Source organism: Galbibacter mesophilus (genome assembly GCF_023721415.1).
In the GTDB taxonomy this organism is placed as follows: Bacteria; Bacteroidota; Bacteroidia; order Flavobacteriales; family Flavobacteriaceae; genus Galbibacter; species Galbibacter mesophilus.
Genome location: NZ_JAMQVC010000001.1, coordinates 1384114 through 1614799, shown reverse-complemented (window position 1 = coordinate 1614799; position 230686 = coordinate 1384114). Strand labels below are relative to the sequence as shown.

190 protein-coding genes and 3 tRNA genes (2 of these 193 running past the window's edge) are annotated in these 230686 nt (G+C 37.3%); 97 read left to right on the top strand and 96 right to left on the bottom strand.

Features of this window, described 5'->3' with window-relative positions; genetic code table 11:
* Positions 1-1122, bottom strand: partial view of an efflux RND transporter periplasmic adaptor subunit gene (locus tag NDQ75_RS06980; protein ID WP_202028657.1) — the 5' portion only. It extends 27 nt beyond the left edge of the window; only the first 1122 of its 1149 coding nucleotides appear in the window; the start codon lies at positions 1120-1122; the stop codon falls past the left edge of the window.
* Positions 1123-1440: 318 nt separating this feature from the next.
* Positions 1441-3357 (bottom strand): ABC-F family ATP-binding cassette domain-containing protein, encoded by a 1917-nt coding sequence (locus NDQ75_RS06975; RefSeq protein WP_202028717.1) that lies wholly within the window; start codon positions 3355-3357, stop codon positions 1441-1443.
* Positions 3358-3616: 259 nt separating this feature from the next.
* Here NDQ75_RS06975 and NDQ75_RS06970 point away from each other — a divergent pair, with 259 nt between their 5' ends.
* Complete coding sequence (locus NDQ75_RS06970) at positions 3617-4015, top strand: DUF983 domain-containing protein (protein WP_202028656.1); 399 nt, start codon at positions 3617-3619, stop codon at positions 4013-4015.
* 20 nt (positions 4016-4035) lie between these two features.
* On the opposite strand, the gene NDQ75_RS06965 is transcribed toward NDQ75_RS06970, so the two are convergent.
* A complete protein-coding gene (locus tag NDQ75_RS06965; protein ID WP_202028655.1) occupies positions 4036-5103 on the bottom strand; it encodes an NAD(P)/FAD-dependent oxidoreductase in 1068 nt (355 codons plus the stop codon).
* A gap of 319 nt (positions 5104-5422) precedes the next feature.
* On the opposite strand from NDQ75_RS06965, the gene NDQ75_RS06960 reads away from it, so the two are divergent.
* Entirely contained in the window at positions 5423-7087 is a 1665-nt protein-coding gene (locus NDQ75_RS06960) for an LVIVD repeat-containing protein (protein ID WP_202028654.1), read from the top strand.
* Between the two features lie 113 nt (positions 7088-7200).
* On the opposite strand, the gene NDQ75_RS06955 is transcribed toward NDQ75_RS06960, so the two are convergent.
* The 7 genes from NDQ75_RS06955 to NDQ75_RS06925 form a co-directional block, all read right to left on the bottom strand.
* Complete coding sequence (locus NDQ75_RS06955) at positions 7201-8481, bottom strand: YaiO family outer membrane beta-barrel protein (RefSeq protein WP_242513670.1); 1281 nt, start codon at positions 8479-8481, stop codon at positions 7201-7203.
* A gap of 11 nt (positions 8482-8492) precedes the next feature.
* Positions 8493-9881, bottom strand: coding sequence for a glycosyltransferase family 2 protein (locus tag NDQ75_RS06950; protein ID WP_242513669.1), 1389 nt, complete (start codon positions 9879-9881; stop codon positions 8493-8495).
* Between the two features lie 58 nt (positions 9882-9939).
* Positions 9940-10938 (bottom strand): HEAT repeat domain-containing protein, encoded by a 999-nt coding sequence (locus tag NDQ75_RS06945; protein WP_202028653.1) that lies wholly within the window; start codon positions 10936-10938, stop codon positions 9940-9942.
* A gap of 24 nt (positions 10939-10962) precedes the next feature.
* Positions 10963-11328, bottom strand: coding sequence for a response regulator transcription factor (locus NDQ75_RS06940; RefSeq protein WP_202028652.1), 366 nt, complete (start codon positions 11326-11328; stop codon positions 10963-10965).
* A 6-nt stretch (positions 11329-11334) separates the two neighbouring features.
* On the bottom strand, positions 11335-12084 hold the full coding sequence (locus tag NDQ75_RS06935) for a hypothetical protein (RefSeq protein ID WP_202028651.1): 750 nt from the start codon (positions 12082-12084) through the stop codon (positions 11335-11337).
* A 45-nt stretch (positions 12085-12129) separates the two neighbouring features.
* Positions 12130-15690 (bottom strand): PAS domain-containing hybrid sensor histidine kinase/response regulator, encoded by a 3561-nt coding sequence (locus NDQ75_RS06930; protein ID WP_202028650.1) that lies wholly within the window; start codon positions 15688-15690, stop codon positions 12130-12132.
* A gap of 110 nt (positions 15691-15800) precedes the next feature.
* Complete coding sequence (locus NDQ75_RS06925) at positions 15801-17642, bottom strand: M61 family metallopeptidase (protein ID WP_202028649.1); 1842 nt, start codon at positions 17640-17642, stop codon at positions 15801-15803.
* 113 nt (positions 17643-17755) lie between these two features.
* Between NDQ75_RS06925 and NDQ75_RS06920 the strand changes: the two genes are divergently transcribed.
* The 14 genes from NDQ75_RS06920 (at position 17756) to NDQ75_RS06855 (ending at position 29947) form a co-directional block, all read left to right on the top strand.
* The gene (locus NDQ75_RS06920) at positions 17756-18946 is read left to right on the top strand and encodes an aminotransferase class I/II-fold pyridoxal phosphate-dependent enzyme (RefSeq protein ID WP_202028648.1); all 1191 of its coding nucleotides are present in this window, start codon (positions 17756-17758) and stop codon (positions 18944-18946) included.
* Between the two features lie 89 nt (positions 18947-19035).
* Entirely contained in the window at positions 19036-19656 is a 621-nt protein-coding gene (bioD, locus tag NDQ75_RS06915; RefSeq protein ID WP_202028647.1) for a dethiobiotin synthase, read from the top strand.
* 70 nt (positions 19657-19726) lie between these two features.
* Positions 19727-20995, top strand: a complete 1269-nt coding sequence (bioA, locus tag NDQ75_RS06910; protein WP_202028646.1) for an adenosylmethionine--8-amino-7-oxononanoate transaminase — start codon at positions 19727-19729, stop codon at positions 20993-20995.
* 39 nt (positions 20996-21034) lie between these two features.
* Positions 21035-21622, top strand: coding sequence for an SET domain-containing protein (locus NDQ75_RS06905; RefSeq protein ID WP_202028645.1), 588 nt, complete (start codon positions 21035-21037; stop codon positions 21620-21622).
* 665 nt (positions 21623-22287) lie between these two features.
* Entirely contained in the window at positions 22288-23193 is a 906-nt protein-coding gene (locus NDQ75_RS06900; protein WP_202028644.1) for a DnaJ C-terminal domain-containing protein, read from the top strand.
* A 2-nt stretch (positions 23194-23195) separates the two neighbouring features.
* Positions 23196-23486, top strand: a complete 291-nt coding sequence (locus NDQ75_RS06895) for a chaperone modulator CbpM (protein WP_202028643.1) — start codon at positions 23196-23198, stop codon at positions 23484-23486.
* A gap of 140 nt (positions 23487-23626) precedes the next feature.
* Positions 23627-24424: a hypothetical protein gene (locus NDQ75_RS06890; protein ID WP_202028642.1), complete on the top strand. Its 798-nt coding sequence runs from the start codon at positions 23627-23629 to the stop codon at positions 24422-24424.
* A gap of 13 nt (positions 24425-24437) precedes the next feature.
* Positions 24438-25025, top strand: coding sequence for a hypothetical protein (locus NDQ75_RS06885; protein ID WP_202028641.1), 588 nt, complete (start codon positions 24438-24440; stop codon positions 25023-25025).
* Positions 25026-25084: 59 nt separating this feature from the next.
* Positions 25085-26134 (top strand): hypothetical protein, encoded by a 1050-nt coding sequence (locus tag NDQ75_RS06880; RefSeq protein ID WP_202028640.1) that lies wholly within the window; start codon positions 25085-25087, stop codon positions 26132-26134.
* Positions 26135-26165: 31 nt separating this feature from the next.
* Entirely contained in the window at positions 26166-26813 is a 648-nt protein-coding gene (locus tag NDQ75_RS06875) for a hypothetical protein (protein WP_202028639.1), read from the top strand.
* A 131-nt stretch (positions 26814-26944) separates the two neighbouring features.
* The gene (locus NDQ75_RS06870) at positions 26945-28075 is read left to right on the top strand and encodes an Mrp/NBP35 family ATP-binding protein (RefSeq protein WP_202028638.1); all 1131 of its coding nucleotides are present in this window, start codon (positions 26945-26947) and stop codon (positions 28073-28075) included.
* Between the two features lie 11 nt (positions 28076-28086).
* Positions 28087-28326 carry a NifU family protein gene (locus tag NDQ75_RS06865; protein ID WP_202028637.1) on the top strand — a complete coding sequence of 80 codons (240 nt, stop codon included), beginning with the start codon at positions 28087-28089 and terminating at the stop codon, positions 28324-28326.
* A 147-nt stretch (positions 28327-28473) separates the two neighbouring features.
* The gene (locus tag NDQ75_RS06860) at positions 28474-29526 is read left to right on the top strand and encodes an NAD(P)/FAD-dependent oxidoreductase (RefSeq protein ID WP_202028636.1); all 1053 of its coding nucleotides are present in this window, start codon (positions 28474-28476) and stop codon (positions 29524-29526) included.
* 91 nt (positions 29527-29617) lie between these two features.
* Positions 29618-29947: a 2Fe-2S iron-sulfur cluster-binding family protein gene (locus tag NDQ75_RS06855; protein WP_202028635.1), complete on the top strand. Its 330-nt coding sequence runs from the start codon at positions 29618-29620 to the stop codon at positions 29945-29947.
* Between the two features lie 55 nt (positions 29948-30002).
* On the opposite strand, the gene NDQ75_RS06850 is transcribed toward NDQ75_RS06855, so the two are convergent.
* Genes NDQ75_RS06850 through NDQ75_RS06835 form a run of 4 tightly spaced genes read right to left on the bottom strand, consistent with a single transcriptional unit; the run spans position 30003 to position 34527 of the window.
* Entirely contained in the window at positions 30003-30707 is a 705-nt protein-coding gene (locus NDQ75_RS06850; protein WP_202028634.1) for an SGNH/GDSL hydrolase family protein, read from the bottom strand.
* A gap of 13 nt (positions 30708-30720) precedes the next feature.
* On the bottom strand, positions 30721-32817 hold the full coding sequence (locus tag NDQ75_RS06845; RefSeq protein ID WP_202028633.1) for an outer membrane protein assembly factor BamB family protein: 2097 nt from the start codon (positions 32815-32817) through the stop codon (positions 30721-30723).
* 18 nt (positions 32818-32835) lie between these two features.
* Positions 32836-33729 carry a metallophosphoesterase family protein gene (locus NDQ75_RS06840; RefSeq protein ID WP_202028632.1) on the bottom strand — a complete coding sequence of 298 codons (894 nt, stop codon included), beginning with the start codon at positions 33727-33729 and terminating at the stop codon, positions 32836-32838.
* Between the two features lie 21 nt (positions 33730-33750).
* Entirely contained in the window at positions 33751-34527 is a 777-nt protein-coding gene (locus tag NDQ75_RS06835) for a DUF3050 domain-containing protein (RefSeq protein WP_202028631.1), read from the bottom strand.
* 96 nt (positions 34528-34623) lie between these two features.
* Between NDQ75_RS06835 and NDQ75_RS06830 the strand changes: the two genes are divergently transcribed.
* Complete coding sequence (locus tag NDQ75_RS06830) at positions 34624-36984, top strand: GAF domain-containing protein (RefSeq protein WP_202028630.1); 2361 nt, start codon at positions 34624-34626, stop codon at positions 36982-36984.
* Here the strand turns inward: NDQ75_RS06830 and NDQ75_RS06825 are convergent.
* Positions 36977-38149, bottom strand: coding sequence for a Pycsar system effector family protein (locus NDQ75_RS06825; protein ID WP_202028629.1), 1173 nt, complete (start codon positions 38147-38149; stop codon positions 36977-36979). The genes NDQ75_RS06830 and NDQ75_RS06825 overlap by 8 nt on opposite strands.
* Positions 38150-38213: 64 nt before the next feature.
* Between NDQ75_RS06825 and NDQ75_RS06820 the strand changes: the two genes are divergently transcribed.
* Positions 38214-41915: a BamA/TamA family outer membrane protein gene (locus NDQ75_RS06820; RefSeq protein WP_202028628.1), complete on the top strand. Its 3702-nt coding sequence runs from the start codon at positions 38214-38216 to the stop codon at positions 41913-41915.
* Positions 41916-41945: 30 nt separating this feature from the next.
* Here NDQ75_RS06820 and NDQ75_RS06815 read toward each other — a convergent pair whose 3' ends face one another.
* Both NDQ75_RS06815 and NDQ75_RS06810 read right to left on the bottom strand, forming a co-directional pair.
* The gene (locus NDQ75_RS06815) at positions 41946-43046 is read right to left on the bottom strand and encodes a DUF4407 domain-containing protein (protein WP_202028627.1); all 1101 of its coding nucleotides are present in this window, start codon (positions 43044-43046) and stop codon (positions 41946-41948) included.
* 207 nt (positions 43047-43253) lie between these two features.
* Positions 43254-44642 carry a dipeptidase gene (locus NDQ75_RS06810; RefSeq protein ID WP_202028626.1) on the bottom strand — a complete coding sequence of 463 codons (1389 nt, stop codon included), beginning with the start codon at positions 44640-44642 and terminating at the stop codon, positions 43254-43256.
* 246 nt (positions 44643-44888) lie between these two features.
* Here NDQ75_RS06810 and NDQ75_RS06805 point away from each other — a divergent pair.
* Positions 44889-44970, top strand: a tRNA-Leu gene (locus NDQ75_RS06805).
* A gap of 664 nt (positions 44971-45634) precedes the next feature.
* On the opposite strand, the gene NDQ75_RS06800 is transcribed toward NDQ75_RS06805, so the two are convergent.
* From NDQ75_RS06800 to NDQ75_RS06760, 9 genes are all read right to left on the bottom strand, one after another.
* A complete protein-coding gene (locus NDQ75_RS06800; protein WP_202028625.1) occupies positions 45635-46567 on the bottom strand; it encodes a hypothetical protein in 933 nt (310 codons plus the stop codon).
* Between the two features lie 483 nt (positions 46568-47050).
* Positions 47051-47941 carry a type IX secretion system ring subunit PorN/GldN gene (porN, locus tag NDQ75_RS06795; RefSeq protein ID WP_202028624.1) on the bottom strand — a complete coding sequence of 297 codons (891 nt, stop codon included), beginning with the start codon at positions 47939-47941 and terminating at the stop codon, positions 47051-47053.
* Positions 47942-47956: 15 nt separating this feature from the next.
* Positions 47957-49558: a type IX secretion system motor protein PorM/GldM gene (porM, locus tag NDQ75_RS06790; protein WP_202028623.1), complete on the bottom strand. Its 1602-nt coding sequence runs from the start codon at positions 49556-49558 to the stop codon at positions 47957-47959.
* 46 nt (positions 49559-49604) lie between these two features.
* Positions 49605-50261: a type IX secretion system motor protein PorL/GldL gene (gene porL, locus NDQ75_RS06785; protein ID WP_202028622.1), complete on the bottom strand. Its 657-nt coding sequence runs from the start codon at positions 50259-50261 to the stop codon at positions 49605-49607.
* A gap of 61 nt (positions 50262-50322) precedes the next feature.
* The gene (gene porK, locus NDQ75_RS06780) at positions 50323-51678 is read right to left on the bottom strand and encodes a T9SS ring complex lipoprotein PorK/GldK (protein WP_202028621.1); all 1356 of its coding nucleotides are present in this window, start codon (positions 51676-51678) and stop codon (positions 50323-50325) included.
* A gap of 147 nt (positions 51679-51825) precedes the next feature.
* Positions 51826-52986 carry a formimidoylglutamase gene (locus tag NDQ75_RS06775; RefSeq protein WP_202028620.1) on the bottom strand — a complete coding sequence of 387 codons (1161 nt, stop codon included), beginning with the start codon at positions 52984-52986 and terminating at the stop codon, positions 51826-51828.
* A 2-nt stretch (positions 52987-52988) separates the two neighbouring features.
* Positions 52989-55511, bottom strand: a complete 2523-nt coding sequence (gene topA / locus NDQ75_RS06770) for a type I DNA topoisomerase (protein ID WP_202028619.1) — start codon at positions 55509-55511, stop codon at positions 52989-52991.
* A 411-nt stretch (positions 55512-55922) separates the two neighbouring features.
* Positions 55923-56693, bottom strand: coding sequence for a hypothetical protein (locus tag NDQ75_RS06765; RefSeq protein WP_202028618.1), 771 nt, complete (start codon positions 56691-56693; stop codon positions 55923-55925).
* A 118-nt stretch (positions 56694-56811) separates the two neighbouring features.
* Positions 56812-58044: an LVIVD repeat-containing protein gene (locus tag NDQ75_RS06760; protein ID WP_202028617.1), complete on the bottom strand. Its 1233-nt coding sequence runs from the start codon at positions 58042-58044 to the stop codon at positions 56812-56814.
* A gap of 168 nt (positions 58045-58212) precedes the next feature.
* Between NDQ75_RS06760 and miaB the strand changes: the two genes are divergently transcribed.
* The 7 genes from miaB to groL all read left to right on the top strand — a co-directional run bounded on the left by miaB (position 58213) and on the right by groL (position 65046).
* Positions 58213-59658, top strand: a complete 1446-nt coding sequence (miaB, locus tag NDQ75_RS06755) for a tRNA (N6-isopentenyl adenosine(37)-C2)-methylthiotransferase MiaB (RefSeq protein ID WP_202028616.1) — start codon at positions 58213-58215, stop codon at positions 59656-59658.
* Positions 59659-59685: 27 nt separating this feature from the next.
* Positions 59686-60957 carry a sigma-54 interaction domain-containing protein gene (locus tag NDQ75_RS06750; RefSeq protein WP_202028615.1) on the top strand — a complete coding sequence of 424 codons (1272 nt, stop codon included), beginning with the start codon at positions 59686-59688 and terminating at the stop codon, positions 60955-60957.
* Positions 60958-61024: 67 nt separating this feature from the next.
* Positions 61025-61516, top strand: coding sequence for an LptE family protein (locus NDQ75_RS06745; RefSeq protein WP_202028614.1), 492 nt, complete (start codon positions 61025-61027; stop codon positions 61514-61516).
* 3 nt (positions 61517-61519) lie between these two features.
* Entirely contained in the window at positions 61520-62443 is a 924-nt protein-coding gene (locus tag NDQ75_RS06740; protein WP_202028613.1) for a hypothetical protein, read from the top strand.
* 7 nt (positions 62444-62450) lie between these two features.
* Positions 62451-62810, top strand: coding sequence for a preprotein translocase subunit SecG (gene secG / locus NDQ75_RS06735; protein WP_202028612.1), 360 nt, complete (start codon positions 62451-62453; stop codon positions 62808-62810).
* Between the two features lie 242 nt (positions 62811-63052).
* Positions 63053-63331, top strand: coding sequence for a co-chaperone GroES (locus NDQ75_RS06730; protein ID WP_202028611.1), 279 nt, complete (start codon positions 63053-63055; stop codon positions 63329-63331).
* An 83-nt stretch (positions 63332-63414) separates the two neighbouring features.
* The gene (groL, locus tag NDQ75_RS06725) at positions 63415-65046 is read left to right on the top strand and encodes a chaperonin GroEL (protein WP_202028610.1); all 1632 of its coding nucleotides are present in this window, start codon (positions 63415-63417) and stop codon (positions 65044-65046) included.
* Positions 65047-65122: 76 nt separating this feature from the next.
* Here groL and NDQ75_RS06720 read toward each other — a convergent pair whose 3' ends face one another.
* Positions 65123-67063, bottom strand: coding sequence for a protein-disulfide reductase DsbD family protein (locus NDQ75_RS06720; protein ID WP_202028609.1), 1941 nt, complete (start codon positions 67061-67063; stop codon positions 65123-65125).
* 330 nt (positions 67064-67393) lie between these two features.
* Here NDQ75_RS06720 and NDQ75_RS06715 point away from each other — a divergent pair, with 330 nt between their 5' ends.
* Positions 67394-68311: a S1 family peptidase gene (locus NDQ75_RS06715; protein ID WP_202028608.1), complete on the top strand. Its 918-nt coding sequence runs from the start codon at positions 67394-67396 to the stop codon at positions 68309-68311.
* Positions 68312-68412: 101 nt separating this feature from the next.
* Here NDQ75_RS06715 and NDQ75_RS06710 read toward each other — a convergent pair whose 3' ends face one another.
* Positions 68413-68859, bottom strand: a complete 447-nt coding sequence (locus NDQ75_RS06710) for a protein-disulfide reductase DsbD domain-containing protein (protein ID WP_202028607.1) — start codon at positions 68857-68859, stop codon at positions 68413-68415.
* A gap of 415 nt (positions 68860-69274) precedes the next feature.
* Here NDQ75_RS06710 and NDQ75_RS06705 point away from each other — a divergent pair, with 415 nt between their 5' ends.
* The 9 genes from NDQ75_RS06705 (at position 69275) to NDQ75_RS06665 (ending at position 81308) form a co-directional block, all read left to right on the top strand.
* The gene (locus tag NDQ75_RS06705; protein WP_202028714.1) at positions 69275-69835 is read left to right on the top strand and encodes an RNA polymerase sigma-70 factor; all 561 of its coding nucleotides are present in this window, start codon (positions 69275-69277) and stop codon (positions 69833-69835) included.
* Between the two features lie 87 nt (positions 69836-69922).
* The gene (locus NDQ75_RS06700) at positions 69923-71143 is read left to right on the top strand and encodes a FecR family protein (protein ID WP_202028606.1); all 1221 of its coding nucleotides are present in this window, start codon (positions 69923-69925) and stop codon (positions 71141-71143) included.
* 86 nt (positions 71144-71229) lie between these two features.
* Complete coding sequence (locus NDQ75_RS06695) at positions 71230-74754, top strand: SusC/RagA family TonB-linked outer membrane protein (protein ID WP_202028605.1); 3525 nt, start codon at positions 71230-71232, stop codon at positions 74752-74754.
* Positions 74755-74789: 35 nt separating this feature from the next.
* A complete protein-coding gene (locus tag NDQ75_RS06690; protein ID WP_202028604.1) occupies positions 74790-76355 on the top strand; it encodes a RagB/SusD family nutrient uptake outer membrane protein in 1566 nt (521 codons plus the stop codon).
* A 20-nt stretch (positions 76356-76375) separates the two neighbouring features.
* A complete protein-coding gene (locus tag NDQ75_RS06685; protein WP_202028603.1) occupies positions 76376-76972 on the top strand; it encodes a fasciclin domain-containing protein in 597 nt (198 codons plus the stop codon).
* An 11-nt stretch (positions 76973-76983) separates the two neighbouring features.
* Positions 76984-77418 (top strand): hypothetical protein, encoded by a 435-nt coding sequence (locus NDQ75_RS06680; protein ID WP_202028602.1) that lies wholly within the window; start codon positions 76984-76986, stop codon positions 77416-77418.
* Between the two features lie 29 nt (positions 77419-77447).
* Positions 77448-78752, top strand: coding sequence for a thioredoxin family protein (locus NDQ75_RS06675; protein ID WP_202028601.1), 1305 nt, complete (start codon positions 77448-77450; stop codon positions 78750-78752).
* Positions 78753-78923: 171 nt separating this feature from the next.
* Entirely contained in the window at positions 78924-80387 is a 1464-nt protein-coding gene (locus tag NDQ75_RS06670; protein WP_202028600.1) for a sulfatase, read from the top strand.
* Positions 80388-80435: 48 nt separating this feature from the next.
* The gene (locus NDQ75_RS06665) at positions 80436-81308 is read left to right on the top strand and encodes a pirin family protein (protein ID WP_202028599.1); all 873 of its coding nucleotides are present in this window, start codon (positions 80436-80438) and stop codon (positions 81306-81308) included.
* Between the two features lie 59 nt (positions 81309-81367).
* On the opposite strand, the gene NDQ75_RS06660 is transcribed toward NDQ75_RS06665, so the two are convergent.
* Complete coding sequence (locus NDQ75_RS06660; RefSeq protein ID WP_202028598.1) at positions 81368-81583, bottom strand: hypothetical protein; 216 nt, start codon at positions 81581-81583, stop codon at positions 81368-81370.
* Between the two features lie 159 nt (positions 81584-81742).
* Between NDQ75_RS06660 and NDQ75_RS06655 the strand changes: the two genes are divergently transcribed.
* The 4 genes from NDQ75_RS06655 (at position 81743) to mreC (ending at position 85922) form a co-directional block, all read left to right on the top strand.
* Complete coding sequence (locus tag NDQ75_RS06655) at positions 81743-82201, top strand: GAF domain-containing protein (protein WP_202028597.1); 459 nt, start codon at positions 81743-81745, stop codon at positions 82199-82201.
* Positions 82202-82306: 105 nt separating this feature from the next.
* Positions 82307-83839: a bifunctional phosphoribosylaminoimidazolecarboxamide formyltransferase/IMP cyclohydrolase gene (purH, locus tag NDQ75_RS06650; RefSeq protein WP_202028596.1), complete on the top strand. Its 1533-nt coding sequence runs from the start codon at positions 82307-82309 to the stop codon at positions 83837-83839.
* Between the two features lie 223 nt (positions 83840-84062).
* The gene (locus tag NDQ75_RS06645) at positions 84063-85091 is read left to right on the top strand and encodes a rod shape-determining protein (protein ID WP_008612051.1); all 1029 of its coding nucleotides are present in this window, start codon (positions 84063-84065) and stop codon (positions 85089-85091) included.
* 9 nt (positions 85092-85100) lie between these two features.
* Entirely contained in the window at positions 85101-85922 is an 822-nt protein-coding gene (gene mreC / locus NDQ75_RS06640; RefSeq protein WP_202028595.1) for a rod shape-determining protein MreC, read from the top strand.
* Between the two features lie 172 nt (positions 85923-86094).
* On the opposite strand, the gene NDQ75_RS15980 is transcribed toward mreC, so the two are convergent.
* Complete coding sequence (locus NDQ75_RS15980) at positions 86095-86220, bottom strand: hypothetical protein (RefSeq protein ID WP_317191285.1); 126 nt, start codon at positions 86218-86220, stop codon at positions 86095-86097.
* Positions 86221-86420: 200 nt separating this feature from the next.
* Here NDQ75_RS15980 and mrdA point away from each other — a divergent pair, with 200 nt between their 5' ends.
* The gene (mrdA, locus tag NDQ75_RS06630; RefSeq protein WP_202028594.1) at positions 86421-88337 is read left to right on the top strand and encodes a penicillin-binding protein 2; all 1917 of its coding nucleotides are present in this window, start codon (positions 86421-86423) and stop codon (positions 88335-88337) included.
* Entirely contained in the window at positions 88338-89615 is a 1278-nt protein-coding gene (gene rodA / locus NDQ75_RS06625) for a rod shape-determining protein RodA (RefSeq protein ID WP_202028593.1), read from the top strand.
* A 110-nt stretch (positions 89616-89725) separates the two neighbouring features.
* On the opposite strand, the gene NDQ75_RS06620 is transcribed toward rodA, so the two are convergent.
* Positions 89726-91912, bottom strand: a complete 2187-nt coding sequence (locus NDQ75_RS06620; RefSeq protein ID WP_202028592.1) for a carboxy terminal-processing peptidase — start codon at positions 91910-91912, stop codon at positions 89726-89728.
* A gap of 656 nt (positions 91913-92568) precedes the next feature.
* Between NDQ75_RS06620 and surE the strand changes: the two genes are divergently transcribed.
* The 5 genes from surE to NDQ75_RS06595 are packed head-to-tail and all read left to right on the top strand — an operon-like array spanning position 92569 to position 97327.
* Positions 92569-93348 carry a 5'/3'-nucleotidase SurE gene (gene surE, locus NDQ75_RS06615; RefSeq protein WP_202028591.1) on the top strand — a complete coding sequence of 260 codons (780 nt, stop codon included), beginning with the start codon at positions 92569-92571 and terminating at the stop codon, positions 93346-93348.
* On the top strand, positions 93341-93622 hold the full coding sequence (locus tag NDQ75_RS06610) for a hypothetical protein (protein ID WP_202028590.1): 282 nt from the start codon (positions 93341-93343) through the stop codon (positions 93620-93622). Before surE ends, NDQ75_RS06610 begins: the two co-directional genes overlap by 8 nt.
* 3 nt (positions 93623-93625) lie before the next feature.
* Positions 93626-94738 carry a lipid-A-disaccharide synthase gene (lpxB, locus tag NDQ75_RS06605; RefSeq protein ID WP_202028589.1) on the top strand — a complete coding sequence of 371 codons (1113 nt, stop codon included), beginning with the start codon at positions 93626-93628 and terminating at the stop codon, positions 94736-94738.
* Between the two features lie 25 nt (positions 94739-94763).
* Positions 94764-95285 carry a C40 family peptidase gene (locus tag NDQ75_RS06600; RefSeq protein ID WP_202028588.1) on the top strand — a complete coding sequence of 174 codons (522 nt, stop codon included), beginning with the start codon at positions 94764-94766 and terminating at the stop codon, positions 95283-95285.
* Between the two features lie 32 nt (positions 95286-95317).
* On the top strand, positions 95318-97327 hold the full coding sequence (locus tag NDQ75_RS06595) for a ComEC/Rec2 family competence protein (RefSeq protein WP_202028587.1): 2010 nt from the start codon (positions 95318-95320) through the stop codon (positions 97325-97327).
* Between the two features lie 9 nt (positions 97328-97336).
* Here NDQ75_RS06595 and NDQ75_RS06590 read toward each other — a convergent pair whose 3' ends face one another.
* From NDQ75_RS06590 to NDQ75_RS06575, 4 genes are all read right to left on the bottom strand, one after another.
* On the bottom strand, positions 97337-98917 hold the full coding sequence (locus NDQ75_RS06590) for a peptide MFS transporter (RefSeq protein WP_202028586.1): 1581 nt from the start codon (positions 98915-98917) through the stop codon (positions 97337-97339).
* 55 nt (positions 98918-98972) lie between these two features.
* Positions 98973-100364, bottom strand: coding sequence for a peptide MFS transporter (locus NDQ75_RS06585; protein ID WP_202028585.1), 1392 nt, complete (start codon positions 100362-100364; stop codon positions 98973-98975).
* Between the two features lie 17 nt (positions 100365-100381).
* On the bottom strand, positions 100382-102589 hold the full coding sequence (locus NDQ75_RS06580) for a S9 family peptidase (RefSeq protein ID WP_202028584.1): 2208 nt from the start codon (positions 102587-102589) through the stop codon (positions 100382-100384).
* A gap of 177 nt (positions 102590-102766) precedes the next feature.
* The gene (locus NDQ75_RS06575) at positions 102767-105088 is read right to left on the bottom strand and encodes a patatin-like phospholipase family protein (protein WP_202028583.1); all 2322 of its coding nucleotides are present in this window, start codon (positions 105086-105088) and stop codon (positions 102767-102769) included.
* A 185-nt stretch (positions 105089-105273) separates the two neighbouring features.
* Between NDQ75_RS06575 and NDQ75_RS06570 the strand changes: the two genes are divergently transcribed.
* Together NDQ75_RS06570 and NDQ75_RS06565 are read left to right on the top strand one after the other, a co-directional pair.
* Complete coding sequence (locus tag NDQ75_RS06570) at positions 105274-106599, top strand: hydroxymethylglutaryl-CoA reductase, degradative (protein WP_202028582.1); 1326 nt, start codon at positions 105274-105276, stop codon at positions 106597-106599.
* The gene (locus NDQ75_RS06565) at positions 106565-107530 is read left to right on the top strand and encodes a GYDIA family GHMP kinase (RefSeq protein WP_242513667.1); all 966 of its coding nucleotides are present in this window, start codon (positions 106565-106567) and stop codon (positions 107528-107530) included. The genes NDQ75_RS06570 and NDQ75_RS06565 overlap by 35 nt, the downstream gene beginning before the upstream one ends.
* A gap of 232 nt (positions 107531-107762) precedes the next feature.
* On the opposite strand, the gene NDQ75_RS06560 is transcribed toward NDQ75_RS06565, so the two are convergent.
* The 11 genes from NDQ75_RS06560 to NDQ75_RS06510 form a co-directional block, all read right to left on the bottom strand.
* Positions 107763-109016, bottom strand: a complete 1254-nt coding sequence (locus NDQ75_RS06560; RefSeq protein ID WP_207190436.1) for a sensor histidine kinase — start codon at positions 109014-109016, stop codon at positions 107763-107765.
* Complete coding sequence (locus NDQ75_RS06555; protein WP_202028581.1) at positions 109017-109694, bottom strand: response regulator transcription factor; 678 nt, start codon at positions 109692-109694, stop codon at positions 109017-109019.
* A gap of 101 nt (positions 109695-109795) precedes the next feature.
* On the bottom strand, positions 109796-110587 hold the full coding sequence (locus NDQ75_RS06550) for a phosphatase PAP2 family protein (protein WP_242513666.1): 792 nt from the start codon (positions 110585-110587) through the stop codon (positions 109796-109798).
* Positions 110588-111025: 438 nt separating this feature from the next.
* Positions 111026-113131, bottom strand: a complete 2106-nt coding sequence (locus tag NDQ75_RS06545) for a peptidylprolyl isomerase (RefSeq protein ID WP_202028580.1) — start codon at positions 113129-113131, stop codon at positions 111026-111028.
* 257 nt (positions 113132-113388) lie between these two features.
* Positions 113389-114012, bottom strand: a complete 624-nt coding sequence (locus tag NDQ75_RS06540) for a cytochrome P460 family protein (protein ID WP_202028579.1) — start codon at positions 114010-114012, stop codon at positions 113389-113391.
* 121 nt (positions 114013-114133) lie between these two features.
* Positions 114134-115408 (bottom strand): hemolysin family protein, encoded by a 1275-nt coding sequence (locus tag NDQ75_RS06535; RefSeq protein WP_202028578.1) that lies wholly within the window; start codon positions 115406-115408, stop codon positions 114134-114136.
* Positions 115409-115603: a hypothetical protein gene (locus tag NDQ75_RS06530; RefSeq protein ID WP_202028577.1), complete on the bottom strand. Its 195-nt coding sequence runs from the start codon at positions 115601-115603 to the stop codon at positions 115409-115411.
* A gap of 216 nt (positions 115604-115819) precedes the next feature.
* The gene (lptC, locus tag NDQ75_RS06525; RefSeq protein ID WP_202028576.1) at positions 115820-116395 is read right to left on the bottom strand and encodes an LPS export ABC transporter periplasmic protein LptC; all 576 of its coding nucleotides are present in this window, start codon (positions 116393-116395) and stop codon (positions 115820-115822) included.
* Between the two features lie 2 nt (positions 116396-116397).
* Positions 116398-117765, bottom strand: coding sequence for a tetratricopeptide repeat protein (locus NDQ75_RS06520; RefSeq protein WP_202028575.1), 1368 nt, complete (start codon positions 117763-117765; stop codon positions 116398-116400).
* Positions 117766-117795: 30 nt separating this feature from the next.
* On the bottom strand, positions 117796-119064 hold the full coding sequence (locus NDQ75_RS06515; protein WP_202028574.1) for a hypothetical protein: 1269 nt from the start codon (positions 119062-119064) through the stop codon (positions 117796-117798).
* Positions 119064-119792: a type III pantothenate kinase gene (locus tag NDQ75_RS06510; protein ID WP_202028573.1), complete on the bottom strand. Its 729-nt coding sequence runs from the start codon at positions 119790-119792 to the stop codon at positions 119064-119066. Before NDQ75_RS06510 ends, NDQ75_RS06515 begins: the two co-directional genes overlap by 1 nt.
* A gap of 101 nt (positions 119793-119893) precedes the next feature.
* Here NDQ75_RS06510 and NDQ75_RS06505 point away from each other — a divergent pair.
* The 4 genes from NDQ75_RS06505 to NDQ75_RS06490 all read left to right on the top strand — a co-directional run bounded on the left by NDQ75_RS06505 (position 119894) and on the right by NDQ75_RS06490 (position 120913).
* A tRNA-Phe gene (locus tag NDQ75_RS06505) sits at positions 119894-119969 on the top strand.
* A gap of 58 nt (positions 119970-120027) precedes the next feature.
* Entirely contained in the window at positions 120028-120165 is a 138-nt protein-coding gene (locus tag NDQ75_RS06500) for a GIY-YIG nuclease family protein (protein WP_202028572.1), read from the top strand.
* Positions 120166-120410: 245 nt separating this feature from the next.
* The gene (locus NDQ75_RS06495; RefSeq protein ID WP_202028571.1) at positions 120411-120692 is read left to right on the top strand and encodes a GIY-YIG nuclease family protein; all 282 of its coding nucleotides are present in this window, start codon (positions 120411-120413) and stop codon (positions 120690-120692) included.
* 101 nt (positions 120693-120793) lie between these two features.
* Positions 120794-120913 carry a GIY-YIG nuclease family protein gene (locus tag NDQ75_RS06490; RefSeq protein ID WP_202028570.1) on the top strand — a complete coding sequence of 40 codons (120 nt, stop codon included), beginning with the start codon at positions 120794-120796 and terminating at the stop codon, positions 120911-120913.
* A gap of 157 nt (positions 120914-121070) precedes the next feature.
* Here the strand turns inward: NDQ75_RS06490 and NDQ75_RS06485 are convergent, their stop codons facing one another.
* The 5 genes from NDQ75_RS06485 to NDQ75_RS06465 form a co-directional block, all read right to left on the bottom strand.
* Positions 121071-121493 carry a hypothetical protein gene (locus NDQ75_RS06485; RefSeq protein ID WP_202028569.1) on the bottom strand — a complete coding sequence of 141 codons (423 nt, stop codon included), beginning with the start codon at positions 121491-121493 and terminating at the stop codon, positions 121071-121073.
* 54 nt (positions 121494-121547) lie between these two features.
* Positions 121548-122810 carry a PepSY-associated TM helix domain-containing protein gene (locus NDQ75_RS06480; protein ID WP_202028568.1) on the bottom strand — a complete coding sequence of 421 codons (1263 nt, stop codon included), beginning with the start codon at positions 122808-122810 and terminating at the stop codon, positions 121548-121550.
* A 3-nt stretch (positions 122811-122813) separates the two neighbouring features.
* A complete protein-coding gene (locus tag NDQ75_RS06475) occupies positions 122814-125147 on the bottom strand; it encodes a TonB-dependent receptor (RefSeq protein WP_202028567.1) in 2334 nt (777 codons plus the stop codon).
* A gap of 21 nt (positions 125148-125168) precedes the next feature.
* The gene (locus NDQ75_RS06470; protein ID WP_202028566.1) at positions 125169-126179 is read right to left on the bottom strand and encodes a transporter; all 1011 of its coding nucleotides are present in this window, start codon (positions 126177-126179) and stop codon (positions 125169-125171) included.
* A gap of 281 nt (positions 126180-126460) precedes the next feature.
* The gene (locus NDQ75_RS06465) at positions 126461-126832 is read right to left on the bottom strand and encodes a hypothetical protein (RefSeq protein ID WP_242513664.1); all 372 of its coding nucleotides are present in this window, start codon (positions 126830-126832) and stop codon (positions 126461-126463) included.
* A 34-nt stretch (positions 126833-126866) separates the two neighbouring features.
* On the opposite strand from NDQ75_RS06465, the gene NDQ75_RS06460 reads away from it, so the two are divergent.
* The gene (locus NDQ75_RS06460) at positions 126867-127823 is read left to right on the top strand and encodes a DMT family transporter (RefSeq protein WP_317191284.1); all 957 of its coding nucleotides are present in this window, start codon (positions 126867-126869) and stop codon (positions 127821-127823) included.
* Positions 127824-127869: 46 nt separating this feature from the next.
* Here the strand turns inward: NDQ75_RS06460 and NDQ75_RS06455 are convergent, their stop codons facing one another.
* The 3 genes from NDQ75_RS06455 to NDQ75_RS06445 all read right to left on the bottom strand — a co-directional run bounded on the left by NDQ75_RS06455 (position 127870) and on the right by NDQ75_RS06445 (position 130572).
* On the bottom strand, positions 127870-128364 hold the full coding sequence (locus NDQ75_RS06455) for a DinB family protein (protein WP_202028565.1): 495 nt from the start codon (positions 128362-128364) through the stop codon (positions 127870-127872).
* Positions 128365-128519: 155 nt separating this feature from the next.
* On the bottom strand, positions 128520-129959 hold the full coding sequence (locus NDQ75_RS06450; protein ID WP_202028564.1) for a glycosyltransferase: 1440 nt from the start codon (positions 129957-129959) through the stop codon (positions 128520-128522).
* Between the two features lie 460 nt (positions 129960-130419).
* Entirely contained in the window at positions 130420-130572 is a 153-nt protein-coding gene (locus tag NDQ75_RS06445; protein WP_202028563.1) for a hypothetical protein, read from the bottom strand.
* A 130-nt stretch (positions 130573-130702) separates the two neighbouring features.
* Here NDQ75_RS06445 and radA point away from each other — a divergent pair, with 130 nt between their 5' ends.
* The 3 genes from radA to NDQ75_RS06430 all read left to right on the top strand — a co-directional run bounded on the left by radA (position 130703) and on the right by NDQ75_RS06430 (position 134098).
* Complete coding sequence (gene radA, locus NDQ75_RS06440) at positions 130703-132064, top strand: DNA repair protein RadA (RefSeq protein WP_202028562.1); 1362 nt, start codon at positions 130703-130705, stop codon at positions 132062-132064.
* Between the two features lie 15 nt (positions 132065-132079).
* Positions 132080-132874 carry an META domain-containing protein gene (locus tag NDQ75_RS06435; protein WP_202028561.1) on the top strand — a complete coding sequence of 265 codons (795 nt, stop codon included), beginning with the start codon at positions 132080-132082 and terminating at the stop codon, positions 132872-132874.
* 87 nt (positions 132875-132961) lie between these two features.
* Entirely contained in the window at positions 132962-134098 is a 1137-nt protein-coding gene (locus NDQ75_RS06430) for a M23 family metallopeptidase (RefSeq protein ID WP_202028560.1), read from the top strand.
* 1 nt (position 134099) lies between these two features.
* Here the strand turns inward: NDQ75_RS06430 and NDQ75_RS06425 are convergent, their stop codons facing one another.
* From NDQ75_RS06425 to NDQ75_RS06415, 3 genes are all read right to left on the bottom strand, one after another.
* Positions 134100-135140 carry an NADP(H)-dependent aldo-keto reductase gene (locus tag NDQ75_RS06425; RefSeq protein WP_202028559.1) on the bottom strand — a complete coding sequence of 347 codons (1041 nt, stop codon included), beginning with the start codon at positions 135138-135140 and terminating at the stop codon, positions 134100-134102.
* A 277-nt stretch (positions 135141-135417) separates the two neighbouring features.
* Positions 135418-136377 carry an OmpA/MotB family protein gene (locus NDQ75_RS06420; protein WP_202028558.1) on the bottom strand — a complete coding sequence of 320 codons (960 nt, stop codon included), beginning with the start codon at positions 136375-136377 and terminating at the stop codon, positions 135418-135420.
* Positions 136378-136441: 64 nt separating this feature from the next.
* Positions 136442-137206, bottom strand: coding sequence for an exodeoxyribonuclease III (locus NDQ75_RS06415; protein WP_202028557.1), 765 nt, complete (start codon positions 137204-137206; stop codon positions 136442-136444).
* A gap of 100 nt (positions 137207-137306) precedes the next feature.
* On the opposite strand from NDQ75_RS06415, the gene NDQ75_RS06410 reads away from it, so the two are divergent.
* The 3 genes from NDQ75_RS06410 (at position 137307) to NDQ75_RS06400 (ending at position 140662) form a co-directional block, all read left to right on the top strand.
* Positions 137307-139367 carry a TonB-dependent receptor family protein gene (locus NDQ75_RS06410; RefSeq protein ID WP_242513663.1) on the top strand — a complete coding sequence of 687 codons (2061 nt, stop codon included), beginning with the start codon at positions 137307-137309 and terminating at the stop codon, positions 139365-139367.
* A gap of 3 nt (positions 139368-139370) precedes the next feature.
* Positions 139371-140009, top strand: a complete 639-nt coding sequence (locus tag NDQ75_RS06405; RefSeq protein ID WP_202028556.1) for a polysaccharide deacetylase family protein — start codon at positions 139371-139373, stop codon at positions 140007-140009.
* Positions 140010-140080: 71 nt separating this feature from the next.
* On the top strand, positions 140081-140662 hold the full coding sequence (locus NDQ75_RS06400) for an FISUMP domain-containing protein (RefSeq protein WP_202028555.1): 582 nt from the start codon (positions 140081-140083) through the stop codon (positions 140660-140662).
* Here the strand turns inward: NDQ75_RS06400 and NDQ75_RS06395 are convergent.
* Positions 140659-140955 (bottom strand): thioredoxin family protein, encoded by a 297-nt coding sequence (locus NDQ75_RS06395; protein ID WP_202028554.1) that lies wholly within the window; start codon positions 140953-140955, stop codon positions 140659-140661. The genes NDQ75_RS06400 and NDQ75_RS06395 overlap by 4 nt on opposite strands.
* A gap of 95 nt (positions 140956-141050) precedes the next feature.
* The gene (locus NDQ75_RS06390) at positions 141051-142313 is read right to left on the bottom strand and encodes a metallophosphoesterase (RefSeq protein ID WP_202028553.1); all 1263 of its coding nucleotides are present in this window, start codon (positions 142311-142313) and stop codon (positions 141051-141053) included.
* Between the two features lie 437 nt (positions 142314-142750).
* Here NDQ75_RS06390 and polA point away from each other — a divergent pair, with 437 nt between their 5' ends.
* From polA to tsf, 9 genes are all read left to right on the top strand, one after another.
* Positions 142751-145576: a DNA polymerase I gene (gene polA / locus NDQ75_RS06385; protein ID WP_202028552.1), complete on the top strand. Its 2826-nt coding sequence runs from the start codon at positions 142751-142753 to the stop codon at positions 145574-145576.
* 223 nt (positions 145577-145799) lie between these two features.
* Positions 145800-148931 (top strand): SusC/RagA family TonB-linked outer membrane protein, encoded by a 3132-nt coding sequence (locus NDQ75_RS06380; RefSeq protein WP_202028551.1) that lies wholly within the window; start codon positions 145800-145802, stop codon positions 148929-148931.
* 23 nt (positions 148932-148954) lie between these two features.
* Positions 148955-150622: a RagB/SusD family nutrient uptake outer membrane protein gene (locus NDQ75_RS06375; protein ID WP_202028550.1), complete on the top strand. Its 1668-nt coding sequence runs from the start codon at positions 148955-148957 to the stop codon at positions 150620-150622.
* Positions 150623-150880: 258 nt separating this feature from the next.
* On the top strand, positions 150881-154696 hold the full coding sequence (locus tag NDQ75_RS06370) for a leucine-rich repeat domain-containing protein (RefSeq protein WP_202028549.1): 3816 nt from the start codon (positions 150881-150883) through the stop codon (positions 154694-154696).
* Positions 154693-155403, top strand: a complete 711-nt coding sequence (locus tag NDQ75_RS06365) for a hypothetical protein (RefSeq protein ID WP_202028548.1) — start codon at positions 154693-154695, stop codon at positions 155401-155403. The genes NDQ75_RS06370 and NDQ75_RS06365 overlap by 4 nt, the downstream gene beginning before the upstream one ends.
* A gap of 301 nt (positions 155404-155704) precedes the next feature.
* The gene (gene rplM / locus NDQ75_RS06360) at positions 155705-156160 is read left to right on the top strand and encodes a 50S ribosomal protein L13 (RefSeq protein WP_251762015.1); all 456 of its coding nucleotides are present in this window, start codon (positions 155705-155707) and stop codon (positions 156158-156160) included.
* Positions 156160-156546, top strand: a complete 387-nt coding sequence (gene rpsI / locus NDQ75_RS06355; RefSeq protein ID WP_178950016.1) for a 30S ribosomal protein S9 — start codon at positions 156160-156162, stop codon at positions 156544-156546. The genes rplM and rpsI overlap by 1 nt, the downstream gene beginning before the upstream one ends.
* Positions 156547-156813: 267 nt before the next feature.
* The gene (gene rpsB / locus NDQ75_RS06350; protein WP_202028547.1) at positions 156814-157611 is read left to right on the top strand and encodes a 30S ribosomal protein S2; all 798 of its coding nucleotides are present in this window, start codon (positions 156814-156816) and stop codon (positions 157609-157611) included.
* A gap of 190 nt (positions 157612-157801) precedes the next feature.
* The gene (gene tsf / locus NDQ75_RS06345) at positions 157802-158626 is read left to right on the top strand and encodes a translation elongation factor Ts (protein WP_202028546.1); all 825 of its coding nucleotides are present in this window, start codon (positions 157802-157804) and stop codon (positions 158624-158626) included.
* A 74-nt stretch (positions 158627-158700) separates the two neighbouring features.
* Here tsf and NDQ75_RS06340 read toward each other — a convergent pair whose 3' ends face one another.
* The 4 genes from NDQ75_RS06340 to NDQ75_RS06325 form a co-directional block, all read right to left on the bottom strand.
* Positions 158701-161355, bottom strand: a complete 2655-nt coding sequence (locus tag NDQ75_RS06340) for a carboxypeptidase-like regulatory domain-containing protein (RefSeq protein ID WP_202028545.1) — start codon at positions 161353-161355, stop codon at positions 158701-158703.
* A gap of 33 nt (positions 161356-161388) precedes the next feature.
* Positions 161389-162132 carry a GLPGLI family protein gene (locus NDQ75_RS06335; protein ID WP_202028544.1) on the bottom strand — a complete coding sequence of 248 codons (744 nt, stop codon included), beginning with the start codon at positions 162130-162132 and terminating at the stop codon, positions 161389-161391.
* 91 nt (positions 162133-162223) lie between these two features.
* Complete coding sequence (locus NDQ75_RS06330; RefSeq protein WP_202028543.1) at positions 162224-162964, bottom strand: GLPGLI family protein; 741 nt, start codon at positions 162962-162964, stop codon at positions 162224-162226.
* A 119-nt stretch (positions 162965-163083) separates the two neighbouring features.
* A complete protein-coding gene (locus NDQ75_RS06325; protein ID WP_202028542.1) occupies positions 163084-163263 on the bottom strand; it encodes a hypothetical protein in 180 nt (59 codons plus the stop codon).
* 477 nt (positions 163264-163740) lie between these two features.
* On the opposite strand from NDQ75_RS06325, the gene pyrH reads away from it, so the two are divergent.
* The 7 genes from pyrH to NDQ75_RS06290 all read left to right on the top strand — a co-directional run bounded on the left by pyrH (position 163741) and on the right by NDQ75_RS06290 (position 174461).
* Positions 163741-164448: a UMP kinase gene (pyrH, locus tag NDQ75_RS06320; RefSeq protein ID WP_202028541.1), complete on the top strand. Its 708-nt coding sequence runs from the start codon at positions 163741-163743 to the stop codon at positions 164446-164448.
* A 47-nt stretch (positions 164449-164495) separates the two neighbouring features.
* Complete coding sequence (gene frr / locus NDQ75_RS06315) at positions 164496-165050, top strand: ribosome recycling factor (protein WP_202028540.1); 555 nt, start codon at positions 164496-164498, stop codon at positions 165048-165050.
* Positions 165051-165164: 114 nt separating this feature from the next.
* A complete protein-coding gene (locus NDQ75_RS06310; protein WP_202028539.1) occupies positions 165165-167687 on the top strand; it encodes a DUF5686 family protein in 2523 nt (840 codons plus the stop codon).
* 210 nt (positions 167688-167897) lie between these two features.
* The gene (locus NDQ75_RS06305) at positions 167898-170288 is read left to right on the top strand and encodes an efflux RND transporter permease subunit (protein ID WP_202028538.1); all 2391 of its coding nucleotides are present in this window, start codon (positions 167898-167900) and stop codon (positions 170286-170288) included.
* 581 nt (positions 170289-170869) lie between these two features.
* On the top strand, positions 170870-172303 hold the full coding sequence (gene asnS / locus NDQ75_RS06300) for an asparagine--tRNA ligase (protein ID WP_202028537.1): 1434 nt from the start codon (positions 170870-170872) through the stop codon (positions 172301-172303).
* Between the two features lie 92 nt (positions 172304-172395).
* Positions 172396-173856: an RNA polymerase factor sigma-54 gene (rpoN, locus tag NDQ75_RS06295; RefSeq protein WP_202028536.1), complete on the top strand. Its 1461-nt coding sequence runs from the start codon at positions 172396-172398 to the stop codon at positions 173854-173856.
* Positions 173856-174461 (top strand): hypothetical protein, encoded by a 606-nt coding sequence (locus NDQ75_RS06290; protein WP_202028535.1) that lies wholly within the window; start codon positions 173856-173858, stop codon positions 174459-174461. Before rpoN ends, NDQ75_RS06290 begins: the two co-directional genes overlap by 1 nt.
* On the opposite strand, the gene NDQ75_RS06285 is transcribed toward NDQ75_RS06290, so the two are convergent.
* The 9 genes from NDQ75_RS06285 to NDQ75_RS06245 all read right to left on the bottom strand — a co-directional run bounded on the left by NDQ75_RS06285 (position 174456) and on the right by NDQ75_RS06245 (position 180909).
* Complete coding sequence (locus NDQ75_RS06285; RefSeq protein WP_202028534.1) at positions 174456-175124, bottom strand: porin family protein; 669 nt, start codon at positions 175122-175124, stop codon at positions 174456-174458. The genes NDQ75_RS06290 and NDQ75_RS06285 overlap by 6 nt on opposite strands.
* 141 nt (positions 175125-175265) lie before the next feature.
* Positions 175266-175748 (bottom strand): ExbD/TolR family protein, encoded by a 483-nt coding sequence (locus NDQ75_RS06280; protein ID WP_202028533.1) that lies wholly within the window; start codon positions 175746-175748, stop codon positions 175266-175268.
* Positions 175749-175766: 18 nt separating this feature from the next.
* The gene (locus tag NDQ75_RS06275; protein WP_202028532.1) at positions 175767-176387 is read right to left on the bottom strand and encodes an ExbD/TolR family protein; all 621 of its coding nucleotides are present in this window, start codon (positions 176385-176387) and stop codon (positions 175767-175769) included.
* 17 nt (positions 176388-176404) lie between these two features.
* Positions 176405-176824, bottom strand: coding sequence for a hypothetical protein (locus tag NDQ75_RS06270; RefSeq protein WP_202028531.1), 420 nt, complete (start codon positions 176822-176824; stop codon positions 176405-176407).
* A gap of 24 nt (positions 176825-176848) precedes the next feature.
* Entirely contained in the window at positions 176849-177652 is an 804-nt protein-coding gene (locus tag NDQ75_RS06265) for a MotA/TolQ/ExbB proton channel family protein (RefSeq protein WP_202028530.1), read from the bottom strand.
* Positions 177653-177727: 75 nt separating this feature from the next.
* Positions 177728-177815, bottom strand: a tRNA-Ser gene (locus tag NDQ75_RS06260).
* A 73-nt stretch (positions 177816-177888) separates the two neighbouring features.
* Complete coding sequence (locus tag NDQ75_RS06255; protein ID WP_202028529.1) at positions 177889-178908, bottom strand: asparaginase; 1020 nt, start codon at positions 178906-178908, stop codon at positions 177889-177891.
* Positions 178898-180037, bottom strand: coding sequence for a 1-acyl-sn-glycerol-3-phosphate acyltransferase (locus NDQ75_RS06250; protein WP_202028528.1), 1140 nt, complete (start codon positions 180035-180037; stop codon positions 178898-178900). Before NDQ75_RS06250 ends, NDQ75_RS06255 begins: the two co-directional genes overlap by 11 nt.
* A gap of 104 nt (positions 180038-180141) precedes the next feature.
* Entirely contained in the window at positions 180142-180909 is a 768-nt protein-coding gene (locus NDQ75_RS06245; protein WP_202028527.1) for a TatD family hydrolase, read from the bottom strand.
* Positions 180910-180958: 49 nt separating this feature from the next.
* Here NDQ75_RS06245 and NDQ75_RS06240 point away from each other — a divergent pair, with 49 nt between their 5' ends.
* The 3 genes from NDQ75_RS06240 to NDQ75_RS06230 are packed head-to-tail and all read left to right on the top strand — an operon-like array spanning position 180959 to position 184065.
* Complete coding sequence (locus tag NDQ75_RS06240; RefSeq protein ID WP_202028526.1) at positions 180959-181399, top strand: retropepsin-like aspartic protease family protein; 441 nt, start codon at positions 180959-180961, stop codon at positions 181397-181399.
* A gap of 12 nt (positions 181400-181411) precedes the next feature.
* Positions 181412-183430: a tetratricopeptide repeat-containing sensor histidine kinase gene (locus NDQ75_RS15975; RefSeq protein ID WP_202028525.1), complete on the top strand. Its 2019-nt coding sequence runs from the start codon at positions 181412-181414 to the stop codon at positions 183428-183430.
* Complete coding sequence (locus tag NDQ75_RS06230) at positions 183427-184065, top strand: response regulator (protein WP_207190435.1); 639 nt, start codon at positions 183427-183429, stop codon at positions 184063-184065. The genes NDQ75_RS15975 and NDQ75_RS06230 overlap by 4 nt, the downstream gene beginning before the upstream one ends.
* Positions 184066-184905: 840 nt before the next feature.
* Here NDQ75_RS06230 and odhB read toward each other — a convergent pair.
* Together odhB and NDQ75_RS06220 are read right to left on the bottom strand one after the other, a co-directional pair.
* Complete coding sequence (gene odhB, locus NDQ75_RS06225; RefSeq protein WP_202028524.1) at positions 184906-186174, bottom strand: 2-oxoglutarate dehydrogenase complex dihydrolipoyllysine-residue succinyltransferase; 1269 nt, start codon at positions 186172-186174, stop codon at positions 184906-184908.
* A 64-nt stretch (positions 186175-186238) separates the two neighbouring features.
* Positions 186239-189052: a 2-oxoglutarate dehydrogenase E1 component gene (locus tag NDQ75_RS06220; RefSeq protein ID WP_202028523.1), complete on the bottom strand. Its 2814-nt coding sequence runs from the start codon at positions 189050-189052 to the stop codon at positions 186239-186241.
* A gap of 105 nt (positions 189053-189157) precedes the next feature.
* On the opposite strand from NDQ75_RS06220, the gene NDQ75_RS06215 reads away from it, so the two are divergent.
* Entirely contained in the window at positions 189158-189700 is a 543-nt protein-coding gene (locus NDQ75_RS06215) for an alpha-ketoglutarate decarboxylase (RefSeq protein WP_202028522.1), read from the top strand.
* Positions 189701-189862: 162 nt separating this feature from the next.
* Here NDQ75_RS06215 and NDQ75_RS06210 read toward each other — a convergent pair whose 3' ends face one another.
* Both NDQ75_RS06210 and NDQ75_RS06205 read right to left on the bottom strand, forming a co-directional pair.
* Positions 189863-190510, bottom strand: a complete 648-nt coding sequence (locus NDQ75_RS06210; RefSeq protein WP_202028521.1) for a gluconate 2-dehydrogenase subunit 3 family protein — start codon at positions 190508-190510, stop codon at positions 189863-189865.
* Between the two features lie 14 nt (positions 190511-190524).
* Positions 190525-192240 (bottom strand): GMC oxidoreductase, encoded by a 1716-nt coding sequence (locus NDQ75_RS06205; protein ID WP_202028520.1) that lies wholly within the window; start codon positions 192238-192240, stop codon positions 190525-190527.
* A 143-nt stretch (positions 192241-192383) separates the two neighbouring features.
* Between NDQ75_RS06205 and NDQ75_RS06200 the strand changes: the two genes are divergently transcribed.
* The 7 genes from NDQ75_RS06200 (at position 192384) to NDQ75_RS06170 (ending at position 199985) form a co-directional block, all read left to right on the top strand.
* The gene (locus tag NDQ75_RS06200) at positions 192384-193400 is read left to right on the top strand and encodes a sugar phosphate isomerase/epimerase family protein (protein WP_202028519.1); all 1017 of its coding nucleotides are present in this window, start codon (positions 192384-192386) and stop codon (positions 193398-193400) included.
* A gap of 88 nt (positions 193401-193488) precedes the next feature.
* Positions 193489-194718 (top strand): nucleoside permease, encoded by a 1230-nt coding sequence (locus NDQ75_RS06195; RefSeq protein ID WP_202028518.1) that lies wholly within the window; start codon positions 193489-193491, stop codon positions 194716-194718.
* Positions 194719-194746: 28 nt separating this feature from the next.
* The gene (locus NDQ75_RS06190) at positions 194747-195880 is read left to right on the top strand and encodes a Gfo/Idh/MocA family protein (RefSeq protein WP_202028517.1); all 1134 of its coding nucleotides are present in this window, start codon (positions 194747-194749) and stop codon (positions 195878-195880) included.
* Positions 195881-196163: 283 nt separating this feature from the next.
* On the top strand, positions 196164-197312 hold the full coding sequence (locus tag NDQ75_RS06185; protein ID WP_202028516.1) for a Gfo/Idh/MocA family protein: 1149 nt from the start codon (positions 196164-196166) through the stop codon (positions 197310-197312).
* Positions 197313-197346: 34 nt separating this feature from the next.
* Entirely contained in the window at positions 197347-198399 is a 1053-nt protein-coding gene (locus NDQ75_RS06180) for a sugar phosphate isomerase/epimerase family protein (protein ID WP_202028515.1), read from the top strand.
* 9 nt (positions 198400-198408) lie between these two features.
* The gene (locus tag NDQ75_RS06175) at positions 198409-199152 is read left to right on the top strand and encodes a 3-keto-disaccharide hydrolase (protein ID WP_202028514.1); all 744 of its coding nucleotides are present in this window, start codon (positions 198409-198411) and stop codon (positions 199150-199152) included.
* A gap of 5 nt (positions 199153-199157) precedes the next feature.
* Complete coding sequence (locus NDQ75_RS06170) at positions 199158-199985, top strand: 3-keto-disaccharide hydrolase (protein WP_202028705.1); 828 nt, start codon at positions 199158-199160, stop codon at positions 199983-199985.
* 130 nt (positions 199986-200115) lie between these two features.
* Here NDQ75_RS06170 and NDQ75_RS06165 read toward each other — a convergent pair whose 3' ends face one another.
* The 7 genes from NDQ75_RS06165 to NDQ75_RS06135 all read right to left on the bottom strand — a co-directional run bounded on the left by NDQ75_RS06165 (position 200116) and on the right by NDQ75_RS06135 (position 207579).
* Positions 200116-201459 (bottom strand): sulfatase family protein, encoded by a 1344-nt coding sequence (locus NDQ75_RS06165; protein WP_202028513.1) that lies wholly within the window; start codon positions 201457-201459, stop codon positions 200116-200118.
* 1 nt (position 201460) lies between these two features.
* Positions 201461-202795, bottom strand: coding sequence for a sulfatase family protein (locus NDQ75_RS06160; RefSeq protein ID WP_242513661.1), 1335 nt, complete (start codon positions 202793-202795; stop codon positions 201461-201463).
* Between the two features lie 420 nt (positions 202796-203215).
* A complete protein-coding gene (gene pyk / locus NDQ75_RS06155; RefSeq protein ID WP_202028511.1) occupies positions 203216-204643 on the bottom strand; it encodes a pyruvate kinase in 1428 nt (475 codons plus the stop codon).
* Positions 204636-205124 carry an IPExxxVDY family protein gene (locus tag NDQ75_RS06150; RefSeq protein ID WP_202028510.1) on the bottom strand — a complete coding sequence of 163 codons (489 nt, stop codon included), beginning with the start codon at positions 205122-205124 and terminating at the stop codon, positions 204636-204638. Before NDQ75_RS06150 ends, pyk begins: the two co-directional genes overlap by 8 nt.
* A gap of 116 nt (positions 205125-205240) precedes the next feature.
* Positions 205241-205981: a ribonuclease III gene (gene rnc / locus NDQ75_RS06145; protein ID WP_202028509.1), complete on the bottom strand. Its 741-nt coding sequence runs from the start codon at positions 205979-205981 to the stop codon at positions 205241-205243.
* A gap of 13 nt (positions 205982-205994) precedes the next feature.
* Positions 205995-207245, bottom strand: a complete 1251-nt coding sequence (gene fabF, locus NDQ75_RS06140; protein WP_202028508.1) for a beta-ketoacyl-ACP synthase II — start codon at positions 207243-207245, stop codon at positions 205995-205997.
* A 100-nt stretch (positions 207246-207345) separates the two neighbouring features.
* Positions 207346-207579 carry an acyl carrier protein gene (locus tag NDQ75_RS06135; RefSeq protein ID WP_008989958.1) on the bottom strand — a complete coding sequence of 78 codons (234 nt, stop codon included), beginning with the start codon at positions 207577-207579 and terminating at the stop codon, positions 207346-207348.
* A 308-nt stretch (positions 207580-207887) separates the two neighbouring features.
* Between NDQ75_RS06135 and purN the strand changes: the two genes are divergently transcribed.
* Genes purN through NDQ75_RS06110 form a run of 5 tightly spaced genes read left to right on the top strand, consistent with a single transcriptional unit; the run spans position 207888 to position 212445 of the window.
* Entirely contained in the window at positions 207888-208457 is a 570-nt protein-coding gene (purN, locus tag NDQ75_RS06130; RefSeq protein ID WP_202028507.1) for a phosphoribosylglycinamide formyltransferase, read from the top strand.
* Entirely contained in the window at positions 208444-208917 is a 474-nt protein-coding gene (rnhA, locus tag NDQ75_RS06125) for a ribonuclease HI (protein ID WP_202028506.1), read from the top strand. Before purN ends, rnhA begins: the two co-directional genes overlap by 14 nt.
* 31 nt (positions 208918-208948) lie before the next feature.
* Positions 208949-209548 (top strand): START domain-containing protein, encoded by a 600-nt coding sequence (locus NDQ75_RS06120; protein WP_202028505.1) that lies wholly within the window; start codon positions 208949-208951, stop codon positions 209546-209548.
* Between the two features lie 26 nt (positions 209549-209574).
* Positions 209575-210501, top strand: a complete 927-nt coding sequence (locus NDQ75_RS06115) for a PfkB family carbohydrate kinase (RefSeq protein WP_202028504.1) — start codon at positions 209575-209577, stop codon at positions 210499-210501.
* Positions 210502-210546: 45 nt separating this feature from the next.
* A complete protein-coding gene (locus tag NDQ75_RS06110; RefSeq protein ID WP_202028503.1) occupies positions 210547-212445 on the top strand; it encodes an amidophosphoribosyltransferase in 1899 nt (632 codons plus the stop codon).
* Between the two features lie 482 nt (positions 212446-212927).
* On the opposite strand, the gene NDQ75_RS06105 is transcribed toward NDQ75_RS06110, so the two are convergent.
* A complete protein-coding gene (locus tag NDQ75_RS06105) occupies positions 212928-214346 on the bottom strand; it encodes a Gfo/Idh/MocA family protein (protein WP_202028502.1) in 1419 nt (472 codons plus the stop codon).
* A 201-nt stretch (positions 214347-214547) separates the two neighbouring features.
* Here NDQ75_RS06105 and NDQ75_RS06100 point away from each other — a divergent pair, with 201 nt between their 5' ends.
* A complete protein-coding gene (locus tag NDQ75_RS06100) occupies positions 214548-215642 on the top strand; it encodes a PA0069 family radical SAM protein (RefSeq protein ID WP_202028501.1) in 1095 nt (364 codons plus the stop codon).
* Positions 215643-215790: 148 nt separating this feature from the next.
* On the opposite strand, the gene NDQ75_RS06095 is transcribed toward NDQ75_RS06100, so the two are convergent.
* Genes NDQ75_RS06095 through NDQ75_RS06080 form a run of 4 tightly spaced genes read right to left on the bottom strand, consistent with a single transcriptional unit; the run spans position 215791 to position 222450 of the window.
* Positions 215791-219291 carry an efflux RND transporter permease subunit gene (locus NDQ75_RS06095; protein WP_202028500.1) on the bottom strand — a complete coding sequence of 1167 codons (3501 nt, stop codon included), beginning with the start codon at positions 219289-219291 and terminating at the stop codon, positions 215791-215793.
* A 3-nt stretch (positions 219292-219294) separates the two neighbouring features.
* The gene (locus tag NDQ75_RS06090; protein WP_202028499.1) at positions 219295-220461 is read right to left on the bottom strand and encodes an efflux RND transporter periplasmic adaptor subunit; all 1167 of its coding nucleotides are present in this window, start codon (positions 220459-220461) and stop codon (positions 219295-219297) included.
* 12 nt (positions 220462-220473) lie between these two features.
* On the bottom strand, positions 220474-221841 hold the full coding sequence (locus NDQ75_RS06085) for a TolC family protein (protein WP_202028498.1): 1368 nt from the start codon (positions 221839-221841) through the stop codon (positions 220474-220476).
* Between the two features lie 3 nt (positions 221842-221844).
* Entirely contained in the window at positions 221845-222450 is a 606-nt protein-coding gene (locus NDQ75_RS06080) for a TetR/AcrR family transcriptional regulator (protein ID WP_202028497.1), read from the bottom strand.
* Between the two features lie 129 nt (positions 222451-222579).
* Here NDQ75_RS06080 and NDQ75_RS06075 point away from each other — a divergent pair, with 129 nt between their 5' ends.
* Positions 222580-223554, top strand: a complete 975-nt coding sequence (locus NDQ75_RS06075) for a polyprenyl synthetase family protein (protein ID WP_202028704.1) — start codon at positions 222580-222582, stop codon at positions 223552-223554.
* A 24-nt stretch (positions 223555-223578) separates the two neighbouring features.
* Here the strand turns inward: NDQ75_RS06075 and NDQ75_RS06070 are convergent, their stop codons facing one another.
* Complete coding sequence (locus NDQ75_RS06070; RefSeq protein WP_202028496.1) at positions 223579-224229, bottom strand: hypothetical protein; 651 nt, start codon at positions 224227-224229, stop codon at positions 223579-223581.
* On the bottom strand, positions 224210-224575 hold the full coding sequence (locus tag NDQ75_RS06065; RefSeq protein ID WP_202028495.1) for a hypothetical protein: 366 nt from the start codon (positions 224573-224575) through the stop codon (positions 224210-224212). Before NDQ75_RS06065 ends, NDQ75_RS06070 begins: the two co-directional genes overlap by 20 nt.
* Positions 224576-224713: 138 nt before the next feature.
* Between NDQ75_RS06065 and NDQ75_RS06060 the strand changes: the two genes are divergently transcribed.
* Positions 224714-225367: a metal-dependent transcriptional regulator gene (locus tag NDQ75_RS06060; protein WP_202028703.1), complete on the top strand. Its 654-nt coding sequence runs from the start codon at positions 224714-224716 to the stop codon at positions 225365-225367.
* A 4-nt stretch (positions 225368-225371) separates the two neighbouring features.
* A complete protein-coding gene (locus NDQ75_RS06055) occupies positions 225372-226196 on the top strand; it encodes a ZIP family metal transporter (protein ID WP_202028494.1) in 825 nt (274 codons plus the stop codon).
* Position 226197: 1 nt separating this feature from the next.
* On the opposite strand, the gene NDQ75_RS06050 is transcribed toward NDQ75_RS06055, so the two are convergent.
* The 5 genes from NDQ75_RS06050 to NDQ75_RS06030 form a co-directional block, all read right to left on the bottom strand.
* A complete protein-coding gene (locus NDQ75_RS06050; protein WP_202028493.1) occupies positions 226198-226653 on the bottom strand; it encodes a YybH family protein in 456 nt (151 codons plus the stop codon).
* 27 nt (positions 226654-226680) lie between these two features.
* On the bottom strand, positions 226681-227193 hold the full coding sequence (locus NDQ75_RS06045) for a DUF6155 family protein (RefSeq protein WP_202028492.1): 513 nt from the start codon (positions 227191-227193) through the stop codon (positions 226681-226683).
* A 171-nt stretch (positions 227194-227364) separates the two neighbouring features.
* Positions 227365-227514, bottom strand: coding sequence for a FeoB-associated Cys-rich membrane protein (locus NDQ75_RS06040; protein WP_202028491.1), 150 nt, complete (start codon positions 227512-227514; stop codon positions 227365-227367).
* 7 nt (positions 227515-227521) lie between these two features.
* A complete protein-coding gene (gene feoB / locus NDQ75_RS06035) occupies positions 227522-229621 on the bottom strand; it encodes a ferrous iron transport protein B (RefSeq protein WP_202028490.1) in 2100 nt (699 codons plus the stop codon).
* Positions 229618-229860: a FeoA family protein gene (locus NDQ75_RS06030; protein WP_202028489.1), complete on the bottom strand. Its 243-nt coding sequence runs from the start codon at positions 229858-229860 to the stop codon at positions 229618-229620. The genes feoB and NDQ75_RS06030 overlap by 4 nt, the downstream gene beginning before the upstream one ends.
* 171 nt (positions 229861-230031) lie before the next feature.
* Here NDQ75_RS06030 and NDQ75_RS06025 point away from each other — a divergent pair, with 171 nt between their 5' ends.
* A complete protein-coding gene (locus NDQ75_RS06025) occupies positions 230032-230559 on the top strand; it encodes a lipocalin family protein (RefSeq protein ID WP_202028488.1) in 528 nt (175 codons plus the stop codon).
* A 47-nt stretch (positions 230560-230606) separates the two neighbouring features.
* Here the strand turns inward: NDQ75_RS06025 and NDQ75_RS06020 are convergent, their stop codons facing one another.
* On the bottom strand, positions 230607-230686 hold the final stretch of the coding sequence (locus tag NDQ75_RS06020) for an SCO family protein (RefSeq protein ID WP_202028702.1). It continues 592 nt past the right edge of the window; the window shows 80 of its 672 coding nt (coding positions 593-672); the start codon falls outside the window, past its right edge; its stop codon occupies positions 230607-230609.

Sequence of the window (230686 nt, the reverse complement as noted above, 5' to 3'; positions counted from 1 at the left end):
TATACTGGCAGCTTCATTTTCTGCAACTCTCACCACCATGCCAGGATAAGCCCCAGGAATAGATTTGGTGATGATTTTGGTTCCATTGGGTACTTCTTTAAGTACCACTTCCCTATCAGAATAAAAAACAGGTTTTACATCTATTAATTCCAGTACGGTATCTTTTACCGCATAGATATGCGAACGATCCACCATTAAGGAACGGTCAATTTTAATGGCATTTGGTTCATCTTTAGCGACCAAACTTGCTTCCATATACATCCCTTCTTTTAGATTCTTACCCGTTACTTCTATAAAAACCTTTACGGTTTGTGTGGCTTGGTTTACTTTTCCGTTAATCCTACTTACGGTCCCTTTCCAACTTTCAGTTCGGTCTAGATTTGATAGCTCCACTTCTTCACCTAGTTCTAAAAACCTGTTATATGACTTGTTAATGGAGACTTCCATTTCGTAAACATCGGGGTCGATAAATTCTCCCAACTTTTGTCCGTTTCGCACTAAAGTACCTTCGGTTACCAAGGCCTCGGTAAGCACCCCATCAAAAGGAGCAATTATGGTATATTTTTGTAAGCGCTGTTCTAAATTCTTCAGGTTGTAGAAAGCGGTGTTAATCCCTCTACCGATAATAAAATTGTTTACTTGGGCTGAAGATGTTTTTGGTAGCGGTGGAGCCTGCTTTTGCATGTTAAAATTATCGAGATACGACTGCCATTCGGGATACGCATCAGGATAATCCAGCCGTAGATCGGGCATAATGGAAGTAATAAGATTTACAAACCTACTTTTTTCAGATTGAACGGAAGCGTAGAACTCCGCATTATCAATTTCAATCAAAATGCTTCCTTTTGGATACGCTTGCCCCTCTTTAAAAAGTTTGCTGCTCTTTTGGAACACGCCTTGTACTTCAGAATAAATTTCTATTCGATGTTTTGCTTCTAAGTTTCCATTATTGGTAATAACAATGGGGATATCTTTATTTTCAACGGTTTCAACAAAGACTGTTTTCACCACTTTTTGCACACTCCCAGAAGGCTTCTCTTTATTTTCAATTAAGTAATTAGCTACAAATACAGCAAAAGCGATAAGAAGAACCCCTAAGATCCCCAGTATTATTTTTCTCATGTTAGTAGAATAGTCAGTAAATCACAAAACTATCTATATAGAAAAGGGCAATGGGTTAAATATTTCTTAAAAATAAAACAGAATGTTAAAAAGCTTAATGTTTTCTCATCCTTTATATAAATCCCCAAATGAATCATCAAAAAAAAAAAAGAGTGCCAGTTAAAACCAACACTCTGTAAATCAATCAAACAAACTAACTAAAATATGGAACTATATCCGTTTACTTGAATAGGATTAGCATCCATTTTAAAGCACGAATATACCTACAATTTAACAAATGATTCTTTAAAAAGCATATTTTTTCGATGAAATGCACGTTTAATTTAAAGATTGTAGTTCTTCCGTAAGTAAATACCAAGCTTCTGTTTGTTTCTCCAGTTCTTCTTTTTTCTTATTATAATTTTTAAAAAAATTGGGGTCTGCTACCAACTCATCGTGGTTCTTTGCTAGCTCCTCATCAATTTTTGCAATTTCGCGTTCTAAATCGGCCACGGTAGTTTCGGCCTTACTAATCCTATTTTTTAATGACTTAAGTTTCTTCTGTTCTTCAAAAGACAACTTTTCAGTAGATTCATTCTGAACGTTGGTTTTGGCAACTTCCGTTTTCTTTTCCACTGCCCTAAAATCTTCCACCTGTCTTTCTTCCAAATAGAAATTTATATCGCCTAAGAATTGTTTTATTTTTCCGTCTCTAAATTCATACACACTATCCGTTAAGCCTTGTAGGAAATCACGGTCGTGAGAAACGAGCAATAAGGTACCTTCAAAATTTTTAAGTGCTTCCTTTAATACATTTTTTGACTTAATATCCAAATGGTTGGTAGGCTCATCCATTACCAACACATTGAACGGATGCAGTAACATTTTGCAAAGAGCCAATCGGTTTCTTTCCCCTCCAGAAAGTACTTTCACTTTTTTATCAACGTCATCTCCGCGGAATAAAAAGGACCCCAACATATCGCGAACTTTAGAACGATTGCTGTCGCGAGCTTCATCCAACATAGTGTCTAAAATTGTCTTCTCACCATCAAGGTATTCCGCTTGGTTTTGGGCAAAATATCCTATCTGAACATTATGACCCAACTTAAGTCTTCCGCTACTTTCAATTTCTCCAACGATTATCTTAGCCAATGTGGTTTTCCCTTGTCCGTTCTGCCCTACAAAAGCTGTTTTGGTGTTTCGCTCAATCATCATATCTACTTCGTTGAGCACTACTTTCTCCCCATACTTTTTGCCAACGGCCTCTGCTTCTATCACCACTTTCCCGGGCTGGATTGAAACCGGGAAACGAATGTTCATCACCGCATTGTCTTCTTCATCTACTTCAATTCGGTCAACTTTATCCAGTTTTTTAATAAGTGATTGCGCCATGGAAGCCTTAGATGCCTTCGCCCGAAACTTTTCAATGAGTTTTTCGGTTTGCTGAATTTGCTTCTCTTGGTTTTTCTGTGCGTTCATTTGTAATTCACGCATTTCTGCACGCAATTCTAAATACTCCGAATACGGTTTATTGTAATCATAGGCTTTACCAAGCGAAATTTCTATAGTTCTGTTGGTAACATTGTCTAAAAACATTTTATCGTGGGAAACGATTACCACCACCCCAGCATAGGTTTTCAAAAATTGCTCCAACCAAATAATAGACTCAATATCTAAGTGGTTGGTCGGCTCATCCAGCAACAATGCATCGTTATCTTGAAGAAGCAATTTAGCCAATTCTATACGCATACGCCAACCTCCTGAAAAGGTATCCGTAAGCTTGTTGAAATCTTCCCTTTTAAATCCAAGTCCTAATAAAACTCGCTCTGTTTTCCCTTGATAATTATAACCTCCAATAATTTCATAACGATGCGTTAGGTCGCTCAAGTCTATCATCAATTGGTTATACCCCTCACTTTCATAATCGGTACGCTCTGCCAGTTGGTTGTTGATTTCATCCAGCTGAAGCTCCATTTTCTTTATTTCTTCAAAAGCTTGATAAGCCTCTTCCAAAACTGTATTCCCTTGCTCAAAATCAATATCCTGTTTAAGGAAACCAATGCTAACATCTTTATCCGTAGAAATCACACCGCTATCCGGCTCCATTTCTTTAGATAGCAGTTTTAGCATCGTAGATTTTCCTGCTCCATTTTTCCCAATAAGACCAACGCGGTCCCCTGGATTTAAGCGGAAAGCAATTTCTTCAAATAAATATTCCCCTCCAAAAGAGACAGATAGATTATGGACGTTCAGCATTTTGCGATTTTTTATCTTTATAAAGTAAAATAATGGTATTTTTAATGTCGGAAACTCCGACTATTAAAAACTAATGGTAAACCCCAAAACCTATATTCAGACGGTTTTAACCAATAAAAATTAGTCAAAGTTCTGAATTCAAGGACAGGAATTTAGCCAAGGACCCCCGACTTTAAAGCTAGGGTTAATTCAAGAAACAATTTTGAGCGCCATACTTATTAAGGTTTCTCAAAATAGTGTTTCATTAAATTTTTTGCAAATGTTAAAAAAAGGAAGCAAACTATACAGTATTTTAACAGGAAGTTGCCCTAAATGTCAGGAAGAAAGCATGTATGTGAGTAAAAACATGTACAATCCGAAGGAAACATTGCGTATGCATGAGCATTGTTCTAGTTGCGGAACGAAATACAAAATTGAGCCTTCTTTTTTCTACGGTGCTATGTACGTGAGCTACGGACTAGGAACTGCTTTTGCCGTTGCGGCGTTTGTAATTTCTTTTCTCTTTCTTGGTAGCTCGCTTAAAACTGCTTTTTTTGCTATTATCGGCACACTAATCGTTTTTATGCCTGTAATTATGCGTTTGTCGAGAAATATTTGGATTAATTTCTTCTTTAGATATGATTCGCAAGCTGCCGAAAGGTTTTCGAAACCACAATAGCTTTTCATTAATGCACGATTCTATTTACTAACAAAAGGATTCGGATATTTCTTTTCAAAGCGAATTACATCCATTTCTTTTTCCAACGGAATTTGTTTTTCTATGGATTGGTACAATTTTTCAGCTGCGTAGGGCGCAATCATTACACCGCGACTTCCCAGTCCGTTTAAAACATGAAGTCTGTTGTGCTTGGGATGCGTTCCTACCAATGGTTTTCTATCGGTAACTGTGGGACGAATTCCTGCGAAATGATTTATCACCGTGTAATCACACTTTAAAAAGGATTGCAATTTTTTCTCCATTTCCAATCTAGACTCTTCTGTTGGGGTGTCGGTTTTGTCTTTCCATTTATAGGTAGCTCCTACTTTAAAACAATTTTCTCCAAGTGGAATCATAAACACAGACGATTTCAGCACGAAATCAAGATGTAAATCTTTACACTCAATTTCAAGCAATTCCCCCTTTGTTCCAACTAAAGGAAGGTAATTGAAAAAAGGATTCTTTTTTAAGCCGAAACCTTCACAAAACACAATGTTTTTGGCTTTAACTTCTTTATAAGCAATATGATTTTCTTCAACTAACAACGAATCGTAATCAAATCGTTCATTAACTATTTTTTTTTCTGAAGACAAATACTCCACATATTTCTTCTGAAGTACATCCGTTGCAACGCGTCCTGTATGAAGCACCTCGCCATAACCAAAAGGAGCGTCGATATTTTTGTTTGAATTCTTATGCAGTTTTGTAGATAAAAATGGTTGCAATGCGGGTTTGTCTGAAGCCTCAAACCACATATTCTGCTCTTCAATAGAAACAAACCTTCTTAACACGGGCATCTTAAAATCAACTTTTGCTTCCAATTTATGCTCCAGTTGCTCGTAGAAAGGGGTAAGCATTCCTATTTGTTCCTTTGCTTTCCATACCCCAGTAAAGCGCTTTAAAATTACGGGATTGTACATCCCGCCCGCAACATTGGATGATTTTTGGGACCCATCATCAAAAACGACAAAAGTCTTGTTATTCTTTTCCAACTGCTCACAAAAAGCAATTCCGGCCAAGCCAACACCTACAACTATATAATCTATCATACTACAAAGATACATTGTATAAATCACAGAATTCCACCTGACTTCAACTTAAAAGGCATTTTAATCCATCAAATAATCACAAATCACTTGGTTATCCACCTCTATGATTTTTCATAAAAAGTGGTTGCGGCCTCTGCTTTTGCTGCAAATGAAAATTTATATTTTTTATAGCCAAATTGTGTATTATTTTATATACATTTGCGCGCTTTTTAAATGAGTTAACCTGTTAGATTTCAATATATAAAGTTATCTATTTTTAAAAGCGATGGATTTTTAATAAATTTAATAGAGAAAAAAGACCTACTTAAATTATAATAAAATGAAAAATATTTTAAAGCTAAGTTTTTTACTAGTATTGATAACAATGATTGGTTGTCAATCTTCTGATGACGACAACAATATTCCTAGCGTAAATGGAGATGCAGTTATTTTAAATGATGATAATTCCAACCGTGTTGTATTTGAAAATCTAGGTGTAGTTACCGTTAAGGGGGCTCCACAGGAAAACCCAGAAACCTCGGCAAAGACTTCAAAAGGAATAGCTGCGAAGGAATTAGAACCAAACGATCTACCTCTCGTACAAATAGCGAAGGTTTCTGCCCCAGTTTACAAAGGCACAACCTTAAGGGCTACTCATATAGATATTAACGGAAAATATGCATACGTTTCTTACAACGTGGAAGGTGCTACTTATTTGGGAGCGGTTGATGTTATAGATATTTCCGATCCACTAAATCCTACTGTAGCTCTTCAGGCAATATTTCCAAATACTGATATAAGTTCGGTGGATTATTTTGAAAATGCGCTTTATCTGGCAGGAGCAAATGCGGGAATAGATGATTCTAATCCAGCAATTTTGATAAAAATGCCTTTGCAAAACGGATTACCTACGGAAAGTATAGAATTGTTGACCATTACTGGATTTGTTGCGACGGACATTAAAGTAAACTCCTCTGGTATTTTTGGAGTTTCCGGTGATAACGGAGAAGTGGTAAAATACAATCTTTCTTCCCTTCAATTGGAAGAAACCACCGCATTGGCAGATTTAAGGGCAGTGGGACTGAATGACAACAAAGTAATTGCTTTAAGTGGTACCGAGGGAATTTATGTTTACAACAGCAACAATCTAAATAAAAACAAAAGTTTTAGTACGAGCAAAGATGTGGCTGAAGCCAAACGCACTATCGATTTTTATGATAAAAATGTTCTGGTTGCTGAAGGTGCCAAAGGTTTGGGTATTTACAGTATAAACAACGGTTCTAAACTTACAACCATTGAAGTTCCTACTTTAGAGGACGAAACTATTGATCCAAGCGATATTGTCACCAATGCTGTTTCAGTAGAAGACAAACATATTTTTACCGCAGATGGAGCCGCAGGCATTTCAGTTTACACCATTAATGGAGCGATAAATAATTTAACCTCGATTGGGTCTTTAGATCTTACAGGTTCTGCAAACTATGTAAAAAGTGCCAATGGTTACATTTTTGTAGCGGATGGAAAAGCGGGACTTAAAATATTAAAAACCGTAACTCCAGAGAACAACACTATTAACTGTGCTGAATTTCCAGCTTACACAGGTGGCTATTGGTTGAATGTTAATTCAAACGAGACACAAGCCTATAGAGGTTCTGCTAGTTTAATGGGTATTAATGTAAACTCAAAAGCAAGTCTAACTTTTTGCGGTGCTATGGCTGTAAATAAAGGTATAAATGTTAACAGCAACGGCTTATTTACCGTTAAAGGTTCTTTGGCTCAAGGTACTACGGAAGCTCCTTTCAATGCTTTGATAGTAAACAATAAAGCTACACTGCAAATAGAAGGAAGCTTGGTTGTTTACGGAGATATGATATTAAATAATGGTGCTACGCTAGAGTTTTTGGGCAGTGGATCATCCATTACTGTATATGGAAAAGTTAAGCAAAACGGAAATGTAACTATTAAAGGAAATTACACAGACACTTTTAATAGCCTAAAAAAATAGGAGCTTCGGATATTCGGAGTTAAGAGATCATAAAAAGGTCAGTGAAAAATTTTTCACCGACCTTTTCTGTTTTTTGAACTCATTCGGAATAAAGAAAAAATTATTTTATCAGATTAAAATCTTTTTATGTACCCGACCCCTATAGTGTATTGGTTCCCTCTATTGTCTTCTTGATATTCAATGTTTTCAAAATCACCTCGAATATAAAAGACGTTGGTCTTTCTAAAAGATTTCCTGTATTCCAAAGAGATGTTGTAGGAATTAAGGCCGGCGCTATTGTAAAGGACATTATTGGTAGCATCATCAGGAGAAAACCCCGTACCCATTTGCAACGCCAAATAATCATCGAAACCGCCAGTGTAATACCTGGTTGTGAAAAGATAGGAATTAACAACTCCGCTGCTCGATTCATTTAAAAAGGTTCTAAAATTAAACCAAAAGTTCTTGTAGTATTTACCTAATCCTATTGTATAAACCCAAGTGGCATCTGTAAAATACAAATACCTGAACCCAGCATCTACCTCAAAAGCGGCAGGCAAATTGGCGTATAAAGAAAACCCAGCCCTGTATTGAGGAAAAATCCCTTTATCACTGGAAATACCTCCATTGATATACGCATAAAAAGTTTTGGAAATGATGGGATACGCATCTATTTCAAATTGGGAACTTCCCATAGCAAACCGGTTTGCATAGTTTAATCGCGCTTCTACCAATCCTAATTTTGTTTGTCTTCTATAACCAATACTAGCCAATTGCCATGGATCATCAAAACGCTCATCAAAATACACAAAATCATAGGTTGCTTGTACGGCATTTTTAGAAGTCTCGAAATTTGATTGACGCATTATCATGATTGCCTCATTAGATTCGGGGTTTATCTCCAATACTTCATTTAGGACTTCGTTGGCTTTCTCGTATTGTTTCATCCCAACTAATATTTTTGACTTTAAAATCAATAAATCTTCAGATGAAGGGTGGGCTTCCAACCCATTGTTTACTATAGAAAGTGCTTTTTCCAAGTTTTTCTCCCAATACTCCAAACTTCCGTAAGCCAATGCTGTATCTTCATAATCTGGATCCTGAATCAGTGCTTTTTCGAAAGTTTCCCTTGCCAATTCTGGTTGATCTGTCCAAGAATACAACCTGCCCAAAAAAACATACAAATCGGTGTAATCCGGTGTTTTTTCAATGGCTGTCTGGGTGAGTCGTATTGCTTCTGTATAATTTTTATTTTCGAAGGCTTCGGTTCTGGCTTTCAAAAACAGCTCATCGCTGGTAAGTTCCTGTTGCGCGATGGCTTGGTTAAAATTCAGCAGTAAAAAAAAGACTGCAAAAGCCATTAAAACTAGCGGTTGCCTTTCCAAAATTCCTTTATTGATTTGCTTTTTGTTCATCTTGAAAAATCTTATTCTGTTTCGTTAATATCTTGTTTACCCAATCCTGTTCTCACCATATTGCCCCACGCTTTCCTGCCTCTTAAAAGATCGATATTCCCTTTTAGCGCCGCCCAAATAACAAATGGATGGTAAAAAAAAGGTTCTAAAAATGCCGCCACGATTAGCTTGAACGTTTGATCTGTCTTTTTGTATTGCTGAAAGGAGTATTCTTCGAAAAACAGTGCGGTTATTGAATATAAAACAGAAAAACAATAGGCTACCAAAAAAAAGGAAAGTGCAAAAACCCAATTTAACTGTCCTAAAAAGAGAAGCGCAATGAAAAATGCGAGTCCGAAAAACTCTACAATTGGCGCCATCCACTCAAAAAACAACCAATAGGGAGTACTTAACAGTCCTAAAATTCGGTATTTCGGATTAAAAATCATTTTCCTGTGTATAGATAAAGTTTCTGCTGTTCCCCGAGCCCAACGATTTCTTTGTCTGTGCAGAACGCGCCAATCTTGTGGCACCTCTGTCCAGCAAAGAGGATCTGGAATAAACCCAACAGAATATGGTTCGCCCTTTTCACGCATACGCCTACGCATTCTCACCAGAAGTTCCATATCTTCCCCAACGGTATTGGTGTTGTAACCACCCGCTTCCATGACCGCATTTTTATCAAACATTCCGAAAGCGCCAGAAATTAAAAGCAGTCCATCGATACGGGACCACGCCATTCGCCCCATTAAAAACGCTCTAAAGTACTCTATAATTTGGGCTCTTGCAATATACGTATCAGGTAGCCTTACCTCAACAATTCGCCCATGTTCAACTACACACGAGTTAGCTATCCTAATTATTCCTCCGGCAGCAATCACCTTTTTCTTGCCGCTCAGAAAAGGTTTAACCATTTTTAGTAATGCATCTCCCTCCAAAATACAATCTACATCAATACTGCAGATGAGCTCATTCTTACAAATATTTATTCCCGCATTTAACGCATCTGCTTTCCCTCCGTTTATCTTATCAACAACCTTTAAATTTTTAAAAGATTTATTCTTTGAAACATACACCGCGTTAATAGCTTGCGTTTCAATAAAATTGTGATACAAAGTATCATCTTCAACTAAATTGAAACTTTTAATGAGGCGCTCCAAGGTTTTATCCTTGCTACCATCGTTAATAATTACAATTTCATAAAAAGGATAATTTAGCGTTAACAAAGAGCGTACATTATCAACCACATTAGCCTCCTCGTTGAATGCCGGTGCTAATATAGAAACAGGCGGAAGGCTCGATGACTGAAGCAACGCTATTTCATTTTTTAAAAGGTTTTTTCTTTTGTATTCCCTTATTTCAATAAAAGAATAAATGGCACAAAACAAATAGCCAAGACATACAATGATACCGAAAGCCAAAAACAGCCAACTAAAAATCTGTAATATTTCGCTCGATAAGTCTATAATGTCTCTGTTTTTATGCGGTCAATTTATTGAAATGCTGTTCTACCCTTTCAAATGCTAATTTGGTACTCCAATCGTTCTCAGAAACATGGGTTTTAATGGCAAGTAAATCTACTCTGATCCCCAACTGCATAATAGCGCTTATTATTTCCTTTTTGATTACTGTACTTTCTTTAGGGAATTTATCAATGAGTTTTCCTAAAATATCATGACAACTTAGCTTACATAGGGTTTTAATGGCTTGTTTCCTCACCTTTTCGTCGGGATGATCTACAAACGGAATTACTTTAGGTATATTCTCAAATTGATCAAATTGGGCGATCATTTTTATTGAAAAAATAACAATGCTTATCAATTTATGATCCAACCACTTGGAAAAGTCGGGCATAGATCCTTCATAATAATATTTCAGCGAATCTTCCACATAGATAAGTTCCCAAGGAGTTAAATCGGTGGTGAGTCTGCTAAAGAATTCCAATGGCTTTCCGGTGGATACTTTAAGATAATAATAAATGGCCTGTTCTCTAACCTCCATTCTTTTGGCATTTAGAAAAGTGGCCACTAGGTTATTCTTTTTTATGGATAGCTCTGCCAAAAGGTAAATTGCCCTCGATTGTTTATCCCAATCTCCTTTTTGCAAATTTTTCAGCAGAAACGCATCTAAGTTTAATTGGTGAAATAACTTTTTTAAGGCTATGGAGGATTCTCCTTTAAAGTTCTCATTAATACCGACGAGCGATTTTAGGAATACTTTTTTTTGCAAATTGGTCTTTAAGTTTTCAATTTCATATTTCTCAACAAGTACCCCTCTATCGATGTCTTCTTCAAATAAATAAGAGTTTATAAACTCCTCGGCGCTGGCTTCGTAAATCTTCTTTAGCCGGTTTCTTCGGTTTTTATATAAACGAATGATTAGCAATGTCAGGATAAAACTTAGAATTAACACGAAGAACAACAAGGTGAAGGCAGCATTAATTTTAAAAATCCACTCCGAATCCTCCCAGGTTTTCATCAACTTTTCCAATTTACATCACTTTTATTTCTTCTGAAGTGTTCTCCTTACCCGTAAAGAAAGTTCGTTTGGGCTGAACGGCTTCGTAATAAAATCTTCCACCCCTAGATTAAAGGCATCCATAATTACTTCTTCTTGAGTGGAAGTAGAAAGCACTATTATGGGCAAATCGGGGATGTTGTTCTTTACAAATTCTATAAGCTCGATACCACTTACAAATGGTAACATTAAATCGGTAATGAGCAGGTGAAATGTTTGCTCCTTTAAAACTTTCAAAGCTTCCCTCCCATCGGATGCTACCACGGTTTCGTATCCGTCTTTTGTCAATTTAAAATGTAAAGACTTAACGACCATGGAATTATCTTCAACAATTAATATTCTATCTTTCATATCTCGCTATGCTAGTTCTGGAAAATCTTCTCTCAGTTCTCTTACTATTTTTTGGTATTCTTCCTCTAAAATTTCAAAGAGTCCATTTATTTCTGTTTCTGTTGCTTTGTAGCAAATGGTGTTACAAATGTTTTTACAACGCGTATTTTCCAACATTTCAAAAGAAGGTTTAATGTTGTGGGCTATTTTCCTGACATTCTTAAACTCTTTATTTTTAATCGATTCCCTGCATTCATTCAATTTATCTAGAACAGACTCCTTAAACACGTACAAAGATTCTTGAATAAATTCCTCATCATTATCAGACAAAGTTTTCAGATAATTTAAGGAATATGATTTTTCGTTGGAACCATTATCCTCTTTAATCAGATTTTCTTCAATAATTTGCTCTATAATGGCCAGCTTCTCTTTAATTAGCGGTTTCTTCACAAATAGGAACAAGCTTCCTTCCCTAACATATTTATGCTCATTTACATCTTCCCCGACCACGATAAACGGAATGTTTAAAGAAAGTTCAGATATTAAATAATCTGCTAACTGAAAGGGATCTAAAGGCCCACATACTTCGTCGAAAATGATAAAGTGAATATCGTTGTTGTTCTTTAAATATTGAATGGCCGAAAAACTATCTTTATAAAAATGAATATCCCAATCATCCTTCTCCTGCAAATGAATAAACTTATCACTTACTTCCGGTTGATTACTAATTATTAAAATATTGTGTATCTCCATTTCTAAAGCACTGTCAATAAACATATGTTTTTTTCTATTTAAAATTCTTCTACCGTTTAGTACTATGGCTTACGTTAAATACTTAACGATTGCTTTTTCAACGGTGTCATAAACTACTGGTTTTGTTAAATAATCGTCCATACCAGCTCGCATGCATTTTTCTCTTTCGCCTTTAATTGTTCTTGCTGTTAAGGCTATTATTGGTGTATGGTTATTTTCCTCCATACTTCTTATTTTTTTAGTAGCTTCAAATCCACTCATTCTGGGCATCTGAATATCCATAAAAATAATTTTAATCTGATGCTTCAAAAACATCTCTACGGCTTCCAATCCATCTTCCGCTTCCAGGATAGTAGCGTTTGGAGCTATTTTCTTTATTAACGTTTTGGCAAGCATTTTATTAACCGGATTGTCTTCGACCACTAAAACATTTCCAGTGATTTTTTCCAAATCGTAATTCAGAATTTCATCAGCTTCAGTTTCATCATCCTCTACCACGGGCTCTTCTATACTTTTAATTATACTCGCTAATTGACTTAAAGATAGCGGCTTAGTAATGTTTCGCCGAATACTCAGCTCCTTGCATGCCTTATTCAATTTATTATCTTCCACCGAACTGTGCAACAGCACAATGGGCAATTGTTTTTCATCAATTTCAAAATCATTTCTAACGTGCGCTATAAAATCAACCCCATTGAGATAAGGCATATTGTAATCCACAATCATTAAATCAAAGTTTCGGGTTTTGTTCAGCAACTCTAAAGCCTCCACACCATTAGCCACCGTTTTCACCTGAATGTTATTCACTTTCAACATTTGCTGAAGAATAAGCCTGTTATTCTCATTATCATCAACCACTAAAACCTTTTTTATGGAACTATAAATTACTTGCTGCTGACTCTCATTTTTATTTTCCACCTTGAAAATTATATCGAAATAAAAAGTGCTCCCTTTATGCAATACACTTTTTACTTGAAGTCCACTATCCATCAACTCCAATAGTTTGTTACTGATGGTAAGGCCTAAACCAGTTCCTCCATACTTTCTTGTGGTAGATGCATCTTCTTGATCGAAAGCGCGAAATATTTTTGAGAGATTATGAGAGGCGATCCCAATTCCCGTATCCCTAATAGAAAAATGAAATTTGCGAAGCTTATCATTAGCGGGGACATTACTACTTCGAATTTTTAATTCAACCTCTCCTTTTTCGGTGAATTTTGCCGCGTTCCCAAGCAAATTATTTATAATCTGCTGAAGTCTAACAGGATCAGCGTAAATTGTGGTTTCCAAATTGGCCGGAATGTCCAATAGAACCTCCAATCCTTTTGCATGAGCCTTGTGTTTAATAATATCTATTGTTTGAACACATAACTCAGATAAATTAACCCGTTCTATATTAAGTTCGAGTTTACCGGCCTCTATTTTTGAAAAATCTAAAATGTCATTTATAATATCGAGCAATAAATTAGCTGAGTTATAAACCGTCTGCATATATTTCCCCTGACTTTCCGTAAGGGAGGTCTTCATTAATAAATCGGTGAAGCCAATAACCCCGTTTAACGGAGTGCGTATTTCGTGACTCATATTGGCAAGAAATTCCGACTTAGAGCGGTTGGCCGATTCGGCTTTTTGTTTTGCCTTCAGTAAGGAAGCCTCCATTTTCTTTTGATTGGAAATATCCGTCCCTACTCCTAAATAACCAGTCACAAAACCATCATGGTTTCTAATTGCCGTAACCACTAATTGCACCGAAAACCGACTTCCATCTTTACGGATAAAAGACCACTCTCCGGAATCATACAGCCCATTGTTAGCCTGATAAACCAATGTTTGAAATCCTTTTATTTCTTCCTTGTGCAGCTTACTTAAAATTTCACTTCTTTGCAAAATTTCATTTGGGTCGTGAAACTGCAACACATTTATTGTTCCTATAGTTTCTTTGGCGGTATACCCTAACAAATTCTCTGCACCTTTGTTCATTTTCTTTACCTCTCCCTGCAAATCCGTCTCAATAATAGACACCTGCGTTGTTGCATCAAATAAACTCTGTAACTCATTTAGGCTTTGTTTTAACTCTTGTTGAGAATGAACCCGGGTGCTAATATCATTTAATTGAGCAATAAAATATTTGGGATTTCCTTGACTATCATGCAAAAGCGACACGCTCAACAAACAATGCACTATGGAGCCGTTTTTATGAAGGTATCGCCGTTGAACACTGTACGTCTTACTTTTGTGCTCAAAATATTTTTGCATTAACTCTTCGTTGGTTTCCCTGTCATCTGGGTGCGTTAAGTCTTGAATGGTCAACTTTACCATTTCCTCTTTGGTGTAACCTACCATTTTGGCAAGTGTGGTATTCACCATAAGCCATTTTAACTCCAAAGAAACCAGTGCCATCCCGTTTGGGGAATATTCAAATGCTCCTTTAAAAAGTTTTGCGTTCCTAAAGGCTTCTTCCTCCAACTCCTTCTCATGGGTAATATCTTCAATTTGGGAGATGATAAAATCGTCGATGAGTTCGTTTCCGGAAGCAAGGGAATTATTTATTCGGCACCATATTAATTCACCCGATTTTTTATAGAACCGACATTCCATGGAGTAAGAATCAACTTCCTTGTCTATTAATTTTTTCCAGTTTTCATGTGCCATTTCAAAATCGTCCGGATGAATTAAATCCTGATACGTTAACTGAAGTATATCTTCTTCTGAAACCCCATCAAAACCAAAAATTTTCACACTGGAAGGATTAACCAAAATCAATTTGTTTTCACGGTTAAGGAGCACTATCCCCAGCGAAGTATTTGCAAAAATCTTTTCAAAGCGTTCTTTTAAAAGTTGATGCTCTACTTCTTTTTTCTTCCGAGCATCAATATCCTGAAACGCGCCATAAACGCGAATGCATTTACCATCTTTCATTTCTGGCCGACCAATCGACCGAACCCATTTTTCATTCTCTTTTGCAGTGATTATTTTTAATTCTACATCGTAGCTTTCTCCGCTTTCTACTGCTCTAGTGAACAATTTTGAAATCAAATCCCTACTCCATCCATCTTTGTAAAAATTAATCGCCGTTTCAATATCAGGCACAAAAGACCTTGATACCTCGTGGATATCTTTGGTCATGTGCGTCCATTCCAATGTATTATTCTCCAAATCTACCTCCCAGCCACCAATATTAGACAGTTGGTTAATTACCTTATATAATTGGTTCTGTTGCTCTAAATGTTCCCGTTTTTTTCGAATCCTAAAGAACTGAACAATTAAATATTTCTGCTGAGTAGTAATTGTCTCTAAGCGGTAAGTAACTTGTTTGTTTTTGGTTGAAAAAAAATCAACTGATCGATTGACATCCTCCCCTTTCTTCCATTTATCCCGGAAGATTTCCATTAAATTTTCTATTTCTTCTTTTTGCTCCGGAAGGAGTGATGGTGAATTTCCATCTGGGACCTTTGAGATTTTAAAACCTATGGAATTCCAAAAAGAATCACTAATGTACCACTCCGTTTCGTCCTCAACATTTAAAATCCACAAACCATCAATTGGTCTGTCAGCAACAGACGAAAGTATGTTGATGTCTTCAGTTGCTAGTATTTTAAATTTTTCTTGAAAAGAATTGGTTGCTGGCACTTTTTAAAGAATTTAGTTATTAAAGTTATAACTATAATTTATGCCTAAAAAATAAAACCCCTTATATTTAATACAAAAATTGTTAAAATATAGGGGGTTCTATTGCTTTTCTATTTTTGTTTCAGCCAAGCTTCGCGGTGCTTTCTAACCCGTCTTCTTGCTTTTTCATCATACGTGATTTTGTAAGTCGGATCGGCAACTAATTTTATTTTGGTGGTTTTTTCCTCACCAAATCGCTTGTATTTTATCGTAAGCTCTTCGCCCACTTTCTTTTCTGAAAGTAATTTCTCCAAAGATTCATTGCCTTCCAATTTTTCTCCGTTTACAGATATAATTTCATCACCAAGACTTAAATTGGCAAGGTATGCGGGCGTTCCTTTCTGAACATTTCTCGTAATAACATTTCCATTATTTACGGTAAATCCTGCAAATGGTTTCTCATCATCTTGCGCAAACTCAAATCCTACACTTTCAAACAGCTCTCCATAGTTTGGCATGCCACTTTTATAAATGTAATTATTGAAAAAAGTATCTGCAAATGGTTTACCTGCATACAGACTTAAAGTAAAATGAAGATCGTCAATGGTGTACGGAATTTCTTTCTTTCCATATTCTTCCCACAGTTTTTTCATGTAATCGTCTAAATTCAATCCGTTTTGCCGCAAAGAAAGATCCAGCGCCAAACCGAGCATACTTCCGTAGGAATAATATGAAATAAAAGTGTTTTCCCTGTTCACGGGGTCCACCGATGTAGCAGCATCCACAAAAGGTGCTTGATAGCTCATTTCAATCGGATTGAAATATTCTCGGGCAGGTGAATTCCAAACATAGTTAAAAGTACGGTTAAGGCTTTTAGCATATTCTTCTGGTGTAATCACCTCTGCCCTGCATAGAATTAGATTGGTATAGTAGCTAGTGAAACCCTCTGCAAACCACAGAGAGCCTGTCATATTCGCTTTGGAAAAATTAAAAGGCTCTAATTCCTTCGGGCGTAAACGCTCTACGTTCCAAGCATGGAAAAATTCGTGGGAAACGGTTCCAATGTTATTTTCCATTCCGCCATCCGCCAAGCCTTCACTATCGGTTAAAATAGTAGAATTTCTGTGTTCCATACCGTCCCCGCTTGCATGTCCCGTATAGTTCGCCAAAAAAGTATAGCGACCAAAATCAAAATCGGGCAGCTCGCCAAACACTTCTTTTTCAGCTATAACAATACGTTTAACTTTGTCGAAATATTCATCCAATAATTCGCCGGAAGCAGTGTCGTGCAGCACAAATTCAATAGTGTACTCTTTTCCGTTGGAAGTTACCGTAAAAGAGCGTTTTTTATAATCGCTAATTACCGTAGGACTATCCATAAAATACTGGAAATTGGGCGCCGAATATTTTGTATCCGTCTTCTTTTCAAGCTGTGTAGCCACTTTCCAATTTAAATCCTCCCGAACTTCAAATTCCACCTCCACAGGATGATTGAAAAAAGCATCGGCATACATAAATGTGGCAGACATATTTAGGTGCGCATTACTTTCGTTAATCTGGCTGTATGTACCGTCGGCGCGATTGGCAAACAGCGTATATTTTACGGTTGTCTTACCCTCAGGGTTTGGTACCACCCATTCATATGGGTTACTTCTCACAATTTGCAGCGTATCTCCAGCCTCGTTAAAAGCCATTACACCATACACATTTTTGGCAAATTCGTGCAACGCATATCTTCCTGGAGAGCTTCTGCTCATTCTAAAATGTAAAGAATCCGAAGTCGTTTTGGGAAATGCCACCGTAATTTCCGCTTCATGATGAACGGCATTATCAAAAGAAACGTTGTAGGTAACGGGTTCTTGAGCTTTCAAAAAAAGCGAACCACAAATAATAATGGTAAGTGTGATTAGTTGTTTCAAGGCGAAAAATTTAGAGTCGATTACTAATTTCTGGTCAAGATACCAATTTTTCATCTTTTTGAAGACCAAAGAGGTGTAGAGATTACTGTTAATGTCGTTTTATGTTTTTCAGTTTATGGTAACCACGGAAGGATTCCTTATTTTTACCATAATGATTTGTGAGTATTATGAACGCTTTACCAAAACGATTAGCCCAAAAACTAGCCAAACGAAATGAAGAAGATGCATTAAGAAAACTTCCGGCACCACATAATTTGGTAGATTTCTCCTCCAACGACTATTTAGGATTTGCTGCTTCTGAAATACTTTTTTCTGAAACAGCAAACATTTTAAAAGACCACAACATCCAAACTAATGGAGCTACAGGTTCACGACTGATTACCGGCAATTACCATTTATATGAAGAAGTTGAAAACACCATTGCCCGTTTCCACAATTCGGAAGCCGCTTTAATTTATAACTCAGGTTACGATGCCAATCTAGGCTTTTTCTCCACCGTTCCTCAAAGAGGCGATGTTATTTTGTTTGATGAATTAAGTCACGCCAGTATTCGCGATGGGATTTCCCTATGTCCGGCGAAAGCCTTTAAATTTCGTCACAATGATATTTCGGATTTAAAATCGAAATTAGCACGACATGCTTCGCAAATTGAAAATACCGAATACGTAATTTATGTGGTTACAGAAGCCGTTTTCTCCATGGACGGCGATTCCCCCGACTTAAAAACCATGGTTAACATTTGCAAAGAGTTCAATGCACACATAATTGTAGACGAAGCCCATGCCGTGGGGGTTTTTGGAGCTTCTGGCGAGGGTTTAACCCAAGCACTAAAACTAGAGCATCAGGTTTTTGCACGTATAGTAACTTTTGGAAAAGCATTGGGTTGTCACGGAGCGGCCGTATTGGGCTCTACCCAATTGAAGAATTACCTGGTAAATTTCAGCAGAAGTTTTATTTATACTACCGCATTACCTCCACATTCGTTAGCAGCCATTTTAAACGTTTATCAGCAATTAAACGGAGCGTCGAAATCAGCAGTTTTTCAAAAAAATGTAGAAAAACTAAAAGCAAACATTGCTCACTTTAAAAAGTTGCTTAAAGATAAATTCACTCCGGAAACCACTCTTCTGGGCTATATTGAAAGTGAATCTGCCATTCAATGTATCATAGTGCGAGGCAACAAAGAAGTTAAAAAAATGGCTGGAAAATTACAGGACTCTGGCTTTAACGTGAAGCCTATTTTATCTCCCACCGTTCCTAAAAATGAAGAAAGACTTCGGTTTTGCATTCATAGCTTCAATACTTTTGAAGAAATAGCGGAAGTCGCTAATCTTTTGTCACCCAGCGAAAATGTTTAACCCTTTAAAACCTTTTTAGAACCTATTGGATTACTCTTTATTAAGTGAATTTTGTAAATTACACCACTTTTTACGCTAATTAACTACTCATGAAATCTCGATATTTTGTTACAGGTATTTCTACTGAAGTTGGGAAAACAATCGCCTCAGCTATCATTGTAGAAGCCTTGGAAGCCGACTATTGGAAACCAATTCAATCTGGGGATTTGGACAACTCCGACACCCATAAAGTACATACCCTTATTTCCAATACCGAATCTAAATTCCACCCCAATAGTTACGCCCTTAAAGTCCCTATTAGTCCGCATGCATCTGCTGCTATTGACAATGTGGAAATAAAATTGGACAACATAAAAGTACCCGAAACTAAAAACGGACTCGTAATTGAAGGAGCCGGAGGGATTTTAGTTCCTTTAAACGACAAGGATACTATTATGGACATTATTAAACCGGAGTATAAGATTATTGTGGTATCGCGCCATTATTTGGGAAGCATCAACCATACGCTATTGACAGTGAATTTATTGAAGGAACACGGTTTTAATGTTTCCATTATCTTCAGTGGAAAAAAACATCCAACCACAGAGCAAATCATTCAAAAAATGACAGGCGTACCCGTGATTGGCCGGATAGACGAAGAAAAGGAATTCAACAAAGAAATCATCCGTAAATACGCCGATAAATTTAAGCCTGAGCTGTTAAAACTTTAAAATTCGAGGCCAACCCGTTTTCAAATTGTTCTACAATCCGCATCTTTGCAGTGATAATTTAATGTAGCGCATGAATCTTTCAGAAAGAGATAAAAAACACCTTTGGCACCCATTGACCCAGCATAAAGTACATCCTGAAAGCATGGGCATAACCCACGCAAAAGGAGCCATTTTATATGCGGAGGATGGTAAGGAATATATTGACGGGATTGCTTCTTGGTACACTTCCGCTTATGGCCATTGCCACCCCCATATTGTAAAAAAGGTACAGGAGCAAGTAGCCAAACTCGACCAAGTGGTTTTTGCCGGACTTACACATCCGCCAGTAGTAAATCTTTCCGAAGCGTTAATTAACATCCTTCCTGAAAACCAAAACAAACTTTTTTTTTCTGATAATGGTTCCACTTCCGTAGAAGTAGCTATAAAAATGTCGCTTCAATATCACTTCAATCGGGGAGAAAAACGGCCAGTGCTCATCGCTTTTGAAGAGGGATTTCACGGAGATACTTTTGGTGCCATGTCGGTTTCAGGTTTATCCGTTTATAACGGTCCGTTTGAAGATTTTTTCCTTTCCGTGAAGCGCATTCCCGTTCCAAACGGAGACAACAATCAAGAAGTCCTTAGTGTTCTTAAAAGAATTATTTCTGAAAAAAATGTAGCCAGTTTTATTTTTGAACCGCTAGTTCAAGGGGCTGCCGCCATGAAAATGCACGATGCAGAAGGGTTGGATTTATTGATTGCGGAATGTAATGAACATGGTGTTGTAACCATTGCCGATGAAGTGATGACTGGCTTTGGAAAAACTGGAAAACATTTTGCTTCACTTCACTTAAAAAATCATCCAGATATAATCTGCATGAGCAAAGCGCTTACCGCTGGAATGGTCCCCATGGCCATTACCAGTTGCACCGAAGAAATTTACCAAGCTTTTTACAGCGACGATATTGGCAAAGGCCTCTTTCACGGGCACACTTATAGCGCTAATCCTATTGCCTGTGCTGCAGCGCTTGCCGGCATAGAACTCCTGCAAACTGATGAAATGCAAGCCAACATACAACGGGTAATAAAGTCGCACGAAAAATTCAATGAGCGCATTAAAAATCACCCGAAAGTAGCCCGCACCAGACAATGCGGAATTATCTACGCCATCGATTTGGCGGTGGAGATGGAACGCTATGGAAATTTAAGGGATGAACTACTCCGCTTCTTTTTAGACAACCAATTGTTTATGAGGCCATTGGGTAGCACCGTGTACATTTCTGCCCCCTACATAATCACCGATGAACAACTGCAAAAAATTTATGATAAAATTGAAATTTTGCTTCAAAAAATAGTATAAATTAGCTGTAGAAATTTAAATCTATTTGCTTATCATTCAATGATTCACCCGCATACCGAGCTGCGATTTATTTCCGATGAAATAGGTCATGGCGTTGTGGCAACAAAATTGATTCCGAAAGGAACAATTACATGGGTACAAGACCAACTCGATTTGGTGCTTTCCCCTGCTCAAGTAAACAACATGAGCGAAGATTACCAAAAAATTATTGAATACTACACGTTTCGAAACAATAAAGGCGACTATGTGCTTTGTTGGGACCTAGCGAAGTTTGTAAACCATAGTTTTAAAAGCAATTGTTTAACCACCCCTTACGATTTTGAGATTGCCATTCGGGACATTTATCCAGGCGAAGAACTCACCGACGATTACGGCTATTTAAACATTGAAAAGCCCTTTAAGGCAAAAGACGAGGGAACCGATAGAAAAATTGTGTACCCAGACGATTTATTGAATTATCATAAAATGTGGGATGAATCCCTTCAGCAAGCTTTTATCCACATTAATGCGGTAAACCAGCCCTTGGCTAATTTTTTAAGCAGTAAAATGCAACAGAAAATCAACAAAATAGACAAAGGGGAAACCGCTTTAGATTCTATTTTAATGTGCTATTACGAGGGTAAATAATAAAATTAAACTGTACTAAAAAGTGTTTTCAGTAGGCTTCTAGCCCCATTCAAACGGGTTAGGAGCCTTCTTTTTACACTATTTTCCCATACAATGGTGCTAATACGCCATATCAAAACCTTTGCAATGACTAAAATGATAATTATTAGTGATAAATTAACGCTTCTAAGGGTTTAATAATGGCTTTCACTTTAAAAAATGAAGGATAAAGACGTTTTTCTTTGCCAAAAAAACCTTCTTAAATGCCTTGTTTGCCAGGCAAACATCTTCCGAAGCGTTAAAAACATCCTTCCAAACGATAAATTACTATTTAGAAGCGATAAATTATCATTTATTAGCCTCAATAAACAGGTAAATACCCTTATTTTTTGACAAAAAAGCAATATTCTATGGGTAAAAAATGATACTTAAAGGACTAACAAGCCTTATAAAATCGGATAAAAACACCTCTTTCATCATACTATTCATGAAATTATCAGATAAAATGGTGCTACAAGAGGGCGCTACCCCTCTTCGGAAGGGTAAAGGCCATGTTTTATAGGCTTTTATTCAACTCCGCAGCCCAAAATCCAAGAAATATCATTCTTAAGCGACCTTTTATCAAACGAAAAATTCCGTAATTTTAAATAGTAGAAATTGAATTGAAAAATTGAATTGAAAAATTTATGGAGTTTATAGATTATTACAAAGTTTTAGAGCTCGATAAAAGTGCTTCTTCAGCAGATATAAAAAAAGCTTATAGAAAACTAGCCCGAAAATACCATCCAGACCTCAACCCCAACAACAAAGAAGCCGAAGTTAAATTCAAACAAATTAACGAAGCCCATGAGGTATTGAGCGACCCCGAAAAGCGCAAAAAATATGATGAATACGGAAAAGATTGGCAACATGCGGAGGAGTTTGAAAAAGCCAAAGCGCAACAACGCCAAAGTAGGCAATACAGCGGGGGCGACCCGTTCACCTATTCTAGCGGAGGTGGCGGCGCCGAGGATTTTTCAGATTTTTTCGAATCGATGTTTGGCGGTGGCGGCTTTCGTAGTCAACGTAGGCAAACCGGCTTTCGCGGACAAGATTTCAATGCTGAGCTTCAATTGAACCTTACGGATGCTTATAAAACGCATAAACAAACGCTTTCCGTCAATCAAAAAAATATCCGTATTACCATTCCCGCCGGTATTGAAAACGGACAAACCATTAAAATAAAAGAGCACGGTGGTCCGGGCATAAACGGCGGTCCCAATGGCGACCTCTATATAACCTTCAGCATAAATAACAACACAAATTTTAAAAGGGAAGGTGCCAACTTATATAAAACCGAAGAGATTGAATTAACCACAGCTGTTTTGGGTGGAGAAATTACCACGGAAACGTTTGACGGGAAAGTTAAACTAAAAGTGGCTCCAGGTACACAAAACGGACAACAAGTAAAACTGAAGGGTAAAGGCTTCCCCGTTTACAAAAAGGAAGGTGACTTTGGAGATTTATTTATAACCTATCAGGTGAAATTACCAAAAACCCTCAACGATAAACAGAAAGCATTGTTTGAAGAGTTAAAACAGGAAAATCTATAATTATGGCAACAAAATATTCTATTAGCATACAGGAGTTTTGTAAAAATTATGAGGTAGATGAAGTTTTTGTAACGCATTGCAGAGAAGCGGAATTGGTACAAATTCATTCCGATGCAGAAGAGGATTATATTTCAGAAGAGAATCTACCAACTTTAGAAAAAATGGTTCGTTTATATCATGATTTGGGTATAAACCTAGAAGGACTGGAAGTTATTCATCATTTATTAAATCGGATAGAAACAATGGAAAAAGAGCTACAAACCATGAAAAATAGGTTACGTTTATATGAATAATACGGTTTGGCAATTGCCATTTATGTAAAAGTTGTATCTTTAATTTAGGAATCCCCTCTCCTACATAGTTTTTAAGAATAACGTTTTATAAATATTTCCTGTTTTTATAAATAACAACAGGCGAACTAACAATTATAACTATGAGGAATCTTACCGCTACTCTTTTATCGCTATTTTTTTTGAATGTGTCCTTGGCGCAAGAAGACACTACAGAAGCATCAAATAGTGCCGCACAGGCCAATAACCCATTGGCGAATATGACGGCCTTGAATTTTCACGATTATTACACACCAAAATTATCCAATGCCCCCGATGGCAGTTACACCAACACTGGCTGGGTACGTTTTGCAAAACCGCTTGCTGGCGGAAAATTTCTTTTAAGGGTTTCCACTCCATTAAGCACTTTTGGCATTCCCAACACCGCTGGCGGCGTAAATACTACAAGTGGACTGGGTGATATTAATGCTTTTCTAGCGTATAGTTTTGTTTCCAAACCAACAGCTACCATTGGAGCAGGACCATTATTAACGGCACCAACCGCTACCGATGAAATTTTGGGTACCGGTAAATGGCAAGGAGGGCTTGCCTTCGTGGCGTTTATTGCTAAATCTCCCATATTTCAATTTGGGTCGTTAATTACTTGGCAAACATCTTTTGCTGGGCAAAGCGACCGGGAGGGCACGAACAATTCTGCCGTGCAACCTTTTTATTTTTGGCAATTGGGCAAAGGTTTATACCTAAGGGGTGCACCCATTTGGTATTTCGATTTTAAAAACGACGCCTACAGTGTGCCTATCGGATTAGGAATTGGAAAGGTTATAAAGTTGGGCGATACCATGGTGAACTGTTTTGTAGAGCCGCAATATTCTATGCTTACCAGTGGTACACAACCCATTTTTCAAGTGTTTACCGGTATCAACCTTCAGTTTATGAACTGATAAAAGCTACTGTATGAAATTCTTCAACAAATCAACGAATGCCATTATACTGGGTGGAATTTTCTTTTTAATTCCATTGCTGGTCATTATCCTTTTGGTTACCCATGCGCTTCAATTGCTTCTTCCTGTGGGCAGGGAAATAGTAAAAGTACTGGGCATTCACTCCATTTTTGGTGCGGCAACCGTTACCATTATAACGTTATTATTTATAATCCTGATTTGTTATTTCGCTGGATTTCTAGTAAAAAAAGGACTGGTAAATAGTTGGGGACAAAAAGTGGAAGATAAACTCTTTTTACTCCTTCCAAGTTTACAAATTCTTAAATATCGTTTGCTTGGCGATAATCCTATAAAAAAAGACGATGATAACTGGAAAGCCATTTTACTAAAGGAAGATATTTATCATCGTATTGCTTTTATTATTGCTGAAAACGATGGGTTCTTAAGCATTTTTATTCCTGATGCCCCAAGAATGGATGCTGGGGAAATTCGTTATTTTTCTTCGGAAACGTGTGAGTACACTCCCATTGCCATGAAAGATGCCATGAATGCCTTAAACAGTTTTGGCCGAGACGGAAATCTGCAAAATTATATTAAATAAAAAGAGGATGACATGCTAGCTGAATGCACGATTTAATCAGCTACCTGATATAAAAATGTATGACGATTACCAATAAAAAAAGCACAGCGCACTTCTATTTTACTTTTTTAGTAACAATCCTATTTTGTTGTGGCTTTAGCTTTGGTCAAGACCTTCCTATTCGTAAAATCGACCAGCAACATGTGGATAGTCTTAAAAATTCTGAGTATCCGTTTGTATTGCCCATTTACGGGGATAGAGTTCAGAAATTGGGTCACGACTTACCACTTCCCTTCGGAATTATGGTGAACTACATCAGCCAAGACAACAAACTCACCCTTACCAACCTAGAACTTAAACTTAATGATGGAGAGTTTACACCCATGGAGTTTATTCAGTTTGATGAAATAAAAAGCTCCGCAAGAGTGGTTAATGTTCGTCTCGACGCATGGCTATTCCCTTTTTGGAACGTTTACGGACTCTATGCTCGAGCACAAACCGATAATTTAGTACCGCTTGTTAGTCCGTTTGAATTTGATATCCCCACCACTCCCACCGCAGATACGTATGGCTTTGGAACCGTCCTCGCTTACGGAACAGGTAAATATTTTGCCATTGCCAACACAAATTTCACATGGTCTAACGTAAGCTCACTGGATGGTTTGGTGTTTGGTACGGTAACCAATGTTAAGATTGGGCGTAGCTTCGCCTTTCAAAAACGTTTTCACAACATCAATCTGAGTTTAGGAGTGCAGCACCAACGCCTGCAACGAAATTCTTCGGGCTCTTTGAGCATAAGCGAAATGTTTTCGCAGGTTGATCAAGGCAAACTACAGGAAATAAAAGATGATATTAACAGCGCTGCTACCAACTGGTACGATAACCTCGGGCCAGCCCAGCAAATATTGGTCAACCAAATTGTTGGGGAAATTCAAGATTGGCTTGACGGAAGAACGCCAGGTGATGGCGAGTTAGGCTATCGCTTTGACAAGGAACCGTTAAGCGAATATTCTTTTCAAATTGGGGTACAATACAACCACGGAAAGAGATGGTGGTACCGATTGGAAACCGGAGTTGGTAAAGGAAGAACACAAATATTGGTGAGTGCCAACTATCGTTTCGGACTTTAAAAAAATAATAAAAATGTAAATTATAAAACTCATGAAAAAACTACTTATTCTATCAATCGCATTGGCTTTTTACGGTGTGGCCACCGCGCAGGATTTTAATGTTACTGTTTACGGAAGTTATGTTTTCGACGATAGTTTTGATTCGTACTACGATATAGGTGAATACTATGATGGAACTATTGAAGGCGGACTGCAATGGGGAATCGGTGCAGAATACAAGGCCCGCCCGTATGTTGGTGTTGAAGTTACCTACTTACGCCAAGATACCAAAGCGCCAACTACCTATCAATTACGTAGCTCTGGGCGTGCAAGCCGTACCGATTTCGACTTAGGGATTAACTATCTAATGATTGGCGGAAACCATTATTTCGGTAGCCCGAACGCACCTTTTCAAGGTTACGGCGGACTCATGGCTGGGGTTATGTTTGCCAATGTAGAGAACCCCGATTTAAACCGAAGTGATGACGCTACGAAATTTAGCTGGGGCGCCAAATTAGGAGGAATCTACTGGATGAACGATTACGTTGGCATTAAGATGCAAGCGCAACTGCTGTCTGCCGTACAAGCTGCTGGTGGAGGTGTTTATTTTGGAGGTTACGGTCCGCAAGCAGGTTTAACCACCTATTCTACCATTTACCAGTTTGGATTAGGCGGCGGACTCGTATTCAGTTTAAACTAATTGTGGCTGTTAAGAGCGTTGTAAATTTTGAAATCTTAAATATTACTTCTAATTAATAATCCCTATCTTTGTAATTTAGAATCAGTTTAAAGTAGACTGTGTTAAAACGCTAGAAATCAGAATAATTTTACATGAAGATTAATAAAAATGATGTTGTAAAAGCACTCGAAACAATTTCTGCTCCTGGAGAAGGGAAGAATATGATTGAAAGCGGTGCGGTTACCAATGTAATGACGTTTGGAGATGAAGTAGTTGTGGATATTACCATCAACAATCCAAGTTTACAAGCCAAGAAAAAGACCGAGGTCGAGATTTTAAAGACCATTCACGATAAAGTGTACCAAAAAGCTAAGGTTAAAGTAAACCTGAAAGTGGATGCACCTGAAAAACCAAAGATTAAAGGCAAGGAAATTCCTGGCATTAAAAATATTATTGCCGTTGCTTCTGGAAAAGGAGGCGTAGGTAAATCTACCGTAACTTCTAATTTAGCAGTTACATTATCTAAAATGGGCTTTAAAGTTGGGCTTTTAGATGCCGATATTTACGGACCATCTGCACCTATCATGTTTGATGTGGAAAATGAAAAACCACTCGCAATCAATATAGATGGAAAGTCTAAAATGAAACCAATTGAAAGCTATGGTGTAAAAATTCTTTCCATAGGCTTTTTCACCCAACCCAACCAAGCCGTAATTTGGCGTGGACCTATGGCCGCAAAGGCATTAAACCAAATGATTTTTGATGCCGCTTGGGGCGAATTAGATTTTCTATTGATTGACCTTCCTCCGGGAACGGGAGACATCCACCTAAGTATCATGCAGGCATTGCCAATCACTGGAGCGGTAGTAGTAAGTACACCGCAAAATGTTGCCCTTGCCGATGCCAAGAAAGGGGTTGCTATGTTCCAACAAGAAAGTATAAGCGTCCCTGTGTTGGGAATTGTAGAAAATATGGCCTATTTCACACCTGAAGAACTACCGGACAATAAATATTATATTTTCGGTAAGGAAGGTGCTAAAAATCTGTCTAATGATTTAAGCGTACCTTTCCTAGGTGAGATACCATTAGTACAAAGCATTCGGGAAGCTGGAGATGTTGGTAGACCTGCGGCGTTACAAGAAAACACCCCGTTGGAAAACGCTTTTAAGGAACTCACCAAGAATGTAGTTCAGGAAGTGGTAACGCGTAACAAAAACCTACCGCCTACAGAAGCTATAAAAATAACAACCATGGCAGGCTGTTCAGCGGTAACTAAGAAATAATTTCAATAGCAATGACGTCGGAAGAAGTTAAATTAAACGTAGAAAAAGCACTGGAGGAAATAAGACCTTTCCTAGAAAGTGATGGTGGAAACATTAGTCTTGTTTCCATTGATGACGATAAGTTGGTAAAAGTAAGGCTTGAAGGCGCTTGTGTTGGCTGCAGTGTTAATCAAATGACGCTTAAAAGCGGCGTGGAAATGACCATAAAAAAATATGTTCCGCAAATAGAGCAAGTAGTTAATATAGAATAATTTTTGGCGTGCGAGCCTAATTATTCTGCACATTCCAAAAATCCGTGCATTATAACTCTTTAGGCTCTCTTCCTTACGCTTTTTCAGTAAATAATACAGGACAGTTTTTTGTTTGATATAAACTGTCTCAAAAAAAGATGTTTTCGAATGATTCAAACAGATATTCTCATAATAGGAGCTGGCCCCACAGGACTTTTTACCGTTTTTGAAGCTGGATTGCTAAAATTGAAATGTCACTTAATCGATGCGCTTCCACAGCCTGGTGGACAATGTGCAGAGATTTATCCTAAAAAGCCTATTTACGATATCCCAGGATTTCCAGAAGTTCTGGCAGGAGACCTTGTTGATAACCTCATGAAACAAATCGAAGCTTTTGAACCTGGCTTTACCCTTGGTGAACGAGCAGAAACAATTGAGAAGCAAGAAGATGATTCGTTTATAGTTACCACTAATAAAGGAACTAAGCACCAAGCAAAAGTTGTAGCTATTGCGGGAGGATTAGGGAGCTTTGAACCTAGAAAACCTCAACTACAAAACATAGAATCTTTCGAAGACAAGGGTGTGGAATACATTATTCGCGACCCAGAAATTTATAGAGGAAAACGGGTTGCCATCGCGGGCGGTGGAGATTCTGCATTAGATTGGTCTATTTTTTTAGCAGATGTGGCTGATGAGGTTACTCTTATTCACCGAAGAAATGAATTTCGGGGTGCATTGGATTCCGTGGAAAAAGTAGAAGAGCTTAAAAAACTTGGAAAGATTAACTTAATCACTCCCGCGGAAGTAAAAGAATTACATGGAAACGGTAAACTAGAAAGCATTTCCATCAAACAAGAAGAAGACATCATCAATCTTGAGCTAGACCATTTTATTCCTTTGTTCGGTCTATCCCCTAAACTTGGCCCTATTGCCAATTGGGGACTCGAAATTGAGAAGAATGCCATTAAAGTAGACAATACATTGGATTACCAAACCAATATTCCAGGTATTTATGCCATTGGAGATGTAAACACCTACCCAGGAAAGTTAAAGCTTATTCTTTGCGGATTTCACGAAGCCACTCTTATGTGCCAAAGCGCCTACAAACGTATTTTCCCTGATAAAAAATACGTTATGAAATACACTACCGTAAGTGGCGTTGACGGTTTCGACGGAAGTAGAAAAGAAGCTGAAAAAGCAGTAGTAAAATCCATTAACTAATAAAATAAGTTTGCGGTAAAAAAATATTCCCTAGTAGTCTAGTAGGGTATTAAACTTTTTATGTATTTTTACCGCATCAAATAGAATACTTATGTCTGATATTACGATAAAAATCAAAGACCGTGAAGGTGAAGTTCACGAAGTACAGGCCCCAACAGATATGGCAATGAATTTAATGGAGGTAGTTCGTTCTTATGAGCTTGCTCCCGAAGGAACCATTGGTGTATGTGGTGGTATGGCGATGTGCGCTTCTTGCCAATGTTACGTAACATCAGACCATAAGTTACCGGAAATGAGTTACGACGAAGACCTTATGCTTGCAGAAGCTTTCAACGTAAAAGACAATAGCCGTTTGGGCTGCCAAATTCCCATGACGTTTGATTTGGACGGATTGGAAGTTGAATTAGCTCCAGAGGTCTAATCCTGGAGTGAAGACTAGATAAATCTTTACTCCTTTTCATTCTTCTTAAAAAATTTTACTTCGCAATATCCTTCTTCTTAATTTCCAACAGTATTTGAGAAACAAAACTGCTGTATGCTTCTTTGGAAGGATGCAAACCATCTGAAGCTACTAAAGAAGTATTCTTCAATCCTTCGCGTGTAATATTGGTTATATTTATAAAACTTACACCCATAATTTGAGCTGTTTTCTTGGCAAAAGCGTTGTACTGGTCTATTTCAGAAGAGATTTTATCCGTATTTCCTTTTCTTTGTCCGAATGGAGTGTATGCATAATCGGGGATTGAAATCACAAAAACATGTTCTTTATTTCCTTTAGCCAATTGTATGGCCTTGGCCAACAAGGCAGGAAAATCTTCCTCATAGAGCGAAAAGTCTTTTCCTTGGTATTGATTGTTCACCCCAATTAATAGTGTAACAAAATCTTGATCAGGAGTTGGATTTTCTTCATTAATAGCTTTAATCAAATCTGAGGTAGTCCAGCCCGTTTTAGCTATCACCTGTAGCTCAATTTTTTGATCCTCCTCTTCAGCAAGTCTGCTTATTAATTGAATAGGAAATTTACAGCTTTCACATACACTTTCCCCAATTGTATAGCTATCCCCTAACGCCAAATACTTCAAATCTTCCGGTGCTGGCGGACTTTCAGTTTGAACAGTGGTTTGAGTAGATTTACAAGCCGCTAAAAACAGTAAAGTTAGTACAAGTATAAATCGTTTCATCTTACATTTTTTATTATTCCTTTAAAGCAAAGGCTATTATTTGATTTCCTTTCGGTGTTCCTAATTTCTCTCCTCCACATGCCATAACAATGTATTGCTTCCCATTTATCATATACGTTGAAGGCGTTGCGAAAGATGCTGCAGGGAGTTTAATTTCCCACAGCAATTTACCACTATTTCTATTAAAAGCTCTAAAATAGCCATCTTTTGTTGCTGCAATAAACAACAAACCATTCTCCGTAATAATAGGTCCACCATAATTTTCGGTACCAGTTGCGGCGTTATTCAAAGAAGGGGTTATTCCTAACGGAATTTGCCAAAGATAATTTCCAGAATTCAGGTCGATAGCGCTTAATGTTCCCCAAGGCGGGGCGATGGCCGGAAGTTCATTGCTATCTAAAAACTTAAAATAGCCACTATGGTTGTAAGGCGATCGGTAAATGTCGTCATCACTTTCCAAAACCACTTCCTGTTTATCGCCCCGGTAAACAAATGCTAAAATTGCCTCTCTTTCATCTTCTGATATTTGAGGGAAACCAGGCATCATTCCTTTTCCGAGTTCTATTAATTTTAAAATTTCTTCTTCTTGATATTTGGAAGGCAAATTCAAAAGTGATGGATAACCACTTTCAGCAACACCCTTTCTATGTTCTTGATGACAAATAGCACAGTATTTTTTATACAACGAAGCTCCATCCACAACTGAGCTATTTTTTTCCTCTTCATTCTTCTTCATAGACAGAACAACAGGCATTTCATTTGCGTTTACATACAAAATACCATTTTCAGGGTCAGCGCCTGCTCCGCCCCACTCTGCACCACCATCATAACCCGGAAGCATCAAACTAGGTTCCAATCCTGGTGGTGTAAAATTATGTTTTTTTAAGCTATTGAATTTTCTTTTTATGTCCTCTTGATTTTCTGCGTACGGACTCAAATCTTCTTCTGAAATATCACTACTCAATCGAGCGTACGGTTTAGGCAATACCGGTATCGGTTGTGTAGGTGAAGCCGCTTCTCCATCTAATGTAGACGCTGGAACTTCAACTTCCTCAATATCAAAAAGAGGTTCTCCTGTTTCCCTGTTGAATACGAAAACATACCCCTGTTTGGTAATTTGGGCGACTGCATCAATTTTTTTACCGTATCTTTCCACCGTAATTAAATTTGGAGGTGCCGGTAAATCTCTGTCCCAAATATCGTGATGCGTGGTTTGAAAGTGCCAAAGCAATTTTCCTGTATTGGCATCCAGTGCAAGCAAACAATTGGCGTATAGATTGTCTCCCTTTCTATTTCCCCCGTAAAAATCAGGAGCATTGGAGCCTGTTGGCACATAAAGAATACCTCGCTCATTATCTACCGCCATTCCGGCCCAATTATTAGCTCCACCAATATTCTTGTTTTTATAAGCTTCCTTGTTTTCCCATGTCTCGTAGCCTGGTTCTTTTGGGTGTGGAATGGTATGGAAAGTCCAAACCAATTCTCCGGTGAGAATATTGAAAGCACGAATATCACCAGGAGCCGCATCAGCGCCTTCAGAAACACGAACCGGCATCACGATTATATCTTTGTAAATTGTTCCGGGGGTATTGGAAATGATAAATTTATTTTGAGCCACTTCAGGCAATCCCGCATGCAAGTCGATTTTCCCATTATCCCCAAATGATTGTATCGGTTTTCCCGTTAAAGCATCTAAAGCGTATAATGAGGCACCCATTGTGTACAAAATACGTTTGTCTTTTCCTTTTTCCCAATAAGAAACCCCTCTACTCGTGCTGTGCCAAGCTTTTAAAGTATCGCCGAAAATCCAAGCTCTTTCACCCGTATCGGCACGCAAAGCAAATGTCTGCAACTTGGCAGTAACCCCATAAATTAAATTATTAGCAATAATTGGATTCATTTGCATTTGGCCACTATCGGGAAGTTTATGGGACCATGCGATGTCTAATTCATGTACGTTTTCCGGTGTAATCTGGGATAGTTTGGTAAAATGATTACGCTCTGCTCCCCCTAAATACTCTTTCCAGTCGTGACTAGAATCATTTTTGTTCTCACAACCGATAAAAATCAGTAGTAAAAAGAACAGTTTGCAAATATTAAAAGTCTTCATTACAAAAATTACGGTTGGTTAAATAATATAGTTTTTAAGTAGCTGAGGCCCTTCCAAAACACTTCTAACCACCTGTAAAATACCTTCTTCGGAAGTATCTACGTACCACTTCACCAAAGAAATTGCACCATTCTCAATCTCTAGTCCGGTGATACTACGTGGGTGTACACAGCTACCATCATTAAAGTATGGTAAATCTCCAGGTTCAGGAAAACGAGGTCTATGAGTGTGACCTGTTATGGTAAAAATATTGCTGTTTTCTGCAATCCATTTTTTGGTACGCCTCTCAACTTTTATTAACTCGATATTGTTTTTTGCCGGACTTGTAGGGTCTGAAATCCCCACTACTTGCAACTGTCGCCATATTAAACGAACCATCAATCGGTTAAGTTTCCAAAAGTTGTAATTCCACCAATCAGCTTGGTGACCATGTGCCATGAAAAGCTCTTGGCCGGTTTCTTTGTGTTTTAATAAAATGGCTTCATGATATGCTAAGTCATTAAAAAAAGGAACCCTAACTCCCGTTTTACCATCCATAATGCTTCCGTAGTGACTTTCAACCGTTTTTGGATTTTGGTACACCATGTCGTGATTGCCATAAATTAGGTGCAACCTGTTCTGTTGGTGAAATTCCTTCAGAAGAAAAAATATATTCTTATGCGATTCAAAAATACTGCTGAAATAAAGATTTTCCCAAAGCTCATTACCATCCCCTAACTCTATGTAAGAAAACCCCGCTTTGTAATATTGCTTTAACGCGTGAAAATAGGTATTTCTATTATTCGCAAAATCGTCGGCAAAACTGTTGTCGCCCCGATGGCAATCACTAAAAATGATGAATTTTGAAGTATCATCAAATTCAATGACCGGTGCGTTTTTATAGGCTTTATCAAACCGTTTACGAGTAGACATGCCTAAAATTAAACAAATAATTTATACAGGCAGGCTATGCGTAATTTCTTTTTCAATTCCGTTCCACAAATCAATTCGCGCTTTTAAAGCCTCTTTGGCAACCGTAGTAACTTCTTCCCATTTTTTTGAATCGCTGCCGCACAGTTCTTCAATCATTTTATGAGCCAAAGGTCCGTGGGTATCTCCATCAACTTCAATATGCCTTTCAAAATAATAGATAAGCTTTTTTAGCTCTAGGCTTGGAAAATCCTGCTGCATATTTTTTAAAATAGCAGTAAACATATCTGGTATTAAATCCTCCCTTCCGAAGGTAAAAGCCGAAGCAATTTTATGAGGTTTTCCTTCCGCAATCAAATCAAAAGTAAAGCGAAGAAAATTGTTTACCGAAGGTGATAAATCACTGTTTTTCAAAATATTTAAAACTTCTTCAGTAGTCTTTACAGAGCCAATAAAATCTTCAACCGTTTGTGTATTGGCACCACACTGCTCCATGGCCAATAAGTACATTTCGTAATGACTCATATAATTCCCTTCTTCATCCACATCGGTTTCTTCACCCAAAACAATTTCGTTAATTAGATACCGCGTTTTCGGATTTCCAATGGGTTTCCAAGGTAAATTTGTACATGTAAGCTCGCGTTGCAACGCTTTCAATAGCGACATAAAATCCCAAACGGCATACACATGATGTTGCAAAAATACCCTTAAATGTTCGGGTGTTTGTATCTTGGCGTAAAGTGGATGGCTCAATAACTCCGCTCTTTGCGGAGCTATTTTTTCCATAACATTTTGAATCATAGCTAATTTTTGCGCAAAAGTATTATTAAGTAAACGTTGGTGCAAGTTTTACGTTCTTTTAACGACTGAGCGTTTAAAATTTGCCTATATTAGATTATGAAGTATGAAGCTACACATTCGCCTTTGACCATTAAGGTAAGTTTTAAAAAGCTTTTAGAACACTACAAAGCAGAGGCTGATAACGATAATAATTTGCTTTCTGAAAAGGCAAAAAAGATTCTTGCTGTCGCTGAAGAGCATCCCGAACTTATTGAGGGTATAGAAGATTTATCCTCGTTAGATGCTTACAAGGAGCAAATTGACTTTATCACGCAGGATATGTTTCCTCCCATGCTTTCATCCAACGAAATAAAAACGATTGGAATTCCTTTTGATGACCGTATTTTTAAAGCATCAACAAGGTTTAAGGATATTATAAAAAGAGCTGGAGAGGATTATAATTCCAGTATCCGTAACATTCCTGAAGATCAAATGTACATTCTTCAATGTACGGTAATTCTTTCATTTTATTATAAAATTGATGTTCAGTACAAGAAACCATTGTACTATGACATTCCAGATGAAAATGGGATAATAAGGCATTACAGAATTATGTACAATGCCGATTTTATGGAATTATCCCCTACCGAAAATGCTGTTGAACTTAATGAGGAAGACATCGATGAATTGCTTGATGGTTTTGATGACATTTCCCTTTGGAAAGAAAAATTCCCACCGAACAGTTGGTTGGCAAAAGGATTTGTAATTTCTAATTTGTTTGATGTTACGATAGACAATTCTATTTCCGATCTGAAAACTACACTATTGGAGCAAACCTCGCATGATACAATTTTGCTTCATAAGTTTGAAAATATCTTTCGTTCTATCTTCGGAATAAAAAATTTGCAAACAGGTTTTTCCAGTTATGATGATGATGCCAATAGCTTAGAGAAATTAACCAAAAACATGCCCAGCTTTTTGCTGCATGAAAAATCTGATGATAAATGTCAGAATATACTTTGTGATAATTCTTACAAAACTCTGCTGAAAGACAAGCATCATTTCGCTATTTCCGATGTTGAAAAATATGATAAGGTAAGTAACGGCGCAGCTCCTTACGGTACTTTAGCTACTCAAGGTTTTAAAAGTGCCATTTTGGTTCCTGTAGCTCATGAGGGCGAACTCTTGGGTATTCTAGAATTGGTATCCCATAAAAAACATGAGCTAAATAGTATCAATGCCAATAAATTACATGAAGTGATGCCGTATATTACGGCGGCTGTAGTGCGCAATAAAACGGAAAATAAAAATACAATTGAGGCGGTTATTCAGAATGAATGTACTTCTATTCACGAAAGTGTTAAGTGGAAGTTTGTAAAGGAGGCCAAAAAATTCTTAAGGGAAAAGAACAAAGGCAGCATGGTTTCTTTCGGCGACATTGCCTTTAAAGATGTTTATCCACTCTACGGTCAAATTGATATTAAAAATTCTTCTGATGCGCGGAACGAAGCTACCCAACGAGACTTGTACACACAGCTGAAACTTATAAAAAACATATTTAAAAGTGCTGTTAAAGAAGGCAACATGCCTATTTATGAAGAATACAGTTTTAGGATTAGCAGCTATTTACAAGAAGTAGAAGAAAACTTTCAAACCAGTACCGAGCAAAACATAATCGATTTTCTTTTTGAAGAAATCCATCCTGCGCTGGAACAAGTAAAAACCATTAATGCGTCGCTCAACGAAATGGTTGAAAAATATGTAAATCAGCTCAACGAAACCACGGGGATGGTTTACGACTGCAGAAATGACTACGACCAAACGGTAACCATCATCAACAAAAGGATGGCAAAGATTATCGATGAAAAACAGCAGTCAGCACAAAAAATGTTCCCACATTTCTTTGAACGCTACAAAACTGATGGTGTAGAGCATACCATGTACATTGGGAAGTCTATTTCCAACGGAAAGCCTTTTAGCGATGTTTACCTCCAGAACCTAAAATTGTGGCAACTGGAAACCATGTGCTTTATGGAAAATGCCTATTATAATTTAAAGCCCGATTTAAAAATCCCGCTGGACGTAAGTTCGTTGATTTTGGTGCATAACACCCCTCTATCCATAAAATTCAGGATGGATGAAAAGCATTTCGATGTAGATGGTACTTACAATGCGCGCTACGAAATCATAAAAAAGAGAATTGACAAGGCTCATATACGTGGCACTCAAGATAGGATTACCCAACCTGGTAAAATGACGATTATATATTCCCAAAAAAAGGATGAAGAGGAATATTTAAGATACATCAAACTATTACAGGCCAAGGGCATCCTAAACGACGATGTAGTCATCAACGAGTTGGAAGACCTTCAAGGCGTGAGCGGCTTAAAAGCACTTTCAGCTGGAATTATGTATAAGTATGAAGACAATAAAAGTCCGCTAACCTATAACGATCTCATGAAAGAACTCGCTAAATAGTTGTAAAAGCAACTATAAAGGTAATTACGGAACTTATCATTCCAATCATAAAAATGATGTACGTAATTCTCAAAAGCCTGTACTTTCGCGCTAAAACAACACCTAGGTAATATAAATCCTTCGTTAATTGGTCATAAATATAATCGGTATCATGCAGTACCTCATTCATGGCATCCTGGTAGGTTCTGTAAGGCATTTTATGGTAGTTCCCGAAAAACAATAAATTCACCTTTCGTGATTTTAAGTCCTCTTGGGAGAACTCTCCTCCCGTAACATTAGGTTTTGTGGAAAGAATAGCAAATATTATAGAAACAACGCTAAAAATAACCAAAACCAAACTCGGTAAAATTAAATGCTGATTGGAAAGGCTATCTAATTTCGGAATTAAATTGGCCAAAGCCAATGAAATTATAATCGCATTTACAGAAAGTAAAATATTGGCTTTCGCATCGGCGATATCACTTAATTTCATGTGGTTTCTTAAAGCCGTTCTATACATGGTTTGTACGCCGCGGGACGGACTATCATTTTTAAGTTTTACCTTTAATTTCTCTTTCTTAGCGCGTCGTTCAACCTTTTCCTCTCTCTTTATTAGATCCTGCAAATTGCTCTCTTTTCCATAATCCCATTCTTCCTGCGCATAACTCGTGTAGTAACGGTGTTGGGTATTCAGCATTTTAATATTCAACTTTCGCCATTCTGTAATATCGTAATGTGCAACCCCACGTTCTTTTAATTCCTGGCGAAGCATTTCTGAAGTATTCTCGAAACTCTCTTTTGCCAAATGAGAACTGTCTGCATCCTTTAAAATTTCTTCAATAATGTTTCTTGGTACGGCCCCCATCTTGGTAGCCATAATAGTTTCACACACCTTTTCAATATCATTTTCTTTATAGATTTTTTTCTCTAAAAAAGATTTTGCTATTTTGCAGCTTTCTTGCTCATGTTCTTCACTGGTTACAGTATAACCCGTATCGTGAAACCATGCAGCTAGATAGAGAATCTCCTTTTCTTTTTCAGAAATTGACAGATTTTCAGCTAAAATCGTTGCACTTTTAACAACTCTTTGGGTATGTCTAAGGTTATGATATAGATAGTTTTTGTCTAACTTAGTGCTTAATAAGTCAGAAACGTATGTTTTTGCTTTTTCAACGATATCAAACATATTTTTTTAAAATAAAATTATTTACTATAATAATACAAAAATACAAAGCTTCTACATTCTAAATATGATAAAAAAAAGTTTTTACCTCCCATTGTTTTGCTCCTTTATAATTTTTTCCTGTGCTACCTACAAAGCACAGTATGCTGACGAAGAAATGGTTAACTACCCAACTGATAAAGAACTTGAACGTAGTTTTTATTTAATTGGCGATGCGGGCTACTCACCAGTAGGCGGCATGGAACCCGGTCTAAAAGCTTTTTCTGAAGCGGTAAAAGAAGGCTCGGAAAAAGATTTTGCTATTTTCTTGGGTGATAATGTTTATCCAGAAGGAATGCCTGGTGAAGGAAGCAAAGACCGCAAGGCCAGCGAATACCGATTGGACACACAGTTACAATCCATAAAAGATTTTAAAGGAAGAACTATTTTTATTCCTGGTAATCACGATTGGTATAACGAAGGCGTGAAAGGAATTGAACGTGAAGAAGATTATATTGAAGATGCCTTGAATGTTAAAAAGGGCTTGATGCCCAGTGATGTTTGTGGTTTGGATGAAGTTGAAATTTCCGATGATGTTTACCTTATACTTATCGACTCTCAATGGTATTTGGAAGACTGGGACAGACATCCTACCGTAAATGATGATTGCGAAATAAAAACCCGAGATAAGTTTTTTGTTGAATTTGAAGGAATGCTGAAGAAGAATGAGGGAAAAACTATTGTGGTAGCTATCCATCATCCTTTAATGACTTATGGGACCCACGGTGGTCATTTTGCTGCGGAAAAACAATTATTTCCAACTCAGAAAAAAATACCACTTCCTGGAGTGGCATCGCTAGTAAACCATGTTCGAAAATCAGGTGGGGTTTCAATTCAAGATGCCCAAAACGAACGTTATAAAGAACTTTCCAAAAGACTACAATCCCTCGCTTTAGAAGCCCCAGCAAACGTGGTTTTTGTTTCCGGGCACGAACATTCGCTTCAATACATTGAAAAAGAAAACATCAAACAAATAATAAGTGGTGCGGGATCTAAATCTTCCGCGGCAAGATTAACTGGAGATGCTTTATTCACTTTTGGTTCCCAAGGTTTTGCTGTTCTCGATGTTTTTAAAGATGGTTCTTCTTGGGTTCGTTTTTATGCGCAAGAAAATGGCAAACCTAAGTTAGCCTTTCAAAAAGAAGTATATTCCAAAGACAAAAAAATCGAAGTGGAGTATCCTCCTGTGGACTATCCAGCAACCGTAGAAACTTCTGTTTACACCAAAGAAGAAACGGAAGTCTCCAATGCTTATTCCTCTTTCTGGGGCGAACATTACAGAAAAGAGTACGGAAAAAAAATCACAGCAAAAGTAGCCTTGCTCGACACCCTCTATGGTGGATTAACCCCAATTAGAATGGGAGGCGGACACCAAACGAAAACTTTACGATTGGTAGACAAAGAAGGTCGTGAATTCAATATGAGGGCTTTAAAGAAAAGTGCTGTGCAATTTTTACAAACTGTCGTGCTCAAAGATAAAGTTTTAGCAACGGAAGACCTTACCCAAACGCTGCCAGAGGAAATTTTACTGGACTTCTATACCGCTGCATATCCCTATGCTGCATACCCAATTCCAACCATGTCCAAAGCGCTTGGTATTTATCACACCAATCCGCAGTTGTTTTATATTCCGAAGCAAAAAATGCTTGGCAAATACAATGATGAATACGGTGACGAACTGTATATGATAGAAGAGAGACCTGCTGATGAACACGACAACCTAGAAAGTTTTGGTTTCAGTAAAAACATAGAAAGTACCGACGACTTTTACGCAAAACTTAGAGAAGATGAAAAATACCAATTGGACGAGAAAATTTACATCCGAAACAGATTGTTCGATATGCTCATTGGCGATTGGGACAGGCATACCGACCAATGGCGTTGGGCAGAGTTTGAAACCGAAGAAGGAATAACATTTAGACCCATCCCACGGGATAGGGACCAAGCTTTCTCCGATTTTGATGGCGCTTTTTTAAGCTCCATTAGAACATTAATTGCCCCTGCAAAAATGATGCAGCGCTACCAACCCGAACTTAACAACTTGGAATGGTTCAATACAGAGCCCATGCCTATGGACCGTATTCTTTTAAAAAATAGCACTGAAGAAGATTGGCTTGCTGAAGCTAAATTCATTCAAGAAAATTTAACAGACGACGTTATAGATAAAGCCTTCACAAAAGTTCCTGAAGAACTTCAGAACGATGAATCCTTAGCAAAAATTAAAACGGTTTTAAAAGAGCGTAAAAAGCTTTTAGACACCATTGCTGAAAACTATTTTAAAATTTTTAATAAGCTTGCTGTGCTTACTGCTACCGATAAAGATGATTTTATTGAAGTAACCCGCAGCGGAAAAGACGAAACCAATGTTAAAATCTATCGAATTAAAGATGGTGAAAAAGCCGATTTGATGGTCGATAAGACATTCCGTAAAGATATCACTAACGAAATATGGATTTACGGTTTGGATGATAAGGATGTTTTTGAAGTCAACGGAAAAAGTGATAAAACTATTTTAGTAAGATTAATTGGCGGACAAAACAACGATACTTTTCGCATCAATGAAGGCAGAAAAGTGCGGTTATACGATTATAAGTCCAAAAAGAACACGATAGAAGTAAACAATGGCGCCAAAGAACGATTTTCAGACGTGTATGAAAATAATATTTTTGTGTACGATAAGTCGAAATATTCTACGTACACCATGGTTCCCGGTGTTGGTTTTAACCCTGATGCTGGAGTTATTCTGGGAGCAAATTTAACGCTTACCAATTATGGATTTGAAAAAGACCCTTTCTCTACACAACATAAATTTGCTGCCCGCTACCATTTTGCAACCCAAGGTATAGAATTGAAATATGACGGCGAAGCTGCGGGTATATTCAATGGATTTAATTTTGCTTTCGGGGGACAATTTAACACCCCTACCTTTGCCCGAAACTTTTTTGGTTTTGGAAACGAAACCGTAAATAACGAAGATACCTTCGGAATGGATTACTATCGTGTAAACTTAGCTGATGCTGTTGCTTATGCTGGAATTGTAAGAAGATCCCCCTACGGAAGTAATTTCTCCGCAAAAATTCTATTTCAAGGCGCTGAAGTGGATGATGTGGACGATCGTTTTATCACCGATTTAAACAATCCTGAAGAATTCTATGATTGGAAATTTTTCACCACTTTAGAGCTTGGTTATAACTACGAAAGTTACGACTTGGACATCAACCCCAGTCGCGGTATGATATTCGATGTAAAAACGGGTTATACGCTAGGTGTTTCTGGTTCTGATGCCAATTTTGGGTTTCTAAAGCCACAACTTGGTTTTTATAACCGACTTTCTAAGGACCATAAACTGGTATTAAAAACCAATGTTCAAAGCCATTTGAACTTTGGCGATGATTTTGAATTCTACCAAGCTCCTTTTCTCGGTGGAAATAGTGGATTACGAGGCTACCGTATCAACCGATTTACAGGTAAAAATAATTTGGTGTTCAATGGAGATGTGCGTTACACCTTCAATTCTTTTAAAACCAGATTGCTCCCGCTCCAAATTGGAGTTTATGGCGGTGCAGATGCCGGTCGGGTTTGGGTTAAGAATGATACCTCTGGAAAATGGCATAATTCCTTTGGTGGTGGTGTTTATGTAATCGGTAGCCGACTCATAAATTTAGACCTTTCCTATTTTAACTCGGTAGAAGGCAATCGATTTGCTTTTAAACTTGGTGTAAGTTTTTAAGCAACTACATAATACAGCAAAAGGATTCTGCTAAAGCGTATTCTTTTGCTGTTCATAAAACGCATCAGCCTGCAATTGCATTACTTCACGGGCACGTTTACGCTTGTATTGATAAAGTTCTTCTTCGGAAGCCAGTTCTTCATAAACTTTATCGTTTATAATAGCATCCGCTGCTAATTGCTGTTTCCGTTGATATTCCTTTTGGTCTGCCCAACTTTTTACAGTGTTTTCGGCATCTTCCAATTTTATATCATATTCTCCTTTTGGAGCTAGCAATTTAGAAATGATAGGTGCCGTTTCTATGGCCAAAAACAGAAGAAAAATAAAGAAAGAAGGCAACCATGGCAACTTATCCAATGCATTTACCCGCGCCATTAGTCCGTCGAAACCGTCTATCGTAGGTTGTGTATCGGCCACTTTTGCGGTTTGTGATTCCTTTAGTGCTGCAATCTGCGTTTCAATTTGTTGTATTTTTTCGTTATTCTCTCTCTTCAGCAGTTGAAAATCTACCAAGGCAGCATCGTGTTTTTCTCGCTTTTCTTTATAAACAGGTCCTTTGCCAATTTTTAAAGTACCTTCCCTTCCTTCCGCTTCAGCGATATAGGTACCGTATAAATTGTTAACCTCATTTTCCTTTTGGGCAATTTCATTCTTTAAAACAGCGATATCAGAATTCAGCTTATCAATTTCCGGCGTAAATTGCTGCGCTATTTGTAATTGGTTATCTAGCGTCATTTGGTTTTTTTCTTCCAACAACACCCTGTCTATTTCCTTCTGAAAAATTTTCAGTTCCAACGGTTTTGCAATAACAATAGCAATGATTACAGCCAATATAATTCTTGGAATAGCTTGAAAAACTTCACTTTTAACGTTTCCTTTCTTTTTAATGGTAGAAACAATAAATCGGTCAAGATTAAAAATCAGCAAGCCCCAAATACATCCGAAGAAAATAGCTGCATAAACGGTGTCAAAAACGGTATAGAGGGCATAACTGGCAGCAATCGTGGCCATAATAGCCGTAAAAAATACAGTCCCCCCAATTCCAGCTTGTTTTATTTGTTCTGCTTTAGAGCATTGCGCCAACAATTCGGTATCTGCCCCAGAGCACATCCAGAAGAATTTCTTTATCATAACACGGTCGATTTTTGATTGATGTTTATATAACGCCAAAACCGTTAAAATGTTACAATAAATTCGAAGAACATTTTTGTAGGACTATGATTTTCAGAAAAATAATGAATGATCAACTAGGAAATTATATCCAAATAATAAAAAAGCCCAATTCGTTATGCTTAGAAACAGCATCCGAATCGGGCGTAACTTGTATTGCTTGACAGCCTACTTACTTAACTCAGTAAAATATTTATAGAAATAGGGTATGGTTTCAATCCCTTTTAAGTAATTCCAAATTCCGTAGTGTTCATTTGGAGAGTGAATGGCATCACTATTCAAACCGAATCCCATTAAAATGGTTTTGCTTTTCAACTCTTTTTCAAACAAAGAAACAATGGGAATACTTCCACCACTGCGCTGCGGAATGGGCATTTTACCAAAAGTAGCTTCATAAGCTTTGCTTGCCGCTTGATACCCCGTACTATCGATAGGCGTTACGTAGGGATATCCTCCGTGGTGCGGTTTTACCAACACCTTAACTCCCTTGGGTGCCAAACTCTCGAAATATGCCTGAAAAAGCTCGGTGATTTCCCGCCAATCTTGGTCGGGTACCAAACGCATGGAGATTTTTGCATAGGCTTTGCTGGCAATAACCGTTTTTGCACCTTCGCCGATATAACCACCCCAAATTCCATTTACATCCAAGGTTGGGCGAATACTGCCGCGCTCATTTGTACTGTATCCTTTTTCGCCGTACACATCTTCAATATCCAAAGCCTCTTTATAATCTTTCAAAGAAAACGGTGCTTTTGCCATTTCCTCGCGCTCTTCCACGGAAAGTTCTTCTACCTTATCGTAAAAACCAGGCACCGTAATTTTATTGTTTTCGTCGTGAAGGGCAGCAATCATCTTAGTGAGCACATTAACTGGGTTGGCAACGGCCCCGCCGTACAAACCACTGTGTAAATCTCTATTGGGACCTGTAACTTCTACTTCCACATAACTCAATCCACGCAAACCTGTTGTGATGGACGGAACATCTTTAGCAATCATTCCCGTATCTGAAATCAAGATAACATCATTGGAGAGCTTTTCCCGGTTGTTTTTTACAAACCACTCTAAACTTTCAGAGCCTACCTCTTCTTCCCCTTCAATCATAAACTTAACATTGCAGGGCAGGTTTCCCGTTTGTGTCATGTACTCCAATGCTTTTACATGCATGTACATTTGACCTTTATCATCGCAGGCACCACGGGCAAAAATAGCTCCCTCCGGATGAATTTTGGTTTCTTTGATAACTGGCTCAAAGGGAGGTGAATCCCATAAATTTATTGGATCCGGTGGCTGAACATCATAATGGCCGTAAACCAAAACGGTTGGTAACGTCTTATCAAAGATTTTTTCACCATAAACGATGGGATATCCAGGTGTTTCACAAATTTCCACATGCTCACAACCTGCTTTATCCAATGCATCCTTCACCGCCTCGGCAGTATTGAGTACATCTTGTGAAAATGCGGGATCTGCACTTACCGATGGTATTTTTAACAATTCTATGAGTTCTGCTATAAATCGATCTTTATGCGTATCGATATACGACTTAATGTTTTCCATGAAGTATTTTATTGAACCCCAAAATAAGGGTTTAATTTCCCGACCTTTTCCTAGCCTAAATTATGGCAGGCGGTTGTCGAAATGAGTTAAATATTATTTTTTTTAATAAACCTAGTAGGTCGGTCTTCGAACAAAGGCAGACCTTCCCCGAGGTAGTTGATTTCAAAAGTACAAAAAAAGAAGTTTTTTTAAATATAAAGTTTGAATATTGAAAAATTCAATTATATTTGCACCCACAAATTCAACGCGGGTGTGGTGGAATTGGTAGACACGCTAGACTTAGGATCTAGTGCCGCAAGGTGTGAAGGTTCGAGTCCTTTCACCCGCACAACAAAAGCTCTCAAGAAATTGAGGGCTTTTTTTTTATGGGATAAATACAAGGACAGAACGAAATAAAATAAATCATCAAAACAACGCACAAGGCAGGAGGTTCCCCCGAAGCGTCGGGGCTTTCACCCGCACAAAAAGTTCTCAAGAAATTTTTAGCCCTTTCTTCCGTCTAATCAACAGAGTATGGTATTTTCTTTTACAACATCCTCATTTATCAACCCATCTTCATTGTATTGAAATTGCCGAAAATAACCTACGAAGGAAATAAACAGTGTTAATAGTATTAGGTTCTTCTTTTAAGCTGTATTAAAAAGCAGATAACAAACCTGTTAAAAAGGCAATGATAAAAACAATAATATGTATTCCAATAAAAAACCAAACCAACTTACTAGTATTCGACCTATTCTTTTCTAATTTCTCTATTTGAATGGACTGGGACATTTACAATTCTATCATCATGTCCTTATCTGAATAATCTTTGTACTTAGCTCTAAATTGTTTTTGCCTATCCGAAAATTGAGGTGTACTTACTGTGTTATTTATAATGTAAAAGTTTAGTTAGAAATAATATATATAGAACACGATTTTCAACTGTTACCATTTTCCATAAAAAGGGGAAACATCCCTAACAAAACTAGAAACCTTAACCTTCTAAGTTAAAACTAATGTAAGAGTAGAGAATTACTTATAATAGCCCCAGAATTAGCATCCAACACCACTTTCCTAGATTCATTAATGAATGAATAATTTAATTCTATCTCTTTTTCCGAATAGGATATAAGCTCATATTCTATGTTGCAATTAAAACATCCGCTTTTATAATCAAAAATATCCTTCAATACATCAATATTCCAAGACACACATTCCTTTAGGTTTTTAGAACCAATTCTAAATGACCCAAACACAACATATTTATACCAACTTAAGAATTTAACATTTTCAAGATTCTCACTGGGTGCACAGTTCAAGTTTTCAAAATAGTTGAATTTTCTGTCTACATATAAGGACTTCACAGTAGAATTTGCATAAAACTTTGTATCGGTGTAGATCAAATAAGACCCATCAAACCACTCTATTACTTTTTCAATTTCATATCCAGAATCACTATCAAAAGAATTAAATATATTATTCACATAATCATTTTCTATATTACATCTTACCAAATACTTATGATAAGGAAAGTTACTCATTTGATTCTCGTACTTTTTATTTACTAAAAAAACTGAGAAAAACAAATCATCTTCTAATTCAAATTCAATACCACGGCTAGATCTAATTAAAAATTCCGATATATTCTCAACATCACCAGTCAAAACCTTATCCAAAACTAATTGACGATTGTTATTAAAAACCCCTAACCATAATTTTTCAAACTTCGTTCCAGATATATAGGTGTTACCGTTATATTCAAATAAAAAATTTAAATTGCTGATATCATCCGTAAAATTCCCATAAACTTGCAGCAAACTATCGGATATTCGCTCTCTTATGTCTTCATTCGTTGGAGGAGTTTTTAAATCTGAATTATCAGAATCGCTGTCGGATGAACAACAAATAAAAAATGTTATCGAAAGTAGCAATACAAGTTTTTTCATTCATAAATAAAACTGAGATTATTATAAATGTAATAAATTATATGATACATTTTAAGGTATTCCGTAAAACATAAAAAACTTCAGCTTAATAAGGTTATGCTCGCAATATTATTCTATTTATTTTTTTTTGGTACCTCTTAATTAAGTAGCTAACAATATCATTTAGAATAAGTTTTATTCCATTTCTTTTCAATAAAAAGCTTAATATAGTTCAGCAGCAAAATAAACTAACACCCCATGACCACATCCGGACCTGAACCTCGCAAAGAACCCACCTTTTAATCCCTCTCAAGGCATTTCTATCAAACTTACTGACAGATTCGCCTTCACAACTATTTCATTCGAATAACTGTCTAAAATCAACCTAAATTGCGATCTCAGATTTCGTAAGAATCCTTATTCAGATAAAAATAAAAAAGCCGTTTCATTTACGAATGAAACGGCTTTTTTATAAGGCGTATGTTTTGAACTGGAATTATTCTTTTAATAACTCCACATGTCTTGTTCTTTGTCCCTAATTTTCTCTTGAAGGCGTTGCGCTTCCAGTAATTGGAACATAGCATTATCTGGAATGTATTCTTTAACACCCCTATCTCCTTGAACATTTTCTTCTTTGTAGATTACCGCGTTAAAACGTCTGGCATTCAACAACTGATCGAAAGAAATAGGTCTTGCTGAGTTTTTATTGTTAAAAGCTTTGGCATCGTGTAAAATTTCTCTTGCACTTGGAAACCAAACCCAAAACAATTCAACTAAATCCGATTGCTCACTGTCTATAAAGTTAACATCGGGAGCAACAGGTGCCAATCCGAGTAAACGGTATTTTAGCTCTCCTTGACGTTTGTCAAAGTACCAAACTCCTTTGATTCTCCACTCCTGAATATCCGCAGCAGTAAGTTCTCTTCTATTGATATATTCAAGAGACACTTGCTCTCCTGCATTCAGTTGCTCATAACCAAGGTCGGTTGTATCTACTTTTTGAAGTGTAGCTTCTAGGTCACCAAATTTCCTCTTTTCAGTAAAATAAGAATCTACATAGATATCTTGAAGATTTCCGTTTTTAATGTTTTTTATCAAAACATCATAAAGAGATCGACGATCGCTACCAATATCAATCGTATCAATTGGATAATAATACGGGAAATTGATACGCTCATCTAAATCGATACGCTCCCAAATGGTTTTAGACCAGAGTATATCCCTATCGTCCACGTAACCGTAAGGTAACGGTTCATCGTTATCTGCTTCAACCTGATCTTCGGTTTTTACACCGATATCCTCAGGCTTCTTTGCATTCAGCAGGTTTGCTTGCGCAAAACCGCTTGCAGAAAAAGCCAATGCAGTTATAGTTACTAAAATCGTTTTCCAATTCATAACACCAATAGTTTATTAATTTGTTAGCTCAACAACAACAGGCGATACTTTTTTAAGTTTGTACGATCTGTTATTGGTAATGTAAGCTTCAATATCAAAAATTTGTACAGCCTCTCCTCTACCCGCTCTTTTAAGGGCAGATTTCGCACGGCTATCTAATTTATTTCCACGAACCTCAACAGTAGGCTGACCAGGAACTTTAAATTTAAATCCGCTTATCGCAAGATTCAAGTCGAAATCAAAGTCTTCCAACATAGCTCCAACTGTAGAAATTTCAAGGTTGTTTCTTGGCATTTTAATTTCACCAAATTCACCTCTTACAGTTCCTGAAGGACGTGGAATATCTTTAATTCTAAATTCTGAAGCAGAAGATACTCCTTGACCATCTGGCAAAGTACCACTTGCTTTAATGGTAACGGTTCTTCCTGTTCCAGGATTCATAGCATACTTGCTACCGGAAACCTTTTTAAGTCCAGGTGCCGATGCATTTACTTTATTATCAGGAATTCCAGGAATAGAAATCGTAATTGGGTTGGAAACCCCACGATATACCACGTTCATTTTATCTGCTGAAATTACCGCTGCGTTTGGCTTGGTAATGGTTGCAAATTTTTGTGAAACCGGTACTTCAATAGGCTCTCCATCTTGTAAGAAAATTAAGTTTCCTTCCAACTGATGATCTCCAGCACTACCAGCACTTACTTTTAGTTTAACACGACCGTTCTCTATAACAAAGTCGTTACCTTCTTTAAGCTCTCTACCGTCTAGTTTAAGGTTTACTTCATTTGGTTTTGTGGAACCATCCTTTCTACCTAAAACGATAGCACCATCAAAAGTTTCTCCTTGGTAATAAGCCGATTTAGGTTGCTCCAATAAAGTGGTGTAGTTAGTCATAGACAAATCTGATGCCATTTGACCTTGCAACATCGCTTTAAGGATTTCATCTTGTGTCGTCTTTAAATCAGATTGTAACAATGTTACTTTTGTTAAAGAAGCTACCAATGGGAAACCTTCATAGTGATAATTCAACCAATCAACAGGACGACCATCACGGTTTTCAACCTTTCCATTATCGTCTCCTGTATGAAAACGTTGATCAATAGAACTTTTCAGCGCCTCTTTTCTAGCCGGCTTCATTAAAGAATCTGGAATACTAGAAAGGGTCTCTAAAGTAGTTTTTCTGAAGTTGTTGATGTGATCTACAAACTTTTGTCCTTCCGCAGAATAGCGCTCTCCTTGAAAGAAAGCCTGATCTAGGAAATCCGACTTATCCATCACCTCATAATCTTGACGATCTTCTGGTGGGATGTTTGCTACCATCTCTGCCTTTAAGCTATCCAAATAGCTGTTAAAAGATTCTGATGTTTGCTTAATTTTCTCTGTGTCTTCGTAAAGCTCTAAGTACTTATCTGGCTGCTCTGTAGATTTTAATTTTAAATCGTTAAAAGCTGCTAGGTTACGTTCCGTAGCTTTTTCATTGAAGTTTGTAAGCTTTTCGTTTAAAAGTCCGAATGCCGACAATACTTCTTTACTCATATTCAGCGCCAGCATTGCGATGAAAACCAAATACATAAGGTTAATCATCTTCTGACGTGGTGATAAACTTCCTCCTGCCATCTCTTAATTAGTTTTAATGTTTATAATTTATTTCAATAAAACTGAATTAATTAGCAGGTCTGTTCATAGCAGAAAGCATTCCACCATACACACCGTTTAATGAAGACAAGTTAGTTGTTAACGACTGCATTTGATCTTTAAGCTTACCAGCGTTGGCAGCCACTTCCTCTTGAATTGCAGCTTGCTTGTTCGCACTCTCCAATTGTACTTTGTAAAGACTGTTTAAAGATTCCATTTGAGCAGCAGCTAATGAAAGCTCTTCGCTGTATTTTTTAGTTGAAGTTAATGCTTCTGCAGTAGGAGAAATGTTTTTAGCAGCTCCTTCGAAATTTCTAATGCTATCTCCAAGGCTAGACATTAAAGCTGAATCGATTTTTGCTTCTTTCAACATATCGTCTAATTTCTTAGAAAGTTGTCCTTCTGCTTCTTTAACCTCCAACGCATCTTTCTTTCTTGAAACAGTAGCTCCTCCTGCCAATTCAGGATAAACCAATGTCCAATCTAAATCGTCGTCTACGGGTTCGAATGCAGAAATTGCAAAAATAACTGCTTCTGTAATAAGACCAATAGCTAATAATAGCCCTCCGTTAATGGGACCAAATTCCCAGTGTAAAATTTTAAACAACGCACCGATAATTACAACCGACGCTCCAAGCCCGTAGGCCATGTTAAAAAGTTTCTTAGATGATTTTGACTGTGCCATAGTAATAAAAAATTTTCTAGTTAAGTTAAGTTATTAAACAAGTAGTAATTTGGATTTAAATTTAGTTTTGAGTAGACTCGGTACCCATATAATCCTGAACTGTTCTGAAGCCGATATAACTTCTCGCAGAATCTTGATATTCGTAATCCCTTGTGCTCACCTGTAAGAAATAAGCAACATCTTTCCACGAACCACCTCTAATAACCTTACGTTTGTTTTCGCCATCATAAGTATTAGGGTTCATTGTAGAAACGTACTCGTACGAATTGGGGTCGTATGATGAATTTGTCCATTCAGAAACATTACCAGCCATGTTGTAAAGATTGTAATCATTGGGGTCATATGATTTTGCCTCTACAGTATACAGAGCCTGATCTGCGGCATAATCCCCTCTTAACGGCTTAAAGTTTGCCATAAAACAACCTCTGTCGTTCAAGATATAAGGACCACCCCATGGGTATGTTCCAGATTCAATTCCTCCTCTGGCAGCATATTCCCACTCTGCTTCTGTTGGTAATCTAAACTGATTTACAAATTGTTTGTTTTTCTGTTTTTGAAAATCGTTTTTATATTTTGTTCTCCATGCACAAAACGCTTTTGCTTGTTTCCAAGAAACACCTACTACTGGGTAATCGCTATACGCCTCACTCCAAAAGTAGTCGTTATGCATTGGCTCGTTATAAGAATAACTAAAATCTTTAATCCAAGCCGTTGTGTCTGGATAAACAAGCACTTCTTCGTGCTTTATAAAGTCTTTACGCTTTCCGCCGCCTTTTGCTCTAGCCGCTGCTTGAATATCCATCCAATCGTATTGGAACTTTAATTTTGTAACATCTATGGTTCGTTGACCATTATAAGATTCCTCAACAGGAATATACATGGTATCCATAACTTCTGTGTAGTATTCGTCCGGATATTCAGACACATCCCAAATAAGATCTACATCTTTATTTAAGCGTCTTCCTTCGTATCCAGTTTCTCCCATTCCAGAGTAGTTGAAAAGCATATACTTTTCGTATTCGCTAAGGTCGGTAGTGTCCGCATCTTTAAATGCAAACTCCCCTATTCCCCCATTACCTGGAATTTCACCTAACTGATCAGCAAGAACGGCCAATTTAGTTCGGATAATAGAGTCTTTTACCCATTCTACAAACTGGCGGTATTCGCTGTTTGTAATCTCAGTTTCGTCCATATAAAATGAACGCACTGTTACGGTTTTCGTTGGAGCATTGAGGACATCGGCCATATCTTCTTCAGACCTTCCCATTATGAAGGCGCCACCGGGCACTAAAGACATTCCGTAGGGCTTTTCGGGATGCCATTTTTGACCGCTAACACCAACTAGTTCTCCTCTGTCATTAGAACCACAGCTGGTAAGAAATAATGTAACAGATGCTAATAGAAATAGCTTTTTCATATACATAATTGAGGTTAAATTACATTCTTAGATTTAAGATGGTAAACCTATTTAATAAATTTTAAAAAAACAATAAACTCTAACTTTTTGTTGTCAAATGGCTCTAAAACACAGTCAATTTAAAATATCGTGTTATTTCTACAGCCGTTACACCAACATTTTTTTATACGCCTTCCACCATCTCTCAGGCACGACGCCATTGCTGGCTTCTAGATATTCCATGTGTGTGCATGGTAATAACGTATGTCTTTTAAATTTATTATTTAAATTTTCAATTTGAGGCACTTCTATCCACCAGCGTCCAGAAATATTGCTCTTAAAAAAGCAAATATCCATATCTTCCAGTGGCACAATATATTTATCGTAATTGGCATTCGTTATAAAAGGGTAGTCTTTCTTCCTAAAATTGTATCCTTCTATAAAATACCATATAATTTGTGCACTTAATTGTGCGCATTGCAATGTTTTCATGGTATTGAACATACCAAAAGCGGTAACCTTATCGCTAATTCCGGCGTATCTCGAAATGGCACATATTTCCCTTCCGTCAAAACCGTTCGGATAGGTATTGGCACCATAACCTACTTCGGAAGCTTTAATGGCAGTCATATCCATACTCACCAAATCGGTATCCCTAAAAACAGGTTCAACGATGGTAATATCATTTATAACTTCGCCTAGGCGGTAAGTATCAAAGAAAAGCTTCTCCATAAGATCAATCTCTTCCTGCGCATTGAAATACGTTTGATACCCAATACTCGAAAAATTGAAAAGGTTATTGGGTTGCTCCATGATTATTTTGCTCATGTAGGCACTGGAAGAAATCAGCTCATCGGAAGCACTAAAATCGAATTTTCTATCTACAGAAGCTAAATTCACCATTTGCTCCATTTTATCGTAAGCACGATACATGGCATAGGTGATATCTTGACAACCACCAATAATTATAGGAATAATGTTCTGCTTCAGAAGGGATTCCGTAAGGTTGTTAACCGCATAATACGTATCCTGAACTGTTTCCCCTGCTTCAATATCACCTAAATCCGCAATGGTACTGTGCCAGTTTCCTTGGAATAATTTGTAAAGCTGAACGCGAATGGCAGAAAGATCAAAGTCCAAATGCCCCTCTTCACTGCTTTCACTCCTTTTCTCATTTACACCAACGATAGCCAACTGAACGCCTTCTAAGTTTGGAAAATCTTCTTTTTCCTTATGAATACGAATTACCTTTCCAAGCGACTGCTTTGGCAACAATTCGTTATGCGCCAATACCACATTCTTTACCGGCGATAAAAACTCAACGTTCATTGCTATTTTTTAGATTTAGCTTTCGTGGCTGTTGTTTTCTTTTTCGTTGCCGTTTTTTTCTTTGCGGCAGTTTTCTTTTTAGGCGGTTTTTTCTCCAAAAGCTCTTTAGCCTCCTCCAAAGTTATTTTTGTAGCATCTACATCTTTGGAAAGCTCTACTTTGGTTTTCCCTTTAATAATATTGGAACGTCCCCAACGCGCCTTTTCCACGCGAATACCTTCTTCTTCCCAATGATGGATAAGCTTTTCTCGCTCTTTTTTCAGTTTGTCTTCAATCAATTCCTCAATATCTTCTTGGGAAAGATTATCGAAATCGTATTTTTTATTGACGTTGATAAACATCCCGTCCCATTTTATAAAAGGACCAAAACGACCCTTTCCTTTCGTAACATCTATATTTTTATAAGAAGCAATCGGTGCGTCCGCTTTTTTCTTCTGAAGAATAAGTTCTTTTGCCCGATCCATATCTACTTCAAAAACATCTTCTCCTTTATCTAAGGAAACAAAACTTTTTCCAAAGCGAACATACGGACCAAAACGACCTACATTCACTTCAACTTCATCCCCTTCAAACGTTCCTAATTTCCTAGGAAGTTTAAACAGATCCAACGCTTCTTCAAAAGTAATGGTGTCAATCGACTGATCTGGCAACAAACTTGCAAAACGAGGTTTCTCTTCCTCTTCCGCAGTACCAATTTGCGCCATCGGTCCAAAACGACCCAAACGAACACTTAATTGGCGTCCACTTTCAGGGTCTTTTCCTAAAATTCGCTCCCCACTTTCACGCTCTGCATTTTCTTCAACATCTTTTACATTAGGATGGAAATCCTTGTAGAAGGATTGAATCATTTCTGTCCAATCTTCTTCACCAGAAGCAATATCATCAAAACTCTGCTCTACTTTGGCCGTAAAATTATAGTCTAAAATTCCAGAAAAGTGATTCACCAAGAAATCGTTTACAATCATCCCGATATCCGTTGGAACCAACTTCCCTTTATCAGAACCAACCGTTTCGGTAAGCTTATCTTCTTTAACTTTATCATCCGCTAGCGTAAATTGAATATATTCACGTTCTACACCATCTATCGTACCACGCTCTACATACCCACGGTTTTGGATGGTAGAAATTGTTGGCGCATAAGTAGATGGACGACCAATTCCCAACTCTTCCAATTTCTTCACCAAAGAAGCTTCGGTATATCGATATGGCGGCCTTGTAAATCTTTCCGTTGCAGTTATATAATTATCGTAAACTGTTTCGCCTACTTTTAAAGCCGGCAACATTCCAGCCTGCTCTTCTTCCTCATCATCCGTTCCTTCCAAATACACCTTTAAGAAACCTTCAAACTTCAACACCTCTCCATTAGCCGTGAAAAGCTCATCGTGTTTGTCTGCTTCAATCTTGACGTTGGTTCGTTCCAATTGTGCATCACTCATTTGCGAGGCTAGCGTTCTTTTCCAAATCAATTCATACAAACGCGCTTGATCCCTCTCAATTTGAACACGGTGACGGGTCATATCCGTTGGACGGATTGCCTCGTGAGCTTCTTGCGCCCCTTTTGACTTGCCCGTATAATTTCTTGGTTTACTGAACTCCTTTCCGTAGGACTTTATAATCTCATCCTTTGCCGCTTCAATCGCCTCACCAGAAAGATTCACACTATCCGTTCTCATATATGTTATAAGTCCGGCTTCGTAAAGACGTTGCGCCATATTCATGGTTTTCGCTACCGAAAAATACAACTTCCTAGAAGCTTCCTGTTGCAATGTGGAAGTAGTAAATGGTGCCGCCGGTGATTTTTTAGCGGGCTTGGTATCTAAATCGGCTATTTTAAAATTCGCCGAAACATTATTGTCTAAAAATGCTTTCGCTTCCTCTTTGGTCCCGAATGACTTATTAATTTTTGCTTTAAAGCTTTTGTCTTCCTCGTTGCGGAATTCAGCAACAATCTTGAAAGAGGCTTCTGGCTGAAATTCTTTTATTTCACGCTCCCGCTCCACAATTAGGCGCACGGAAACAGATTGCACCCGCCCTGCTGAAAGTCCGGTTTTAATCTTTTTCCAAAGCACAGGAGAAAGTTCGTATCCCACCAAACGGTCGAGCACCCTTCTTGCTTGCTGTGCATTCACCAAGTTATAATCTATGGTACGGGGATTATCAATCGCTTTTTGTATGGCCCCTTTGGTAATCGAGTTAAAAACAATTCTTTTGGTTTTGTCTTTGTCCAATTTAAGCTCTTCTGCCAAATGCCAAGCAATAGCCTCTCCTTCTCGGTCTTCATCACTTGCCAACCAAACTATTTCTGCAGATTTAGCAAGGTCTTTCAACTTTTTAACTACTGCCTTTTTATCAGAAGAAACTATATATTTCGGCTTAAAGTCTTTATCAACATCTACCCCTAATTCTTTTGAAGGAAGGTCTGCAATATGCCCAAAGCTAGAAGCTACCGTATAATCTTTACCTAAAAATTTTTCGATAGTTTTCGCCTTAGCAGGAGACTCCACAATAACCAAATTCTTTGCCATAAGCCATTTTTTAAGAGTACAAAAGTATACAGAATTTTTAATTAGCCATGCATTCGTTTTTTTAAAGGCTACAAAACACCTTTAAAATAACAATAAAATTGATGTTTTTTTGATACTAGTTTAGCATTACACTAACAAGTACTGAATCGCTTGATTCATAGAATACACTTTCATTTCTTTTGCTCGCCCAAAAGAAACGAAACAAAGAACCTGCCTGCTCACCGCAGGTAGGCAGGAAAGGCGCCTTATCCAAGGAATTTTTTCGACCATGAAGTCGAAAAACCGAAATCAAAACTCCGCGTCGCTCCGTACCTTCGCTCCTGCTCTCGGAGCTTTTGATTACTATTCTGAGGATAAGGTTATTATTTCAATAAAATTTTAAACTAAAGCCTTTATTTTACTGAAAAAATCTTAAACTTCTGAAGTTCCAATTTGAGAAATCTCACTTTCATCTTCAAAACCCACCGTTTCTTTATAAACGAAATAAAGTGGTATATAACTGAAGGATGCGGTAAAGAACAATCCTATTCCGCACAAAAGAAATCCAACAAATTCTGCTGCCAAACCAGCAACTAGTGTAAGTCCAAAAGTAATCAACCACTTTTTATTACCCAGCTTGAATGACGCTTTTAAAATTTGTTTCGCGCTTAATTCTGGATTAAACGCAAAAACAACAGCGACAAAGCTTAAAGGAACAGACACATAAATAATAGGAAGCACACACAATAGCATGGCCAATAAAGCAATGACCATGGAGAAAAATGCTAGCGTGATTAATTTTCCTAAATAAGGCTTTTTAAGATACATAAATAAAGAAGCGATTGACAAGCTGCTATCTAAATCCTTTTCCTGAAGTATTTTATAGAAACCTGCCATCAAGCCCATAGCCAAAGCTTGCACTACCAGCATCACAGGAAAAAATAACAATACAAAAGGAATCATGGCTGCACTCATAATTTCTTCTCCAGCATCTTGCTGAAGGGAACCTACCGTAATCGCGCCAACAATAAATGGCAAGTACAAAACGAATAAAGCAGGTAGTATCATTAAAAAGACAACCACAAGAAGCAAAACACCTTGCCCCCATGATTTCTTAAAAAGTTCAATCGATTCCCCGAAAATATCTCCAAAATCCAATGATTTTGAATTTTCTATTTTTTCTGAAAGTAAATTTAGATTCATTTTTTAAGTTTTTGATGGATTAGCTATTCAAAGCTACCACTAAATTTTATAAAAAATAAAAACCCATCCTTAAAAGATGAGTTTTTCACAAACCGTATATTTCTAAAAATCAGTTAAACTACAACTGAAACTCGCTTATCAAGTTTAGTTTGCCTTCCTCATAATTATATTGATAAAGTTTTCCTTCGCCTATCATAATTAAACTATTGGCAAGGGGAATTACATCATACGCCTTTTCAACTTCATGATTTTCAACAAACTCAACAAAAGGAGCGCCTGTCTTATCAAAAACTTTAAGTCCGGCCTTGCCATCACAAACAAACAAATTGTTTCCACGAACACCAAGACCATAAGGCTCTTCAAGCGTGTAAGAAGATTTTTGAATGGGATTGTTAACGTCAGAAATATCAATAACGCGAAGCGTACTTTCTATCGCCCCACAAAAATTACCACCTCTTAAAGTTACATAGGCATAATCTCCGTCCACCACCACGGGATCGCAAGCCGTAGCGTGACTAAATTCTGAAATAAAGTTCGGCGTCTTAGGGACACTTATATCAAAAATGTACATTCCATTAGTACTGCCTAAAAATAAATGGGAGCCCCTATTAAAAATGGTTTCAATACCAAAACCAGCATTTACAGGATCTTTGGCTACAGGGGATTGAATATTGGAAATATCAAAAATGTTTATGTTATTGAAATCTACCGCATAAAGATAATCGTCTACAATTTTAAACCTTGCCAAGGATCCTCCCTCTCCCGTTTGTGGAGAAGCTAAATTTTCGCTAAACGCAGCATCATTCATGTAAAGGAAACGGTCGTCTTCAATTTTCCTTCGTTCTTGGCGTATATCCCACCCAACCACAATCGAGGTTTCATCCTGCGGGTAAGAATCATAATCAACTACTCCAGCCTCTTCTGGGTACGGTGGATAGTAGGGAAAAACATCTTTTAATCGTTCCACTTCTTTTATTTCCGTAAGGTTAGAAATATCAAAAACGACTAAATCCATATAGCTATCTACATACAGAAAGTCACCTTTCACCTCCATGTCATTGCTACCCAACACTTTTAGAAACGCAATTTTTGTTGGCGATACCGGATTGGAATTATCAATTAGATGAACTCCTTCTTTCGCGTCGTTTACCAATATTAAATTTCCTATTACATATATTTTTCCAGTTTCGCGGATTTCTTGAGGCGGAAGCACATCTACTGATTTCCGCAGTGCTTCTACATCCATCGTAATGGCAGTAGCTACATTTACCGTCTCGTAATCGTCATCGTTATTACAGGAAACAAAAACCAGCAAAAAGAACGCGAATAAAATTAAAGTGTTAGTTTTCATAAAGTTGGATTAAAACATCAATTCTTCAAACAATGAAGAATCGATTAATTGGTTATTTATCTCTAGATTCCATTTTCAGCAAAAAGTTGCGTTAAATTCATGCTGTCAATTTGTCACTAGATGAATTTTAATCTTATCTTTGCACCCAAATTGATTTTAAAGGACACGATGGAGAAGATTATTGACGAGAATAAGCAAGGGGAAAGTTTGGTTTTAGATCCAAACACTAGCAATTCCCGCAAGCTATACATCGAGAGTTATGGATGCCAAATGAATTTTTCCGACAGTGAAATTGTAGCATCTATTCTTGCCAAGGAAGGTTTTAATACAACACAAAAACTTGAAGATGCCGATTTGGTTTTGGTAAATACTTGTTCCATTAGGGACAAGGCAGAGCAAACTGTGCGAAAAAGGCTGGAGAAATTTAATGCCGTAAAACGTACGAATCCAAAAATGAAAGTCGGTGTTCTAGGTTGTATGGCAGAACGCCTAAAAAGCAAGTTCCTTGAAGAAGAAAAAATTGTAGATATGGTGGTGGGACCTGATGCCTACAAAGACCTTCCCAATTTAGTACAAGAAATTGATGAAGGCCGTAACGCCATGAATGTAATTCTTTCCAAAGAAGAAACCTATGGTGATGTTGCTCCCGTTCGATTAAATTCCAACGGCGTTAGTGCTTTCGTTTCTATAACCAGAGGGTGCGACAATATGTGTACTTTCTGTGTGGTTCCTTTTACCCGCGGAAGGGAACGCAGTCGTGATCCACAATCAATTTTAGATGAAGTTAATGATTTGGCAGCAAAAGGATTTAAGGAAATTACTTTGCTAGGACAAAATGTAGATAGTTATTTATGGTATGGTGGCGGACTCAAAAAAGATTTTGACAAAGCAACCGATATACAAAAAGCAACTGCTGTTGGCTTCGCTGGCTTACTGGAAATGGTTGCCATCGCTCAGCCAAAAATGCGTATTCGATTCTCCACTTCTAACCCGCAAGACATGACGTTGGATGTGATTGAAACCATGGCTAAATATCAAAATATCTGTAAATACATTCACCTTCCCGTACAAAGTGGTAGCAACCGAATTTTAAAAGAAATGAACCGACTGCATACCCGCGAGGAATATTTTGAACTTATCGATAATATTAGAAAAATTATTCCCGATTGTGCCATTTCGCAAGATATGATTACAGGTTTCCCTACGGAAACAGAGGAAGATCATCAAGATACACTATCTTTAATGGAGTACGTAAAATATGATTTTGGTTTTATGTTTGCCTATTCGGAACGTCCCGGTACTCTGGCAGAGCGCAAAATGGAGGACGATATTCCGGAGCCTGTAAAAAAACGACGCCTTTCAGAAATTATCGCCCTTCAGCAGAAGCATTCGCATTTTCGCACGCAACAGCATCTTGGAAAAACCGAAGAAGTGCTAATCGAAGGTACTTCCAAAAAATCCGACGCACATTGGATGGGTCGAAACACTCAAAATACGGTGGTAGTTTTTCCTAAAGAGAATTATCACATTGGCGATTTTGTCAACGTAAAAATCAACGAATGCACCACCGCTACCCTCATTGGGGAAGCAGTCGGTTATTCAGAAAACAACTAAGTTTTTCTACAAAAAAGAGCGATAAACATGGAAAGTGTTCAAGCAATAAAACAACGGTTTGGTATTATTGGTAACGATGTTAAATTAAACAGAGCTATTGAAAAAGCCATTCAAGTGGCACCGACCGATATTTCGGTATTAATTACCGGTGAAAGTGGTGTTGGAAAAGAAGCACTCCCAAAAATCATCCATTCCCTTTCGCATAGAAAACACGGGAAATTTATTGCTGTAAACTGTGGTGCTATTCCCGAAGGAACTATCGATTCGGAATTATTTGGGCACGAAAAAGGGGCTTTTACCGGCGCTACTCAAACCAGAAGTGGGTATTTTGAAGAAGCCGACGGTGGTACCATTTTTTTAGATGAAGTTGGAGAGCTTCCGCTTACCACGCAGGTACGCTTACTTAGGGTATTGGAGAATGGCGAGTTTTTAAAAGTAGGTTCTTCCAAAGTTCAAAAAACCGATGTTCGCATTGTGGCAGCAACCAACATTAACATGTTTGAAGCCATCAAAAAAGAAAAATTCAGGGAAGACCTTTATTATAGATTAAGTACAGTGGAAATTCATTTACCGCCTCTTCGGGAGCGCAAAGATGACATTCACTTATTGTTCCGAAAGTTCGCCGCAGACTTTGCCCAAAAATACAAAATGCCTACCATTCGGCTTGAAGATACCGCTGTAGATTTGCTGAATAAATACCGTTGGTCTGGGAACGTTCGTCAATTGAGAAACATTGCTGAGCAGATTTCTGTACTGGAACAGAACCGAAGCATTTCCTACGAAACGCTTCGAGGTTATCTGCCAGATGCAGGAAGTAACTTACCTGCCGTTATTAAAAACCAGAAATCGGATAGCGATTTTAGCAGTGAACGTGAAATTCTTTACAAAGTGCTTTTTGATATGAAAAGCGACCTCAACGACCTTAAAAAACTCACGTTGGAACTAATGAAAGACGGCACAAACGGCGAAAAAGTTCAGCAGGAAAACAAAAACCTCATCAATAAGATTTATGGTGAAAATGAAAGCGAAATAGATTTTGAACAAGCCGACGAAGAAGATGCAATGGAAATTCTACAGATAGAGCATCAAAAAAGTCTGCCAAGTACACCTCCTTCAGAAGACAAATATCATTTTGCTGAAGAAATTGAGGAAGAGGAAACACTTTCGTTACAGGACAAAGAACTGGAACTCATAAAAAAGGCGTTGGAGCGTAACCGAGGCAAGAGAAAAGCTGCCGCCAACGAATTGGGGATTTCAGAAAGGACCTTGTACCGAAAAATAAAACAATACGATTTGTAATATTTTTTGTTCTTTTGAACCTTACAAATTGCAACGCCCCATCGGCAAAACCATCAGGGATTAAAAAATGAAGAAACTTTTTATACTTTTTATAACTGCAATCGCACTTCTAGGCTGTGGGCCTTACTCTTTTACCGGAGTAAATACGACCGCTGATTCTTTTCAGGTGAACTTTTTTCAAAATCAAGCGCCTATCGTTGAACCTGGGCTCGACTTCCTTTTCACCAACGAATTGCAAGACCTTATTCTTAACCAAACCAATTTGCAGTTATTAACTAAAAACGCCGATCTTATTTATGAGGGGGAAATTACTGAATACAGAGTTTCACCGATGTCGGCCACCGCAGACCAAACAGCGGCACAAAACCGACTAACCATTGGGGTGAATGTTCGTTTTTACAATATGGACAATCCAGAAGAAGATTTTGAAAGGAAGTTCTCTTTCTTTTACGATTATCCAGCGGCTACGCAATTGGTTAACGTAAGACAGGCAGCACACGACGAAATTTTCGAAAGGATTACGCAAGATATTTTTAATGAAACCTTGGCAAACTGGTAATACATGAATGTCTCTAATTTTTCATATCTACTGAAAAACCCTGAGAACGTTACTCAGGAACACGTTGATTCCCTTAAAAAGGTAATTGATGAGTTCCCATATTTCCAAGCCGCAAGAGCTGTTTACTTAAAGGCCCTAAAAAATCAAGAGAGTTTCACCTATAATGCTGAATTAAAGAAAACGGCCGCTTACACTGCTGACAGGTCTATTTTATTTGAATTTATAACTTCGGAAGCTTTCCAACAACATGCAGTAGCCAAAAAAATAGCATTGCATACAGCCAACGAAGAACTCTATACCATTCCCGTTGAAGCGGAAGAGGTTATTGTTAGGGACAATAAAACATCTTTCGATTTTAATGAAGTGGACGCAGGTGCCGTAATGGATCCAGAGCTTTTCCAGCCAAAGGAAGCTGATAAAAAAGCTTCCGAAGAAAACAAAGAAGACAACAACGATACTGGCAACAACAAACCCATTTATGATGCCAGCACTCTGCAAATTGGCAAACCGCTTGATTTTAATAAAAGTGAAACCCATTCTTTTATGGAATGGATGCAGCTTTCTTCCACGGCGAAACCAGTAGATAGAACTATTGAAAAAGAGATTTCTTCTCCCAAAACTGAAGAAGGAAAGAAAGAAAAGAAGTCGGCCATAGAAAGTAAATTAAAACTTATTGATAGGTTCATCGAGAGCAACCCAAAAATTTCCCCTGTTAAAGAACAAACCGAAAAAATCAATCTAGCCAAAGAAAGCACAGTTGAAAAATCGGCATTGATGACAGAAACTTTGGCAAGGGTTTACCTAGAACAAAAGAAGTATAAAAAAGCAATTCAAGCTTATAAAATTTTAAGTTTGAAATATCCAGAAAAAAGTGGTTTCTTTGCAGACCAAATTAACGCGATAAAGAAATTAAAAGATAGTAATTGATATAGAAATGAGTACGTTTTCAATTTTTTTGGTGCTAATAATTATAGTAGCATTTTTATTAGTTTTAGTGATTATGGTGCAAAACCCTAAAGGAGGCGGACTTTCTTCTTCTTTTGGCGGTGGAGGAAGCCAAGTAGTTGGTGGTGTGAAAAAAACTGGAGACTTTTTGGATAAAAGTACTTGGACATTGGCCACAGTTTTGGTTGCATTGATTCTTCTTTCCAACATCACATTAATTTCCAACGAAGGATCTTCTGATTCTAAATTATTGGAAAGCAGAGATGTAGAAGCACCTGTACAAAACAGCACAATTCCTGCTGCAGAAACACCTGCAAACACGAATACTGATAGCGCTGCTACAGAATAATATTCTTAATTATACCTTATAAAAAATGCCAGCTTGTCACTAAGCTGGCATTTTTTTTATATAATCCTCATCTATAAACGTCATTTTTACTTTTCATACAGAAACAAAAGTTGGTTTTTAAGCCATTTCTTCTATTTCCATATTCTTTTAAGAGTAAAATTGTCAGTTTCCCTTCCATGGCACAATTTCTGCCTATTAATGGAAAGTAAATTTTAAATTAATTAATCAAATAGTAAAAAGATATGGCAAAGTTAAACATCAAACCACTTGCAGACAGGGTTCTTATCGAGCCTTTAGAAGCTGAAACCAAAACAGCTTCTGGAATTATCATCCCAGACAACGCAAAGGAAAAGCCCCAAAAAGGGACAGTAGTTGCTGTGGGACCAGGTACTAAAGATGAAAAAGTTACTGTTAAAGAAGGTGACACTGTTCTTTACGGAAAATATGCCGGTACCGAATTAAAACTTGAAGGCAACGATTACTTAATCATGCGTGAAAGTGATATTCTTGCAATCGTTTAAAAAACGCTTTCCAAAACAATTTAAAACTGAATTCTAATAACTAGCTTAGGGCATATTGCTTTAAGCATAAAGCTGAAAATAAAATGGCAAAAGATATAAAATTTGACATTCAAGCACGTGACGGATTAAAACGTGGTGTAGATGCATTGGCAAATGCAGTAAAAGTAACTTTAGGTCCAAAAGGACGTAACGTAATTATCAACAAATCTTTTGGTGCGCCACAGGTAACCAAAGATGGTGTTTCTGTTGCAAAAGAAATCGAACTGGAAGATGCGCTAGAAAACATGGGAGCGCAAATGGTAAAAGAAGTAGCTTCTAAAACCAACGATCTTGCTGGTGATGGAACAACTACAGCTACCGTTCTTGCACAAGCTATCGTAAAAGAAGGTCTTAAAAACGTTACTGCGGGCGCCAACCCAATGGATCTTAAAAGAGGTATCGACAAAGCGGTAGAAGCTATTGTTGCAGACCTTAAGAAACAAGCAGAAGAAGTTGGAGATTCTTCAGATAAAATAAAGCAAGTAGCAGCTATCTCTGCTAACAACGACGACACCATCGGTGATTTAATCGCTCAAGCATTTAGCAAAGTTGGTAAAGAAGGTGTTATTACTGTTGAAGAAGCTAAAGGAACAGATACGTATGTTGATGTTGTTGAAGGAATGCAATTCGACAGAGGCTACCTTTCTCCTTACTTTGTAACAGATACCGATAAAATGGTAGCGGAGTTGGATAATCCATATATTCTTTTATTCGACAAAAAGATTTCCAACCTTCAAGAAATTCTTCCAATTTTAGAGCCAGTTGCGCAGTCTGGAAGACCTTTATTGATTGTTGCTGAAGATGTTGACGGTCAAGCATTGGCTACTTTGGTAGTTAATAAATTGAGAGGTGGATTGAAAATTGCCGCTGTAAAAGCTCCAGGATTTGGAGACAGACGTAAAGCTATGTTGGAAGACATCGCAATTCTAACTGGTGGTACTGTTATTTCTGAAGAAAGAGGATTCTCTTTAGAAAATGCTTCTTTGGATATGCTAGGTTCTGCGGAAAATGTTTCTATAGACAAAGACAACACTACAATTGTTAACGGTGCTGGAGATGCAGAAAACATTAAAGCAAGAGTTAACCAAATTAAAGCTCAGATAGACACTACAACTTCTGATTATGACAGAGAAAAACTTCAAGAGCGTTTAGCTAAACTTGCTGGAGGTGTTGCCGTGCTTTACGTTGGTGCTGCTTCTGAAGTTGAAATGAAAGAGAAGAAAGATCGTGTAGATGATGCTTTACACGCTACAAGAGCGGCAGTTGAAGAAGGAATTGTTGCTGGTGGTGGTGTTGCATTGTTAAGAGCAAAAGCTTCTTTAAGCAAGCTAAAAGCTGATAACGATGACGAAGAAACCGGTATCCAAATCGTTACCCGCGCAGTAGAGGCTCCTTTGAGAACTATCGTAGAAAACGCAGGTAAAGAAGGCTCTGTGGTTGTAGCAAAAGTATATGACGGAAAAGGAGACTTCGGATATAACGCTAAAACTGGTGAATACGTTCAGATGTTAAAAGCTGGTATCATCGATCCTACTAAAGTGACAAGAATTGCACTGGAAAATGCAGCTTCTGTTTCTGGTATGATCCTTACTACTGAATGTTCTTTAACAGATATTAAAGAAGACGCTCCTGCTATGCCTCCAATGGGCGGTGGCGGAATGCCAGGAATGATGTAATAACATCAAACCGTTATAAAACAAAAACCGCATTGAAATGTCAATGCGGTTTTTTTATGCTTTTATTTTCATCCCTTTAGTAACGTTCAATTCCTTCCCGTAACCAAGCTAAGTATTCATCAATCGCTGGTGTGTATCCAATGGGCGCTATTAAGTTTTCTTCATTTAAATTCATCAGTACATAAAAAGGTTGGGCATTGGCTTTGTAACGAAGCGTTTGAAATTCACTCCATTTCTGACCTATATACTTTAGCTTCTTACCCGTAATTTCAGAAACAACTTGTTCATCTTCCGGCAGCTTTCTTTTATCATCTACATACAAAGAAATAAGTACCACTTCATTTTTAAGTAAAGCAAGTATTTTTGGGTCGCTCCAAACCCGCTCTTCCATTTTACGGCAATTAACGCAGGCATATCCTGTAAAATCCAACAGAACCGGCTTTTTCACTTTTTTAGCATACGCCAATCCGGTTTCATAGTCTTTAAAAGCAATAATGTCAATCGGACCTAAATGGGCGCCTTCCGGAATTTGAGATGTTTCGCTTATGGCACCTACCGTGTTTTTAGTATATCCAACCCCGTAAGGTGACTCGCTATAATTTATTGGTGGTGGGAAACCGCTTATCAACTCGAGTCTGGCACCCCAAAGACCAGGAATTAAATAAATAGTGAAAGCTAAAACCAACATCCCCATGGATAATCTACCTACGGAAATATGTTGTTCCGGTCCATCATGCGGGAGCTTAATCTTCCCGAAGAGATAAAAAGCCAATGTCCCAAATATGGCAATCCAAATAGCTAGAAAGACTTCCCTTTGCAACAAATGCAACTGCAAAACCAAATCTGCATTGGATAGAAATTTAAATGCCAACGCCAATTCCAAGAATCCCAAAAATACTTTTACGGTATTAAGCCATCCCCCAGATTTTGGCATAGAATTCAACCATCCCGGGAATGCTGCAAACAATCCAAAAGGCAACGCCAATGCGGAAGAAAATCCGAGCATCCCAACAAAAGGTGCTACACCACCTTTACTTGCCGCTTCCACCAGTAACGTCCCCACAATCGGACCAGTACAGGAAAAAGAAACGATGGCCAAGGCCAAAGCCATAAAGAAAATCCCCACAAGTCCGCCTCTGCTCGCTTGTTTGTCAACTTTATTTGCCCAAGAATAGGGCAAGACAATTTCAAAAGCACCCAGAAACGATACGGCAAAAACGACGAGAATCCCAAAGAAAATTAGGTTAAACCAAACATTGGTAGAAATAGCATTTAAAGCACTTGCGCCAAACAGCCACGTTACAATAGCCCCCAAAAACACATAAATAACAATAATGAACAAACCGTACAAAAACGCGTTTTGAATTCCTTTAGCACGTGTTTTACTTTGTTTTGTGAAAAAACTTACCGTCATCGGAATCATTGGGAAAACACAAGGTGTTAACAAAGCTGCAAAACCGGACAAAAATGCAATTAGAAAAATAGTGAACAGACCTTTTTTTTCAGTTTTGGCAGCACCCACAAACGATGAATCTTTATTCCCTGCCGCTGTAACTTCCGTTTTTTCCACCAAATTGAATAATAACTCTTCTGTTTTGGGAGGCAGACAACGTTGATTATTGCACGTCATAAACGTAACGGTTGCCTTCACTTCAGAAATAGAAGATTCTTTGAGGCTTATTCTCTGCTTAAAAGTAGTCTTCTGTGTAAACGATTTAATCTTCATATTGAAAATAGAATCGTACAACATCGCTCCATTTTCTTCTTTGGTTTTTCCTACCAAGTTATAATTAGCATTTTCAGCAAAAGAAAAAATAGTTGCTTCCGGTCCGTTTTCTCCAATGTGTTGGGAGTAAAGATGCCAACCCTCATCAATAGCGGCAGTCGCTATTAAAACGTATTCCGTAGATGATTTCTTTTCTACAGAGGTTTGCCATTTAACAGGTGTAGTTTTTTGGGCGAAACCAACGCCTAACTTCACAAAAATGATACTCAAAAAAAGTAATAGTCTCTTCATTGTATAAAATTATTATCGAAAAGGATGCATAGTCATTTTCACCTTTCTATAAAGTCTTGACTTTGTTTTCCATGAACAAAATGAAGAATTAAAATGAGGTTTCACATCCTAGTTTTGGTTCTATAAAATAGAGTGAGAGAAAATTAAAATGGGTGGAAGAAATGTGCTTTTTAACACAAGATTCATCAAAAAAGCGAACATCATCTTATGAAAATTTATTTGAAGTGATGGTGAAGACAGATTTTCAGCAAAAAATTAACAAAAACTTATACGCCCATTTGCTTGAACAAAAGCTCTTCCAAAGAGAAGAACCTAATTAAAATTTTAAAAATGAAGATGTTTACTTACGTTTCAGCATTAAAAAAACATATTCGTGCGACGGCAATACTTGCTACTATTGTTGTTCAAGGGCAAAATTCTGAAGAAATCAACGAGATTTATGTCGATGAGGAAGCTATTTTGCAAGAAATGATAGCTTATGGAACCTCACTATTAACAGAAGGAGACATCCTCTTTGACACTGGAGATGCGCACAAACAACTGACCGAAAATCAACATAAAAAAATAAAATTAGACCTGGCCACGCCACACAACACTGCTTTAAACCCCAAAGAAATTTACAGAAAAACGAAAGAAGCTTCCCTCATTATTGGTCACGCATACCTTTGTGACAAGGAAAATTGTTCTGAAACTCATATCGCGATTGCATCGGGATATCTGATTGCAAATAATGGCACATTCGTTACCAATTTTCATGTTTTGAAAGGATTTAGAGATCAACGGTATTTTATGAAAGCTCTTTTTGCCAGAACTGCAGATGGAAAAATGTATCAAGTAAAAGAAGTATTATCTGCCGATGAGACTAATGATATTGCAATACTCACTTTAGAAAATCAAACTGATAACTTCACTCCCTTGGCACTTGGGGCTCCCGCTATTCCAGGAGCCACCGCGTACGTTTTGAGCAATCCTAAACAAATGCTTTATTATTTTACGAAAGGTATGGTAGCACAAAACACCCAAACCAGAACTGAAGACAACCCAAAAAACACCAAATATACCATGTGCATAACTGCAGATTACGCCAGAGGTTCTAGCGGAGGCCCTGTGGTGGACGACTTCGGTAATTTAATAGCAACAGTTTCTAACACCTACTCTATTTATGGCGACCAATCCATGCAAAGAAACCTACAGATGGTAAGAAAAAATACTGTTCCGGTTATTGTTCTTAAAAACTTGATTGAATAGAAATAAAAAGGGCACTCTTATCGGTGCCCTTTTTGTTCTCTGGCAAGGCCAGAAGCTTGCGGTTGAATTGTAGAGAAAAACCCTCGCCTACCTTCAACCTATCAATTAAGTTTAAAAATCAGGGATTCTTCTTTTGGCGGCAAACAATTAGCATTATCGCAGACCATAAATTCTACCGTACCGTTGATGATGTTTCCATGAGCTTTTGTTAACCTGATGCGCTGCTCAAAAACAGCTTTATTTTCAAAATAGGTTATATCCATTTCAAAAACCTCATCATACACTTGGTGACCTTTCCCTTCTTTAGTCTCACCTTCCATCTCCATACCATAAACAGTTTCAAAAGTAAAAGTAGTTGCTATTGGACCACCTTCTGGAACATTTTGCGAGTACAAATGCCAACCTTCTTCAATGGTAGCTGTCGCAATTAAATCGTATTCGTTTTCTGATATCCTTTCTACGGAAGTCGACCAACTTACTGGATCGTAAACCTGAGCGTTAAGATGGATACCCATCGTTAAAAACAGTATTACAAATAATTTTTTCATGGTTAAAAATTTTTAAAAGATTCATTCAACACAACGGAAAAGATGAAATTCATGAATAAATCCTTTCTTTTTATATTAAATAGAGTAAAAAAAGATAAAAATGGGTGGAAAAGAATATCAAATAAAATTTACAATTCAACAACAAAAAACAGGAACCTATCATAAGCTTGAATAAAAATTTAAAAATTTTTAACCCAAAATTTTATCATCCTTTTATCCTAACATTTAAAAACAATTATTTCTTCATTGATTACCAAAATAATTAACATTTAAAACCAAATAATTTCTTGAGTAAATATACCGTAACCCCTTTATATACTTGACAATACACAGCTTTTTTAACATGGAAGGATTCAAAAATTAATTTATATTTACGCCCCTTTTAACGTAATGATAACTTAAACTTAATTCCTCTATCGATTCCCTGTCTAGAAATAGTAAAATTACAGCAGATTCGTACAAAGATTTATTCTATAATTTCTACCCTAGACTGCTATCTTTTTGTCAACGATATGTTAGCGACACAACTATTGCTGAAGAAATAGTGGAGGAATGCATGCTGTATGTGTGGGAGCGAAGAAAAGACATGAATAAGGTAAGAGATCTTAAATCTTACCTATACACCATGGCCAAAAACAAAGCTTTGGCACATATTAAGCAGCGGGATAAAATTGTTTCCTTAGACACCCAAAAATACGACAGCATTAGCGAAGTTGATGAATTTATAATAGAAGAAGAAGTTCACTCGGTTCTAATTGAAGCCTTAGATAACTTACCAGAAAAATGCAAGAACATTTTCAAATTATCTTGTTTAGAAGGACTTAAATACAAGGATATTGCCGAAGATTTAAACATTTCTGTAAACACAGTTAAATCACAACGATCAAGGGCAATTGCGCTTCTTAAAAACCATTTGAAAGACCACCCGTCTCTTGCTATTTATGCATCGATTTTGTTAAAATTTCCATTTTTTTAATTTTTTTTCCACCCATAACCTGTTTTTAATACTCTATTAAGCAACAACTATTGTATTATCAACAGTAATGATTTTTTAAAAACCAACATGAATCAAAATCAGTTACCAAAAAATACCATTATAAAATTAATCCTTAAGTCGGTTTTGGATGAGCTTACACCGACTGAAAAGGAGACGCTAGACGCTTGGTTGTTAAACGATAAGAACCGTGATTTATACAACAGAATTATAGATAGCAAGACTCTTGAAGAAAAGAGAAGCCTTTACAAAACAATTGATAAAGACAAAGCGTACAGTAAACTTTTGCAAAAAATCGAAACCAAAAAAGCAACAAAAAGAAAAGCTGCGCTACGGTCCTTTTACAAGTATGCAGCCGTTATCGTTATAGCTCTTGCTGTTGGTGTTTCCATTTTAACTGAAACGACTTCCGAAGATAAAAACTTCAATGAACAGACGCCGACTGTTACTGAAATAGCTCCAGGAAAACCAAAAGCCACCTTAACATTGGCAAATGGCAAAAAGATTGATTTAGAAGCGCATCAAAATGAGATTATAGTTTCTTCGGAAAGTACTAAAATTGATAATAAGAACAACCATTTATCTTATACCAGCGAAGCAGATAACCAACCAAATACATCCGTAAAACACAACACACTCTACGTGCCTATTGGCGGCATTTACAGCGTACAACTTCCTGATGGCTCTATGGTTTGGCTAAATTCAAACTCTACACTTACCTATCCCGAGGCTTTTCGAGGTGACACCCGTACCGTAACACTGGAAGGAGAAGCATTTTTTGAGGTTGTAAAAAACAAAGGTCAATTTATCGTTAAAACTGAAAATCAAGATGTAACCGTTTTAGGAACCTCATTTAATGTAAGCGCTTACAAAGATGAAAATTTCTTCTCTTCGACTCTGGTGGAGGGAAAAGTGAAGCTTTCTTCCGAAGAAACAGAAGAAGTTATTTTGGCGCCTGGAGAAAGAGGATATCTTAAAAACGACAGTAGCAAAAGGGTGTATGTAAGCAAAGTAGATGTAAGAAATTACAGCTCTTGGAAAGATGGCGTTTTCTATTTTGAAAATGAAGGCCTGCCTACCATTCTAAAAAAAGTAGGAAGATGGTATGGTTTCGAAGTGAAGTTTATAGATGCTGATAAGATAGATTATAACGACATTCTTTTTACGGGGATGACAAGAAAAGATGCCTCCGTTAAAGAGCTTTTGGAAATGATGGCAAAAACATCTGACATAACATATGAAGTACAAAAAACGAACGGAAAATATGAAATATTGATTTCAAAAAAATAGTAGAAAACCGGATAGTATTTGGTCGTCCTATCCGGCTTTTATGCTGTTAATAAACTAATAATTAACAACTCTAACCTTGTAAATGTATGAAAAAAATTCTTTCGTGGGAAGCCCTGCGTTTCCTCACGCGCTATGAACATGAAATCGTTCGATTTATGAAGCGGTCATTATTTTTATTCCTCCTATTTTTTAACATTGCTGCATTTGCCTTTTCCCAAAAAGTTAATTTAAACCTTGGGAAAGTCACGTTACATGAAGCATTAAAAGAGATTAGAAAACAAACCAATGTAGAGTTCTTTTACAACAACAAAGAGCTAAATTCTGACAGAATTGTTGAGGCCAATTTTAACAATACCGATTTGGTGGATGCGGTTTCTAGCCTAATTGGAAACGGATTTAAGCTCGAGCCTCAAGGGGAAAGACTTTATCTTATTGTTCCTGTTAAAGTTCAACAGGAATTTTTAACTGTTAACGGGGTAATACAAAATAAAAGTGGTGAAAGTCTACCTGGTGCCACCATTATGGTTAAAGGAACAATGGTTGGTGTCTCTACCAATTTAGAAGGTGAATTTACCATCGACATCCCAGTAAAGCCTAATGTAACCCCTACCCTCATTGTTACTTTTTTGGGCTACAAAAGCAAAGAAATTACAGTCGAAGGAGAGACGCAACTCACCATTACTTTGGAAGAAGACATTAATTCTTTGGATGAAGTTACCGTGGTTGCTTATGGTGAAAGAACCAAAAAAGAACTCATCAATTCGGTTTCTACCGTAAAGGCAGAAGCCATAAAAGACATGCCAGCATCAAACCTAGAAAACCTAATGCAAGGACAAATGGCCGGTGTTTCTGTTACGAATCAATCTGGATCTCCAGGTGGTACCGGAACAATTGTAAACATTCGCGGACAAAACTCTTTGATGGTGAAAGGTCCGGACGGTACTCTAATAAATGATGGTTCTCCTCTTTACGTAGTTGATGGAATTCCGATTATTTCAGAAAATAACACAGATTTTAGTGTTAGTGGACTGGCAGACATAGATCCTTCCACCATAGAATCCATGGAAGTTTTAAAAGATGCTTCGGCAGCCGCCATGTACGGTTCTAGAGCAAATAATGGTGTGATTTTAATTACTACCAAAAAAGGAAAAACCGGAAAAGCAACGATTACGGCTAACATTTCAAATGGATATAGCGTGTTGCCAAAAACACCGGTACAAACTATAGGAAATGCAGAACGTCAATTCGCCATTAAGTTTGCCAAAGGAGCCACCCAGGCTTATTTCGATAGAGACACTAGAACGTACGTTGTACCCGAGTCCTATCAAGAGGTATTGGGAACAAATGGTATCTACGATTGGTTCTGGGGTAACGGAAGACGGCCTGGAGGTTATAAACCGGAATTACAGGATAGTTTGAATACCTATTACAACAACAGCGCTAACTGGTGGGATTATTTTTTCCAAACGGGAAAAACGCTTAATGTAAATCTGCAGGTTAATGGAGGTACCGAACTTTTTAAATATAACGTAGCACTCGGTCATTACAATGAAGAGGGCATCATGGTAGGAACGGCTTTTAGTCGATACAACCTTACTGCAAACATGGATCTTAAGCCAAGAAAAAACCTCACAATCAACTCCACCAACTATTTTGCATACACTAATAGAGGTTTGGGGTCAAATAGTAATAACGGAGCTGCAGCTATGATAGGGTCACCAGTATCTACTTCCTCCTTGTTCTCTTTAAACAACCCTATTGCCTTGGAACAAGCGAATGCCATTGCAGATTCTGAACAAAAAAATAATACGTATAGACTAAGGTCTGGACTTCGCGTAGGTTGGGATATAGGCGGCGGATTCAATTTCACTTCTTCGCCCTCCATAGACTTTTCCTTGGTATCCTCAAATGAATTTTTCCCTTCCTATTTAGATGACAAATACGGTTTGTCTCGATCTCAAAACAGAAATGTAATGAGTATTGTTCTCAACTGGGAAAACCTGCTTACTTACAACAGAACCTTTAACAACAATCACAATTTGGAACTTCTGGCAGGACAAGGTTACACAAGTAGAATCAACCAAGGAAGTATGGGATTGGGCTTGGGTGCTCCTAGTGACGACATCCATTACGTGCCGGACATTCCTGAATCTGCTGCTGTAATCGATCAAAATGGCGTACAAATTGTAACGCGTAATTTTCATTCCTACCACAATCAATCTACGTTGTTGAGTTACTTTGGAAGGGTTGCTTACAACTTTCAGCAGAAATATTTATTAGAAGCAACACTAAGAGCAGATGGCTCCAGCACTTTTGGTGAAGATAAAAGATGGGGTACTTTCCCTTCCGTAGCAGTTGGTTGGAACTTCTCTAACGAAGCTTTTATGGATAATTTTTGGTGGTTAAGTTCGGGAAAGCTTAGGTCTTCCTGGGGGGTTACAGGTGTACAATTTAACGATCCATATTTGGCTCACGGATCCGTATCCGATAAAAATTCACCCTATTTCTTAGGTGTACCAGGGTTGGCACCAGATCAAGTTTCCTACAATAATTTAGGTTGGGAAGAATCGCAACAATACAATATTGGATTGGATTTAGACTTTTTTAATTACCGATTTAAGTTAATCACCGATATATATTACAAGTACAATAAAGATCAAATTTACAACGCAGCGCTTCCAGGAGATGTGTACTACGAAGACGCAACATGGAGAAACACTTTTTCAACCTCCAATCAAGGTCTAGAAATAACGCTTCAAGCAGATATTTTAAGAGACTCTGAATTACGATGGAACTCTAGTTTCAACATTGCCATGAACCAGAATAGGTTTGAAGAAAGCTTTAATGGAAATGATGTTGAAGAATTCATTTTAGGGAGACCACTTTTCGGTTTCAATGTATATGTCCAAGATGGATATATAGAAAGTGAAGACGATATCCCTAGCTACTATAACGTGGATGGTTCTGTTTTAGATGAAAGCCAGCCAGACAATCTTCATCCTACTCAAATTGGAATGAAAAAAATAAAGGATATGAACGGTGACGGACGTATGAACGACCTTGACAAGGTTTACAAAGGAAGTCCGATTCCAAAAGCAACTGGAGGTTTCAACAACAATCTTACGTGGAAAAACTTCAATTTAAACTTTTTATTCACTTATACGTTATCAAAATCTATCATCAATGCAGTGCCTTACACAGCATATGCAAACGGTAGAGACCCCAATATAACCCGATTATTTTTCGACGTCGATGATGTTGATTTCTGGTCTCAAGAAGGCTTTGCAAGTGCTGGGGAAGGATACGATCCGTTTTTTCCTACCGCTAATTTAGGGTATGGCCCGCAGGCCGACCCAATGATAGACAGCAACATTGAATCTGTTAATTATTTGAGGTTAAAAAGAGTGAACCTATCCTATAACTTCCAACAAGAATGGATGGAAAAAATCGGACTGGAATCTGCAAGGATATTCTTTACTGCTGAAAACCTATTTCTCCTAACAAATTATTCCGGATTGGATCCAGAGGCAGTTTCGTTCAGAGGGGTAGACACTTTAGATAACTATCCATTGCCTCGCGTTTACACACTTGGTTGCAGTATAAACTTATAGAACTAAACACGTAAAAGCTTTTAAAAATTAAGCAAATGAATCGAATTTTAATTTATACCCTATTTTTAGTCATCACGTTCCTTTTTGGTTCTTGTGCAGATGCACTTGATATTAAGCCAGAGGATAGACAATCCATCACAAACGCTTTTGATGATGATGCCGAGCTAATGGGCTTTCTTATCTCCATTCAAGGGGAAGTACAACGCCTAATTAGTAATGACACACACCAACCCATGGGAACTGCAGCTGACATATGCGACAATATTGGGTTTAGCAACTTAAGAGATTTAGTACCGGCAACGGTTAAAAGTTCGTTATACAGCGATTGGTCTGAGTATTATGATGTTATCTACATTTGTAACCTAATTTTAGAAAACATAGATCAGGCTCAAGGTAACATTCCTCAGGATAGAATTGATTTCTATACGGGACAGGCCCATTTTTTTAAAGGTTGGATGTATTTTGAATTAGGTCGAATATGGGGAAATGCCATTATTACCACTGGAACGAATAATTTTGAAGCCTACGGAAATAGCGCAGATTATGAAGTTATTGCTGAAGCCATTAAAAGTATGGAAGCGGCCCATAATTTATTAGGCAAATACGGCGAACTAACCGATGACGATGGAAACGCCTTACTATCGAAGCAATATGGAAACAAAGGAGCTGCCGCCGGATTATTGGCGCACATGTACGCTTGGCAGGGAAGCATGGCAGAACTTTACAACTGGCCGTCAATAACGCCATCTACTTCCTATACAAAATCTGTAGAATGGTGTACGAGCCTAATTTCTGGCGATAATTCAGGTGAATATGCACTGGCTCCAAATATATCTTCTATGCTGGATCAAAACTTCAACGGTTACGAACCCATCACAAGATCTATGGCGATGGAAAGCATTCTAGAAGCTCAAAGGTTCTATCTTCCGGATAACTCCGGTGGATATATAAACCCTATTATGGAGCGTTATTTTACCTGGCCAGTAGATACCAATGCTGGTACTGCAGATATAGAGTCTGGAAGAGTTGCTTTTAAATTTGAAGCAAGCACCATACAAAACATGTATAAAGGTACTGACGAAAGAAAAGATGGATATTTCTTTAAAGTAGATTCCATGGCAGCAGCCGGACATCCTTTTGCCTTTCCTTACAAAGTTAAAGAAGGTGTTTTCCGTGTTACCAGTCAAACCACTGGCCGTACTTCAATGACCGGACTAAATTGTAATTCCATTTACATTCGTTTGGCGGGAATTTATCTTCTCCGAGCAGAGTGTTATGCCAAACTTGGTAATGATGCGGCAGCCATTCAAGATTTAAATGTAATACGCAACAGAGCTAAGGCCGCACCTTATCCTGCTCCAGATGATCAAGACTTACAATATGCCATTTTCAAAGAGAGAGAAAAAGAATTGCTAATGGAAAACGGAAGGTATTATGATGTACTTAGAAACAACTACATCGACACCGAACTTCCAGAAGCGTTTTCATTGTTAAGCGATCAAGACATTCAAGATGGGGCACTGTATTTACATATTGGACAAGCAGCCTTTACCAACAATTCCTTATTAAAACAAAACATCTATTGGAACCGAGTAGATTAAAAAACAAAAACATAAAATCAATGAAAAAAATAACAGTTTATTTATTGATACTCTTTGCGGGCGTGAGCTGCACAGAAAACAACCTTATAGATAGCGGTATAGCCGAAGGAAACCTTCCTGACAAGACTATTTATCAATATTTACAATCTGATGATTATAACTGGGCATTAACGGTAGAGATGATTAATCACGCCGGATTGACCGATATTTTCAACGGAGATGACCCAAACTATGAAGAAATCATGTTCATGGGACTTACCTCCCACTCCATTAGAAGATGGTTATACGACCAGAATTTAGAAACCATTGCAGACACTGATCCTGCTATTTGTAGGCAAATTTTACTGAACCATGTTTTTACGGATGTGTACTTACGTGACGAAACCCCTACCCGTCAAGACGATGGTGTTTTTATCACATCAATTGGTGGCGCAGAAATTCAACTTTTTTCTGAAGAAAACATAGATCCCGTTTATGGTGTTGGTCCGGTTTTTCTAAAATTCAATTCCGCCGATGGTATTAAAGTAAGGGATGCCCAAATAGCTTCAGCAGATATCCAGCCTTCCAATGGCGTGGTGCACTCCATGCACTATGATTACCTAATCGACAAACTATAATTACTACTTCTATGAAAAAAACAATCCTATATATTTTGGCTACTGTCTTTTTATTCTCCGCCGGGGGATGCAGCAAAGAGGTCGGTTTTTTAGATATTGAAAACGCAGAATACCTTCCAAACACCATGACGATTCGTTTAGAGCTAGACCCCCGCTTAGACGCTCTTCGAATTGAAAACCAATCGCCTTGGGTTTCCCAAAAAATAAGTGGTGTTTTGGGTACGCAACCGCTTACTTTTTCAGTGGAGAGCGTTCGTTCCGAAGATGTAAATGAAGCAGGAGTAGCATATTTTGCCAGTAAAGTTTCCACGCAAGGACTCGGACAAATTATTTATCCAATAAACACCGAAACTCCCCCAGGAAATTACATCCTTAGTATTGGTATTCAAAATGCCGGTGACTATTTCGGTGTGGTAGAAGATGCTATAACCATAACCGTTGAATAAAAATATTTCATATAAAACTCAAGAATAAAATGAAAAACAAAACAACATATACATTTTTAATCATTGCTTGCCTCGCTTTTAATGGTCTCTTTGCGCAAGGTGTGAATTTTTTCGAAGGAAAATACAAAGACGCTCTAGCGGAAGCTGCCAAAAGAAACGTTCCACTTTTTATCGACTTTTATGCAGACTGGTGCGCGCCGTGTAAAATGATGGACAAAAAAGTGTACACCGATTCAGAACTGGGAGCATATTTTAATGAAAACTTTGTTTCTGTAAAAGTAGATGTTGAAGAAGAACTTAATGCAGATTTAGTTAAGGAACACCAAATACGTTCCATGCCAACATTGCTATTTGTAGACGCCAACGAAAAAGTGCTTTCCAAGGTGAGCGGTTCTTTAGATATTGAAAACCTCACTGAAATGGCTAAAACCGTTACAGGTGATGAAAAAAGTTTTGAAGACATCTATGACGCCTACAAAGACAACAAAGATGATTTAGCAGTAATGTCTGAACTTCTAAACAAAGCTCCAGCATTTGTGTCGCTTCAGGAAGGAATGGATAAGAAAAAATGGATTACAAGGGTAGAAAGAATTTTCAACGACTACATCGATGTTAAAATTGCCAAAGGCGATGACGCTCTTGTAAACAAAGAGGATTACATCATTATTAAGAAGTTTCACAACCCTAAAGACCAAGATGATAAGATTATGGAATACATAGTTGACCATCTTGACGGTTACATTGAAAAAGTTGGAGAACCTGTTGCTTTTTACGTAATTCAATACAACAATGATATTGCTAACAACCTTGCCAAAAAAGGAGATAAGGAATACATGCAGCATTTGGAAAGAATTAAGGGCGACATGAAACCCGCTTACAACGTTCTTGATGGTGATAATGAAAAACAATATCAATTAGCAAAAACCAACTCGGATGCCTTGTATGCATTATTCAAAGAGAACGACACGGATAAATACATTACTCTAAAAAATGAGTATTTCGAGCTTCAAGGTGACAAAGTTTCCCCAATGGGTCTAGCCCGCGCAGCTCAAATAATCTATAGCAAACCTGGAAATAAAGTTACCAAAGAACAGAATGAAGCTGCCAAAGAATGGATTATAGAATCCCTTCAGGCAAAAAACATCCCTACGATGGAACGTGTAAACATCATGGCCCTTCTTGGAGATGTGTACAAAAGCCTCGGTGATTTAACATCCGCACAAAAAACCTATAACCAAGCCTATATTGAAAGCGCAAAAATCGATCGCGTAAGGATGCAGAAATACATACAGATGCTCCTTAAAAGAAAGATTGAATTACTTAAACTTGAATAAATTTTTGTGATATTTGATTAGCCAACTGAAGAGTCATCTCCTAACGGAGGTGGCTTTTTTTTTGGAATTAATTTCATATTCCTAACAATACTTCCTTTTCTCGTGAGCATTTTTCATCACCAATTAAAAATGCTTAAAATTGTATAATTTTAATGAAAACTATTTATCGTAATGAAACAGCTTTTGCTACTTTTCCTTATAACCTCAACCTTTAGTGTTCATGCACAAAAAACCGATTCGCCAAATATTCTGTTTATTGCGGTAGACGATTTAAGACCAGAATTAGGGTGTTACGGAAAGGAATATGTCCATTCCCCGAACCTAGACAAACTGGCCAATAACGGTACCTTATTTGAAAATCATTTTGTAACGGTTCCTACCTGTGGTGCCTCAAGATATAATTTATTAACGGGACTGTTGCCAAAAAAGCCTGTTGACCTTACCAATCAAGCGGCGGCAAAACAAATAGCTAGAGATGCGCCAGAAAATCGTCCAACAACTTTTTTACAGGATTTAAAGGAGAATGGCTATTATACGGTAGGTATCGGAAAAATCTCCCATTATCCAGATGGATATGTTTATGGCTATCGCCAGCCTAAAAGCGATTTAATAGAGCTTCCGGGGAGCTGGGATGAAATGCTTTTAAACCACGGAAAGTGGGGAACCGGGCACAATGCATTTTTTGGCTATGCCGATGGAACCAATAGAAATGATAAAGAAAATCTGGTAAAACCTTACGAAGCTGCTGATGTAGAAGACACGGGCTATCCCGATGGACTTACAGCAGAATTAGCGATTGAAAAACTTGATGAGTTAAAGAAGAAAAAGAAGCCATTCTTTTTGGGAGTTGGTTTTTTTAAACCGCATTTGCCTTTTACGGCTCCCAAAAAATATTGGGACTTGTACGAGGAAGAGGAAATTCCGCTCGCACCATTCCCCGAAATTCCTGAAAACACTTCAGAAGCAAGTTTGCATGGCAGTAACGAATTTAACAGATATAAGCTTGGGGAAGAAAAAGCAAGTTTAAAGAAGCCCTTAAGCAACGATTACGCAAAAAAGATTAAGCACGGTTATCTGGCGTCTGTTAGTTATGTAGATGCCCAAATCGGAAAAGTGCTGGACAAATTGGAAGAAAGTGGACTGGCAGAAAATACTATTGTGGTTATTTGGGGCGACCACGGTTGGCATTTGGGCGATCAACTAGTTTGGGGAAAACACACTATTTTTGACAATGCCTTGCAAAGCGTGCTCATTATTAAACACCCAAAACTAAAAGCGGATAACGTTGAACAAGTGGTTAGCACCACCGATATCTACCCTACAATTTTAGAAATGACTGGGAGCAAAACAAAACAAAAAATAGACGGTATGAGCATGGTGTCTTTGATGGAAAATCCGAAACTCGACACTTGGAGAAATTCGGCGTATAGTTATTTCAATAATGGAATTTCAGTAAGAGTACCCAATTACAGACTCACTAAATATTTCCGGGAAGAAACGCCAACCTTGGAACTCTATAACGAAATAACAGACCCAAACGAAACAAAAAACATCGCTCAAGACAAACCTAAAGTTATTGAAGATTTATTAACCATTTGGGAAAAAGGAAACACAGGCTTGTACGATAAACCATGATTACAGTGAAAATATGAGTAACAATCTGTATTTTTACTAAAAAAGAGCATGTCTAATAAAGGTTTAATTATTGAAGAACGCTCCCGGGATATTGGTGATTTTTTGGTAGGAAGACTTCTTCCCTTCCGTAAGAAGCGAATGGTGGGTCCGTTTATTTTTATAGACCACATGGGGCCAGCCACCATCAAACCTGGCAATTTTGTGGATATCGGTCAGCATCCGCACATTGGCCTTTCAACCCTTACTTATTTGTTTGAAGGCGAACTACAGCATAAAGATAGTATTGGCAGCAATCAAATTATTAAAGCTGGTGCCGTAAACTGGATGACCGCAGGGAAAGGTGTCACACATACCGAACGCACTCCTGAAAAATTACGTAATGGAACCACGACAACGATGCACGGATTTCAAATTTGGGTAGCGCTGCCAAAGGAACTAGAAACCATGGAACCCGAATTTCATCATATTGAGAGAGATGCTCTTCCCAAATGGGAAGAAAATGGGGCGCACTACACACTTATTGCTGGCGAAGGCTTTGGAAAAAAAGCACCAACGCCTGTTCATTCAGAATTATTCATGATTGAAATAAAGACTTCTGAAGCAACAAAATTGAACATCGTTGACCAAGTAAAAGGAGAAATTGGCATCTGTGTGGTAAAAGGAAGTATTTCAGCGTGTGATGAAGTTATAAATTCTGGAAACATGGTGGTATCTAAAACGGAAGATGCCTGTAAAGTTGAAGTAGCTGAAAACACACACTTACTTTTATTTGGCGGTGAACCTTTTGAAGAAGAAAGACACATTTTTTGGAATTTCGTAGCTTCCGATAAAAGCAAAATAGAGGAAGCGAAAACACGTTGGAAAAATAAGGAATTTCCAAAAGTTCCAGAAGACAATTCTTACATAGAAATGCCGAGTTAAGCCATAAAAAAAGTCCGATGAAAATTCATCGGACTTCTTGCAATATTATTTATAAAAGACTATTCGTCCCCTATTTTTTCAATCGTTTCATCTATTTCTTCATTAACCTCTTCATCTACCTCTTTACCGGCTCTTTCAAGAACACCTTCTGCTTGCTCTTCCGCCGCAGGCTCTTCTTTAATAATTACTTCCTTTTCTTTTTCTGTCTCTTTACACGATACAAAAGCTCCTGTAAACACAAACAGCATTGCTGCACTTAAAATTATTCTTTTCATCTTTGATTATTTTTTAGTTATAATCTAATGTAACAATTATTTTTTTAAACTGCTGAAAAATGTTAAAATGATGCAAATGTTATCCTTTCCTAATTCAGCTTTTAACCACCTTCCTTTACCAAAACTGAACTTTGTTTTACCTTTGTCAAAATTTGATAAATGACATTTCAAGAACTCAAAGCAGAAGTAAAAAATATCGTTGCGGAAAACAGTGTTTCTGTAGACGACCGTCTCACAAAAATTTGCGAACTCCTTCAAGAAAATATATCGTATTACGATTGGGTGGGGTTTTATTTTAAAAACGGAAATCAGGAGGAACTTAAACTACGTTCCTTTGCTGGCGAACCTACCGACCATACTATTATTCCTTTTGGAAAAGGTATTTGTGGCCAAGTGGCGGTTTCCAATAAAAATTTTGTTGTTCCCGATGTAAAAGCGCAAGACAACTACATTGCCTGTAGCATTTTTGTGAAAGCAGAAATAGTTATTCCGCTCTTTGTAAATGGTGAAAATATCGGACAAATAGATATTGATTCGCACACTGCAGATCCTTTTACAAAAGAAGACGAAGATTTCTTGGAATTTGTGAATGCTGAAGTGGCAAAAATCCTTAATTAGTTTTATAAAACACATTAATTGTTCTGAACAAACAATTTTCTTTTCTACAACCTTAGTTTTTAACGCAAATAAATTACTTTTGCAAACCTAAACAACACAGTAATAATGAGTGATCTAAAACAGGCCAAATCGGCATTAATTTCTGTTTTTAGCAAAGACGGATTAGAACCAATCGTAAAAAAACTTGATGAACTTGGGGTTACCATCTACTCTACCGGTGGTACCGAGAAATTTATAAAAGATCTTGGTATTGAGGTTATTCCCGTGGAAGACGTAACTAGCTACCCTTCTATTTTAGGCGGACGTGTAAAAACCTTGCATCCAAAAGTTTTTGGCGGTATTCTTAACCGACAGGATCACGAAGGAGATGTTGAAGAATTAAAACAATACGAAATCCCACAATTAGATATTGTGATTGTTGATTTATATCCTTTTGAAAAAACCGTTGCAAGCGGAGCTTCAGAACAGGATATTATAGAAAAAATAGACATTGGTGGCATCTCTTTAATTAGAGCGGCGGCCAAAAATTTCAAGGATGTTATCTGTGTTTCTTCCATGGAAGATTACGCCGAGTTTTTGGAAATAATTACAGCGCAAAATGGAGAAACATCTTTAAAAAACAGAAAACGTTTTGCTGCTAAAGCTTTCAACGTTTCTTCGCATTACGATAGCGCTATTTTTAATTATTTCAACAGAACAGAAGAAATAGAAGCTTTCAAGGTAAGTGAGCAAAAAGGTCAAACTTTACGATATGGTGAAAATCCACATCAAAAAGGATATTTCTACGGAAATATGGACGAAATGTTTGATAAGCTACACGGAAAAGAATTGTCCTACAACAACTTATTGGACGTAGATGCGGCCGTTAACTTGATGGGTGAATTCAAAAATGATGATCCTACATTTGCCATTCTAAAACACAACAACGCTTGTGGAGTAGCTACAAGACCTACCATTAAAGAAGCATATTTAGATGCTTTGGCAGGAGATCCAGTTTCTGCATTTGGAGGAATTTTAATAGCAAATACCGAAATTGATGCGGAAACGGCTAATGAAATTCATTCATTGTTCTGCGAGGTGGTTATCGCTCCATCTTATTCCGAAGAAGCATTGGAAGTATTAAAAGGTAAAAAGAATAGAATTATTCTTGTTCAGAAAGATATTGAATTGCCAATTACTTCTGTTCGCACCTGTTTAAACGGTGTTTTGGTACAGGATAAGGATTTAAAAACAGATGTTTTGGAAGACCTTTCTTACGAAACCAACAATAAACCCACAGAAAACGAGTTAAAAGACCTATTGTTTGCCTCTAAAATATGCAAGCACACCAAGTCCAACACCATTGTTTTTGCAAAGAATCAACAACTTTGCGCTAGTGGTACAGGACAAACAAGTAGAGTCGATGCTTTAAGACAAGCTATTGAGAAAGCAAAATCATTTAGCTTCGACCTTCATGGAGCCGCTATGGCCAGTGATGCTTTCTTCCCTTTCCCGGATTGCGTGGAGATTGCAGATAAAGCAGGAATAACGGCTGTTATACAGCCAGGAGGCTCTATTAAAGATCAATTAAGTATTGATTATTGTAATGAAAATAATGTTGCAATGGTGTTTACAGGAACACGCCATTTTAAACATTAATTTCTTACATTTGAAAGAATTAAATTGTAAAGACAAGACTGTTTAGACAAACATGCCATCCTGAGCTTGTTGAAGGGGAATTTGCTAATTATGCTTCGACAAGCTCAGCATGACAATCACGATGTTGTTTTTTAGTCATCGTCTATTTAGAATTCCGAAAACAAAACCTTCGGAAATTAACCTCCCAATTTTGGGAATAACCAGATTAACATCAGAATAGTTCATGGGATTTTTTGATTTCCTAACCGAAGAAATTGCTATAGACCTTGGGACAGCCAATACGCTGATTATCCACAACGACAAGGTTGTCGTGGACAGCCCGTCTATAGTTGCCAGAGACAGAATGACTGGCAAAATTATTGCCGTTGGCAAAGAGGCCAGCATGATGCAAGGTAAAACCCATGAAAATATAAAAACAATACGTCCATTAAAAGATGGTGTAATTGCCGACTTTGACGCTTCGGAGAAGATGATCAACATGTTCATCAAAGGAATTCCCGCGTTAAAGAAACGCTTTTTTCAGCCTACCTTAAAAATGGTTATCTGTATCCCTTCCGGAATTACCGAAGTGGAAATGCGAGCGGTTAAAGAATCTGCCGAACGCGTTAATGGTAAGGAAGTTTATCTTATCCATGAACCTATGGCTGCGGCTATTGGTATTGGGTTGGATATTATGCAGCCAAAAGGAAACATGATCGTGGATATAGGTGGAGGAACTACTGAAATCGCTGTAATCGCTTTGGGTGGAATTGTTTGTGATAAATCGGTTAAAATTGCGGGAGATGTCTTTACAAATGACATCATTTATTACATGCGTACCCAACACAACCTTTATGTTGGAGAGACCACTGCGGAAAACATTAAAATAGCAATCGGTGCCGCTACGGAAGATTTAGAAATTCCGCCGGAAGAGATGAGCGTTCAAGGGCGTGATCTTTTAACGGGAAAACCTAAACAAGTACAGATTTCGTATCGGGAAATTGCCAAAGCACTGGATAAATCGATTCTTAGAATTGAAGATGCGGTTATGGAAACCTTATCGCAAACACCTCCAGAATTGGCTGCCGACATTTACAATACCGGAATTTACTTGGCCGGTGGTGGATCTATGCTTCGAGGGCTGGACAAACGTATTTCGCAAAAAACCGATTTACCAGTTTACATTGCAGAAGACCCTTTAAGAGCTGTTGTAAGAGGAACCGGAATCGCTTTAAAAAACCTTGAGAAGTACAAACCAATCTTGATAAAATAGCACTAGTGAATGCAACAAATAGTCAATTTTTTAATAAGGAATAAAACCTTTATTGTATTTCTATTACTTTTTGTTTTTTCGCTATTCTTAACGGTTCAATCCCATTCATATCAAAAAATAAAATTTTTAAACTCCGCCAATTGGGTTAGTGGAACTATTTATAACAAGACCAATCAAATTTCAGATTATTTTCATTTAGAGGAATACAACGAGCAGTTGGTTGAAGAAAATATGAAACTTCGGAAACTGCTTATTAATAAAAATATCGAGGTTAACGATTCTACCCTTTACGCAGACTCCCTTTACACGGATTATAGGCTTTACAGCGCCAATATCATCAAAAATAGCTACAGCAAAAAAAGGAACTATTTGTTACTGAATAAAGGTGAAAAGGACAGCATTAAACAAGATATGGGTGTTATTACCTCAAAAGGAATTGTCGGGATTATAGAAAACACTTCTGAAGGATTCTCCAATGTTCAATCGGTTTTGAATTCTCTTTCAGAAATAAATGCTGCCGTGGCTAACACCGGGAATTTTGGTTCATTAAAGTGGGATGGTAAAGACTTTAAAACCGTACAATTAGTGGATATTTTAAGAGCCGCCAATGTTCAAAAAGGAGATACTATTGTTACTGGAGGAATGTCCAGCATATTTCCAAAAGGGATTCCTATTGGAAAGATAAAGGAGTTTTCCTTAGACGCTTCTAAAAATTATTACTTGATAGATGTGGAATTGTTCAATGATATGACTACTCTGGATCATGTTTATATTATTGAAAACCTAAATAGACAAGAAATTTTGAACCTACAAAATAGTATTAATGAATAGGTCTGCTTTTCTAAATACCGTCCGCTTTGTTGTTTTGGTACTATTTCAGGTAGTTATTTTTAATCATATTAACTTTTTAGGTTATATAAATCCGTATGTATATATATTATTCATTGTCTTTTTCCCATTTGATAAAGACAATAGAATTCCGTTTATATTTTTCTCCTTTCTATTAGGACTTTGTATCGATATTTTTAGTGATAGTGGTGGTGTCCACGCAGCCGCATCCGTGGCTACCGCTTATGCCCGCCCACTTTTGATGCGCTCCGTTTTTGGGGTCAGTTATGATTATCATCATATTAAAATTGAAAAAACGCTGTTCGGACAACGAATTAACTACCTCATCCTCTTAATTTTAACACATCATTTTATACTTTTCGGCTTAGAGATATTTAGTTTTGCACACATATTGCTAATTCTAAAAAAAACAGTATTTTCAGCAATATTCACCTTAATCTTGTGTTTAATCTTTATCTCACTGTTTAGTAGGAAAAGTAAATGAGGAAGTTTCTCTTATCATCTATCATAATAATTATCGCAATTGTTTACATTGGGCGGTTATCTTATCTACAACTTATAGATAACACTAACAAGAACCCGTTAACCGATACTGCGATTAAAGCTGTGTATGATTACCCAGAGCGTGGCCATATTTATGACCGAAATGGAAAGCTTTTGGTGGCCAACCAACCTTCCTATGATGTAATGGTAATTCCAAGGGATGTAAAACCTTTGGATACACTTGAATTTTGCACTTTACTGAATATCACAAAAGATAAATTCTTAGAAAAATATAATAAGGCCTACACCTATTCACCACGTCTCCCTTCGGTATTTGTCCCACAATTATCTAAAGAAGAATATGCTATTTTGCAGGAGAAGATGCGTAAATATGAAGGCTTTTACATTCAGAAAAGATCTTTACGGCATTATATGACTAATGTCGGTGCAAATGTTCTAGGCTACATTAGTGAAGTAAATGAATGGGAATTAAAAAAGTACAAGTACTATCAATCCGGAGAATTGATTGGTCGTCAAGGTGTAGAAAAGCAATATGAAGAAGTTTTAAGAGGAAGGAAAGGCGTTAAATTTATTCAAAAAGACAGATTTAATAGAGTTATTGGCTCCTACAAAGATGGAATTTTCGACACCCTTCCAATTCCTGGAAAAGACATCTATCTTACTATAGACAACGATTTACAAAAGTATGGAGAGCAATTAATGGTAAATAAGAGGGGTGGAATTGTTGCGATAGAACCCAAAACTGGTCAGATTCTATCGCTTGTTTCTGCACCCACTTACGACCCCGATTTATTAGTTGGAAGAAAACGCTCCAAAAATTACACCCGATTGTATAACGACTCTATTGCAAAACCACTTTACGATCGCGGCCTTCTTGCGATGTATCCTCCAGGGTCGCCTTTCAAAACCATCAATGCACTTGTAGGCTTGCAGGAGAATGTGATTGATGAGAGCACCACTTTTACTTGTTATCACGGCTACCGTTATGGACGCAACTCTTTTATGGGTTGCCATTGCCCTTCGGGAACTAGAAATAATCTAAACAGAGGAATACAGGAATCATGCAATGCTTATTTCGCTAATACCTATCGTAGGATAATAGAAAAATACCCAACGTCTGCAGAAGGAATGAATATGTGGGAAAAACACGTGGAGAGTTTTGGCTTAGGAGATTATTTGGGGTACGATCTTCCAACCGGAAAATCAGGTAAAATACCAGATGCAGATTATTACAACGCCGTTTATGGTGAACGGAGATGGTTTGCCACAAACACTCTTTCCAACGCTATTGGGCAAGGGGAAGTGCTTACAACTCCTATTCAATTAGCCAATTTAACCGCAACTATTGCCAATAGGGGATATTACTTCACGCCACACATAATTAAGAATATCGAAAACGATACTATTGCCCATAAATTTGTAGAAAAACACGAAACTACCATTGATGCCGAAAATTTTGATCCGGTTATTCAAGGAATGTACGATGTATACAATAACGGTACTGCACGTTGGCTACAAGTTCCTGATATAAAAATAGCGGGAAAAACAGGTACTGCAGAGAATTTCACTAAAATTGAAGGGAAACGGGTGCAATTAACGGATCATTCAATCTTTGTAGCATTCGCCCCCATTGAAGACCCTAAAATTGCCATTGCCGTATTTGTAGAAAATGGATATTGGGGAAGCCGATGGGCCGGTAAAATAGCCAGTTTAATGATTGAAAAATACATTAAGGGTGAAATAACAAGAACAGATATGGAGGATTATATTTTGAATGGAAGTCTGGAAGATGAATATGCAAAACCGTTAAGCGGGGAATCTTTCCGTATAAATGATGGAAAGAAATTGATTCAATGGCCCGAAAAAACAATAGAGAAAACACCTTTGCCCTAAATGAATAGCTTTTTAAAAAAACTGGATTGGTTTACAGTTTTATTATATGCGATATTGGTATTTGCTGGTTGGCTAAACATCTACTCCGCGTCTTTTACGGGAGAAATAAGCAGCCTTTTTAACCCTAATGAATATTACGGTAAACAACTTATATTTATAGTTGTGAGCATATGTCTAATCGTGCTCGTTCTTTCTATAGAAGCTAAATTTTATGAACGTTTTTCGGGTGTAATCTATCTAATCTCCCTACTTTCCCTTGCTGGTCTTTTCCTTTTCGGAAAAAATGTAAATGGTGCTACTTCCTGGTACGCTATCGGTGGAATGACCCTGCAACCCTCTGAGTTTGCCAAAGCAGCTACCGCTTTAGCACTCGCACGATTCTTAAGTGACATTCAAACTGATATCCATAATTTCAAAGATCTTTTAAGGGCATTCATTATTATCGTTCTTCCGGCTTTGCTTATTATTCCGCAACCCGATCCTGGGAGCGCTTTGGTTTATGCATGTTTCTTTTTTGTACTTTATAGGGAAGGACTTCATCCGTTGTATCTTCTAGTTGGAGTAGGCGCTGTACTCATTTTCGCCACTACCCTGCTTTACGGAACAGTATGGGTATTTTTGGGGAGCGCACTTTTACTAGGCCTTTTCTATTTTTTTCTGAAAAGGAAAAAGAAAAAGATAGGTATTCCCCAATTAATAATCCTCCTTCTAATTACAACTGCTTTTTCTTATTCGGTAGATTTTATTTACAACAACGTTTTCGAACAAAGACACCGAGATCGCTTGAGTCTATGGCTCCGTCTTGAAGATGACCCCGTAAAACTGGAACAAATTAGAAAAACCATTGGTTACAACACCTACCAGTCTGAATCGGCTATTGGTTCCGGCGGACTTACCGGAAAGGGTTTTTTGGAAGGAACCCGCACCAAAGGTAATTTTGTGCCAGAGCAACACACCGATTACATTTTTAGTACCGTTGGAGAAGAATGGGGTTTTATTGGAAGTTCCGTGGTTGTACTTCTCTTTGCGCTTTTAATACTACGTCTTTTGTTTATTGCGGAAAGACAAAAATCCATCTTCAGCAGAATTTATGGATATTCGGTCGCATCTATTATTTTCTTTCACTTTGCCATCAATGTAGGGATGGTAATAGGCTTGCTTCCTACAGTAGGTATCCCGCTACCTTTTTTTAGTTACGGTGGTTCCGGACTCCTAGGCTTTACCTTACTTCTATTTATATTCCTAAAGTTAGATGCAAACAGAATTCACGAATGGTAATTCATTTTACGTTCCTTTTCGTTTCATTACTTTCAACTAAAAATTACCAATAAAAAACCTGCCAGAAAACAACTCCTGACAGGTTTAAACTTTAAATTGTTGTAAAGAAATTATCCCTTTACATCTACCACTTTATTCTTTTGAATATTGTTCATTTTTAAATCCTCCAAAACATTTACAGCTTCTTCGATGTAAACATCTTTAGAGAGATTTTTATGCCAACGTTCTCTTTTTTCTTTCAATATACTATCTTGAGACATCATTTCAACTTCGTAAGGCAATGATTTAAACGTTAAATCTGTTTTATAGTCATTTATTTTTCTGAATTCCTTCAGAACTTCTTCATCCCTATCGATTTCCGCTTTGTATTTAATCAAATTCAGCGGATATGTCTTCTCTTCTCGTTGCTTTTTCACCCACTGGGCATTTTTATCAATCAACTTTAATTGATTATTATTGGCCATTCTGTTTTTACTTCTCTCAATGGTTTCTTCATAATCGATGTAACCCGACCAATCTTCGTATTTAACAGATTCTATCTTGTCCCAAGGAAGCGGATTGTCTTGATCTTTCTCCCCGATATTGCTGTAACTGTAGCGATCTGGAACCACAACATCACTTTTAACACCTTCTAACTGAGTTGAACCACCATTGATTCTATAAAATTTCTGAGTGGTCACTTTCAAAGCCCCAACATCTCCGTAGTCATTGTTTCCTCGAAGGAATTGGTTCAGGTCTACTACATTTTGTACAGTCCCTTTCCCATACGTTTGTTTACTACCTAGAACAATAGCTCGTTTGTAATCCTGCATAGCAGCAGCTAAAATCTCAGATGCCGAAGCAGATAATTCATTTACCAAAATAACCAATGGTCCGTCCCATTGCACGCGATCATCGGTATCGCTAAGCACCTCTTTACGTTGTCCTGTAGATTTCACTTGAACAATCGGTCCTTCTTTAATGAAAAGTCCGGCCATATCAACCACTGTTTTCAAAGAACCTCCACCATTATCCCGTAAATCGAGTATTAATCCTTCGGCTCCAGCCTTTTTCATTTCTTCAATTTCCTTTGCTACGTCAGAAGCGGCATTTCTATTTTTATAATCGTCAAAATCAATGTAAAACTTAGGCAAATTGATTACTCCAAAAGTTCTCTCGCCTTTTTTCACGATAGACGATTTTGCATAAGATTCTTCCAATTCAACTACATCACGCTCTATAGCTACCTCATCGATAGTTCCGTCTATGCGTTTCACTGTTAGAAGTACTTTAGAACCTTTTGGTCCTTTTATTAATTTTACGGCATCCTCTAGACGCATTCCAACCACGCTAACCGGTGTTTCCCCTTCTTGACCTACCTTCATAATTTCATCTCCAACCTCTAGGTCTTCTCCTCTCCAAGCTGGTCCTCCTGAAATTACTTCAATAATTTTTATATGATCATTTTTCTTCTGAAGGCGTGCACCGATACCTTCAAACTTACCAGACATACTAACATCGAAACGTTCTTTGTCATCTGGGGCAAAATAAAATGTATGTGGATCAAATTCTTCAACAATCGAATTCAAATAAACCCCAAACCAATCTTTACGTTCCAAATCTTCCATAAAATCGAAATACTCGCCAATTGTACGCTGCGTAGCTTCACGAGTTTCCTTTTCTAAAGCAACCGGATCTTTCGCCGTCTCTTCATCTATTTCATCAGCTGAATCTTCAAAACCTTCCTCCAACTCTTCTTCATTGTCATCAGAATCGTCATCATCTGATTTTGCCATTTCCATTGCACTTACATAACGCTCAATGGTAGAAAATTTCAATTGTTTTCTCCAACGCTCCCAAAGCTCCTCTTTATTTTTTGCATAGGGAAGGTTTTCATAATCTACATCAATGGTTTCATCTTTTGTGTAATCGAAAGGCTTTTCCAAAACATCTTTATACATAACCGAAGCCTCATCCATACGTTGCATTAATCGATCGTATGTTAAATTAAAGAAAGTAAGGTCGGATGTTTTTATTTGATCATCAATAGCAGATCGATATTTTTTAAACTCGTCAATATCACTTTGCAAAAAATAACGCTTTAGCGGATCTAATGCTTCGATATAATGATCGTAAACATTTTCTGAAAATTGATCGTTTAACTCCTTCGGATTAAAATGACCATTCTCCAATACATAAGATATTAGATCTATGAGCAGTTTATCCTTATCGGGGTTATCAAATGTTTTATTAGTAAAACTACACGACGCGGCAGATATTAAAAGTACCGCCAACAAATACACAAATTTCCTTTTCATCTATAACTTTTTTTCAGAGGCAGGCGTACTGCCACACTACATTTATTTTAATTAGTTTAGGATCAACTAAAATAAGGAAAATATCGTGCCACAACACCACAATCCCTCTAATATTTTGTTAAACGCTTATAATTCAGCAATAGTTTAAGAAACTGTTTTATTTTTTTGTTAAAATACGGATTTGGTTATTGGTTGATTTGGTTAATTGGTTGGTTGGAGAATTGTAAAGGGATAAAGTCGTAAAGGTACAGAGGTTCAAAGTTGCAAAGTTTACTCGCTACCATTAAATCCAGCCTCCATCATCCAACTTCTGGACAATCCGAAAATCGGAGTTCGATTGATTTAGTTAATTGGTTGACTGGTTGACTCCGTAATTGATTATTCTCCTAAGTCGCAGAGTTGCAAAGGGACAAAGTTTGTTCGTTGTTCGTTGCTTGTTGTCCGCTGACAGAGTTTTCACTTTTCACTTTTGTTGAATAACCTAAAATCCCTGCCAACTGAATACAGAATACTGGCGACTAATTCCAGCCTCTAACTTCAAGCGTTCAGCATAATCATAAATTGATACAATTATTACGAAACGTAAAACTAACAGTCTCAATCCAACAAGGAGTGTTTTAAATTGATTATTTTAGCATGGAAATTTTAATATAAAAATGAAGAAAAAGCCTTTAATACTCGTTACTAATGACGATGGGATAACCGCTCCAGGAATTAGAGCCCTAATCGATGTTATGAACGAAATTGGAGAAGTAATTGTAGTGGCGCCGGATAGCCCTCAAAGTGGAATGGGCCATGCTATTACCGTAAACTCAACGCTGTACTGCAGTCCTATCACCATTAACCAAGACGACATTCAATTGGAATACAGCTGTAGCGGGACCCCGGCTGATTGCGTAAAATTGGCTGTGAACGAAATATTGAATAAAAAACCAGACATTTGCGTGAGTGGTATAAACCACGGATCGAATTCCTCCATCAATGTAATTTACTCTGGAACCATGAGCGCCGCAGTAGAGGCTGGCGTAGAAGGGATTCCAGCTATCGGATTTTCATTGTGCGACTATTCCTGGGAAGCCGATTTTGAAAGCGTAAAAAAATATGTGAAAACCATTACGGAAAGTGCCCTTAAAAATGGTATTCCAAAAGGTGTGGTACTTAATGTAAACTTCCCAAAATTAAAAGAAAAAGCTATCAAAGGTGTAAAAGTATGCAGACAAGCGCGCGCTCGTTGGGTGGAAGAATTTGATAAGCGTACCAATCCAATGGGTAGAGAGTATTACTGGCTTACGGGAAAATTTGTTAACCAAGACAAAGGAGAAGATACTGATGAATGGGCTTTGGAAAACGGTTACGTTTCCGTAGTTCCTGTACAATTCGATCTTACTGCTCATCACGCCATACAGGATTTAAATACTTGGAATTTAAATGATTAAAAAGGAAGTAATTATTGGCTTTGTAGTGGGAATTATCGCCAATGCGATGGGATTCTTATTGTACATTTTATTGTTTTCAGATCTTAGCATTGCCACTACCATTCAAGTAGCTAGGGAACAAGGTCATTTAGGCAGTTTATTGGCGCTTGGAGCGTTGCTTAATCTGGCTGCCTTTTTCGGATTTATAAAATTGAAAAGAGATCACAGGGCAAAAGGAGTTTTAATTGCTACTTTTCTAACAGCATTTAGTATCTTATTGCTTAAAATATTTTAACAAGTGCGATATTACATTATAGCAGGTGAAGCTTCAGGAGATCTACATGCATCCAACCTGATTAAGGAACTGAAGAAAGTAGATGAAAATGCTTCTTTTAGAGGATGGGGAGGCGATTTAATGCAAGCCGCTGGACTCGAGTTGGTGAAGCATTACAAGGAACAATCCTTTATGGGATTTTTTGAAGTAGTGATGAACCTTCGCGCTATATTTTCCAACATAAAATTCTGTAAAGAAGATATTGAGGCTTACCAACCTGACGTGCTTATTTTTATTGACTATTCTGGTTTCAATCTTCGAATAGCGAAATGGGCAAAAGAAAAGAATTACCGAACTTTCTATTATGTATCTCCTCAAATTTGGGCCTCTCGCGAAAAAAGAATCGAAGCCATTAAGCGAGATATTGACGAAATGTTTGTCATTCTTCCTTTTGAAAAAGATTTTTATGAAAAGAAACATAACTATCCTGTCAATTTCGTAGGACACCCATTACTTGATGCAATTGGAAATAGAAAACAAGTGCTTCCCAATGATTTCAAGAAAGAAAACGGACTCGATGAAAGGGAAATTATTGCGCTACTTCCAGGAAGCAGAAAACAGGAAATTACCAATATGCTTTCCGTTATGCTTAGCGTGGTGGATGATTTTAAGGAATATCAATTTGTAATTGCTGGGGCTCCCAGTCAGGATTATCATTTTTACGAGCAGTTTATTGGTAAACACAACGTTCATTTTGTAACAGGAAAAACATACGATTTATTGAGTGTTTCCAAAGCTGCATTGGTTACAAGTGGAACCGCCACCTTAGAAACGGCGCTTTTTAAAGTCCCAGAAGTGGTGTGCTACAAAGGAAATTGGATCAGCTATCAAATTGCTAAGCGAATAATCACTTTAAAGTATATTTCGCTGGTAAACTTAATCATGGATAAAGAAGTGGTTAAAGAATTGATCCAAAACGACCTTACTACAAAAAATCTTAAAAGAGAATTGAAAAAAATATTATCCCCAGAAATAAGGGAACGTATTTTTTTAGATTATTTTGAGTTGGAGAAGAAACTTGGAGGCAAAGGTGCCAGTAAAAAAACAGCGGAACTCATTTTCAATAAAATTTCTTAATTTGCCTGAAAACCCAAATACCTCAATGAAAAAAGTATTGCTCATTCTCTTAACCGCTACTTTAATCGCATCATGTGGATCCTCCAAAAAAAGCAGAACTGTTTCTGTTGAAGGAAGCCCCGAAACTAACAAAGAAGTACGCCATAAAAGTAAAAAAGCATCGAAAGAAGCGGATAAAATTATAAAAACCGCCCTTTCTTATAACGGCACGCCCTACAAATACGGTGGTACTACAAAAAGAGGAATGGATTGCTCCGGACTCATTTACACTTCTTTTAAAGAAAATGACGTGGCGCTTCAAAGGGCTTCTTACATGATGGCTACGGAAGGAAAAAAAATCAGTTTAAAACATGTAGAAGAAGGCGACTTACTTTTCTTCACCACAAATAAAAATAGCCGAAGAATAAACCATGTAGGCTTAGTAGTTTCCGTTAAGGGAAAAGATATTCAATTCATTCATTCTACCTCCTCTCGAGGCGTACTCGTTTCTTCCTTAAGCGAAGGATATTGGAATTTTGCTTTTAACCACGCCCGAAGAGTTTTATAGTTTAAAAACTTATTGTTTAGTATATTTACTACGTGAATGTACTTCAGTATCCCATTTTTAAGCTATTAATCTCGTTAGTAATTGGAATCTTGTTGGGATATCATTACCAATTTGATTCAGTCATTTCGTTGTACCTATCACTAACAGGGCTTTTATTTTTATTACTGATTAACCGCTCTCGAAAAATAGCTGTTTCGGCGTATTTCGGATTCTTAGTTTTTTTACTATTTATAGGAATTGGAGTCGTGACCGCGACTATTCATTCAGAAAGAAATTCGAATCACTATTTAAAAAAGTATACGAAAGGTGCTAACGTTACTTTTCAAATAACGGAAAGGTTAAAACCTACTGCTTTTCATAATCGTTATTTCGCTGAAGTATTACGCATAAACGGTTTTGAAGCTCAAGGAAAGTTTCTTTTCAGTTTAGAAAGGGATTCCTTAACAGAAGTACAGCTTCTTAAAGTAGACGATATTTACGAGACTCAAAGTAGCCTCAAAGAAATCCCCTCTCCCTTAAATCCGCATCAATTTAACTACAAAAATTATTTAAAGAGCCACCAAGTGCACCGCCAACTTACGGTAACCTCGGAAGCCATTCAGTTAAAATCTTCGGAAACCAATACGCTTCGCGGATTGGCAGCCAGGTTTCACGATAATATAAATCACAAACTAGAAAAATATGACCATCCGAATGAAATTGCGGTGGTAAAAGCCCTACTTTTGGGTCAGCGTCAAGATATTTCTGCCATAACCTACCAACAATATGCGGCTGCTGGAGCCATTCATTTATTAGCCATTTCCGGTTTGCATGTGGGTTTGGTATTATTGTTTCTAAACTTTCTATTAAAACCCATTGAAAATCTCAGAAGAGGAAAACTTATAAAACTAATTCTTACCATAATAATCTTATGGAGTTTTGCCCTTGTTGCCGGCTTATCTGCCTCAGTCGTCCGTGCGGTAACCATGTTTTCTTTTATCGCTTACGGAATGCATCTAAATAGAACTCACAATATATATCATGCTATTATAAGTTCTATGTTCATCATTTTGCTATTTAAGCCAAGCTTTATTTTTGATGTCGGTTTTCAATTAAGTTATACCGCCGTTTTAGGCATCGTTTGGATACAACCTCTCCTCTCCCGATATTGGATTCCGCGAAACAAAGTATCTCTCTATTTCTGGCAATTGCTTACCGTCACTTTTGCAGCTCAATTAAGTGTGCTACCGCTATCGTTATACTATTTTCATCAATTCCCAAGTTTATTTTTCCTTTCAAACCTAATAATCGTTCCTTGTATCGGTGTGTTGTTGGGTCTGGGATTTCTGTTGATTGCGTTACTACTTTTAAATGTTTTACCAAATTGGTTGGCTAATCTTTATTTTGAAGCCATTAATCTCATGAACAGCTTCGTGGCTTGGATAGCAAATCAGGAGGCATTTTTATTTCAGTATATTCATCATTTTAACGAATTCAAATTAATTGCATCCTACATACTAATCATCGCCCTTGCTCTGTTACTACAAACCAAAAATAGAAGGAGGACTGTTTTTTTCTTCGGAAGTATACTATTGCTGATTGCAACATTTATATATGAACATAAGGTAGCCAATAGAAAAAACAGGTTGATTGTATTTCATAAAAGTCGCACTTCTGAAATTGCCCTGCACGAGGGACGCACTTTAAAAGTTCAACAGAAAACAAACAACAACCAAAGAATATTTAATGACTATGCGTTAGGTGAAAACATTAAACACATCCATATAAAGCAATTCTCAAAATCAATAAATTTTAAAGGAAATAGAATTTTAATTGTGGACAGTCTTTCGAATTTTGATAACAATAAAGAAGTGGACATTTTACTCCTTACCTACTCACCGAAAATAAATTTGGAAAGAGCCTTACAGAAAATACAGCCCAAACAGGTAGTCGCAGACGGCAGTAATTATAGGTCGTTTGTGGGACTCTGGGAAAAGACCTGCTTAAAAAAAGAAATCCCTTTTCACTACACAGGCGAAAAGGGAGCTTTTATAATTGAATGAGTTTATTTTTTAGTGAATACCATTCATCCACTTTCTCAAAATTGGAACCAAAAGCAACAATAACAGTGCAGCACCAGAAACTACCAAAACACCCCAAACTAAATACGTGTTGGCATAAATACTTAAGGTCTCTGTTGGATGCGCGCCTTCTGCTACACTTTCAGACGCTGTTAAAGCACCTATCCATCCCGCTAATTTGTTTCCAATTGATATAGACAAAAACCAAGCACCCATTACAAAACCAACAATTTTTGCCGGAGACAACTTAGTTACCATAGATAGTCCCACTGGTGATAATGAAAGTTCGCCCATAGTGTGAAACAAATACATTAGAGCTACAAACACAACCGAAACCAACCCTTGCTGGTCTGGAAAGAATTTTGCGCCTAATACAATGATAGCAAAACCAAAAGCAAGCAAAGATAATCCTAATACAAATTTCATAGGTGTGCTTGGCTCTTTACCAGATTTATTCAATCGAAGCCACATCCATGAAAATAATGGAGCCAATAAGATTATAAACAAAGGATTAAAACTTTGGAATATGGAGGCTGGTAAAACAGTTCCTAGAAATGAACGGTCCACATTTTTCTCAATAAAAATCGTCAACGAACCACCCGCTTGCTCGAAAAGTGCCCAGAACACGGCATGAAAGAAAAATAATACGACTACAACCAGTAGGCGTTGACCTTCCGCTTTATTTTCACTTTTGAGAGCATGATACACTATGTATCCAATTATGCCTATTGAAATCACTAAAAGTAACGTAGACATTACTTCATTTAAGTTAAGCATTAACGCACAGATGGGGATAGCAACTAAAGAAAGTGTAATTACAACAACGCTAGGTTTTACACCAAAAATTTTCACCTCTCCCGTTTTAACCTCTTCAGGCATTAAACCTTTATCTCCAAAACCTTTTGCAAAAAGCCAAAATACTAATAATCCGATAAGCATTCCAATGCCTGCCAATCCAAACCCATAATGCCAATTGATATTCTGCCCTACATATCCACATGTTAAAATGGACAAGAAAGAACCAATATTGACTCCCATATAGAATATTGAAAAAGCTCCGTCTTTTCTAGGATCATCTGTCTCGTAGAATTCTCCTAAAAAAGAACTCACATTAGGTTTGAAAAAACCGTTACCTATAATTATAAGTGCTAGCGCTCCAAAGAACATAGGCATGTTCCCTTCTAAGTCCCCAAAAGCCTGGAAACCTAAAGCAAAATGTCCGAGCACCATTAAAAAACCACCCCAAATTATAGTATTCCTAAAGCCGAGATATTTATCAGCTACCAATCCTCCAAGTACTGGAAAAAGGTACACCATAGCCGTGTACGATCCATAAATGGCGTACGACTTTATCTCGGCCGCCGATTGCGCCATATCAACAAAAAGAACTTTTGTCATATACAAAACCAGTAAGGCCCGCATTCCATAATAGGAAAAGCGTTCCCACATTTCGGCAAAAAATAGCACAAACAACGCTCGGGGATGCGTCTTTCTATTTGTATAAATAATAAAAGGAACCCAAAGCGCTACAAAGGTCCATCCCACTGCCAAAATCCATAGTGTTAGATTCATAATATTAGTTTAAGAAGCGTATTAGTTTAGCAAATATAAGTTTAAGTTAGAAATTCTAATTAGTTGATGTTTCTAACTCTTTAGCCATTTCGTCTCTAGCGGCACCCTCATTATCCTCAGCGCCGTGAGTTAATCTTTTGAGAGGTTTCAACAACATGATTACCAGCACACCAATAAGCGACCAGATTATAGCGATTCCAGTAAAAATCTCAAATTCTCCCAAGTCCTGAGCACTTTGGCCAATTAAACCCGCGATTTTATTGCCCAACCCTGTAGCAGCCCAATACAGTCCCATTATGATGGAAGCGTATTTTAACGGTGCTAATTTTGTTATAAAAGAAAGAGAAACTGGAGAGGCGCATAATTCTCCAATGGTGTGGAAAAGGTACGCCAAAATTAACCAATACATAGCTGAAGACCCTGTTTCTTCATATTGAACTGAAGCAGCACTCATAAAGCTAAAGCCTAAAGCCATAATTATAATACCAACTGCAATTTTAAATAAAGAAGAAGCTTCTTTTCCTTTCTTCTTCCATTTCAACCAAAAAGCTCCAACAGCAGTCGCCAATGTAATAATAAAGAAGGAATTCACTGATTGAAATACCGAAGCCGGTACTATCCAACCAAAAAGGTCACGATCTGTTTTTTGTTCAGCGTACAAATTCATAAGTCCGCCCGCCTGTTCGAAAGCTGCCCAGAATAGAATAATTAAAAGAAAAGAAATCAATAAAACCTTCACCCGATCTTTCTCAATAGCCGTAAGCGGCCTAGTAAGGATTTCCCTGTCCACCTCATTATCTTTAGAAATAAGATTCCCTACGTTTTTAAGGTATTTTTGTCCCCAGATATAAACTAACTGACCGATAAACATTCCAATTGCTGCCAATCCGAAACCATAATGCCAGTTAATTTTTTCACCTACATATCCACAAATTATAGGAGCCGCAAAACCACCAATATTAATCCCCATATAGAAAATATAGAAGCCTAAATCCCTACGCTCATCTTTTGGTTTGTAAAGGCCTCCAACCATTGAAGAAATATTAGGTTTTAGTCCGCCTACACCTAAAATTATGAATAAGCAACCAATATAGAAGGAAGTTTCAGAATTTAAAGCAAGCACAGCATGCCCTATACAGAGAAGAACTCCACCCAGCATTACTGTTTTTTTCTGTCCTAGAAATCGATCTGCAATCCATCCTCCAGGAATTGAGGACATATACACCAACATGGTGTACCAACCATAAAGTGCTAAAGCTTCATCGTTTGTCCAACCAAATCCAGGATTATTAGAAGTTGTTTCAGCAACTAAAAAAAGCGTAAAAAGTGCACGCATTCCATAATAGGAAAAGCGTTCCCATAATTCTGTAAAGAAAAGAATATATAACCCTTTAGGATGACCAAATAATTCGCTTGTACTAGGATCTTGTTTTGCTATTGAAGACATATAAAAATTATTTGGTATTAATTATTCATTTGCTTTACTCCCTCGATCTTGCTAGAAGTAGCTCCCAAATTTTCATCGATAAAATTGGTCATTTTTGTATAAAGCTGTAAACGGGTGTTCCCACCATAAATACCGTGATTTTTGTCGGGATAGATGGCCCAATCAAATTGCTTGTTGGCTTGGATTAATGCTTCTGCCATCCTCATTGTATTTTGTACATGTACGTTATCATCGCCTGTTCCGTGAATTAATAAATAATCCCCTTTTAGCAATTCTGGGTAGCTCAACGGCGAATTCTGGTCGTAACCACTGGCATTTTCCTGCGGTGTTTGCATATATCTTTCAGTGTAGATAGTATCGTAAAAGCGCCAGCTGGTAACTGGAGCTACGGCAATGGCCATACTAAACACATCAGCACCTTTTAAAATACAGTTGGTACTCATAAAGCCACCATAACTCCAACCCCAAATTCCAATTCTATCCTCGTCAATATAAGAAAGCTCTCCTAATTGCTTTGCAACGGCAATTTGGTCTTCAACTTCATACTTACCTAGTTCTTTGTAGGTGATCTTTTTAAAATCTGCACCTTTCAAACCTGTCCCTCTTCCATCAACACAGGCTACAACATATCCTTTTTCTGCCAACATTTGGTACCAGTAGTCATTGGCACTCATCCAGCTATTGGCAACTTGTTGCGAACCAGGACCGGAGTATTGATACATAAATAATGGATACTCTTTATTCGGGTTGAAATCTGCGGGTTTTATCATCCACATATTCAAATCGTTTCCATTTACGCGAATAGTAGTAAATTCCTTTGGTGAAATTTCATATTGGGAAACTTTCTTAGAAAGCGCATCGTTGTTTACAATTTCTTTTACCTCTTTACCAGTTTTGCTATCGTTTAAAGTATAACGTGGCGGAAGTGAAGCACTGGAAAATGAATTGATATAGTAGCTAAAATCGGCGCTGAAAGTTGCATTATTGGTCCCTTCTTCCGAAGAAAGTCTTTTTTTGCCTTTTCCATTTAATTTTACCGAATACACATCGCGATTTATAGAACCATTCTCTACCGATTGGTAAAAAACACGGTCTGTCTTTTTATCGTATCCGTAATAGTTAGTCACTTCCCAAGGTCCTTCTGTAACTTGGTGTTGAAGCTTTCCATTTTTATTGTAGTGATAAATATGATTAAATCCGTCTTTTTCGCTTGTCCAAATAAAACTGTTATCTTCCAAAAAGGTAAGGTTGTCTGTTACATCAATGTAAGCTTCATCTGTCTCGTGAAGCACCACTTCCGTCCCCTTGTTGATAGTATGAAAATACAATTTTATATCGTTCTGATGACGGTTCATTACTTGAGCGCTCAAAACATCAGCATCGTTTGTCCACTCAATTCTTGGGATGTAGTATGCATCTCCAAGGTCAACCTCTTTTTTTTCTTCGGAAGCAAGCTCGTACGTAAATAATTTTACTTCTGAATTATTTTCCCCAGCCTTTGGATATTTAAATTCGTGCTGTGTTGGGTATAAACTTTCCCCGTAAACATCCATGGAAAATTGAGGCACTTTACTTTCATCAAAACGGATGTAGGCTAAATATTCGCCAGTTTTATTCCAATCGAATGCTCTAACCAAGGAGAATTCCTCTTCATAAACCCAATCGGTTACTCCATTAATAATTTTGTTCTTTTCCCCGTCGGTTGTAACCTGTGTCACTTTTCCGTTGGCTAAATCCTTTATGTACAAATTGTTTTCAAAAACATAGGCCACCTTAGAAGCATCTGGAGATAGCGTAGGTTCTTGTATTTTATTTTCTGAAATCAATGTTAGCTCTTTAGACGCTATGTCATACACATAAAACTTACCAAGTGTAGACCTTCTGAAGATAGATTCCACTTCTGTTGCCAAAAGAACTTTCGATTCGTCTTGGCTAAATGTATACGATGTAAAATAATCTATTGGAGACAAGTTGGAAGAAGAAACGATGGTTTCTACTTTTTCCAAGGTTTCGTAATTGTATTTGTCGATGGCGGAGCTTCTAGTGCTTCTATCGAAGTTAAGCACAGTATATTGAGTTCCATTTTTCATGGAGTGTAACACGTCCATTCCTTCGGTGCGAAAGGCACCTCCCCAAATTTCTTCTAATGTAATTTTCTGATTTTGAGCAGATACCACAGAAACTAAGCCTACAAAAAGTAGGAGCAGCTTAAAATTCTTCTTCATTTATTGTTACGTATTGATTAAAAAACCGTCAATTTTACTAAAAATTTCACAGACTACGCAACATTTATCGTTAAACATTGCTAATTGTGAACTTTGGCTCGGGGCGTATGAAAAAATAAAACTGTTCATTTCAATTCCAAGTGTTTATCGCTTCGGAAAGAAGGGCGATCTGTATTCTTATTTTGCTAAATTAAGTTGTAATCCCACCCCAAAGAAAAACTGTAATTTTCCTAAATCGTTTATGTAGGAAATATCGAAACTCGTTGGTCCTAAAATGGTATCGTAAGAGATAGTAGCGCCAGATGAAAATAGTAAACTTGTATTAGAGGTTTCGGTCCACTCGTTGGTAAAATCAAATATTTCATCAAAAAAGCTATTGGCATCAACAAAGCCAACTGAAGCAAAATTGGCATGAGGAGTAATATAAAAATTTCTAAACGGATTTAGCTGCAAGGAGGCATGCGCACTTATAAACTGAGTTGCCATAAGCTGCCCGTCGCCAAGCCCTTTAAAAGCGTAGGAATCCCTTCTGTTTTGCCGCAAGTTTCCTCCTAGAAAATACTTTGCTCCTTGTCCGTGCCGAATAAAGGAAATATCATCGGCATCTTGATTATCTATAAAAGTAAATCCCACATTACTTCCTAAGATTAAGGAGTTAGCATTCTTCAGCGCAAACCGTTTTTCATATTCCATGCTAACCTTTGTAAATTTGTTTACGTGCCCGTCTACATCATCCTCTGGGAATTCATTGAATTCGGTATTCACATTAGCGCTTAAGGACCTTGCTGCTTGGGCAAAAAGATAACTTCCTTTGGTTGCAAAAAAAACTTTATCGAGGCTGTTATGAACGTAATAGCCGCTCAATTCCAAATTCTTAAAAGAATAACGCTTTAAATCGTAAATATTTACGTTTGTTTCAGGGTCAAGTTCAGGACGAAACAGCGTGTATTCATAATTCAATTCCATCCCAATATAATCCTTCAAAGTTTTGATGCTTTTATTGAACTGTAAACTTGTTACAAGGTAATCATTCTTTAAATCTTCTCCCTTAACCCCTAAGCTGTAAAAACTTTGCTCCGTATTCTGACCGAAAACTTGACCACGCCACCACCATTTTTTATTTTTACCAAAGTTCTGCTGATATTGCACCCTAAATTTAGGCTGTTCTGCCGCATCTACGCTAAGAAGCATTCGAGAAGAATTCCCAATAACATTTCTACCCGTATAGTTTAAAACAATACCCACTCCCTGATTGGTATCATAATGCAATGCACCTTCAATTTGGTGATGTGCTTTTTCAACGCCCGAAATATATAAGAAATTCCGATCCTCAACAGGCGTAATTTTATAATCTATTTGATGAAAGAGCTGTGTTCCTATGGCATAATCTACCGCTTTCCGAATTTCCTCTGCCGTGTAAGCGCTCCCCTGCCCCAGTCCCATTCTAGCCCGCATCACAGCAAGGTTTCCCTCACTAATATTTTCGTAAGAAATACTGTCTATCGTAACCTTTCCATCTCCCGAAGGCAACTGATGCGGCCGTTGTGGATATTTTTTTAGCTTTTCGACTAATATCACAAGCTCATCCACTTTTTCATTTACTGCCACGGTACCCTGCTGATAAATAGCATTTGCTTTATTGAAATCTTTAGTAGCATAGGTTAAATTTCCAGTATGATCAATTAAAATATCGCAAAGCTCCCTATCGCTTTGATTTTTAAGATTACTGGTGAGCATGGAAGTTTGGAACAAAATAGTCGTTGGACTATCCAATTTTTCAATAGGTATCAATCCGCCACCTACATCACTACCAATAATTATATCGGCCTCCATCTCCTTCGCAATATCCACAGGGAAATTATTTAAGACGCCCCCATCCACCAACAATGTATTTTTATATCGAACCGGCGCGAAGATACCAGGGATAGACATACTTGCTCTTATAGCCAGCGCCAAAGAATTTTCTGATAAAACAACCTCGGTGCCGTTTACCAAATCGGTGGTAACCGCCCGAAAAGGGATTGAATACTCGTCAAAACTTTTCACCCCATAAACAGGAGACGTTAAAGAGATTAAGTATTCTCTTAAATTTTGATCTTTCAGAATAGAGGGCTTCAACTTAGGTTTTCCACCCACAATATCGTACCCCATTAAATAGCGCTGAAATTCACTCTTCTCTTCCACGCTAACATCCTGAAGGGAAACATCACCAAAAAGCAACCTATCCCAATCGGTAGCATCTGTCAATTTTTTAATACTATCTGCTGAATAACCAATTGCATAGAGTCCGCCAACCACACTGCCCATACTTGTCCCCACAATTAAATCTGGAACAATACCAAGACTATCCAGCTTTTTTAAAACTGCAACGTGGGCAATACCTTTTGCTCCGCCCCCACTCAAAACCAAGGCAACTTTAGGCTTATCCTCTTGGGAATAAAGATTTCCGAAGAAAAATAGTAAAATTGTAAAAAAGGTAAATTTCTGAATACAATTCATTTTATTACATCCTTGTAGTTTCGGTAAAACAGCCTTGCCAATCCTTAAATTTATAATCCACTGATTTAAAGATATGCAATTTATTTCTTTAAAGCATCGCATTTAAAAATGCCTTCCGAAGAAAGTAACTGTCGGGATTTAATTGTCGAGAATCCATATCTTTGCCCTTTGAAGAGACTATACCCATGGCACAACCCGTAAACGGATTTTCCAAATTATCAAAACAAGATAAAATTAATTGGCTGGCTACCAATCACTTTCAGAATAAAGAAGCAGGCATCTCCATTTTAGAGCAATATTGGAACAACGACGCCAAACTACAAGCATTGCACGATGAGTTTATAGAAAACACCGTTTCTAATTTTTACCTTCCATTAGGGATTGCTCCAAACTTTCTCATTAACGGAAAATACCACACCATTCCAATGGCCCTTGAAGAAAGCTCGGTAGTGGCCGCCGCGGGAAAGGCCGCCAAATTCTGGCAGGACCGTGGAGGTTTTAAAACTTCGGTTTTAGGGAGCGAAAAAATAGGACAAGTGCATTTTATGTACACCGGCGACACGGATAAATTGAAAAATTTTTTCAACCAAATAAAGCCTACTTTGCTTAAGGCTACGGAAGAAATTACCCGCAATATGCGCAAACGCGGTGGTGGGATTTCAAACATTGAGCTTAGAAACAAAACCGAGGCGCTTGATTATTATTTTCAACTGCACTGCACCTTTGAAACTTTGGATGCCATGGGCGCCAATTTTATAAATTCGTGCTTAGAAACTATTGCCAAAACCTTTAAAGAGGAAGCACAACATTACGCTGATTTTACTTCGGAAGAAAAAAACGTGGAAATTGTAATGAGCATTCTTTCCAATTACGTTCCCAACTGCGTTGTAAAAGCAGAAGTAAGTTGCCCGATTGAAGATTTAAATGATGACAAAGGATTAAGCGGACAAGCATTTGCTGAAAAATTTATCCGCGCCATTGATATTGCCAATGCAGAACCGCATCGGGCGGTTACGCACAACAAAGGAATTATGAATGGCATTGATGCGGTTGTACTGGCTACAGGAAACGATTTTAGGGCCATTGAAGCAGGTGTTCATGCATATGCGGCGAAAGACGGTTCTTACAAAAGTTTAACCCATGCTCGCATAGAAAACGGCATTTTCTATTTCTGGATTGAGGTTCCACTTGCACTTGGTACGGTGGGCGGACTAACAAGTTTGCATCCACTGGTAAAGCTATCACTGGAAATATTAAACCACCCTTCTGCCAAAGACTTGATGCAGGTGGTGGCGGTTGCCGGTTTGGCCCAAAATTTTGCTGCGGTACGCTCACTCATTACTGATGGCATTCAAAAAGGGCACATGAAAATGCATTTAACGAACATTTTAAATCAGCTTGGTGCCACGAAAGAGGAGAAAGAATATTTTGTAAACTTCTATAAAGATAAAACGGTTACCCATAGCGGCGTTATTAATGAGTTTGATAGAATCAGAACAAATAATGGCTAATAAAGAGTTTCGCAGTAACGGAAAACTTCTCATAACTGGGGAATACGTGGTGCTGGACGGTGCGCTAAGCTTTGCCCTTCCAACCAAATTCGGACAATCACTGGAGGTAACGGAAACAACTGGCGGGACAATTCAATGGCAGGCCTTAAATTATCTTGACAAGGAGTGGTTTTCTGCTGAATTAAAACTTTCTGCCGTTGCCAATACATCCGAAGAAGGATTACTAAAAAGCTCGGATTACAAAATAGCCGAAACCTTACTTTCGTTTTTAAGGGAAGCCAAAAAACTGAATGGCAAATTCTTGGAGAATCTAAGTGGCGTTTCGATAACTACCAAATTAGAATTTCCTGAAAACTGGGGCCTCGGGTCTTCCTCCACTTTAATCAACAACATCGCGAACTGGGCCAATGTTGATGCTTTTCAACTGCTTTGGAATAGTTTTTCCGGAAGTGGCTACGATATTGCTTGCGCCAGAAACAATTCTGGCATTACCTATCAATTAAAAGACAAAAAGCCATTTGTTAACTTAGTTGATTTTAATTTTGATTTTAAGGAAAAGCTATTTTTTGTTCATTTAAATAAGAAGCAAAACAGTAGAGAAGGGATTAATCATTACAAAGAAGTTGCTGATGCTGAAGAGAAGAAAGTAGCTATTTCCAAAATCTCTACCATAACGCAAAAACTTTTAACTGCCAATAACCTAAATGCTTTTGAAGCATTACTCAATGAACACGAAGAAATTATTTCTCAGTTACTAAAGCAGGAAACGATTAAAGACATTCATTTTAGTGATTTTGATGGCTCGATAAAAAGCTTGGGAGCCTGGGGCGGCGATTTTGTTTTAGTCACGGGAAGTCGAGATTATGTGGTTGATTACTTCAACACCAAAGGACATAAAACCATTTTATCTTACACGGAAATGATTAAATAACTCCTTATGTGAATTTTTACTGGGGATCATATCTAAGCTATTTGCAAGAACAGCTTAAAGCCACCAAAACACAGGCTTGCTTAAAATCAAAATTTATAAATAAGTGACTATCGTGCTACTCGTACTTTCTAAAAGTATTGGTAAGAAGCGTTAAAATCTGCCTCATTTGTTTCCTACTGAATTCCGCACATATTAAAATTAAAAATTGCCAACAATACAGTATTGACAGTTCCTAAAATGAAATTTTAAAGACATGGAAGCCCTTCTCAAATGTGTAGATAATTTCAAAACCGTATAATTCACAAATTTTTTTAACAATCGCCAATCCGAGACCTGTAGAGTTAGCACTTTGGCTTTCTTTATAAAAACGTTCGAAAATTTTATCTGCATCCATTATCGGATGGTCCCCCGTATTTTTTACCGAAAAACTATTGGAAGTAATGTTTATTTCAACATGCCCATTTGAAGAAGTGTGCTTAATGGCATTTACAATTAAATTATTGCAAAGAATTTCAGCTAAATGATAATCCATTGTTACCACCAGCTTTCTATCTCCGCTAAAATAGATTTCTTTACTGAAAATTTCTCCAAAATTAGCAATACTACGCGTGATGATTAGAGCTAATTCGATTTTTTGCAAATTGGCAAACTGGTTATTTTCAATTTTGGTGAGCAGAGCAAGCCCTTTATTTAATTGAGATATCCTCTTAATATCATTATTCAGGGAGATTAATTGTCGATATTGCTCATCATTCAATGGACCATCGTTCACCATATTTTCAATTTTCACTTGCATTACAGAAAGAGGGGTCTGCAATTCATGGGATACATCTTCAGTAAATTGTTTGAGATTATTATAATCCTTTCTTACTTTATCCGTTAATACTTTCATCTGGGTATTTAGTTCACTAAACTCCTTGATTTCTGAATCTTTAAAAATCAATGGTTGTTTGGAGGCAACCGAAAAATGTTTTAGCTGATAGAGCGTATGAAAAAAAGGTTGCCAGATATTCGAATTCTCAACTTTATTAAGATAAAATAAGACTACAAAAACGATAATAAGAATAAAAACATAAGAAACAATAAAGGCGATAAGTATGTCATCAGATTCCACTACTAAATCCCTTACGGTAATCCTATAAAAATTCCCTTGAACATTTTTAAAGGTGGTTAACTCCCTGAAAAGTTCCATTTCATCTTGAGAGGGATCGAATATAAGTGTGTCTTTTACAAACGCTGGTAATTTTGACGAAACTTGTTCTATTTCAACTACAGGAGGTAGCGAAAAAGGATCTGCCCCCATTTCAATAACACTTTCTATTCTTGAGGCTCTTGAGTAAAGATCTTGTTCAATCTCTTCCTGCAATATTGATCGGATATAGAAATAGAGAATCACCGTACTAAGAAGCATCAGGATGAAACTTACAAGGATAAACGTGCGGGATGTTTTTTGAATTAGTCCAACTTTTCTTTTTTCTCTTTTCATTTATTCAACCACAAATTTGTATCCACTCCCATAAGCGGTTTTGATATATTTAGCTCCCACTTTCGTTAATTTCTTACGTAGATTATTGATATGCACATAGATAAAATCAAAATTATCTATTAAATCGCTGTGGTCTCCCCATAAATGCTCTGCAATAATCCCTTTAGACAAAACCCTATTTTTATTACTTATGAAAAACAGAAGTAAATCGTATTCTTTTTTAGTTAGTTTTATTTCTTGCTTTTCAACAGTCACGACTTGACTGCTTGTATCTATTATAATTTCATTACAGATAACGAGATTCCCTCCGCTAAGTTTTTTTCGCCGGTAGATGGCATTGATTCGAGAATTGAGCTCAGCCAGATGAAAAGGTTTGGTTAAATAATCATCAGCTCCCAAATCCAATCCTTCCAGCTTATCTTCAAGCGAATTATTGGCTGAAATTATAATGATACCTGTAGTATCGGATTTCGTGCATTTAATTTCCTTCAACACATCCAACCCGCTTCCAGTTAGTAAATTCACATCTAAGACGACAACATCATAAGCATATAGCGATGTCTTATAGGAAGCCTCACGAAAGTCGGCTGCAACTTCACAAACATTTCCTTCCTTTGTAAGGTAAGCTTCTATAGATTCCCGTAAAACCACCTCATCTTCTGCTATCAATACCTTCATGTTAGTAAATTTAATTCTTTTAATTTTGAATGTCGCAAATGCTATTTGCGATATGTCAATTTTACACTAATTTATTTGAAGAAGGCCACGCCTCTATCCGATTAAAATCTAATGATAGCCCCTACTCCAATGGCATTCCCATCATAAAATGGAGCAATTGAAGTAGTTACCGAGAATTCACTATCATTTTCCCTATCAGGAAAGAAAACCGACTGCAACGTAGGCTGGAGCCAGTAGGCTATTTTTGTACTTAAAATTCCGATCCCCGCTCCAGCAATGACGTCACTTAGCCAATGACGATCATTATACATTCGGAAAAAACCAGTTCCAGCAGCAACTGCATATCCGGCTACACCATACCAAATAGATTTATGTTTATACTCTTGATATAAAAACTCTGCCCCCATAAATGCCGTGGCGGTATGCCCAGAAGGAAAAGAAGTATTGGAGCTTCCATCAGGCCTTTCAATTTTAGTTAAGGATTTTAGCCCTAAAACACTTCCCCCCATGATTAAGTACGCTGTTGCCAAAATCATTGTTCTGTCTTTAAGGTTATTCTTTCCTTTAATTCCTGCGAAGTTGAGTGCGTATACCGAAGCGGCTGGGAGATACTGTGAAAAATCATCGATTGTGAGTTTCTCATCAATATGCTCATCCACCTCCTCTTTTATTTCATAATCCAATTCTTTGAGCATACGATTATGGTTCGCCCAAAATCCGTATCCTATAAGAGATGCCGGTAAAATTACCGAAGAAAAACGAAATTGGGTTGAAAATTCTGTTCTCTTATGGTTAGAAGTGAGTCCTTGAGGAGTTTGACATCTACCGCTTTTTATGGCAATAAAAAAGAATGCTATCCATAGCATTTTTTTAAATAGAATTTTATAATTCATATTGAAAAACATTAAAACTGGTACACAATAAATTGATTTGAGCACCAAATGTATCTCTGAATTCTAAAGATTTTTTAAAGTTGCCATAAAGCAATAGTAAGTATTGTAAATACTACATAACTTTTTAACCATTTGACCGAAATAAGAAAGCCGTCTCAAATTTCCTTGAAACGGCTTTTGGTCTTTTATTAATAAACCATTCGACTTAAACTCTTTATTTATAATTGAATAAAGCAATAAGTAACACTTAATTTCTAGGTCTAAACCATCAATCCCAAATGCGTCGCCAAGCTGCTTTTCAATATTGAGTTTCTGAATTGGAGAATAAAAAAAGCTCCTTTTTCAAGGAACTTTTATTTATAATATTTAAAACGTCTGGGGTTATTTCAACCATAATCCTGAATGCGCTGCCGAACAGCTTTTCAAGATTGGGCCTCACTAATATACCTCAGCTCTTTCGTCTTCTATTTCAGCAGCATCTTTTAACGCGTTATAAGCGGAAAAATTAGCTCTATTTCTATTCAATGATTTTTGTGTATTAGCGTACGTAGCATAACTCTCTAACGAAGGCGCAATTTCTTTTTTGGTAACCGATACCATATAAACTCCATTTTCACCTTCTATTAATTTAGAGGCTTCTCCTTCAGAAAGTCCCATGGCAACACCTACAACTTTAGGTTCTCTTCCAGCTCCAGAAATTGTTGGCGTTTTCATGGTAAGTCCAGTAGCTCCGGTAACATTTACATTATTATCCTTCGCCAATTCGTCTAGAGACTTCCCAGCATTCTTCTCTTTGATAATGGCAGCCTTTTTTTCTTTTCTCAAAATTGGCAATACACGAGCAGAAGCATCTTTAGCACTTGCCAAACCTTCTTTTCTTTTCCCTGTCAACTGTACGATTGCATAACCGTTTGGTGTACTGAAACGCTTAACATCTCCAACTTCAGTATCCGAGTTAAATGCCCACTGAACTAAACCTCTTTGGTTTCCAATACCAGGGATATTCTCGTCCAAAGCTTTAATTTGATTAACTGGTCGAACGTTATAATTTGATTCTTTGGCTACCGCTTGGAAATCACCTTCCAAAGCAGCCATTTCAAATTTTGTTGTTTCTGTATATAAGTCGCTAGAAGTTTTTTCTGATGGTTCAATTTCCCTAGCAATAGTTGCTATTTGTACTACATCATATTTATCATCTACTTTAATTACGTGGTATCCGAAATCAGTTTCCACTAAACCGATAGACCCTATTTCATTATCAAAAATATAATCATTGAAAGCAGGTACCATTTGTCCTTCTGGAATGTTATCATACGTACCGCCTCTGGCAGCAGAACCAGGATCTTCAGAGTTATCTCTTGCCAGTGCTCCAAAATCGTCTGGATTGGCTTTTACTTTTTCAAGAATTTCCTCAGCTTTTGCTTTTGCTTCTTCCTTTGTTCTGGACTCTTTTGGTTGCGCCTGGGAACCGTCATAAGAGATTAGAATGTGACTTGCCTTTACAGAACCACCTTCTTTTTTGTTTACCATTTTAGAAAGTTTAAAATAGTCTCCATCTTTATAAGGTCCGTAAATACTTCCTACAGGAAGATTATAAAGCGTATCAGCAAAAGCAGAAGGCAATTGCGCTTTTGTTACGTATGTTGTATCGTATTTGATATCTGAATTTCTATTTACAAAATCGGCCAGATTGGATGTATTTTTAAATCCAGCAACTGTCTCTTCTTTTTTGGTAGTTTCATTATACTCTTTAGTATCATTCAACAACTTAACAAGACTTTGTTTTGCTTCTTCAATATCTTCTTCAGAAGCCTTTTCTTCAAAATAAACGTAACGGATATCTCTAGAATTCTCTTGCTTAAAATCGTTTTTATGTTCTTTTACATACGCTTCAATTTCACTATTTGAAACGCTTACGGTACTATCTGGAATAGAAGTATAAGGAACTTTAACGTACTTAATATCTACTTTATCATTTTCTAAGTGATAGGCCAATTCCCCTTCTTTCAAGGTTGCACCAACACCCGCTTTGATTAAATTGAAATAAGATTGTTCTTTTGAAGCATTGATTAACAAATCTTCTTGCATTTGCCACTGTTGATAACCAGCAGGATTGTTAGCTTTAAGGTCTGCTATAAATTCTATGAATTTTCCTTCATCAAAAACACCAGCTTCGTTTTGGAATGTTGGGTCTTGAGCAAAGGCAGGGTTCGATTTAACTACCTCAAGTATTTGATCCTTTTCAATATTAATTCCTAGATCCTCAAATTGTTGCTCTAGAATTATACCTCTTACCTCTTGATTCCATACTTGGTTCACCACTTGAACCGTACTAGCGTTTGCTCCATATCTTCTGGATGCATTTTCTACTTTATATGCAAACTCCTGTCTAGAGATGCTTTCTCCATTTACCTCACCTACTGTAGTTTTTCCAGTACCACCATCCTTGGTAAAAACTCCGGAAATAACAAATGCAAACAAAGCCAAACCTATCACCAAAATAAGGAATAGCGAACGACTTCTAATTTTTTCTAGAACTGCCATTTATCAAAACAATTTATTAAATTAATGAGGGCGAAAATACCACTTTTTTGGAATAATAAAAACCTGAGGGTGCAATTATTAAGAATTTCATTAGTTCGACATACAGACAAACTTTTTATCTGGATAAAAATGAGTTTACCCTTCTTTTAAAAGCATCAAAATTTAGAAGACAAAAAAGCTGCCCAAAATTTATCAGGCAGCTGATAATCAGTTTAAAATTAATCGAAAAAATAGTAGCAAACAAACTGATTGTATGTCTATTTCCCTTTCGGGTCGAATTCCCGAAGTATTGGATAAAATTGGGCAAACACATAATCTTTTTTGGCAAATGCCACATGACATTGATTGCACGTCTGTACTGGATACACTTTTGAAGTTTCGCTAGGTTCGTCAGAATGTTTTCCTTGCCATTTGAAGAATCCCCAGTTTCCAGGACGATTAGGGAAACGCTCTTTGCTTTTCACGGAAGCTTTAATACTGTGAAGGCCTTGGGAGAAATAACCATTTCCACTAGCACCCTTGTTCCCAGCATAAGCATTCACTTGAATAAACTGAGTACCATCGCGAAATTCTCCGTTTTCTTTAAAATAGTCAAAATCCAATGGGTGGATGTACGTGTTGTGAAACCCAGGGAAAGCCACTTCATTTTTCTGATTTAGCTCCGCTGGTGTTACATTGGCTCCCACAAAAACCCATTTGGCATACATCTCTTTAGTGGGCCGTATCAGTTCTCCTTGATCATTGAAAACCATTTTATCGGGATACATTGTCATATTATCAATAGCAACAAACGACTCTCTTTTTTCACTCTTAAAAGCAAATACCCCTGCCAAGACAACCATAGAAAATCCAATGGCTGATAATTTAAATAGTTTTTTCATACCGTTTTAATTTAAAGATTATTTAATCTCTAAAATAGTATATTTACTATATTAAAAGGTGTTATTTTCTAATTTAAATTAAATTTAAATAATTTATACTATGCCAAAAAAATTATAGATATCAATCAGTAGCCAAGACCTTCAATGCCAGGAGGTCAATTTTTGTATTACTCACTTCCAATACTGTGAATTGGTAATTGTCTATCATGACAACTTCTCCTTTAGGTGGAATTTCTCCAATTTTATTCACGATAAGTCCGCCAAGAGTTTCGTAGTTCTCACCTTCCGGCAGATCAAGCTTGTATTCTTCATTCAAATAATCTACCTCCAGACGCGCAGAAAATTTAAATTCCTTTTCACTTAGTTGCTCTTCAATTAATTCAACGCTATCATGCTCATCTTCAATTTCTCCAAAAAGTTCTTCAACGATGTCTTCCACCGTCATAATGCCAGAAGTCCCTCCATATTCATCTAGAACAACCGCGATACTCTTCCTCTTTTTCGTCAATACCTCCAGCACATCACTAATCAACATAGTCTCTGGGACGTATTCCACAGGCATCATTACGCTTTTTATATCCGCTGGGTTTTTAAACAAATCGAAGGAATGTACATAACCGATAATATCGTCGATGGAATCTTTGTATATGAGTATTTTCGAATAACCAGTTTCTGTGAAAATTTTATTCAATTCACTTAGCGACTCATCAAATTCCACCCCTGTTATTTCCGTTCTCGGTATCATAACTTCACGGGCCTTCACTTCTGCAAATTCCAATGCATTTTGAAACAGCTGTATTTCGGAATCTAAATTATCCTCCTCATCCGCAGCCTCCATTTGTTCAGAAATATAATCCCCTAATTCAACTTTACTGAAGGCTAACTGTACATCGTCTCCTTCCGTTTTAAAGAAAACACGAAGCACCAAATCTGAAATCCAAATGATAAATGAGGAAACAAAGGAAAATAACACGTAAAAAATATAGGCCGGCACCGCGAAAAACTTCAATAGCGTATTTGCATAAATTTGAAAAAATACCTTCGGTAGAAATTCCGCAGTGATTAAAATTACTAGTGTTGAGATGACGGTTTGAACTAAAATAACGTCGAAAGGCAGACTATCTGCTCCCACGAAAGCTGGATAGAGGTAATCTATAAGAAGGTCCCCCATGTAAATACCATATACAACCAAAGCAATATTATTGCCTACTAACATCGTGGCAATAAACTTAGATGGTTTTCTGGTAAGCTTTGTAAGTACTTTGGCTAATAATCCGTCTTGCTTTTTTTCAATTTCTATGTGAATTTTATTGGAAGACACATAGGCTATTTCCATTCCTGAAAAAAACGCGGAAAGTAAAAGGGAAATTATAATTACAATGATTGCAATTTGCATTTAGTCTTTGTTTTTCCTTTCGGCAAACTTTTTACGGTAATATCTTCGGAAGAAAAACATCCCGATAGCTACTACAGCAAAAAAGATAAAAAGATACGCTCGATTACGATCGGAATTCCAGGTTTGAACCACTTCAACAATTGAAATTACCGCCACAACGAGATAAACGATCTCAAAAATTTTAAAATACTTCATAATAATTCTTAACAGCACCTGTCTCCTATTTTCTAATTGAGGAAAACTGAAAACATTTTTAAAATAATAATTCTAATAGATCAAAAGTAGCGAAAAGTTTCAAATAATATTGAATGTTGTTGGCGAACTAACATGAAAAAAGCAAACAACCTATAGAATCAATACGCAAAGAAGTATCGTTTGTTTTAAAAAATAGGCTTTTGACTAAAAAGAGATCTATTTAGTGGAAGTAGAATCTGATTCTTTAACAACGGCAGTACCCGTATTGCCGTGTGAACTCACTACGGTAAATTCCCGATTGAAATCAATTCCAACCCCTTTCATATTAAGATCGGGACTTGTAAAAGTGTAATCTCCTTCTGTGAAAATCCATTGATTCTGCTGATCCCAAAACAACTGTGGGGCATTTAGTTGTTTGCCATCATGTGTTTTTAGCACAACATCTCCCTGCATATCGATTAATTCAGTATCCAAATAGATGATTCCGTAGTTGGCTTCCACCACACTCTTTTGGTTGTTGTCATCATAAAAATCGACATGAACACCATCTGGAAAAACCCGGTATGGAAATTTCTGATTACCATAATCTTCGTAAATAGGACCACTTACAACCGCTTTCAATTTTGTAGAGTCGGTATATTTTAAGACAAAATTCTCTGCAATACCCACCGGCATTTTTTGGGGCTTGTTGATTTCCTGCGTTTCACTTAAATAGCCTTCGCATGAAAACAACATTGTCACAGCAAAGACTGTGACAATGTTCAAAAATTTATATGATAAGCTTAACTTCATTCTTATAGATTAGGAACGGTTACGCTTCCACCAACCCAACAGTTGAAGGTAATAGTTTTTCCAGCCATATCTGCACTGAAAATGTCTTGTTTGCTTGGCGCCCTACCCTCGTAACTTGCAGCAGCTTGTGCAGATTTACTTTTTAAAGATGGATCTACTTGACCTGCTCTTCTTGCAACCTGTGCAGCTTTCCAATAAATAGCTCTCTTTTCAAAAGTAGTGCTACCACATTCGTTTGCACTATTTGCATAAAGACTAGCAATGATTAGGTGAGGAGTACCGTTTGCAGGGTTTAAATCCAATGCCTGTTGCGCATAGTTTCTAGCAGTTGACTTCTGTCCTCTTTTCGCTGCTTTATTAGCAATATTTGTCAACTTCTTAGCCTTCTTGATTGGATCTGATTCCAAATCGATAGACTGCTTATAATATTCTAATGCTTTAGAGCTATTTCCTTGCTCTTCGTATAAAGAACCTAGGTAATATTTTGAACTCGCAGAAGGCTCAATTTTATCCAATGCCTCTACCAACTTCACGAATAATGGATCCCCAGTACAATCTTTCTCGTCCATTCTTCCAGCAGCACTCTTCAACCAGTTAGCATCAGTTTTATGCGCTTCGAAATTCTTTTGGTAAAGTGGGATCAAGTTATCACAATCCGCCAACTTACCAAGTTTTGAATCCACACTACTACTAATTTTTTCGTAGTTCTCTCCATTCTGTCTAGCTGCCGCCAATACTTTCTTTTCTTTACTAGAAAGCGTTCCTTCATCTTCCTTTGGAACCAATTTAACAATAGTTTCTCCTAATTCTTGGTTTTCCGCAGCAATTTTACCAGTTACAGCATCATACGTTTCAAAAACTTCTTGAAGATCTTTTTTGCCAGCATCATGTAAATCTACCAAAGTAGAGAAATACAAGTACAATGCTTTTGGATTTTTAAATCCGTCAGAATCTTCTTTAAAAGCCTTATCCAACAAACTGTAAATCTCTTCGTCTGAACCTAATTTTTGATCATACATCAACAATGCAGCATCGATGTTCGCATTGGTAACAGTAAATTTCTTAGGAAAATACTCAGGTCCTTTTTGATAAACCTCGGTAAGCATTTTAATATAAGTATCCTTATTAGCCGCATCCGATTCAATTTTGTGCTTCAATATTCGTTCTCCATAAAGAAATGTAGCATAATGCAACTCTGGACAATTTTCATAAACCATTTTCCAAGGTTCGTAAGCAGCATCGTAGTTTTTCACCTTTGCATGCTCAGCAAAAATAGACAGATTTTGTGGACATTCAGGGTTTTGAGCTTGTCCAAGGGTAACCAAGGCAACCCCAAGAACTCCAAACAATATTGAAATCTTCTTTCTCATTTATTTAATTTTATAGGTTAACGTAATTAATTATCTTATCAAGTTCTTTCTAAACCATTGGTCGTTCAAAGACAAACTTATAAAAACATTTACATAATTATCTTGAACTCTCCCTAAATACGTGCTTCCGCGTTTACCTGCTTCCACACCAATATTAAAGTTAGAAAAACCATTCATTGGTAATCCTAAACCAAAAGACATGCCAAAGTCGTGAACCGGAACATTATTTACCACAAGCCCTGTTCGCTCATTCTTCACCCCAATTCTATAAGTTATTCTTTTCCAGTAGCTTGCATATGATCCGTAGTCTGGAACCCAAAATGCTCCTGCTGAAAATCTTTCCCCATCCTCATACGTTCCATTTACCGTATTCACAAAATCGTTTTTAAACTCGCTACTATTCGTTATTTCGTATTCCGCACCAACAAACCAAGTGTATTTTTTACCCACACCCAAACCGAAAGTATACGATTCTGGCAAATGAAGATAGGTTGAATTTAATCCTAAAGCCCCTAAATCTACATCTTCCGTAACTCTTGGAACGTCTATACCATTGTTATTTCCAGCCAATGTTGCAATTGTTCTGGAGTTACTAGAGGTAATTTTGGTTGCCGGTGTGTACAAGATGGATGACTTAAGCGCCAAGTTCTTGGTTAAATCGGCGTCGTAATTTAAGGAAAAATTGAAATCAAATCCACTATATTCAGAGTTATCTCGGATTCTAGAGCCGTATTGAACACCTTCTGTATACTTTACCGTTTCGTTTTCTACTTTTCCGAAGTTAAAATTACCTTTTGCCCCGATACTGAAGTTTTTCAAAAACGTATATCCAAAAGCTAAATGTGCTTTGTTGAGTCCGCCTTCCCCTTCATATCGGCTCAACTGTGTTGGTGAAACATCCTCATTGAGCGACTGCACGGCATATCCTACCGATGTATAAGGCACTAAACCGAAGCTCATTCCTAAATTTTGCCCGAGTGGAATTCCTAACACCAAATAATCAAAAGTTATGTCGGACGCTGTTTCAGAAGAAACATCCGTTTTTATGGAAAGCGAGTTATAACTTGCTCCTGCTGTAAAAGTGGTGAGTTTAAGCTTGCCCAAGGAAGCTGGGTTCTGCAAATTTAGGTGGATACTATCTGTATAGACACTAATACCTCCCATCATTCTATTTTCAGCTAATCCCTTAAATCGTTGGTCTCCGGTACCGTAAAAAGAATAAGGGGACACACTTCCTTCCTGCGCAAAACTGTAACTACAAATTAAACATACAGTTACAATAAAAATCTTTTTAATCATTAGTGTTTGTTGAGTTCTAAAATATAATTAACTCCCTCTACGAGAAAATTCGGATGGGCAAATATGCTACTTTTTAATCTTTTAGACAAAAAATGACTATCACCGCCTGTTAAAATAACTGTTAAATCTTTAAATTTTTTTTGATATTGTGCAATTGTAGCATCCATTTCATTAACAACTCCGTGTAAAACTCCCGAAATCATACAGCTTTCAGTTGAATCTCCAATAAAATCACCTATTTCAAATGAATCAATTAAAGGAAGATTGGCCGTAAAAGCATTCATGGCTTTATATCTCATTTTAATTCCAGGCGCAATGGCACCACCTTTGTAGACACCTTCATTCGATAAAAAATCGTACGTAATACAGGATCCCGCATCTATAATCAAACAATTCTTGTGCGTGTAATGGTAATATGCCGCAGCGGCCAAGGCAATTCTATCAACTCCGAGGGTCTGTGGTGTGGCATACGCATTTACAAAGGGAACTTTGGAATTACGACTTAATGTTTGCACGGGTGCGAAAACGGCCAGTGCTTTTTCATATTCATTCGGCAATTTTCCTACGGAAGAAATCATAGTTCTAACTATTTCCGGATACTTTTGAAAAATTTCAGAAATTTTTTTTAAAAATTCTTCCATGGCAACTCTCGTGACATACTGAAGCACATCTGCCTTAAAAACAGCAACTTTTACAAAAGAATTTCCTACATCTACTATTAAATTCATCCTTTAAATTTAAAGTTGTAAATTTACAAAACCGATTTTTTTAAAAAATGTTTTGCAAATATTAAATTTGCATCTATATTTGCACCCGCAATCAAGCAACTGGTGCCTTAGCTCAGTTGGTAGAGCAAAGGACTGAAAATCCTTGTGTCCCTGGTTCGATTCCTGGAGGCACCACCACTAAAAGCCCGATTCCATTTTTGGTAATCGGGTTTTTTGGTTTTTAAAACTATCGAACATGAAAATGCTGTATATTCTTTTCAGTAAATCTGCGGGCCAGTACTATGTTGGGATTACATCCAATTTTGAGGAAAGGATAGCAAAACACCAAAACGGAAGTTACAAAAATGCCTTCACAAAAAAGGCAAACGATTGAGAGACTGCACTTAGGTTCGATTGTGAATCGCAGGAGGATGCGATTTACTTGGAACGTTTCATTAAAAAAATGAAAAGCAAAAAATTTATCCGAAAGGTTATTGAAAACCCAAAAATACTATCGGACATTTTGAAGAAAAAATGATGTCCCTGGTTCTCCCGAAGCATCGGGACTGGAGGCACCACCACTAAAAGCCCGATTCCATTTTTGGTAATCGGGTTTTTTGGTTTTTAAAACAATCGAATATGAAAACGCTGTATATTCTTTTCAGCAAATCCGCAGGCCAGTACTATGTTGGGATTACATCCAATTTTGAGGAAAGGATAGCAAAACACCAAAACGGAAGTTACAAAAATGCCTTCACAAAAAAAGCGGACGATTGGGAGACTGCACTTAGGTTCGATTGTGAATCGCAGGAGGATGCGATGTACTTGGAACGTTTCATTAAAAGAATGAAAAGCAAAACATTTATCCAAAGAGTCATTGAAAACCCGGATATTCTATCGGACATTTTGAAGAAAAAATGATGTCTCTGGTTCTCCCGAAGCGTCGGGACTGGAGGCACCACCACTAAAAGCCCGATTCCATTTTTGGTAATCGGGTTTTTTGGTTTTTAAAACTATCGAATATGAAAATGCTGTATATTCTTTTCAGTAAATCTGCGGGCCAGTATTATGTTGGGATTACATCCAATTTTGAGGAAAGGATAACCAATGCAAGTATTCAATCATTGAAAAACACAAAATGATTATAAAAATGACTCTAGAGTTTTTTGTCATCTCCAACAGGGATATCTCCTTTAAATACATGACGAAGACTAACAACAGCTTTGTGCTAGGGCAAACTTTCCTTAGCTACAACACCACCCTAAACACTTCTGCAAATCATTAGTGAGATCTTTTCATTTACTCATTCAAAAGCTTTTCGGCATTTTCAATGCTGGAATTTATTTCTTCCTTTAAAGCTTTTACCTTTTCCTCTTCCTCATTCAACCATTGTTTTTTCTCTTCAGAAAGATCTTTTCCGTTTAAAATTTCTTCGTGATCAAAACGATCTCCGAAACCTTTCATCCAATCCATCATCGATTTATGGGCCGCCTGTAAATCTTTCTTCGCACTTTCATACTTCATTCCAATTTCTGTAGAATCAGCTTTCTCGTTCAACTCCCCAACCAACTTGGAAATAGTGTTCATTTTGGGCATTAAACTGTCGTGAACGGCCATAACCATTTCCATTTGTGTTGGCTCATTACTTTTCTTCGTTTCTTCTTTACAACTAAGGGTCATCAATATTCCCATCATTGCTACTATTGCTACTATTTTTCTCATTTTACTATTTGAATTTAAATCGATTTTTCTTTTATAACCGTGCTACTTCAACCCCTATGTCAAGGTAACTTTTTGTTTTCCGTTTAACTTTTGATTGATCTTTGCAAAAATAAAGATTAAAAGAACGCTAAGTCCAAATAACGGTAATAGAATCCCTAGAATGGCAATAAGAACCATAACCCCTTTACTTGCGTTAAATGATTTTGGCACTTTTGGGATACCCCAATCGCCTTTTCTTTTTCGCATCATATAGGAAATCAACGCTGAAAGGCTCATTACAAATAAAACAATTCCTGTAAACAGCATTAGAAGCCAATTCCATTGCCCAAACTGCCCTTGATGGAATGACATTACCCATAATCGAGCTCTCATGAGCACACCGATATCCTCCCAATTGTGTTGAAGCACTTGTTCTCCGGTATACGGATTAAAGTGAATCATTTTTTGGGTATCGAGATCTTTCACATTTAAGTTTGTAATACTGTAAACACCATTTTTTCCTCTTGGAAATACCACCCTAACTTTTCCGTTAAGGTCAAGCGTTTTTGCTTTGGCAACCATTTCATCGAGTGTTATCATTTTGGTGTTACCTTCATTCGCTTCGCTTTGGTACATACCCCAAGTGGCTGGAAACCCAGTATTGGTTTGTTCCTGAACCCATCGAAAAGCACCACCCCAAACATCCGTCCAAGGTAAACCGCCAGCTAAAACCAAAAGGAATAAAGCAGACATCCAGAAACCTGAAATCGCGTGAACATCCCTGTAAAAAGTACGTTTTCCAAGTTTCGTTCTCGGTATAAAATACCCTTTTACGTTCCAACCGCGCTCGGGCCACCAAATGAAAAGCCCTGTAATAATTAAAACAATCATCCAACAGGCAATCAACTCTACAATTTTGGTCCCAAAACCACCCATTAAAAGCTCTCCATGCAATTTTCTTACCTTAAACATAAAGGAATCTTCTACCAGGACTTCGCCCATTACTTCGCCGTTATACGGATTTACGTACAGGCTACTGGCCTCTCCAAATCTTCCCGAAACAAACTCAGTACTCTTGTTTTCATCCAACGAAACCACTACCGAGTTTGGTTTTTTAACGGCGTTTTCATTGGCAATTTCCCGCTGTTCTTCAAACGTAAGTGGTGTTCCTTTTGCCACTACCTCCTGCAAAGGTTTATAAATAGGCTTTTCGTACTGGGTTTTAAACAAGTAAAAAATACCCGTAGCAGATAAAAGTAGAATAAATGGAAGCGAAATAAGGCCTGCTATAAAGTGCCACTTCCAAAGCCATTTGTTAAGTTTATTGTTTTTTGCCATTGTTTAAAATTTATATCGTATTCCAGCATGAAAAGCAAGTGGATTTCCTACGGAATATGTGTTTTGTCTTGAATAAATATTGTACGAAGCCCGCGTTGCATAAAGCGTATCGAATATGTTAAGAGCATGTCCCCAAATTTCAAAATTTGCCATTTGATAACTCGCTCTTATATTGAAAATATTATGTCCGTCGTAAGTAGAAGTGCTAAAAGTTCCATCTCCGTTATCGATTTGGTTTTCGAGACTTGTATTATAACTCCCAACCAATTCATACTCCAGTCCAATTGAAAAGTTTTTAATAAAGCGAGGCGCATAATTAATTTGCGTATTTCCAAGCAAGCTTGGCGCCACTTCTTGATCTGTGTGTGAATAATCCACTCCACTTTGGAAAAAAGTGATGTAACGGTGTCTTGCAAAACTTCCGTTATGGGCAAAGCTCAATTCTGGAGTTGGTCTATATGTAATTCCATATTCCACCCCATAAGAGCGCGTTTTTCCGGCATTAGCAATATAGAATCGGTCGTTGCTATCGCGAAGTGTGATAAGAGTGTTCTTACCATCTAGAACGTACAGCGCAAGATCCAACTTCCATTTTTCAGAAACAAAGTATCCTCCCACTTCATAATTGTCGTAACTACTTGGCTTTAGCTCTCCAGTTGTTCCATCGGTTGCAGCATGGGTATTGCTGTAAATGGTTGAAACCTGTGGTGGCGTAAATCCATTGGAGTAATTGGCATACACCCCAGATTTATTTGAAAGATTGTAATTGAAACCAATTTTAGGTGCAATATTGTCATAATCCCTAGCGGAATATTTTGGTTCTTCTCCCGAAGCTAGGTAATTATTGTAATCATATTCAAACTTATCATACCGCAACGCTGCCGTTACTTTAAAATCTTCAAACGGATTTATTTCATACTGAAGGAACCCAGCATAATTCAAAATATCTGCATCGTAGTTTACGGCATACTCATCCTTTATTTCATAACCTGTATTTATGCCTGTATTGGGATCTACAAAAACATCCATTGGTCTTTCAAAATAGGTTTGTGGAGAATAGTCTACCGTTCCGCCCACAATCAAGGATGAATTTGCAAAATTGAAATCTTTTTTATGCTGAATAAGCCCCACAAAACTATTGTAGCTATTGGAAGTAGTTTCTCCTTTTCCAAACCCAGTAAGCTGTCCATTTTGTCTGAATTGACGAATTCGGTACGATGGAATTTGGTCCATAACATTGTTTCTGAACACAAAATTGAAGGAAGTTTTATTCTGATTGTTCCATTGTTTATCCAGTGTAGATCGAAAACGGAAAGCTTGTGCCTCACGCTCCGTAAAAGTTTGATCGCTTTCATAATTTCCAGCTTCATAATCATCTTGCGTTAAAGAGCCGGTCATGTCTGATCGATAATCGATCATGTCAAAAACATTGGTCCAAGTAAGTGACGGATCAATATGATAAACCGTTTTAAAAGTCACCGCAAATTTCTCGTAATCACTGTGTTGTATTGGTCCGTTATTTCGTTGCACGTAATGTGTTCCCAGATAAACCCCAAACTTTTCATTGGCATAGGTAGAAGCTTCAAAATCGTAGCGTGTAAGTCCCATATCATTAGCCTGAAAACCTAAATAGCCACTAAAGTCACGCGATGGCTGTTTAGTGATAAAGTTAAAACTTCCGCCAATGGCTTCGCTTCCGTAAATACTGGATGCCGGACCTTTTAAAATTTCCATTCTTCCGAAGGAAACATCGTTCATTTCCAACAATGCATTGTGATTAAATACCGCGGTTGGACGGATAGGCAAACCATCTTCCAAATACAAAAACAATGACTTTGTAGAAATAGGAGATCGAACAGCCATCATATGCTGTTCGTTACCAGAAGCTTTGGAAGTGGACATATAAACGCCGGGCGCCTGATTTACCAATTGTTCGATTCCAAATGCTTTGGTTTTTTCTATAGTTTGGGCGCTTATTACAGAAATAGCCCCCGGAATTTCCGATCTTTTTTGTTCTTCACGACTCGCAGAAACCACAATCTCTTCCAGAGCCTGCGTGCTTTCCTGAAGCGGAATCAGGTTAAAATTGGTTTTTAGCACCACTTCTTTAGTATTAAAACCAATATAGGTAAGCAGTACTTCTGGACTGTCTAGAGTTATGCTAAAATCCCCATGTATGTTTGTTGAAACACCGTTGCTAGGATTTGCTTTTGAAATTACATTTACCCCGGTTAGTGGGTTCTTTTCCGCATCTGTAATGCGACCTTTGTATATGGTTTGGCTGTAGGAGAACTGTGCAACCATTGCCAAAATGATTGCGATATATAAATTTTTCATCTGTATTTTTAACTTGGTGTATTAAAGTGAATATTGTAAACCAATGGTAAGTGTCTCTTTGTTTCTAAGTTGAATTCCATTCATATTTTGATAAAGCGGCATACTTGCCTCAAAACCTAATCGCAAGTTTTTTAAGCTCCCTTCAAATGCATACAGATTGAAGCCCAATCCAGCTTCAGCGTATGTCATACCACTATTAGCCGTATCGGCGGTAATTACCATCATCGGGTTGAGCATTGGGTTAGCGCCCTCTATTTTCTCTATAGCGCCCCATTTTAAGCGTCCAGAAAAACTCAACCAATCGTTAGCTTTAAACGCGCCCCAGGTATTTAAAGAATATTCATTCCCAAGTGAATAATCATTATCATTTTCACCTAGTCGGAAAGTGGCTTTGGCTTGCGTTCCAAAAGAAAGGTTGTCCCATTGTTTTAAATAGGTTAGACCCAAAGAAGGATCCCACGTACCGCTACCAATTTGCATAGGATATGGTAGAATTACCTCATTTGGGGAAGATGCTGGGGTAACATCCATTTCGTCTATGCTTCCTGTAGGAATTGAAAGTCCGATATTAGCATGCAACTGTGCACTATTCTTATTAAACAGTTTATAAAGTGCAGCGATTTTAAAATCCCCAAAACCTGAAGAGGCTGTAGTAAAAGAACCGCCCATACGAGTTACGTGATCCATTTCACTGCTAAGATAATTTCCCATTACCATTAGCGTAAGTCTATCGGAAGGGGCGTACATGGCTCCCAGCATGTGCATATTCATTGGCATACTGGTAGGAGTTACCATATATTTCGAAAGTGCATCTTCAAAAGAAGTGTTTTCACTTCCTCTGTTTAGGTCTTCCATGTTCATATACATATACCGGTAGGAAAACATCCATTCCCCTTTGCTATGGGTGTGGTCTCCCATCACCGAAATTGGCGCGTGTCCATCGGGCCTGCCAGAAGTCCATTTTTCACTTTCTTCTTGAGCCTGAAGCATTGTGAATGCCATTAATAGAATGATAGTTATGTGCTTTTTCATTTTTTTCCTGATGTTTTGTAACAAATTGTTTGACTTTATGCTGAAATTTCCTTGATTTCTTCGGAATTAAAAGCATATAAAAATTCAATTGAAAAGTGCTAAAAAGGATTTCTTAATGCCTGAAATATGAATGAAGCATCGTGTTCGGGATTGAAACCAGCTACCGCGTAGCGCAAACATGCCTGTCGATAGACAAAAGCCTGCCTAGGCGCCGATTGCAATGAAGTGTCTGGAAAAGACCAAACAATTCAAATAAATGATTCCTTTTTAACTAAAAAATATCAGGATACGCTTGGTGGATGGAAATAAGAATAGCTCGTTAAAAAACTATACTGATTAGAGTAAGAAATTGTCTTTTTTAAAATTTTGGGAGCATCACTTACAGCAACAATGGCTACAAAGCTCACAAACCCGATTGGATATTCTTGAAGATCGATTGCTGGAAGGTTTTGCTTTTTTTCTTCCTTTTGAGCTTCCAATTGCTGCATTAAATAACACTTACCATCACAATTAAGTTCTGGCTTGTCTTGGTTGATACAAAGAAACTCAACAATATAATCGTGATTTACCACATAGTCGAATACCGGCAACACAGGTTTCACCATGGCTACCATGTAAAGAAGTGTGAATACTATGGGGTAAAATTTTACCAAAATCGAGTCATTCGTTTAATCGGTTGGCAAAATTATGCAAAAAAGGTTTAGTTTCTATGCTAAAAAGCGGAATTTTGCAGCTTCAAAACGTACATGGATGGATAATACCCGTAAAAAATGGCTTTATTTAGTAGTGCTTTCACTTATTTGGGGGAGCTCTTATATTTTAATTAAAAAAGGATTGATGGGGTTAACGCCTTTTCAATTGGGCGCTGTTCGGATTATCTTTTCGACCATCTTTCTATTTTTAATCGGTTTTAAATCCATTCTCGCCATTTCCAAACAACAATGGATTTGGGTAGCTGCCTCTGCCCTTACGGGAACTTTTTTACCCGTCTTTTTATTTGGTTATGCAGAAACCGAAATAGACAGCAGCATCGCTTCTATTTTAAATTCGCTTGTTCCCCTTTTCACTATCCTAACCGGATTTCTGGCATTTGGAGTTTCCTTCAGTAAAAATCAAATTGTTGGTGTAGCAGTTGGGTTGATTGGTGCCATCATTTTAATTTTTCAAGGCGCAAATGTAAATCCCAATCAGAATTATTTTTTCGCCCTGTTGGTAGTGGTAGCTGCTATTTGCTATGCTATTAATGCCAATATTATAAAATCTAAATTGCAAGAAGTTTCACCAATGGGAATTGCCGTTGGAAATTTCACAGTCATGCTTCTCCCCGCAGTCCTGATATTGTTTTTTAGCGGACTCCTATCCAAAGATATTCTTAGCTCAGAAAAAATAAAAACTTCACTGATTTACGTTTTAATACTTTCCATTTTTGGTACTGGTCTCGCGAAGATTCTGTTTAATAAGTTGATTCACATTTCTAACGCGGTTTTTTCTACATCCGTTACCTATTTAATTCCCATTGTTGGTATTTTTTGGGGGATATTGGATGGTGAAAAATTCACTTTGATACACCTTTTGGCTTCCGGTGTAATTCTATTAGGGGTTTATATTGTGAATAAAGACAGGAAAAAAACCACTCAAAAATAGTAGTGCTGTAGAATTGTCCTGAATTTTATGGTATCTAGATGAAATTTTAGATGTTCCCTCTTTCTTTTTCACGAACCCACTCAATATAATCGGTTTGCGAAATATTGGTAATTCCCAATTGCCGCATCATTAAAACTATTTGCCCGCGATGATAGCTTCCGTGATTACAAACGGTTTGAACGATTTCACGAAAAGGTATGGAGAAGTGCTCCCCTTTATGTTCGAATTCTAATTCCTTTTCCAAATTTGCCGTTTCTACAAACACTTTAAACGCTTTCGTAGTTGCTTTCCATTCCTTAAAAAGCGTTTTTATATCTCCTGAGAAATTTGTCACATTTCCAACCAACCATTCCCCACGTTCCATTCGGGAAAGCCACCCAGTTTCTGCATACCACAGATGCAAAAGTGTGGCGCGTATAGTGGGAAAACTTCCTACAAAAGTATGATTGAAAACTGTTTCTTGCTGAGACTCTAAATCGTTCATCAATCGGTTGTTTGCCCAAATGGTGTACTCAACATAATTTAAATAACTATCATTCATTTGTTCGTTGGCTTTTTAAGTTGATTCTGAATGAAAATTCTGCCTAAAAGTACTGTTCTTATAACAAAACAAAAAAACGTTCCCTTGGAAATTTCCTTAGGAACGTTTTTCACTTTTTGAGTTTCACACTATTTCTAGCATGTAGTATCTAGCTGTTAAGATGATACTGCAACGAGTTGTTGTTGCTTTTTTAATTCTTTTTTAGACAAATCCCTTGTTAACCATCCACTTCTACCAGCGGTTGCAATGGCGTAAGGAGTAATCCAGAATAATGTAAAGGCATAAAATACACTGTATGGATACGCCCAAAATGCTTCTGAAAAACTATGTTTTTTGGCATAAAATAACGCTTGCATACTGGAAAAAATCAAAATACCAGCTAACGTAGAACTTAAAAATAACACTGGGTAACTTATTACAAAATACGCCATCAAAACAATTGCAGGGTATGCCATAGTCATTTTCAACCATTGGTTCAACAACAATATTCTCGTTCCACTTTTAGCTCCTTTCCTAAAATTGGTAAAGGCGAACCTACTCATGGCTATGTTTTCACGTACATTACTTCGCTCCCAACGAATAAACATTTTATATAAGTTTTTATAACGTTCTGGAATATTGGTGTACACATACGCTTTACGCTGAAACAAAACCTTGTATCCTTGCTTCAAAATCATATTCGTCATGGCACGGTCTTCTCCAATTTTGGATACTTCTCCCATAAAGGTCTGATTAATCCAATCGTGTAAACAATTGAAAACGGCATCTCTTCGATAGGCAGATAACGCTCCTGGCGTACACAATACAGAGCCCAATCTACTTTGGGCTGAACGGATAAATTCAAAACTAAACGCAAAACTTACATTCAGCATACGTGGTATTAATGCTTTCTTACTATTCAAAACTTTCACATTTCCTGCTACGGCACCACATTCTGGATTAACTACGAACGGACTCGCCATAATTCGCAATGTATCTTCTTTCACAATAGAATCACTATCCACCGTTATAAATACATCTCCCGTACCTAGCTTAAAACCACGGTGCAATGCGTGTCTTTTTCCTCTATTTTCTGGTTGCTGATAGATAGAAATACGATTCCCAAGTTCGTTTTGGGCTTTCTTCATCCAATCCCAAGTGTTATCCTGACTTCCGTCATCAATAGAAATGATTTGAAGTTTTTCTTCTGGATAATCGCTCGCTACCAAACTTTTTAATGTTTTATAAACCAACTCCCCTTCATTGTAAGCAGGCACAATTACCGTACATAATGGTAAATCTTCATCAGCTACCGATTTTATCGACCTGTATTTTAGATATAGAACCAAAATGTAAATTATAAAACTGATTTTAATGGCCAATAAGGTTAACCCGATAACCATTAAGGAAATTCCCCAAGTGGTAGCCATACGCTCCAAATGAATTTGCTCGAAATAAGGCTGAAGAAAGAAGAAAAGGGATATCGCCCCGAACATTAATAGAAATGTTCCTCCTAGAATAAATGAAGATGATGAGTTTGATATAAATTTTTCAAAACGGTTAGTCGCCCCTTCCGTTTGAATCTCTGATGAATTTGATGATATTTCTTGTTTCATAGCGTGTATTTTAATTTGCACAACTATAAAACCAACATCAGTGCCATTTTAAAAGCTATTGATAAACAACAGGTTACAAAAAACCCTATTTTTAAAAGTGTATAAATAATATACAGAAGTGTTTACTTGGGTACAGGTATACACTTTAAATTAGGTGTGTTAATTCAAATAAAAAGAAACGCAAATAAGAGAAGAACAAGAATGACCGCTGAAAGAAATAAAATCCTTTCATTTCGTTTTTGCTCTTTAGCCTTGGCTCTTATTTGTTTTAAAACGAAGGCTAATTTTTCGGGAGGTATTTCAGGATAATTTGGTTTTTCCTTAGCAGTTCTACGCGGAGTAATTTTTCCCGATTTAAATTTAGTTTTTTGCGAAGGACGCTGTGCTCAGTTTTGTTTCATCCGATTAATCATATCTAAAACATGTCCGGCACCAAAGCTCATTTAATTTATTTCCACAGTTAATGGCGTTCAACGGATTCGCTGAAAGCTCCTTCATTGTATCCCTCTAAAAAAGACTTTTTGACATCTTGCCAATCTGTAATGACTACCAACAACAACATGGCAAAAACACCTAGCACAAAAAATTTAATATCTCTACTTTTAATTTTCATGATAATTTTCGTTCTGATTATCCAATAAATATAAAGAATATTTTCGGCATTTCAAATGGTCGAGATTAAATATCCACCTTCAAGGAACCCAAAAATCTTCGTACCTTTCCACTTTTAAAATTTTAGCTGAATGGCGAAAGTCAAAACAACATTTTTTTGCCAGAACTGTGGCACTCAATACGCAAAATGGCAAGGGCAATGCTCGGCGTGCAAAGAATGGAACACGCTGGTTGAAGAGGTAGTGCAAAAGGAAGAAAAGAAAGGCTGGAAACCTACTGATACCTCATCTAAAAGAGCTTCCAAACCATTACGCATTCAAGAAATTGACGGTTCTCAGGAAATGCGAATGTCTTCTGGAGGTAAGGAATTCGACCGTGTTCTCGGCGGTGGTATCGTTCCCGGCTCTGTAACCTTGCTCGGTGGTGAACCCGGCATTGGAAAAAGTACGTTATTGCTTCAAATTGCGCTGCATTTACCTTTTAAAACTTTATACGTTTCCGGAGAAGAGAGTCAGAAACAAATAAAAATGAGAGCGGAGCGTATTTTCCCAGACAGCAAAAACTGTTATATCTTAACGGAGACTAAAACCCAGAATATTTTTCGGCAAATTGAAGAAACCCAACCCGATATTCTAATTATCGATTCCATTCAAACGCTTCACACTGATTATATAGAATCTTCCGCTGGAAGCATCAGCCAGATTCGCGAATGTACTTCCGAACTGATAAAGTTTGCCAAAGAAACACACACACCAGTAATCCTCATTGGACATATTACTAAGGATGGACATATAGCCGGACCGAAAATTTTGGAACATATGGTAGATACAGTGCTTCAATTTGAAGGCGACAGAAATCACGTGTACAGAATTCTCCGTTCTCTAAAAAATCGTTTTGGCTCCACTGCCGAATTGGGGATTTATGAAATGCTTGGAAGCGGATTGAGGGAAGTGAACAATCCTTCAGAAATTTTACTATCTAAAACGGAAGAAGACCTAAGTGGCACGGCTATTGCTGCCACCCTGGAAGGAATGCGCCCGTTGATGATAGAAGTGCAAGCTTTGGTAAGCACAGCCGTTTATGGGACTCCGCAACGCACCACCACTGGCTACAACACCAAAAGATTAAATCTTTTGTTGGCCGTATTAGAAAAAAGAGCTGGTTTTCGACTGGGCGCTAAAGATGTTTTTTTAAATATTACCGGCGGTATTTCTATTGAAGAACCTGCGATTGACTTGGCCGTGGTAGCAGCCATCCTTTCAAGTAACGAGGACGTTGCTATTGAAAAAGACATCTGTTTTGCAGCGGAAGTTGGTTTAGCCGGTGAAATACGACCTGTACAGCGCGTGGAACAAAGAATTTTAGAAGCTGAAAAATTAGGATTCAGCACTATATTTGTTTCAAAACAGAATAAAATATCATTAAAAAACACGCAAATCAGTATTCGAAAAGTTAGCAAAATTGAAGATGTTGTAGCGTTTTTGTTTGATTAAAGAAAATATAGAATTATGATGAAAAATATAGGCTTGGCCATTGGAGCGTTAATATTAATGAGTGCCTGTCAAGAAACTCCGAAAAAAGAGGCAAATGAAACCATAACAAAAGATGAAATTGTGGTAGATAAAATAAAGAATGACAAAAAGGATATACCCGAAGGAGTTGATTTCATGGCTTCTGGCGAAAACCCGTCCTGGAGCCTGTTGATTGATTTTGACAAATCAATGAATTTCACCTCGCTTGGGGAACCTAAGAACATTTCTACGCCCATACCCGAAGCGCGTATTCCGCAAGATGTGAATGCAGTAAATTATTCTGCTGAAACGGAAGCTGGCACTTTACAGGTTACCATTTTTAAAAAACCTTGTGTTACAGAAAATAATGAGGCTTTCTCTTACAAAGTAAGGATAAGCGCCAAAACTGGGGAAATGGAAGATTTTCAAGACTTTGAAGGCTGTGGAAAGTATATTGGCGATTATCGATTGAATGATATTTGGGCTTTGGAAAGCATCAATGATAACCCGATTGATAAAACGATGAAACGCCCAAATCTTGAATTCAACCTTCGGGAAGGAAAAGTATTTGGCTTTGGTGGTTGTAACCGTATCAACGGAACTTTAATTGTTGAAAAGGATTCGCTGGCCATAGGTGAGCTGGCAAGTACAAGAATGACTTGTCCAAATGCAGATTTAGAAAGTCAGTTTCTGAGTAAGATTACTAATAAAAAATTCAGTTTTGCATACAGAAATCTATTGCTTACGCTAACTTCTGAAAATGACACTTTAGTTTTTAGAAAAGTCGATTAGTTGCTCAATTGCCAAATTTTATAACTCAAAAGCGTATAATCATACGGCAGATTGTCTATGGCATTGTTTATGCACTTCATTAAGTGCATGAAAAAGAGAATTTTATTATTTATCGCAGGTTTTTGTTTAATTTCAAGTTGCAAACAAATACAAAAAGCAACTGATTTCGTACTGCAACCAAGTGCCAAAGAAATCTACAAAAGGGAATTCAAGGATTCTTTGTCCGTTTACGAAAAATGGGGGACGATTGGCCGTGAAGCACTGCATGACAGTTTATTCATAAATACTCCTTTCGTAGCGCATGGGAGCTTCCATAAAGACAAAACCCAGCCTTTAGCTTTTACCCTAAAATTATCTTTTGGCACCAGTATCTATATTGACACAAAGCTTGACAATCCCAAATACCGTGTTTTTACAGAAATCTATAAGGTTACCAACGATTCGCTTTCTCCCTTCAAACAAGTAGCTACTTCAGAAAATCAACAAAAAGAACTTACATACAAGGTTGAAGAAACAGGAACCTATAAGCTTCTTATACAACCGGAAATAGCTACGCAGTCCAATTTTAAAATTACCATTCAAAATATTCCTCTTTATACTACTTTTCCCGTAGCTGGAAAGTCCGATACTGCCATTCAAAGTTTTTGGGGAGCCAGGCGGGATGGCGGTAAACGCACCCATGAAGGAATTGACATTTTTGCAAAACGTGGAACTCCAGTAGTTGCCGTAAACGATGGGTTTGTACGTTACACTGGAGAAAAGGGACTGGGCGGAAAACAAGTTTGGCTGAGGGACGGACAAAACAACGTTTCTCTATATTACGCGCATTTAGATAGCATTAATGCTTCCAGCGGTGCAAAAGTTTCTCAAGGTGACACCCTCGGTTTTGTTGGCAATACAGGAAACGCTCGAAATACAGCCCCTCATTTACATTTTGGAATTTATAAAGGTTTTGGCGGAGCGGTAGACCCTTTCCCGTTTGTTAAAAATGAAACGTTGCCTCCGTTGATAAAGACTGAAAATTCGTATTCAAGTCATTTACTTGTAAACGGAAGTGTTGCAAATATTCGGAATTCTCCTACCACAAAGGCTTCAAAAGTAATTACAACAGCAAAAAGAAAGGATACCCTTAATTTAGTTTCCATCACCGAGGATTGGTTTCAAATAAAAACTGCAAACAACCAGTCGGGTTTTATACATAAAAGCTTAGTTAAGCCTTTATAAATTATGGCGCCGGATTTGGAATGGTATCATGGATTTTATTTATTTCTGAAAGGACTTCATCACTTAATTCAACATGAATACTATCTATGTTTTCTTTCAACTGATGCATTTTAGTAGCACCAATAATGTTACTCGTTACAAATGGTTGCTGATTCACAAAAGCCAACGCAAGCGTAGCCAGTGAAAGTCCGTTATTCTTAGCAAGATCGTAATATTGCTTTGTTGCCCGTAAAGACCTTTCGCCATTATATCTAGCCATTTCTGGGAAAAGCGTCAGTCTGGCGTCTTCAATTCCTTCGTTTTCTATAAATTTATCCGTCAGTCTTCCGAAACCTAAAGGAGAATACGGTAATAATCCAACATTTTCTCGAATGGAGATTTCACTTAGACCGATCTCGTAAGTCCTATTCAGTAAATTGTAAGGATTTTGAACCGTACTTATTTTTGGCAACCCGTTATATTTACTTTCTTCCAAATAGCGCATTACACTCCACGGAACGTCATTAGACAAACCGATGTATCGAATTTTACCCTGCTTGATAAAACCTTCCAAAATTTGAAGAATTTCTTGAATGTTATCCTCCCATTCTTCATTCGAATCGTGCTCATAATCTCTTTTTCCGAAGAAATTGGTAGCACGGTCGGGCCAGTGAAGTTGGTATAAGTCAATATAATCGGTCTGCAATCTTTTTAAACTTCCATGAATAGCATCTTCGAAAGCAGCTTTAGTAAAACCTTCCTCCCGAATAAAATGCTCATTGAATTTCGACGGACCCGCAATTTTGGATGCTAGAATTACCTTGTTTCTATTTCCCGTCTTTGTAAACCAATTTCCAATAATTTCTTCTGTTCTACCTTGCGTTTCCTGTTCCTTTGGAATGGCATATAGTTCCGCAGTATCAAAAAAATTCACACCTTCTTCCAGTGCATAATCCATTTGTTCATGACCCTCTGCCTCTGTATTTTGCTTTCCCCAAGTCATGGTTCCAAGGCAAATTTTACTTACTTCTAATTCGGTATTGGGTAATTTCGTGTATTTCATAACTATTTTTATAAGCAATATTTCTAGGAGAACTGATCTAAATCCAATCCTTGAAACTTTCATTTCTTTTGCTCGCCCAAAAGAAACGAAACAAAGAAAAAGGCGCCTTATCCCATGAATTTTTTCGACCATGAAGTCGAAAAATCGTAATCAAAACTCCGCGTCGCTACGTACCTTCGCTCCTGTTTCCGGAGCTTTTGATCACTATTCTCTAGATAAGGGTTTTATCAACTTATACTTTGACTTAAAAATAATAAGCTAAGTATGGGTTATTGAATTAAATATCATTCAAAAGCTTCGTTACCTCATCGAGTTTTGGTGTTAAAACCACTTCTATCCTTCTATTTTTTGCCTTTCCTTCAGCCGTGCTGTTCGTTGCTACTGGCACGTACTCGCCTTTTCCTGCCGCTGTTAGATTAGCCGGATCTATTTGCTTGTTTTCTTCCAGAATTCGTACGATAGAAGTAGCCCGCTTGGTGGATAAATCCCAATTGTCGCTAAGTTGGCCACTGCCGCCATACGGAACATTATCGGTATGCCCTTCAATTAAAACATAAATATCTGGGTTTTGAGCCAACACCGAACCAAGCTGCTGTACCGCCTTTCGTCCGTTGGAATTTACCACCCAACTTCCGCTAGGGAAAAGCAACTTGTTCTCCATAGAAACATATACTTTTCCGTCCCGTTGCTCTACGGTAAGTCCTTTACCTTCAAAATCGAGAAGCGCACGTGAAATGGCATCTTTCAATTGCTTCATTGCCGCATCTTTCGAGGCAATTACGCTTTCCAGTTCGGCCACTCTTTTAGAACGGGCTTCCAACTGCTGTTTTAAGGTTTGCAAACGAGCATTTTCTTCCGCCAAGGCTTTTTCCTTTTCCTCCAACTGACGCAATAAATTTCTATTCTTTTCTGCATTAGCGGCAATAGCAGCACTACTATTGTCTTCCAATGCTTTGTAAGATGCTTCCAGATTTGCTAAATTGTTCTTAGCTGCTTCGTAATCTTGGCGTAATTGGTTACGCTCTGCCACTGCATCATCATATTTTTTCTGAAGCGCATTGAGATCGTTTTCCAACTGATTCTTCTGCGTTTTCAAGTCTTGATTTTCAGCAGACAGATTTTCTTTATCCGATTTTAAATCGTCGTACCTGCTTTGAAGGTCGTTATACACCTTGGAAGACACACAGGAAGTTGCCAATGCTACCAATGCAATGCCTGTAAAAAGTTTTTTTATCATCTTAATTTCTTTATTAACGTTTGGTTTCCGTCTATTCCTCAAAACACATGCCAGTTACCTAAAATCATTCTTCAATTTCGACAAGAATCGGGCAATGGTCACTGTGCTTCGCTTCCGATAATATAACGGCTCTTTTTAATTTTTCTTGCAACGGTTGCGCTACCATGTTGTAATCAATACGCCAACCCTTGTTATTGTTTCTGGCATTGGCACGGTAACTCCACCAACTGTAATTATGAGGCTCTTTATTGAAATGACGGAAACTATCTATAAATCCGCTTTCTATGAAATTTCCAATCCACTCTCTTTCCACAGGGAGAAAACCCGAAACATTAGCATTTCTTACGGGATCATGTATATCTATCGCTTCGTGACAAATATTGTAATCGCCACAAATTACCAAATTGGGTACTTCATTCTTCAAAGCGTTTACATACTTTTGAAAATCGGCCATGTACTGCAACTTATGTTCCAAACGAGCAATATTGGTTCCCGACGGCAAGTATAAACTCATTACTGAACAAGTATCAAAATCGGCTCTGATGTTTCTCCCTTCCGCATCCATATAATCGATTCCTGTTCCGTAGGTAACACTGTTAGGCTGAATTTTAGACAAAATAGCCACCCCACTGTATCCCTTCTTTTCTGCACTGTACCAATAATGATAAGGATATCCAGCCTCCTCAAAAACCGAAAGATCCAATTGCTCTTTATTGGCTTTTATTTCCTGCAAACAAATTACATCGGGATTGGCTGTTTGTAACCAGTCTAGAAATCCTTTTTTAATCGCAGCGCGAATTCCGTTTACGTTGTATGAGATAATCTTCATTTATTTTTATTTGAAAAGAATGAATTGGCTAAAATAAGCATAGTTTCACAAAAAGATAAAAAGAAACTGCGCTCTACAGGAAATCCGTTATTTTTATGCCATGAATAGAATCCTACTTTTTTTTATTTTTTCCTTCGGAATAATGGTTGCGCAAGAAAGGGAAAACGATACATTAACGGAAGTTGTATTAGAATCAAATCGATTTATAAATCCTTCCCCTTTGATTACTCCAGCAACACAAATAAGCAGCGGAGACATAGAACGATATGCCCCAACGGAAATCACAACTGTTTTAAACGAAACCCCCGGCGTTCATGTGTTTTCTGGAGCTTTAAACACGAACAGGCTTACGGTTCGCGGGATGGGCGCCCGAACATTATACGGAACTAACAAAATACAGGCTTATTACAACGGAATTCCCATAACCAGTGGTATTGGGGAAACTGCCTTTAATATTTACGACCCTGAAAGTTTGGAACAAATTGAAATTATAAAAGGCCCAAAAGCTACCACGTATGGATCCAATCTTGGAGGAGCACTACTTTTAAACACCAAATTGCCGGAAAAAAACAAAACCACCTTCCGGAATAGTTTTACGGTTGGTTCTTACGGATTATTAAAAAATAGTTTGCAAGCTGGCTACCGTGACGATTCTTTTTACATCAATTTACTTTCAGACCATTTGCAAACCGATGGTTACCGGGAAAACAGCAATTACGATAGGGATGCAATTTTTCTAGATGCAGGTTTTCAACTGAATGACAAAAACAAAATTAAATTTCTAGTGAATCAGCTTAACTACAATGCGCAAATTCCGAGTTCGATTAATGAAACTGATTTTAACGAAGACCCCACACGAGCTGCCGCCAATTGGAAAGCAGCCCAAGGTTTTGAAGACAACAAAATTACTACGACCGGACTCACTTACGAGCATCTTTTCAGTAAAAACATAAAAAACACAACCACGCTATTTTATTCGTACACCGACCATTACGAACCGCGCCCTTTTAATATTTTAGACGAATTTACCAATAGCTACGGATTTCGTACCGTATTAGCTGGTAGTATCAATGCGCTTCCATTCAAAAATAAATTCACAACAGGCGCAGAATTGTACTCCGACACCTATAATTGGAGCACTTTTGAAAATTTATATGAACAAAACAACAACCAAGGAAGTTTACAAGGCGCCCGACTCAGCGACAATAAAGAGTACCGAACCCGATGGAACACATTCGCAAATTTCTCGGCATATTTTGGCAAATGGGTTGCAGAAATTGGCGTAAATTACAACAAAAACAAGTATTCGTTTCGGGATTATTTCAATGAAGGTAGTAACAACAAAAACGCCAATCGTGATTTCGATGGCATTTGGGCGCCAAATTTCACCCTTCTTTACAATCTTACGGAAAATCATCAGCTTTTCGGAAATGTGAGCTACGGATTTTCTTTCCCGAACTTGGAAGAAACCTTAACACCATCTGGAGTTATCAACCCAGATATCGGTCCAGAAACAGGTATAAATTACGAACTGGGAACCGAAAACTTCTTCTTCCAAAGAAAACTAAAAACAAACATTACATTTTATTACATGAATGTTGACAATCTGTTGGTCGCAGAACGTGTTGGCGAAGATCAATTTATTGGTAAAAATGCTGGGGAAACATCCCATAAAGGTTTAGAAGTTAGCGTAAATTATGTTTGGGACGCTTTCCGCAATATCACAATCCAACCATACGCGAATGCCACTTTCAACAACCATAGTTTCGTCGATTTTACCGACGGAGATGAAGACTTTTCTGGAAATGACCTCACCGGTGTGCCTGAAAACCTTTGGAATGCTGGTTTTTCGGTAAGCCACGAAGCTGGTATTTATTTTTCAACCACGTATCAGCATGTGGGTGAACTCCCTATGAACGACCAAAACTCCCTTTATTACAACGCAAACGATGTGGTAAACATCAAGGCAGCATATCAAACGCTATTATTCAGCAATTTTAATCTGGAAATTAACGGGGGAATAAATAATGTTTTTAATGAAAAATATGCTTCTTCAATTCTAATCAATGCGGTTGGGTTTGGGGGTTCTCAACCGAGGTATTATTACCCTGGTTTACCTGTGAATTATTTTGGAGGTGTTAAGATTGGCTATAGGTTTTAAAATATGAAATATTACCCGATTAAAATCCCCAAAATTCTTAAACTCTTTTATCCAACTTGGATTTGGGACATTAAAACCGATAAAAAAGAAGTTTTTTTAACTTTTGATGATGGTCCAACACCAGAAGTCACCCATTTTGTTTTAGATGAACTAAAAAAATACAAGGCGAAAGCTACTTTTTTCTGTATTGGAAAAAATGTGGAAAACCATCCCAATATTCTCAAAAGAATTCTCGCCGAGGGGCATTCCGTGGGAAATCACACACACAATCATTTAAACGGAACAAAACATTCATTACCCGACTATCTGGAAAATATTGAAAAAGCTGAAGTCACTTTTCAAAAATATCATTCCGCTGAAACGGAAAAACTTTTTAGGCCTCCCTACGGCCGAATGCCTTTAAAAGCGGCTAAATATCTTCAAAAAAAGGGCTACAAAATTATTATGTGGGATGTTTTAAGTGGCGATTTCGATTTAAAAAACACTCCCGAAAACTGTGTTGAAAATGTGTTGAAAAATACGAAGCGGGGAAGTATTATTGTTTTTCACGATAGTAAAAAATCATTTCCTATTCTTCAAAAAGCTCTCCCAAAAACACTGGAGGAATTAAATCAACAAAACTTTAGTTTTAGAAAGATATAAAACACTGAAATACAGACAAATAATAATTTTTCGTATCTTTAAACAACCTAACAACTAGAAATTTAAAGACCATGAAAATATTTTTTTACCTGTCCATTTTCTGCCTAATTATCACTTCGTGCTCCAACGATGATGATTCGCCACAACCAAAGGACAATGATTTAGTAGTGGATTCTCGAGATGGCCAAATTTACCGCACTGTAAGAATTGGCAACCAGCGTTGGTTTGCAGAAAATCTTAATTACGACAAAGGTGATTCTAGGAGTTCTTGCTACGATAATGACTCTTTTAATTGTGAACTTCTAGGAAGGTTATATGAAACCCTAAATTCAATTGAATGCCCCGACGGCTGGCATGTTCCAACAATGGAAGAATGGGAAGAACTTTTTGAATACTTGGGGGGCATAAATGTATCACATCTTTTGGTAGAACCTGGGGCTACTTTTCAAGGAAATTTAGTAAACTTCGATTTGTTACCAGCTGGGCAACGTGCACCTCAAGTGGGTTCAAGGGAATTAGGGAATTCTGGTTACTATTTCACCTCCTCTACCAATCAAAATAATTTACCGATTTACATTGAATATATTCCCGAGCAGTCAATAGAAATTAAAGCGGGAAATTTCTCTAAAAGTTGTCGCTGTATAGAAGATTAAAGGTACTCCTGTAAGAGTCCGATCAAGGTGTTGGCATCTTGCTCCCCACTTTGTCGCCAAACCATTTCGCCACTTTTGTATATCATAAGTGTGGGCAATCCTTTTACGCGCAAAGCATCTGCCAATTCTTGATTTTTATCAATATCAATTTTTATAACCCTTGCTTTGTCTCCCAATGCTGCTGCTACATCACGAAGCACTGGGTGCATTGCGGTGGAAGATTCATTCCAATCTGTGTAAAAGTCCAATAAAACTGGAATGTTACCGTGGATTAACTCGCCAAACTTTGACATAAATATTCAATTTTTAACAACTTGATAAATCAAATGTAATAAAAAAAGCGTTAAAATGCTCTAAACAAGGTGTTTTAGGGTGTTTTTAACCTTTTTTATGAAATCCTGCTTTTTGACGTTCCAACATTATTATGTTTCTTTTTCAACTCAATTACGGTTATCTCGGGCCAAATTCCCACACGACCAGGATAGCCAATAAAACCGAGCCCACGGTTTACATTTATATACTGTCCCATTTTCTCATACACACCCGCCCAATACTTATATCGATATTTAACGGGACTCCATTTTAACCAACCTGGAATTTCCACTCCAAACTGCATTCCATGAGTGTGGCCGCTTAACGTTAGATGAAAATGATACGGATGATCAATTACTTGATGTTGCCAGTGTGAAGGGTCGTGGCTCATTAAAATTTTAAATGAATTAGCATCGATACTTTGGATGGCTTTATCCAAATCGCCCGCTTTTTTGAATCCGCCTTCGCCCCAATTTTCTACTCCGATTAATGCCAATTTTTCGCCGTTTCGTTCTAAATATCGGTTTTCATTCAGTAAAAGATCAAAACCAATTTCTTCCTGAATAGCTTTTAGTTCCTCGAGATTGGCCACTTTTGCTTCTTCGGAAGGCCACTCGGCATAATCGCCATAGTCGTGATTCCCCAATACTGAGAACATTCCGTCTTTCGCTTTGAGTTTTGAAAAGACATTTTTCCACGGATACATTTCCGTAGCAATGCTGTTTACCAAATCCCCCGTAAACAAAATTACATCTGAAGCCTGCTCGTTAATGAGATCGACGGCGTATTCAATTTTTTCCTTGTTGTCTAAACTACCACTGTGAATATCTGATATTTGTGTAATTCTATATCCATCAAACGCATCGGGAAGATCATCAAATTCCAACGTATGTTTCCAAACGCGATAATCGTATTTTCCTTTATACATTCCATAAAGCAAGGATAGAAATGGAACAGCCGCAACACCTAGCGCTACCTGACTCATAAATTTCCTACGACTTGGGAATCCTTCCGAAGCAATTTTTTCAGAAGAAAACAATTTACCGAAAATCCAAGTAAAAAAGCGAACTACATCCTCCAAAAGCATAAATATTCCAGAACAAAACCCGAGCGCCATAAATGCCAGAAAAAGACCCACAGCAACGCCCATAGAATGACTCATTCCCTGCGCTCTATCGAAGTGATTAAATTGAACATACACGTTTATCAGCACCGCCACAAAAGAAAGTGCATACAGAATTTGAAAATATGGGTTTTTTACTAGGGTTCTAAAAGCTTGGAAACCGTAAAAGGCACCAATGAGATAGATGATTCCAAGAAAAATAAAAAATCGAGACATATAGTTTTTTAATAAGGCTTATTAATGAGAGTAATTTAATATCCCATCCAGGGCTTCGACAAGCTCAGCCTGACAAATAAAATTAAAAAAAATCAATAGGAACAAAATATTAAACCAATATGTTTCGCAAAGTCAAAAATTTGCGAAACGAAGCGTTTAAAATAGTTCCCGACGCTACCGGTCGGGACTAATTCAACTTAGAATTCTAAAAAATACATCAATTATGTGATTTTTTAAAATTGAGTTTCATTAGCAAAAGTACCTTATAAACAGTACAATACGGTGCATTTAAAATTTATTTAACGCACACCTACACTTTGGTTTGTATTTATATGTCGTAAAAGCTACAATTCCTTTCTTCGGAAGAAACCAAAAGATATCGCCAAGAGTGCGTAAAACTTTTTAACTTTACGCTTTCAACTTTATACAAGCAACGCATGCAAGATCAAAAACGGCTTTTTCTTTTAGACGCTTACGCTTTAATTTTTAGAGGGTACTACGCATTCATAAAAAATCCACGTATTAATTCCAAGGGCATGGACACTTCTGCCATTATGGGATTTATGAATTCGCTATTGGACGTAATTAAAAGAGAAAATCCAGATCATTTAGCGGTTGCTTTCGATAAGGAAGGCAGCAAGGATCGTGTGGAAATGTTTGAAGCCTACAAAGCCAATCGCGACGAAACGCCGGAAGCCATTCGTATTGCAGTACCGATTATTCAAGATATTTTAAAAGCCATGCATATTCCCTGCATAGAAAAAGCGGGATATGAAGCTGATGATATCATTGGAACACTTGCAAAACAGGCGGAAAAAGCCAACTATAAAGTATACATGGTGACTCCCGATAAAGATTTTGCCCAGTTGGTTTCTGAAAATATTTTTATGTACCGCCCAGCAAGAATGGGAAATGGTATTGAAATTTGGGGAATTCCGGAGGTACAAAAGAAATTTGAAGTAGAAACTCCAGAACAAGTTATTGATTTTCTCGGAATGATGGGAGATTCGGTAGATAATATTCCCGGGTTGCCTGGCGTTGGTGAAAAAACGGCCAAAAAGTTTTTAAAACAATTTGGCAGCATGGAAGGCTTGTTGGAAAATACCGATCAGCTAAAAGGGAAAATGAAAGAGAAAGTGGAAGCCAATGCCGAACTAGGCTTGCTCTCCAAAAAACTGGCTCGAATTATGCTGGATGTGCCAGTTGAATTTCATGAACAAAACTTTACTCTAGACACTCCCGACATACCAAAAGTGCAAGAGATATTTCAGGAATTGGAGTTTAGAAGACTTGCCGATAATTTAATGAAAACCTTCGGACAGGAAATTTCTTCCGAAGAAAAAACTTCCGAAGGGAATAAAGCAAACGTAAACACAAATTTAGACGTTCAATACGATCTTTTTGGAAATAACCAAGCTGCTGAAAGTGCGACAACTACCGTTTCTGGGTTTAAAACCATAGAACAGGTACCGCATTTTTATCAACAGGCCAACACACCGCTGGCACGAAAACTATTGCTGGAAAAGCTATTGAAACAAAAAAGTGTTTGTTTTGACACGGAAACCACGAATATAAAATCATTGGAAGCCGAGTTGGTTGGCTGTGCATTTTCATGGGAACCTGGCACGGGGTATTATGTTTCTTTTCCCGAAGATCAAAAGGAAACAAAAGCAATTTTGGAAGAATTTCGACCGTTTTTTGAAAACGAGGGAATTGAAAAAATAGGACAAAATCTTAAGTACGACCTCAAAGTTTTGTCCAATTACAACATGCCTGTAAAAGGCCCTATTTTCGATACCATGATTGCGCATTATCTTATCAATCCAGATATGCGTCACAATATGGATGTCCTTGCAGAAACCTATTTAAATTATAGTCCAGTTTCAATTGAAACTCTTATAGGAAAAAAAGGCAAAAACCAACGTTCCATGCGCTCGGTTGAATTGGAGAAGCAAACGGAATATGCGGTTGAAGACGCTGATATTACACTCCAGTTAAAAAATCTTTTTGCTGAAGAACTCCCGAAACGAAATGCCAAGAAGCTTTTTGAAGAGATTGAAGCTCCACTGGTAAAAGTGCTTTCCGACATGGAAATTGAGGGAATCAATTTAGATGAAAACTACCTGAAAAGTTTAAGTGGCGCTCTAAATACCGATATCGACCGACTGGAAAAGGCAATTTTTGAACAAGCTGGGGAAGAATTCAATTTAGCATCTCCAAAACAATTAGGCCCGATTTTATTCGATAAATTGAAGCTAGTTGATAAACCGAAAAAAACCAAAACAGGTCAATATTCCACTGCGGAAGACGTACTTTCCTATCTCGCAAAAGACCATCAAATTGTAGCTGACATTTTGGAATGGCGCCAATTGAACAAGCTAAAAAGCACCTATGTGGATGCGCTTCCAAACGAAATAAACTCCAAAACACACCGTATCCACACGGTTTACAGTCAGGCCGTAGCGGCAACGGGAAGGTTGAGTTCCAACAATCCGAATTTGCAGAATATCCCGATAAGAACCGAAAGAGGAAGACTGGTTCGAAAAGCTTTTGTCCCACGCGATGAAAACTACACCTTGCTTGCCGCGGATTATTCGCAAATTGAACTTCGCATTATCGCAGCATTGAGTGAAGAGGACACTATGATAAAAGCCTTTCAAGAAGGTCAGGATATTCACGCCACAACGGCTTCGCAAGTCTTCAAAGTAGCTATTGAAGATGTTACCCGCGAGCAGCGAAGCAATGCCAAAACAGTAAACTTCGGAATTATCTACGGCGTTTCCGCCTTCGGACTAAGCAATCAAACTACACTTAACAGAAGTGAGGCAAAAGACTTAATAGACACCTATTATGAAACATATCCTAAATTAAAGGCATACATGAGCAAACAAGTTCATTTTGCACAGGATAACGGTTATGTGGAAACCATTTTAGGAAGGCGTCGTTATTTAAAGGACATTAATTCCCGAAATCAAGTTGTTAGAGGAGCTGCCGAAAGAAATGCCGTAAATGCTCCCATTCAAGGGAGTGCTGCTGACATCATTAAAATTGCGATGATAAATATTCACCAAAAACTAAAAGAAGGCAATTTTAAAACTAAAATGCTGCTTCAAGTTCATGATGAATTGGTGTTCGACGCCCATAAAGACGAACTCGACACCGTAAAAAACCTTATCAAGACAGAAATGGAAAACGCATACAAACTAAGCGTACCATTGGATGTTGAACTCGGCACAGGCTATAATTGGCTGGAGGCGCATTAGAAATACGCAAACCTCTATATCATATTTTAGAAACCCATAAAAACAGAATCATTGCAACGACCATTAAGCTTTCAGTATCTATTTTGAACATCTTCAAATTATTAACGTGAAATTTTGAAATATTCTAATTAATCCCTCCAAGTGTTAAAATTTTAACCAATAAACCTCTTTTTTAATTAAAAATTAAGATATTAGTATAATGCTAATTCAAACTAATTAAAATATGAGATCAAAGTTAAATTGGTTTTTAACGCTAGTTTTTGCGTTAATCTTACAATTCTCTTATGGACAAGAGAAAACTGTTACAGGTGTTGTAACAGATCAAGACGGGCTTCCTTTACCAGGAGCAAACGTAACGGTTAAAGGTACCTCCACGGGTACTCAAACCGATTTCGATGGTAATTATTCCATTAACACCTCTTCCGGCTCCACGCTAGTATTTTCTTATTTAGGACAAAAAACCGTTGAGAGAAATGTGGGAGCATCAAGCACAATAAATGTAACGCTAGAACAAGATGCTCAAGCTCTGGAGGAAGTTATCGTGACAGCGTACGGTACTACAACAAAAGAAGCTTTTACAGGCTCTGCAAGTGTAGTAGGCTCAGAAGAACTGGAGATTCGAAATGTTACCTCTCCAATTGCGGCAATTGAGGGTAGAGCTACGGGAGTTCAATTCACATCTGGAGCGGGCCCTGGTTCATCACCAGATATTGTAATTCGAGGGGTTGGAACTCTTAACGGAGATACGGACCCATTATACATCGTAGATGGAATGCAGTATGAAGGTGACTTAAACACTATCAACCAAGAGGATATTGCATCTTTTACAATACTTAAGGACGCTTCATCTACTTCGTTATATGGATCTAGAGCTGCGAATGGTGTGGTAATAATCACCACTAAAAGTGGAACGAGAGGAGAAATACAGGTAAATGCATCCATGCAATATGGTTTAGTCTCTCCTGCCATCCCTTTTTATGAAGAACTTTCTCCTGGCCAATATTACGAAACCATGTGGGAAGCTCTAAAAAACTCAAGTGCAGGAGGAGGTGACCCAGCTTTTGCATCCGCAAATATTTATAATAGTTTGGGATACAATCCTTTTAACGTCCCCAACAGTCAAATTGTTGGAACAGACGGCCGATTAAACCCAAATGCTCAAGTTATCTACAAAAGCCTTGATTGGTATGATGAATTCACACGTACAGGAGTTCGTCAAAACTATAATGTAAATGTTTCCGGTGGAGGAGAAAACCACAAAGTATTTTTCTCCGCATCCTATTTAGATGAAGAAAGTTATGTTATTACCTCTGGATTCGATCGTATTACAACTCGATTAAACGCGGAGTTTGATGTAAGTAAAAGTATAAAAATTGGTGGTAGCGCAAACATTGCGATTACAGAAGCTACAGCTCCAAGTTCAGCTGGGGAAAACAGCATCGTAAATCCATTTGGTTTTTCCAAGAATATTGGATCCATTTATCCAGTATACCTTAATGATCTACAAGGAAATTTAGTTAGAGATGCTTTCGGGAACTTTGTATTCGATAATGGAGAAGGATACCCGGAATTCAACATAGGTTCCAGACCTATTTACCAAGGTCGTCATGCATTACAAGAACTTCTTCTGAATGACGAACGGGACAGGGACAACACATACGGATTCAGATTTTTTGGAGATATTAAAATTGTAGATGGATTAAATCTTCGAATAAATTATGGTAGAGATATCAATGAAGGTCTAGAAAAGGAATATGAAAATGCTATTATTGGAGATGCTCAACCCGATGGGCGTTATAGCGAAACACGATTTAGAAGACAGGTTGAAAACTTCAATCAAATCTTAACTTACGTTAAAAGTTTTGGCAATCATAATATTGATATTACTGCAGGTCACGAAAGCTTTGACAGAACCTTTACAAGCAACAATGGTTTAAAAACTATTCAAGCTGCCAACGGAATTTTTGAATTTGACAATTTTTCTAATATTGTAGATTTGGGTGGTTCTTCTACGAGGAAATCTTTAGAAGGATATTTTTTAAGAACTAATTATAACTTCAGCAACAAGTACTATCTAAGTGCCTCTGTTAGAAGAGATGGGTCTTCTGTATTTAGCGAAGATTCACGATGGGGTACTTTTTATTCAGTAGGAGCTTCATGGCGAATCGACCAAGAAGGCTTTATGGACAATGTTGGTTTTATTAATCAATTAAAACTACGGGGTTCTTACGGTGAAGTTGGTAACGATAGACTTGGAGATCCAATTGATTTCTTTATATCACAACCTAGGTTTACAATAACTTCCAATGCAGCAGACCCCGCTATTTTATATACTGATATAGGAAATCCTGAATTACAATGGGAGACAATTGAAAATTATGACATTGCGTTGGAGTTTGCGTTATTCAACAACCTTTTTGAAGGTTCTATAGAATACTACAAGAAAAATTCTTCCGATTTATTGTACTTACTTCCAATTCCTTTAAGTAATGGATTAAACGAAGTTCCAGTAAATATTGGAGACATGTATAACTCAGGTTGGGAAATGGCTTTAACTACTCGACTAATTAATAAAAATGATTTTAGATGGAATGTAACCCTTCAGGCATCTACTTTTAAAAATGAAATCACAAGTCTACCTAACCCATTTATTGATGACCAACAACGTTGGGCGGAAGGACGGTCTAGATTTGACTTTTTCCTCTTAAGAACAGCTGGAGTTGATCCAGATACTGGTGATCAATTATTTTATCAATATGAATTGGACGCGGACAACAATAGCGTGCCTGTATTCGATGCCAACGGAGAAATTGCCACGACAACCGATTGGCAAGACACACAAAGAGCTTATACGGGAGACAGTTCTATACCCGATTTGCTAGGATCTGTATCTAGTACTTTTAGCTACAAAGGGTTTTCATTAGATTTTTTAGTGAATTACGGAATAGGCGGAAAATTCCTTGATTTTGGATATGCAGACATGATGCACAGCGGAAACTTCGGTAGTTCTTATCACCCTGATATTTTAAATGCTTGGAGACAACCTGGAGACATTACTAGCGTACCTAGATTGGAGGCGGGTAATCCAAATCTTGTTAGACAGGAATCGGACAGGTTTTTAACCGATGCATCCTTTTGGACCCTTAAAAACATCAATTTAGGATATACTTTTGATGGAAATGTTACAGAACAAATTGGTGTTGACAACTTAAGACTTTCTATTATAGGTGAAAACCTGTATTTTAATAGTGAAAGAACAGGAGCCAACCCACAAGCGGAATTAGATGGAACTCCAGTAGGAAACACTTTTAATCCTCCAAGAACATTTTCTGTTGGACTAAACGTAGGATTTTAATTAAAAGCTAAAGAATGATAATTATGTTAAGAAATATAAAATTTATGCTTATAGTATTCCTAGGGATTACTATAACTTCCTGTGACGATGACTTTCTGGAAACTACACCAACTGATGCTATTTCAGCAACGGACGCGTTGGCCAATGAGGAAAATATGCAGTTGATTTTAAACGGAATACACCGTGGATTATATTCCCAGTCTCAAACAGTTTTTCCAGGCGGTAACTCCACCTGGGCAAACAATCATTTCTGGCTACCCATGGGCGATAACCTAACCGGAGGACTTATCCATTCGGCAAATGCAAACAATTTGGGATGGCGAAGCGTAATGCAGTGGAACACACATACCGACCAGACCTCTGGGATGAATGAGGTTTTTTGGTATCACCGCTATAATATTATATTGCACGCTAATCTGCTTATTAACCGAGGCAATGAAGGAACTTTAACTGAAACTCCAGAGCTTTCTGAAATATTAGGCCAAGCATACACATATAGAGCATATGCGTACCTATCACTAGTTCAACATTTTGCCAAAGGGTACCTAATAGCTGACCCATCCACAGAGCCCGGCGTACCACTCTTATTCTCTTCTGAATCTCCTTTTACCAGTGCTGGAAGGTCAACAGTTCAAGAAATTTACGATCAGATTGAATCTGACCTCAACGAAGCTATTACTGCATTTGAGAATGGAACAGGACGACCAAGCGGTGGACCTGAAACGAAGTCTCAATTAAACATAAATGTAGCGTATGGTTTATTAGCACGAACCGCATTATCCAAAGGGGATTGGCAAACAGCTGCAGATGCAGCCGTTAAAGCCCGTGAAGGATTCCCACTAATGAGTGAAGATGATTGGAAATCTGGATTTAATTCAAATGAACTTTCTGAAGTGATTTGGGGAAGTAATGTTATTGATGCTGAAACAACATTTTTCCGTTCATATTTCTATCTTGCCAGCAACACTTTCAACGGTAGCCAAATTAGAAATAATCCAAAAATTGCCGACAGAAGACTTGTGGATGCAATTCCTGACTCAGATTACAGAAAAGATGTTTTCATCGTTGAAGCTCCTAATACAAATTCTTCTGCCGCCAATAACGAAGGAGGTTTGGACCCAGATACAGGCCTCCCAAGAGACCCAAATTATGCGGGAGATTTAGAAGCTTACAACGAAAGGAGAGCGGAAATAAATGCTCAATATGGTATTAACAACAATTTTAATCAACATCCTTATATGCATTTCAAGCTTAAAAATGCTAATCCAGGATCTATTGACCCGGACGACATAATTTATATGCGTTCTTCAGAAATGTATCTTATTGAAGCCGAAGCAAAAGCAATGATGGGCGACATCACTGGCGCTCAGAATGCACTTAGGCCTTTAGGTGAAGAGCGAGATAGCGCCTATAATGTATCCGCGTTCAGCACTGTCGAATTGCTAATGGATCAAATAAAATTCCAAAGAGGTGTAGAACTATGGGGCGAAGGCTTTGGCTACACCGATAAAATTCGATGGGACGAAGGGATAGACCATAGTACGGATGGCGGATCAGGAGCTTCTGAAGTATTATACCAAGCTGCTTTTAAGCAGGACAAACCTTCTGTAAATAATAGGTGGGTATTTAAAATACCTCAAGCAGAGATTGATGCTAACCCTAATTTAACACCTGCAGACCAAAACAAATAAACCTGGTCTTATTTTAGCGGGAACTCCTTGAGTTAGAAACTAACTCAAGGAGTTTTTTTATATCAAAAAATCAGAAATGGAAATCGCATATAAACTAAGCCTACCATTTGGATGTTGAACTCGGGCCAAGTGAAAATTGGTTGGAGGCGCATTAGAAGTTTTTCGTGGGCAACATAATTAAATTGTTAAATTTATTAACAATATTTTACAGGTTTAGTTTTTTTTCTATCTTACACGCCTAAACTAAACCTAAAATCTATGAGAAAAATCTACTTAGCGATAGCTATGGCTATCATTCCTCTCATTTCTATATGCCAGGAGAATCTACTGAGCAACGGAGACTTAGAAAATTGGTCTTCAGGACAACTTGACAGCTGGACAATAACCCAGACTAATCAAATTATCCAAGAAACTACGAATCTTACTAGCGGAACTAGCAGTGCCCTTTTTATAGATGGAGAAGAACAGCCTTCTATTTACATGTCTGGCATCCAACTAGAGGCCGGTAAAACCTATATTTTGAGCTATGATTATAAAGTGAAAACTGGCAGCTCCAGCTTTGGATCCCAAGTTATAGGGGTAAAACATGGAGCAGAAGATTTTACTCCAAATAGCTCCGGAAGTAGAAACCCACTTAATTTTGAATGGAACTCCGTATCTAAGGAAATTGAGGTATTGGAAACAGAACCTTGGTATTTCGAATTTTCTATATTCTCATTTCTTGACGAAGCTTTTGAAGTATATATTGATAATATAAAGCTTATTGAAAAACCGCAACCAAGTCCAGACAGAGAAACTTTAATCGCCCTTTATAATGCCACTGATGGACCCAACTGGAAAAACACTTGGGATTTGGAAAAAACAGCTAGTGAGTGGGGCGGAATCCAACTAAATAATGAAAATAGAGTAGAAAATATTGGCTTTTACAACAACAACCTAACTGGCTCTTTACCAGAATCTTTTGGAGACCTCACTAGTCTTAAATATATATCCATAATAGAAGATCTTGAAGGGGAAATTCCCGAATCCATTGGAAACTTAACTAAGTTAAAATCCTTGGGGCTCAACTTTAACGATTTTACTGGTAACATTCCAGAATCTATCGGTAATCTAATAGATCTTAATACAATTAGAATTAATTATAACAAATTAACAGGTTCTATACCAGAGTCTTTTGGAAACCTTATTAATCTAACTGAACTATCTTTGATCTATAACAGCTTGACGGGGCCTATTCCAAAAGCCATTACTCAATTACCTAAATTAGAAACTTTAGATATAGTAGGCAACAAGTTTGTATTTGAAGATATAGAAAAAGTCTTAACCACTATAAACGAGACTATAGCTTTCAATTACAAAAATCAACAGAAAATAGATGAAGAAGCTGTGCTTAAAATTGACAGAGGTAATCCATTTTTAATACAAGTCGAAGCGACTAGCAGCCCGAATAACAAATATCAATGGTTTAAAAACGAAATTGCCATTCAAGGAGCTACCAATAGCAGTTATAAAATTGATTCGGTTGCTGTTGTAGACAAGGGTGTATATACTTGTAAAATTACAAATTCCGTTATAACTGACCTAACACTCTATAAAAATACAATAACCTTAGATGTTTCTATTCCAGATAGTGACAATGATGGTGTAAATAATGATTTAGATAAATGCCCGGAAACTAAAAATGGAGAAAATGTAGACTACTATGGTTGTGCACAAAACCAATTAGATAATGACAATGATGGTGTCACTAACGATATTGACGAATGCCCAGAAACAACTGATGGCCAACCTGTAAACTCAAATGGTTGTGCACAAAACCAATTACTCAAAAACCCAAGTTTTGAAAAGTGGACGCTTGTCGCCAGTGAACATGCTGATGGATGGTATGTAAATTTCGACACAAACAAATCCAAAGTTACAGGAGCGTCAGATGGCAAGTATGCCATAAAAATTCAAACCAACCGCTCAGGCTCTAATGGTTTTTTTGCAAAATTGGATGCGGCTGCGCCTTTAAACGATCTCTCATTGGAAGCTGAAAAAATTTATCGAGTTTCATTTGACTATAAAGTATCTTCTGGAACTATCAAAGAATTAAAATCTACTATTTTGGAAGATAACTTTTATGTTTTTGATAGCAATATCACCAATGATCTTACTAATTCATATTGGCAAACCATAAGTTATTATGTTACCCCAGAGAAATCAGGGACATATAATTATAGTATAAATATAATTGGAGATACCGAAGCTTCCGAAATCATTATTGATAACGTAAAGTTTGAAGAATATATATATAGCCCCGATAGAGAAGCCCTGATTGAACTTTACAATGCTACTGATGGCCCAAATTGGAGTACCAATTGGGATATAAATCAACCGATTAGTGAATGGGAGAGAATCCGTATAAATGAAGAAAACCGGGTGACCTATATTTATTTTTATCTTAATAATTTAGCTGGCCATATTCCCAATTCCATTGGAAATCTAACCAGTTTAACATATTTGGTTTTAATCGATAATAAATTAAAAGGTAGCATCCCTGAATCCATCGGGAACCTAACAAATCTAACCGACCTAAGTTTACACGGTAGCCTTGAAAGTGAAATTCCAAAATCTATTGGAAATTTAATCAACCTATCTCACCTAAGCCTAAGCCGTAATAATTTAACTGGAACATTACCAGAGTCTATTGGTAATTTGATAAATTTAACTGAACTGTATTTGGATGGCAATTACTTAACAGGAACTATACCAGAAGCTATTATTAAATTGCCAAATCTAACCACTTTAGATATAGCATATAACAAGTTTGTGTTTGAAGATATAGAAGAAATCTTAAAATCTATAAATGAGAATATAACTTTCAACTACAAAAATCAAAAAAAAATAGATGAAGAATCTACAATCACAATAGATAGAGATAGTCAGTTTTTAGTAAAAGTGGAGGCAACTAGCAGTCCAAATAACATATATCAGTGGTTTAAAGACGATGTTGCCATTGAAGGAGCCACCAATAGTAGTTTTAAAATTGATTCCGTTGCTATTTCAGACGAGGGCGAATATACTTGTAAAATAACCAATACTGTCGCAACAGAATTAACACTTTATAAAAATCCAATAACTTTAGAAGTGTCGATACCAGATAGTGATAACGATGGGATAAATGATGATATTGACGAATGCCCTAACACCCCAAATGGCGAAGACGTAGATTATAAAGGATGTACACCGTACCAAGTGGACGACGACAAAGACGGAGTTCCTAATTATATAGACGAATGCCCAGAAACCACACTTGGAGAAGTAGTGGACGAAAAAGGTTGTGCTGCAGGTGATGTTATTAACAGTAGAGCCATCAAGATAAAAGCAGTTGATACTTCCTGTCCAAATACCAATAACGGAGAAATAAGCGTTGAATCATTTAACAATATGGATTACACATTTACCGTTTCGGGACCAAATTACAATGAAGCTTTTACTGATGTTGACAAAAACGAAGCTAATTTAATTACCGATTTAGCCCCCGGAAGCTACGAAGTTTGCGTGAGTTATGTTGGATATGAAGATTCTAATTATTGCTTCACTGCTAATATAAAGGCTACAGAGGAAATGACTGCATCCAAAGCATTTATTAGTCTTCAGAACAAAAAAGCTTCTTTTAAAGTTTCTGGAAACGCCCATTATACAGTCTCTGTAAACAATAAGCTATTTGAATTTCATGTTGAAAACGCCGAACCCACAACTATTCAAGTTCCAATTACAGATGGTAAAAATGAAATTATCTTAAAAACAGATAAAGATTGTCAAGGACAGTACAATGAAACCATCGATTTCAGAGAAGTTTCATTCTACCCGAATCCTGTTGTGGATAATTTAAATATCGGAGGGTTATCAAATTTAAAGAATGTTGAAATACATATTTCAGATATGGCCGGAAATATAGTCTTTCATCGAAAAATGAAAGATTTTTCCTCAAATACAAAACTTTCTTTAGAAGGATTATCGAGCGGCGTTTACCTAATTAACATCACTTCAGATTCTCAAAATATAACATCCAAAATCCTTAAAAAATGAAAAAAATAATTCACTATATATTTCCAGTTATTAGCTCACTATTAATTTCATGTGGAGGTGGCGATAGCGATGACCCCACCGATCCTGACAACCCATCTAATCCCACCTTGGAATTAGGAACGTTTAACTTAGTGACTCCAGAAAACAATTCTCTATGCGTGGAAGGCGATTACACTATTGCTGGTAATTTAAACCATATTTTACTTATATGGGAGCCGTCAGAAAATGCTAAGTCTTATAAAATTCACTTGATAGACAACACATCTGGTGAATCCCAAACGCTTACCTCGTCATCTAGTTCTAAGGAGGCAGATGTAGCAATGGGACATTCCTATTCTTGGGAAGTAGAAGCTATATTGGAAGACAAAGTCTTAAAGAGTGACGAAAAATGGAATTTCTACTCAAGGGACGTGAAAGAAGAAAGCCACGCTCCGTTTCCAGCTTCGATTTTTATAACAGACAATAAAGATAGCACTATAAAAATTCTGTGGGAGACAGAAGATATAGATGGAGATGTAGAGAGCTACACTGTTTATTTTGGAAAAGACCAAGAACCTAGCATGATTGCTGAAAACCTATCTATAGATGAAAATTTAATAGACAAACAAGCTATTGAGTACAATACAGTTTACTATTTAAAAATTGTATCTAAGGATGAGGCAGGAAATACATCAACAGCTTTCAAAAAGCTTAATTTTAAGAATTAACAGTAACACATATTGGTTTTAAAGATAAAAAGGTTGTTTTCGATATGAAAACAACCTTTTTTATTTTCTTTTAAAATGGAAGAAAGTAACTTTAACAAGCAAGAACACCACTCAACCACACCAAAATCCCCTAACCCACTAACAACCAAATTGTTTTGCGAGTAAAATTATTAACATTCGCTGTTTGTAAATAATAGAAATAATTGTACTTTTGCACCCCATTATCCCGAATTCACGTTTGGGAATGGGAATGGAATGTTTAATCTTGCCTGTCGGGAGACAGGTTTTAAAAATTTTTAGTGTGGATACATTAAGCTACAAAACAATTTCAGCAAACAAGGCTACTGTAAACAAACAGTGGGTTTTGGTTGATGCTGAAGGTCAGACGCTAGGTCGTCTTTCTTCTAAGGTAGCAAAGCTACTTAGAGGTAAGTACAAGCCTAATTACACACCGCATGTTGACTGTGGAGATAATGTAGTAATTATCAATGCAGAAAAAATTAACTTAACTGGTAAAAAATGGGACGCTAAGCAATACGTGCGTCACACAGGTTACCCAGGCGGTCAAAGAGTAACAACTGCAAACGAACTTTTCCAAAAAGATCCTGCACGTTTGTTAGAAAAATCTATTAAAGGAATGCTTCCTAAGAACAAATTAGGTGCAGAGCTATTCCGCAATTTAAAGGTATATGTTGGTTCAGCGCATGCTCAAGAAGCACAGAAACCAACTGCCATTAACTTAAACGATCTTAAATAATGGAAGTAATTCACAAAATTGGCAGAAGAAAAACTGCAGTTGCAAGAGTGTATGTTTCTGAAGGTAAAGGAAACATCACCATCAACAAAAAAGAATTCAAGCAATACTTCCCAACACCAACATTACAGTACAAAGTTCAGCAGCCGCTTTCTTTAACAGAAAACGTTGAGAACTTTGATATTAAAGTTAATGTTTACGGTGGTGGTGTAACTGGACAAGCAGAGGCAATCCGTTTGGCTATTTCCAGAGCGCTTTGCGAAGTAGATGCAGAAAACAGAGGAACCCTTAAACCAGAAGGGCTACTTACTAGAGACCCAAGAATGGTTGAGCGTAAGAAATTCGGTCAGAAGAAAGCTCGTAAGAAATTCCAGTTCTCTAAGCGTTAATTTCAATTCTGGACTTGTTTCAGAATATGTAATTCTCTTAACAGAATTATTATTTGGAACAACTCGGAATTTTCAATTATTGAAAAACAGATGCTGAAATAAATTCAGCAAAAAAAATTAACATGTCGTTGCTTCCTTTTCAGAAAAGAAAAAGAAGGATACGTTTAGCATCCAAATGGTAAAGGCAATCGAATTATTCGTGACCACTTTAACATTGCTAAATTCAAAACCCAAAAATTGGGCAACGGAACGTAAACTATTACAAAAATGGCAAATAACATAGAAGTTAAAGATTTACTAGAAGCAGGTGTACACTTTGGACACCTTACTAGAAAATGGAATCCAAACATGGCTCCTTATATCTACATGGAGCGTAACGGAATCCACGTTATCAATTTATACAAAACTGCTGCCAAAATCGAAGAGGCGAACGAAGCCCTTAAGAAAATTGCAGCATCCGGTAGAAAAATACTATTTGTAGCTACCAAGAAACAAGCAAAAGATATCGTTGCAGACAAAGCTGGAGCTGTAAACATGCCTTACATCACAGAAAGATGGCCAGGCGGTATGCTTACCAACTTTGTAACTATCCGTAAAGCCGTTAAAAAAATGGCTTCTATCGATAGAATGAAAAAAGACGGTACTTTCGATACGCTTTCTAAAAAAGAAAAACTACAAGTAGATCGTTTAAGAGCTAAGCTTGAGAAAAACTTAGGTTCTATTGCAGACATGACTCGCTTACCAGGAGCATTGTTTATTGTAGATACTATGCGCGAGCACATCGCCGTAAAAGAAGCACAAAAATTAAACATTCCAATATTTGCAATGGTAGATACCAACTCAGACCCAAGAGAGGTTGAGTACGTTATACCATCTAATGATGATGCTTCAAAATCAATTGAAAAAGTTCTTTCTCATGTAACCGGTGCTATTGCTGAAGGCCTTTCTGATAGAAAAGCTGATAAAGCTGCTGAAAAGCAATCCGATGAAGATGAGGAAACTAAAGCAGAACGTGAGGCTAAAGAAAAAAAGGCTAAAGCGTTAGAAGCTGAAGAAAACGATTAAATAACACTTACATAAAGTCGTTAACCCTTCATCTTCTTACCTTTGGTAGAAATATGGGTTAACGGTTTTTTTTTATTCTATGCCTAATGGTGACAAACCTACAGGGCATTCGAACAACAAAAAAATCATCCCGACTTTATAAGGTCGGACAAACAAACCCCTCCACGAGGGAATAAAAACTGATAATAAGATGGCAAAAATTACAGCCGCTGAGGTTAATAAACTTAGAAAAGCTACCGGTGCCGGTATGATGGATTGTAAAAATGCATTGGTAGAAGCAGAAGGTGATTTTGATACAGCAGTAGAAATACTTCGTAAAAAAGGTCAGAAAGTTGCTGCTAAAAGAGCCGACAGAGAATCTACTGAAGGTGCAGTTATTGCAAAAGTAAACGACGCTAACAACGAAGGTGTTATCGTTTCTCTTAACTGTGAAACTGACTTTGTTGCTAAAAACGATTCTTTCGTTGCTTTGGCTAACGACCTTGCTGAATTGGCATTGAACTACGACTCTAAAGAAGCTTTATTGGAAGCTGATTACAAAGGAATTAAAGTTTCAGAAAAACTTATCGAGCAAACAGGTGTTATCGGTGAGAAAATTGAAATCGGTGATTTCAGAAAACTTTCAGCTCCTTTCGTAGGTTCTTATATTCATGCAGGTAACAAAATTGCTACTTTGGTTGGACTTTCTGCTAACGTTGACGGTGCAGAAACTGCTGCTAAAGACGTGGCTATGCAAGCTGCTGCTATGAATCCGGTTGCTTTGGATGAAAGCGGTGTAGACCAAGAAGTAATCGATAAAGAAATCGAAATTGCTAAAGATACTCTTAGAGCTGAAGGAAAGCCAGAAGCTATGTTAGACAATATCGCTAAAGGTAAATTGAAGCGTTTCTTCAAAGATAATACGCTAGTTAACCAAGATTTTATTAAAGATAGCAAGCAAAGTGTTGCTGGTTACGTAAAATCTTTCAACAGCGACCTTACTGTAACTGCTTTTGAAAGAGTTGCTTTAGGATAAAAATCTTCAGCTTATTTCAAAATAAGCTTTTACAATACAAACCACTTTTGATTTTTTTCAGAAGTGGTTTTTTTTTATAGATTATACCCTAAAGTAAACATTAAAATTCTCGGCAAAATAAATGTTTGTGTATCTGAAATGATGTAGGACGAAAAGCTATTTCTGTTTTTAAAATTGACATCAAATACATTTCTCGCTTCTATTTCAAAACTCCAAGGGCTATCGTCCTTTTTATAATACAAAGAGGCATTCGCTATCTCATAATTGTTTTGCTGATTGAGAGTTTTATTCTCGTAACCGTAGTAGACGTAATCAAAAGAAGCAACAAACCCTTTCAAAAAATCATAATCAAAATTAACAAAAGGTTCATTTGTAATGAATTCAGCCCTACGCCCGCTCAAAGTATAATTCCCCCTACTTTGTTTAAAACCCACCTCTACAGTTGGAAACTTATCGAAAAGGGTTTTGGCAGAAACATTGTAAGAAAGACTGCCGTTCTTATTGGTTCCCAAAATTCCGTTTGCAAGTTGAAGGTATTGAGAGTTATTGTAATTTAACCCTATTTTACAATTGACGTCTTTAATATTCTTTTTTAAACTCCCAAAAAAATTCCACATACTTTCTGGGCTATTTACAAAAACCGGGGAAACGGTCTGGTTAATCCCTGTATAATTTACATCTTCAATAACTCCGTCGGTTTTTTTGATGTATTTTACATTGAAGAAAAGCCTAAACCCTTTATATCCACTATACTTATTAAATCGCAGGCTTAACTTATGAAACAATTCATTTCTTAAGCTTTCATTCCCACTATAAACAGCATTGTAAGATTGCAAATAGAAGTTATTTGCAAATTTTGAAGCTTCTGAGAAAGAAGTTGTTCTTTCGTAGTTCATTTCTATCTTTTTCAATCGATTAAATTCCGCTTCGACCGAAAAATTGGGAAGTAAAGTAATTTGGTCTTCATAAATTATGGCATCTTGTTCAAGTTTCCAATGGTAATAATGCATAAAAACACCTTGGTTAAACGTGAAAATTCCACTTCGAAACTTATAATTTATCCCAAAATACAAATCATTTAAGTTAAAATCCAAATCATTGCCAAAACCTGAATCGCCAAAATCGTTTTTTGTTCCATTTGTAAGCTCTTGATTGTCGCTCGTAAAAAAAGATTGTCCGTAATAGGTGTTTCCAAAAGTAGAATAAATGTGATTATTCTTGTTAAGCACCCAATAATGTTTAAAAATGGCATCCAGTTTATTACTTCTTGTTTGTTTTTGCTGTCTTAACCTATAAATACTATCTTCAACCACTGGGATGACCCCTTGCAAGATATCATCTTGGGTTTGCCAAAATTTGTTGGGAAGCCCTTCCTCAAAAGTATAATTTAACGCTGCCGAAAAAGTGTGTTTTCGGGATTTTTTTCGGTGCCATTCCACAGTTTGATTAAACAAAGACCCTTTAGCATTTTCCTCGGTGAGAAAAACGTTTTGAAGAGTGTCCACCCGTGAATTAATGATATTTTCATACTCATTATCCGTTTTTTTAAACTTGGTTTTAAAATACCAAGCATCCGATAAATTTGGCAAATAAGCTGCCTCTATATTCCCAATAGCAAAGACATTATCGGTTTCCGAGGCTACATCTTTTGCCTCTGTAAAAGTATTGTAACGGTTTATAGACTGACTTAAAGTTCCCTCTTGAGTGTGAGAGAAAACACCATATCCAGAAATATTCAACTTTTCATTTACCTCTTTTGTAATGTTTATTGCACCGAATTTCCGATTACTCGAAATCACGTCATTACTTTCTATAAACTGTAAAAAATCACTATTAGGCAATTCGAATGAAGTACCGCCTTTTTTAAAAGTAGTATTCAATCCACTTTGAAAGTCAAAATATTGGTCGTACGTAAAAACTTCCTCTGCAATATTATTAGTATTGGCAATAAAATTTACCGTGGTTTTCGGACTATAGTAAAACAAATTGCTATGTAGATTATAAAAATCCTGATTGCCCTTACCTACTTCAACATCGCCAAATACAAAGTTTTTTTTATCCTCTTTGAGTTTTATGTTCATGGCCATTTCATCGCTATCAACCAAATCCTTCAGCATCGGTATTTCGTTGTAGTTGTCTATAACTTCAATTTGGTCCAATGCATCCGCTGGGATATTATCCACCCCCAATTTTGTACCTCCGCCAAAAAACTTTTTGTTTTCCACCAGCAAGGTCGTAACTTTTTTACCTTGCACAGTAACCACTCCGTCTCTAGAAACCTCTACCCCAGGCAATTTCTTTAGAACATCCTTTAGTTTGCGTTCGTCTCCGTTGGTTAATTGATTAACATTGTAGACAATAGTATCCTTTTTAACTAGTATTGGGATTTCTACGACTACTTCACTAAGTTCTTCAGCTTTTTCATTTAAAATGATGTTCTTGACTGTTGCCTTATTATTAGGAATAAACTGAAAATCATAAGCTGCATAACCCATATGGCTTACCGATATTTGGTAAGGAATATTCTTCAGTTCTAATTCGTAAAATCCATTTTCATTCGTGATTGAAAACTTTATGTTTTGCAAGGAATCTTGTGGCTTTGCCATAACATTTGCATATGGTAAAGGATTTTGTAAACTATCTTTAACAATGCCCTTTAAAACACTTTGGGAAAAGCAGGAAAAACTGAATCCTAAGAAAAGGAAAATTATAAACTTGGGACAAACCATCGATATTAAGGTATTTATACCACGAACAAAAAACTACCCTCCATACTCCTTCTTTCTGGCTTCCATCATTTCCTCGATTCTTTTGTTCGCTTCTTCATCTGTAATTACTCGGGAATCTTTACTTAATCGCTTAATTTTAATATCCTTATCATCAGGGCTTAAATTAATCTTAGTTGCGGTCAAGGTAAACTTATCGCGCTCTACCTGCAATATCAATCCAGGAAGTCCACTATAATTTGACGGACCAAAAGTCACTGGAATTTCCGGAGTGAACCAAGCTATTACCTGTTTACTGTAATAAAACCCTTGCCTACTAAAAAGTTTTTCAGAAGCCTTAGCTTTGTAACATAAATATTTACCTATTTTTTTGGTATCTTGTGTTATTTTCCAATCCAATGTTTTGAAAGAGATATTTCCTAAGGACGATCCAGTTTCAATAATAGTATCCGTTACACTATTAGTATAAAAATTTGTTTCACTGGCTAGACTACCAATGTTATACTCTGTTTCTTCCAAAGAAGGGATTAAATAATAATATGATTCTTCATTCTTAAAGTTTAATATAAAATCATCTGGGTTTGCACTTTTGTATGAATCTATAACATCTTGTTTAATATGCATAGGCACTTCCTTTTTAGTTTCCAAAACAGTCAAAAAGCTATCTATGTATTTTTGGTTAATAATCCCTTTATATTTTACAATTCCAGACACGTCTTGTGCATTAGCAAAGGTGCCTATAAAACATATTAACAATATTAAACAGGGTGATCTTTTCATTTTTTTTTAAATAGTTCTCATCATATTAATCGTTATCTCTTATCGATTTTTCACTTCTATGACAAGAAACTATTCATTTATTCTATCCAACTTAACCACCATACTCTTTTTTTCTAGCATCCGTTAATTTCTTAATCCGGTCGTGGGATTCTTCTTCGGAAATTATCTTTTCACCCTTCCCAATTTTCTTTATTTCAACATCTTTTTCATTGGGGTTTAGATTTATTTTAGTTGCAGTTAAGGTAAACATATCCCTTTCAACTTGTAAAATCAATCCGGGAAGACCACTATATTTACTAGGCCCAAAAGACACTGGTATCTCTGGAGTAAACCATGCTACAGCCTTTTTGTTATAATAGAACCCTCGTCTGCTGTAAAGTCGTTCTGTAACTATGGCTTTATAACATACATACTTTCCAATTCTTTTCGTCTCTTGAGTTATTTTCCAGTCCAACGATTTGTGGGCAACATTTCCCAAAGAAGGACTTTCTTCGATAACTGTTTGGTTGCCATTGTTAGTATAATACGAATTTAACCCTGCCTTGCTACCAACATTGTAGCTTTCTTCCAATATTGGAATATGATAATAATATGATTCTTCATTCTTGAAGTTTAATACAAAATCATCTGGAGTAGCATTACGGAAATTCCCTACTACAATCTGTTTGACATGCATCGTAATATCTTTCTTTCTGTCCAAAGCAATTAAAAAACTATCTACATATTTTTGGTTGATTACGCCACGATATTCAATTATACCTAACTTTTCTTGGGCACTTATTACAACACTAAAAGCAAAGCAAAAGAATATGAATATAAATTTTTCTTTCATCTTTTAAATATTTAGAATAGTCTTTGCCATATTGACACTAAAATGAATCTATATAGAATTCTATTTACCAAATCAACAATATGGCAAAGACTAAAATTTACACAAACTACATATTGAATTTAACATCCATTTCTGCTCATGCAACTATCAAAATCATCGTGTGAATCAGGATTCTGTGCATCACATGCAGAGAAAAACATTTCACATGCTGGCGGCATCTCCAATACCGCTTCATCAGTAACTGTATTAGCCTCTTCCTTATTAGAAGACATCGCAGTTAATCCAAAAAGGAATACCATTCCTAAAATAATTGATTTAAAAATTTTCATAGTTAAAAATGTATTTGGCCGGATTTATACTTCCGGCAGGTTAAACCATAAATACATTCAGTCTGTTTTTCAGTCTTCAATTGGAACATTCAGTCAAAAAAAGTAAAAAATCGGTACCGATTACGTTGCAACTAAACCAACTACATCCCCTCACTTAGACTGAATAAAAAAGCAAAGCTCTATAGTTAATTTTTACTAAAAATAAATAGAAAAAAAACATAACGCAAGATAAAAGACTGATTATAAGGGTTGAACAGTTAAAAAAGGGGGGAAACACCCTTTATCATGTAAGACAATTCCTATATAATCAATTATTAAAATATGCACTGCCATTTTATCATCTGCAGAAGTGGTTTTTTTATATCCCCAATTTCCATCTCCACCACTGAATTATTTTCCTTATTTTTGCTTCGGAAAATTTTCAGGAACAATCTTCAACATATAATCATGCAATACAAAAGAATACTTCTAAAACTAAGTGGGGAAGCTTTAATGGGCGAAAGACAATACGGAATAGACCCCGCAAGGCTTAAAGAATATGCCGAAGAAATCAAATCGGTTATTGATAAAGGCGTAGAAGTAGCCGTGGTTATTGGTGGCGGTAATATTTTTAGGGGTGTTGCAGGTGCCAGTAATGGAATGGATAGAGTTCAGGGAGACCACATGGGAATGCTTGCCACCGTTATAAACGGACTAGCACTACAATCGGCTTTGGAAGATGAAGGCATTGAAACGCGTTTGCAATCGGCCATAAAAATCAATGAAGTAGCAGAGCCTTTTATAAGAAGACGAGCCGTTAGGCATTTGGAAAAAGGCCGTGTGGTAATTTTTGGTGGCGGTACCGGAAATCCATATTTTACAACCGATTCTGCCGCTGTTTTGCGTGCCATTGAAATAGACGCAGACGTTATCTTGAAAGGAACACGCGTGGATGGAATCTACACTTCCGACCCAGAGAAAAACAAAGATGCCACTAAATTTGATAATATTACCTTCAAAGATGTTTTGAACAAAGGATTAAAGGTAATGGACACTACCGCATTTACATTAAGCCAAGAAAATGAGCTTCCTATCATCGTCTTTGACATGAACAGAAAAGGAAATCTGTTAAAAGTGATATCTGGAGAAAAAATTGGTACAAAAGTGAATCTTTAAGTATATTCACATACAGTAAAGCCACACTATTTTAAATTTTAATAGTTATGAACGAAGAAATAGATTTTATATTGGATAGCACCAAAGAATCCATGAATGGTGCCTTAAAACATTTAGAAAAAGAATTCGTAAATATACGTGCCGGAAAGGCAAGTCCTTCTATGGTGGGCAGTGTAATGGTAGATTACTACGGCTCTCCTACTCCTCTTAACCAAGTTGCCAATGTAAACACTCCAGACGGAAGAACAATCTCCATTCAACCTTGGGAAAAGGGTATGTTACAGGAAATTGAACGTGGAATTATGATGGCCAATTTGGGCTTTAACCCTATGAATAATGGTGAAATGGTAATTATTAACGTTCCACCACTTACCGAAGAAAGAAGAAAGGACTTGGCAAAGCAAGCCAAGGCAGAAGCTGAAGATGCCAAAGTTTCTATTAGAACTGCAAGGCAAGAAGCAAATAAAGACATAAAAAAATTAGACGTTTCTGAGGATTTACAAGCCAATGCGGAAGTAGATGTTCAGGAATTGACAGATAAATACATAAAGAAAGTTGATGAAATTTTAGCGGTTAAGGAAAAAGAAATCATGACGGTTTAGTAGTTTAATTAATTCGTTAAACTTTCAATAAAATTTTAAAGCGACTTTAACCAGTCGCTTTTATTTTTTGTAACATTACATCGATTCTAAAAAGCGCATACTCTTTTGATAAAAATGAAACATTTCAGGTTTCTTATATTTATATCTGCCTTATTTGCAGCATCCTACTTGCACGCGCAAGAAACCTTAAAAGGAGTCGTTGTAGATTACAAAACCAACAATCCGCTTCCCTTTGCTACCGTTATTGCAAACAACAACACCAGTACCATAACAGATGTAGAAGGTAAATTTCAGCTACAACAAGACGAAAGCATCAATACGGTTCGAATAAGTTATATTGGATATAAATCTCAAATTGTAAATATAGTCTCCAATAAATTTTTAACCATAACACTCGTAGAACACACTGAAGCATTAAACGAAGTTGTAGTTCAAACCAATCAAAATGAAGCTAACCGAATTATTAAGGAAGCTATTTCCCGCAAAAAAATCAACAACCCTGTAGATGTACTCAACACTTACAACTACAACAGCTACAGCAAACTTTTAATTACGGCAGACAAAGATTCAATTAACGGAAGCATCGATTCCATTTTTAAAGTAAAACGTAAAGGTCTAAAATTCAAAAAAATAGATTCTACTAATTACAATGTCAAAAATATCCTTGAAAAATCCCACTTGTATATTATTGAAAAAGCTTCCAATTTTTTATACTCCAAACACCGAGGAAAAAGGGAAAACATTCTTGGCACCCGTATGGCAGGCTTTAAAAAACCGATTTATGAAGTATTGGCGCTGGAGATGCAGTCGTTTTCCTTTTACAATAATCGGTATAAAGTTTTTGGAACTGAATTTATCAGTCCGCTAAGCAAACAATCCTTAAAAACCTACAACTTCCGAATTTTAGACACTATTCAGGAGCAAAATCGAAAAGGATACATGATTCATTATTTTCCAAAAAAAGGAAAAGAAACGGTAGCCTTAAAAGGTGTTTTGTTTATTGATGCGGAAACCTTTGCTATTCAAAAAAGCATTTCTCAACTCCATGCAACCATAGACATACAGGCACTACAAAATTACACGTACTTCCCAAAGCAAAATCTTTGGTTCCCATCTTCAAACAAAATAATCGTTGGGAAGGGTGAAAACAATACCGTAGTAAATCTATTCGGCGCCCTACGCATTGCCACGAGCTCTACTATGGAAGATTCTACTATGGTTAGCACCAACCCAGATGATATCACTAAGCATCTATATTTAGAATCGGAAACTGAAAATTTCGACATTCAACTCAATGAACCTGTTACCATCGAGCGACAGGGAACTGCTTTAAGGTTGATGAACGCAGCCCCTACCCGTGATGAGGATTTTTGGGAGAATTACCGGAGAGAGCCTATTACTGAAAGAGAGAAAGAAACGTATAATGTGGTGGACAGTATTGTGAATTCTGGTAATTACGAAAATAAATTATCGTTCATTCGAAAAGTAATGGTTGGCTATGTAAGTACGAAATACGTTGATTTCGACTATAAATCATTGCTTAAATTCAACCGCTATGAGGGCTTCAGACTTGGCATGAGTGCTATTACGAACAATAATTTTTCCACCAAATATAAACTAAGCGCTTACGGTGCCTACGGAACCAAAGACAGGGATTTTAAGTATGGTTTTAGCGCAGAAAGAAGGCTGGATAAATTTGATGACACACGTATCGGCATCAGCTATAAAGACGATTTAGTAGAAACCGGAAACCTTTCTTTCATTACGGATGGCAGGGCCTTTTATCTATTTGAACCACGCTTATTTAACCTCACACAATTCCATAAAATAAAAGATATTAGCACGTATCTTACGCATGATTTTACACCGAAATTAAGTTCGAAATTCCAGATTTCCCATCAAGATGTAACACCTACGTTTAATTACACTTTTACAAATGATGGTAAAACCTATGATAAATACCAAGTAAGTTCCATTACGGCATCCTTCCAATGGAATCCGTTTAATACCTATATGCAAACAAGTGAAGGGAAAGTAGTTATTGAAAACGAATATCCACAATTCACCTTACAAACTGCGCAGGCTTTACGGGATATTTTTGATAGTGATTTGAGCTTTTCTAAGTTCGCAATGCGGGTTATGCATGAATTTCGACCCCTAAATAAAGGTAAAACCACTTTGCTTTTTTTAGGCGGGATGAGTTTTGGAGATTTACCCATCACAGAACTTTACAACACCTCCCCTAACCAACCGGATGGCGAGTTAATAATGAATAGATTTTCCGTAGCAGGAAGGGATAGCTTCGAAACGATGTACTTTAACGAATTCTTTTCTGATAGATATGTGGTTTTACAAGGGAAGCATTACTTCCAAAGATTAAACATCACACCTAAATTCCGACCAGAATTTGTATTAATTTCCAGGTTCGCCATTGGAAATATTTCAGAAAGACAACAACACGAAGGAGTCGATTTTCAATCATTGGAAAACGGTTACTTGGAAAGTGGTTTTGAAATCAATAAAATATTCAAAGGCTTCGGATTGAACTTCATGTACCGTTACGGTGCCTACCATCTACCCAACTTCGACGATAACATTTCACTGAAATTCACCTACTATTTTAGTTTGGGTTTTTAGTGTTAAGTCAAGTCTTGAATGACGGGTCGGGCGGTCGTGGATTTTGAGGTAGGACAAAGCGCAAAAAATGCGCATAGCAGTAGCTACGCAAGTCTTTTTGCAATGCAGGAATACCTCTAAATACACCCCGGACTACCCGTAGGTTTAAATTTGACCTGACACTAGGCTCATTAGCAGAGGTTGCGTACCTTTGCACCGAAATTTTTAAGGATGCTCAACAAAATAACAAAAGGCTTCTGGAAAAAAACATCCAGAATTATTCTTCGTAACCGCATTATTATTCTCCTAATTTTGCTCGGAATCACTGTTTTTCTGGCAATGCAATGGAAAAATATGCGGTTTACCTTTACGGAAGCAAATCTTTTGCCAGACCATCATCCAATCAATCTAGAATACAACAAATTTTTGGACACCTTCGGGGAAGAAGGCAACCTTATCATAATCGCTGTAAAAGACAGCAATTTATTTACTCCTAAAAACTTTAATGCTTGGAATAAATTAAGCAAGCAGCTACAAGCTAAACCAGAAGTTGACTTGGTAGTTTCTACCGATAATCTTCAAAAACTGGTTAAGAACAATGAAGAACAGCGATTTGAACTGGAATCACTTGTTAAAAATAAAGTAAAAACACAATCGGAAGTTGACAGTATTAAAGATGAAATATTCTTGAAGCTTCCTTTTTATCAGAGCTTACTTTACAACAAAAAAACGTATACCATCCGCTCTGCAATTTATATAGACAAAGAAATTGTCAACACAAACGTTCGGAAGGATTTTGTATTGAATGATTTTGAACCCCTTATTGAAGATTTTGAAGCAAATACAGGTCTGGATGTCCGTGTTTCTGGAATGCCATACATAAGAACGCTTAACTCACAAAGCATTATTGATGAAATAAGCATGTTCATCGGAGCTGCTTTAGGAGTAACATCGCTCATTTTCTTTTTCTTTTTCAGGTCGTTTAGAGCCACCTTCATTTCAATGATTGTAGTTATTATTGGCGTGATGTGGGCTTTCGGTATTTTGGGCTTGCTTCATTATGAAATCACAGTCTTAACGGCTCTAATTCCTCCTTTAATAATTGTTATTGGTATCCCCAATTGCATATTTCTCATTAATAAGTATCAACAAGAGGTCCAAAAACATGGTAACCAGGCCAAATCCCTTCAACGGGTAATTTCCAATGTTGGTAACGCCACTTTGATGACCAATGTTACCACTGCTGCTGGTTTTGCCACTTTTATTATTACAGAAAGTAAACTTCTTAAGGAATTTGGTATTGTAGCATCACTCAACATTTTCGCCATCTTCGTGCTTTCACTACTTATTATCCCTATTATTTACAGTTTTATGCCTTTGCCAAAAACAAAGCATTTAAAACACTTAAATACGCGATGGATTAACACATTTGTAAGCTGGATGGAAAACAGTGTACGGAATCATAGAATTGCCGTATTTATTGTTTCTCTGATTGCTTTAATAGGAAGTATAATTGGAATTTACCAAATTAGAATTTCTGGAAGTCTTATTGAAGACATGCCCCAAAGTGCAGCCTTCTTTGATGATATACGTTTTTTTGAAAAGGAATTTGACGGTATTCTTCCTGTTGAAATTATGGTGGACACCAAGCGCAAGAACGGCGTTATGAAATTATCTACCCTAAGAAGAATGGACGAATTGGAGGAACTCATCAGGGAAATTCCAGAACTTTCTGATCCTATTTCTGTAACCAACTTAGTTAAATACTCTAAACAAGCATACTACAACGGCAATCCTAATTATTTCCAATTGCCCAACAATCAAGAAAATACGTTTATACTTTCGTATGCCAAAAAATCCTCCGGACAAGCAGACTTACTTAAAAGCTTTGTGGATAGCACAGGACAGGTGGCTCGAATAACCACTTTTATGCAAGACATCGGTACTGATAAAATGGAAGGAATAGAGACCGATCTTTGGAAGAAAATCAATAAAGTGCTTCCCCAAGATCGCTACGACGTAACTCTTACAGGAAAGGCATTGGTTTTTATGAAGGGAACCAAATATTTGGTAAAAAATTTAATCATGTCTTTGGCATTAGCCATTTTCTTGATTTCTTTGTTTATGGCTTACATGTTCCGTTCTTTTAAAATGATTATTGTATCGCTCATTCCAAATATTTTACCCCTTATTATTACTGCTGGGATGATGGGCTTTTTAGGAATTCCTATAAAACCATCTACCATTTTGGTATTTAGTGTTGCTTTTGGTATTTCCGTGGACGATACTATTCACTTCTTGGCCAAGTACAGACAAGAACTTACTAAAAACCATTGGCACATTCGTAAATCCGTTTACAATGCGCTTAGGGAAACAGGCGTAAGTATGTTTTACACTTCCATTGTACTTTTCTTTGGTTTCTCTGTATTTATGTTAAGTAGTTTTGGCGGCACAAAAGCTTTGGGAGGTTTAGTTTCCTTCACTTTGCTAGTTGCTATGTTAGCGAATCTTATTCTGCTTCCTGCATTATTATTGGCCTTGGAAAGAAATATTGCCAACAAGAAAGTTATGATCAAACCAAATGTAGATATACTCCCAAAAAACGGAAAAGAGAGCAAATAAATTTTAGTCAAAACACTTTATTCAATTTAAAACTTGCTTTTGGAGTATCTCCAAGATTGAAATGTTTTCAAGCATCCTAAAATAAAAAAAGCCTGCCGAAAACAAAGTTTTCAAACAGGCTTTAAGGTTCCCCCAAACCTACATTCTTATATATTGTCAGGTATTCTGTTTACCTTTTTTTTAAAAATCTATGAACAAAGATATCTTAATTTTCTATATTTTGAAGGGGTGTTTTTCCCTTTTTTTATTATTTAAAATTTTCTTAATTCTTAGTTCGACTATGTTAAATATACAAAAAAAAACATTTCCTAGACATAACCTAAAGATTAATTTTAGGTTAGATGTATGAATTTCGTGTAGAATACTATTATTATAAGCGTACAAGGGTTTAAATCTAGCGTTAAAATTTTATCTTTGTGCCCTTAAATATTCAAGTAACCAAGAATGAAACGAGCATTAAAAAATTTTAAAAATTACTTATAAAGAGATTCTTTAAAATTTTTAATGCGAGAGCGGAGCAATTGCACACGTTCTCAATTTTTTAATTAACTGAATATAAAAAATTAATAAAATTTAAACGTGTGAAAACAGAAAGCATTAAAGAATTGCTTACAGGAGAAAAAGTTCTCCAAGAAGTGAAGGTAAAAGGTTGGATACGCACATTTAGAAGCAATAGGTTTATCGCTTTAAACGACGGTTCTACTATTCACAACATTCAGTGTGTGGTAGATTTTGAAAATACCGAAGAAGAAATCCTTAAACAATTAAATACAGGTGCCGCCATAAGCGTAACTGGAACGCTAGTGGAAAGCCAAGGAAAAGGACAATCGGTAGAAATTCAAGTGAAAGAATTAAAAGTTCTTGGAATCGCCAATCCTGAAGAATATCCTATTCAGCCGAAAAAGCACTCTTTAGAATTTTTAAGGGAAAAAGCACATTTACGTGTTCGCACCAGCACATTTAGCGCTGTAATGCGTGTTCGCTCTGCCCTTTCATTTGCTGTACATGAGTATTTTAATAAAAATGGCTTTTATTACGTAAACACTCCGGTTATTACCGGATCGGATGCCGAGGGTGCCGGTGAGATGTTTCGCGTCTCTACTTTGGATCCAAAAAATCCACCACTTACTGAAGAAAACGAAATAAACTACAAAGAGGATTTCTTCGGAAAGGAAACCAACTTAACGGTTTCTGGACAGCTAGAAGCTGAAACCTATGCAATGGGACTTGGAAAAGTCTATACTTTTGGTCCGACTTTTAGAGCCGAAAACTCCAACACTTCTCGTCACTTGGCGGAATTCTGGATGATTGAGCCAGAGGTTGCCTTTTTAGATCTTGACGGAAATATGGATCTTGCTGAAGATTTCATCAAATATGTTATCAAATATGCACTCGATAACTGTAAAGATGATCTTGAATTCCTTGAAAACCGACTTCTACAAGAGGAAAAAACAAAGCCTCAGGCGGAAAGGAGCGACATGACACTCACCGAAAAGCTTCACTTCGTACTGGATAACAACTTTAAGAGAGTTAGCTATACAGAAGCTATCGATATTTTGAAAAATTCCAAACCGAACAAAAAGAAGAAATTCAATTATATAATTGAAGAATGGGGAGCTGACCTGCAAAGTGAGCACGAACGCTTTTTAGTTGAAAAACACTTTAAAGCTCCTGTAATTCTGTTTGACTATCCCGCAAAAATCAAAGCATTTTACATGCGCCAAAACGACGATAACAAAACCGTTCGAGCAATGGATATTCTATTCCCGGGAATTGGAGAAATTGTTGGTGGATCACAACGTGAAGAGCGGTATGATGTGCTTTTGGATAAAGTAAAAGCTATGGGAATTGACGAAAAAGAATTGTGGTGGTACCTTGAACTCCGAAAATTTGGAACGGCTCAACACAGTGGTTTTGGATTAGGATTCGAACGTTTGGTACTTTTTGCAACAGGAATGACGAATATTAGGGATGTAATCCCTTTCCCTAGAACTCCTCAAAACGCAGAGTTTTAGAATAAATTAACACAGAAGACTATCAAAAACTAGCTTTAGACACACATTCTTAAAGCTAGTTTTTTTATTTTTATGTAAAGGTTGAACAACACATGCTAAAACAGCAACTACAATTTAAATTATCGCAGAAACTATCTCCGCAGCAAATTCAATTAATGAAATTGATTCAGCTGCCTACACAAGCTTTTGAACATCGCTTAAAACAAGAGCTTGAGGAAAATCCAGCTTTAGAAAGCGGTAAAGAAGAAAGTTCGGAGTATGAAAATGAAGGGCTTGATGATGTTTCGCATGATGATTACGACAATGAAACTATCAATGCGGAAGACATCAATGTAGATGAGTATTTAAGTGATGATGAAATCCCGGAATACCGACTTCAGGCAAACAATTATAGTAGCGACGATGACGAGAAAACGGTTCCTTATGCCGCTGGCACTTCTTTTCATCAATATTTGTTAAATCAACTAAACACCTTTCGATTAAACGATGAAGAAAGGGAAATTGCTGAATTTTTGGTTGGCAGCGTAGACGAAAGCGGCTACATCCGAAGGGAAATTAGTGACATTGTTGATGATTTGGCTTTCACCCAAAACGTGTTTACCAGTGAAGAGGAAGTAGAAAAAGTGTTGCTAAGGGTGCAACAATTAGACCCTGCTGGGGTTTGCGCGAGAAACCTTCAAGAATGCCTCCTAATTCAACTTGAACGAAAAACACCAACACCCAGCGTAGATTTGGCCATTGATATTCTTGAGAAATCTTTCGAGCAATTTACCAAAAAGCATTACACCCGACTCATACAGAAATTTGATATTACAGAAGATGAATTGCGCAATGCCATTCACGAAATCGAACGACTAAATCCGAAACCTGGTGGTTCTTATTCTGGCAATAATCGAATTATAGAGCATGTGGTTCCCGACTTTACTATCCGAATTGTCGATGGCGAACTAGAACTAAGCTTAAACGGCAGGAACGCACCCGAACTTCATGTTTCCAGGGAGTACAATAATATGCTAAAAGGCTATAAAGACACTAAGAAAAAATCGAAGTCCCAAAAGGATGCTGTACAATTTATAAAACAAAAGTTGGATGCCGCCAAATGGTTTATAGAAGCCATTAAACAACGTCAAGAAACACTTTACGTTACCATGAACTGTATTATGCATCACCAAGAGGAGTATTTCTTAACGGGCGATGAACGTAAGCTAAGACCTATGATTTTAAAAGATATCGCAGATACTATCGGAATGGATGTATCAACGGTATCACGTGTTGCCAACAGCAAATACGTAGACACCCCCTACGGAACCAAGCTCATAAAAGAATTCTTTTCAGAATCAATGAAAAATGAGGAAGGAGAGGATGTTTCCACACGGGAAATCAAAAAAATATTGGAAACGGTAATCAATGAAGAGGATAAAAGAAAGCCTTTAACAGATGATAAATTAGCCGCTATTTTAAAGGAGAAAGGATACCCTATTGCAAGAAGAACGGTAGCCAAATATCGAGAGCAATTAAACATTTCTGTGGCCCGATTAAGAAAGGAAATTTAATGCGTGTATTTTCAAAATTAATAAGCCACCTTTTCAACCCAATATTTGCTCCAGTATTGGGTACCGCGTTATATTTCTTAATTTCTCCAAAATACAACCCTCCTGAAGCAATTAAACTTGTATTATTGGCCGTTTTGATATTAACCGTTGTCATTCCGTTTATAAGCTATTTGCTTTTAAAAAACTTGGGGTGGGTTAGCAATATTGAATTAAAAGAAACTAAAGAAAGAAAACTGCCCCTAATAGTTTGTATTATCCTTACTTACATAACCATTCTTAAAATTGCACCGGCTTCCTATTCCGCCGAGCTCTACTTTTACTTCGTAGGCATTTTAGGAGCCCTTATAAGCGCATTAATCATGGTTTATTTGGATTTTAAGATAAGTCTTCATGCAATGGGCATAAGTGGACTCACTACATTTATAATAGGTTTGTCTATCCATTACGAAATAAATATCACTATTGGATTGGCTGCCTTAATTCTTTGCGTTGGTTCCGTAGCCACCGCAAGGCTCTATTTAAAGTCGCACAAAGGTTTAGAAATTATTGCTGGATTATTTATTGGCGTAATAACACAGTTTATAACTTTTGGGTACTGGTTATAAAATATAAAAAATGAGCCCGGCTTTCACAATTCTTGGCTCAATAAGCTGACCATCAATTGTGAATTTATCATCCTCAAATAAATTGGAAAGATCGTATTGGGCGTAAAAGTTCCAAGTGTTATAACCAAAATTTAAGTAAATACCATATTGAATATTTCGTATATCGGGATTATCAAAGGAATATTTAATTTCATCGGTAACCAGTTTTGATTTACCCGAAATTAAATAAGAAAATTTTATCCCCGTATAGATTCGCCAAAACCTGTAATTATCTGCGGTTGAATTCCGCCAACGAAATTCTATCGGAAATTCTACAAAACTCATGTTCAGCATGTTTCGATTATAGGAAAAATCACTAGGAATCTTCTCATAAACAATATTTCCATTTTCCTCTTTTATGGCCAACAAGTCACTGTAAATTGCGTTTATTGATAGTCCGGCCCCAATTCCAAATCCTATATTTCGCTGTCTATTCAGTGGCAAATCTTTAATAAATCCACTTATAAAACTGTAAGAAAAACTACTCTGCCCTATCCCTTCGGGAGCCCGAGTCAACAAATTATAATTTATTCCTATATAAAACTGATCTTCAAAATACTTCTCGTCAGCTTCAACCACAAAAAGACTATCCTGTTGCGCCTGAGATGCAACAAAAACAAACATTAATAATAAGACAAAGAGAGACCTCAAGTGCGTTTATATTTTAAAACAAAGTTACTTTAAATTTAAAAAGTCTGGTAACTAAAAAACGCTTCAATCGAAATGAAAGAAGCGTTCTTTAAATATAAGTTTAATTGAAATGTCCTATTTCAAATTTTGAAAAGCATCACCAGATTTAGTGGTGTAGTTAATTTTAAGTGCATTCACTTTTCTTAACTCTTGCTTTATGTCTGATACAAGTCCCATGTTGGTCTCGTTATCGACTTTCAAAGCGGTTGTAAGTACGTTTTGTAACTCTTCACGCTTTGAGGATCTTTCTGCCAGCACATAGTTAGCCACTTCAGAAACATCAGCAAACTTATCATTTAACTGAATTTTCGCTGCCGTACCAAACTTATCTTGGTAACGTGGACTAGGCTTACCAGCATAAATATATATTACCCTATCTTTTTTATCAAGTTTTTGAACCTGATCCGCATAAGGCAATTCATTTTTAATCATAAGAGAACTATCTTTCATTGTGGTTACCGTCATGAAGAAAAATAACAACATGAATACGATATCCGGCAATGACGCGGTAGAAACCGCAGGTAAATCCCCTTTCTTTTTCTTTGTGAATTTTGCCATAATAGCTTTACTAATTAATTAGTTACTTTTTGGTTCTGCCTCAGATAACTTTTGAGGATACATCTTTTGGATTCTTTCAATCTTTGGCTTAAGATCATCCTTAACCCCGTCTGGAGTTTTCGGATCCAAATATCTCGCATCCATAGATGTAAAATCTTCTCCAAATAGACGTTGTGCCTCTCTGTTTCTTAATTCATTATAGGCAGCAACCAATTCGTTTTGTACTGCTATATAGGTTCCATATTCGGTCAATCTATCATTCTGTAAAGAAATAATAGCCTTATTAGGGTGATCCGAAGATTCTGGATTTCTAGGTCCTTGACAGTAATCACAAGTTTCTCCTTTTTCCCCAGTTCCTCCACCGTTATCTAGGAATTCCTTCGCAGCCTCTCTAAGGTCTTTAAGTTCCATCGGAGAATCTTCAACTAACAATTGATTGTTTTTGTTAACAACCACAGTGAAGATATTTTTCTGCTTAATAATTGGTGGATTTTCTGGCGGCTCTATAGGTGGCAACTTACGGTCTAACCCTGCATCTGTCTCAATAGTAGTTGTTACTAAGAAAAAGATTAAGAGTAGGAAAGCGATATCTGCCATTGAACCTGCGTTAACCTCAGGCGGTGCTCCTCTTCTTGCCATCTTTTATAAGTTTTTAATTATTGTTTTTTAAACGATCCTACAATCATTGCTCCTACAGCCAAAATGGCCAAAATGAAGAAGGTCCATAAACCTGCACCTACCCATTTAACTGTGTTTTCGCTTACGTCAATATCACGCGCAGCCATTTTATCAAGATCAACATCTGAACCGCTTGCAAGAACAAAGTAGCTTATCGCTATGATTAATGCAAATACCCCTACAGAGATTAGTGATTTCTTTAATTTATCTGGATCTGAAGCCAAACCAACCAAAGAAAATATAAAAGTAATCGCTGCAATGATAATTGTTAACCAAATACCTAGATTAATCATCAAGCTAATAACACCTTCGTTATTATCTTGGTACACTATGGCAATCCATAGCCCAAGGCCAACAACACCCAGTATTATCGCTAATATTTTAGCTATTTTATACATATCTTAAATTAAATTTAGTGCTTATTATTTTTTGTGATCTACCAACATGTCTACTAAGATGATTGAAGCATCTTCCATGTTGTTAACTATACTATCAATTTTAGCGATAATGTAGTTGTAGAAAATCTGAAGTATAATAGCCACAATAAGACCAAATACTGTCGTTAATAACGCCACCTGGATATCACCTGCAATAAGAGATGCATCTAATCCACCAGCTGCACTAATTTTTTCGAATGCCTGAATCATACCAATTACTGTACCCATGAAACCAAGCATCGGCGCAATAGCGATAAATAAAGACAACCAAGAAACGTTTTTCTCCAATTGACCCATTTGAACTCCACCGTAAGCCACAACAGCTTTTTCAGCAGCGTCCACACCTTCGTCAACTCTGTCTAATCCTTGATAATAAATTGATGCAATAGGACCTCTTGTATTTCTACAAACTTCCTTAGCTGCTTCTACACCACCAGACGCCAAAGCATCTTCTACTTGTTGTGTAAGTTTTTTAGTATTTGTAGTAGCCAAGTTCAAGAATATAATTCTTTCAATAGCCACTGCAAGTCCTAAGATAAGACACAATAATACAATCCCCATGAAACCTGCACCCCCTTGGATGAATTTTTCTTTAAGGACTTGTTGGAATCCAGGTGCTTCTGCAGCGCCTGCTTCTTCCTCTTGTACTAGTGCCGTAGCAGCATCATCAATAGCAACAATTTCTGAAATTTGATCAGATACAGCAGGAGTTAACTCCTTCGCGTTGGCAGTTGTTGCGTTAAAAGCCAATAATCCAGCAATTGCCAGAATAGAGAATAGTCTTTTCATTTCTTCTAAACTTAAATTTGTTCGTTAATAGGGTTAAAGATAAAAAAAAAATGTTATTAAACATTAAAACTACAGCAGAGAGGAAGGGATTCGAACCCTCGATACGCTTTTGGCGTATACACACTTTCCAGGCGTGCGCCTTCGACCACTCGGCCACCTCTCTATTAAACTTATAGCTTTTTTCAGCCGCCAAATAACGAATTTTTTTTTAGTTCTTAAAATTTATGTAGTTAATTTTAAACCATTTCACCACGCAAAGAAGTTTCATATATGGTTTTGAACACTTTACGTTGAATATTATTCCCCAACAAATATAGCAATTTTGCAACCGCTGCCTCTGTTGTGATGTCTTTTCCGTTAATTAAACCAATTTTTTTCAGGTGGGAACTGGTTTCATATTGCCCCATAAGCACACTTCCACCCGAACATTGGGTAACATTTATTATAATTTTACCAGAATTCACTGCTTTTTTCAGCACTTCCTCAAACCATTTTTCTGTAGGCGCATTTCCAGCCCCATAACTTTCTAAAATTACAGCTTCCGTAGCTGGATTTAGCAATAAACAAGAAATGGTTGCCTCGTTTATACCAGGAAAAAGTTTTACCAAAGCAATATTAGCCTCCATATTTTTATGGACTTTCAATTTTTTCCGTGTAGGCTTCAATAAATACTCGTGATTCACTTTTAAATGCACGCCGCTCTCTGCCAAAGGAGGATAATTTAAAGATGCAAATGCTTGAAAATGCTCTGCATTAATCTTTGTTGTGCGGTTTGCGCGGTACAATTTATATTCAAAATACAAACAAACCTCCCGTATTACCGGCTTGTTGTTCTTTTTTAATGAAGCTATTTCAATGGAAGTGATAAGATTTTCCTTGGCATCGGTCCTTAGATCACCAATAGGCAATTGCGACCCCGTAAAAATCACTGGTTTTGCTAGATTTTCCAGCATAAAACTCAAAGCAGAAGCCGTATAACTCATGGTATCACTCCCGTGCAAGACTACAAAACCGTCATAATCTTCATAATTTTCTTCAATAATTTCAACAATTTGAACCCAGTAGCCCGGATTCATATTAGATGAATCGATAGGATTTTCAAAAGAAACCGTATTTATGTTACAGTTTAAATGGGAAAGTTCAGGGATTCGCTTCAGTAGCTTATCAAAATTAAAAGCGCGCAACGCACCCGTATCGAAATCTTTTACCATTCCAATAGTACCACCAGTATATATGAGCAATATATTAGTCTGCACTTTTTAACTCTTTTAATTTGTTCTTGACCGGATTGGCATACATTTCCAAAAAATTCTTCAATTCTAACGCATTCTTATCTGCCACCCTTCTCTTTATCCTTCTTTTAAATTGCCTTTTCTCCTTTTCAGAATAAAAATCCTTAAACTCGGTACTCCCGTTTATCATATCATATGCCAAGTAATTCGATGGCCATAACTTGTAATTCCTGTAAACCTCTGTATCAATAACGGAGGCCAATAACTGCAATTGCTTATTTACGCCTTCCCCACTATCTTTTATTGCATCCAATTCACTGGTAAGCACTTTTCCTGCCGCAATGTGAATGCGTTTTTTTTGTCCCGTAATACCTTTAAGTATGCTATTAAAATCTTCGTTGGAAGATTTTACATATTCAATGTCGTAATGTTTAGCTGTTAATTCCGGCATTTTTAGCATGTCGGTGGGATCGTTTTCATAAGAGATGGAAACAGGCACAATTTTAAGTTTTTTAAAATAGTCCATCGCCTCGTCTTCCCCTTTTGCCAACGCCAACATTTTAAGTAATCCTTGTTGGGTTTGGTCGTTTCCATCTTTCGTTCTCCCTTCCCGCTGTGCTATCCAAATAGATCTTTTTTCCTGCTGAAGTGATTCACGTATATAATTGGAAATCAATTTAGAGCTCTCCAACATTTCCCTTGGCGGAAGGTCTCGCTTAATAATGAAACTCCGATTTAGTCTGGATAACGCCATTAAAAAAGGTTTCTTAACTAGGTTATCGCCTATGGCGGAAGCTGTCATCGTTAAATTATGATCATAAAGCGCCACATTTATAAAAGATGTATCCAAAATTATATCCCTGTGATTGGATATAAATAAATAAGACTCCCCAGAAGACAATTTATCAAAACCAGAATACGTTAGTCCTTCCGAACTGCGTTCCAGAATCATCTGGATACTTTTGTAAACCACCTTGGTTTGAAAATCTTTAATAGAAGCGCAACTGCTAACGTACTCAAATAGCTCCTTTTTGCTTTTTTCAGGAAAAGTAAACTGAAGCATGGCCATAAACATGGGATGCTCCAAGTATTTTAGAATAACTTCGTTTACTTCGGAATCGTAATATGGCCTTATATCGTCTTTAGTAATCAATTTGCTTAGCGAGTTGCGACAACAAAAGAACAAAATTTAGTTCACTTTAACCGTCATTCTTAACAAAAGGTGAACAGCCGTCCCCTTAATTTCACATACATGTATCATCGCCCAAACACTTGTTTGGAATTTTCGGTAGTAATTTTTGCAATTTCCTCAAGAGGCAACCCATAAATATCTACCAATTTTCCTGCCACCTCAAGCAAGTACGAACTTTCATTTCTTTTTCCGCGATAAGGAGTTGGCGCCAAATAAGGCGCATCGGTTTCCAGCACTATTTCGGAAAGCGGAATTTCCTGCAAAAACTTATCTATTTTACCATTTTTGAAGGTAACTACACCCCCTATTCCCAATTTCATGTTATAAGAAAGTGCCTGTTGCGCATGTTCTACAGTTCCTGTAAAACAATGAAAAATCCCAAAGAGATCTTCTCCTTTTTCACTTTCCAAAACTTCAAAAACCTCATCAAAAGCATCCCTGCAGTGAATTACAATTGGGAGCTTATACTTCTTTGCCAATTGAATTTGATACTTAAAAGCGTATTGTTGTTCCTTCAGGAATGTTTTGTCCCAATACAAATCGATTCCAATCTCACCAACTGCATAAAATTGGCGCTTCTCCAATTGTGCTTCTACATGCGCCAGCTCTTCCTTATAATTTTCTTTTACATGCGTTGGATGCAAACCCGTCATTAAAAAAACATTATCTGGATAATCAGCTTCCAATTGCATCATGGATTTTGTATAAGTGGAATCGATTGCTGGAACAAAAAAACGTTCAATCCCAGCATCCAAGGCTCTTTTCATCATTTCATTACGATCTTCATCAAAAGCTTCACTATATAAATGTGTATGGGTATCTGTTAAAATCATGGCGCAAAAATAATGGTTTAAACGTCTATATTTGCATAAAAAAGCGATAATGCAGAGTTTGAAAAAATTTCTATCAGAAAGAGGATATATAAAAGCGCCACTAACCTACACAAAAACCAACCATTTTGAAGTAGTAGCCAAAATAAATGGGATTACAGGCAGGTTTATACTTGATACGGGCGCTTCCAACACCTGCATTGGTTTTGATTGCGTTGAACATTTTAAATTGGAAACCGAAGCTTCTGAAATTAAGGCAGCAGGCGCAGGAGCCACAAATATGCTTACGCAAATTTCTAAAAAAAACAGTATCGAGATTGAAGGGTGGAGCCGCAAAAAAATAAAAATAGTGCTCTTCGACCTGACTCATGTAAACTCCGCACTCACCATTCACGACGCACTTCCCGTTCATGGAATTATTGGCGCAGATGTTCTTAAAAGGGCTAAAGCTGTAATAGACTATAACAAAAAAACGTTATTTTTAAAGCCTTAAAAACCAACCAAAGTGAAAACTACCACCTCCCTTAGCATACTTTTATGCTATTTTGGACTATTTACGTATGCTCAAGAAAAAATCGATCCTTTCATTCGCGTACTGGATACTGCCAACAATAAAACTATACAATTACAATATCTCGACTCTATTATTCATCACATAGATAAAGAAAAGCAAACCGACGCCTACGTAAATTTCGCCAAAAGATATATTGATATAGCCGAGGAAACAGAGCAGTTTGATAAAATGGTAGGACAATCAGTAAAACTATTTTATTACATCAACAATATTCAAAACAATAATGAAGATGCTTTGGCGGTGGTTTTAAGGGCGGAAAAGCATAAAGACAAAATAAAGGACTCTTTCTTGCTTGGCAGTATATATTTGAAAAAAGGAGGGGCATATTACGATGTGGATTTTAAAAAAGCTTCTGAAAACTATACCAAAGCTATTCATACATTCGGGAAATCCGATTCTATATATGTCGCCGACGCATATTTATTTAGAGGGCACACGGAATCCTACCAAGGAAACTTCTTACATGCCATCAACGATTACCGGAAGGCATCAGAATATTACGAAGCCCTAGGCGATATTGAATATGTTATTCAGGCCAAAAGCGGCGTTGCTTCTGTATATGGGATGAATAAATTATATGAAAAAGCAGAAGAAGCAGAAGATGAAGTGATCGCCTATGCCAAAGCAAACGAAAAATGGTACGCAGCGGTGAGCTGTTTGTATAATAAATCCATTCATTATCAAGAAATGGGCAACTTGGAAAGGGAAGAAGAATTACTGCTAGAAGTGAAGAAAATCAATAAAGAAAAGAATGGCAATGATATTTATTCTGATGTATTTATTGAAGCTTCGTTGACCAAATTATACGTTAAAAAAGGAGAAATAGACAAAGCCCAAGACCATTTTCAAAAGATTGAAGCTCGAAAAAATGATTTTGAAAACAATAAGCAACTAATGAACCACTACCACAAAGCCAAGGTAGCCATTCTAGAAGGCGAAGAAAAATATGACCAAGCTATTGCATTGTTGAAGCAACTAATTCCAGAATACGAAAAAGGAAACAATAAGGATCATTTGGTAAACCTAAAGCAGCAATTAGCCAGACTTTACGAGAAAAATGGAGATCTCGAGGATTCCTACCAAACTTATAAGGAATACAATGCTTTAGAAGATTCCCTTTTCAGCACACAAAGAACCAATGCACTTAGTTATTACCAAACACTTTATGAAACTGAAAAGAAAGAGAAAGATCTTTTAGCAAAAAATGCTTCCATCGAGACCTTAAAAAGTGAAAATGAAGCCAAGAAGAGACTCTTAGGATTTTCTGTTGCTGGATTAAGTTTGTTTTTTCTTAGTGTTTTTCTCTTCAAAAACAAACAACACCATAAAAAGGCTAAAATCCAACAAGAATTATTTAGTCAGCGACTTCTCAGTTCTCAAGAACAAGAACGGGAAAGAATTTCAAAAGATCTTCACGATAGCGTTGGCCAAAGTCTACTGCTTATTAAAAACAAAGTGGTTTTAAATGCAGATGAGAATACCAAAACAATGTTCAACAACGCAATTGAAGAAGTGCGCTCCATATCGCGCGCATTACACCCCTTTCAGTTGGAAAAATTTGGAATTACCCGCGCTATTGAAAACACCATTAATGAAGTTGACCAGCATACGGATATTTTTATCACTTCTTCCATTGAAGACATTTCCCGCACTCTACCAAAAGCAAATGAAGTCCATCTTTACAGAATTGTACAGGAAACACTAAACAATGTAATAAAACATTCTGAAACAGAAGCGGCGAAAGTTATTGTTCAGAAGAAAGAAAAAAACATTGTCGTTACTATAAAAGATCATGGGAAAGGATTTGACTTTTCTGAAAAATACAATGATTTTGAATCGCTCGGACTGAAAACGCTTCAAGAACGCACAAAATTTCTACGAGGCACTATGAAAGTAGATTCAGAAAAAGGAAAAGGTACTACTTTTACATATATCATTCCGTTCTTATGATCAACCCATCCATCATAATTGCAGACGACCACCCTTTATTGTTAAAAGGACTGCACGATTATTTGATTGAGCAAAAATACAATGTGATAGATAGCGCTTCGGATGGAAATTCTGCTTACAATTTAATTATTAAACATCAACCGGACATAGCTATTTTAGATATAGAAATGCCCAAGATGGACGGACTAGAAGTAGCATTGGCATGTAAAAACAATGATATTGCTACTAAAATCGTACTCATCACCCTTCACAGAGAACCAGAGCTTGTCCGTCGTGCAAAAGAACTCAATGTAGACGGTTATGTATTAAAAGAATACGCCATTGAAGAAATTAAAAACTGTCTTGTTCACGTCGCTGAAAACAAGCAGTATTTTAGTCCGGCCATTTTAAAAGAGCTCAAACAATTTTCTAGGGAAAAAGATGATGTTCTATCTGAAATAACGCCTTCCGAAAGGAAAATTCTTCGCTTAATTGCTAAGGACAAAACCAATAAAGAAATTGCAGAAATGCTTTTCATCTCTGTTCGGACCGTTGAAAAACACCGCAGCAACATTATCAACAAACTGGATCTACCGCATAAAACCAATGCGTTGTTACTTTGGGCAAAAGACCACAATGAAATGCTTTTGAGATAGACGATTACTACTTTACCAAGGCTTAAATTTATGTTTTTTAACCATTTCGCAAAGCTATTTTTTCAGTAGCGATTTAAAAAATTAAACTATAGACTCCTCTAATTCAGCGGCTCGTAGAACTTGGAAAAAACTTGAAAAAAACCGGAAAGACCCTGACGCTAAAGGTCAGGGTTCACCTACCTCCATTAAGTAGGCAGGCTCAACCAACAACCTCCACTGCGCCTACGGCTTGTGGAGCTTGGAGAAAACTCGGGAAAAAACCCAGAGAGACCCTGACGCTAAAGGTCAGGGTTCACTCGACCAACAACCTCCACTACGCCTGCGGCTTGTGGAACTTGGGTCTCGTGAATATACGAGTTAGTACGTATTTACTTTGAAGGATGTGTCTGGTACTTTTACCATCTAAACCTAACCAACTTTAGAAAACATGTCCACACTAGCAACAAACCGCCGATCCCCAGTTCTTTTGATTATCTTCTTATTTTTATTAATTGCCACAACATTGGCTATAAACATTTATACCCTTTTGGCTTTATAACAAAAATCCCTGCGTTTCATCCCCTCGAAAAAGGGGGAAATCCCTCTTGAAGTGATTCGTTCTTTGTAAGATATTTACATCAACCAACCAAAAGAAATGATCATGAAAACGAGCAGCGAAATTATTAAAAACAACTCAAGGGATATGGTTTTAGTAATTACTATAGTGGCATTAGCAATGATAACCTTTCTTTTAAACCTATTTTTAGTCGTTACACTATAATTCCCTTAAGACTAACCAACCAAAACTAAAAACGCCAAGGCTTTTACCTTGGCGTTTCCATTTTTATATTTTTAACTGAATTACAGTTCCAATGCTTTCTTGGCATTTCCATCCATCAATAACTCTTCTGGACTTTCCAATGCTTCTTTAACAGCCACCAAGAACCCAACGGATTCTTTACCGTCGATGATACGGTGATCGTAAGATAATGCTACGTACATTATCGGTGCAATTGCAATGGCTCCATCACGAGCAATTGGACGCTCAACGATATTGTGCATTCCTAAAATAGCACTTTGTGGCGGATTAATAATTGGTGTCGATAACATGGAACCAAAAACACCTCCATTTGTAATGGTAAAAGTACCACCTGTCATCTCATCCACAGTAATTTCACCTTCACGCGCTCTTATAGCCAATCTTTTCACTTCTGCCTCAACACCCCTAAAGCTCAAGTTTTCCGCATTTCGTATTACAGGAACCATCAATCCTTTTGGACCAGATACCGCTATACTAATATCGCAGAAATCATGGCTTATCATTTCCTTACCATCAATCATGGAATTTACTGCAGGATACATTTCTAAGGCACGAACCACCGCCAACGTAAAGAAACTCATAAAACCAAGGCTTACACCGTGCTTTGTTTTAAATTCTTCTTTGTATTGCTTACGAAGTTCGAAAATCGGACTCATATCCACTTCGTTAAAAGTGGTAAGCATTGCGGTTTCATTTTTAACGGACACCAAACGCTCGGCAACTTTTCTACGAAGCATGGAAAGCTTCTTGCGCTCTGTTCCACGGCTACCTGTTCCAGGAGTACCCATAGAAGGAGTTGCTTTTACAGCATCATCCTTGGTAATTCTACCGTCTTTCCCTGTACCTTTTACCTCTTTTGGGTCAATTCCTTTTTCAGCCAACACTTTTTTCGCAGCAGGACTTGCAGTTCCAGTTGCATATGTTTGCTTGTCAGCCGATTCTCCTGGCTTGGTATCGTCCGCAAGCTGATCTTCTTTCTTTGGAGATCCTTTAGCATCCGACTTCTCTTCCTTATCTGATTTTTTCTCTTCTTTTTTATCTTCAGAAGCTTCTTTACCGCCGCCAGGTTTTTCCGCATCGGTATCTATCAAACAAACCACTTCCCCAACAGCAACGGCATCCCCTTCTTCAGCTTTCAATGTAATTACACCGCTCGCTTCCGCTGGCAATTCTAAAGTCGCTTTATCTGAATCTACTTCAGCAATGGCTTGATCTTTCTCTACATAATCTCCATCTGCCACCAACCATTCTGCTATCTCAACTTCTGTAATCGATTCCCCGGGAGAGGGAACTTTCATTTCTAAAACCATGTTCTTTATTTTAGTTTTATATTTTTTTTGATGTGTTATTCTCTAATTATTAGCTAAATATACCTTATTTAGGCTTTCGTTGCATATTGTCTTTCGTTTTATCAAAAACATATTCAATAACTTGCTCATGTCTTCTCTTAGAACGTGTTGCACTACCAGCAGCTGGCGCAGCATAGAAGCGGCGTGATGCCACCCTAAAACTACGAGCTTCTTCAAAATGTAACAATAGGTGACTCCAAGCCCCCATGTTTCTAGGCTCTTCCTGTGCCCAAACCACTTCTTCTGCATCAGCATATTTCTCTATTATTTCTCGCATCTTGGTGGTTGGTAATGGAAACAACTGTTCAATTCTAACCAAAGCCACATCCGTTCTCTCTTTTTCTTCGCGTGCTGCTAACAAGTCGTAATAGAATTTTCCGGTACAGAACACCAGTGTTTTCACCTTCTTAACTTCTGCCTCAGCATCGTCTATTACAGTTTGAAAACTTCCATTAGTTAATTCTTCTACAGAAGAAACCACTTTTGGGTGTCTCAACAAACTTTTTGGCGTGAATACAATTAAAGGTTTTCGGAAATCTGCCTTCATTTGTCTTCTGAACAAGTGAAACAAGTTTGCTGGTGTAGTAACATCTGCCACATACATATTATCCTTTGCACACAGTTGAAGATATCTTTCCATACGCGCTGAAGAGTGCTCAGCTCCTTGACCTTCGTATCCGTGCGGCAGCAACATAATCAATCCATTTTGCAACTTCCATTTATCCTCTGCGGAAGAAATATATTGATCGATCATAATTTGGGCTCCGTTACTAAAATCCCCAAATTGCGCTTCCCAGATAGTCAATGTATTCGGACTCGCCATGGCGTATCCATAATCAAAACCAACTACTCCATATTCTGAAAGTAGGGAGTTATACACATCGAAATGGCCATTTTGGTTTTCCTTCAGCTCATTTAAAAGAACTACTTCTTCTTCAGACTCTTCCACCTTTATGACAGCGTGGCGATGAGAGAAAGTTCCTCTTTCTACATCTTGCCCAGACATACGCACATCGAAACCTTCTTCTAACAAACTTCCGTAGGCCAATAGCTCGCCCATAGCCCAATCCAGCTTATCGGTTTCAAAGAACATTTTATTACGTTCTTTTATTAGCTTCTCAATCTTTCGCATGAAATTTTTATCCTTCGGAAGATTGGTTATAATTTCTGCTATCTGCGTTAATTTCTCTTTTGGATAGGTGGTATCCACCTCTTCCATCATTTTATCTTCTAAAGCCGGATTAAACCCTTTCCATTCATCTTGCATGAACGGAGTAATAATTGTTTTATCCTCCTTACGGGAATCTTCCAGCTTCTCTTCCAAAGAAGCTTTATAATCGTCCTCTAGTTTTTTAACATAATCATCATCAATAACGCCTTCAGCCTTCAGCTTTTCAGCATAAATATCTCTTGGCGTTGGGTGATTTGATATCGCTTTGTAGAGCTTAGGCTGTGTAAAACGAGGTTCGTCCCCTTCATTATGCCCGTACTTTCTATACCCTAAAAGGTCAATAAAAACATCCCTTCCGTAGCGCATTCTATAATCCAAGGCAAAAGTTGTTGCATGCACCACCGCTTCCACATCATCTGCATTAACGTGAAGTACTGGCGAAAGTGTTGGTTTCCCAACATCGGTACAATAAGTAGAAGAACGACCGTCCAAATAATTGGTGGTAAAACCAATTTGATTATTTACCACAATATGGATAGTTCCTCCAGTTTTATAGCCGTCTAGCAATGCCATTTGCACCACTTCGTACGCAATTCCTTGTCCTGCAATTGCGGCATCACCATGCACCACAATTGGCAAAACTTTAGAAAAATCGTCTTTAAAGTGCCTGTCTTGTTTTGCTCTCGTAATCCCTTCCACCACCGCACCAACGGTTTCCAAATGTGAAGGGTTCGGAGCAATATTCATATTTATTTTCTTTCCGCCATGTGTCTTTCGATCGCTCGTCCAACCCAAGTGATATTTTACGTCTCCATCAAAAATATCCTGCTCGTAATCCTTTCCGTCAAATTCACTAAAAATATCTTTAGCCGGCTTTCCAAAAATGTTGGTAAGCACATTCAATCTACCACGGTGCGCCATTCCCATTACGAATTGCTCAACACCCATATCTGCCGCTTTCTCAACCAAGGTATCCAAAGCCGGAATAAGAGATTCATTTCCTTCCAAAGAAAAACGTTTCTGACCAACATATTTGGTATGCAAAAAGTTTTCAAATGAAATAGCTTCGTTTAATTTGCGTAAGATATTCTTCTTTTCATCATTGCTGAATTTCGGATGGTTATCATTAACATTCAACCAATCCTGTATCCATTGAATCCGTTCAGGATTTCTAATGTACATGTATTCAATCCCAATCGCATCGCAATAGATAGCCTCTAAGTGATTGATGATTTCCTGAAGTGTGGATGGTCCGATTCCTAAGATTTCACCCGCATTAAAAATGGTGCTTAGATCGGATTGCTCCAAACCAAAATTCTCTATTGCTAGCGTAGGTTCGTATTTTCTTCTTTCCCTAACCGGATTGGTTTTAGTAAACAAATGACCGCGGCTTCTATAGCCGTCAATCAGGCGCACTACCTGAAACTCTTTATAAACATCTTGGGAAATTTCAAGCTTTTCGCCAGTAGCTGGAACCTCGAAAGTAACCGTTCCATTTTCAGAATATGTTTGAAAGTCTTCGGAAGTTGAATTTTCCATCCCGAAATCGAATCCTTGAAAAAAGGCTCTCCAACTAGGCTCTACACTATCCGGATTAAGTAAGTATTGATCGTATAAGTCCGCAAAAAAAGCGGTATTCGCCGCATTTAAAAAGGAATATTTATCCATGTTATCTTTTCACTGTCTCTGTTTAGACAAAATTTATACAAAAGTACAATATTTACCAAAATTGAAACATGGTTTTAATATATTTATAAGATAAAAATTACTGATATGCATATTTATAACAGCCGTTGTTTCAAAAAATACATTGTACTACTCTTTGTGTTAGGAATTACGAATTTCGCACATGCACAAGTGAATGCTTACAACCAAAAGTCTGATTTTTGGAGCCAAGTTCGTTTTGGTGGTGCCTTTGGATTAAGTTTCGGCAGCGACTTTTTTAGCGCTACCGTTTCCCCGAGTGCTATTTACCAAATAACACCACAATTTGCTACTGGAGTAGGAATTGATTTTACCTATGCCAACGCCGAATTCTATACGGCTACCGTTTTTGGCGGAAGCGTACTAACATTTTACAACCCAATTAGACAATTGCAACTATCGGCAGAGTTTGAGCAATTAAAAGTATATAGAAGCCTTGAAATTGAAAACGGCCCCGACCAAGAAGATGATTATTGGTACCCCGCTTTATTTCTGGGGATTGGTTATACTTCCGGACCGGTAACCATAGGCATGCAAGCGGATGTGCTATACGACGAAAACAAAAGTATTTATGCGTCCCCATTTATGCCTTTCATTCGGTTTTATTTTTAAGAAGAAAAATCCTGCCATTTCACCAGAATTATTCGTTTACCTTTAATAAACAAGCCCAATGCGCCTTCGGCTTTTGGAGCTTGGGTCCCAATAAGAAAATAAGCCCCAAAGATTTTAAATACCTTTGGGGCTTACAACGCAAAATTTAAGTAAAATCTGTACTTACAGAGACCACGCTTTACCTTGTGTGGCTTCTTCTACCGGTAAGCAACCGTTGTAAACGCCAGGAACTGGATCATAAGCCAAAACTTCTTCTCCTATCAGCTGGCTGTTTTTGAAAGCATTAATGGTAGACCAACGCAAATCGTTAATCATTCCATACGCCAATGCTTCATTATCTTGAACCATGTTTTCTGTTGTTCCTATTTCAACTTCATTCCCCTCAATGCTAATACGCTTATTAAGGTCTTTTCTTTTGTTTTCGTCTACTTTTAGGTTCTCAGCAACAATTTCTTCGTATTGTTCTGGTGTAATGTCAGAAACATCATCACCATATTTCGCTTTAAGCTGATTTACCAAGCCAGCCATTTTTTGGCGATATTTCTCTTGTGCTTCATCTGTATCTACCTCCAATATATACTGATCAATAAACTGAGGTACATTAACTTCCGAAGCGGAAGGTGTATCTGTTTTTGGAATTATAATATCCACAATGTTGGTTAACACCACTCCTTCTTCCTCTGTGAAAAACTTCGGAACCCAGGTAGCCTTGTCTTCAGTACAACTTTGAAGCATACTCAACAACGTTGGTGATGCTACTACAAAACCAGTGGTTAAACCTATATTTCTAAGTGCTTTTCTTCTATCCATTTCTTAAATTCTTTTTACAGGTTCATTTTTTTAAGTTCCTCGGCTGCATGGTTTGCAGCTCTAGCAGTGAACGCCATATATGATAACGATGGATTCTGACAAGCAGAAGACGTCATGAAGGCACCATCTGTTACATATACGTTTGGTACAGCATGCAACTGGTTATGCTTGTTCAAAACAGAAGTCTTAGGATCTCTTCCCATACGGGCAGTACCCATTTCGTGAATTCCTAATCCCATTCCACCAATATTGTCATAAGTAGAAATGTCTTTATAACCTGCCGCTTCTAACATTTCTGCAGCTTGCTCTTTCATGTCCTTACGCATGGCCATTTCGTTTTCACCAAAATCAGCATCAAACGTAACGGTTGGTAATCCCCACTCGTCTGTTTTGTCGTAGTCCATGTACATTCTATTCTTATGGTCTGGCAAGGTTTCACCAAAGGCAGTCATACCAATAGTCCAGTCTCCTGGCTCTAACAACGCTTTCTTAAGATCTTTACCATAAGATAATTCCTTAATAGACTCAGACCAGTCGCCTCTTCTAGCACCTCCTTGATAACCATAACCACGGATGAAATCCTTTTGATCGGTATTCCCTCCTAAGTTTCTAAATCTTGGAATATATACACCATTTGGTCTTCTCCCTTTGTAGTATTTATCATCAAAACCATCTACCTTAGCGCTTGCACCTACTCTGAAGTGGTGATCCATTAAGTTACGTCCTAATTCACCACTATCGTTACCCATTCCGTCAGGGAATCTATCTGATTTCGATTGTAATAAAATAGAAGCAGAAGCCACAGCAGAAGCACACAAGAAAATTACTTTAGCTTTAAACTCAAAAGTCTCTTTCGTTTCAGCATCAATTACACGAACCCCTGTTGCTTTTCCTGTATTTTTATCATACATCACTTCGTGTACGATAGAATTAGGTCGCAATGTCATGTTTCCTGTCGCCTCAGCAGTAGGTAAGGTGGAAGAATTACTACTAAAATAAGCTCCAAAAGGACAACCTCTAATACAACGGTTTCTATATTGACAGGCGCTTCTTCCAGCACCTTCTTTAGTCCCTTGAGTAATGTGGGCAACACGTCCTATCGTAATAACACGATCATTAAATTTTCCTTCAATAGCATTCTTAAAGTGATCTTCCACACAGTTAAGATCCATTGGAGGCAAAAAGTTACCATCGGGCAATTGTGGCAATCCTAGATTTACACCACTTACTCCAATAAACTGTTCTACCTTATCGTACCAAGGCTTTAATTCTGCATAACGAACAGGCCAATCTACCGCAATACCATCTTTTAGGTTTGCTTCAAAATCTACATCTCCCATTCTATAACTTTGTCTCCCCCACATTAAGGAACGACCTCCCACATGATAACCACGCATCCAATCGAAACGACGGTCTTCATTATAAGGGTGTTTTATATCATCAACAAAAAAGTGTTGACTATCACCTCGAACAGTATAACCTGTTCTTGCTTGTTTGTATTTTCTTTCTTTAACTTCTCGGGATGCAGCGCCTCCATTTGGCATATCCCACGGGTCGAGATTGGCGGTTGGATAATCTTCAATATGCTTTACCATGCGACCTCTTTCCAAAACCAGCGTTTTTAGGCCGTTTTCACATAATTCTTTTGCCGCCCAACCTCCTGAAACACCGGTACCAACCACAATGGCATCGTATTCCTCTTTGGGGGAATTGTAATAAAATGTACTCATTATTTATAGCTTGTTTACAATAGTAGTTTTTCAAATATAAAAATTAATTTTTTACATTAGACGAATATTTTAATTATCAATACACCACTTTAACAACATTAACATTATTAATTTGATAATTTTATAGTTTTTTAATTAAGAATATGAAGAGAAGAATTTTTATAAAACAAAGCGGGCAAGCCAGTCTTGCTCTTTCTTTTTTAGGGCTCTACGCCTGTAAAGATGCAAACTCAAAAAAGGCCGAAACTCCTTTAAAAGAAACAACCTTTGAACCTTTTTTTAAATTTTCCCTGGCGCAATGGTCCATTCACAAAATGATTCTGGAAGAAAATACAAATCCGATAGACTTTGCAGAAATGGCAAAAAAATGGGGATTTACTGGATTGGAATACGTAAGTCAACTTTATAACAAGGAACTAGAAAAACGTGGCAATGATAACAATGCTGTTCTTTCCTTGGCAGAAGACCTTAAGAAAAAGAGTGACGAACACGGCATGCACAACCAAATTATGATGGTGGACTTGCGAGGAGAAGAAAACCTTTTGGTTTCCCCGAAAGCAGCACTTAGAAAGATGGCTGTTGAAAACCATAAAATATGGATAGATGCTACCGCAATTTTAGGTTGCCACTCCATGCGGATAAACCTATTTGGCACCAACGATAAAGAAGAATGGAAAGAAGGCGCCATAGAATCGTTAACGGCTCTATCTGATTATGCAGCTGAAAAAAATGTAAACGTAATTGTGGAAAACCACGGTTACCTTTCTTCAAATGCTGCGCTAGTGGCGGAAGTTATGGAAGCTGTGAACAAAGAAAACTGCGGAACCTTACCCGATTTTGGCAATTTTTGTTTGCGAAGGGAAGGTGATGCCCTTTGGGATGCTCCTTGTGTTGAAGAATACGACATGTATAAAGGTGTAAAAGAACTGATGCCCTACGCAAAAGGTGTAAGCGCCAAATCGCACGATTTTGATAAACAAGGCAACGAAACTACCATCGACTACTATAAAATGATGAAGATTGTAAAAGATGCTGGATATACCGGTTACGTTGGAGTGGAATATGAAGGCAGCAATCTATCCGAAGAAAAAGGGATTTTGGCCACCAAAGCACTTTTGCTCGATGTCGCAAAAAAATTAGACAATCCTTCGGCTAAATAGGCGATAAAACATATTATTGTATCTCAAATTTTCAAACTTACCCTCTGTAAGTTCAATTACTAACTATAACTATTTAAAAGCGAGTTCAATGAACAAAAAAATTCAATTTCAACTTTCCTTAATGATGTTTTTGGAATTCTTCATTTGGGGAGGTTGGTTTGTTACACTAGGCACTTTTTTAAGCAATAATCTCGAAGCTACCGGTGCACAATCAGCTATGGCCTTTTCCACACAATCTTGGGGCGCCATTATTGCTCCTTTCATTATCGGTCTCATCGCCGACCGTTATTTTAATGCGGAAAGAATTTTAGGAGTGCTTCATTTAATTGGTGCCATTTTAATGTATTTCATGTACCAAAGCACCGACTTTGGAGCTTTTTATCCATACGTTTTGGGCTACATGATTGCCTACATGCCAACATTGGCATTGGTAAACTCAATTTCCTTTAACCAAATGACAGACCCCGGAAAACAATTTTCCTTTGTTCGCGTATTTGGAACTATTGGGTGGATTGTGGCTGGCTCTGTTATAAGTTTCTTAGCATGGGATTCAACTGAAAACATTGCGCAAGGAATGCTGAAAAATACTTTCTTAATGGTTTCTGCTGCATCGGCCATTTTAGGCCTTTTCAGTTTTACACTGCCTAAAACACCTCCAAAAGCTGATAAGAATGAAAAAGCAAGTCTTTCTGAAATCTCTGGATTGGATGCGCTAAAATTGCTAAAGGACAAGAATTTTCTATTGTTTTTCATTGCATCAGTTTTAATCTGTATCCCTTTAGCGTTTTACTACCAGAATACGAGTCCGTTTTTAACAGAAATTGGCGTAGAAAATTCAACTTTTAAAATGTCGTTCGGGCAAATGTCGGAAGTACTTTTTATGTTACTTCTGCCGTTTTTCTTTAAACGTTTCGGTTTCAAAAAAACCATTCTAGCAGGAATGCTGGCGTGGACCGTTCGTTACCTTTTATTTGCTTATGGAAATGCCGGCGAATTGGTATTCATGCTAATCATTGGAATTGCATTGCACGGAATTTGCTATGACTTTTTCTTCGTTTCAGGACAAATTTATACCGATACAAAAGCCGGACCCAAGAACAAAAGTGCGGCGCAAGGACTTATTACCTTAGCCACTTACGGCGTAGGAATGCTAATTGGTTTTGAAATTGCTGGAATGATTTCCGATAAATTTTTAATTGCTGAAGGTAGTCATGATTGGTATAGCATTTGGATTTACCCAGCGGGATTCGCATTGGCTGTAGCCATCCTTTTTGCAATTTTCTTTAAAGATGAAAAAATAGCGTACAAAGAACAATAATTAATCAACCATAATAAACATAATTAAAATGAGTAAAAAAATAAGATTAGGAATTTTAGGTGGTGGCGGCGATTCATTGATTGGTGTTTTGCACAGAATTGCCTCTTCCATGTACGACAGTTATCAATTGGTAGGCGGGGTTTTCAACCCTAATTATGATGAAAACGTAGGGTTTGCTGAGCAAATTGGCATCCCAACTGAACGTGTATACAAAGATTTCGACACCATGGTGGAAGCCGAATTAAAACTTCCAGAGGAGGAACGTATGCAGGTAGTATCGATATTAACGCCGAACTTCCTTCACTTCCCAATGGCGAAAAAGTTGTTGGAATCTGGTTTTAACGTTATCTGTGAAAAACCGATGACAACAACGTTGGAAGAAGCAGAAATCCTTCAGAAAACATTGGAAGAAGCTAAAACCGTTTTTGCCGTTACTTATACGTACACTGGCTATCCAATGGTACGTCAAATGAAGGAAATGATTGCTTCCGGAGTAATAGGAAAAGTTCAAAAAATTGACGTTCAATATTATCAAGGATGGATAAACCCTATTATTCACGACAAGGAAAAAAGAAATACTATTTGGCGTTTAGACCCTGAAAAATCGGGTATTAGTTGCTGCGTAGGAGATATTGGGACCCACGGATTCGATATGATTGAATATGTTACAGGAATGGAAGTAAAAACCATTTTGGCAGATTTAAACTACCTGTACAGCGATAATAAAATGGATATTGATGGTACCATTTTACTTCGTCTTGCGGAAAATGTAAAAGGTGTATTGCGCACCAGTCAAATTGCCACAGGCGAAGAAAACAACTTTGCCGTTAAAATCTATGGTGACAAGGGCGGTTTGAAATGGGAGCAGGAAAACCCAAATTACCTTTATCATTTAACCGATGACCAACCCATGAGAGTTCTTAAGTCTGGACATGGGTACAACAGTGAATTCTCGCTTGATGGCACTAAATTACCTCCAGGACACCCAGAAGGAATTTTTGATTCGATGGGGAACATCTATCGCGGCGTTGCGAAAGCCATTAGGAAAGAGAAATACCACCCTGGTGAATTTCCAACCATGAACGACGGTGTTCGAGGCATGAATTTTATAGAACGTGCCGTTGAATCGCATCAAAAAGGAAATGTTTGGGTAGACGTATAACCTAAAAATGTTTTCTAAATAAAATAATAAGGCTGTGCTTTTTTAATCCACAGCCTTATTATTTCATAAAATTGACCTCTTTACTTTCTAGAAAATTTTAAATTAAGTAACTTAAAACCCCTTTTTAAGCACAGTAAAAGCTGCTTTAAAATAAATGAGCTTTGAACACAAATGTTTAAAAAGTTTTCAAATAAAACTATATACCCATTGAATTTTTGGGACAACAACTTGCCGAGGCGAGTTAGACACCTACGCAATGGGATTCACTAAATAAATGATTAAAATGAGAAAACTTAGAATGGGCATGGTTGGTGGCGGCCTAGGTTCTTTTATGGGAGATGTTCACAGGAAAGCCTCTGGACTGGACGGCATGATTGAATTGGTTTGCGGAGCTTTCAATAGTTCTGAAGAAAAATCCAAAGAAACAGGAAAGGCATTGTTTTTACCTGAAGAAAGATGTTACGGAAGCTTTCAAGAAATGATAGAGAAAGAAAAAGAACTTCCAGAAGGTGAAAGAATGGATTTTGTTACCATTGTTACTCCAAATCACCTTCATTTTGAACCAGCTAAAACAGCTTTGGAAAATGGATTTCATGTAGTTTGCGATAAACCAATGACGCTTACCGTAGAAGAAGCTAAAACTCTGGAAAAACTTGTGAATGAAACAGGCCTTTTATTCGCTCTTACGCACAACTATACCGGTAATGCCATGGTGAAACAAGCAAAAGCTTTGGTTGACCATGGAGAATTAGGCGAAATCACCAAAATACAAATTCAGTACTTACAAGGTTGGATGGCTGCGGAAGTTGGTCAAGAAGCAAAAATAAAACCTTGGCGCGCAGACCCTAAAAAATCAGGTGTAGGCGGTTCGTTAGCAGATATCGGTACGCATGCTGAAAATTTAGTTTCTTATATTACCGGAAGTGAAATTAAAGAATTGGCTGCAGATTTAGGAAGAATTGGAGAAGGACGCGTTTTGGATAACGACGGAAGCCTCCTGTTAAGATTGAGCAATGGCGCTAAAGGCAGTATGTCTATTTCCCAAATGGCAGTTGGAGAAGAAAATGCTTTAATAGTAAAAGTTTACGGAAGCAAAGGTAGTTTGGAATGGAACCAAGAGGAGTCCACTAAACTAATTACCAAATGGATTGATAAACCAGAACGGACTTTCACTCCCGATGGAAACGACATTTATGATGAAGTAAGAGCCATTTCTAGAATTCCAAAAGGTCATCCAGAAGGATACCTTGAGGCTTTCGCCAATATTTATCGGGCATTTGCAAAGCATCTTATGAGCGTTTTAAATAACGAGCCTATTGAGAAACCGGATTATCCATCAGTAGCAGACGGCGTTAGAGGTGTTCAATTTATCCATGCCGCAGTGGAAAGCGATAAACAAAATGCCAGCTGGGTGAAACTGAATTCATTTTAAAACAAAAATCAACTAAAATTTAAATTACATAATAATGCAAACCATTAAAGGACCCGCAGTTTTTTTAGCACAATTTGTAGATAATAAAGCGCCTTTTAATACACTTGACGGTATGTGCAAATGGGCAGCCGATCTTGGGTATAAGGGTATTCAAATTCCAACTTGGGAGAAATTTTTAATCGACCTAGACAAAGCTGCTGAAAGCAAAACCTATTGCGATGAACTAAAAGGAAAAGTTAATAGCTACGGATTGGAAATCACGGAATTGTCCACGCACTTGCAAGGACAATTAGTAGCCGTTCACCCAGCGTACGATATTATGTTTGATAATTTCGCACCGGATAATTTAAAAAACAATCCTAAGGGAAGAACCGAATGGGCGGTAGACCAAGTTAAAAAAGCAGCCAAAGCGAGTAGGCATTTAGGTATTAATGCCCATGCTACATTTTCTGGGGCATTGCTTTGGCATACATTCCATCCATGGCCTCAACGACCACCAGGACTGGTAGAAATGGGCTTTGAAGAACTTGCCAATAGATGGCTTCCTATTTTAAATGAATTCGACGAACAAGGTGTAGATGTTTGTTATGAAGTTCATCCAGGTGAAGATATCCACGATGGAGATACTTTCGAACGTTTTCTAGAAGCCACGGGGAATCATAAAAGGGTAAATATTTTGTATGACCCATCGCATTTTGTGCTTCAGCAACTAGACTACATTGAATATATTGACCATTACCATGAGTTCATAAAATCTTTCCACGTTAAGGATTCAGAATTTAATCCAACTGGTAAAAAAGGTGCCTTTGGAGGGTACAACAATTGGGGCGATCGTGCTGGAAGATATCGTTCTTTAGGCGATGGGCAAATTGATTTCAAAAAAATCTTCTCTAAACTTACGCAGTACGGTTGCGATGTATGGGCTGTTATGGAGTGGGAATGCTGCATTAAAAGTCCAGAGCAAGGTGCCCGCGAAGGTGCTCCTTTCATAAAAAAGCATATTATCGAGGCTACGGAAAGAGCTTTTGATGACTTCGCAGGTGCAGACATTGACGAAGCCAAACTAAAGAGAATTTTAAACCTTTAAAAATTTAAAATGAGAAAGATAGTTAGTTGTTTGGCACTCGTTTCCTTGACAATGTTATCCTGTAAGGAAAATAAGAAATCTGAAGAAAACCAAGATGTCGCCTCCGAAATGGAAACAAAAAAAGAAGTGAAAACCGAAAATGAGTGGGAATTCCTTTTTGATGGTAAGGATTTCAGCGCTTGGCATATGTATAATGGTGGTGAAGTTTCTGAAGCTTGGACCATTGAAGGAGATGCCATGGTACTTACTCCTGGCGATAACGCTGGAAATATTGTTACTAATGAAGAATTCGAAAATTTTGTACTTTCTTTAGAATGGAAAATATCCGAAGGTGGAAACAGCGGTATTTTCTGGGGCGTACAGGAAGGTGAAAATTATGGACAACCTTATAAAACTGGCCCTGAAATTCAGGTGCTGGATAACGAAAGACATCCTGACGCTAAAAACGGAACCACGCACCAAGCGGGAGCATTGTACGACATGATTGCTCCTTCTGAAGATGTTGCCAAACCTGCTGGAGAGTGGAATACTTGTGTTATAAAAATTGATCACACCTCCAATCATGGGGAAGTAACCCTTAACGGAACAAAAATCGTTGAGTTTCCTGTTCATGGCGATAAGTGGAAAGAGATGATTGCCAATTCCAAGTTTAAGGATTGGGAAGGTTTCGGAGCTTTTCAAAAAGGAAAAATCGGACTGCAATACCATGGAGACAAGGTGTATTTCAGAAATATAAAAATTAAAGAACTTTAAGAATGATGAATAAAACGTTTATTGGCTTGCTGTTTGTTGCAAGCTTTTTAGCTTGCAACAACGCTCCAAAAGAAACTGCAAAAGAAGAAGTTGTTTCAGATACAGTAACTTCCCCAGAGGTTATTACCTATCCAGAATACAGCGGAACTGAGCCTACGAAACCCGAAGAAACCGAATTGTATGAGCCCGTTCCACCAACCGTAAATCCAACTGAAAAAAATGGAGCACCCAGTGATGCTATTATCCTGTTCGATGGAACAAGCCTAGATAATTGGGTAAATAGTGAAGACGGCACGCAAGCAGATTGGATTTTGAACGATGACGGTAGCATGACAGTTAAGAACAAGGCTGGCGACATTCAAACAAAACAAAAATTTGGTGATTTTCAACTTCACATTGAATGGAAATCCCCAGCAGAGATCCAAGGTGAAGGTCAGAGTAGAGCAAATAGTGGGGTTTTCTTACAAGGAATTTATGAAATTCAAGTATTGGACAACAATAATAACGACACTTACACCAATGGGCAAGTAGGTTCTATCTACAAACAAGGTGCTCCGTTGGCAAAATCTTCTGTACCTTCGGGTGAATGGAACACCTATGATATTATTTATCACGCGCCAGAATTTAACGACCAAGGCGGTAAGATAAAATCTGCTACGGTTACTGTTCTGCACAATGGAGTTCTTATTCAAGACCACACGGAAATAAAGGGTACAACTCCATACATCGGGTGGCCTAAAAACGAACCTCATGGAAAAGGTCCTATTAAACTACAAGATCACGGAGATAATAGCCGTGTAAGCTATAGAAATATTTGGTTGAGAGAATTGTAATAAATTACTTCGGCTGTGGAATACCAAAAACTAAAACCCCAAAGGTTTTAAAAACCTTTGGGGTTTAAATTTCATTCCAAAACATTGAAAAAAACTTCCTTCAAATATCAGCAGCTTTATTTATTGGGATTTACTTTTGCCAAGGCACAGCGCCTTCCTTTTGATATATTTTCATTAACTCCCTTTGCAGATACTTTACTGTATCAGGGTATTTATTTAAAAGATTCGTTTGCTCCAAAGGATCATTCTTCAAATTGTATAATTCCAACGGCCTATACGGGTTGTTCTGCAATAGTTTCCAGTCCCCTTTTCTAAGCGCCATAATCGCTTTTCCTCCATAAGCACTTCTACCTTCCCTTCTTACAAAATAAAGCAACCGTTCCTCGTTCGGGGTATAATCTTCTTTGTTTAGAATTTCTTTATAGAAACTTTCCCCTTCAATTTTTTTCGGTGCAGACAGTCCTACCATATCAAGCAATGTTGGATAAACATCCATCGATAAATGTACATTCTCAGAAATTCTGTTTGGGGCTATAACTCCATCCCAACTGATACATGTAGGAACCCTTAGTCCGCCTTCATACATGGTTCCTTTCCCGTCTCTCAAAGGACCGTTATTCGCCATACTTGGTAAATGTCCACCGTTATCGCTCGTGAATATTATAATTGTATTCTCATACTGCCCAGAAGTTTTAAGAGCTTTTATTACTTTTCCAATTCCGTCGTCCATGTGTTCAATAAAAGCAACCAGCTTAGCCCGCGTAGAATCAATTGGTTTTTCGCGTTCTGTAACTTTTTCCAACCATTCCTTCGGCGGTTGAACAGGAAAGTGAGGCGCATTATAGGCTAGATACAGAAAAAAAGGATTATCGTTCTTCTTTTGTTCTTGAATATACGATATCGCCCAATCCGTAAATAAATCTGTTGCGTGGCCTTTAGGATTTATTTCTTTTGAATTGAAACGCATATAGTTTATGCCGTGCCTTTTATGCTCCCAATAATCGTCCATCATATCGCCTATCCATCCTTTAAAAAAATCAAATCCTTTTTCATTCGGAAGATTTGGAGACTCCAACCCTAAATGCCATTTTCCAACAATAGCCGTGTTGTATCCCACTTTTTTCAATTGTGAAGGTAAAAGCGGAAAGTTATCGGAAAGGTAACCCCAACTGTTTTCAGAGTCTGTTCTTATCACCCCAGGCACCCCAACATAACTGGGGTAGGTTCCTGAAAGCAAAGAAGCACGGGTTGGTGAACAAACCGAACTATTCGCATAAAAGTTATCGAAACGAATGCCGTTTAAAGCAATTCCATCAATATTAGGCGTTTCAATATCCTCCGTTCCGTAATACGAAACATCATGATACCCTTGGTCGTCTGTGCAAATAAGCAAAATATTAGGTCGAACTTGGGCAGCAATAACCGAAATATTACAAAATACACATATCAGGAAAAGCTTTTTTATTGTTTTCATCTTACTTTCCGGATCTATCTCTTAACTGATCTTTTCCTCTTTCAATTGAAAGTGTATCTTTTTGTATGCGAGCTTGGAGCCGTGCAATAATCTCCGGATGCTTGTCAGCAATATTATATTTTTCAGAAGGATCTTCATTTAAATTATAAAGTAATGGTTGCCTATGTTCTTCCCTTCCCCCAAATTGACCATAGGCACCTTGCGTGACAAAATGCACTTTATAAGGCCCTTCTCTATAGGCGAAAAGTTCTGTACTGCGATAGTAATAAATATGATCCCGCGGAGAGGCTTTCTGCTGAAAAAGTGTTGGTGAAAGGTCGTATCCATCTAAAGGACGGTTTTCCGGCAATGGAACGTTAGCAATAGCACTGAAAGTTGGAAGCAAATCCATTGTAGCTCCTAAGTCATGAATTATGCCCGGAGCGATATTCCCAGGCGACCAAAAAATACACGGCTCTCGCATGCCGCCTTCCCATGTGGTTCCTTTTCCAGCTCTCAACAAGCCTGCACTACCTCCTTTTTCATCAAAAGACAACCACGGACCATTGTCTGAAGTAAATACAACTATGGTATTTTCTGCCAATCCTTCCTCCTTAAGTGTTTTTATGATTTCCCCTATTCCATAATCAATTTCTTCCACCACATCTCCGTACAATCCTCTATCACTTTTGCCTAGAAAATCTTTCGATGCAAACAAAGGTATGTGCGGAAGGTTATGCGCCAAATACAAGAAAAAAGGCTTTGCTTTATTCTTTTTAATATAAGATACCGCTTCTTCAGTATACCTTTTGGTAATAGTCGTTTGGTCTGCCGGCTGTTCTAAAATTTTTTCATTCCGAAGCAATGGGACATTAAAATATTCTGATTTTGTTTCCTTTGAACCTCCTAAAACATCCTTTCTTTCTTCCGCTGAACTAAATTCACCTGAGAAACTCATATCGTTTGAATAGGGAATTCCAAAATAGTAATCAAAGCCGTTATTGGTAGGCAAGCACTGCTCTTTATGTCCCAAATGCCACTTACCAACACATGCCGTTGCATAGCCCACTTTTTTTAATTGCTCTGCTATGGTAATTTCTTCTGAAGGAATTCCGTGCATAGAATCTGGGAACAACACGCGCTCTTTGTTGCCCATCATACCGTTTCTAATGGGAAGCCTTCCTGTAAGTAAAGCCGCCCGACTCGGGGTACAAACACTGGCACCAACGTAAAAGTTAGTCCATTTCTGTCCTTCCGTAGCCATTTTATCCAAGTGTGGCGTCCTAATTGTTGGGTGTCCATACGAACTTAGATCTCCATAGCCTAAATCATCCGCAAAGATGACAATGAAATTCATTTTTTTAGATGACGATTGAGCATAGGAAAAAACAGTACTGAATATTCCAAAAAGAAATAATAAAAGAAGCGATTTACGTGTATTCATTTTCAAAGTTGGTTGGTTATGTAAAATAGTTAAACAAAGTAGTCGGCTATTTAAAATAGTTAAGCCGACTTCAATACCATTTCCTATTTGAAATAACCGTTATAAAATGCCCCTTTTTCCTTTCTATTTCAGAATAAAAAGAAAACGTAGCTTATGGCTACGTCTTAGTTTTCTTCTTCACATAAATAAAAAATCATCATTTTCTTTTCCGTAATTTCAAACAAAAACTGGTATAAGTAAATATATGAAGTTTAATGAGTTCTATAAAATAATCCATAAAAAAACACCCGCACAATTACTGTACGGGTGTTCTAAAAAAATAGTTATATGTTTTTATATTTCGGTAACCCTTAAGGTGTTTACCATTCCTTTTTCTTTTATAGGCATGGCAGCAAGGCTGATCATCATATCACCCTTTTCCAAAAATCCTCGCTCTACTGAAAACTTATTAACGTCTTCGATAGTTTGATCGGTACTTACAAATTTATCATAATAAAACGCAGTAACACCCCAAAGCAAGCTCAACTGAGTTAAGATTCGCTTATTGGAAGTGAACACTAAAATGTGTGCTTTAGGTCTCCATGCAGAAATTTGAAAAGCCGTATATCCACTATTGGTTAACGTGGTAATTGCTTTTGCATTTATTTCGTTTGCCATACTTGCCGCGTGAAAACATACCGATTTGGTAATGTAACGCTTGGTTTTAATGTGTGGCGGCTCCTGTGGAACTTTAATTAAATGAGAGTGCTCCACACTATTGATAATACTCGACATCTTTTCAATTACTTGAACAGGATACGCTCCTACGGAAGTTTCCCCAGACAACATCACAGCATCTGCACCATCCATTACCGAGTTGGCAACGTCATTTACTTCTGCACGTGTAGGCGTTAGACTGGAAATCATAGTTTCCATCATTTGTGTGGCGATGATTACCGGAATTCTAGCTTTTTTAGCACGTAGCACCAATTGCTTTTGTACTAAAGGAACTTCTTGCGCAGGTATCTCTACTCCCAAATCTCCTCGTGCAACCATTAAACCATCACAATGCGCTACAATCTTATCGATATTTTCTACTGCTTCTGGCTTTTCAATTTTGGCTACAATCGGTATTTTTTGGTCTGTGTGCTCTGAGATGAGCTTTTGAAGATCCATTAAATCTTCACTGTGGCGCACAAAAGACAAGGCAATCCAATCCACATCTTGCTTAACCGCAAAAATGGCGTCTTTAATATCTTTTTTAGTTAGTGCTGGCAAAGATATATCGGTATTCGGCAGGTTAACTCCTTTTTTCGAACGCAACGGTCCTCCCTGAATTACTTTGGCTTTTACTTCGCTCTTTTTATCGGTAGAAACTACTTCGAACATAAGTTTCCCATCATCTAAAAGAATGCGTTCTCCAGGCTTTACATCACTTGGGAATTCTTTGTAGTTCATGTAAACACGCTCACCGTCTCCTTCAAAAGGCTCACCGGTAACAAAAGTGATTTCGTCGTCCTTACTTACGATAACATCCTCCTTCATAACCCCAACACGAAGTTTAGGCCCCTGAAGATCGGCAAGGATAGCGGTATTGTAATTGTACTCTTTATTCAAGGAGCGAATCATATCGATTCGTTCTTTTACGTCATCATAATTTGCGTGCGAAAAATTAATTCTAAACACATTCACACCGGCTTCAATCATGTCTTTTAAGACCTCTTTGCTACTGGTGGCGGGTCCAAGTGTAGCTACAATTTTTGTCTTTTTTCTATTAGGCATTCGTTAGAAAAATTAAATTATTTTTAGATTTTAGTTGTTGTGTTTCTACCTTATAGGCGGTAATTATACCTGGTATTTTTTTAAGTGCCATTAGCACTTCAATTTCCTTATGGTATGGTCCTTCTTCATCAATTTTCAAAAAATAGTCCACTTTACTATATTCTGATATAAAAAAAGCATTTCGAGTGGCCTTATCGGCTCCAAAAAGCCCCGTAGTAACATTGGCCAGCTCTATACTCGTTTCTATACTCGTTTTATTCTTAACCAAGGCCCATGACACCTCATTTTCGTCATCAAACCACTTAAAAGTGGGCACACTCTTTTCTTCAGCAATATTTACATCAGTATTCAACCGCTGTAATTTAATTTGGAACTCTAAGTTTAATAAGTAAGCTAACTTATAATCGGCTAAAGATCCGTGAATAGCGATTAATGTATAAGAGTGTTCATAAAAATCGTCTAATAGTTTATAGATAGCCATATACGAGTTTACACGGAAGTGTAAATATATAATTATAACTGTGACTTAGCAACTTTTCAACGACTGATTGTCTGTATTTTAAAGCGAAAACGTTATAGTTTACAATAAAATAATAATTACAGAAAATCATCAATTTTATCCTGTAGCGCGTAGTATGCTCTTTTAGCAGCGCTTTCTTCTGCTTTCTTCTTAGAGGTAGCCCTAGCTTTGGCAACCACTTTTTTATTAATGAAAAGTTTTACGGCAAAATGCTTTAATTCATCGTTTCCGTTGTCTTCGTATGTATCAAATAGAAATTCCTTTTTTTCTTTTTGGCACCATTCAATTATCAGGCTTTTGTAACTAATAATCTTTCCTTCCAAACTTTCTATATCTACATAGGGCACAATTACTCTTTTGTGAATAAAACGCTCACAATACACAAAACCACGGTCCAGAAAAATAGCGCCTACCAAAGCTTCAAAAACATTTCCATGAATGTTATCACCAAAATGTTCGTTTGGAATCTTACTTTTTACAAATTTTATAAGGTTTAAATCTTTCCCCAGTTCGTTCAAGTGTTCCCTACTTACAATCTTAGACCGCATTTTAGTAAGGTATCCTTCGTCTCCATCGGGCACTTCATTATAAAGATAATTGGAAATAATAGAACCCAACATAGTGTCCCCCAAAAATTCTAGACGTTCGTAGTTTACAGGAAGACCATTTTCGTCTTTTATATTGTAGGATCGATGCGTAAACGCTTTTTTGTAGAGATTGATGTCTTTAGGTTTAAAACCTAAAATCTGCCAGATTTCTAAAAAAAAATCCCCGTCATCTTGTGACCGGGAATTTAATATTTTTCGAATGATCTTCATTCAGTATTTTTAACTAATCTAGCTTTTTAAACATCACACAGGCATTATGACCACCAAATCCGAAGGTGTTACTCATAGCAACCTTAACATCTCTCTTTTGCGCTTCATTTAGGGTTAAATTAAGCTTAGGATCAATATTTTCATCCTTTGTAGAATGGTTAATAGTTGGAGGCACAACACCGTGCTCTATTGCTAAAATAGAGGCAATCGCTTCTACTGCACCTGCGGCTCCTAATAAGTGACCCGTCATGGATTTAGTAGAATTGATATTAATGTTGTATGCGTTTTCACCAAACACTTTACCAATAGCCTTCAATTCTGCAACATCCCCAAGAGGAGTAGAAGTACCATGTGTATTTATGGTATCTACATCTTCCGGTTTTAGTCCGGCGTTGTTAAGGCAGTTTTCCATTACAGCTACTACACCAATCCCTTCAGGATGCGGAGCCGTCATGTGGTAAGCATCAGATGATAATCCGCCACCAATTACTTCAGCATAAATTTTTGCACCACGTGCAACTGCGTGATCATACTCTTCTAGCACCAACGCTCCAGAGCCTTCTCCCAAAACAAAACCGTCCCGATTTGCATCAAAAGGTCTTGATGCTGTTTTTGGGTCGTCGTTTCGGGTACTCATAGCGTGCATAGCATTAAATCCACCCATTCCAGCAGCAGTAACTGCTGCTTCAGAACCTCCTGTAATTACTACGTCGGTAGTTCCTAAGCGAATGGAATTTAAAGCATCGATAATAGCATTGGCTGAAGATGCACATGCAGACACCGTAGTGTAATTTGGACCCATGAATCCATTTTTAATGGAAATCAATCCAGGGGCAATATCTGCAATCATTTTAGGGATAAAGAAAGGGTTGAACCTAGGACTTCCGTCACCAAGCGCATAATTGGTTACTTCTTCTTGAAAAGTTTCCAATCCTCCAATTCCGGCCCCCCAAATAACGCCTACTCTATACTTGTTCACCTTTTCGATGTCAAGTCCAGAGTCTTTCAAGGCTTCATCTGCCGTTACCATGGCATATTGAGCGAAGCGATCCATACGGCGCGCTTCTTTTCTGTCTATAAAGTTGGTTGGATCGAAGTTTTTAACTTCACAGGCGAATTGCGTTTTAAATTTTTCAGCATCAAAATGGGTTACTGGAGCAGCTCCACTAACGCCATTTAAAAGACTGTTCCAATATTCGTCTACAGTATTCCCTATGGGGGTTAATGCTCCTAATCCTGTTACTACAACTCGCTTTAATTTCATCTGAATATTTTTTATTCTGATAAATAATAATCTACCAAAAAAATTTATTCACGCAATATAGCATGAATAAATTTTTTGGTCTATTTCTTTATAAAAACGTTTACTTTGCTTCTTCTATATACTTAACCGCTTGGCCAACAGTAGCAATGTTTTCAGCTTGATCGTCTGGAATCTGGATGTCGAATTCTTTTTCAAACTCCATAATTAATTCCACAGTGTCTAATGAGTCTGCGCCTAGATCGTTTGTGAAGCTTGCTTCTGGCACAACCTCGTTTTCATCTACACCTAATTTGTCTACGATAATCGCTTTTACTCTTGATGCAATGTCTGACATAATTTTTTTGTTTTAAAATTTAATTGTTGGCAAAAATAAAAAACTTTGCTTTAAAAAAACGTTTTGAAGCTAAAATGTGCTTTTAAAGTTAATAATTTTTATTTCAACTATTTAATTTTCACCTTCTCTTTCTAAATAATTATTCCTTTTTTTGCCTAGAAATAGAACCAACATAACACTCATAAAAGCCCATAATAGGGCTCTAACAAAAATAATCTTACTTTAATAAATTGAGGATTGCGTTCTGGCTTCGGTTTAAAATAGTAAACTGATTAAAAGGGCATTTTGTAACATTTAAATTTAAACAAGTGAAAAATATCGTCATATTCGCATCAGGTTCTGGAACTAATGCAGAAAACATCATCAAGCATTTCGAAAAATCTTCCTTGGCCGAAGTAACTTTAGTTTTGTCCAACAAGAGGGATGCTATGGTACTTAACCGGGCTAACAATTATGGCAAAAGTGCCATTTCTTTCAACAAAATCGCTTTTAATAACGGACACATACTACAAATCTTACAAACATTAAAGCCCGATTTAATCGTTTTGGCTGGATTCCTTTGGAAGGTTCCTACGGAAATCACTCAAGCATTTCCAAATAAAATCATTAATATACACCCGGCTTTGTTGCCAAAGTTTGGCGGAAAAGGAATGTATGGAATGCATGTGCACGAAGCGGTAGTAACACAAAAAGAAACGGAATCTGGTATCACTATTCATTATGTAAATGAAAATTACGACGAAGGAAATATCATTTTCCAAGCAAAAACAACTGTTTTGCCAAGCGATACTGCAGAAGATGTTGCCCAAAAAATTCATCAATTGGAATATATGCACTTTCCTGAAATCATTGAAAAAGTATTGAATGAACAAGCATGATGTACATATTTATACTGACGGTTCTTCACGAGGAAATCCTGGCCCGGGCGGTTACGGTATTGTAATGGAATGGGTTGGCAAGCCTTACAGAAAAGAGTTTTCAGAAGGGTTTAAAAAAACCACCAATAACCGCATGGAACTTATGGCCGTAACCGAAGCTTTGAAAAAATTAAAAAAAAGCAATACTTTGGTAAAAGTTTTTTCTGATTCTAAATATGTAGTGGACGCAGTAGAGAAAGGTTGGGTCTTTGGTTGGGAGAAGAAAAGCTTTAAAGACAAAAAGAATCCGGATTTATGGATTGATTTCTTAAAAGAATACAGAAAGCAGAAAGTAAGTTTTCAATGGATTAAAGGACATAATAACCATCCCCAAAACGAAAGATGCGATTTTTTGGCTGTTGAAGCCTCTAAAAAAAATAACTTAAAAATTGATAAAGGGTTTGAACAAACCCAACCGTAACGCAAAAAAAATAACAACTTAAAATTCCCTCATGAAAGTTTTATTTTTTATTACTTGTTTCATCTTTTTAGGCCTTTCTGCTCACGCCCAAGAATGGGAACTTAAAAGAAGCGCCAACAACATAAAAGTTTACACTCGCGAATTGGACTCTACCAAAATCAACGAGTATAAAGCGGTGTTGATTGCAAATACTTCCGTAGAAAATGTTGTTAGTATAATTACCAACGGAAACGGCCTGAAAAACTGGAATCACAAAACCCCAGAAAGTGAAACGCTCCTAAAAGTATCCGATAAGGAATACATCTTTTGGATGAAAAATGACCTTCCCTGGCCAATTACGGACCGAGACCACGTCTGCAAGGTTTCCGTAGAAAAAATCAGTCCAAAAAATTACAAAATCGATATATCCCCAGCGGATACAATTTTAAGGCTACCGGAATACAACACCATTAGAATTGAAAATTTTAAAGGTTTTTGGCTTATTAACGAAATTGATGAGAATACGGTAGAAATCACACAACAAATGTATGGAGATCCCAAGGGAACCATTCCTTCATGGCTTGTAAATTCTATACTCACCTCCTTCCCTTTTCATTCTTTTGAAAATCTGAAAGAAATACTGGAAAACTAAACCTATATTTGCAAAAAAATTATTTCATGGGTAAATTACTAATTGTAGGAAGCGTAGCTTTTGATGCTATCGAGACTCCTTTTGGTAAAACAGATAAAATTCTTGGTGGAGCTGCGCCTTTTATAGGTTTGGCTGCATCTCAATTTGATGTAGAAAGTGCCATCGTTTCGGTAGTGGGAGATGATTTCCCTCAAAAATACTTAGATCTTTTTGCTGAAAACAACATAGATATTAGTGCTATTGAAGTAGTAAAAGGTGGTAAAACGTTTTTTTGGAGCGGTAAATACCATAACGATCTTAATTCAAGAGATACTTTAGAGACTCAGTTAAATGTTCTGGCCGATTTTAATCCAAAAGTGCCACACCATTTTAAGGATGCAGAGATTGTTATGTTAGGAAATCTAAATCCTTCCGTCCAATTAAGTGTAATTGAACAAATGGAAGTTCGTCCGAAACTAATTATTTTGGACACTATGAATTTCTGGATGGATAGTTTTTTGGACGACCTCATGAAAGTAATTGAAAAAGTAGACGTTATTACTATTAATGACGAAGAAGCTAGACAATTGTCCGGCGAATATTCCTTGGTTAAAGCTGCTGAAAAAATTCACGCAATGGGACCAAAATACGTGGTAATTAAAAAAGGAGAGCACGGCGCCTTACTTTTCCATAACGGAGATGTTTTCTTTGCACCGGCTTTACCACTGGAAGAAGTATTTGATCCTACTGGCGCGGGAGACACTTTTGCAGGCGGATTCTCGGGATATCTAGCGAAAACAGATGATTATTCATTTGAAAATATGAAGAACGCCGTAATTCACGGTTCAAACTTAGCTTCTTTCAACGTTGAGAAATTTGGCACCAAACGACTCCAAAACTTATCCCACGAAGAAGTATTTAAAAGGCTCCAACAATTTAAGAGTCTTACACAATTTGATATAAAACTTACATAAATAAACTACTGCCCTAATTTTTAGGGTTTTTTTTATTCGAATACAATGAGTGACGCTATTAAACACGAATGTGGAATTGCCTTGGTTAGGTTACTTAAACCGTTAGAATACTACAAAGAAAAGTATGGGACTGCATTTTATGGTATAAATAAAATGTACCTCATGATGGAAAAGCAGCACAACCGCGGGCAGGATGGAGCAGGATTTGCAAGCATAAAATTAAACATGCAACCAGGCGAGCGCTACATGAGTCGTGTACGTTCTAACCAATCGCAACCTATACAGGATATTTTTAACCAGATAAATTCCCGTATTAACGACGAACTAAAAGAACATCCAGAATACAACGACAGTATTGAAGTTCAAAAAAAAGAAATCCCTTACCTTGGCGAGCTAATGTTGGGACATGTGCGTTATGGAACGTTTGGCAAAAACAGCATTGAAAGTGTTCACCCTTTCTTACGCCAAAACAATTGGATGCACAGAAACTTGATTGTAGCTGGGAATTTTAATATGACCAATGTAAACGAGTTGTTTTCGAACTTAATTCGTTTAGGTCAGCATCCAAAAGAAAAGGCAGACACCATTACGGTAATGGAAAAAATTGGTCATTTCCTAGATGATGCCGTTGCGAAGCTTTACAAAGAAATTAAAAAGGAAGGCTTCACCAAAATGGAAGCCTCTCCGTTGATTGCTGACAGACTTAAAGTTTCCAAGATTCTAAAGAAAGCAGCCAAAAATTTCGATGGGGGTTATGCCATGGCCGGACTTATTGGTCACGGGGACGCTTTTGTACTAAGGGATCCTGCCGGGATTCGACCAGCCTATTATTACAAAGATGATGAAGTAGTAGTTGTAGCTTCAGAAAGACCGGTAATACAGACTGTTTTCAATGTAAATTTTGAAGACGTTCAAGAACTGGATCCTGGAAAGGCGATTATCATTAAAAAAGACGGTTCAACTTCAACCAAAAAAATACTTGAACCGTTGGAGCGCAAAGCTTGTTCTTTTGAACGTATCTATTTTTCAAGAGGAAGTGATGCCGAAATATATCAAGAAAGAAAAAATCTTGGACGCCTTTTACTTCCGAAGATATTAAAAGCGATTGACGAGGATATTGAAAACACGGTATTCTCTTACATACCAAATACTGCGGAAACTTCGTTTTACGGAATGGTAAAACAGGCTCAGGATTTTTTAAACGAAAAGAAAGAGCAGGAAATATTGAAAGAAGGTGCTAATTTAACGAGCGAGCGTCTTCACGAAATACTTTCCAAACGACCTCGCATTGAAAAAGTAGCCATTAAGGATGCTAAACTAAGAACGTTTATTACGGAAGATAGCAGCCGAGACGATTTGGTGACACACGTTTACGATGTTACCTACGGCTCTGTAAAACCAACAGACAACTTAGTAATTATTGATGACAGTATTGTAAGAGGAACAACGCTAAAGAAAAGTATTTTACGCATATTAGACCGCTTGCAGCCAAAAGCTATCGTAGTTGTTTCTTCGGCGCCTCAAATACGCTACCCCGATTGTTATGGTATCGATATGGCAAGAATGGAAGATTTAATTGCTTTTAAGGCTGCCTTAGCATTGCACGAAGAAAGGGGAACTGCCGGTATCGTTGAAGAAATTTACAAAAACTGTAAAGATCAAGTTGAATTACCAGATGCTGAAGTAAAAAATGCAGTTCAAGCTTTTTATGAACCTTTCGGCGATGAGGAGATTTCACAAAAAATTTCAGAATTGTTGTGTCCAGAAGGAATGAAGGCCGAAGTAAAAATCATCTACCAAACTGTAGAAAACTTACACGCCGCTTGTCCTAAAAACCTTGGTGACTGGTACTTTACAGGAAATTATCCAACCGCGGGAGGAAACCGTGTGGTGAATAGATCGTTCATGAACTTCTATGAAGGCGTACAGGGAAGAGCTTATTAAAAATGTATTTTGTCGTTAAAATGCGCAATTTAACTGATTCTTAACTTATAAATAATATTCTGTTCTTATCTTTGCTAATACCATAGCATAAGTAGGTTAAGTTCATGGTAAGATTTGGGGCAAAAAGGACGGATTAACTTCCGTCCTTTTTATTTTTGTTACTTTTCTAAAATTTTTAACTTCTTCCAAAAAAATATCCTATCAAGTAATTTATATAGAAAATACACTTTATCTATAAAACGTGTATTACACCTAATAATTTTTACCGAAATCAATATTCAGCATACTTTAGCCAATACCATAGCATAAGTAGGTTAAGTTCATGGTAAGATTTGGGGCAAAAAGGACGGATTAACTTCCGTCCTTTTTATTTTTACCCCATTTGGAAATTATTCAACTCCACTTTACTCCTTTCTTCAGAAAATGAAAACAAAAAAAATGCCCGTACGAATACGAGCATTTTTTAGAATATAGTTTTAAAGTTAAGAAAGTTCCCAACCTTCTCTGTATTCTCTTTTAATCCACCTTTCAGCAATAGGGAAATTGGTGACTTTCATGTTTTCTCCATCCCACAAAAGACGTTTTCTTCCTGGCGAAGCTTCAAACTCCCATTCGCTCATTCTTTCACCTTCATCATTTAATTTCTTGTACTGGAAGGCACGTATGGCTAAATTACCCATAAGAACAGCTTCTGTTAACGGTCCGGCATAAGAGAAAGGTGATGAAGTTTTAGAACCTGTAAGACATCCTTCCACAAAATTACCTGCATGTCCGTTTTCAACGCGCTTCAAACTTTGCGCTGGGAAAGCGCCCACTTTATCTTTATAATAATTTAGAATTCTCGGATTTGCAGAATAGGTATCAGTAATCATAACACCTTTTTCTCCGTAGAATATACTTCCACCGCCACCGTCGCCAATGGTTTCAGAGTCTTGGATGTGTTCTGGGAACTCCGGACGCATTCCGCCATCGTACCAATTCAAAGACACATCACCTTGGGTTTTAGAATTAAATTTCAATCTCACTACAGATGAAGGCGGACAAGCGTCTTCAAAGTTTCCTGGCACGAAATCTTTGACCCAAGGCACCGTACAACTTGCTTGTGCTTCAGTTGGGTAACCTAAGTTGAGTACATTAAAAGGCGTTTCCATAATGTGGCAACCCATATCACCTAAAGCTCCCGTTCCAAAATCCCACCATCCGCGCCATTTAAATGGCATATAAGCAGAGTTGTATGGGCGGTCTTTTGCAGGGCCTAACCATAAATCCCAATCCAAACCTTCTGGTACGGGCTCTGATTCTGTAATAATTTTATTCCCTTGTGGCCAAACAGGTCTGTTTGTCCAACAATCTACTCTATTCACTTTTCCAAGAACACCAGCATCAATCCATTCTTTGGCGGTGCGAATGCCATCTGAAGAACTTCCTTGATTCCCCATTTGGGTCACAATACCATGTTTCTTGGCTATTTCGGTTAGCAATCTCGCCTCGTAGATATTGTGCGTTAACGGCTTTTCTACATAGGCATGTTTTTTAGCTTTCATAAAAGGCAGCGCAATTGTTGCATGCGTATGGTCTGGTGTAGCAACCATAAATGCATCAATATCTTTTAAGTGCTTATCGTAAACCTTTCTGTAATCTTTATACGTTTTTACATCAGGAAAAGCTTGATACGTGTTTTTGGCACGTCTATCATCGACGTCACAAAAGGCAACAAATTTTACCTTTTTAGTATTGTGTAACTCTTCTACTACTTGCTTTCCTCTTCCACCAACACCAATACCAACCATGTAAAGTGTATCACTTGGCGGTATGTGCTCTCCTCCCATCACATGGGAAGGGATGATGTAAAAGGCACTTCCTGCTGCAGCTGCATTTTTAATAAAGTTTCTTCGTTTCATGTGTAATTATTAATTGTTTTTAGTGGTTACATGGAACACCCAAATTAGCATTACGATTGGTGATTTAAGCTTAATTCTAGGTGTTTCATTATGGAATCTTTAAAATTTTCAAGGTTAATTAAAAAAACAGCAAAAAAGATACACAAAAAATTTGGAGTAGAATTCAATTTAATGAATGGATTTTTTCCTTAATTTTGGAATATGTCCAACAAAAATTATATAAAAGGAAGAGGCGCACAGCTGAATACAGATAACAAATTTTTTGAATTTTCCCATGAATTGCGGGATGATTTCCTGGAGTATTGCCGGCTGGAGGGTGAGGAAGCTACTAAAAATGAAACTCAGTATTTAGAGGTTTTCCCAAAGACTATTGTTAACAAGGTTACTAGCCCCGATGTTGGCATGAACTATTCTATGAACCCCTACCAAGGTTGTGAACATGGCTGTATTTACTGCTATGCGAGAAATTCCCACGAATATTGGGGTTACAGTGCAGGATTGGACTTTGAACGTAAAATACTCGTAAAAAAGAACGCACCTCAACTTCTAGAACAAAAATTGCTTAGTAAAAAATGGCAAGCCAAGACGATTGTAATGGCTGGAAATACCGATTGTTACCAACCTGCGGAACAAAAATTTAAAATCACTCGAAAATGTTTGGAAGTGTTTTTAAAATACAAACATCCTGTGGGCATAATAACCAAAAATGCCTACATAAAAAAAGACCTAGACATTCTAAAGGATTTAGCTTCTGAAGGATTGATAGGCGTAAATATTTCAATAACTTCTTTGAGCGAAGAAACCAGGCGAATTTTGGAGCCCCGTACAGCTAGTATTAAAAAAAGATTGGAAACAGTAAAGCTTTTAAGCGAGAACAATATCCCAGTAAATGTTATGATTGCCCCAATTATACCGAGCATTAACAGTCATGAAATTCTTCCATTGGCAAAAACCGTAAAAGAGTATGGCGCAAAATCTATTGCGTTTACCATGGTTCGATTGAACGGTTCCATTGGTGAAATTTTTAGCGACTGGATTCGGAAATCCATGCCCGATAAAGCAGAAAAAGTTTTACATCAAATAGCAGAATGCCACGGTGGAACGCTCAACGATAGTAGATTTGGTGTCCGGAAAACAGGAGAAGGCAAAATTGCAGAACAGATACACGCGCTTATTCGTATTGCAAAACAACAATATTTTCAAGACTCTGAATTCCCAAAACTTAATCATGATTTATTTGAAATGCAAAGACATATTTTACAACAGAACCAACACGGACAAACTAGTTTGTTTTAGACTTATACCATTATTCAGCTTCAGAAAAGGTTATAAATAAAAAACTGTCAGCTCAAGTTTGGCGAAGGGTTAAAGATAAACCTGTTTGACTAACCTAAGCTGACAGTTTCTTTTCAGCAGTAACTATCTACTGAATTAAAAAATGCTACTACACCGGAGAAGCTTCTCCTATTTTTTCAATTACATCGTCTTTTTTATTTCTAAACTTCATTTTCACCCAATACACGATGTAAAATAATAACGGAACAATAATCAATGTAAGGAAAGTAGCGATAAACAGTCCGAAAATTACTGTCCAAGCCAGAGGCCCCCAAAATATTACGTTATCACCTCCCATGTAAATTTGAGCATCAAATTGAGAAAACAACGAGAAAAAGTCGATATTCAAACCGATTGCTAACGGAATTAAACCTAAAATTGTCGTAATAGCCGTAAGCAATACAGGCCTTAATCTAGCGCGCCCGGCCATTACCAATACTTCTTTCATGTCTTTCTTCGGAAGTAAATCGGAGTTTTCCGTTAGACCCAATTTAATTTTTCGTCTATCAATAAGAATTTGCGCATAATCCAACAGTACTACCCCGTTGTTTACCACGATACCCGCCAAGGAGATAATTCCCATCATGGTCATCATAATAACAAACGACCAACCGGTAATCATGAGACCACCAAATACACCTATGAAACTTAAAAAGATGGCAATCATGATGATGGTAGGCTTGGAAATTGAACTGAATTGGAAAATTAAAATCAGCATTATCAATCCTAATCCCGCAAAAAAGGCGCTCATCAAGAAATTCATTTGTTTTTGCTGCTCCTCCAATTGTCCGGTATAATCCACATTTATATCAGAAGAAATATCGAAATTCCGCATTTCCTTTTGAATCTTTCCAACCACTGCACCAGCATCGGTATAACCTGGTGCGAGTCCGGAATAAACAGTCACAACCCGTTTAAGGTCACGGTGTTTAATCGCACTGAATGAAGAAGTATTCTTGCGTTTGGCCACGGCAGAAACTGGTATTTCTTTAATTTGACCAGTTGCTTGATCCCTAAAAATTATTTTCTGATTAAACAATGCATCGGGATTGTAACGCAAGTCTTTATTAAAGCGAACATAAATATCATAATCGTCGCCGTCCTCCTTATAGATTCCTGCTTTTTCACCAAAAATTGAACGCCTCAACTGATTTCCAACTTGTCCAACAGCTACGCCAAGTTCTCCGGCTTTTTCCCGGTCAACCTCAACCACCATGGCAGGTTTCCCCTTGTTTACATCAATTTTAAGTTCTTCAACACCGGCCACATTTCTGGAATTGATGTAATCCCTCATTTTTTCGGCATCCGCAATAAGTTGATCGTAATCCTCTCCGCTCAATTCAATATTTATAGGATAACCAGCTGGCGGACCAACAGCATCCTTTTCAACTGAAATGGCAATTCCAGGAAAAACTCCTTTAAGCGCCTCTTGTACTTTCTTCCGAAGTTTCTCACTATCTTTTCCACGTCGGTATTTATATTCTCGCATGGTGGCTGTAATTTTAGCCTTGTGAGGCATTTCTGCTGAAGAACCTCCATCGGTTTGAGGGTTTCCAGCACCTTCACCAACTTGCGAAACAGCAGACTCCACCATAAAATTATAACCGCCATCCATGTATTCTTTGTCGTTTAAAACATTGTATACACGTTTCTCGATTTCTTTGGTAATTGCATTTGTTTTATTGATATCCGTTCCTTGAGGATATTCAATATAAACTATAATCTGGTTGGGTTTATTATCTGGGAAAAATTCCACTTTTGTACGCCCACTTCCCAAAGAAGCTCCAAACAACATAAAAACAACGATAAGCATGACGAAGGTTCCACCGACAAAAAGTACAGGCTTCCACCCCATTAAAGAAGATTTAAGGAAGTTTTGGTATTTATCTTCTAGCCATACAAGCGTATTTCTTTGGAAATAGTTAGCTGTACCTTTTAACCAATATCGATACACCCAAAACATAATTGCGGTAAAGAGCATTAATGTTCCAATTCCACGAATGGCACCGCCGAAAATCAAAATTAAAAGTCCGGGTACTCCCAAAATAATACTTAATCTAATAAGTTGTTTTCTGGTAAGTTTTTTCTCACCAACATTCATAAATTCCGAAACCAGCATGGAGTTCATGAAAATAGCCACGAATAGCGACGAACCCAGCACCACAGAAAGTGTAATTGGAAAGTATTTCATAAATTCTCCCATAACGCCTGGCCACATTCCCAACGGAATAAAAGCCGCAACCGTTGTGGCAGTAGAAATAATGATAGGAAATGCAATCTCACCAATACCTTTCTTGGCAGCTTCAACTCGCGACATTCCTTCTTCATCCATCAATCGGTAAACGTTTTCTACCACCACAATACCGTTATCTACCAACATCCCGAGTCCCATGATTAGTGCAAAAAGAATCATGGTGTTTAGTGTATAACCCAGTCCTTGTAAAATCATAAACGACATAAACATGGACATTGGGATTGCAAAACCAACGAAAAGCGCATTCCTAAATCCTAAAAAGAACATTAAAACCCCAACCACGAGAATAATCCCAAAAATGATGTTATTTACCAAATCGTTTACTTGGTTCAAGGTCTGTGAGGATTGGTCGTTAGCAACCGTAATGGAAAGGTCTGGTGGATAATATTCCTTTCTAGCCTTTTTAATAATTTCCGTAATCTTTTCGGAAGCTTCAATCATGTTTTTTCCAGCTCTCTTTTTAACGTCGAGCATTACAACACTCTCTCCAAATTCTCTTGCAAAGGTTGTTTTATCTTCTTCCTTAAAACTTATATCTGCTATATCCCGCAGGTAAACCACACCGTCTTGCGACTTCACCACAAAATTATTGAGTTCTTTAGGCTTTTCAATTTCCCCAAGAATACGAATAGTCCTTCTTTGTCCGCTTACAATCATGTTCCCGGCAGACATGGTAACATTTCCGTTTCTAATGGTGTTTAGAACGTCATCAAAACTTACTTTGGCAGCCATCATTTTGTAAACATCTACAGCTACCTCCACTTCTTTTTCCTGTGCCCCGCGAATATCTACTTGTTTTATTTCGGGCAAGTCTTCAATTTTATCTTCTAAATATTCCCCGTATTCTTTCAATTTATCAACAGGATAATTTCCTTGAATGTTGATATTAAGAATTGGCATTTCTTCCGATAGGTTAAGGTCGAATACATTTGGTTCTACTTTTGCGCCATTAAAAACTGGCCAATCTTCACCAGCTTTTTCAGCATCTACCTCATCTTTCACCTTTTGTTTGGCGGCTTCTACGGTAATATCCTCATCAAATTCAACTGTAATTATTGAATAATCCTCTTGAGAAGTTGATAAAATTTCAACAACATTACTTACGTTTTTAAGTTCGTCCTCAAGTGGGTCGGTAATTAAACGTTCAATATCTTCAGCTGTATTCCCTGGATAAGGTGTGCTTATGTAAATCTTGGTTTCTTTAACCTCTGGAAAAGATTCACGAGGCATCCCGAAATAGGCAGAAATACCAAGTACCAGCACAATGGCAATCATCACGTAGATGGTGGTCTTGTTTTCTATAGCCCATGACGATAGTACAAATTCCTTATCGGCATTTTTATTAATCTTGCTCATGTACTACTGCTTTAATATTTTTACGTTCTGTCCTTCTTGCACACTTCTGGCGCCTTCCTTAATTACTTGGTCTCCGGCTTTAATTCCTTTAACCACTTCTACCAAATCATCTTGAGTTTTACCGGTTTCTATGATTTTACGGTGTACTTCTGCCTCTCCATCCGCTTTTACATTCGTGGCCACATAAACATATTGTTCCCCAGCTGCATTTTCAGAAATAACACTTTGCGGAATTAAAATAGCGTTCTCGCTGGTGTAATCGTTAATTATAACTTTTGAAGTTAAATTTGGTTTAATGTTCCCATTTTCATTAGGCACACCAATTTCAATTTTGAAGGAACGGTTTCCCGGATTGATGTAATTACTTACCTGTCTTATTTCGGTTTCAATTTTGGTGTTTATAACAGGAAATTCTGCTATAACATCGGTCCCTTTTTCAATACTCGTTAAATATTTCTCCGGAACCTCTGTTTCAATGTACATATTATCTAAACTTACAATACGCATAATTGGTGTTCCCATGGTTAAATTGGAACCTTGGTCAGAAATTATCTCTTCGATAGTTCCCGAAAATGGAGCAATCACTTTTGTCTTGCCCAGTTGACTTTCCATTTGCTTCACGGCACTTTCAGTTGATTCGTATTGCGTTTTGGACTGCAAGTATTGTATTTCAGAACCAATATTCTGTTTCCAAAGTCTTTTTTGACGTTCGTAAGTAGTTTGCGCCAAATTAGCCTGTGCTTTCAACTGTGTTAATTGAGCTCCCATACCGCCATCATCAATTCGGGCAAGCACTTGGCCTTTTCTTACTTTTTGTCCTTCTTTTACCAATACTTCTTCCAGTACTCCAGAATATTCAGCATTAATAACGATGTTTTCCTTTGTGCTAACACTTCCCTGCAATTCTACGTAATGATTAAACAGTGTGTCTTTCGCTTTAAAAGCAGTTACGAGGACCAAATTTTGTGTGGTGTCTAGCGCTTTGATGGCGTCGTTTAGTTGCTTCAGCTGAACCCCTAATTCATCATGCTGAAGCGTTACTTCCTCCCGTTTTGCCTTCATGGCTTCTAAGTCACCACTTTCTATAGTTTCTTCTACAGAACTTTTATTACCGCCTCCGCAGGAAGCCATAATGATTGCCGTTAGTATGGTTATGTATGTATTTTTCATCTATTTTAATTTTTATTGCTGATTTTCTTGATTTCTATTGGTAACGTCGGGCGTATTTAAAACAGTTTCTAAATTGGCTTTGGCATCAATTACATCCAACATAGAATTTATATATTCCCTTTGTGCTGTGTATAACTGAGTCTGTGCTTGCCTTAAATCAAAACTAGTGGTAATTCCCTCCCTGTATTTTATTAAGTTTTTATCTTCTATTCTTTCGGCTAGCTTTAAGTTTTCTTCGGAAGTGTAATAGTTTTCAATAGCAAAAGTAAAGTTGCTTTTAGCCCTGTCGAGTTCTAAATTTATTTCCTGCTGCGCCTGTATGAAATCCGTTTTGGATTGCTCCAAAGCTATTTTTGCCTGTTGTGTCCTAGCGCTCCTTTGCAACGAACTGAAAATAGGAATGTTCATACTCACCCCTAAAATGGAGGATTGAAACCAAGGAGTATCGTTATCAAAAAACACAAATTCATTGTCGAAAGCAGATGTCCCATAGTTAACAAAACCATTTATAGAAGGAAGTGCTTTACTCTTTTCTAGCTTCACCTCCAATTCCCGTTGCTCGGTGAGATTCTTGGCAATCCTGTAATCAACATTATTTTCAAAACTGAATTCGGTTTCGGTAAGTGCCATCCCAATGCTTTCTTGTGCCAGTTTCTCTAGGTTATCTTCTAAATAAACTTCGGTATTAACGGGAATTCCTAGCGCCAAATTGAGCATTTCTTTCGCAATGCCTTCTAGCCTACGTGTGTTTTTTAAGTCGTTTTCTACTTGAGCTGTGGTAATTTGTAATTGCTCTACATCTTCTTCTTCAGCAAAACCGTTTTCAAACAAGGCTTTTGTTTCCTTTAAATTGTCTTGCAAAGTAGCCAGGTTATTCTCCAAAATAGTAAGTCCTTCTTGGGTTACCAGTACACTTCCGTAGGCATTTATTACCCCCTTTCGAACTTCGAGAAGTGTTTTTTCGTTGGCATTTTCGTTAAAATCAACAAAAACCTTTGCTGCCTGTAATCCTACCAAATAGGACCCGTCGAATATTAACTGGGTTAGCGTAGCGGTTAAAGAGGCGTTTTGCTTAACTCCAAAAACAACGGGTACAAAAGTACCAGGTTCACCTCCTACAAATTCTCCAGGAATCGGCGTAACCGGCTGCTTAAGCTGATTTTGATAATCTACAACACCGTTTATTTGCGGCAAACCAGCAGCCGTAGTTTCCCACTTTTTCTTAATGGATTTTGCTATTTCCCTTCTGGAATTTATGGCAGAATAACTGCTATCCAAGGCAAAATTAATGGCCTCTTCCAAAGAAAAACTGTAGCTCCTCTCTTGAGTATACCCAAAAGTTGTGATTAATAATATAAATAAGATGGAAAGTGTCCTCATCTGTTAGTTATTGTTTTCGTTAATAAATTCATTCAAAATCTTCAGTCCGTTTTCTGTTGCGATAGCCCTAATGTGATACTCTAGAAATTTTTCCGTAATTACTGAAGGGATATACGTGCTCGAAGGAAATAAATCGGTGTCTTTTACACTCACCATTCCACTAAAATAAATACGGGCAATAAAATCGATATCAATTTCTGGTCTGTAAATCCCACTTGCTATACCTTTTTCTAAATTTTCTTTCAAACTGTCGTACATCACTTCAAATTGTTTCCAGATAATACGATCATAGATTTTTGGATAATATTTCTTTAGCTGAAATTGAGGCGATGATTTATCATCTTTTAAGTATTCACTCACAAACTTTTTTATATGAAAAAGCTCTTCAATTGGATTTTCTGAAGCTTCACATATAAAATCGATACCGTTACAAATGGAATCGAACAAGTAAAGCACCGCAGCCTCTACCAAAGCCGCTTTGGTTTTATAATGCTGATAAATGGTCTTTTTGGAAATCCCTAGGGATTCCGCAATATCGTCCATAGTAACGCTCTTAAACCCTAAGGTTAAAAACATTTCGGTGGATTTATCTAAAATTTTGTCTTTCATACAGGGTGCAAATATAGGCGAGGAAACTTTAAAAACAATAAAAGTTTCCAAAGTTTTACCGTTATTTAACATACAAATCGAATGGACAGAAAATCGATTTATGGTATTTTAGCAAAAAAATTGACCCATATGTTGAGTATCGCAGCCTATAGAGAGGCGTTTATTAGTCACTTAAATCAAACTATTGTTACAAAAGAACCCACCAATCTCTACGAGCCTATTCAATACATTTTAAATTTGGGCGGAAAGCGTTTACGGCCTGTTCTCACCTTATTAACTGCCGATATATTTGGTAACAATCATAAAGAAGCGATGCATGCTGCAATGGCGGTAGAGATTTTTCATAATTTCTCCTTAGTACACGATGACATTATGGATGACGCTCCCTTGCGAAGAGGAAAAGAAACCGTACACGAAAAGTGGGACCTCAATACAGGAATCCTCTCGGGAGATGCCATGCTTATTGTGGCCTACCAATTTTTTGAAAATTACGAAGCAGATACCTTTAAAAGCCTTGCTAAACTTTTTAGCAAAACAGCCATTGAGGTATGCGAAGGACAACAATACGATGTAGATTTTGAAACGAGGGACGATGTTACAATCGACGAATACTTGAAAATGATCACCTACAAAACGGCTGTTCTGGTGGCTGCTGCCATGAAAATGGGCGCAATTATAGGCAAAGCGGATAAAAAAGAGTGCCAAAAGATTTACGATTTCGGATTGAATCTAGGTATTGCTTTTCAACTGAAAGATGATTACCTAGATGCCTTTGGCGATCCCAAAACCTTCGGAAAACAAGTTGGTGGCGACATTATTGAGAATAAGAAAACATACCTCTACTTAAAAACAATGCAAAACCTTTCTTCGGAAGAAGCTGCGCAACTAAAACATTTATTCGAAATAAACCCAACGGATACCACGGATAAAATTTCTTCCGTAAAGGAATTAATGAAAAGCAGTGGTGGCGCCAATGAAACATTGTTAGCTATTGAAGCCTACACTGCTAAAGCCCTGGATTTATTGGAGGAATTGAACATTGATACATCTAAAAAAGAAATTCTTAGAAACTTTGCCAATATGTTGATGGGAAGGGAAGTTTAAATTTAATTTACAACTAGACCTTTTTTACTTAACAAACGGAATTTTTCTTTCATGTATTTCCGGTGTTCGCTTAAACTTCACTATAGTTTCTTCTACGGCGGTAATTGCAACTACCTCTATCGTTATGTGAATGCCATAAAGATTATCGGGATTTTTAATCCCTAAATACCACTTTTGGCTTGGTGTATCTTTTACTCTAACAACGCCAGATTTGTAATTTTCCCGGGTTCCGTCCATAGAAAATGTGAAATTCTCATTGGCTCTAAAAAGACTTGCTTGCTCGCTGTCCAATAAATAAACATCACAAATGTGTGCGCCAGGAGGTGCATGTAAATTTCCCACTCCGCTAGAGATGGAACTCGCATCCGTATCGAGGTATCTTGACAGCTCGGATGCTAAACTGAACGTTTTCGCAGTATTTTTGACTGCTTCTTCATCACGATTGGCAGAAAGCACATAATACCACTCTTTTGTATTCTCAGGCAGATAGATAGGAAACACAGTTCGGTCTTTACCGCCTTTTACCAACGCGTTCGATTTACTGTTTAGATAAAATTGTTCCTTCTGAATAGTTTTAGGCTCTAATTTTTCAACTGTTTCAACAACTCTCTTTTCATCGCCATAAACGGTGTCTTGAATCGTTTTATAATCCAATTCAGCATACTCTTTCCCCAAAAGAGTTAATTTTCACGAGTATGGAAAACGCTATCGGCTGGGTTGTTTCATTTTTAAAATTCAACTCGTAAACAGACCTTTCTGAAGAAGTGACATCACCTTTGAATCGCTTAAAATTTTCCTCATTCAAAATTCGCTTATCGTCCTTCAGCGCGGTCAAATAAAATTGGGATATTTTCTTTCCTTCCGTTCTTTTAATGGCAATTTCAATTAAATCCCCTTTATTGGCAGCAATATGCAATGTCGTTTCCTCTTTGCTTTTTAGCACTGCGGTTTCATCAATATTCGTCTGTGCCGCAGAGAAATTCAGCATTAGGGAAAGTAATAAAAAGGACAAAAACTTCATAAGTAATATTTTCAACTAAAATAATTATTTTCCTATACTTTGAACTGAAAAACACAACATTAAATAATTTTTTAGACATTTCTAAAAATCTTGTTTTTTAAAACTAAAACTGTATTTTTGTTAACGAAAAATGATATCATGACTCTTTCTGAAGAAGATTACATAAAGGCTATTTATCACTTATCTAAAGATGACAAAGGTAATGTTTCCACCAATGCTATTGCAGCGCAAATGGACAGCAAGGCGTCTTCTGTAACCGATATGATGAAAAAATTGGCTGAAAAGGATGTTGTTCATTATAAAAAATATCAAGGTGCCCGATTGACGGACAAAGGCAAGTCTTATGCCGCTAAAATTATACGGAAACACCGTCTTTGGGAGTTTTTTCTTGTTGAAAAACTAAATTTCTCTTGGGATGAAGTCCACGAAATAGCTGAGGAATTAGAACATATAAAAAGCGAAAAACTGATTGAAAAACTGGATGCTTTTTTAGATTTTCCGCGGACTGACCCACACGGCGACCCAATACCCGATAAACACGGTAATATCACCAAAGTGGAAAAAATATTGCTCTCTTCTGCCAAGAATAATGAAAAGGGAATTGTAATTGGGGTGAAAGATTCTTCATCCGATTTTTTAAGGTATTTGGATAAGCTAGGGATTTCACTCGGTAAAGAGATTACCATTTTACACAAAGAACCCTTTGATAATTCCGTGATGATTAATCTTGACGGAGAAAAAACCAGTATATCTGCATTAACAGCCAATAATATTTACTTAAAAATAAACTAACTATATGTTTAACGACATTGTAAACTACTTAAAAGAATTAGACCCTACATTAGCTGCTTTTTATGCTACTTTATTCACTTGGGGATTAACCGGATTGGGAGCCTCACTGGTATTCTTCTTCAAAAAAATGAACCGAAAACTCTTTGATGGGATGCTTGGCTTTACCGGCGGCGTAATGGTTGCTGCCAGTTTTTGGAGTCTTCTCGCTCCGGGAATTGAAATGAGCGATGGCGAAGGTTTTATGAAAACTATTCCGGCCGTTACCGGCTTTGCCCTTGGCGCTTTGTTTATTTTTGCTTTGGATAAAGTACTGCCGCATTTACATGTGAATTTTAAAATGAGTGAAAGCGAGGGTATAAAAACCCCTTGGCATAAATCGGTGTTGCTTACTTTGGCTATCACGATGCACAATATCCCTGAAGGACTGGCAATTGGTGTTTTGTTTGGCGGAGTTGCCGCAGGAATTCCAGAGGCCTCTATTGAAGGCGCCGTAATTTTGGCTATGGGAATTGGAATTCAAAACTTTCCTGAAGGCTTTGCGGTAGCAATGCCGTTACGCGGACTTGGTTTAAGCCGATGGAAGAGTTTCAACTACGGACATTTATCTGCTGCCGTGGAACCCTTGGCCGCAGTTCTTGGCGCATGGGCGGTTTTGACTTTTGAACCTATTCTACCCTACGCACTGTGTTTTGCAGCCGGAGCTATGATATTTGTAGTGATTGAAGAAGTGGTGCCAGAATCGCAACAAGCCAATAACACCGATATTTCCACACTTGGATTTATTGCAGGATTTATCGTTATGATGACGTTGGATGTAGCTTTGGGGTAAATTAATTGCTGCTAGCCGAAGTATGATCACTAATGATGAGCCATTGATTATTGAATTTTCGCCACACTAATGTAAAATAACCACTTGCATCGCCAATGGATCGTTTTAAATGAAAAGAACCTATTACTTGGGCTATATTTTCTTTTACTTGCTGTATTTTAATCACTTTAAAAGTAAGTTTGCCCATTCCGGTGGTATCGGGATAACTTTTTAGGTATCTTTCTTTAGTGGCTTTCCAGCCAAAAATAGGTCCAGAAGCTCCGACGAATGCTAAATCATCAGATTTCCAATATCCTTCCATAAAAGCAGGAATGTCTCCACGATTCCAGGCATCTTCCTGATTTTTTAAAACCTCTAAAATTTCTGATTTATTGATATTGGAAATCTTTTCTTGAGCGAATACATTTACGTATCCGACCAGTAAAATCAAGGTGAGAGATATAATTAACTTTGACATTTTTATGAACTTTTAGAAACCCTTAATTTAATCAATTAAATCGAGTGTACGCTCCATAGAGGATAGATACGGCCAGTTATTGGCTTCTGCTTCTTGAAAAACCACTAGTAAACGTTCTTTAAACTCGTTTATGAGTCCGTTTTGCAACGTAAACTTTACCGCTTCATCAAAAGAACGTGCCATACTTTTGTAAAAGGCATCTTTTTTTATACGCCTTTCCCTATCGAATGTCTGTGCAATCTCCAAATTATACCACATTACATCTGCAATGAGCAACGGATTCACTCCAAGTGTTTTAAAATGTTTTATGTACTTCTGCGCAACAGAACGCCGAGCTTTGGCACGTTTTCGTGTAATTGGAAAATATTCGTTGGATATTTTTGCCTTTGCTTCATCTACGAGCCGATCTTCTTTCGGATTAAAAACAAAATCATAATACGTTTTTACCTCTTTGAAGCGATTGTACAAATCGATAATCTGGTCTTCGAGTTCTGCTTTTTTTAATTCGGAAAGATATTTTTTTAAATCGCGTTTGGACATAGGCTATGAACTCATTTAAACTTTTAAAATTGAAGCGAAAAATAGGGATTTTTGCATTAGATTTTTACTTTTATACGCTGCATAGCAGCGCTACGGAGCACAATAAAAGGGAAAATATGGTGCAAAGAAACCATTTTGCAGCCAATTAAGAACAGTTTAAAATGAGTTCTATTAATGGCAATTACAATTTCCGTCTCCGCAGTCGCCAGCATTACTTTTCCCTAAAAGAGTATTCAGTGTTTTAGGAAAAACAAACTTCAGCAGTAGATAAGCAACTGCCAGAAACAAAATTAAATACACCACTATATTCTGAATATCCATTTGAAAACTATTTTATAAGCTGATATGCCACTAAAGCTACAAGATACGCAAATGCACTCATAAATACCAATTGTGCCACAGGCCATTTCCATGTATTTGTTTCCCGTTTAACAATAGCTAAAGTACTCATACACTGCATAGCAAATGCATAAAACAAAAGGAGCGAAATCCCTGAAGCTAAATTAAAAAGTGGCTCTCCAGTAATCGGATTCGTTTCGGAAGCCATTCTGTTCTTTATGGTTTCCTCTTCGTCACTCCCTACACTGTAAATGGTTGCCAATGTTCCTACAAAAACTTCCCGTGCTGCAAAGGAGCTAATAACGGCAATCCCTATTTTCCAGTCGTAACCTAGCGGTAAAATAGCAGGTTCAATGGCTTTCCCGGCAATTCCAATATAAGAATTTTGAAGTTTGTAAGACGCTATTTTAGTTTCCAAATCGCCTTCCGGCAAATTTTCAGCTTCTGGCTGTGCAGTTACAATTTCCCGAGCATTATCAAACCTATCCGAAGGTCCATTAGACGCGAGAAACCACAATACGATAGAGATAGCCAAAATAATTTTCCCTGCGCCAAACACAAAGCTTTTGGTTTTTTCAACCACGGTAATCAATACATTTTTTGGCAAAGGCATTTTATAGCTTGGCATTTCCACTACGAAAAAAGTGCGGCTTTTTATTTTAAGTATTTTATTTAAAAGCCATGCCGAGAAAACTGCCATACCAAAGCCTAATAAATACAACATCATTAAAGTGATACCTTGTAAATTCATTCCTAAAAACCGGGTGTTGGGAATTACAAGGGAAATTATGATAAGGTAAACTGGCAGTCGTGCAGAACAGGTTGTAAAAGGAGTTACTAAAATGGTTATTAATCGTTCTTTCCAATTTTCTATATTTCTGGTTGCCATTACGGCAGGGATAGCACATGCCGTTCCCGAAATTAGGGGCACAACACTTTTCCCGCTTAATCCGAATTTTCGCATGATTCTATCCATTAAAAAAACCACCCGACTCATGTAGCCGGATTCTTCCAAAACAGAAATAAATAGGAATAGAAAAGCGATTTGTGGTATAAAAATAACAATACCACCCAAGCCTGGAATAATTCCTTCAGCAATTAAATTAGTAAGTGATCCGGCCGGCATAGTTTCCTTAACCCATTCACTTAAGGAGGCAAAAGTAGCATCAATAAAATCCATTGGATAGCTGCTCCAATCGTAAATGGCTTGAAAAATAGTGAGCAAAATCAAAAAGAAAATAACGTATCCCCAAACTTTATGGGTAAGGATTCGATCTAAAGATGCACGAAAACCTTTAGCGGCATTGGCATCTATTTTGTACCCTTCTTTAAGCACACCATTTATAAATTGGTATCGCAAAACGGTTTCTTTATGCTGTAGTCGCTTTAATTCGGTTTTCGACTTGGTAGAAAAGGCAGAAGTGTCTTTTACCAAGTTTCTATCTAACTTTACAAAATTGGCGTCTTGGGTAATTACCAACCAAAGTTTGTAAATATCCTGATTTGGAAAAGCAGCTTTTAGTCCGTTAAAATATTCCGGTTCTATTACCGTGGTGTCCACGCATGGGTCTGTGGAGATATTTTTGTAATTAGCAATAAGCTCCTTAACCTTTTCCACACCCTGTCTCTTTCGGGTACTTACAACAGCAATTTTGGTGTTTAATTTTTGCTCTAAAAGCTCCACATCTAAGGAAATACCACGGCGTTTCATTCTATCTGCCATGTTAATCACTAAAATGGTCGGAATTTTTAGGTCTTTAATTTGGGTAAAAAGCAGTAAGTTTCGCTTTAAGTTTTCCACATCGGTGATTACAACAGCAACATCTGGAAAATCTTTATCGTTTTTATTCAGTAGAAGCTCAATTACCACATTTTCATCCAACGAATTGGCATTTAAACTGTAGGTTCCTGGTAAATCGATAATATGTGCTTTAACTCCTCTGGGAAGCTTACACACGCCTTCTTTTTTCTCTACGGTAATGCCTGGATAATTCCCTACTTTTTGGTTTAAACCTGTAAGTTGATTGAATACTGAAGTTTTTCCTGTATTAGGATTCCCGATGAGGGCTACATTAATCTGTTTACTCATACGGACTTGCTTTCTAAAATATCTATTTCAATTTGAAGTGCGGTTTCTCTTCGAATAGCTAAAAAAGAACCATTGATATTTAAATACAAAGGATCTCTAAACGGTGCAATCTGCAAAAGTTCTACTTCGTTGCCAGGTAGGCACCCCATTTCCAAAAGCTTAATGGGAATGTTGTCCGTAGAAAATTCTTTAATTATCGCTTTTTGTCCTCTCTTTAAATTTGCAATCGTCAACTTCAACTATTATTTAGATTGATTTTAAGTAAGCAAAAGTAATATAAAAAATAGGTTTGGTGAAATTATTTAATAGATGTTTAAGACGCGCATCAATTATGATATTTTTTAGAAGACTTTAATTTTCATTTTACAAAATTGAAACTTTTCATACCTACCTTTAGAAAAAACAACACTATGAAAAAGTTTTTCATGCTATTTGCAGTACTAGCAGTCATTTGCCAATCCTGTCAAACCATTCCGAAAGGCGTAGAAGCTGTGCAACCTTTTAACAGTGAAGCTTATCTTGGAAAATGGTATGAAATTGCACGGTTGGATTTTAAGTTTGAAGAAAATTTGAACAACACCACCGCAACCTATTCTTTGCGAGAGGACGGCAAGATTAAAGTAATAAACCGTGGTTATAATTTTAAAAAAGAAGAATGGGAAACGGCTACAGGAAAAGCCAAGTTTGTAGAAAACCCCGATGTGGGAAAGTTAAAAGTTTCTTTTTTCGGACCGTTTTATTCTGGTTATAATGTTATTAAGATTGATGACGATTACAAGTACGCCCTTATTGTAGGCAAAAATTTAGATTATTTATGGATACTTTCGAGAACACCGGAAATCCCACTGTACATTAAAGATGATTATTTAAAAAAGGCGAAACAAATTGGTTACGATACCTCAGAATTGATTTGGGTAGAACACGACAAAGCCGAGTAGATATAAAATTCAAGAAAGTCAGTTTGAAGTTTACTTAAGCTGACTTTTTATTCGTATTCCTTTTTCAGCACTTCAATATCGTGCAGGAGCTTTTCTATCTCCTCCTCTTTAGTGCCGTCGTAAAAAC

What these genes read in the sequence shown, in the direction of transcription:
- NDQ75_RS06975 (WP_202028717.1), bottom strand. Translation starts at nt 3,357, where the DNA reads ATGCTGAACGTCCATAATCTATCTGTCTCTTTTGGAGGGGAATATTTA.
- NDQ75_RS06970 (WP_202028656.1), top strand. Translation starts at nt 3,617, where the DNA reads ATGTTAAAAAAAGGAAGCAAACTATACAGTATTTTAACAGGAAGTTGC.
- NDQ75_RS06965 (WP_202028655.1), bottom strand. Translation starts at nt 5,103, where the DNA reads ATGATAGATTATATAGTTGTAGGTGTTGGCTTGGCCGGAATTGCTTTT.
- NDQ75_RS06960 (WP_202028654.1), top strand. Translation starts at nt 5,423, where the DNA reads ATGAAAAATATTTTAAAGCTAAGTTTTTTACTAGTATTGATAACAATG.
- NDQ75_RS06955 (WP_242513670.1), bottom strand. Translation starts at nt 8,481, where the DNA reads ATGAACAAAAAGCAAATCAATAAAGGAATTTTGGAAAGGCAACCGCTA.
- NDQ75_RS06945 (WP_202028653.1), bottom strand. Translation starts at nt 10,938, where the DNA reads ATGAAAACCTGGGAGGATTCGGAGTGGATTTTTAAAATTAATGCTGCC.
- NDQ75_RS06940 (WP_202028652.1), bottom strand. Translation starts at nt 11,328, where the DNA reads ATGAAAGATAGAATATTAATTGTTGAAGATAATTCCATGGTCGTTAAG.
- NDQ75_RS06935 (WP_202028651.1), bottom strand. Translation starts at nt 12,084, where the DNA reads ATGTTTATTGACAGTGCTTTAGAAATGGAGATACACAATATTTTAATA.
- NDQ75_RS06925 (WP_202028649.1), bottom strand. Translation starts at nt 17,642, where the DNA reads ATGAAAAATTGGTATCTTGACCAGAAATTAGTAATCGACTCTAAATTT.
- NDQ75_RS06920 (WP_202028648.1), top strand. Translation starts at nt 17,756, where the DNA reads ATGAACGCTTTACCAAAACGATTAGCCCAAAAACTAGCCAAACGAAAT.
- bioD (WP_202028647.1), top strand. Translation starts at nt 19,036, where the DNA reads ATGAAATCTCGATATTTTGTTACAGGTATTTCTACTGAAGTTGGGAAA.
- bioA (WP_202028646.1), top strand. Translation starts at nt 19,727, where the DNA reads ATGAATCTTTCAGAAAGAGATAAAAAACACCTTTGGCACCCATTGACC.
- NDQ75_RS06905 (WP_202028645.1), top strand. Translation starts at nt 21,035, where the DNA reads ATGATTCACCCGCATACCGAGCTGCGATTTATTTCCGATGAAATAGGT.
- NDQ75_RS06900 (WP_202028644.1), top strand. Translation starts at nt 22,288, where the DNA reads ATGGAGTTTATAGATTATTACAAAGTTTTAGAGCTCGATAAAAGTGCT.
- NDQ75_RS06895 (WP_202028643.1), top strand. Translation starts at nt 23,196, where the DNA reads ATGGCAACAAAATATTCTATTAGCATACAGGAGTTTTGTAAAAATTAT.
- NDQ75_RS06890 (WP_202028642.1), top strand. Translation starts at nt 23,627, where the DNA reads ATGAGGAATCTTACCGCTACTCTTTTATCGCTATTTTTTTTGAATGTG.
- NDQ75_RS06885 (WP_202028641.1), top strand. Translation starts at nt 24,438, where the DNA reads ATGAAATTCTTCAACAAATCAACGAATGCCATTATACTGGGTGGAATT.
- NDQ75_RS06880 (WP_202028640.1), top strand. Translation starts at nt 25,085, where the DNA reads ATGACGATTACCAATAAAAAAAGCACAGCGCACTTCTATTTTACTTTT.
- NDQ75_RS06875 (WP_202028639.1), top strand. Translation starts at nt 26,166, where the DNA reads ATGAAAAAACTACTTATTCTATCAATCGCATTGGCTTTTTACGGTGTG.
- NDQ75_RS06870 (WP_202028638.1), top strand. Translation starts at nt 26,945, where the DNA reads ATGAAGATTAATAAAAATGATGTTGTAAAAGCACTCGAAACAATTTCT.
- NDQ75_RS06865 (WP_202028637.1), top strand. Translation starts at nt 28,087, where the DNA reads ATGACGTCGGAAGAAGTTAAATTAAACGTAGAAAAAGCACTGGAGGAA.
- NDQ75_RS06860 (WP_202028636.1), top strand. Translation starts at nt 28,474, where the DNA reads ATGATTCAAACAGATATTCTCATAATAGGAGCTGGCCCCACAGGACTT.
- NDQ75_RS06855 (WP_202028635.1), top strand. Translation starts at nt 29,618, where the DNA reads ATGTCTGATATTACGATAAAAATCAAAGACCGTGAAGGTGAAGTTCAC.
- NDQ75_RS06850 (WP_202028634.1), bottom strand. Translation starts at nt 30,707, where the DNA reads ATGAAACGATTTATACTTGTACTAACTTTACTGTTTTTAGCGGCTTGT.
- NDQ75_RS06845 (WP_202028633.1), bottom strand. Translation starts at nt 32,817, where the DNA reads ATGAAGACTTTTAATATTTGCAAACTGTTCTTTTTACTACTGATTTTT.
- NDQ75_RS06840 (WP_202028632.1), bottom strand. Translation starts at nt 33,729, where the DNA reads ATGTCTACTCGTAAACGGTTTGATAAAGCCTATAAAAACGCACCGGTC.
- NDQ75_RS06835 (WP_202028631.1), bottom strand. Translation starts at nt 34,527, where the DNA reads ATGATTCAAAATGTTATGGAAAAAATAGCTCCGCAAAGAGCGGAGTTA.
- NDQ75_RS06830 (WP_202028630.1), top strand. Translation starts at nt 34,624, where the DNA reads ATGAAGTATGAAGCTACACATTCGCCTTTGACCATTAAGGTAAGTTTT.
- NDQ75_RS06825 (WP_202028629.1), bottom strand. Translation starts at nt 38,149, where the DNA reads ATGTTTGATATCGTTGAAAAAGCAAAAACATACGTTTCTGACTTATTA.
- NDQ75_RS06820 (WP_202028628.1), top strand. Translation starts at nt 38,214, where the DNA reads ATGATAAAAAAAAGTTTTTACCTCCCATTGTTTTGCTCCTTTATAATT.
- NDQ75_RS06815 (WP_202028627.1), bottom strand. Translation starts at nt 43,046, where the DNA reads ATGATAAAGAAATTCTTCTGGATGTGCTCTGGGGCAGATACCGAATTG.
- NDQ75_RS06810 (WP_202028626.1), bottom strand. Translation starts at nt 44,642, where the DNA reads ATGGAAAACATTAAGTCGTATATCGATACGCATAAAGATCGATTTATA.
- NDQ75_RS06800 (WP_202028625.1), bottom strand. Translation starts at nt 46,567, where the DNA reads ATGAAAAAACTTGTATTGCTACTTTCGATAACATTTTTTATTTGTTGT.
- porN (WP_202028624.1), bottom strand. Translation starts at nt 47,941, where the DNA reads ATGAATTGGAAAACGATTTTAGTAACTATAACTGCATTGGCTTTTTCT.
- porM (WP_202028623.1), bottom strand. Translation starts at nt 49,558, where the DNA reads ATGGCAGGAGGAAGTTTATCACCACGTCAGAAGATGATTAACCTTATG.
- porL (WP_202028622.1), bottom strand. Translation starts at nt 50,261, where the DNA reads ATGGCACAGTCAAAATCATCTAAGAAACTTTTTAACATGGCCTACGGG.
- porK (WP_202028621.1), bottom strand. Translation starts at nt 51,678, where the DNA reads ATGAAAAAGCTATTTCTATTAGCATCTGTTACATTATTTCTTACCAGC.
- NDQ75_RS06775 (WP_202028620.1), bottom strand. Translation starts at nt 52,986, where the DNA reads ATGAACGTTGAGTTTTTATCGCCGGTAAAGAATGTGGTATTGGCGCAT.
- topA (WP_202028619.1), bottom strand. Translation starts at nt 55,511, where the DNA reads ATGGCAAAGAATTTGGTTATTGTGGAGTCTCCTGCTAAGGCGAAAACT.
- NDQ75_RS06765 (WP_202028618.1), bottom strand. Translation starts at nt 56,693, where the DNA reads ATGAATCTAAATTTACTTTCAGAAAAAATAGAAAATTCAAAATCATTG.
- NDQ75_RS06760 (WP_202028617.1), bottom strand. Translation starts at nt 58,044, where the DNA reads ATGAAAACTAACACTTTAATTTTATTCGCGTTCTTTTTGCTGGTTTTT.
- miaB (WP_202028616.1), top strand. Translation starts at nt 58,213, where the DNA reads ATGGAGAAGATTATTGACGAGAATAAGCAAGGGGAAAGTTTGGTTTTA.
- NDQ75_RS06750 (WP_202028615.1), top strand. Translation starts at nt 59,686, where the DNA reads ATGGAAAGTGTTCAAGCAATAAAACAACGGTTTGGTATTATTGGTAAC.
- NDQ75_RS06745 (WP_202028614.1), top strand. Translation starts at nt 61,025, where the DNA reads ATGAAGAAACTTTTTATACTTTTTATAACTGCAATCGCACTTCTAGGC.
- NDQ75_RS06740 (WP_202028613.1), top strand. Translation starts at nt 61,520, where the DNA reads ATGAATGTCTCTAATTTTTCATATCTACTGAAAAACCCTGAGAACGTT.
- secG (WP_202028612.1), top strand. Translation starts at nt 62,451, where the DNA reads ATGAGTACGTTTTCAATTTTTTTGGTGCTAATAATTATAGTAGCATTT.
- NDQ75_RS06730 (WP_202028611.1), top strand. Translation starts at nt 63,053, where the DNA reads ATGGCAAAGTTAAACATCAAACCACTTGCAGACAGGGTTCTTATCGAG.
- groL (WP_202028610.1), top strand. Translation starts at nt 63,415, where the DNA reads ATGGCAAAAGATATAAAATTTGACATTCAAGCACGTGACGGATTAAAA.
- NDQ75_RS06720 (WP_202028609.1), bottom strand. Translation starts at nt 67,063, where the DNA reads ATGAAGAGACTATTACTTTTTTTGAGTATCATTTTTGTGAAGTTAGGC.
- NDQ75_RS06715 (WP_202028608.1), top strand. Translation starts at nt 67,394, where the DNA reads ATGAAGATGTTTACTTACGTTTCAGCATTAAAAAAACATATTCGTGCG.
- NDQ75_RS06710 (WP_202028607.1), bottom strand. Translation starts at nt 68,859, where the DNA reads ATGAAAAAATTATTTGTAATACTGTTTTTAACGATGGGTATCCATCTT.
- NDQ75_RS06700 (WP_202028606.1), top strand. Translation starts at nt 69,923, where the DNA reads ATGAATCAAAATCAGTTACCAAAAAATACCATTATAAAATTAATCCTT.
- NDQ75_RS06695 (WP_202028605.1), top strand. Translation starts at nt 71,230, where the DNA reads ATGAAAAAAATTCTTTCGTGGGAAGCCCTGCGTTTCCTCACGCGCTAT.
- NDQ75_RS06690 (WP_202028604.1), top strand. Translation starts at nt 74,790, where the DNA reads ATGAATCGAATTTTAATTTATACCCTATTTTTAGTCATCACGTTCCTT.
- NDQ75_RS06685 (WP_202028603.1), top strand. Translation starts at nt 76,376, where the DNA reads ATGAAAAAAATAACAGTTTATTTATTGATACTCTTTGCGGGCGTGAGC.
- NDQ75_RS06680 (WP_202028602.1), top strand. Translation starts at nt 76,984, where the DNA reads ATGAAAAAAACAATCCTATATATTTTGGCTACTGTCTTTTTATTCTCC.
- NDQ75_RS06675 (WP_202028601.1), top strand. Translation starts at nt 77,448, where the DNA reads ATGAAAAACAAAACAACATATACATTTTTAATCATTGCTTGCCTCGCT.
- NDQ75_RS06670 (WP_202028600.1), top strand. Translation starts at nt 78,924, where the DNA reads ATGAAACAGCTTTTGCTACTTTTCCTTATAACCTCAACCTTTAGTGTT.
- NDQ75_RS06665 (WP_202028599.1), top strand. Translation starts at nt 80,436, where the DNA reads ATGTCTAATAAAGGTTTAATTATTGAAGAACGCTCCCGGGATATTGGT.
- NDQ75_RS06660 (WP_202028598.1), bottom strand. Translation starts at nt 81,583, where the DNA reads ATGAAAAGAATAATTTTAAGTGCAGCAATGCTGTTTGTGTTTACAGGA.
- NDQ75_RS06655 (WP_202028597.1), top strand. Translation starts at nt 81,743, where the DNA reads ATGACATTTCAAGAACTCAAAGCAGAAGTAAAAAATATCGTTGCGGAA.
- purH (WP_202028596.1), top strand. Translation starts at nt 82,307, where the DNA reads ATGAGTGATCTAAAACAGGCCAAATCGGCATTAATTTCTGTTTTTAGC.
- NDQ75_RS06645 (WP_008612051.1), top strand. Translation starts at nt 84,063, where the DNA reads ATGGGATTTTTTGATTTCCTAACCGAAGAAATTGCTATAGACCTTGGG.
- mreC (WP_202028595.1), top strand. Translation starts at nt 85,101, where the DNA reads ATGCAACAAATAGTCAATTTTTTAATAAGGAATAAAACCTTTATTGTA.
- NDQ75_RS15980 (WP_317191285.1), bottom strand. Translation starts at nt 86,220, where the DNA reads ATGATGATAATCATAACTGACCCCAAAAACGGAGCGCATCAAAAGTGG.
- mrdA (WP_202028594.1), top strand. Translation starts at nt 86,421, where the DNA reads ATGAGGAAGTTTCTCTTATCATCTATCATAATAATTATCGCAATTGTT.
- rodA (WP_202028593.1), top strand. Translation starts at nt 88,338, where the DNA reads ATGAATAGCTTTTTAAAAAAACTGGATTGGTTTACAGTTTTATTATAT.
- NDQ75_RS06620 (WP_202028592.1), bottom strand. Translation starts at nt 91,912, where the DNA reads ATGAAAAGGAAATTTGTGTATTTGTTGGCGGTACTTTTAATATCTGCC.
- surE (WP_202028591.1), top strand. Translation starts at nt 92,569, where the DNA reads ATGAAGAAAAAGCCTTTAATACTCGTTACTAATGACGATGGGATAACC.
- NDQ75_RS06610 (WP_202028590.1), top strand. Translation starts at nt 93,341, where the DNA reads ATGATTAAAAAGGAAGTAATTATTGGCTTTGTAGTGGGAATTATCGCC.
- NDQ75_RS06600 (WP_202028588.1), top strand. Translation starts at nt 94,764, where the DNA reads ATGAAAAAAGTATTGCTCATTCTCTTAACCGCTACTTTAATCGCATCA.
- NDQ75_RS06590 (WP_202028586.1), bottom strand. Translation starts at nt 98,917, where the DNA reads ATGAATCTAACACTATGGATTTTGGCAGTGGGATGGACCTTTGTAGCG.
- NDQ75_RS06585 (WP_202028585.1), bottom strand. Translation starts at nt 100,364, where the DNA reads ATGTCTTCAATAGCAAAACAAGATCCTAGTACAAGCGAATTATTTGGT.
- NDQ75_RS06580 (WP_202028584.1), bottom strand. Translation starts at nt 102,589, where the DNA reads ATGAAGAAGAATTTTAAGCTGCTCCTACTTTTTGTAGGCTTAGTTTCT.
- NDQ75_RS06575 (WP_202028583.1), bottom strand. Translation starts at nt 105,088, where the DNA reads ATGAATTGTATTCAGAAATTTACCTTTTTTACAATTTTACTATTTTTC.
- NDQ75_RS06570 (WP_202028582.1), top strand. Translation starts at nt 105,274, where the DNA reads ATGGCACAACCCGTAAACGGATTTTCCAAATTATCAAAACAAGATAAA.
- NDQ75_RS06565 (WP_242513667.1), top strand. Translation starts at nt 106,565, where the DNA reads ATGAGTTTGATAGAATCAGAACAAATAATGGCTAATAAAGAGTTTCGC.
- NDQ75_RS06560 (WP_207190436.1), bottom strand. Translation starts at nt 109,016, where the DNA reads ATGAAAAGAGAAAAAAGAAAAGTTGGACTAATTCAAAAAACATCCCGC.
- NDQ75_RS06555 (WP_202028581.1), bottom strand. Translation starts at nt 109,694, where the DNA reads ATGAAGGTATTGATAGCAGAAGATGAGGTGGTTTTACGGGAATCTATA.
- NDQ75_RS06550 (WP_242513666.1), bottom strand. Translation starts at nt 110,587, where the DNA reads ATGAATTATAAAATTCTATTTAAAAAAATGCTATGGATAGCATTCTTT.
- NDQ75_RS06545 (WP_202028580.1), bottom strand. Translation starts at nt 113,131, where the DNA reads ATGGCAGTTCTAGAAAAAATTAGAAGTCGTTCGCTATTCCTTATTTTG.
- NDQ75_RS06540 (WP_202028579.1), bottom strand. Translation starts at nt 114,012, where the DNA reads ATGAAAAAACTATTTAAATTATCAGCCATTGGATTTTCTATGGTTGTC.
- NDQ75_RS06535 (WP_202028578.1), bottom strand. Translation starts at nt 115,408, where the DNA reads ATGCAAATTGCAATCATTGTAATTATAATTTCCCTTTTACTTTCCGCG.
- NDQ75_RS06530 (WP_202028577.1), bottom strand. Translation starts at nt 115,603, where the DNA reads ATGAAGTATTTTAAAATTTTTGAGATCGTTTATCTCGTTGTGGCGGTA.
- lptC (WP_202028576.1), bottom strand. Translation starts at nt 116,395, where the DNA reads ATGAAGTTAAGCTTATCATATAAATTTTTGAACATTGTCACAGTCTTT.
- NDQ75_RS06520 (WP_202028575.1), bottom strand. Translation starts at nt 117,765, where the DNA reads ATGAGAAAGAAGATTTCAATATTGTTTGGAGTTCTTGGGGTTGCCTTG.
- NDQ75_RS06515 (WP_202028574.1), bottom strand. Translation starts at nt 119,064, where the DNA reads ATGATTAAAAAGATTTTTATTGTAACTGTATGTTTAATTTGTAGTTAC.
- NDQ75_RS06510 (WP_202028573.1), bottom strand. Translation starts at nt 119,792, where the DNA reads ATGAATTTAATAGTAGATGTAGGAAATTCTTTTGTAAAAGTTGCTGTT.
- NDQ75_RS06500 (WP_202028572.1), top strand. Translation starts at nt 120,028, where the DNA reads ATGAAAATGCTGTATATTCTTTTCAGTAAATCTGCGGGCCAGTACTAT.
- NDQ75_RS06495 (WP_202028571.1), top strand. Translation starts at nt 120,411, where the DNA reads ATGAAAACGCTGTATATTCTTTTCAGCAAATCCGCAGGCCAGTACTAT.
- NDQ75_RS06490 (WP_202028570.1), top strand. Translation starts at nt 120,794, where the DNA reads ATGAAAATGCTGTATATTCTTTTCAGTAAATCTGCGGGCCAGTATTAT.
- NDQ75_RS06485 (WP_202028569.1), bottom strand. Translation starts at nt 121,493, where the DNA reads ATGAGAAAAATAGTAGCAATAGTAGCAATGATGGGAATATTGATGACC.
- NDQ75_RS06480 (WP_202028568.1), bottom strand. Translation starts at nt 122,810, where the DNA reads ATGGCAAAAAACAATAAACTTAACAAATGGCTTTGGAAGTGGCACTTT.
- NDQ75_RS06475 (WP_202028567.1), bottom strand. Translation starts at nt 125,147, where the DNA reads ATGAAAAATTTATATATCGCAATCATTTTGGCAATGGTTGCACAGTTC.
- NDQ75_RS06470 (WP_202028566.1), bottom strand. Translation starts at nt 126,179, where the DNA reads ATGAAAAAGCACATAACTATCATTCTATTAATGGCATTCACAATGCTT.
- NDQ75_RS06460 (WP_317191284.1), top strand. Translation starts at nt 126,867, where the DNA reads ATGCAAAAAAGGTTTAGTTTCTATGCTAAAAAGCGGAATTTTGCAGCT.
- NDQ75_RS06455 (WP_202028565.1), bottom strand. Translation starts at nt 128,364, where the DNA reads ATGAATGATAGTTATTTAAATTATGTTGAGTACACCATTTGGGCAAAC.
- NDQ75_RS06450 (WP_202028564.1), bottom strand. Translation starts at nt 129,959, where the DNA reads ATGAAACAAGAAATATCATCAAATTCATCAGAGATTCAAACGGAAGGG.
- NDQ75_RS06445 (WP_202028563.1), bottom strand. Translation starts at nt 130,572, where the DNA reads ATGAAAATTAAAAGTAGAGATATTAAATTTTTTGTGCTAGGTGTTTTT.
- radA (WP_202028562.1), top strand. Translation starts at nt 130,703, where the DNA reads ATGGCGAAAGTCAAAACAACATTTTTTTGCCAGAACTGTGGCACTCAA.
- NDQ75_RS06435 (WP_202028561.1), top strand. Translation starts at nt 132,080, where the DNA reads ATGATGAAAAATATAGGCTTGGCCATTGGAGCGTTAATATTAATGAGT.
- NDQ75_RS06430 (WP_202028560.1), top strand. Translation starts at nt 132,962, where the DNA reads ATGAAAAAGAGAATTTTATTATTTATCGCAGGTTTTTGTTTAATTTCA.
- NDQ75_RS06425 (WP_202028559.1), bottom strand. Translation starts at nt 135,140, where the DNA reads ATGAAATACACGAAATTACCCAATACCGAATTAGAAGTAAGTAAAATT.
- NDQ75_RS06420 (WP_202028558.1), bottom strand. Translation starts at nt 136,377, where the DNA reads ATGATAAAAAAACTTTTTACAGGCATTGCATTGGTAGCATTGGCAACT.
- NDQ75_RS06415 (WP_202028557.1), bottom strand. Translation starts at nt 137,206, where the DNA reads ATGAAGATTATCTCATACAACGTAAACGGAATTCGCGCTGCGATTAAA.
- NDQ75_RS06410 (WP_242513663.1), top strand. Translation starts at nt 137,307, where the DNA reads ATGAATAGAATCCTACTTTTTTTTATTTTTTCCTTCGGAATAATGGTT.
- NDQ75_RS06405 (WP_202028556.1), top strand. Translation starts at nt 139,371, where the DNA reads ATGAAATATTACCCGATTAAAATCCCCAAAATTCTTAAACTCTTTTAT.
- NDQ75_RS06400 (WP_202028555.1), top strand. Translation starts at nt 140,081, where the DNA reads ATGAAAATATTTTTTTACCTGTCCATTTTCTGCCTAATTATCACTTCG.
- NDQ75_RS06395 (WP_202028554.1), bottom strand. Translation starts at nt 140,955, where the DNA reads ATGTCAAAGTTTGGCGAGTTAATCCACGGTAACATTCCAGTTTTATTG.
- NDQ75_RS06390 (WP_202028553.1), bottom strand. Translation starts at nt 142,313, where the DNA reads ATGTCTCGATTTTTTATTTTTCTTGGAATCATCTATCTCATTGGTGCC.
- polA (WP_202028552.1), top strand. Translation starts at nt 142,751, where the DNA reads ATGCAAGATCAAAAACGGCTTTTTCTTTTAGACGCTTACGCTTTAATT.
- NDQ75_RS06380 (WP_202028551.1), top strand. Translation starts at nt 145,800, where the DNA reads ATGAGATCAAAGTTAAATTGGTTTTTAACGCTAGTTTTTGCGTTAATC.
- NDQ75_RS06375 (WP_202028550.1), top strand. Translation starts at nt 148,955, where the DNA reads ATGTTAAGAAATATAAAATTTATGCTTATAGTATTCCTAGGGATTACT.
- NDQ75_RS06370 (WP_202028549.1), top strand. Translation starts at nt 150,881, where the DNA reads ATGAGAAAAATCTACTTAGCGATAGCTATGGCTATCATTCCTCTCATT.
- NDQ75_RS06365 (WP_202028548.1), top strand. Translation starts at nt 154,693, where the DNA reads ATGAAAAAAATAATTCACTATATATTTCCAGTTATTAGCTCACTATTA.
- rpsI (WP_178950016.1), top strand. Translation starts at nt 156,160, where the DNA reads ATGGAAGTAATTCACAAAATTGGCAGAAGAAAAACTGCAGTTGCAAGA.
- rpsB (WP_202028547.1), top strand. Translation starts at nt 156,814, where the DNA reads ATGGCAAATAACATAGAAGTTAAAGATTTACTAGAAGCAGGTGTACAC.
- tsf (WP_202028546.1), top strand. Translation starts at nt 157,802, where the DNA reads ATGGCAAAAATTACAGCCGCTGAGGTTAATAAACTTAGAAAAGCTACC.
- NDQ75_RS06340 (WP_202028545.1), bottom strand. Translation starts at nt 161,355, where the DNA reads ATGGTTTGTCCCAAGTTTATAATTTTCCTTTTCTTAGGATTCAGTTTT.
- NDQ75_RS06335 (WP_202028544.1), bottom strand. Translation starts at nt 162,132, where the DNA reads ATGAAAAGATCACCCTGTTTAATATTGTTAATATGTTTTATAGGCACC.
- NDQ75_RS06330 (WP_202028543.1), bottom strand. Translation starts at nt 162,964, where the DNA reads ATGAAAGAAAAATTTATATTCATATTCTTTTGCTTTGCTTTTAGTGTT.
- NDQ75_RS06325 (WP_202028542.1), bottom strand. Translation starts at nt 163,263, where the DNA reads ATGGTATTCCTTTTTGGATTAACTGCGATGTCTTCTAATAAGGAAGAG.
- pyrH (WP_202028541.1), top strand. Translation starts at nt 163,741, where the DNA reads ATGCAATACAAAAGAATACTTCTAAAACTAAGTGGGGAAGCTTTAATG.
- frr (WP_202028540.1), top strand. Translation starts at nt 164,496, where the DNA reads ATGAACGAAGAAATAGATTTTATATTGGATAGCACCAAAGAATCCATG.
- NDQ75_RS06310 (WP_202028539.1), top strand. Translation starts at nt 165,165, where the DNA reads ATGAAACATTTCAGGTTTCTTATATTTATATCTGCCTTATTTGCAGCA.
- NDQ75_RS06305 (WP_202028538.1), top strand. Translation starts at nt 167,898, where the DNA reads ATGCTCAACAAAATAACAAAAGGCTTCTGGAAAAAAACATCCAGAATT.
- rpoN (WP_202028536.1), top strand. Translation starts at nt 172,396, where the DNA reads ATGCTAAAACAGCAACTACAATTTAAATTATCGCAGAAACTATCTCCG.
- NDQ75_RS06290 (WP_202028535.1), top strand. Translation starts at nt 173,856, where the DNA reads ATGCGTGTATTTTCAAAATTAATAAGCCACCTTTTCAACCCAATATTT.
- NDQ75_RS06285 (WP_202028534.1), bottom strand. Translation starts at nt 175,124, where the DNA reads ATGTTTGTTTTTGTTGCATCTCAGGCGCAACAGGATAGTCTTTTTGTG.
- NDQ75_RS06280 (WP_202028533.1), bottom strand. Translation starts at nt 175,748, where the DNA reads ATGGCAAAATTCACAAAGAAAAAGAAAGGGGATTTACCTGCGGTTTCT.
- NDQ75_RS06275 (WP_202028532.1), bottom strand. Translation starts at nt 176,387, where the DNA reads ATGGCAAGAAGAGGAGCACCGCCTGAGGTTAACGCAGGTTCAATGGCA.
- NDQ75_RS06270 (WP_202028531.1), bottom strand. Translation starts at nt 176,824, where the DNA reads ATGTATAAAATAGCTAAAATATTAGCGATAATACTGGGTGTTGTTGGC.
- NDQ75_RS06265 (WP_202028530.1), bottom strand. Translation starts at nt 177,652, where the DNA reads ATGAAAAGACTATTCTCTATTCTGGCAATTGCTGGATTATTGGCTTTT.
- NDQ75_RS06245 (WP_202028527.1), bottom strand. Translation starts at nt 180,909, where the DNA reads ATGATTTTAACAGATACCCATACACATTTATATAGTGAAGCTTTTGAT.
- NDQ75_RS06240 (WP_202028526.1), top strand. Translation starts at nt 180,959, where the DNA reads ATGCAGAGTTTGAAAAAATTTCTATCAGAAAGAGGATATATAAAAGCG.
- NDQ75_RS06230 (WP_207190435.1), top strand. Translation starts at nt 183,427, where the DNA reads ATGATCAACCCATCCATCATAATTGCAGACGACCACCCTTTATTGTTA.
- odhB (WP_202028524.1), bottom strand. Translation starts at nt 186,174, where the DNA reads ATGGTTTTAGAAATGAAAGTTCCCTCTCCCGGGGAATCGATTACAGAA.
- NDQ75_RS06220 (WP_202028523.1), bottom strand. Translation starts at nt 189,052, where the DNA reads ATGGATAAATATTCCTTTTTAAATGCGGCGAATACCGCTTTTTTTGCG.
- NDQ75_RS06215 (WP_202028522.1), top strand. Translation starts at nt 189,158, where the DNA reads ATGCATATTTATAACAGCCGTTGTTTCAAAAAATACATTGTACTACTC.
- NDQ75_RS06210 (WP_202028521.1), bottom strand. Translation starts at nt 190,510, where the DNA reads ATGGATAGAAGAAAAGCACTTAGAAATATAGGTTTAACCACTGGTTTT.
- NDQ75_RS06205 (WP_202028520.1), bottom strand. Translation starts at nt 192,240, where the DNA reads ATGAGTACATTTTATTACAATTCCCCCAAAGAGGAATACGATGCCATT.
- NDQ75_RS06200 (WP_202028519.1), top strand. Translation starts at nt 192,384, where the DNA reads ATGAAGAGAAGAATTTTTATAAAACAAAGCGGGCAAGCCAGTCTTGCT.
- NDQ75_RS06195 (WP_202028518.1), top strand. Translation starts at nt 193,489, where the DNA reads ATGAACAAAAAAATTCAATTTCAACTTTCCTTAATGATGTTTTTGGAA.
- NDQ75_RS06190 (WP_202028517.1), top strand. Translation starts at nt 194,747, where the DNA reads ATGAGTAAAAAAATAAGATTAGGAATTTTAGGTGGTGGCGGCGATTCA.
- NDQ75_RS06185 (WP_202028516.1), top strand. Translation starts at nt 196,164, where the DNA reads ATGAGAAAACTTAGAATGGGCATGGTTGGTGGCGGCCTAGGTTCTTTT.
- NDQ75_RS06180 (WP_202028515.1), top strand. Translation starts at nt 197,347, where the DNA reads ATGCAAACCATTAAAGGACCCGCAGTTTTTTTAGCACAATTTGTAGAT.
- NDQ75_RS06175 (WP_202028514.1), top strand. Translation starts at nt 198,409, where the DNA reads ATGAGAAAGATAGTTAGTTGTTTGGCACTCGTTTCCTTGACAATGTTA.
- NDQ75_RS06170 (WP_202028705.1), top strand. Translation starts at nt 199,158, where the DNA reads ATGAATAAAACGTTTATTGGCTTGCTGTTTGTTGCAAGCTTTTTAGCT.
- NDQ75_RS06165 (WP_202028513.1), bottom strand. Translation starts at nt 201,459, where the DNA reads ATGAAAACAATAAAAAAGCTTTTCCTGATATGTGTATTTTGTAATATT.
- NDQ75_RS06160 (WP_242513661.1), bottom strand. Translation starts at nt 202,795, where the DNA reads ATGAATTTCATTGTCATCTTTGCGGATGATTTAGGCTATGGAGATCTA.
- pyk (WP_202028511.1), bottom strand. Translation starts at nt 204,643, where the DNA reads ATGCCTAATAGAAAAAAGACAAAAATTGTAGCTACACTTGGACCCGCC.
- NDQ75_RS06150 (WP_202028510.1), bottom strand. Translation starts at nt 205,124, where the DNA reads ATGGCTATCTATAAACTATTAGACGATTTTTATGAACACTCTTATACA.
- rnc (WP_202028509.1), bottom strand. Translation starts at nt 205,981, where the DNA reads ATGAAGATCATTCGAAAAATATTAAATTCCCGGTCACAAGATGACGGG.
- fabF (WP_202028508.1), bottom strand. Translation starts at nt 207,245, where the DNA reads ATGAAATTAAAGCGAGTTGTAGTAACAGGATTAGGAGCATTAACCCCC.
- NDQ75_RS06135 (WP_008989958.1), bottom strand. Translation starts at nt 207,579, where the DNA reads ATGTCAGACATTGCATCAAGAGTAAAAGCGATTATCGTAGACAAATTA.
- rnhA (WP_202028506.1), top strand. Translation starts at nt 208,444, where the DNA reads ATGAACAAGCATGATGTACATATTTATACTGACGGTTCTTCACGAGGA.
- NDQ75_RS06120 (WP_202028505.1), top strand. Translation starts at nt 208,949, where the DNA reads ATGAAAGTTTTATTTTTTATTACTTGTTTCATCTTTTTAGGCCTTTCT.
- NDQ75_RS06115 (WP_202028504.1), top strand. Translation starts at nt 209,575, where the DNA reads ATGGGTAAATTACTAATTGTAGGAAGCGTAGCTTTTGATGCTATCGAG.
- NDQ75_RS06110 (WP_202028503.1), top strand. Translation starts at nt 210,547, where the DNA reads ATGAGTGACGCTATTAAACACGAATGTGGAATTGCCTTGGTTAGGTTA.
- NDQ75_RS06105 (WP_202028502.1), bottom strand. Translation starts at nt 214,346, where the DNA reads ATGAAACGAAGAAACTTTATTAAAAATGCAGCTGCAGCAGGAAGTGCC.
- NDQ75_RS06100 (WP_202028501.1), top strand. Translation starts at nt 214,548, where the DNA reads ATGTCCAACAAAAATTATATAAAAGGAAGAGGCGCACAGCTGAATACA.
- NDQ75_RS06095 (WP_202028500.1), bottom strand. Translation starts at nt 219,291, where the DNA reads ATGAGCAAGATTAATAAAAATGCCGATAAGGAATTTGTACTATCGTCA.
- NDQ75_RS06090 (WP_202028499.1), bottom strand. Translation starts at nt 220,461, where the DNA reads ATGAAAAATACATACATAACCATACTAACGGCAATCATTATGGCTTCC.
- NDQ75_RS06085 (WP_202028498.1), bottom strand. Translation starts at nt 221,841, where the DNA reads ATGAGGACACTTTCCATCTTATTTATATTATTAATCACAACTTTTGGG.
- NDQ75_RS06080 (WP_202028497.1), bottom strand. Translation starts at nt 222,450, where the DNA reads ATGAAAGACAAAATTTTAGATAAATCCACCGAAATGTTTTTAACCTTA.
- NDQ75_RS06075 (WP_202028704.1), top strand. Translation starts at nt 222,580, where the DNA reads ATGTTGAGTATCGCAGCCTATAGAGAGGCGTTTATTAGTCACTTAAAT.
- NDQ75_RS06065 (WP_202028495.1), bottom strand. Translation starts at nt 224,575, where the DNA reads ATGAAGTTTTTGTCCTTTTTATTACTTTCCCTAATGCTGAATTTCTCT.
- NDQ75_RS06060 (WP_202028703.1), top strand. Translation starts at nt 224,714, where the DNA reads ATGACTCTTTCTGAAGAAGATTACATAAAGGCTATTTATCACTTATCT.
- NDQ75_RS06055 (WP_202028494.1), top strand. Translation starts at nt 225,372, where the DNA reads ATGTTTAACGACATTGTAAACTACTTAAAAGAATTAGACCCTACATTA.
- NDQ75_RS06050 (WP_202028493.1), bottom strand. Translation starts at nt 226,653, where the DNA reads ATGTCAAAGTTAATTATATCTCTCACCTTGATTTTACTGGTCGGATAC.
- NDQ75_RS06045 (WP_202028492.1), bottom strand. Translation starts at nt 227,193, where the DNA reads ATGTCCAAACGCGATTTAAAAAAATATCTTTCCGAATTAAAAAAAGCA.
- NDQ75_RS06040 (WP_202028491.1), bottom strand. Translation starts at nt 227,514, where the DNA reads ATGGATATTCAGAATATAGTGGTGTATTTAATTTTGTTTCTGGCAGTT.
- feoB (WP_202028490.1), bottom strand. Translation starts at nt 229,621, where the DNA reads ATGAGTAAACAGATTAATGTAGCCCTCATCGGGAATCCTAATACAGGA.
- NDQ75_RS06025 (WP_202028488.1), top strand. Translation starts at nt 230,032, where the DNA reads ATGAAAAAGTTTTTCATGCTATTTGCAGTACTAGCAGTCATTTGCCAA.